Here is a 220176-nt window from a genome sequence, read left to right as displayed (position 1 = left end):
GTGGACGTTGTTCCACTCGTACGCGTTCGACTTCTCGGTGTGGGAACTGTGGGGTCCGCTGCTGTTCGGCGGCACCCTCGTCGTGGTCGACTACTACACCTCGCGTTCGCCCGAGCAGTTCCTTGAGCTGCTGCGCGACGAGCGCGTGACGGTGCTCAACCAAACCCCGTCGGCCTTCTACCAATTGGCCGAAGCCGACCGCAACGCCGCCGCGGACTCCGCGCCGCTGTCGCTGCGCTACGTGGTGTTCGGTGGTGAGGCGCTGGAGCTGCGTCGTCTCTCGGATTGGGTTGCCCGCCACGGTGACAGCGCTCCGGTGCTGGTGAACATGTACGGCATCACCGAGACCACGGTGCACGTGTCCTTCCGTGCCCTCGATGCCGCGACGATCGAAGCCGCCTCCGGCAGCATCGTCGGCCGCGCGATCGCGGGCCTGAAGGTTTACGTTCTCGACAACCGGCTGCGCCCCGTGCCGGTCGGTGTCGCGGGCGAAATGTATGTCGCAGGACCGCAGTTGGCGCGCGGTTACCTCGGTCGCCCCGACCTGACGGCCGCCCGCTTCGTCGCCAACCCGCTGGCTACTCCGGGCGATCAGGGTTCGCGCCTGTACCGCTCCGGTGACCTCGCGCGTTGGAACCGCTTCGGCGAGCTCGAGTACTTGGGTCGCGCCGACGACCAGGTCAAGGTGCGCGGTTTCCGCATCGAGCTCGGTGAGATCGAGGCCGCGGTGCTCGCGCAGCCGGGCATCGCCCAGGCCGCGGTCATCGTGCGCGAGGACCAGCCGGGAGATCAGCGCATCGTCGCCTACGTCGTCGCCGAACCCGATGTGGTTCCCGACCTGGACGTGGTGCGTTCCGGCGCCGCTGAGCGGCTGCCCGCCTACATGGTGCCCGCGGCCATGGTGCGCTTGGAATGGATCCCGCTGACCGTCAACGGCAAGCTGGACCGCCGCGCGCTGCCCGCGCCCGCCGCCAAGGCCAGGGCGTTCCGCGCCCCGGTGACGCCGGTGCAGGAGACGGTCGCCGCGGTGTTCGCCGAGGTGCTGGACCTGCCCCGGGTCGGCGTCGACGACGACTTCTTCGACCTCGGCGGCAACTCGCTCATCGCGACCAGGGTGGTGTCCAGGATCGGCGCCGCGCTCGGCACCTCGGTGCCGGTGCGCACGCTGTTCGAGGCGTCCACCGTGGAAGCCCTTGCCGCACGGGTGGAATCGCACACCGGTGGCGACGGACGTGCACCGCTTGTCGCGCGCAAGCGCGCCGCCGACGAACTGGTGCCGCTGTCCTACGCGCAGCAGCGTATGTGGTTCCTCAACAAGTACGACACCTCCTCGGCCGCCTACAACCTGCCGATCGCGATCCGGATGTCCGGGGCGCTCGACATCGAGGCGCTGCGGCTCGCGGTGGCCGACGTGGTGCGCAGGCACGAATCGCTGCGCACCCGCTACCCCGAGCACGGCGGCACGCCGGTGCAGGTGATCGTCCCCGCCGAGGAGATCGCGCTCGATCTGCACCCGGTCGCGGTGCCGCGGGCCGAGCTGCTCGCCGCGGTGACCGAGTTCGTCACCGCGGGATTCGATGTGGCCGAACAGGTTCCGCTGCGCACCAGGCTGTACGCCGCGGGACCGGACGAGCATGTGCTCGTCGTCGTCGTGCACCACATCGCCGCCGACGGCTTCTCCATGGGTCCGTTGACCCGCGACGTCATGCTGGCCTACACGGCGCGCACCCAGGACAGCGCGCCCGGCTGGTCGCCGCTCGCGGTGCAGTACGCCGACTTCGCGGTCTGGCAGCGCGAGGTCCTCGGTTCCGAGGACGACGCGGATTCGCTGCTGGCCCGCCAGGTTTCGTACTGGCAGCGCACCCTCGACGGCGTGCCGGACGAGCTGGCGCTGCCGACCGATCGGCCGCGTCCGGCGATCGCCTCGCACCGCGGCGCGACGCTGCACCACCAGCTGCCCGGTGAGCTGATCGCTTCGCTCGACGAGATCGCTCGCGCCAGCGGCGCTTCGCTGTTCATGGTCATGCACAGCGCGCTCGCCGTGCTGCTCGCGCGCCTGTCCGGCGGCGACGACATCGCGGTCGGTACCCCGATCGCCGGCCGTGGCGAGCAGGCGCTCGACGACCTCGTCGGCATGTTCGTCAACACGCTGGTGCTGCGGACCGGCATCGACAACGGCGAATCGTTCACCGAACTGCTCGCCCGCGTCCGCAAGACCGACCTGGACGCCTACGGCAACGCCGACGTGCCGTTCGAGCGCCTGGTGGAGCTGCTCGCGCCGGAGCGTTCGCAGTCGCGCAACCCGCTGTTCCAGGTGATGCTGGCCTTCCAGAACCTGGAGCGGACCGCGCTGGAACTGCCGGGCCTCTCGGTCTCCGCGCTCGATCTCGAAGAGAACGTCGCGCGCTTCGACCTCCAGTTCACGCTGTCGGAGAACGACGCGGTGGCGGGCAACGGCGTCGCGGGCATGACGCTCGCGCTGACCTACGCCACCGAGCTGTTCGACGAGTCGACCGCGCGGGAGATCGTGGACCGCTGGGTGCGCGTGCTCACCGCCGTCGCGGCCGATCCGGCCGTCACGGTCGGCGCCGTCGACGTGCTCGACGCGGCCGAGCTGGCCGATCTCGTCGCGCGCACCGGCGCACCCGCGGTGCCGCCGCGCACGCTGCCCGAGCTGCTGGCCGAGGCCGCCGCGCACAACCCGGACGCGCCTGCTGTGGTGTTCCAGGGGACAAGTCTGGCCCACCCGTCGCCCGACCACCACCCCTCATCGAGTCGCTACGCGACGCTGTCGTATGCCGAGCTGGATGAACGCTCGAACCGCTTGGCCCGCTTGCTGATCGCCGAAGGCATCGGCGCGGAAGACCTCGTCGCGGTCGGCGTGCCCCGCTCGGCGGATTCGGTGTTCGCCGCGTGGGCTGTGTCCAAGACCGGCGCCGCGTTCGTGCCGGTGGACCCGAACTACCCGGCCGAGCGCATCGCGCACATGGTCACCGATTCCGGTTCGCCCCTTGGCATCACGGTCACCGCGGTGCGCGATGGCCTGCCCGAGTCGGCGCGCTGGCTGGTGCTCGAGGACCTCGCGCTCGACGGTTTCGACGGCGCTCCGATCACCGACGCCGACCGGGTCCGCCCGGTGCGTCCGGAGCACCCGGCCTACGTCATCTACACCTCCGGTTCCACCGGTGTGCCCAAGGGCGTCGTGGTGACGCACGCGGGTCTCGCCAACTTCAGCGCCGAGCAGATCGAGCGCTACGGCCTCGACTCCGATTCGCGCGCACTGCATTTCGCCTCGCCCAGCTTCGACGCCTCGATCCTCGAGCTGTTGCTCGCGGTGGGCGCGGGCGGCGCGCTGGTCGTGGTGCCGCCCGGCGTGTACGGCGGCGAGGAGCTGTCCGAGCTGATCCGCGGCGAGCGGGTCACGCACGCGTTCATCACCCCGGCCGCGCTGGCCACCTTCGACCCGAGCGGCCTGGACACGCTGCGCGTGCTGGTCGCCGGCGGCGAGGCGTGCCCGCCTGAACTGGTCGCGAAGTGGGCCGTGCCGCTCGGCGAGAGCGGCGCGCCGCGCGCGTTCCACAACGGCTACGGCCCGACCGAGACCACCATCATGACCAACATCAGCGATCCGCTGGTGGTCGGCGAGACGGTGACCATCGGCGGACCGATCCGCGGCATGCGGTCGCTGATCCTGGACGCCCAGCTCAGGCCCGTTCCGGTGGGTGTCGCGGGTGAGCTGTATCTGTCGGGCGTCCAGCTGGCGCGCGGCTACCACGCCCGCCCCGGCCTGACGGCCGAGCGGTTCGTGGCCAACCCGTACGTCGACGGCGAGCGCATGTACCGCACCGGTGACGTGGTCCGTTGGACCCGCACCGGTGAAGTCGAATACGTCGGCCGCTCCGACTTCCAGGTGAAGGTCCGCGGTTTCCGCATCGAGCTCGGCGAGATCGACGCCGCCCTCGCGGCGCACGAGACCGTCGACTTCGCGGTCACCGTCGGCCACAAGAATGCCGCTGGCGCGGTGTCGCTGGTGTCGTATGTGGTTGCCGCGCAAGGACATTCCATCGACATCGCGGCCCTCACCGCGCACGTCGAGGACCGGCTGCCCGCCTACATGGTGCCCTCGTCGATCATGGTGATCGACCGGGTGCCGCTGACCCCGGTCGGCAAGCTGGACCGCAAGGCGCTGCCGGAGCCGGTGTTCGCGACCGAGGTGGTGTTCCGCGCCGCCCGCACGCCGGTCGAGCAGATCATCGCCGAGGTGTTCGCCGAGGTGCTCGGCGTGCAGCGGGTCGGCGTCGACGACTCGTTCTTCGCGCTCGGCGGCGACAGCATCGTCTCGATCCAGTTGGTCTCGCGGGCCAAGGCGCGCGGCGTGGTGTTCACGCCGCGGCACGTCTTCGAGCAGAAGACGGTCGCGGGCCTTGCTTCGGTCGCCGAGACCGCCGACGCTTCGGCGCCCGCCGTCGCCGCGCTCGCCGAACTGCCCGGCGGCGGTGTCGGTGACATGCCGCTCACCCCGGTGGTGCGGTTCATGGCCGAGCGCCCCGGCTCCTTCGGCCGGTTCAACCAGACCCTCGCGCTCGAGCTGCCGCTCGGCATCGACCGCGCGGGCATCGCGACGACCGTCGGCGCGGTGATCGACCGGCACGACATGCTGCGCGCGCGGCTGTCCCGCGAGGGCGACGACTGGGTGGTGCGGACCGCCGAGCCCGGCGCCGTCGACGTGGACGCGTTGATCGAGCGCGTCGAGTTCCCGGCCGCCGCCACCGACGCCGAACTGCTCGACATCGCCACCGCCGCACTGGATTCCGCGCTGGACCGGCTCGACCCGGCGGCCGGTGTCGTGGTGCGGTTCGTGTGGCTCGATCCCGCGGAAGGCGGCCGGATGGGCCGCCTGATCGTGGTCGCTCATCACTTGGTGGTCGACGGCGTCTCCTGGCGCATCCTGGTGCCGGACTTCGTCGCGGCATGGGGCCAGCTCACCGCCGGGCAGCGGCCCGAGCTGGTGGCTCCGACAACGTCGATGCGGGCTTGGGCGCACGCGCTGGAGCGCGAGGCCGAAAGTGCTTCGCGGGTCGGCGAACTCGCCTACTGGCGGGCGGTGACCGACACCCCGGATCCGCTGCTGACCGCGCGTCCGATGGATCCCGCGGTCGACGTCTCTGGCGCGATCGAGAAGGTCCAGGTCGAGGTCTCCGCCGAGACCACCAAGGCGCTGCTCACCACGGTGCCCGCGCTGTTCCACGGCGGCGTGAACGACGGCCTGCTCACCGCGCTCGCGCTGGCGACCGCGAAGTGGCGTGCCGTCCGCGCGGGCGCGCGCACCGACGACGCGCTGCTGATCCGCCTGGAAGGCCACGGCCGCGAGGAAGACGTCGTCCCCGGCGCCGACCTGTCCCGCACCGTCGGCTGGTTCACCGCCATCTTCCCGGTGCGGCTGGACCTGACCGGCGTCGACGTGGACGCCGCGCTCGCGGGCGGTCCCGCGCTGTCCAAGGCCGTGAAGGCGGTCAAGGAGCAGCTGCTCGCGGTGCCGGACAAGGGCATCGGCTACGGCCTGCTGCGCTACCTCAACCGGCGCACCGCCGCGGAGCTGCCCGCGCAGCTGCCCGGCCAGGTCAGCTTCAACTACCTGGGCCGCGTCTCCGACAGCGACGTGCCCGAGCAACTGCGTGGCTTCGGCTGGACCCCCGCGCCGGAACTCGGCGCGCTCGGCGGCGCCTACGACGCCGATATGCCCGCGATGGCGCCGCTTGACGTCAACGCGATCGTGGTCGGCGACAAGCTGACCGCGAACATCGGCTACCCGTCGACGCTGCTCGACGCCGCCGAGGTGCGCGAGTTCGCCGAGCTGTGGACCACCGCGCTGGACGCCGTTGCCCGGCACGCGAATTCGACAGGAGCGGGCGGGCACACCCCGTCCGACTTCGCCCTGGTGCGCGCGAGCCAGCGCGACATCGAGGGCTGGGAACGGCGCTTCCCGGCGCTGGCCGACGTCTGGCCGCTCTCGGCGCTGCAAGCGGGTCTGCTCTTCCACGCCCGCCTCGCGGCCAGCTCGGTGGACGTCTACACCGCGCAGGCGGTGCTCACCCTCACCGGCCGGGTCGACGCGGCCCGGCTGCGGGCGGCCGCGCAGGCGTTGGTGGACCGCTACGAGAACCTGCGCACCGCGTTCGTCAGCGACACCGACGGCAACCCCGTGCAGGTGGTGCTCGACAGCGTGCGCGTCGCGTGGGCCGAGCACGACCGGACCGAGACCGGTTCGGCCGCCGATCTGATCGAGGCCGACCGCATGCGGCGGTTCGACCTCACCGCGCCGCCGCTGATTCGCTTCACGCTGATCCAGGTGGCGCCCGACCGCTGGCAGTTCGTGGTGTCCAATCACCACATCCTGCTCGACGGCTGGTCGATGCCGCTGCTGATGCGCGACCTGATCGTGCTCTACGCGGTGCACGCCGACGCCAGCGCGCTGCCCGCGGTGCGCTCCTACCGGCACTTCCTGGAATGGACCGCGCGTCAAGACCATTCGGCCTCGCTGGCCGCGTGGACCACCGCGCTGCGCGGGGTGAGCGAGCCGACCCTGCTCGCGCGTCCCGACGCGGGTCGCGAGATCACCGCGCTCTCCGGTGAGTACCTGTTCGACCTCGACGAGGCGGCGACCGCGCGTCTGACCGCGCTGGCCAGCTCGCTCGGCGTCACGCCGAACACGGTGCTCCAGGTGGCGTGGGGCATCCTGGTCGGCCGCATGACCGGAACCGAGGACGTGCTGTTCGGCACCACGGTCTCCGGCCGCCCGGCCCAGCTGCCCGGTGTGGAATCCATGGTGGGTCTGTTCATCAACACCGTTCCGGTGCGGGTGCGCTTCGATCCCGCGGAGTCCGCGCGCGACCTGCTGACCCGCACCCAGGGCGAGCAGGCCGACCTGCTCGACCACCACTACATCGGCCTGGCCGACATCCAGTCCGCCGCGGGCGTCGGTGGCCTGTTCGACACCCTCGTGGTGTTCGAGTCCTATCCGGTGGACGCCGACGGTCTGCGCGCCCAGGCCGCCGACATCGACGGCATGGCCGTGGCCGACCTGGAGGCCGCCGACGCGACGCACTACCCGCTGACGCTGATCGCCCAGCTGGATTCGCGCCTGCGCATCCGCGCGGGTTATCTGCGCGACCTCTTCGATGAGCCGACCGTACGCCGCATCGCCGACCGCCTGGTCCGCGTGCTCGCGGCCATCACCGCCGATCCCGCTGTGCCCGTTGGCGATATCGAGCTGCTCGACACCGCCGAGCGCGAGCTCGTGGTGTCCGGCTGGAACGAGACCGCGCACGAGGTCGACGCGGCGGCGACGCTGGTGTCGAAGTTCGAAGCGCAGCTGGCGAAGACGCCCAACGCGACCGCTCTCACCTTCGAGGGGACGAGTCTTACGTACGACGAGTTCGCGGGACGGGTCTACCGCCTGGCGCGCTGGCTCATCGAACGCGGCGTCGGCCCGGAGTCCTCGGTGGCGCTCGGCATGCGGCGCTCGATCGACCTGGTCGTCGGCATGTACGCCGTCACCGTCGCGGGCGGCGCGTACGTGCCGCTGGACCCGGACCACCCGGCCGAGCGCACGGAATACATTCTGGCCACGGCCGATCCGGTGTGTGTGCTGACCTCGGGCAGCGACCTGGAGATCGACACCGCGCAGGTGCGCATCGATCTGCTCGACCTGTCCGGCGTGTCCGAGGCGCCGGTGACCGACGCCGATCGCCGCGCCCCGCTGTGTCCGTCGAACACCGCGTACGTGATCTTCACGTCCGGCTCGACCGGGCGCCCGAAGGGTGTCGCGGTCTCGCACGCGGCGATCGTCAACCGTCTGGTGTGGATGCAGTCCGAGTACGGGCTCACCGAGTCCGACGCGGTCTTGCAGAAGACGCCTGCCACCTTCGACGTGTCGGTGTGGGAGTTCTTCTGGCCCTTGCAGATCGGCGCGCGGTTGGTCGTCGCCCGCCCCGACGGCCACCGTGATCCGGCCTACCTGGCCGAGGTCATCGCGACCGAGCGGGTCACCGTCACCCACTTCGTGCCGTCCATGCTCGCGGTGTTCGTTGCCGACGCGGCCGCGGCCCGCTGCGACACGCTGCGCATGGTGTTCGCCTCCGGTGAGGCGCTGCCGCCCAAGCCCGCGCACCGCCTGCGCGAGCTGACCGGCGCGCAACTGCACAACCTGTACGGCCCGACCGAGGCCGCGGTCGACGTCACCTATCACCGGGTGACCGAGGCCGACACCGACACCGTGCCGATCGGCGCCCCGGTGTTCAACACCCAGGTGTACGTGCTGGATTCGCGGCTGCGGCCCTCCCCGGTGGGTGTCGCGGGTGAGCTCTACCTCGCGGGCACCCAGCTGGCGCGCGGCTATGTGGCGCGTCCGGACCTGACCGCGGATCGCTTCGTGGCCAACCCGTTCGCCGACGGACAGCGCATGTACCGCACCGGCGACTTGGTGGCCTGGACCGCCGATGGCGAGCTGGAGTACTTGGGCCGCACCGACTTCCAGGTGAAGCTGCGCGGTCTGCGCATCGAGCTGGGCGAGATCGAGCAGGCGCTCACCGCGCTGGACGAGATCGCGCAGTCGGTGGTCGTGGTGCGCGGCGATCAGCGCACCGGCGATCAGCTGGTGGCCTACGTCGTTGCCGCATCGAACGCGCGCGTCGACGGCGACGTGGTGCGCGAGGACCTCGGCAGGCAGCTGCCCGCCTACATGGTGCCCGCGCTGGTCGTTGTGCTCGACGAGTTCCCGCTCAACGCGTCCGGCAAGCTGGACCGCAAGGCGCTGCCGGCGCCGGTGTTCGAGGCCGCGGTGTTCCGCGCGCCGACCACGCCGGTGGAGGAGATCGTCGCGCGCACCTTCGCCGACGTGCTCGGCCTGGACCGGGTCGGCCTGGACGACGACTTCTTCGCACTCGGCGGCAACTCGCTCAGCGCCACCCAGGTGGCGGCGCGGCTGTCCGCGGCGCTGGAGACCGAACTCGGCGTGCGCGAGCTGTTCGAGGCCTCCACCGTGGCGGCGCTCGCGGCTCGCACCGAGTCGAAGGCGGGCGCGGGCGCGCGGGCGGCGCTGGTCGCGCAGCGGCGGCCCGAGCGGCTGCCGCTCTCGCTGGCCCAGCAGCGCATGTGGTTCCTCAACCGGTTCAACATGGGCGGCGGAGCCCAACACGCCGCGGCGGCCGCGGCCGACAACATTCCGGCCGCGGTGCGGCTGTCCGGTCTGCTCGACCGGCAGGCGCTCCAGGTCGCCGTCGCCGACGTGCTGGCCCGGCACGAGTCGCTGCGCACCTACTACCCCGAGATCGGTGGCGTCGGCTACCAGCAGATCGTGCCGACCGCGCAGGTGATCCCGGATCTCTCGCCGATCGACATCACCGAAGCCGAACTGCCGCAGCGCCTTTCCGAGGTCGTGCTGACCGCCTTCGACGTCACCGCCGAGGTGCCGTTCCGTGCCAGCCTGTTCGAGATCAGCCCCACCGAGCACGTGCTCGCGCTGGTGGTGCACCACATCTCGGCCGACGGGTTCTCCATGGGCCCGCTGACCAGGGACGTGATGATCGCCTACAGCGCGCGCGTGGACGGCGACGAGCCCGCCTGGCGTCCGCTCGAGGTGCAGTACGCCGACTACGCGCTGTGGCAGCGCGCGGTGCTCGGCGCCGAGGACGACCCGGACTCGCTGATCTCCGGTCAGATCGAGTTCTGGAAGAACGAATTGGCCGGGCTGGTCGAGCAATTGGATCTGCCCGCCGATCGCCCGCGGCCCGCGACCGCCTCCAACCGCGGCGACACGGTGGCCTTCACCGTGGACCCCGAGGTGCACGCGGCCCTGCGCGCGCTGGCGCAGCAGCACAATTCGACGCTGTTCATGGTTGTGCACGCCGCGCTCGCGGTGCTGCTCGCGCGCCTGTCCAGCACGTCGGACATCGCCATCGGCACCCCGATCGCGGGCCGCGGTGAGCGCGCGCTCGACGATCTGATCGGCATGTTCGTCAACACCCTCGTGCTGCGCACCGAGATCGAGCCCGGCGTCGCGTTCGAGGAACTGCTGCGCACCGTGCGGCGGGTCGACGTGGACGCCTTCGGTCACGCCGACGTGCCGTTCGAGCGCCTCGTCGAGGTGCTGGACCCGGTGCGTTCGCCGGGCAGGCACCCGCTGTTCCAGGTCGCGCTGACCTTCCAGAACACCGCGCCGACCGCGCTGGAACTGCCCGGCCTGACGGTGTCTGGCGTGGACATGGCGGTGCCGCTTGCCAAGTTCGACCTCCAGCTGACGCTCGAGGAGAAGCTCGGCGCGGATGGCGGACCGCAGGGGATGTCGGCCGAGTTCAGCTTCGCGACCGACCTTTTCGACGCGAGCACGGTCCGCGGGTTCGCCGATCGCCTGCTGCGCGTGCTCGGCGCGGTCTCGGCCGACGCGAGCGTCGTTGTCGGCGACATCGACCTGCTCGCCCCCGGCGAGCGCGAACTGGTGCTGCGCGAATGGAACACCGAGGGCGTCGAGGCGCCCGCGGCGACCCTGGTCGACCTGATCGGTGCGCAGGCGCGGCGTCGTCCGGACGCCACGGCGATTCGCTTCGGCGAGACCACGGTCTCCTTCGGCGAGTTCGAGCGCAGGGCCAACCGGATCGCGCGCGCGCTCATCGGACTCGGTGTCGGGCCGGAATCCAAGGTCGCCGTGGCTGTTTCGCGCACCGAGGAACTGCCGATCGCGCTGTACGCGGTGCTGCTGTCCGGCGCCGCCTACGTGCCGATCGATACCACCTACCCGGTGCAGCGGCTCGAGTTCACCCTCGCCGACGCCGCGCCGGTGTGCGTGCTGACCACCGCGGCGGACGCGGAAGCCGTTCCGGCGGGCGATATTCCGCTGCTGCTGGTCGAGCGGACCGCGGACGAGTCCGACGCGCCGGTCACCGATGCCGACCGCATCGCGCCGCTGCGCCAGGACAACCTCGCCTACGTCATCTACACCTCCGGTTCGACCGGTGTGCCCAAGGGCGTCGGCGTCTCGCACCGCAACGCGGTGGAGCTGTTCGCGAACACCCAGCCGCTGTTCGGCTTCGACGAGTCCGACGTGTGGACGCTGTTCCACTCGTTCGCCTTCGACTTCTCGGTGTGGGAACTGTGGTGCGCGCTGGCCTACGGCGGTTCGGTGGTCGTGGTCGACTACCTGACCTCGCGTTCGCCGGAGCTGTTCCGCGAGTTGCTTGTTCGCGACCGAGTCACCGTGCTGAACCAGACGCCGTCGGCGTTCTACCAGCTGGTGGAGGCCGACCGTGCGGCGAGCGCCGCCGACGACAACGGCGAATTCGCGCTGCGCCACGCGATCTTCGGCGGTGAGGCGCTCGATCTGCGGCAGCTGCGCCGCTGGTACGAGCGCCATCCGGCGGACGCGCCGCGCCTGGTGAACATGTACGGCATCACCGAGACCACGGTGCACGTGTCGTTCCTCGCACTGGACGACCACGACGTCGACAACCCGGCCAGCGTCATCGGCCGCGCCCTGCCCGGCCTGAGCGCCTTCGTGCTCGACAACCGGCTGGCCCCCGCGCCGGTCGGCGTCGCTGGCGAGATCTACGTGACCGGCGCGCAGCTGGCGCGCGGCTACCTCGGCAGGCCCGGCCTCGCCGCGACCCGCTTCGTGGCGAACCCCTTCGGGGAGCCCGGTTCCCGGATGTACCGCTCGGGTGACGTCGGCCGCTGGTTCGGCACCGGCGACTCGGCCAACCTGGAGTACGCGGGCCGCAGCGACCAGCAGGTGCAGCTGCGCGGCTTCCGCATCGAGCTCGGCGAGATCGAGTCGGCGCTGGTGCGGTGCGACGGCGTGCGCCAGGCGGTGGTCATGGTCCGCGCCGACGAGCACGCGGGCGACCGCCTCGTCGGTTACGTGGTGCCCGAGACCGGCACCGCGGTCGACCCGGTCGCGCTGCGCGAGGCGGTCGCGGAGTTCCTGACCGCGTACATGGTCCCGGACGCCATCGTTGTGCTCGACACCCTGCCGCTCACCCCGAACGGCAAGCTGGATCGGCGCGCGCTGCCGGAGCCGGAGTTCGTCAGCACCGCGGCCTTCCGCGCGCCGAGCACGCCGATCGAGCAGGCCGTCGCGACGGTGTTCGCCGAGCTGCTCGGCGTCGAGGAAGTCGGTCTGGACGACGACTTCTTCGCGCTCGGCGGCAACTCGCTGCTGGCCACCCGCGTCGTCGCGCGGATCAACGAGGCGGTCGACGCCGACCTGGCCGTGCGCGAGCTGTTCGAGGCGCCCACGGTGGCCGCGCTCGCCGCGCGCGCCGCGGCGAAGGCGGGCAGCGGACGCAGGCGCGAACTGGTCGCGGGCCCGCGGCCGGAGCGTATTCCGCTGTCGCTCGCGCAGCAGCGAATGTGGTTCCTCAACCGCTTCGACAACCAGACCGCGGTCAACAACATCCCGCTCGCGGTGCGGCTCACCGGCGCGTTGGACACCGACGCGCTGCGCAGGGCGGTCGCCGACGTGGTCGACCGGCACGAGGTGCTGCGCACTGTGTACCCGGAGACCGCAGACGGTCAGGGCGTGCAGGTCGTGCTGCCCGCGGGCCAGGAGAACCTGGACCTGACCCCGATCGTGGTGTCGGAGACCGAGATTCAGGAGCGCATCGGCGAGCTGGTGCTCACCGGATTCGACGTCACCGCCGCCGTGCCGGTGCGCGCCGCGCTGTTCCGTATCGCCGGTTCGATGGACGGCTCCCAGCCGGACACCCACGTGCTTGTCTTCGTGGTGCACCACGTCTCGGGTGACGGCTGGTCGGTCGGCCCGCTGGCCCGCGACGTCATGGTCGCCTACGCGGCGCGTTCGCGCGGCGAGGCGCCGGGCTGGGCGCCGCTGCCGGTGCAGTACGCCGACTACGCGCTGTGGCAGCGCGAGACGCTCGGCTCCGAGGACGATCCGGACTCGCTGATCGCGGCGCAGGTCGCGTACTGGTCGCAGAACCTCGCGGGTCTGCCCGACCAGCTGGACCTGCCGTCGGACCGCAAGCGTCCGGCCGTCGCGTCCAACCGCGGCGGGGTCTACGAGTTCGAGCTCTCCGCCGAACTCGCGCAGGCCGCCGAGGCGCTGGCGCGCGAGCACGGCGCGAGCTTGTTCATGGTGGTGCACGCGGCGTTCGCTGCGCTGCTGGGACGGCTGTCCGGCAGCGACGACATCGCCATCGGCACCGTGGTCGCCGGCCGCGGCGAGGCCGTGCTCGACGACGCCATCGGCATGTTCGTCAACACGCTCGTGCTGCGCAGCGCCGTCGACCCGGCCCAGCCGTTCGCCGAATTCCTCACGCGGACAAGGGAAACCGACCTCGCCGCGTTCGGCCACGCGGACCTGCCCTTCGAGCGGCTCGTCGAGCTGCTTAACCCGGCGCGTTCGCAGGCGCGGCACCCGCTGTTCCAGGTGATGCTCTCGTTCCAGAACACCGGCGAGACCACCTTCGAGCTGCCCGGCCTCGAGGTCTCTGGCGTGCCGCTGGACGTGGTGACCGCGAAGTTCGATCTGCACCTGAACTTCACCGGCACCGCCGCCGAGGGCATGAAGGCCGAGATCGCCTACGCCACCGACATGTTCGACGGCACAACGGTGGCCTCGTTCGCCGAGCGCCTGGTGCGGATGCTGGACGCCGTGGTCGCGGACCCGGCCGTGGTGCTCGGCGACGTCGACCTGCTCGACGCGAGCGAGCGCGCCACCGTGGTGCGGACCTGGAACGACACGGCGCACCGGGTCGACAGGGACGCGACCCTGGTGTCGATGTTCGAGGCGCAGGCGGCGCGGACGCCGGACGCGATCGCGCTGACGTTCGAGGGGACGAGTCTGTCCTACGCCGAATTCGCTTCTCGCGTGCACCGTTTGGCGCGGCACCTGATCGCCTCGGGTGTCGGACCGGACACGCTGGTCGCGCTCGGCATGCGCCGCTCGCTGGACCTGGTCGTCGGCATGTACGCGGTGAGCGTCGCGGGCGGTGCGTACGTGCCGCTGGATCCGGATCACCCGGCCGAGCGCACCCACTACGTGCTCGACCTCGCCGCTCCGGTGTGCGTGCTGACCACCTCGCGGGACGGCTTCGACTCCGGCTCGGTCACCGCGCTGGAGATCGACACGCTCGATGTGTCTGCCTACGACGACGCCCCGGTGTCGGACGCCGAGCGGCGCGCGCCGCTGCGTCCGTCGAACACCGCGTACGTGATCTTCACGTCCGGCTCGACGGGTCGTCCGAAGGGTGTCGGCGTCGCGCACGACGCGATCGTCAACCGCCTGGTGTGGATGCAGTCCGAGTACGGGCTCGACGGCACCGACGTGGTGTTGCAGAAGACCCCGGCGACGTTCGACGTGTCGGTGTGGGAGTTCTTCTGGCCCTTGCAGATCGGCGCGCGCCTGGTGGTCGCCAAGCCGGACGGCCACCGCGATCCCGGCTACCTGGTCGAGGTGATCAAGCGCGAGCGGGTCACCACGGCGCACTTCGTGCCGTCGATGATGTCGGTGTTCGTCGCCGAGGAGCGCGCGGACGAATGCACCAGCCTGCGCAACGTCTTCGCCTCCGGCGAGGCGCTCCCCGCGGTGACGGCGCAGCGTCTCCAGGAGCTGACCGGCGCACGCCTGCACAACCTGTACGGCCCGACCGAGGCCGCGGTCGACGTGACCTATCACGAGGTCACCGAGGACGATGTGGTGTCGGTGCCGATCGGCGCACCGGTGTTCAACACCCAGGTGTACGTGCTGGATTCGCGCCTGCACCCGGTGCCGGTCGGTGTCGCGGGTGAGCTGTACCTGGCCGGTGTCCAGCTGGCGCGCGGTTACGTGGCGCGGCCGGACCTGACCTCGGATCGGTTCGTGGCCAACCCCTTTGCCGCGGGCGAGCGGATGTACCGCACCGGTGACCTGGTCACCTGGACGAAGAAGGGCGAGCTGGAGTACCTGGGCCGCACCGACTTCCAGGTGAAGCTGCGCGGTCTGCGCATCGAGCTCGGCGAGATCGAGGCCGCGCTCACCGCGCTGGACGCGATCGCCCAGGCGGTCGTGGTGGTGCGCTCGGACGAGCGGCTCGGCGATCAGCTGGTCGGCTACGTCATCGCGGCGGCCGGTCAGGCGATCGATGTCGAGTCCGTGCGGACCCAGCTGGGCGGCGAGTTGCCCGCCTACATGGTGCCCTCGGCGTTCGTGGTGCTCGACGAGTTCCCGCTCAACGCCTCCGGCAAGCTGGATCGCAAGGCGCTGCCCGCGCCGGTGTTCGAGGTCAAGGCCTTCCGCGCCCCCTCGACGCCGATCGAGGAGATCGTCGCCAACACCTTCGGCGACGTGCTCGGCGTGACCCGCGTCGGCCTGGACGACGACTTCTTCGAGCTGGGCGGCAACTCGCTGGTCGCCACCCAGGTGACCGCGCGCCTCGGCGCGGCGCTGGACACCCAGCTCGCGGTGCGCGACCTGTTCGAGGCGTCGACAGTCGCCGCGCTGGCGATCCGGGTGGAGCGCATCGCGGGCTCAGGCCGGTCGCGTCCGGAACTGACCGCCGCTGAACGGCCGGAGCGGATTCCGCTCTCGCCCGCGCAGGCGCGGTACTGGTTCCTCAACCAGTTCGACACGGCCACTTCGGCGGTGGACAACATCCCGCTTGCCGTCCGGCTCTCCGGCGCGCTCGACGTGCGGGCGCTCGAGCAGGCGATCGGCGACGTGTTCGCCCGCCACGAGGTGCTGCGCACCATCTACCCGAGCTCGGCGGACGGTCCGCACCAGGTGATCCTGCCCGCGAACCCGCCGCAGCTGGATCCGGTTCAGATCGACGAGTCCGAGTTGATCGGGCGGGTCATCGCGTTCGCCATGACCACCTTCGACGTCACCACCGAGGTGCCGCTCGCGGTCGCGCTGTTCCGAATCTCCGAGCAGGAGCACGTGATCGCGTTCGTCGTGCACCACGTGTCGGCGGACGGCGCGTCGATGGGTCCGCTGGCTCGCGACCTGATGGCGGCCTACGTGGCCAGGGTCGCGGGCGACGCACCGCAGTGGACGCCGCTGCCGGTGCAGTACGCCGACTACGCGCTGTGGCAGCGCGCGGTGCTCGGCTCCGAGGACGATCCGGAGTCGGTGGCCGCACGCCAGGTCGCCTACTGGAAGCAGGCGCTGGCCGGGCTGCCCGATCAGCTGGAGCTGCCCGCGGACCGGCCGCGCCCGCCCGCGCAGTCGTTCCACGGCAAGGCGCTGCGCTTCGAGCTCTCGCCGCAGCGGCACGCCGAGCTGGCGGAATTGGCGCGCGCCAACAACGCCTCGCTGTTCATGGTCGTGCACGCGGCGCTCGCGGTGCTGCTCGCGCGGCTCTCCGGCACCGAGGACATCGCGGTCGGCACGCCGATCGCGGGTCGCGGTGAGCGCGAACTCGACGACCTGATCGGCATGTTCGTCAACACGCTGGTGTTCCGCACCGGCGTGCGACCGGGCGACCGGTTCGCCGACCTGCTCGCCGACGTGCGCGAACGCGACCTGGAGGCGTTCGCCAACGCCGACGTTCCGTTCGAGCGCCTCGTCGAGGTGCTGAACCCGGAGCGCTCCACCGCGCGCAACCCGCTGTTCCAGATCGGTCTGTCCTTCCAGAACCTGGCCGAGACCACGTTGACGCTGCCCGGGCTCCAGGTGAGCGCGGTCAACTTCAACTCGCAGCTGGCCAAGACCGACCTGCACGTGACGCTCTACGACCGGTACGCCGACGACGGCACCCCGGCCGAGATCATCACCGAATTCGGTTACGCCACCGACCTGTTCGACGAGGCCACCGTTCAGGGCTTCGCGGACCGGTTCGTGCGGGTGCTCGACGCGGTGATCGCCGACGTGACGGTCCCGGTCGGCGAGATCGACCTGCTCGCCGACGCGGAAACCGAACGGATCCTGAGCAAGTGGAACGACACCGCGCGTCCCGTCGACACCGACGCCACGCTGGTGTCGCTGCTCGACGCCGCGGTGGCCGAGGCCGCGCCGGGCACCGTCGCGCTGGTCGCCGACACGGCGTCCGGCGAGCGGACCCAGCTGACCTACGCCGAGCTGGACGCTCGGGTGAACCGGTTGGCGCGGTACCTGATCGGTCGTGGTGTCGGTCCGGAGGATCGGGTGGCGTTGGCCATTCGCCGTTCGGCGGATTTGGTGATCGCGATGTACGCGGTGGCCAAGGCCGGTGCGGCGTACGTGCCGATCGATCCGGATCAGCCGGTGGATCGTGTCGACTACATCCTCGGCACGGCCGCGCCGGTGTGCGTGCTGACCACGGCGCGGGACGCGTTCGAGACCGAGGCGGCGCAGACCGTCGCGATCGACGAGCTGGATCTGTCCGGCTACTCGGACGCGCCGATCGCGGCTGGTGAGCGCAATGGTGTTCTGGTTGCGGCGAATACGGCGTATGTGATCTTCACGTCGGGTTCGACGGGGCAGCCCAAGGGTGTCGCGGTGCCGCACGCGGCGATCGTGAACCAGTTGCTGTGGAAGTCGGACGAGTTCGGTCTCGACAGTGAGAACGTGGTGCTGCTCAAGACGGCGGCGACGTTCGACCTGTCGGTGTGGGAGTTCTGGTCGGCGGCGGTCAGTGGTGGTCGTTTGGTGATCGCCACGGCCGACGGGCATCGCGACCCGGCGTACCTGAACGAGCTGATGCGTTCGACGGGTGTGACCACGTTGCATGTGGTTCCGTCGATGCTGGACGCGCTGCTCACCGAATCCGAAGGCCGCATGCCGCATTCGCTGCGGCGCATCCTCGCCATCGGTGAGGCGCTGCCCGCGGTGACCGCGCAGAAGTTCCGGCGCGGCAACGCGGCCGGGCTGTTCAACCTGTACGGTCCGACCGAGGCGGCGGTGTCGATCACCAACCACGCCGTGACCGATGCCGACGAGCACTCGGTCTCCATCGGCGCGCCGGAGTGGAACAGCCAGGTGTACGTGCTGGATTCGCGCCTGCGTCCGGTTCCGGTCGGCGTCTCCGGCGAGTTGTACTTGGCCGGTGCGCAATTGGCGCGCGGCTACTTCGCACGCCCGGATCTGTCCGCGGAACGGTTCGTCGCGAACCCCTTCGGCGAGCCGGGCGCGCGGATGTACCGCACCGGTGACCTGGTCGCCTGGAACGCCGACGGCGAGTTGGAATACCGGGGCCGCACCGACTTCCAGGTCAAGATCCGCGGTTTCCGCATCGAGCTCGGCGAGATCGAGGCCGCGCTGCTGCGGCAGGACGCGATCGCCGCCGCGGCGGTGCTCGCGCACAACGATCCCGGTCTCGGCGATCGGCTCGTCGCCTACGTCGTGCCGTCGGCGGCCGGAATCGACCCGGAGACCGGCGAACTGGACAAGCGCAAGCTCCAGTCCGCGCTCGCGGCGGAGCTGCCGTCCTACATGGTGCCGAGCGCCTTCATGGCGCTGGACGCCTTGCCGCTCAACGCGAACGGCAAGCTGGACCGCAACGCGCTGCCGCAGCCGACCTTCGAGAAGGCGGCGTTCCGCGCGCCGGTGACTCCGGCCGAGCAGATCGTGGCCGGCGTGTTCGCCGACGTGCTCGACGTCGAGCTCATCGGCGCCGACGACGACTTCTTCGCGCTCGGCGGCAACAGCATCCTGTCGATCCAGCTGGTCTCGCGGGCGAAGGCGCTCGGCGTCGAGTTCAGCGTGCGCGACGTGTTCGATCAGCGCAGTGTCGCCGCGCTGGCGGCCATCGCCACCGCGACGCAGGCCGAGCGGGAGCAGCCCGCCGAACTGCCCGGCGGCGGTGTCGGCGAGATGCCGCTGCCGCCCGCCGTCGCCGCGGCGCTGGCCGGCGGTGCGCCGTTCCAGCGGTACGCGCAGTCCGCGCTGCTGCCGCTGCCCACCGCGCTCGACTGGTACACGCTGCTCGACGCGCTCGAGGCCCTGTTCGACCGGCACGACGCGCTGCGCACGAAGCTGCGCGCCGACGGCGACGGCTGGGTGTTCGAGGCCGTCGACCGCGTCGAGGTGGAGTCGCTGGTCAGCGAGGTCCGCGTCGAGAAGGGCGCCGACCTGGCCGACCTGCTCGCGGCCGAGCGCACCGCCGCGGTCGATCGACTCGATCCGGCCGACGGTGTGATGGCGCAGTTCGTGCTGTTCACCTTCGCCGACAACCGTCCCGACGAATTGCTGGTCGTGGCACACCGTTTCGCGATGGACGCGCGGTCGTGGCGGATTCTGCTCGGCGAGCTGACCACCGCGACCGAGCAGCTCGGCGTCGACGCGCCGCTCGAGCTGCCCGCCGTCGGCACCACGCTGCGGCGCTGGGCGCACAGCGTGGCCAACGACGAGGCCACCGCGCACGAGTCGGAACTGCCGTTCTGGCAGGAGATCTCGGCGACCACCGAGCCGCAGCTCGGCGCGCGGGCGCTCGATCCCGCGACCGACACCGCGGCCACCGTGGACCGGGTGCGGGTCACCGTGCCCGCCGAGGTCACCGAGGCGGTGCTGAGCACGGTGCCCGCCCGCTACCACGGCGCGGCGGCCGACGGCCTGTTCGCGGCCTTGGCCATGGCGTTGGTGCGCTGGCGCGGCGAACAGCACGGCACCGCCGCGCTGATCCGTCGCGCGGGCGACGGCCGCGCCGCACGGGCCGCCCGAGGCACCGAGCTGGCGCGCACGCTCGGCTGGTTCGACCTCACCCATCCGGTCCGGATCGACCTCGACGGCGCCGACCTCGACGACGCGTTCGCGGGCGGAAACGCCTTGGGCCGCATCGTGAAATCGGTCAAGGAGCAGCTGCTCGCCGTGCCCGATCATGGCCGCGGCCACGGTCTGCTCGGACTGGCCGATGCCGCGCAGGTCGGCTTCCGCTACCTGGGCGAGCTGCCCGCCGAGATCGTGACCGTCGCCGACGACCACCGGCCCGCCGACGCGGCGCTCGACGTCGAGGCGATGGTGCTCGACGGTGAACTCGTCGCGTCGTTCGCCTTCCCGACCGGCCTGCTCACGGCCGAGCGAGTCGGCGAACTCGGCGAGCTCTGGGTGTCCGCGCTGACCGCGCTGGCCACGCACGTGCGTCGACCGAGTGCGGGCGGCCACACGCCGTCCGACATGCCGCTGGTGAAGGTCGGCCAGGCCGATATCGAGCTGTGGGAGCGGACCTACCCCGGCCTCACCGAGGTCTGGCCGCTCACGCCGCTGCAGTCCGGTCTGCTCTTCCACGCGCAGATGACCACGACCACCGTGGACGTCTACAACATGCAGGCAGTCATCGAGCTCACCGGCGAGGTGGACGCCGAGCGGCTGCACGCCTCGGCGCAGGCGCTGCTCGACCGCTACCCGAACCTGCGCACCGCGTTCGTCACCGACGCGGCGGGCCAGTCCGTGCAGATCGCCATGGACCGGGTCGAGGTGCCTTGGCGCACAGTCGATCTCACCGGGCTGCCGGAGGACGAGCGGGACGCGGAACTGCGCAAGCGGCTTGCCGAGGACTTGGCGCAGCGGTTCGACATGGCCGTGCCGCCGCTGGTGCGCTACGGCCTGTACCGCACCGCCGCCGACCACTGGCACCTCGTCATCAGCACCCACCACGTGCTGTTGGACGGCTGGTCGATGCCGCTGCTGATGCAGGACCTGCTTGTGCTGTACGCGCTGCGCGGCGACGCCTCGGCGCTGCCGGAGGTCGCGTCCTACCGGACGTTCCTGGAGTGGCTGGCGGGCCGCGACCTGAACGCTTCGCTGCGGACCTGGGCTCGCGCGTTCGACGGTCTCGACGATCCGACCGAGCTCGCCCCGCAGGCGCGTTCGGCCGAGGACTACCGGACCGGCAAGCTGGTCACCCACATCGACGCCGACCGCACCCGCAGGCTCACCAAGCACTGCGCGGAACTCGGCATCACGGTGAACACCTTGGTGTCGGCGGCTTGGGGCATCCTGCTCGGCAGGCTCACCGGCCGCTCGGACGTGGCCTTCGGTGCCACGGTGTCGGGCAGGCCCGCTGAGCTGCCCGGCGTCGAATCGATGGTCGGCCTGTTCATCAACACGCTGCCCGTCCGGGTGCGCATCGATGATCGCGCCACCATCGAGGAGCAGCTGCGGCAGTTGCAGCGCGAGCAGGCGGATCTGCTGGATCACCACTACGTCGGCCTCGCCGACATCCAGCGGGCCGCCGGTGCCGGATCGCAGTTCGACACGCTGTACGTGTTCGAGTCGTACCCGATCGACCGCGAGGCGATCGCGGCGGCGAGCTCGATCGACGGCATGTCGGTGACCGGGGTGGACGTCAGCAACACGACGCACTACCCGCTGTCGCTGAAGGTGGCGGCCGAGTCGATCCTGGAGATCAGCTTCGAGTACCTGCTCAGCCGGTTCACCGCCGAGGAGGTGCAGACGCTGTCCACCCGGTTGGTGCGGGTGCTGGAGTCGCTGCTCGGCGACCCGTCCGGGCTGGTCGGTGACATCGACATCCTGGACAGCGAGGAACGGGCCCGGCTGCTCGCCGAGTCGCACGTCGCCACGGCGGCCGTGGCGCCGGAGTCGGCGAACCGGGTCGGCGCGCGGACCGTGGCCAAGGTGCTCGCCGAGGTCGTCGAGGCGGATCCGCAGGCGCCCGCGCTGCTCGCCGACGGCGACGAGATCGCCTACCACGTGCTGGATCGGCGTTCCTCGCAGCTGGCTCGGGTGCTGATCGCGCGTGGCGCCGGTCCGGGCGACGTCGTCGCGGTGGCGCTGCCGCGCGGTGTCGACGCGGTGGTCGCCGGCTGGGCCGTGCAGAAGGCGGGCGCAGCATGCCTGTTCGCCTCGGGTCTGAGCGCGGACGAGATCGCCACGGCCGGAGCCGGTTTCGGTATCGGTGCCGCGCCGGACGGCGCGGGCGCGGTGAACTGGCTTGTTCCGAGCGATCCGCAGGTCCAGACGGAACTGGCCGCGGCCGCGGGGCACCCGGTGTCTTACGCCGATCGGGTCCGCCCGCTCGGCGAGGAGCACCCGGCCTTCGTGGAGCTGGTCGGCGGCGCGCCGGTCACGCTGAGCCAGACCGATGCGCTCGACCTCGGCGAGCGAGTCCGCGACGAGAACAACATCGACTACGAGTCGACCACGTTCACCACCGCCGCCGCGGGCCGCGCCGCCCTCTGGGAGTTCGTCGCCACGGCCACCGCGGGCGCACTCTCCGTGCTCCCCACGGCCGACGACCTCGCCGACGACCTCGCCGACGGCGAAGTCACCCACTGGTTCGTCACGCCGGGCGAACCCACCGACGCCGCCGACGAGGAAATCCGAATCATCGTCGCGGAGTAGGTTGTTCGACCACGACGGCCGCCACGGACTTCCGTGGCGGCCGTCGTTTCGACCGTGCCGAGGCGGGCATTCCGAACTATTGGCGCTTCGAGCTCAACGCCTTCAAAGGGCAACTGCCGGGTGAGTCGTTGCCGGTGGCATTCGTCCACTCCCTCGGCGGTGACCGCGCCTACGAGCCGACACATCGGATCGCCGCCGGTGAGAAGGTCACCGTGCGAACACCTTTCGCGTTCACCCTCGATCCCGCCGCGCTCTTGCCGTGAATCCGATCGCACGGAAGGCGGTGCGGTCGAGCACGACAGCTCCTGGATCGAGTGGGTCCGGTTTGGGCAGCCCGTTATGAGCGCCGCGTGGCACGGGCGGGCCCGATCCCGCCCGTGCCGTCGACCGGGCTACACGCCGGGAATTCAGGCGCAGCTGTAGGCGGAGCCGCAGCGCAGGAGGCGCAGGATCGGGTCGAGGACGGCGCTACCCGACGACACGCCGCCGGGGGCTGGCTCGCCGGGCGCGATCACCGGGGTGGGGGTGAGCGGCTCGGCGAGCGCCGGACCGGCGGTGAGAACTGCGCCGAATGCCAGCGCGGCGACGCCCGCGCCGAGCAGCTTGGTGAACGACATGGTGAATCCTTTGTTCAATTCTGTGGTTACTGTTGCGGCTCGCAGTCTCGCATATTCGACCGATCGGTCGCAATAGATCTGTTGCGCGTAAAGTGCTGCGTGCCAAGGAATTCGAACCCGAAGTGGTGTTCGACGGTGTACGGTATCTCGGCAGGCGGCGCTGCTACGAGAGGACAGCGCTCGCGGGGCCACGAACCGAGCCGAAGCCCGCCGCCGGGGTTCGTCGGCGGCGGCCGTCGAGGCGGTCATGCGGGGATGGCGTGTTCCTCGGCGAAGACCTTGCAGCAGACGGGGGCGCAGAAGGCGTAGTCGATGCCGTCGTGGGTGAGGGTGAAATCAGCGGTGGCCAGTTCGACCGTCATCCCGCAGACCGGGTCGATGACGAAACCGTCCGGTGCTCGGCGAGTTTCGCCGGAGTTGCGGTACTCATCGGTCATCAGTTTGGTGATCTCGGTGGTGGTGAGGGTGCGGCCGAGGGCGGCGAGGCCGTGTTCGCGCAGGCCGACGATCTGGACGACGCAGTGCGGTTCGCGGGTGAGGCGTTCCGGGTCGGGCTCGGTCGCCGCGATCGCGTCGGTGATCATCGGCACGACGTGCTCGGCGAAATGCGGATTGTTGCTCCACGCGCCGGGGACCGTGAGGCGGACGAGGTAGCGCGGTGCGGCGGGGCCGCCGGTGGCCCACACTTCCGGCTCGCGAACGAGCACGTGGGTGAGTTCGCGTGCCTTGTTCAGTACCGCGTCCGGCGCGCTGTCCTCGGTGGTCAGCGCGTGCAGGATACGTTCGGCGAGCGCCTGTTTGCGCTCGACATCGAGAACGCCTGCGGAGACGAACAATTCGATGGTCATCATGAGCGTGTTCCCTTCTCGGCGAAGTTCGGAATGGTGAGCAGGACGATCAGCACGAAGGCCAGCAGCGCGCAGCCCGTGCGGGCGAAATGGAATGCCTCCCAACGGTCGAGCATCTCGGCGTAGTCGGCGGGCGGTCCCTCGACCGCCCAGCGCTTGATGTGCTGGTTGATGGGCACATTGCCGAAGCGGGTGGTCACGAAGGACGAGAAGGCCAGCGCCGCAGCGGCTCCGGCGGTCCATCGCTGCCTGCTGGAAGCGCGCACGGCGAGTACGGCACAGCTCAGGATCGTCAGCCCCATCAGCGACTGCATGACGAATCCGTTGACCTGCATCAGCGCGGTGTGGAAGGTGAAGCGGACGTCGAGCGGTACCTCGCGAAAGGCGTAGAGCACGTTGACCGCTCCGTAACCGAACGCGCCCGCGAGCAGTCCGCCGGACAGCAGCGCGCACGCCCTTGCGAGTCCGGGCCGCGGAAACGGGACCGGATCTCGCTGTGCGGCGCCCGGCGCGCGCGGCCGGGTAAGTGGGCTCATCGAAGCTGCCCGGCGGGCACCAGAGCCAGCAGTTCGTCCACCGACCACTGGTCGTAGACGTGCGCCCCGTGCTTGGACGCGAGCACGCGACCATCGGGTGCGATGAGGAAATCCGCGGGCAGGCCGAGCGGACCGCCGTCGGGCCGGGCCGGGGGAGCGGGACGGTCGCGGCGCAGCGCGGCGCGCAGGTCCTGCGCGACGGCGCGGACGATGGCGGGCCAGCCGCGCGGATCGAGCAGAGCGCGCGGCGACGACTCGACGCCGAACTCGCGATACAGCACCCGATCCGGGTCGGCGATCACGTCGAGCGGCAGTTCGTCGGTGTACTTGCGCAGTTCGTCCGCATGCGAGTGGAAGACGATCACCTCGCGGATGTTCGCGGCGGTGATCTCGTGATGACGCACGACGATCGACCGCAGGTGCATGTTGCACACGGGACAGCCCGCGAAGCGGCGGAATTGCAGGTGGACGAGGCAATCGGGATCCGGGACCGGCACCTCGACGCCGGTGACGGTTCGCAAGGTGCGGGGGGCGACGGAAGTCGGCAATGACATGGTCTCTCCTTCGTAGGTGTACGACGTACGCCTACGTCCAGTATGCGCGTACCTTGTACGCTGTCAACCCATGCCACGTCCTCGTTCGCTGACCACCGACGATCTCGGGACCGCCGCGCTCGCCGTCATCGATCGCGACGGGCTCGACGGACTGACCATGCGGGCGATCGCGAAGGAACTGCGCATCGCCACCATGGGCCTGTACCGCTATGTCGCCGACCGGGATCAACTGGAGGTGCTGGTGGTTGATCGGGTGCTGAGCGCCATGGAAACCGCGCCACCGGAGGGGTCGGACTGGCGAGCCAAGGTCACCGTCCTGCTCACTCGGATGCGCGCCGCGGTCGCGAACCACCCCGCCACGGTCCCGCTGATCCTGCGGCACCGGCAGTCCTCGGCTGCCTCGCTGCACTGGATGGAGGCCATGCTCACCGTGCTCACCGACGCGGGCTTCACCGGCTCGGAGCGGGTGATCGCGCAGCGCACGGTGGTCGGCTTCCTGCTCGGCTTCCTGCAGAACGAGCACTACGCCTCGATCGCGGGACCGGGCACCGCGACCATCGCAGCGCTGTCCACCGAGGACTTCCCGCTGCTGGTGCAGACCGCGAGCCAGGCCCGGACGATGTCCATCGACGACGAGTTCCACGGCGGCGTCGAGATCGTGCTGCGCGGCTTGTCGCCGCGCTGAATCGCACTGCCGCCGTTGGCATCACCCGAAGATCGCCGCGAGGTCGACGGCCTCGGCCATCGCCCGCGCACCCGCGTCGTTGAGGTGCATGCCGTCACCGCTGTCGAACTCGGGCCGAATGTAGTCCGGTCGCTCGGGATCGGCGACGGCGCGGTCCACGTCGAACACCGAGTCGAAAATGTCCGTCCCGCGCAGCCATTCGTTCACCTCGCGCCGGGTGTCCAGAGTCTCGAAGACGGTCGGGCCTTCGTAGACGCAGCCCGCGTACGGCCCGATGGTGCCGACGTGGATGGACAGCCCGGCGTCGTGCGCGCGGCGGGCCAGTTCGGTGAAGCCCTCGATGAGTTCCGTTGCGGTGGCGGGTGGCTGATCGCCGAGACCGCCGAGGATCAGATCGTTGATACCGAAGTGGACGATGACGTGGCGCGCGCCGGGGACGTCGCGGGCGTCGCGCTCGAACCGATCCATGCCGCGCTGCCCGATCTCATCGGTGAGCAACCGGTTTCCGCCGATGCCTTGGTTCACCACCCAGCCGCGTGACACGCGCTCGTTGAGCACGTCCACCGAACGGCGATTGGCGCCGATCGTGCTGCCGAAGCCCTCGAACCACGAATCGCCGAACGCCACGGCGATTTCGGTCTCGGCGGGTGCGAGGACATCGACGCCGCTCACGAAGAATCGCGCGGGAATCACTTGCGCCTCGGGCACTTCGGTGGCCGCGGTGTGGTCACCGGCGGCGACGTAGGCGATTTCGGTGGGCATGTGCGAAAAGGTCGCGAGCCCTGTCGGTTCGGGCAGGTAGAGGCTCAGCAGCAGGTCGTCGTCCGCCTCGACCGTGAGGTCGATCGGATCGCTGATCAGTTCGCCGCCCGCGGGCACGGTCACCCGCTCCGCGCCGTCGAAGCGCAGTGCGCGGTCGGTCTCCGGGACGATCTGATCGGCGTTCTTGCGCAGCGCGACCCTGGCCGCCCCGACGACGAGCGGCGTCCGCCCGTAGCGGTTGGTCAGGTGAACACGGATCTGCTCGCCGCCGCCCGCGAGGTGCAGCACTTGGCGCAGGGTCTGATCGGCGAACTCGTGCGGTTCGGTGAGCTTGATCCGCTCGTAGGGGCTGATGACGGCCGAGCGGAAGCCAGCGATCCAGTGGGTGGTTTGCGGCGACATGAGAACTCCCAGGTATTTGACAAGCGGAATATTGCGTAGACATATACCTACTCCGATGTATTCCTCATGTCAACTATCCGCGAGTCAATGAGGTGCGGTAGGTTTCCAGTCATGGGCCAGCCAGATCTCTTCGACGACCCCCGCCTGACCGCTATGGGCCTGTTCTACGAGGCATACGACGGCCTGGTCGCCAAGATGGAGCCGACCTGGAAGGCGCACGGCGTCTCGGGCTTGGACATGAACGCCTTGCTGCGGTTGAGTCGTTCCCCGGGGCGTCGCCTGCGCATGACGGACCTCGCGACGCAGACCTCGCTGTCGACCAGCGGCGTCACCCGCCTGGTCGATCGTCTGTCCGCGGGCGGATTGGTCGAGCGCGTCCTCGACCCGACCGACCGCCGCAGCGCCCACGCGGTGCTGACCGACGCCGGAGCGCGCCGCCTCGAACAGGTGCTACCGGACTACCTCGACACGATCCAGCGCTGGTTCACCGGACTCCTCACACCCGACCAACTCGACGCCCTGACCACCGCCTTACGAATCATCCGCGACGCCACCAACCCAGCCGCCACCGCCCGCACCGACTGAATGTCATCTTGATCGCGTTCGACCGACTGAAGGTCACACTCAGTGAATCCGTGGATTGCCCCCGGTGGTGGTCAGCAGGCGCTCGAGGCCGTCGAGGATCAGGTCGAGGCCGAACTCGAAATCCGCTGCGCCGTCGTGTGTGCCGTCGATGACGAGGCGGGTGAGGGCGTTCATGTGGGGGTGGGTCGATTCCGGGATGAGCGGGAGGAAATGGGTTGCCGCTGCGATGTATTCGGACGGGTCGAGGGGAAAGGTCGACTCGCGCAGGGTGAATCCGTAGATGTGTGCGTCCATGGCGTTCCAGGCTCGGTCCGCCTGCTGGTAGGTGAAGCCCGCGGCGCGTAGGCAGCCGAGGGTGGCGTCGATGTAGCGCAGCATCGCCGGTCCGACGTTCACGCGTGAGCCGATGAGTCCGGTCGCCCAGGGATGGCGGCGCAGTACCTCGTGCGCGGAGACGGCGCGGGTGCGCAGCGCTGCCTTCCAGTCGCCGCCGATCTCCGGCACCGCCATCTCGGCGACCACCAGGTCCGCGATGCCGTCGAGCAGGTCGTCCTTGTTCGCGACGTGGTTGTACAGCGACATCGCCTCGACGCCGAGGGCTTGGGCCAGCTTGCGCATCGACAGCGCGTCGAGCCCCTGCTCGTCGGCCATGTCGACGGCGGTGCGCAGCACGCGCTCGCGGGTGAGCCGGGCGCGGTCGGCGGGCTTGGGCATGAGCACTCCTTGACGGACTTACGCCGTAAGCGTAGCGTTCGAGCCAGCACACTTACGGTGTAAGTAGAGGTGGTGTCCGCAATGTCGGAGTCGTCCAGTCCCCGCGCGACGATGTCGAAGCCAGAACGACACGTGATGACCGCGGTCGTCGCGCCGCGCTACGGTTCCAGCGACGTCCTGCGCGTCGAGGAGGTGCCGAGGCCGGCGCCCGCCGCGCACGAGGTGCTGGTCCGGGTGCGGGCCGCCGCGGTCGCCTCCGGTGACGTGCACCTGCTCACCGGCAGGCCCTACCTGATCCGGCTGATGGGTTTCGGTGTGCGCAAACCGAAGGATCCGGTGATCGGGCACGACCTGGCGGGCGAGGTCGTCGCGGTCGGGTCCGCGGTCACGTCGTTCCGGTCCGGTGATCTCGTTTATGGCGCAACGGGTTTCGGTGCCTTCGCCGAGTACGCCTGCGTCGACGAGGCGACGCTCGCGCCGAAGCCCGCCGGTCTCGGTTTCGAACAGGCTGCCGCCCTGCCGGATTCGGGCATGACCGCGTTGCAGGGCCTGCGCGATGTCGGCGGGTTGCGCGCCGGGCAGTCGGTGCTGATCAACGGCGCGTCCGGCGGTGTGGGCAGTTTCGCCGTGCAGATCGCCAAGGCGATGGGCGCACGCGTGACGGCGGTGTGCAGCACGCGCCACGTCGAGTTCGTGCGCGAGCTCGGCGCCGATCGGGTAATCGACTACACCAGAGCGGATTTCGTCGAAGACGGCGAACGCTACGACGTCCTGCTCGATCTCGCGGGCAACCGCCGCCTCTCCGACTACCGCAAGGTGCTCGCGCCCGAGGGCGTCTTCGTGTCGTCGGCCGGAGCCCCGGGCGGTGACTGGTTCGGTCCGATGCTGTGGATCGGAAAGGTGGTGGTGGCAAACCTTTTCGTCCGCCAGACCTTGCGTCCGCTGCTGATGAAGCCGCGGCGCGCCGACCTCGACTACCTCAGCGAGCTCGTCGAGAACGGCAAGCTGCGCCCGGCGATCGAGCGTTCGTATCCGCTCCGTGAGGCTCCGGCCGCGATCGCACACGTCGCCGAGGGCCACGCCCAGGGTAAGACGGTGCTGATCGTCGGCCAGGCGAACGCTTCCGAACCCGCGTGAGACTCCCGCAGCGCTCCATCGAGCGCCAGCGGCAACGGCCGGGCAGGTTTTCGGGTCTCGGGCGACAAGCCGACCCGCTCGCCATCACCGTCGCGAAGGTCCCTCGGCTCGCGATGCCGGGCGTCGCCGGGGAATCGAAGCCCCGCCCGAAGCCGGCGCGGCGGATCAAGAGACAGCGTCACTGAAGCGCTCGGCCAGGACACGGACGCGCTCGACGAGCTCGGGCGGTTCGTGCACCCGGAACGGGAAGTCGAAAAGGGCGACGTAGATGGCGAGTTCATCGAGCGAATTCGAACCCGTTCGCAGCAGGCAACTTTCGGTATCGAGCGGTTCGATGACGCCCACCGTCGGCGCGATGCGGTCGGCGGCTAATTCGGCGGGAACCAGCAGGGTGATGCGGGCGGCGTAGCGGTAGGGCGAGGTCGTCACCCCGCGCGTGAGGTAGCCGGAGAGGTCCATGTCGGGCGCCTCGCGCGGTGTGAACTTCGGGCCGGTGGGGATGCGCGGGTGCATTCGGTCGACGCGGTAGGTGCGCCAGTCGCCGCGGTCGACGTCCCAGGCGATGAGGTACCAGCGGCGGCCGGTGTGGGCGAGCCGGTGTGGTTCTACGGTGCGTAAAGCGGTGGAGCCCTGGTGGTTTCGGTAATCGAAGCGCAGGCGGTGCTGGTCGCGGATGGCGGCGGCGACGGCGGTGAGCACGTCCGGGTCGACGGTCGCGCCCGCCGCGGGAACGGTGACCGTCACCGAGTGCAGCAGTTGCACGCGGTGCCGCAACCGCGAAGGAAGCACCTGTTCGAGCTTGGTGAGCGCGCGCAGCGAGCTGTCCTCGATACCGGCGACGCTCCCGCCCGCCGCGGTGCGCAGACCGATCGCGACGGCCACCGCCTCGTCGTCGTCCAACAGGAGCGGCGGCAGCTCCGCACCCGCCCCGAGCCGATAGCCCGCGACCCCCGCGCTGGCCTGCACCGGATAGCCGAGCGAGCGCAGCTTGTCGATGTCGCGGCGGACGGTACGCACGTCCACCTCGAGACGCTCGGCCAATTCGGCTCCGGTCCAGTCGCGCGGCGTTTGCAGCAGCGAGAGCAGGCGTAGCAGGCGGGCGGAAGCTTCCAACATGCCGAAAAGTCTGCCGGAAACCTAGGGCCGAAGCTGTCCTAGGTGGCGCATATCGTCGTTCTCATGACCTTCGAGATCACCGAATTCCGCATCGACATCCCGCAGCAGCAACTCGATGACCTGCACCGACGGCTCGACGCGGTGCGCTGGCCCGAACCGCTGCCCGGCGACGACTGGGACACCGGCGTGCCCACCGCGTGGCTGCGCTCGCTGGTCGAGTACTGGCGCACCGGCTACGACTGGCGCGCCGCCGAGCGCGAGCTCAACGCGCATCCGCAGTTCCGCACCGAGATCGACGGGCAGAACATCCACTTCCTGCACGTCCGCTCGCCCGAGCCGAACGCGCTCCCGCTGCTGCTCACGCACGGCTGGCCCGGCTCGGTGGTCGAATTCCTCGATCTGATCGGACCGTTGACCGACCCGAGGGCACACGACGGTGATCCGGCGGACGCGTTCCACGTCGTCGTTCCCGCGCTGCCGGGATTCGGATTCTCCGGTCCGGTGCGCGAATCCGGTTGGAGCATCGAACGTATCGCCAGGGCGTGGGCGGAATTGATGCGGCGGCTCGGCTACGACCGCTACGGCGTGCAGGGCGGCGACATCGGCGCGGCGGTCAGTCCCGAGGTCGGACGGGTCGCGCCGGACCGGGTGCTCGGAGTGCACACCAACGGCGGGGTGGGCGGGTTCCCCAGCCTGCCGCTGTCGGAGGAGGAACTCGCCGAGCTGACCGACCTGGAGCGCGACCGGATCCGCCGGATCGAGGCGTTCATGAACGAGGAATTCGGCTACATCGCGATCCAGTCCACCCGCCCGCAGGCGCTCGCGTACGGGCTCACCGATTCGCCGGTCGGCCAATTGGCTTGGATCATGGACAAATTCCGCGAGTGGACGCACCCGCGCGCCGTGGAGCCGGACAAGATCATCGACCGGGATCGCCTGCTGACCAACGCGATGCTGTACTGGCTCACCGGCACCGCGGGGTCCGCCGCGTACGTGGGCTACGCACAGGGCGCGCCTTGGGGACCGCCGAAGGCGAACTCCGGTGTGCCGACCGGTGTCATCGTGTTCGCCCACGACGTCGCCATCCGTCGCTACGACGAGCAGGAGAACACCATCACCCGCTGGACCGACGTGGACCGCGGCGGACATTTCGCCGCGCTGGAGGAACCTGAACTCCTCACCGACGACGTCCGCGCGTTCTTCCGCGACCTGCGCTGAAAGTCGGGTCGTCCGCGGCCTTGTCCGGCAGGCCGCCGCCGGACGAGGCGTTCTCCGTCTTCGCTGCGGCCATGCGCGGTAGATCGGCGAAACTTGCGTCCCGCAGCGGTGATTCAGCGCACACTCGGAAGGGTACGACCGCGGTGAGCAGGAGCGATCACCATGACCGAACCGTTGCGGATGACGCAGGAACATCGAGAGGCCTTCTGGCGGCGCTGCGGCTGGTCACCCGAGCAATCCGAGGCCCAGCGCCGCGAGATCGAGCAGCGCTGGGGCGACGAGTGGATCGACATGGCGGAGCTGCTCGGCTGGTAGCCGATTCAATCGGCGCCGAGCTCGCCCGCCAGCCGCCACGAGTCGCGCTCGGCGGCAAAGGCTTCCGCCTGTGTCGCGCGGAATCCGTCTATTACGGTGGCGTTGTCGGCGAGGAACGTGCGATAGTCCGCGAGCCGGAACTCGCCGTCCTCGGCGCGCACCTCCACCTTGCCCGCGGCGAAATCGGCTCGCATGTCGAGCAATTCCTCCGCGCTCACCGGATACCAGCTGATTCGATCGAAATAGCGCAGCAGCCAGGGCGTCTCGGTGGCGGCGTGGTTCCACACCTGGGTGGTGCGGCCGACGAATTGATAGCCGCCCGGCCCTTCCATGCCGTAGATACACAGGTAGGCCCCGCCGATACCGACCGCGTTCTCCGGCGTCCAGGTGCGGGCCGGGTTGTACTTGGTGGTCACCAGGCGGTGGCGGGGATCGATCGGCGTGGCCACCGGTGCGCCGAGGTACACATCGCCGAGACCGAGCACCAGGTACTCCGCCCCGAACACGGTGTCGTAGACGTCCTCGACCGTGGCCAGTCCGTTCATCCGCCGGATGAATTCGATGTTCCACGGGCACCACGGCGCGTCGGCGCGCACACCGTGCATGTAGCGGGTGATCGCCTCCCTGGTCGAGGGGTCGTCCCAGGAGAGCGGCAGGTGCACCGTGCGGCTCGGCACCACCAGCTCCGCGACGGCGGGCAGCTCCCGTTCGGCCTCGGCGAGCAGATCCAACAGCTTCGGCACCGGCAGGACATGCGGATCGACGCGAATCTGCAAGGACCGCACGCCGGGGGTCAGCTCCACCACCCCGTGCGGGTTCGTCGCAAGCAGGTGCTGGTGCAGCGCGTGCACCCGGGCGCGCAGGCCGAGATCCAGTGTCATCGCGCCGTATTCGACGAGGACACCGTCGTCGCCCGCGCGGCGATACGTCACCCCGGTCTCGTCGTCCGCCTCGGCGCGGCGCAGCACGCCGTCGTCGCCGTCGCCGCCGGGGGAGAGCACCGAAGGCCACGAGGCCCGTCTGCCGGGACCCAGATCGCGCAGCGACGCGGCGTGTTCGCTGCGCACCGGCACGAAACGAACGGCGTCGCCGGGGCAGAGCTGACCCAGCTTCCACCGATCGGCCGCGACCACCGTGACCGGGCAGACGAAGCCGCCGAGACTCGGTCCGTCGGGTCCGAGCAGGATCGGCGTATCACCGGTGAAGTCCAGTGCGCCAACGGAATACGGTGTGTCGTGGATGTTGGACGGGTGCAGACCCGCTTCGCCGCCATCGGTGCGTGCCCACTCCGGCTTGGGGCCGATGAGCCGCACGCCGGTGCGATCGGAGTTGAAGTGCACTTCGTAGTCGGTGCCGATGATGGTGTCGAAGTCGGCGCGCGTGAAGAACTCCGGTGCGCCGTGCGGTCCCTCCGTGACGGCGAGTTCCCAGCGTTTGGCCAGCACCGGTCGGTCGTCGGCCGGGACAGCGGTGGCAAGGGGCGTGTGAGATACGCCAAGGGGCAGTACTTCTCCCTCGCGCAGGGCAGCGCCCGAGCTTCCGCCGAATCGCCCGAGAGTGAAAGTGGCGGCGCTGCCGAGATATTCGGGCAGCGCGATGCCGCCCGAGATCAGCACGTAGCTCCGCATGCCCGGCCCGCGAATCGCACCGACCTCCAGCACACCGCCCGCGGGAACCCGCACCGTCCGCCACTGTTCGACCGGTGCGCCGTTCACTGTCACCCCCGCGGGCGCGCCCGTCACGCATACCCACGTGGCGGTGGCGAATCGCAGCGCGGGACCGCCGAGCGTGCATTCCAATCCCGCCGCACCCTCGGGATTACCGAGCACCCGGTTGCCCAGCCGAAAGGAGAGGTCGTCCATCGGCCCGGACGGCGGAACGCCGACGTGCCAGTATCCGACGCGGCCCGGCCAATCCTGCACGGTGACAAGCGTTCCCGGCCGCAACACTTCGACGCGCGCGCCCACGGCTTCTTCGATCTCGGCTTCCGGCGCACGAGCCTCGACGACGGTCATCGCGTGACCACCATGCGCACGGGGGTCGGATCGAAACCGTTGCAGGGATTGTTGATCTGCGGGCAGTTGGACACCAGCACGAGCGTGTCGACCTCGGCACGGAGGGTGACCTTCTTGCCGGGGGCGGACAACCCGTCCACGATGCCGAGCGTGCCGTCCGGCTCGACCGGGACGTTCATGAACCAGTTGATGTTCGAGACGAGATCCCGTTTGCCGAGACCCCACTTCATCGCCTCGGTGAGAAAGTTCTCCACGCAGGCGTGCTGGTGTCGGGTGTGGTGCCCGTAGCGCAGGGTGTTGGATTCCTGTGAGCACGCGCCCGCGATGGTGTCGTGATTGCCGACCTCGTCGGCGAGCACCGTCATCAGGGCGGTGCCCGCGTCGGTCAACAGCACGCTGCCGGTGGTCAGGAAGATGTTGCGCTGGGCGACGACGGTGGCCTGGGCGCTGTAGCGGTCGGCGTGGTCGGCGGCGGAGTAGAGGAGGCAGTCGACCGCCTGATTGCCGTGCAGGTCGATGATCTCCCACTGATCGCCCGCCCGGACGATGGTCGACCACGGCGCGCAGGCGGGCACGGTCTCGTCGAGCACGATGGCGCGGGACAGGGTCGAGGTCATGCCGTCGCCTCCAGGGTCATGGCCGTCCAGGCCGCTTCGGTGTTCTGCACGGCCCGCAGGTATTCCGGGTCGCTGTTGTGGGTCGCGGTCAAGTCCTCGGGAGCGGACCAGGCGACGACATCGAGATCCGTAGTGGCGCGCTCGTCGAGCGGATGCGCGGCATTGGCAACCAGCAGCACCGCGGGCAGGTGGACGAGCAGGTCCACCGACGATCCGGCGGCCGCGCTGCCGGTGGCGACCAGCGCGCCGTCGGCGGCCACCCGGACGCCGCGGAAGAACGAGACGCTCGGCGCGATATCGCGCGCCGTCAGGCCCTGCTTGGCTCCCGCGAGGCGCAACAGCCCGCGGGCCTCGGGAGAGGGCCCGCAGAGCGTGTCGTGGTGTCCGGAGTCGTCGGCCAGCACGGTGGCCAGCACCCGGCCTTGATCGGTGAGCAGCGGGTGGCCCGTCGAAAGATACGCCTGCCAGGGCACTTTCACGGTGTCGGCCACGTTCAGCCGCTCCCACGGCGCATCGGCGCGCAGCAGGAGCACGTGGGCGCAGGCGGAGCCGGCCGAGTCGCTCAGCCGGACGCGGGTGCCGCGACCCAGAACGACATTGGCGTAACCGCTCGGCGGAATGCGTTGCGACCAAGTGATCTTGGCGGACGGCACGTCGGAGGGGAGGTTCGGGGCCGCGAGAGTCGCGGCCGCGGCTTGGGCGCGAGCGTGCGAGCGCGCGGCCTCGGTGGACGCGGTGCCCGTGGGGGAGTCGGTCATGGTGTTCCCTTTTCGAGTGATCCGTGCGCGGCGGCAGGCAGAACCGCCGCGCACGGCATGGATGCGGTCAGGCCGGTTGGACGGCGGGTTCGCCGCTCGTCTCGGCGCGCGGAGCGGCGACGACGAACCGGTGCACGATCGCGCCGACAGCCGCCACGGTGAGCACGAACAGCGGTGCGGCCCAAAGCATCCACCAGCCGCCGCCGTGTGGCGTGTACACCTCGGCGCGCGGCCAGGCCAGATTGATCGCCATGGCGATGCCCCACACCACGGCGAGCGCGTTGACCGGAAGGCCGAAGCGGCCCAAGCTGAACAGCGATGCGTCGGTGGCCTCCGCCGTGCGCCCCCAACCCTTCAGCCGGCGGATGAGCAGCGGAACGGTGACCAGCAGATACGCCACGTACAGCGAGACGATGCAGACGCTGGCGAAGGTGGCGAAGATCGCCGCATTGCCGAGATTGACCACCAGCAGGCCGATGCCGAGCAGACCGATCACTACCGCGGGCAGCACAGGCGTGCCGTACCGAGGATGCACCGCGGCGAGCCTGGCGGCGAAGGGCAGTTTGCCGTCGCGGGCCATGGAGAACATCAGCCGCGAGCCGGCCGTCTGAATCGCCAAGGTGCACACCATGATCGCGATGGCGACGCAACCGAGCAGGACCTTGCCCGCCGGGCTGTCCAGCTTCGCGGTGAGCACGTAGGCGAGCCCCTCGGTGGCCAGCGCGCCGTCGGTGAGGCTCGGGGCCGCCATCAGCGCGCCGAGCAGCATGAGCCCGCCGCCGAGCGCGGACACCGACAGCGCGGTCAGGATGGTGCGCGGCGCGACTCTGCGCGGGTTCTTCGTCTCCTCGGAAAGCTCACCGGCGGAATCGAATCCGACCATCACGTAGGCGGCCATCAGACCGGAGACGAGGAACGCGGCCCAGTACGGTCCCGGCGCGGCCTGATCGGTCTGCAACACGACACCGGGTCCGCGCTCGGCGTTCACGAAGAACAGGCCGATGATCGCGGCGATGCCGACGATCTCGATGGTGACGCCGATGGAGTTGATCCTCGCCATCAGGTCGATGCCGATGACATTGATCGTCGTGGTGACGACGAGCAGGATGCTGCCGAGCAGCACCGCGTTGGTCGCGCCAGAGGCGGAGGTGAGCGCGGTGTCCTCGCCGACGATCTGGAATCCGCTCCATATCGTCGGCAGCACAACTTGCAGGGCGATGGCGGCCGCGGCGGCGGTGACGATCTGCGCGATGACCATCATCCAGCCCGCGAACCAGCCGACGAGTTCGCCGCCGAGCCGCCGCGACCACTGATAGATGCAGCCGGAGAGCGGGTAGCGGGCGGCCAGTTCGGCGAAGTTCAGCGCGACGAGGAACTGCCCGGCGAAGACGATCGGCCAAGTCCAGAAGAAGGCGGCGCCGCCGAACGAATAGCCGAAGCCGAAGAACTGGAAGATCGTGGTGAGGATCGAGACGAACGAGAAGCCCGCCGCGAACGAGGCGTAGCGGCCCAGTTTGCGGTGCAGCACCGGCCGATAGCCGAAACTGGCGAGGTCTGCGCTGTCGACGTTGGCGTCGGAGGATGGGGGCGGAGCGACTGTTGTGGCCATGGGCGGGTTCCTTCGGCGTGCGGCCAATACCTATCGCATGACAGTTTTGCGCTCGGGATCGCGATTTCGGTGTCCGCCGTGTATCGCTTGCGGCAACGCCGGTAACTTCTGCGTTGCCTGAGTTTCTGTCAAGTGACAGAAACCTCTCCGTTGCGTGACGGCCGCGGCAGCCCGACCTTCGGCGTCGGTAGCCAGTGCGAGAATGGGCACGTGGCAAACCCAGGTCCCGGCCGTCCCCGTCTGGAACAGCGACCCCGCCGCGGCCATACGCCGCGCGCCGAGATCCTGGACGCGGCAGGCGAATTGTTCACCACCAAGGGCTACGCCAATACGTCCACGAGGGCGGTGGCCGACGCGGTCGGAATCCGTCAGGCCTCGCTGTACCACCATTTCGCCGCCAAGGACGACATCCTCGACGCGCTGCTCACCGAAACCATCGCCACCCCATTGGAACTCGCCGAGCGGCTGCGCGCCGAGGCGGAACCCGCGCCGACCCGGCTCTACGCGCTGGCCTGGTACGACGTGCGCCAGCTCTGCGCGGCGCGCTGGAATCTCGGTGCCCTGTACCTGCTTCCCGAGCTGCGCACCAAGCGCTTCGCGGCGTTCCGCCTTCGTCGCGACGAATTGCGCGGGCACTACGAGACATTGGCCGAGGCGGTGATCGAAGGCGCGGGCGCGGCGGGAATTCCCGGCGCGGAGGTTCTGCCGTTCCGGCTCGTGGAGACGGTGATCAGCATCCGGTCCGACGAGGGCAGCGCGCCCGCCTACGCCGAGCAGACCATTCCGGACGCCGCGCTGCGCATGCTCGGCTGGACCGGAGACCTGGAGGAGGCGCGCGCCGACGCGGCCGTTCTGTTGGAACGGCTCGCCGAGAGCTGAGGCGGGCGGGTCAGCCCTTGCCGCGACCCGCCTTGAAACCGAAGTCCCAGTTGTACATTCGCGCGATCTCCATGACACCCGCGCCGGGCCTGCCCGCGGGCGGGCGGATGAAGGTGCCCTCGCGGCGGACCACCAGTTCGCCGTTGATGTTCTCGATGTGCGCGAGCACCGCGTCACGCGAGTCGTCCATGCAGCCGTCGAGCGTCATCTCGATCGGCGGGCAGTTCAACGGATACAGCGTCGCGGTGGCCTGGACGCCGCGGAAATCGTTGGCGCCCTCGTAGATCGAGGTGAACACCAAAATCCGGCGGAACTGCGCGGTGAAATCCAGGTTGATGTCCAGGTTCTCGCCGGTTGCGCTGCCGCCCGTGCGGTCGTCCTGGTCCAGCCGGATGAACGGCGGGCGGTCCAGCGCGCCGAACGAGCGGTCGAGTGCGCGCACCGAACCGATGCGTCCGTCGGCCAGCTCGAAGAAGCAGCTGAGGTCCAGATCCAGCCCGCCGCCGCCGCGCCGCCTGCCGAACAGGCCGCCGCCGCGGTGGGATTGACTGGTCCAGTTCAGGTTCACCCGCATGGTGCCGCCGGTCGCGCCCTGCTTGGTGAGCGAGACCGAGGGCGCTTCCTTGGTGAGCGAGATCTTGCTCATGTTCACCGGCGCGCCACCGCCTTGCGGGGGCGGCGGGGGCGCGTACTGCTGCTGCGGAGGGGGCGGCGCGTACTGCGGCTGGGGTGGCGGGGGTGCGTACTGCTGCTGCGCGAATTGCGTTGGCGGCGGCGCGTATTGCTGCGGGGGCGGCGGTGCGTACTGCTGTTGCGGCGGAGCGTACGGCTGCTGCTGCGGCGGAGCGTACTGCTGCGGCGGCGCGAACTGCTGGGTCGGCGCGGGCGGCGGGGTCTGCTGGGCGGGCTGCTGTGCCGCTGGCGCCGGATCGTCGTCGACGGAGATGCCGAAATCGGTCGCGAGCCCCGCCAATCCGGAGTCGTAGCCCTGACCCACCGCGCGGAACTTCCACGCGCCCTGGCGGCGATACAGCTCGCCGAGCACGAACGCGGTCTCGGTGGTGGCGCCGGTGCTGTCGAAGCGCGCCACCTCGGCGCCGGTCGCGGCATCCAGCACCCGCACGTAGAGGCCCTGGAACTGGCCGAAGGTGCCGCCGTCGGCGGATGCCGCGATGACGACGGTCTCGACCTGGGGTTCGACCTGCGCCAGCTGCACCGACAGCACGTCGAGGACCGTCGGGCCCTGCTGTTTGCCCTCGTGCCGGACCGCGCCCGACGGGTGCAGCGGCTGGTTGTAGAAAACGAAGTCGTTGTCGGAGCGGACCTTACCGCCGACCAGCAACAGGGCCGAAGCATCCGCGTCCGGGGTTCCGGGACCCGACTGCCACCCCAGCTCGATGCGGACCGCGGACATCGGCACCGCAACATTGGCGCCCTTCATCATCGACACAGCAGTCAACGTATACGACGCGGGTGGTGCTCGTCATCCGTGTTCGGCGCCACGGCGGGGATCGATTCGTGCGCGCACGGTTCAGCGCGTGGGCGGGGCGATGTTCCAGTGCGCGTTCAGCGCGCCCGCGATCTCCGGCAGCACCGTCACCGGAACCCGCTTGTGGCGCAACATCTCCCGGATCTGCTTGACCTGGTCGCGTTTGCGCAGGTCGTAGGCGCCGGAAACCGGCCGGACCACCGGCGGGATGGACAACAGCACCAGTTCGCCGTGCCGCTCGTCGCCGCCCGACAGATCGAGCGCCAGCGACCAGCGCGCCCGCTCGTCCAGCGTGAAGCGGCCCGCGACCACCCGGTCCCAGTCGATGCTCGACTCCGCCCACGGCGTGCGGCGATAGATCGCGTCTTCGGTGAGCACGATCGCGTCGCGACCGAAGAGCGCGACCAGGAGCGCGATGCCCGCGACCGCGCCCGCGAGCAGGCCGGTGAACACCCGGTTCAGCCCGAATCCGGTGACGATCGCCGCGCACACGAGAACGGTCACCGCGATGCCGAGCATGCCGTAGAGCATCGCTCGCCGAGTCGGGACCACACCCGCGCGCACCATCGTCATACCGTCGCACCTCCTCGCAACTACGGGCTCACCGTACCCGCCCGCCGGCGGCCGGTGCCCGCGCCTTGCCACACAGGTATCACACGGTTCACACAGCCGGTGCCTATGTGGACCGTGTGGAACTTCTGTGGCAGCAGCCCGAAGGTGGTTGGTGGTGGGGATTTAGGCGCGTAGGGCGACTGCTGCTTCGGCGGTGTGGACCAGGAATTGCAGGCTCTGTTGGAAGTAGAGCCGCACGGAGTCGGCGTCGTGCGAGAGGTAGCCGATGGAGAGGTCCTGGCCGAGGCTGAGGTCGAAGTCGCCGCCGCGGGTGGTCAGCACGAACGCGCCGTCGATGGCCGGGGCCCAGATGATCTCGCCCTCCGGGATCAGGCGTTCGATGTGGGTGCGGATCATGTGGCCGTGGTCGGAGGTCTCGCTCACCGCGGTGTACAGGTCGGCGCTCAGCAGCACCGAGTACGGTCCGTCGACACCGGCCAGGCGCAGCGCGCTCAGCGCCTGGGCGACGGCCTCCGGGACCAGGCGCGGGTCCTCGGGCACCTGGATCGGCTCGTTCGACGAGCTCGCGCGGATACCGGTGATGCTCGCACCGGCGTAGCCCTCGAAGATGGCGCGGTCCTCGGCGAACGCGATGCGGCGCGCGGCCTCCTTCACCGGATCCAGATCGGTGTCCTTGGCGCCGCGCTCCACGTTGTCGAGTTCCTCGCGGGAGAGCGTGAACGGCACCCGCAGCTCGACCAGCGGCGCGACGACGCGCTGGCGCGCCTGCACGCCCTCGTCCGGCGCGGCGATCGGGGTGGTGCGGCCGAGGCCGACGGCGGAGTAGTCGGTGCCGTGCGGGCCGGACACGTCGACCACCCGGCGACCGGCGATGTGCCGCTTGAAGGTGCGGGTCGCCTCTTCCTCGATCGCCGTCCATGCCTCGGAGGTGATCGGCGCGAGTTCGCGATGGAGGTTGTTCACGGAATGCTCCTTTTCAACGTGCCGATACCGAGTGAGCCGTCGCCCGCCACTGCGGACATACCAACGTCGTTGCGCGGCAAAGATTCCTCGCCCGTCTCCGGTGGTGGCGGAAGCTCGTCGAAGAAGTCCAGCGGCGGCGCGAAGAACAGCGTGCCGGTGACCGCGACCGAGAAATCCAGAATCCGGTCGTAGGCCGCCTCTTCGGTGCCCTCGAACATCCGCGAGAGCATGGTCTCGGTGACGCTCGGGGTGGCCGCGTACGCGATGTAGTAGGTGCCGAACTGGCCCTCGCGCACGCTGCCGAACGGCATGTTGGCGCGCACGATCTGTCGTTCGGTGCCGTCCGCGTCGACCAGGGTGTTCACCGCGACGTGCGAATCGGCGGGCTTGTCCTCGTCGGAGAGCTCGAAATCGTCCAGCTTGGTGCGGCCGATGATCTTCTCCTGCTGCTCGACCGTCAGCGCGCGCCATTCGTCGAGCGGATGCAGATACTTCTGCACGACAACGTAACTGCCACCGGCGAATTCGGGATCCTCGTCGCCGACCAGCGCGGCGCCGATCGCGGCCGAACCCTCCGGATTCTCGGTGCCGTCCACGAAGCCGAGCAGATCGCGCTGCTCGAAATAACGGAAGCCGACGGTCTCGTCGACGATGGTCGCCGCGCCCGCGAGCCGGTCGCCGATCACCATCGCCAGCTCGAAGCATGCGTCGTGCACCTCGGACCTGATGTGGAACAGCAGGTCGCCCGGCGTCGACGGCGCCCGGTGGTGTTCGCCGACGAACTCGCGCAGCGGATGCAGCTCGGCGGGGCGCGGCCCGGCGAACAGGCGGTCCCACGCGTCCGAGCCGATCGAGGTCACACAGCTCAATCCGGCGCCGGGCAATCGGAAACCGACCGAACGGCGCAAACCGGGCATATCGGCGAGCAGATCGCGCACCGTCGCCTCGCCACCCTCGTCGATGGTGGCGACGAGGAAGATCGCGGCCGGCGTGAGCGGTTCGAGGATCGGCTGCGGCTCACCCATGATCAACAGAGTAATGGTGCCGTCCGACCAGGCCTGTCGAGACCCGGGCCGGATGGCGCTCGCTCATTTCGCGACGGTCAGGAGGAACGCGACGTCGTCGACCGCTTTCACGCTGTGCCGCGCCTTCGGGACGACGAGCAGGTCGCCCGCGGAGCCCTTCCATTCGTTGGCGCCGCTGATCAAGGTGAGGGTGCCGGTGAGCACCAGCAGGGTGGCGTCGCCCGCGTTGTCGTGTTCGGCGAGGCTCTGGCCCGCGGTGAGTCCGACGACGGTCTGGCGCAGCGTATGGGCGTGACCGCCGTAGATGGTCTGCGAGCTGCGCCCGCTGGTGGCAGTTGCGGCCAATTTCAATTGCTGGCGAGCGACCGCGGTCAGGGATTTCTTGTCCATGAGACTGCCTTTCGCGTCACATCCGCCGGTGCAGGGCTGGTGTCACCGGCTCTGGGCGCTCGGGCGGACGATGGTCCGCACCGCCGCTTAACTGGAGTATGCCCGACAGGGGCCGCCCGCGTGCCGGGTTTGCCCGGCCTGCCCCGTAGGCGGCGTGTTGCGGCGGGCGACTGCGGTCAGTCGGCGGTGCGGCGCAGATACCGGCGGATGCGGAAGCGAAGGCCGGTCGTGGACGTGCGCCATTCCTCCGGCTCGTCGGCGTGCCATTCGGGACCGATGGTGGGCGCGTGCGCGTCGCCCTGGACGCTGATCTCCACTTCGGTCACCAGCAGCTCGGTCGCGAAATCCATGGCGGCGCGGTAGATTTCGCCGCCACCCGCGATCCACACCGGATCCGGCGCCGAGAGCTCGAGCGCCTCGGTCAGCGAGCCCGCGCGTTCGGCGCCCGGCGCGGACCAGTGCGGCTGCCTGGTCACCACGATGTTGCGTCGCCCGGCCAGCGGGCGGAACTTGGTCGGCAGCGAATCCCAGGTGCGCCTGCCCATGATCACCGGGTGGCCCCAGGTCGCGGTGCGGAAGTTGGCCATGTCCTCGGGGACGCGCCAGGGGATGGTGTTCTCGAAGCCGATCACGCCGTCGGGAGTCTGGGCCCAGATCAGGCCGATGGTGCGGGTGCGCATCGCCGTACTCACACCGCCACCGGCGCCTTGATGGCCGGATGATGTTGGTAGTCGACCACTTCGACGTCCTCATAGGCGTAATCGAACAGGCTCGCCGCGCGGCGCAAGCGCAGCCGCGGGAACGGATACGGCTCGCGGCGCAGCTGCTCGGTGACCTGCTCGACGTGGTTGTCGTAGATGTGGCAGTCGCCGCCGGTCCAGATGAAGTCGCCGGGTTCGAGCCCGGTCTGCTGGGCAACCATGTGGGTGAGCAGCGCGTAGCTGGCGATGTTGAACGGCACGCCGAGGAACAGGTCCGCGCTGCGCTGGTACAGCTGGCAGGACAGCTTCCCGTCGGCGACGTAGAACTGGAAGAACGCGTGGCAGGGCGCCAGCGCCATCTTGTCCAGCTCGGCGACGTTCCACGCGGAGACGATGATGCGGCGCGAATCCGGGTCGGTGCGCAAGGTGTCGAGCACCTGGCCGATCTGGTCGATGTGCGCGCCGTCGGGTGTCGGCCAGGAGCGCCACTGCACGCCGTAGACGGGACCGAGCTCGCCATGCGGATCGGCCCACTCGTCCCAGATCGTCACGCCGTGTTCGCGCAGCCAGCCGACGTTCGAGTCGCCGCGCAGGAACCACAGCAGTTCGTACACGATCGACTTGAGGTGCACCTTCTTCGTGGTGATCAGCGGGAAGCCCGCCCCGAGGTCGTAGCGCAGCTGATGGCCGAACACGCTGCGGGTGCCGGTGCCGGTGCGATCCGCCTTCGCGGTCCCGGTCGCCAACACCAGGCGGAGCAAATCCTCGTACTGCGTATCCGTCGCCACGGTTGGCAAGCTTACTTGTCCGTACTTGCGCGCCCGACCGCCTGTAGCGGGTCCGCCGACGCCGCGCGCCGTGCTCTCGACAAGGCGACCAAAGGTCACCTGTCGGCTGTCGGCCCCACCAAGGGTCACCTTTTGTCGGGTTCCGTGGGCGGGTGTGCGGACTGCCGATGGGCGACTGAAGGTCACCGTTGGGGTGTGGGGGCCGCTGAAGGTCACCTTTGGTCGGGGTCTGTGGGCGCGGGCGTGGGGTGCTGGCAAGCTTTCGGGCATGCGCAAGCTCTTCGTGATCGGCATCGGTGCGGGTGACCCGGACCAGGTGACGGTGCAGGCGATCAAGGCCATGCGGCAGGTCGACACGTTCTTCGTGATCGCCAAGGGCGTCGAGAAACAGGAGCTGCTCGACGTGCGGACCGCGATCCTTGCCGAGCACGTCGAGCGGCCGTACCGGGTCGTGGAGATCACCGATCCGCCGCGCGATCGCGATCCGGCCGATTACCGCGGCGTCGTCGCGGACTGGCACGAGCGAAGGGCCACGCTGCTCGCGGAGGCCTTCGCGGCGGAGGACGGTGTCGGCGGGATTCTGGTGTGGGGTGATCCGTCGCTCTACGACAGCACCCTGCGCATGGTGGAGCTGGTGCTGGACAGCGGGCGGACCACCTTCGACTACGAGGTGATCCCCGGCGTGACCAGTGCGCAGGCGCTGGCCGCGCGGCACCGCATGGTGCTGCACCGCATCGGCGAACCGGTGCACGTCACCACCGGACGACGCCTGCGCGAGGAGGGGCTCGGCCCCGGCTCGACGCTGGTTATGCTCGACGGTGAGTGCTCTTTCACCGAGCTGCCCGGCGACGACGTGCACATCTGGTGGGGCGCCTACCTCGGCATGCCGGACGAGGCGCTCGTCGCGGGACCGCTGCGCGCGGTGCAGGACGAGATCCTGGCGCGGCGGGCCGCGCTGCGCGAGCAGAAGGGCTGGATCATGGACATCTACCTGTTGCGTCGCGGCTGATCGATCGACCGGGGGCTGTCGGTGGTCTTCAGTACCCTGGACCCGTGCCCGAGCTACCGGAAGTGGAGGCGTTGGCGCAGTTCCTGCGGGAACACGCGGTCGGCGCGGTGGTGGGGCGTGTCGACGTGGCCGCGTTGAGCGCGGTCAAGACGTTCGACCCGCCCGTGACGGCGCTGTCCGGACGGGACGTGACGGGCGCGGGCCGCTGGGGCAAGTTCCTCGGCATGGACTGCTCGGGACTCTGGCTGATCACCCACCTGTCCCGTGGCGGGTGGCTGCGCTGGATCGACGAGCCGAGCCCGACCCCGCCGAAACCGGGCGGCAAGAGTCCCTTGGCGCTGCGGGTGCATTTCTTCACGACCGAGGGCGCGACGCCCGCGTTCGATCTGACCGAGGCGGGAACCAAGAAGCGGCTCGCGGTCTACGCCGTCGAGGATCCGAAGATGGTGCCCGGCATCGCGCGGCTCGGGCCGGACGCGCTCGAGGTCACCGAGCCGCAGTTCGACGAGATCCTGCACGGCACCTCGCAGCGGATCAAGACGGCCATCGTCGACCAGTCGCTGCTGGCCGGTATCGGCAACGCCTACTCCGACGAGATCCTGCACACCGCCAAGGTCTCGCCGTTCGCGAACACCAAGACCCTCTCCGCCGAGAAGACCGCGCAACTGTACGAGGCGATGCGCTCCGTGCTCACCGACGCGGTCCAGCGCTCGGTCGGCCAGGCCGCGGCGCGGCTCAAGGGCGAGAAGCGCTCGGGCATGCGGGTGCACGCGCGCACCGGGCAGCCGTGCCCGGTCTGCGGCGACACCGTCCGCGAGGTCTCCTACGCCGAACGGTCCTTTCAGTACTGCGCGACCTGCCAGACCGGCGGCAAGGTGCTCGCCGACCGCAGGATGTCGCGGTTGCTGAAGTGAACCGTCAGGTCAGGGTGGGAACGCGAATACCCTGCCAGGCCAGACGTTTCGCGCGATCCGGGTCGTGCTCGAGCCGGGTGGGAGCGTCGATGATCAGCGTGGCCCGGCTGTCCTCGGTGTAGGCGGGCCAGGACGGCAGCGGTTTGCCGGTGCGCGCGAAGGAAGTCCAGTTGTCCTGGAACTGTTCGGTCACCGCGAGCAGGCCGCGGCGTCCGCCCGCCGCGGTGAAGGCGCGCCCGATCGGGCTGTCGGCCACGCCGAAGACCGGGATCAGTTCGGTCGCGTGGGTGGCGCCGATTCCGGCGAGTTGCAGTGCGCGCGGGGCGAAGTCGTAGCGGTAGGCGTAGGTCGGCGCGTGGCGGCTGTGCCCCTCCATCACCGTCACCGACGGACGCCAGAACACGTAGTCACCGCCCATCCGCACGGCGACACGCGGCTGCGGATACCCGGGATAGGCGGCGGCGACGCGGGCCTCGACTCCCTCCCCGGCGCGGGCGAACAGCGCGTGCAGGCGGGTGGGATTGGTGGGCAGGTGATCGGCGAAGCGGGCGAACAGCGTGCCCTCCTCCCGATTGGTGCCGATGATCAGCGGCACCCGATGGGCGGTGCCGTCGGTGATCGCTTCGATGGGGGACTTCGGCAGGAAATCCCCGTCGACCACCGGGCAGATCGCGAAAAGCCCTGGCCGCTCCCGCAGCACCGCGCCGCTGGTCCGGTCGACGGCCCTGCGGATGTCGTTGGCGGGCGCCTCGGTGAGGGCACGGGCGACGTCGCCGGGATCGGCGCCGAGCGCTTCGACGCAGCGGCGGGCGAACACCTGCGCGTCCTCGGCGTTCAAAGCCCAATCGGCGGGTGGACTTTGGGCGATGCCGCGATGGAAGAGTCCGCGCGCGGCGGGGGTGGCGAGCAGCGCGAGCACGGCGTGCGCGCCAGCGGATTCACCGAAGATGGTGACGTTGTCGGGATCGCCGCCGAACTCGGCGATGTTGCGCTGCACCCATTCGAGCGCGGCGACCTGATCGCGCAGACCGAGGTTCGAATCGAAGGGGCGTTGCGGCGTGCCGAAGGCGCTGAAGTCGACGTAGCCGAACGCGCCGAGCCGGTAGTTCAGCGAAACGACGACCGCGTCGCCGTGCAGGGCGAGCCGCGCTCCGGAATACAGCGTCAGCGCCGAGGTGCCGATCAGGTAGCCGCCGCCGTGGATGAACACCAGCACCGGTCGCGGGCCCGAGGACGGCGCGGCGGGCGCGGTGACGTTCAGCGTCAGGGAGTCCTCGCTGGTCGGCTGGTACGCCCTCGGCCCGATGCGAGCACCCGCCCGATGCTGCATGGAGGCGTTGCCGAACTCGGTGGCGATGCGCACCCCGGACCAGGGCCGCACCGGTTGCGGAGCGCGAAATCGCAGGTCTCCCACCGGCGGTGCCGCGTACGGCACCGAGCGCCAGCGCAGCACGCGGCGGCCCCTGCGACCGCGGACGACACCGTCGGCGGTCTGCACATCGATCGTTGCCACCATTGATCGATGGTAACTGGATCAGGTTCTAGTTGGGCGAGAGCTAGGAGCGGCGGGCCTCCAGCAGGCGCAGCCAGATCTCGCTGACCGTCGGATACGCGGGGACCGCGTGCCAGAGGGTGTCGAGCGGGATCTTGCCGACGACGGCGATGGTGGCGGCGTGCAGCAGCTCGCCGACCTCGGGTCCGACGAACGTCGCGCCGAGCAGGGTGTCGGAGGCGGTGTCGATGACGATCTTGGCTCGGCCGGAATAGTTTTCGCGGGCCAGCGTCGAGCCTGCGACCGCGATGTCGATCTCCACGCTGTCGACGTCGTAGCCCGCGCGCCGGGCCGCGGCCTCGGTCAGGCCGACCGCGGCGACCTCGGGATCGGTGAACACCACCTGCGGGACCTGCTCGTGGTCGGCGGTCGCTGCGTAGCGCGCTCCGGCGAGCGGGCGGCCCTCGGCACGCGCGGCGATCACGTCGCCGCAGACCCTGGCTTGGTACTTGCCCATATGTGTCAGTGCCGCACGGTGATTCACGTCGCCCACCGCGTACAGCCACTGGCCGGGCACGTCGCGCGCGGAGAGGTGGTCGTCCACCTCGACGTAGCCGTCCGTCAGTCCGACGGACGAGAGCCCGAGTTCCGCGGTCGCGGGTCCGCGACCGGCCGCGACCACGATCTCGTCGGCCTCGATCGTTTCGGAATGGGCGCCGCGCGTCCGCACGGTGACGGGGCCGCCGTGAATCCGGCCCTCGCCGGTGTCCTTCGGTTCCGAGCGCGTGACGCGCTCCGGTTCGGTCTCGAACAGCACCCGGACGCCGGAAGCGGCCAGTGCGTCGGCGACCCGCTGCCCGGCGAACGGCTCGGTATTGGTGAGCAGCGCCTTACCCCGCACCAGCAGGGTGACCTCGCTGCCGAGCGCGGCGAGCCAGGTCGCCGCTTCGCAAGCCACCACGCCGCCGCCGATCAGCACCACGCGCTGCGGGATCTCGTGCAGATTGGTCGCGTCGCGCGAGGTCCAAGGGAGGGCGTCGCGCAGGCCGGGCACGTCGGGGACGCGGGCTCGGGATCCGCTCGCAAGCACCACCGCGTGCCTGGCGCGCAGCGTGCGGCCGTCGACCTCGACCAATCGCTCTCCGGCGAGACGCCCAGCGCCGCGGATCACCTCGATGCGGCTGCTCTCGGCCCACTCGACCTGGCCGGAGTCGTCGTGGTCGTGCACGATCCTGTCGCGGCGAGCGAGCACCGCCTCGGCGTCCAAACCGTTCGCATCGATGCCAGGTACCGCGCGGGCGGCGGCGAGCAGGTGCCCGGGGCGCAGCAGCGCCTTGCTCGGCATACAGGCCCAATAGGAACATTCGCCGCCGAGCAGTTCGCGCTCCACGATGGCGGCGGTGCGGTCGCTGTCCGCGATGGCGTAGGCGGCCGCGTTCTCTCCGGCGGGCCCACCGCCGATCACGATGACGTCGTATTCGGCGGACGGCTCGGAACTCACTGCAGATAACCCTCGACCTGGCGCGGCGAGCTCACCTGCGCCTCGTCCGGGGAGGCGCCCGCGTCGATCCTGGCCCTGCGCTGCCGCAGCAGGTCCCAGCACTGGTCGAGCATGACCTCCAGTTCGGCAAGGCGCTGCCGTTCGGTCACCGGGTCCACCTCGCCGGAGGTCGCCTTCGAGCGCAGTTCGTGCTCGTCGTCGACCAGTTGCTTGATGCGTTCCAGGATGTCCTGTTCGGTCATGAGTCACCACTTCGATACTCGGAGGTATACGGCAGGACGTGCAGCGACCGGGTTGCGGTCATGGACCATGCTACGACCGGGTCCGGTGTGCGCGGAGAGGTCCGGGACGGGCCGGATCAGAGGAGTCGGTGGGCGAGCTGGTCGTTCGTGGGCCACGGATCGTTCGCGTTCGAGCTGAGTCCGTCTGGGGATCCGGGTGGGGCGTGCCGACGGAGAGGTCGCTGATCTGCGCGTGCCGGCTGGGCTGGTGATCAGCAGCCCGCCGGGCGCGGCCGCGTTTCGGCCAGGCAGTCGGCGGCGATCGGCACGGCCGTGCGCAGGTCACGCGAGCTCGGCGCCGCGTAGCCGATGGCGATGCCGAAGGTGCTCGGCGGCGCGGAGTGGGTGCCGGGCTGGGAGCGGAGATGGTGCCGTGCCAGGCCGTCGACGACGACGCCGCGCGCCTCGGCCGCGGCGACCGCGCGTCGTTCGGCCTCCGCGTTCGGCAGCGGCACGACGACGTGCGAACCCGCGTCGTCGCCGACGACGGTCAGTCCGCGGCGGCGCAGTTCGGTGACGACCAGCTCCCGGCGCGGCGGGAGCGCGCGCCGCAGCCTGCGCAGGTGCCTGGCCAGGTCGCCGTGCGCGGCGAGTTCGACGAGGACGCGCTGGCCCGCCGGACTCGGCGAGGTACCGGTGCGATCGCGATGCGCGAGCACCGCCGCGGTGATCCAGGGTGCCGCGACCAGCCAGCCGACGCCGAGGACCGGTGACAGGATCTTGCTCGTGGTGCCGAGATGCACTACCACATCGGGCGCCATCGCGGCGAGCAGCGGGAGCGGTGCGGTGTCGTAACGCAATTCGCCGTCGTAGTCGTCTTCGATGACGAATATTCCCGCGCGCCGGGCGAATTCGACGAGCTGGACACGACGAGACGCGGGCATTCGCGCACCGAGCGGGAACTGGTGTGCCGGTGTGCAATACACCGCCTTGATATCGGTCGGAAGATCGTCGACGCGCAGACCCTCGGCGTCCACCGGCACCGGAAGCACCCGGATGCCCGCGGCCAGAAAGGCGCCCGCCGCGCGCTGATAACCGGGGTCCTCCATGGCGACGGCGTCACCGGGGCGCAGCAGTGCGGACGCGAGTTCGCCCACCGCGGAACTGGTTCCGGCCGTGGCGAGTACGACTGTGTCGCTGCCCGCGCTCAGTCCGCGGTGGCGGAGCAGGTGTTCGGAGACGGCCGCGCGGTATTCCGGTTCCCCCGACCGGTCCTTGCGCACGATCGGCGGCTGGTCGGAGGCGGCACGCCAGGCGCGGCGCCATGCCGTTCGGTCGATGGCCTCGACGCAGGGCGCGCCGGGGCCGAGGTCGTAACCGGGGCCTTCGGCGTCGGTGCCGACGGTGACCCGGTGGTGTGCGGGCGCGGCGGCCGGGGCCGTGGTGAGGTAGGTGCCCGATCCGCGCTTGCCCGCGATCCAGCCTTCGGCGTGCAGTTGGTCGTAGGCCGCGGCGATCACCGTCCGGCTCACGCCGAGTCGTTGCGCCAATGCCCGCGAGGACGGCAGGCGGTCCGAGGTCCGCAGCAGGCCCGAGGTCGCCGCGGCGCGCAGACCGTCGGCGACCTGCACCGACAGCGGTTCGGGTGCGTCGCGATCGAGCGCGAGCGGTAGTTCGTCGAGCATCCTGGCACCTCGGATTGGACTGTGGGAATCAGGCTGAATTGGCTATTTCAGAATGCCACTTGGCGGTGGACGCTGTCCTCATGACCAACTCGCTCAGCGCCCGCCCGCCCCTCTCTCCCACTCCGCGCAGCACGCTGACCCGGTCGAAGGAACGCGGCCGCAGCGACCGCGCCGAACTCGACGCCGTACTCGACGCCGGTCTGATCTGCCACCTCGGCGTCGTTCTCGGCGGCAGCCCCGTGGTGCTGCCGACCGCCTACGGCCGCGACGGCGACACCCTCTACCTGCACGGATCGACCGGCTCGGGCAGTATGCGCGCCGCGCTGACCTCCGACATCTCCGTCGCGGTCACGCACGTCGACGGCATCGTCTACGCCCGCTCCGCGATGCACTTCTCGATGAACTACCGCTCGGCGGTGGTGCACGGGAAGGCGCGCGAACTGACCGATCCCGACGAGCGCGTGCACGCCCTGCGGGTGATCGTCGAGCACGCGGCTCCCGGTGCGTGGGACCGGGTGCGTCCGCCGAACAAGAAGGAACTCGCCGCGACCATGGTGCTGGCGCTCGACCTCACCGAGGCGTCGGTCAAAGTCCGGGAGGGCGGACCGAAGGACGATCCCGAAGACGCGGACAGCCCGACCTGGGCCGGTGTGCTGCCGCTGCGTCAGGTGTGGGACGCGCCGATCGATTCGCCGGACCTGGCGGCGGGGATCGGTGTGCCGTCCGATGTGCTGGAGCGGACTGCGACGGGGGTTTCGTTGGTGCGCTGAGTGATTGAGAGCGCTCCGCGCGGTCGCGGTTCGGCGTGTGTTGTCGTATGGCCGGGGAGTGGCTGGCCTACCGCAGGTTCGGCGTGGGGCTGACGGTCGCGCCGGACCCGCTTCGACCCCCGGCGGCAACTCGGCGCCGGGCACTCACGTGAGCGGGCGGCGGTGCTATCCCGGTAGGCCGCTCACCACGGTGACCCGGTGAGCCCGAGGCGGGCAGCCTCCTCGACGGTGAGTTCGCTTAGGACCGTTGCGGATTCGATGGCGGGGTCGAGACCGATCAACGAGAGGAGGTAGTCGTCGCCGGTGCGGCACAGGTAGCCGGACAGGCGGGTGCGGGGGAGTCGGGACGCGGTGAGACCCGGATGGATGGCCCGGGCGGCGACACCGATGCAGGGGTGCGCACCGATCGTGCGCAGCGAATCGGGGAGCGTTCCGATGTTGGAGCACAAGATATCTCGTTCGCCAGCGCCCTTGGACAGTGCGTAGGCCCAGCGGTCGGGGATCACTTGCAGCAGTTCCTCGGGCATGCCGCCGGGACTGGACATCCGGTGTTCGTAGGCGGTGCGGGCCTTGGCGCGCAGCGTCGCCGGGGTGTCGGAGCGATCGACGACGATCTCGGTCATCGCGAGGTCGTTGTCCACTCGGGGTTCGTCGCGGGTGTCGACAGGGAGGCTCGCTCCGATGGTCGGTCCGGAAAAACCGGTGGCCCACAGCAGGTTCGCGATCAAATGGATGAACAAGCTGTTCGCGGTGCCGCCGTGCTTCTCCGCCACGCTGTCCCACTCGGCCGCACCGAACCGCACCACCGCACTGTGTACGCGCGGTTCGTTCCCGCCCACCCGCACCGGCGCGCTGGATACGGGCTGTTCCGGAATGCCGTGGCGCAGCGCCCGAACCGTGCCGCCCACGACGATCGACCACTGGCGAACCGCGTCCGCCCAATCGGACTCGCAAGCGTTGTCTGTGCCGACCGTGTCGGCGGCGAGCCGTGCCGAGTCGGCCCTGTCGGCGTCGCGATCGAGCGCAGTCGAATCGCCAGGGACGTGGGCGGTCTCGGCCCGACCGGTGACCGCCGACTCGACGCGAGCATCGGCTGCCGCCTCCACGACAACCCCGGGCACCGCGGAGTCCGCCGCAGTTCTTTCGGTCCGAGCCGCTTCCGCTGTCTCGGGCTGAGCGGCAACCCCCCGCAGCGCGACATCGACCGCGTACACCAACCCCCGCGCATCGGCCAGAGCATGCGAACAGGTCAGCACCACAACGGTTCCGCCGTCGGCGAGCGGAGCGGCCGCGAGGCGCCAGCCCGGTCCGAACTCCGGGTCGAGATCGCCACCGAGGCCGTCCGCCCACGGCAGTAACTCGGAGTCCCGAAGCGGCACCTCGGCGAACAGCAGGGGATGGGCCCGGGTGTTCATCCGCCAGCCACGGCGAGCACCTGGCACACGAGGACGAACCACCCTGCGCCCCAACGACCCCGAACGCAGTACATCGTGAATCCGTTGCAGCAAAGCCGGTTCGACACGATCAGGTGTCCGCCACAGCCCCTGGAGGGCGATGGGGGTGCCGAGCCCGCGGTGGGTGCGCAGGAAGATCTCGTCGACGACGCCGAGGCGGTCCATTTTCAGCCGGCGGCCCCGTGTCGTCCCGCGCCCGCCGCGAACCGCTGGGCGCCGGCGAGCGCGCCGTCGGCCAGGGCGGCGAGTCCGTGCCGGAATTCGTTGCGGATGGCCGCGTCCTCGTCCATGCCGTCCTGCTCGAGCAGCGACATCCGGTCCGAACGCAGACAGGTCTGCGGCAGGACGGCGAGCTCGGCCGCGAGTTCCTCGGCGGCGTTGCGCGCCTCGCCGGTCGGCACGACGCGGTTGACCAGGCCCATCTGAAGCGCCTCAGGCGCGCTGACGGCGCGGCCGGTCAGCACCAGGTCCATGGCGCGGCTGGTGCCGATGATCCTGGGCAGCCGCACCGTGCCGCCGTCGATGAGCGGCACGCCCCAGCGGCGACAGAAGACGCCGAAAGTGCTGTCCTGCTCGGCGACTCGCAGATCGCACCACAGCGCCAGCTCGAGCCCGCCCGCCACGGCGTAGCCGGAGATCGCGGCGATCACGGGCTTGGACAGGGTCATCCTGGTCGGGCCCATCGGGCCGTCGCCGTCCTCGTCCGCGCGGTTCGACCGTTCGGTGCCGAGCGCCTTCAGGTCGGCTCCCGCGCAGAAGGTGCCGCCCTCGCCCCAGAACACCGCGACCGCGGCGGTGGGATCGGCGTCGAACTCGCGGAAGGCGTCGGCAAGCGCGCGGGCGGTCGGGCCGTCCACCGCGTTGCGCGCCTGCGGCCGGTGCAGGATCACCGTCGTCACCGGCCCGTTCTTCTCGACTCGAACGCTCACCGACGCCCCCTCCGGATTGCCGCCCGCCACGCTGCGGGAACGGTGCTGTGTGGATGGATCACGTCTCGACCATACGACGGTCCGACCCTTGTGTGAAGAAGTGAATCCATGATTCACTTCTTTAGTGGCGTACCGCAGGACCCCTGCCGTCCAGGCCCGCCTGGACGCCCAAGAGCAGCTGATCGTGCAGGCCGCGACCAAGGTTCTCTCCGAGGCCGGATTCGCGGGCCTGTCGATGGCGGCGGTCGCGAACCGGGCCGGCGTGGCGACCGGAACCGTGTACAAGCACTTCGACGGCAAGGCGAACCTGGTGACCGCGGTCTTCCGCACTGTCGTCGCCAGGGAGGTCGCCGCCGTCACCGAGGCCGCTCGAACCGGCAGCGCGGTGGAGCGGGTGACCGCGGCCGTGGAGACCTTCGCCGGGCGCGCCATGAAGAACCCCAAGCTCGCCTACGTGCTGCTGGTCGAGCCGGTCGACACCGTGGTCGACGCCGAGCGCCTGCGTTTCCGCCGCGCCTTCGCTGAGGCCTTCGAATCCGCGGTGGCCGACGGTGTCGCGGCCGGTGAACTGCCCGCGCAGGACCCGCGCACCAGCGCCGCCGCGCTTGTCGGCGCCATCGGCGAGGTGCTCGTCGGCCCGCTCGCCGCCGCGCCGCACGCCGAATCCGTTGTCCCCCAACTCGTCACCTTCGCCATCCGCGCCCTCGGCGTGCCGGTGCGCGCCGAGAGATCAGGAGTGTCCGATGCAGACTCATGAGGTCTTCAACCAGGTCCCGAACATCGTGCCCTTCGACGCCGCGCGCAACCCGGCGCTGCTGGAGGGCCTGCACCGCGAGGGCGCGGGCTGGGCCGAGGACGAGGTGCGCGAACTCGGCAGGCTCGCGGGCGATTTCGCGGCGCAGGAGTGGGGCAGGCTGGCCAACGAGTACCCGCCGGTGCTGCACACCCACGACCGCTACGGCCACCGGGTCGACGAGGTCGAATTCCACCCGCACTGGCACGATCTCATGACGGTGGCGGTCCAGCACGGCCTGCACGGCTCACCGTGGACCGACGACCGGCCCGGCGCGCACACCGCCCGCGCCGCCAAGTTCTACACCTGGGGCGTCGCCGACGCGGGGCACATGTGCCCCATCTCGATGACCTACGCGATCGTGCCCGCGCTCCGGCACAACACCGAGCTCGCCGCCAAGTACGAACCGCTACTCGCCTCGCGCACTTACGATTTCGGTCTGCGCGAACCGTCGACCAAGGCCGGTCTGATCGCGGGCATGTCGATGACGGAGAAGCAGGGCGGCTCCGATGTGCGGGCCAACACCACCACCGCGACCCCGCAGCCGGACGGCAGCTACCGCATCGTCGGGCACAAGTGGTTCACCTCCGCGCCGATGTCGGACATGTTCCTGACGCTGGCCCAGGCGCCCGCCGGTCTGTCCTGCTTCCTGCTGCCCCGGGTGCTGCCGGACGGCACGCGCAATCCCATTCGCATCCAACGGCTCAAGGACAAGCTGGGCAACAAGTCCAACGCCTCCTCGGAGATCGAATACGAGAACGCCACCGGCTGGCTGGTCGGCGCGGAAGGCGCCGGCGTCAAGACCATCATCGAGATGGTGAACATGACCCGCCTGGACTGCGTGATCGGCTCCGCGACCAACATGCGGGCAGGCGTCGTCTACGCGGTGCACCACGCCAGGCACCGAGAAGCGTTCGGCGCCAAGCTGATCGACCAGCCCGCCATGCGCAATGTGCTCGCCGATCTGGTGATCGAGTCCGACGCCGCGACCACCGTCATGATGCGCCTCGCCGGGGCCACGGACCGGTCGAGTACCGATCCCGCCGAGTCCGCACTGCGCCGCATCGCGCTCGCGGTCACCAAGTACTGGGTGTGCAAGCGCGCTCCGTCGCATTCCGCGGAGGCGCTGGAATGCTTGGGCGGCAACGGATATGCCGAGGAGTCGGGGATGCCGCGGCTCTATCGCGAGGCGCCGCTGATGTCGATCTGGGAGGGCTCTGGCAACGTGGCCGCGCTGGACGCGTTGCGCGCCATGGGCCGTCAGCCGGAGACCGTCGAGGCCTACTTCAACGAGATCTCGCTGGCCAAGGGCGCGAACCCGCGGCTGGACGACGTGATCGCCAAGGTCGGCAAGGAACTGGCCGACCTCAGCGACATCGAATACCGTGCCCGCCGCGTCGTGGAACTGATGGCGCTGGTTCTCCAGGGCGCGCAGCTGGTCCGCCACGGCCACCCCGCGGTCGCCGACGCCTTCTGCGCCACCCGGCTCGGCGACGACTGGGGCATCGCCTTCGGCACCCTGCCGACCGGCGTGGACACCGGCGCCATCATCGAACGCGCCTTCGTCGCGTGACGGGCGCTCGGTAGTGCCCGCCGAGCGCGAGATGCCGCCGCACCGGCTGGCGCGCCGGGTGCTGGACCGCTTGGCCGAGCACCCGGAGCGGCGGTACGTGCTCGGCATCGCCGGGCCGCCCGGAGCGGGGAAGTCCACGCTCTCGGTGCTCCTACGCGACGCCTTCGATATGGAAGTGGGTGGCTCGGCGGCCCAGGTGGTGGCGCCGTCGGGTGGCTCGGTGGCTCGGGTGGTGGCGCCGTCGGGTGGCTCGGTGGCTCGGGTGGTGGCGCCGTCGGGTGGCTCGGTGGCTCGGGTGGCGCCGGTGGGCGGTTCGGCGGCCCAGGTGGCACCGGTGGGCGGTTCGGCGGCCGGGATCGCACCGGTGGCTGGCTCCGCGGCGGAGATCGCGCCGATGGACGGCTACCACCTGTCCAACGCGCGGCTCCGCGCGACGGGCGACCTGGCCCGCAAGGGCGAACCCGACACCTTCGACGTCGCGGGTTTCGTCGCGAACCTGCGCCGTCTGCGCAAGACCCCACGCGGGACGCCGGTGCCGTGGCCGACGTTCGACCGGGAGCTCGACGAGCCGACGCCCGCGGGCGTGGTCTTCGCCGACCAGCTCGTCGCCATCACCGAGGGCAACTACCTACTGCTCGGCGCCGACGGCTGGTCCGCGGTCCGCCAGGAACTCGACGAGTGCTGGTACCTCGACGCGGACCGCCACGTGCTGGCACAGCGCCTGCTGGAACGGCACCTGCGCGGCGGGAAGTCGGCCGAAGCGGCCCGGATCAAGGTGATGGACAGCGACCTGCGCAACGCAGACCTCGTGCACGCGACACGCGAGCGCGCGGACCTCGTGTTGCGCGAGCGGGACGGGCATTACTTCGTCGTAAGTTGAGCGAGCTCGATCCGATCGCCCGGTCCGGCACCGATGCCGGTGTATCCGAAGCTCCGGCTGCCGCTACCGAACGGCTCGACGCCCGACGAGACGGAATCGACTCGCGTCCGGCGTCCCCTTCGGCAAAGTCCCGCGAATCGCCCGGCGTGGATGCGGCGTCGACCATCCCACCGAGCCGATCATGGACCCATGACGGACTCGCGCCGGTTTTCGGGAGCCATCCACGTGCTGCGCAACGTCGCCGCGCTGGTGTGCGCGCTCCTGTTCTTCTACGGCGTCCCGATGGAGTGGGACCTGAGCGACGACTGGTCGGGCCAGTGGCTCGGCCTCGCTGCTTTCCTCGCCGGAGTCGGCGGGCTCATCTGGCTGGCCACCCGCCGGGTGCGTCGCTACCTGCGCGAGCCGCGCGCGACGGGCGGCCGCGTCGACGGTCTACTCCTGATGTTGTGCGTGGTCGTGATGTTCTTCGCGATCTATTACTACCGCCTCGCCGTCCAGTACCCCGGCGAGTTCGAGGGCTTGGTGACCCGCACCGACGCGCTCTACTACACCATCGTCACGCTGGGCACGGTCGGCTACGGCGATATCCACGCGATCGGTCAGACCGCGCGCATCGCGACGATGGTGCAAATCGTCTTCGACCTCGTGGTCATCGGCAGCCTGCTGGCCATCGTCAGCTCGGGTGTCACTCACCGGCTCGAGACAGCCGCGCGCCACGCCCAAGTCGCCGAGCCGGAGAAGGCCCCGCCGCGCGAGCACGGCACGGATGACACGCGAAATCCCCGGCCGCAGAACCCGACCGGGGATCATTGAGCGCCCTCAGCGGTTGGCGCGATACCAGCGGATGAGCGCGTCGGTGGACGAATCATCTTGCGGCGCGGGATCTTCGGCGGCGGTGAGCAGCGGAGCGAGGGCCAAAGCCTGCTGCTTGCCGAGTTCGACACCCCACTGGTCGAAGCTGTCGATGCCCCAGATGCTGCCCTCGACGAAGACCTGGTGTTCGTAGAGCGCGATGAGCTGGCCGACCACCGAGGGCGTCAGCTGCGGTGCGAGGATGGTGGTGCTCGGGCGGTTGCCCGGCATCACCTTGTGCGGCACCACCTCCGGGTCGGCGCCCTCCGCGGCGATCTCCTCGGCGGTCTTGCCGAACGCGAGCACCTTGGTCTGGGCGAACAGGTTGCTCATCAGGATGTCGTGCATGCTGCCCCTGCCGTCGCGGGTCGCCAGATCGTCGGTGGGACGGGCGAATCCGATGAAGTCGGCGGGGATGAGGCGGGTGCCCTGGTGCAGCAGCTGATAGAAGGCGTGCTGGCCGTTGGTGCCCGGCTCGCCCCAGAAGATCTCGCCGGTGGACGTGGTGACCGGTGTGCCGTCGGCGTGCACCGACTTCCCGTTCGATTCCATGGTGAGCTGCTGCAAATAGGCGGGGAAACGCGCCAGATCGTTCGAATAGGGCAGCACCGCACGGGATTCCGCGCCGAAGAAATTCGAGTACCAGACGCCGAGCAGGCCGAGCAGCACCGGCGCGTTCGCCTCCAATGGTGCGTTCGCGAAATGCACGTCGACGGTGTGCATTCCGGCCAGGAATTCCGCGAAACGCTCCTTGCCGATGGTGGCCATCACCGAAAGGCCGATCGCCGAATCCACCGAATAGCGGCCGCCGACCCAGTCCCAGAAGCCGAACATATTGTTGGTGTCGATGCCGAATTCGGCGACCCGCTCGGCATTGGTGGACACCGCGACGAAATGCTTGGCGACCGCGTCCTCGCCGAGCGCGGCCACCAGCCAGCGGCGCGCGGCGGTGGCGTTGGTCAGGGTCTCCAGCGTCGAAAAAGTCTTGGAAGCAACGATGAAAAGCGTGGTTGCCGGATCGAGGCCGGTGAGCTCGGCGACCAGGTCGGCGGGATCGACGTTGGAGACGAAGCGGGCGCCGATGCCCGCGTCGGCGTAGTGCCGCAGCGCTTGGTGCACCATCACCGGACCGAGGTCCGAGCCGCCGATGCCGATGTTCACCACCGTCTCGATCCGCTCGCCGGTGGCGCCGCGCCACTCGCCCGAGCGCAGCGCGTCGGTGAATTCCCCCATCCGCCGCAGCACTTCGTGCACCTCGGCGCCCGCGTCGGCGCCGTCGATGGTCATCGACTCGCCCTCGGGCAGCCGCAGGGCGACGTGGCCGACGGCGCGGTCCTCGGAGGTGTTGATGTGCGCGCCCGCGAACATGGCGTCGCGTCGCTCGGCCACCCCCGCCTCGTGCGCCAATTCGACGAGTAGCTGCAAGGTTTCCCGGGTGACCCGGTGCTTGCTGTAGTCGATGTGCAGGTCGCCCACCTGGACGGTCAGCTCACGGCCGCGCTCGGGGTCGTCCGCGAAGATCTCTCGTAGGTGTCGCTCGGACACGGCGCCGTAGTGATCGTGCAGTTTCCGCCATGCCGCCGATGCGGTGATGTCGCTGCTCACGTCCGCCGAGGGTACTCACCGTGCCGCGCCGGCGCACGGCTGAGGCGGGCATTCCGGGTCGCGTCGGCGCCGCACGGCTGGTCGCCTCCGGCGCCCCGCGTGAATTCGCCGGTTCGAGTCCAGCACGGCCCGAGCGGACCGGGCTTACGCTGGCGACATGGTGTCCGAACGCGAACTACTCCAATCCGTACCGACGCAGCTGTGGATCGGCGGGCCCGTCGACGCCGAGGGTGGCGCCACCTTCCCGGTGCACAATCCCGCGAACGGGGAGGTGTTGATCCAGGTCGCCGACGCGAGCCCAGCGGACGCGATGCGCGCGCTCGACGCCGCGGTCGCCGTGCAGGCCGAATGGGCGGCTACCCCGGCAAGGGAGCGCGGCGAGATCCTGCGCGCGGTGTTCGAGCAGATCACGGCGCGAGCCGAGGAATTCGCGCTGCTGATGACCCTGGAAATGGGCAAGGCGCTGCCGGAGAGCCGCAACGAGGTGCGCTACGGCGCCGAGTTCTTCCGATGGTTCAGCGAGGAGGCGGTGCGCGTGCACGGGCGCTACCTGCACGCGCCGTCGGGCACCGGCCGGATCATGGTGCACAAGCAACCGGTCGGTCCCTGTCTCGCCATCACGCCGTGGAACTTCCCGCTGGCCATGGGCACCCGCAAGATCGGTCCCGCGTTGGCCGCGGGCTGCACCATGATCGTCAAGCCCGCGTCGGAGACGCCGCTGACGATGCTGCTGCTCGCGAAGCTGTGCCACGAGGCCGGACTGCCCGACGGAGTGCTCTCGGTCATCACCACCAGCCGTTCCAGCGCCGTGACCGGCCCGCTGCTCAAGGATTCGCGACTGCGCAAGCTCACCTTCACCGGGTCCACCGAGGTGGGCAAGAAGCTGGTGGAACAGTCCGCGCACGGCCTGCTGCGCACCTCGATGGAACTCGGCGGCAACGCGCCCTTCGTGGTGTTCGACGACGCCGACATCGACGCGGCGGTGCAGGGCGCGATGCTGGCGAAACTGCGCAACGGCGGCGAGGCGTGCACCGCAGCCAACCGGTTCCACGTGCAGAACGGCGTGCTCGAGGAGTTCACCGCCAAATTCGCCGAGGCGATGACGAACTCGGTCACCATGGGGCCGGGCACCGATCCCGAGACGACCCTCGGGCCGCTGATCAACGAGGACCAGCTGACCACCGTCGGCGAGCTCGTCGACGACGCGGTCGCCGCGGGCGCGCGAGTTCGCCTCGGCGGCAAGGCTCCCGGCGGACCCGGCTGGTTCTACCCGGCCACCATTCTCAGCGACGTGCCGCCGCAGGCCAGGATTCTGCGCGAGGAGGTGTTCGGTCCGGTCGCGCCGATCGTCGGCTTCGAGACCGAGGACGAGGGCATCGCCGCCGCCAACGACACCGAATTCGGCTTGGTCGCCTACGTCTACACCAAAACGTTGGACCGCGCGCTGCGGGTGGCCGAGGGCTTGGAATCGGGCATGGTCGGCGTCAACCGTGGCGTCATCTCGGATCCGGCCGCGCCGTTCGGCGGCGTGAAGGCCTCCGGTTTCGGCCGCGAGGGCGGCACCGAGGGCATCGAGGAGTACCTGTCGACGAAGTACATCGCGCTGATCTAGAGATCTGGGAACGCGTGCCATGAAACGCGAGAACCGCCCCGGGGTTTCGACACCCGGGGCGGTTTTTGGATGCGGTGTCTCGCGATCACCGCAAGGTTCGCGTGCCGCTCGACGCGGCAGGAGAACGACGGCTCAGTGGCCGAGGCGGCCGCGCCCCAGGCGCAGCAGCAGCATGGCGAGAGTGTGCCCCTCCTGGCCGAGTTCGCTGAAGCGCTCGAGCACCTTCATCTCGCGGCTGTGCACCAGTCGCGGGCCACCGGAGGCCATCCGAGTCCGTCCGATCAGCCGGGAGATCTCACTGCGTCGCTTGATGGCGGCGAGGATCTCGGCATCGAGCTGGTCGATCTCCTTGCGGAGCTTGTCGATCTCCGCCTCGGACTGCGGCAGCGCCGCGTCGGACCCGGTGGTCGTGGCAGAAGTGCTCATCATTCATCTCCTCGTGTCAGAACGTGGATCGGCTACTGCGCGCGGCGCGTTACCGTCCGGTTCTTTCACCGTGAAACAGACCTGAGGGGCTTCATAGTCCCCCCAGAAGCGTGTGGTCGGCTACAAGGCTCCGCGAGACCGATATCCGGCGGGTAACCGAATCGGGTGCATCGCGGCAACGCTGACCATGGGGTCAGTCTGCCACGCGGCCGAACCGATGCAAAACGTCTGATTTTGTGAATCTGCTGAGAACGAGTCGCACAGATTTGCAGGGTCGCGCGCCGCGATGTGTTCACTGAATGTTAGCCGGTGATCGTCGCGCGGCCGGGACCGCACCCGGGGGCTTCGCCTGTGTCGGTGGCCGCCGGTAGCGTGGATGGGCAATGGATATCACGGTGGCTCCTCAGACGCAGGCCGGTCGGAACCGGCATCAGGACGTGAACCCCGCTCCGCAGCCCGAGGCCCACGCGGGCGGCCGGGCGGCGGGGCCTTCCGGCGCGCCCGGGGTTGGGGAGTCGCCGCAGTCATCGGGGGAGCTATCCGCCTCGGCGGAGCAGGCTCCGCCGCTCTCTTTGGCGGAACAAGCACAGCGGCGCGCCGACGAGCAGGCCGAGCGGCGCGCCGAGCGGGACAGGCAACGCGCCGAGGAAGCCGAGCGGCTGCTCGACGGGCTCAATCCGCAGCAGCGGGCCGCGGTCGTGCACACCGGTTCGCCGCTGCTCATCGTCGCGGGCGCGGGCTCGGGCAAGACGGCCGTGCTGACCCGCCGCATCGCCTATCTGCTCGCCGCTCGCGGCGTGACGCCGGGCCAGATCCTGGCGATCACCTTCACCAACAAGGCTGCCGCCGAGATGCGGGAGCGGGTGATCGGCCTGGTCGGGCCGCGCGCGAACAACATGTGGGTATCCACGTTCCATTCCAGTTGTGTGCGGATCCTGCGCATGCAGGCGGCGCTGCTGCCCGGCTTGAATTCCAATTTCTCGATCTACGACGCCGATGATTCCCGGCGGTTGCTGACGATGATCAGCCGCGACTTCGACATCGATACGAAGAAATACTCCGCGCGGCTCTTGGCGACCGCCATCTCGAATCTGAAGAACGAGTTGATCGGGCCGGAGCAGGCGACCGCGGACGCCGAATCCGACGACACCGAACTGCCCGGTCTGGTGGCCCGTGTCTACACCGAATACCAGCGGCGACTGCGCGCGGCCAACGCGCTGGACTTCGACGACCTGATCGGCGAGACGGTCGCGCTGTTGCAGAACCACCCGCAGGTCGCGGAGTACTACCGCCGCCGCTTCCGGCACGTGCTCGTCGACGAGTACCAGGACACCAACCACGCGCAGTACGTGCTGGTGCGGGAACTGGTCGGCCATCACACCGGCGAGGCGGAGCCCGACGAGGACGCCGCGCCGCCGAGCGAACTGTGCGTCGTCGGCGACGCCGACCAATCCATCTACGCCTTCCGCGGCGCGACCATTCGCAACATCGAGGAGTTCGAGCGCGATTTCCCGGACGCGGAGACCATTCTGCTGGAGCAGAACTACCGCTCCACCCAGCACATTCTGTCGGCGGCGAACGCGGTCATCTCGCGCAACGAGAACCGGCGCGACAAGCGACTGTGGACCGACTCCGGCGAGGGCGACCTGATCGTCGGCTACGTGGCCGACAACGAGCACGACGAGGCCTCGTTCGTCGCACGGGAAATCGACCGGCTCGTCGACCAGGGCGACGCCAACTACAGCGATGTCGCGGTGTTCTACCGCACCAACAACAACTCCCGTGCGCTGGAAGAGATCTTCATCCGGATGGGTCTGCCGTACAAGGTGGTCGGCGGCGTCCGGTTCTACGAGCGCAAGGAAGTTCGCGACATCGTCGCCTACCTGCGCGTGCTGGAGAACCCCGACGACGCGGTGAGCTTGCGCCGCATCCTGAACACCCCGCGCCGTGGCATCGGCGACCGCGCCGAGGCGTGCGTCGCGGTGCACGCCGAACAGCGCGACATCGGTTTCGCCGCGGCACTGCGCGATGCCGCCGACGGCAAGGTCGCGCTGCTGAACACCCGTGCGCAGCGGGCGATCGCCGGGTTCCTCGATCTGCTCGAGGAGATCAGGGCGGCCGGTGTCCAGGCCGACGCGGACTTCCCGGACGTGGGCAATGTGGTGGAGGCGGTGCTCGATCGCACCGGGTACCGCGCCGAGCTGGAAGCGTCCGACGATCCGCAGGACGGCGCACGGCTGGACAACCTGAACGAGTTGGTCAGCGTGGCGCGCGAGTTCAGCTCCGAGGCGTACAACAACGCGGTCGCGGCTCGCGAGGAGGGCCTCGTGCCCGAACTCGGCGAGGGCGAACCGGATCCGGGCTCGCTCGCGGCGTTCTTGGAGCGCGTCTCGCTGGTCGCCGATACCGACCAGATCCCGGACGAAGGGTCAGGCGTCGTCACGATGATGACGCTGCACACGGCCAAGGGCCTGGAGTTCCCGGTGGTCTTCGTGACCGGCTGGGAGGACGGGCAGTTCCCGCACATGCGCGCGCTCGGCGATCCCACCGAACTCGCCGAGGAACGCCGTCTCGCGTACGTCGGCATCACCCGAGCCCGGCAACGGCTCTACCTGACCCGCGCGGTGGTCCGCTCCGGCTGGGGTCAGCCGGTGTCCAACCCGGAGTCGCGCTTCCTCCAGGAGATCCCGGGCCACCTCATGGACTGGCGGCGACTGGAACCGTCTCCCGCCTCCCGCGGGATCCGCAGGCGCGGTGACGACGACGGACTGGAACGCGATTGGACCCGCGGCGACGGCTGGTCCGAGCGACCTGGCGTGCGACCCGACCGCGGCCCGCGCCGCCCGGCGCCCGGCGGAGCGACCCGCAACAACACCAATCTGGTGCTTGCGGTCGGAGACCGGGTCAGCGACGACAAGTACGGCTTGGGCCGAGTGATCGCCGCGGAAGGCTTCGGCCCGCTGGCGACGGTGACGATCGACTTCGGCACGGCGGGCAAGATCCGGTTGATTCCGCAGTACAGCCGGACGTTGGTGAAGCTCTGAGCGTGCCGGTGCCGGTCTGCCACGCTGGGCCGCGGAGGTAGGCGGGTAGCGCTGTGGGCGCTGTTCGTCGATGGCTGTGCCGGGGCTGAGGGGTGGTCGTGGTGCTGTTCGTCGATGGCTGTGCCGGGCCCAGGGGGAGGTCGGTGGGCGCCGCGGGACCGAGTCTGTCGGTAGCTGTGCCGGGTCGAGCCGGGGTGAGGTGGGCCGTGGTTGCTGTGTCGGTGAAGTCTGGTGGTGTTGGCTCGCGGAGCTGATCCGGTGGCGAGGCAGGCGGCTGGGGCACAGTCTCTCGATAGCGGCGCGCGTGCGGCGAACCAAAGGCCGCGGTGAGTGTCGGCCAGAGTCTCATGGCGACTACGGGCATGGCCGAAGTGACAGTCGGAGGTACCTTTTGCCCCTGCCGACCTCGCGGCGAACCCGGTAGCGTCCGGCGGATGGAGACCGTCGCGCAACATCTGGTGTGGTTCCTGCCCATGCTGTGGCTCGGCATGGTGCTGGCCATCTCGTTCCTCGAAGCGCCGCTGAAGTTCCGTGCGCCGGGGGTGACCCTGCCGCTTGGGCTGGGTATCGGGCGGATCGTGTTCCGCGCGTTGAACATCGCGGAAGCCGTGCTCGCGGTGCTGCTGGCGCTGAGTGCAGTGGTGCTCGGACCGGGCGCGGGGACGTGGGTGTGGTTGGGAATCGCGGTCGGGGTTCTGGCCGTGCAGATTCTGGTGGTTCGGCCGCCTTTGACTCGCAGGTCCGATCGGGTGCTCGCGGGGGAGGAGTTGCCGCGATCGCATGCGCATTACTGGTACATCGGGCTGGAGGTCGTGAAGGTGGTCGCGTTGGTGGGCTTGGCGGTGGTCGCGGCGCCGTAGGGTTCGGAACGGCTGTGGTTGCGTTTCGGATTGGTCGTGTGGGGTGTCTTGTCGCGTTGTCTAGGGAGCTTCCACCATTTGGCTACCGTCGATAGAGAAATGGATCCGACGGTAGTCGAATGGTGGTTAGTTGATCTTGGTTAGCCGCCATTTGACTACCGTTGATTTTGGGTATGGGGGTGGTCAGTGCGGCAGCAGGGATTTCAGTGCGTCATCCAAGCGGGGGTAGCGGAATTGAAAGCCGGCCGGTTTCAATACAGCTGATGTGGCGTGCCTGCCCGTCAAGCCCAATGCCGCATCCGATCGCAACAGCACAGCGCCGAGCTTCAGCACCAACTCCGGTGTCGGGGGCGCGGGAGGGCGATGCAGATGGCGTCGAAGCGATGCCATCAGCTCTCGGTTTCGCACCGGAAAATCGGTGGCCGCCACCAGGATTCCGTCCGGCAGGGTGACCGAGGGGTCCAGTCCGAGCGCGGCGCGGACGATGGCCAACCAGTCCTCGATGTGAATCCAGCTGAACCACTGGTCGCCCGATCCGACTCGGCCTCCGAGGCCCGCCTTGGTCAACTGGCAGAGCCGCCGCAGCGCGGGCGCGTCCGGGTCGAGCACGATGGACGTGCGGAGGATGGTGTGGTGCGTGGTGTTCGCACCGGCGAACGCGCGCTCCCACGGTTCCGCCACCCCGGTCATCTGCGGCAGGCCGATCGGCAGCGGAGTCGTTTCGTCGCAACGGGTTTCGCCCGCGTCCGACCAGATAGCGGTGGTGCTGGCCTGTACCCAGTAATCGACCGGCGCGGGCAACGCGGCGGCTGCCACCACCAATGCGCTGGTGGGATCGACTCGGCTGCTGCGCAATTCGGCGATATTGCGTTCGGTGGGTCGGCAGTCCACCAGCTTGCCCGCCAGGTTGACGATCGCGGTCGGCCCCGGATTGCGCAGTGCCGCAACCCATTCCCCGACCGACTTGCCGTCCCACTCGACCTGGTCGAACGGCAGCGCGGGATCGCGGCGGCGGGTCAGAATGGTGACCCGTTGGCCGCGGCAGGCGAGGTCGGCCGCGAGCTGCCTGCCGAGCGCGCCGGTGCCGCCCGCGATCACAACCGTCAGAGCGTCGGGTTCGGGGGCGAGACCGGCCCGCCGGGCCAGCCGGGCGAAGCAGACGCGGAGGTCGGCCTCCAGCAGACGGGCGACAACGGTCCGCGCCGCGGCGGCGGATGGTCCGGAGAAGGACAGTTCCTGGGTGAGGTTCGTACCACCGTCGACAGGAGTCAGCCGCCAGGTCAACCGCATCCGCCCCGCCGGTTCCGGCTGCTCGATGGTCAGTTCGCGTCCGGGACGCAGCGCGGTGATCGAGAACGGCGGCGCTGTGCGACCGTGCAGCGCTCCGACGAAACGTCCGCGCGGCACGTAGTCACCGGCCACCCCGACATCGACGGGACCGTGCAGTCGCACCGAGGCAACGGCCGGGTGCCATTCGGGCCAGCGTGCGGGATCACCGACCACCTGCCACACGAGTTCCGGTGGTAGCGCCAGGAATTGGGTGTACGTCGTTGTACGAGCCATGATCCGACGCTAGAACGCGGACAACGGCACGGGAAGCGTGCCGTTGCTCACTCGTCAGTCGCGCCGGGGGCCGAGGCCGATGCCGCGGGTCGCCAGCCAGGGCAGCGGGTCGACCTTGTCGACGCCGTTGAGCCAGACTTCGAAGTGCACGTGCGGGCCGGTGGAGAAACCGCGGTTGCCCATGGTGGCGATCTGGTCGCCCGCCATCACGCGCTCACCCTGCGAGACCGTCGCGGTGTCGATGTGGCCGTAGATGGTGACGGTGCCGTCGTCGTGCAGCAGCCGCACCCACATGCCGAAGCCCGCGGCCGGTCCCGCCTCGATGACGGTGCCGTCGGCGACCGCGTAGATGGGGGTGCCGATCGGGCCCGCGACATCGATGCCGAGGTGCTGGACGCCCCAGCGGGCGCCGAAACCGGAAGTGAAGTTGCCCGCGGCGAAGCGCGCGAACAGCGGGCGCAGCTTCGCGGCCTCCGCGGCGGCGAGATCCTCCGCGTACTTGCGGCCCTTCTCCAGGATGTCGTTGAACTGACCGAGATTCGCCGGGGTCGAGACGTTCAGCACCTGCGGCGAGTCGGGGGAGGAGTTCGGGTCGGCCATGCTGACCGACTGGGCGGCGATCTCGTGGATCTGTCCCGCGGCCTCGTAGTCGATGGTGTGCGACGGCTGCTCGGGCGAGGCCATCGCGGCCTGTCCCGCGGCGACGACGGCGCCCGCCGCTACCGCGACGACCGCGGCGCGACCCTTGAGCGCGGTGGGCGGCGCGGGCATCCGGTGCGCGCCACCGCGTCTGCTCGGATCTCTGGCCGGGATGACGGTCGGCGTAGCGGAGCCTGCGGTCGGCTCCTCCTCTGCGCCCCAAGCGTTTTCGGAAGACCAGCTGTTCTCGGAAGACCAGGACTGCTCGGCCGACCAGTCGTCCTCGGAAGCTTCGGTCCAGGCGTCACCGCCCTCGGTCCATCCGTTGTTCGCTTCGGCGCCCCAGGAGTTGTCGCCCTGCTGTGCCCAATTCTCGCCCTGCTGCGTCCAGCCGGCTCCGGGCTGTGCGGTCCACGCGCTGTCGGCGGTCCATCCGTTGTCGGCCTGCGGCATCCAGGCCTCGTCCGCGTCCGGCGACCAGGAGTCGTTGGCGGCCCACGCGCCGCCGTCGGACCACGAATCCTGCTCGGCCCATTCGGTATTCGCGGACCACGCGGACGTGTTCACGTCGTGGTGCGCACCTTCGGCGGCGTAACCGGACGCACCCGCGGCGCCGGCGTAACCGGTCGCGCCCGCGGCGCCGGCGTAACCGGTCGCGCCCGCGGCGCCGGCGTAACCGGTCGCGCCCGCGGCGCTGGCATAGCGGCTGTTGGACGACGGAAAGCCGCGTCGGTCGTGATCGCCGTGGGCGAAGGGTTCGTCGTCGTCGCGATAACGATGTCCCGAGCGAGAGCGATTGCCGGGAGCGAGGGTGGAGCGATGATTCATCGGCGGTGCCACATCGTGGAGCGGGAGATGGTCACGGTGCCGAGAAACCGGCAGGAGGTCGACGTCGAAGGCTGGTCCGCGGAGCGGCTCACCACCCGCGAAGCACTGTGCTGCATCAAGGCTTGCCGTCCTCCTGGATCCTTGGAACAACGGGGTCGTGACCTAGTTGTGACTTCGACCGCAATAACGGTAACGAAACGATTGCGGGGTCCGCAAGCGTTGCGGACGATCTGTCCAAACATGTGAGATTGATCACCGTAACAGCACGGAATAACTCACTATTTCCGGGGCACTCGAGTGAGGTTGAACGACGACGATTTGTAGTAGATCGCCGTCCGTTCCCGGTGGGAGCGGCTCTACCTGGCAAACCCCCAACAAACTACTCGCCAGTAGCCTTGGCCAGCGGTTTTCCCGGCCGAGCGCGACGCCCGTGACCTGCGCCACTTAGGATGAACGTGGCCGATTGGCCCTCCATGTGACTGGTTAGAGTCCGACCCGACCCGCTTCCGACGTCGGGCCGCCAACAAAGACGTTGTCATCACAACGCAGACGAGACGGTGAGTACATGGATCTCTTCGAATATCAGGCGAAGGAGCTCTTCGTTAAGCACGGAGTGCCTTCGTCCGAGGGCCGCGTCACGGACACGGCCGAGGACGCCCGCGCCATCGCGGAGGAAATCGGCAAGCCGGTGATGATCAAGGCCCAGGTCAAGGCCGGTGGCCGCGGTAAGGCGGGTGGCGTCAAGTACGCCGCCACCCCGGAGGACGCGTTCACGCACGCGCAGAACATCATCGGCCTGGACATCAAGGGCCACGTCACCAAGAAGATCCTGGTCGCCGAGGCCAAGGACATCGCGGAGGAGTACTACATCTCCTTCCTGCTCGACCGCTCCAACCGGACCTACCTGGCCATGTGCTCGGTCGAAGGCGGCATGGAGATCGAAGAGGTCGCCGCGACCAAGCCCGAGCGCCTCGCCAAGGTCCCCGTCGACGCCGTCAAGGGTGTCGACCTCGCGTTCGCGCGTTCGATCGCCGAGCAGGGCCACCTGCCCGCCGACGTGCTGGACGCCGCGGCGGTGACCATTCAGAAGCTTTGGGAGGTGTTCATCAAGGAGGACGCCACCCTGGTCGAGGTCAACCCGCTGGTGCGCACCCCGCAGGACGAGATCCTCGCCTTGGACGGCAAGGTCACCCTGGACGAGAACGCCGAGTTCCGTCAGCCCGGCCACGAGGCGTTCGCGGACAAGGACGCGACCGACCCGCTGGAGCTGAAGGCCAAGGAGAACGACCTCAACTACGTCAAGCTCGACGGTGAGGTCGGCATCATCGGCAACGGCGCGGGTCTTGTCATGTCGACCCTCGACGTCGTCGCCTACGCGGGCGAGAACCACGGCGGCGTCAAGCCCGCCAACTTCCTCGACATCGGTGGCGGCGCCTCGGCCGAGGTGATGGCGGCCGGGCTCGACGTCATCCTGGGCGACGCGCAGGTGAAGAGCGTGTTCGTGAACGTCTTCGGCGGCATCACCGCCTGTGACGCGGTCGCGAACGGCATCGTGAAAGCGCTGGAGATCCTCGGTTCCGAGGCGAACAAGCCGCTGGTCGTGCGTCTGGACGGCAACAAGGTCGAGGAGGGCCGCAAGATCCTCGTCGACGCCGCGCACCCGCTGATCACGCTGGCGCAGACAATGGACGAAGGCGCCGACAAGGCCGCCGAACTGGCAGCGGCCAAGTAAGGAAACCGGAAATGTCTATCTTCCTGAACAAGGACTCGAAGGTCATCGTCCAGGGCATCACCGGCGGCGAGGGCACCAAGCACACCGCACTGATGCTCAAGGCGGGCACCCAGGTCGTCGGCGGTGTGAACGCGCGCAAGGCGGGTACCACCGTCGCGCACACCGACAAGGACGGCAACGCGGTCGAGCTGCCGGTGTTCGGCACCGTCGCGGAGGCCATGAAGGCGACCGGCGCGGACGTCTCCATCGCGTTCGTCCCGCCGAAGTTCTCCAAGGACGCCATCATCGAGGCCATCGACGCGGAGATCCCGCTGCTCGTGGTCATCACCGAGGGCATCCCGGTGCAGGACACCGCCTACGCGTGGGCCTACAACGTGGAGAAGGGCAACAAGACCCGGATCATCGGCCCGAACTGCCCCGGCATCATCACCCCCGGTGAGTCGCTGGTCGGCATCACCCCGGCCAACATCACCGGCAAGGGCCCGGTCGGCCTGGTCTCCAAGTCCGGCACCCTGACCTACCAGATGATGTACGAGCTGCGCGATTTCGGCTTCTCGACCGCCATCGGCATCGGCGGCGACCCGGTCATCGGCACCACCCACATCGACGCTATCGAGGCGTTCGAGAAGGACCCGGAGACCAAGCTGATCGTCATGATCGGTGAGATCGGCGGCGACGCCGAGGAGCGGGCCGCGGCCTACATCAAGGCCAACGTCACCAAGCCGGTGGTCGGCTACGTCGCGGGCTTCACCGCCCCCGAGGGCAAGACCATGGGCCACGCGGGCGCGATCGTCTCCGGCTCGGCGGGCACCGCCCAGGCGAAGAAGGACGCGCTCGAGGCCGCGGGCGTGAAGGTCGGCAAGACCCCGTCCGAGACCGCCGCCCTGGCGCGCGAGATCCTCGAGAAGGCCAGCATCAGCGCCTGATTCGGATCGAAATCGTTACGAGGGCCGCCTTTCCCGAGGAAGGCGGCCCTCGTCGTCGGTTCGTTCGGTCGTCCGCCCAGTTGTTCTAAGGGTGACCCGAACGGGCGAGTGCAGTAGCGTCAAGAGAGATCCAGCCGAACAACGACTCGACGTAGGAGACGACGACATGTCATACCCGACCGGGGGCTCCGGGTACAACACACCCGCGACGCCCTCCGCACCATCCAGCCTCGGCCAGACCACTGGTGGTGCCAGCACAGGTGCGAGCGCTTCCGGTTCCGATGCCAAGGGGCTGCCGTTCTTCCTGGTGGTCGGTGTCGCCGCGCTCGGCGTGATCAACTTCCTGCTCGGATTCCTGCCGTTCTCGGTCGAGGAGATCGAGCGTTCCGGCGCCACCATCACCGGCGACAGCTACAGCGGTTTCACGCTGTTCGGCGCGCCGGGCGCCCTCGGACTGCTGCTGCTCGGCGGTCTGCTCGCCGGATTCTCGTTGCTGCCCAAGCAGAATTGGAAGGGCGCTGCCGCCGCCGCCTCGGCCGCGGGCTTCCTCGCCCTGCTGTTCCAGACCATCTCGCTACCGGACCAGCTCTCCGCCGAGTTCGGCGCGTGGGTGCTGATCTTCCTCGCGCTGGTGCAGACCGGCGTCGCGGTCGCCGCGGTGCTTTTCGAGGCGGGCATCATCAAGGCGCCCGCGCCCAAGCCCGCGTCCGCGCAGGGCGCGCAGGGTGGTTTCGGCGGCCAGGCCCAGGGCGGCTACGGCCAGCAGCAGTTCGGTCAGTACGGCCAGCAGAGCCAGCCGAGCCAGCCTGTCTACGGTCAGCAGCCGGGCCAGACCTACGGCCAGGCGGGTTACGGCACCGGTCCGCAGTACCAGTCGCAGCAGCAGCCGTACGGCCAGAGCCAGCCGAGCCAGCCGACCTACGGTCAGCAGCAGCCCGGCCAGTCCTACGGCCAGCAGTCCTACGGTCAGCAGCCGGGTTACGGTGCGCCGCAGCAGGGTTCGCCGTACGGCGCCGCGCCCGCACAGCAGCAGCAGCCGCGTCCGGACGAGAGCGCGACGCAGCACTTCGGCGGCGGCGCGCAGCCCGGCCAGCAGCAGTACGGTGCGCCCGGCTACGGCCAGGCCCAGCCGAGTCAGCCGTTCGGCGGCGAGAAGCAGTCCGACCCGGCGAGCGACGCAACCCAGGCGTTCCGTCCGTCGGACGACAACAACAAGTAAGAGACGCAGGTACCGCGAGCACCTACCCGGACCGGGTGGGTGCTCGCGGCGCGCCTGACCCGCTCACCTCGGGAAAGGTGTCACGCTGAAGTGCCATGAACTCGTCACGGAACTCTCTCGTCCGCAGGGCCGGTGGGGAATCCGACACATCGGAATCGCCGATGCGTAGCGATCATCCGTCCGAAGCCGACGAATCCGGGTTCCTGTCCCTCACCCCGGAACGCGCCAGGGTCCTGCTGCTCGTCGCGGCCCGCCCGGCGACCTTCGCGCTCAGCGCGATCGTGGTGCTCGTGCTGGTCACGTTGCTCGCCGCGGACAGCGGACTGGCCGGCGCCTCGGGCGCCATCGCGGCGAGCTGGCTTGCGGTGCACCAGGTTCCGTTGGTGATCGGAAAGACCACGCTCGGCCTGCTTCCGCTGCTGCCGACCGCGCTGCTGCTCGGCGCGGCGGGGCGGGAGTGCTATCACGCGGTGGCGCCGAACAGTTCGCGCACCGACCTCGGTTGGGTGGTGGGTGCCGCGCTCGGCGGACCGCTGATGCTCACCGCGGTCTGCCTGGCCGTCGCGGAGGACGCCTCCGCGGTCGTCGCGCTACAGCCGCCGAACAGCCTCGCCGCCTTCGGCTGGGTCCTCTTCCTGCACCTCGTCGCGGCAGCCGCCGCTATTGCGCTGCGAATGCGACGCCGGATCTTCGACCTCGTCCGCGCCCCCGAATGGGTGATCGCGGGCATCTACGGCGCGGGCCGCACGGTGCTTCGCCTGCTCGGCTGCGCCGCGGCGGTCACCCTGGTCTCGTTCCTCGCGCACTGGGGCGCCATCGGCGAAACCTACCGCTCCGCCGGAAACGCATGGGGCTTCATCGGTCTGACGCTGCTTTCGCTGGCCTACGTGCCGAATGTCGTGCTCGGCACGCTCGGCGTCCTGATGGGCGCGAGCGCGAATTTCGGTCAGGCCTCGATCGGCCTGTTCGCCGTGGTCGGCGGACCGGTTCCGGCGGTGCCGGTGATGGCGGCGGTGCCGACCGGACCGGCGGCGGCCTGGTGGGCGGTGTTGCTGGTGATCCCCGCGGCGGTCGGCGCGCTCGGCGGTGTGGACGCCGCACGCACCTCCGGCGACCGCCCCACCGCGCCGTGGGCGACCCTGACTTCCGCCGGTATGGCGACGTTGTCGCTCGTGCTGCTCGGCGGGCTGGCGGGCGGCGAACTCGGCTCCTTCGGGCGGGTCGGACTGGAGCTGCCGATCTTCGCCCTGGTGAGCTTCGTGTGGCTGGCCGCGGCGGGCTACGTCGGCCTCGTCGGCGCCAGGTACTTCATCGCTCCGGTCGGCGCGGTGCTGCCCGGCTACGACGACGACCACGACGCGGACTACTACGACACCGACGCGGACTACTACTACGACGACTCGGACGACTACGAATCCGACCGCAGGCACGGCTACGCGGACGACGATTACGCCGACGACTACCACGACGGCTACCAGGACGACGAGTACTACGACGACTACGACTCGGACGACGAGGACGATCGGTACCACCACGACGACTCGCACGACGAGGACGATCGGTACCACCACGACGACTCGCACGACGAGGACGACCCGCACTACACCGACTCCCACTACATCGACGACCCGGACGAAGCACTCGATGGCGAACTCGTCGACGAGCCGCCCACTCTCACCACCGCCCCCCGCCAAGCCGCACCGGACATCGTCGACGCCGAGATCATCGAGCCCGACGCGGACCCACACCCCGACAGCAGGCGCTAGCGGCAGACCCCGCCAACGACCACAGCACGGCCGCGCCAACGGCCGCGCCGATTTCGAGTCAGCCCTACCACCAGACCCACCGGCCCCGGCGCATCGCGCTCGCCCGACCATCCCGACCGAATGTGACCTTCACCGGCCGTCACCAGCTGGCGGTCACCTTCGGTCGAGATGGTCGCGGCGGACTGAATGTGCCCCTCACCGGCCGACACCAGCTGGAGGTCACCTTCGGTCGAGATGGTCGCAGCCGACTGGATGTCACCTTCACCGGCCGATATCGGCTAGAGGTCGCCTTGGGTCGGGATGGTCGCGGTGGACTGGATGTCACGTTCGGTGGGTGAGGGCGGCTGGAGGTCACCTTCGGTTGGGGTGGTCGCGACCGGTGGGAAGTCGCGAACAGGCCACCGACTAGGCTTTACTCCGGCGGCGCCCCGATCCGGCCGCCGTTCCGACCGACACGCAGGAGTAGAGCGCTGACGTCTCCGCATGCCCAGTGGGTGCCCGCCGCGGCGCCCGCCACCGTAGTCGTGCTCGCCTCGGGCACCGGGTCGCTGCTGCGCGCGCTCCTCGACGCGGCGAGCGCCGCCGACTATCCGGCGAAGATCGTCGCGGTCGGCGTCGATCGTGTCTGCGCCGCCACCGAACACGCCGAGGCCGCGGGCGTTCCGCATTTCCGGGTGGCGCTGAAGGACTTTCCCGACCGCATGGCATGGGACGCCGCGCTGACCGAGGCGGTGGCCGCCCACGAACCGGACCTGGTCGTCTCGGCCGGGTTCATGAAGATCCTCGGTCCCGCGTTCATGAACCGCTTCGGCGGGCGGATCATCAACACCCACCCCGCGCTGCTGCCGTCGTTTCCCGGTGCGCACGGTGTGCGCGACGCGCTCGCGTACGGGGTGCGGGTCACCGGCTCGACGGTGCACCTGGTCGACTCGGGCGTCGACACCGGACCGATCCTCGCGCAGGAGGCGGTGCTGGTGCTGCCCGACGACGACGAGGAAACCCTGCACGAGCGGATCAAGGTTGTCGAGCGACGGTTGCTGGCGGAGGTTGTCGCCGCCGTCGCGACGCGAGGCATTGTCTCCGACGGACGAAAGGCAGTAATTCCAGATGAGCGGGTGCGCCAGTGAGTGAGCGTAAGGCGATCAGCAGGGCGCTGGTGAGCGTCTACGACAAGACGGGGCTCATCGAGCTCGCGACCGGTCTGCACGCCGCGGGCATCGAGCTGGTCTCCACCGGTTCGACGGCGGGCAAGATCGCCGACGCGGGCATCCCGGTGACCAAGGTCGAGGAACTGACCGGGTTCCCGGAGACGCTGGACGGCCGGGTCAAGACCCTGCACCCGCGGGTACACGCGGGCATCCTCGCCGACACGCGCAAGCAGGAGCACGTCGACCAGCTGGCCGAACTCGGCGTCGAGGCGTTCCAGCTCGTGGTGGTGAACCTCTACCCGTTCACCCAGACGGTGGCCAGTGGCGCGAGCCAGGACGAATGCGTCGAGCAGATCGACATCGGCGGCCCGTCCATGGTGCGCGCGGCCGCGAAGAACCACCCGTCGGTCGCCGTGGTCGTCGACAGCGGCGACTACGACGACGTGCTCGCCGCGGTGAAGTCCGGCGGCTTCACCCTCGCGCAGCGGACGGCGTTGGCCGCAAAGGCCTTCCAGCACACCGCGAGCTACGACGTCGCGGTGGCGAGCTGGATGACCAGCGTGCTGGCCCCCGGTGTGGCCGAGGAGCCCGCGAGCACGCCGTTCCCCGGCTGGATCGGCGGCAGCTGGGAGCGCGCCGCGGTGCTGCGCTACGGCGAGAACCCGCACCAGGCGGCGGCGCTGTACACCAACAACGACGGTACGGTCGGGCTGGCGCAGGCGGAGCAGTTGCACGGCAAGGAGATGTCGTACAACAACTACACCGATGCCGACGCCGCCTGGCGTGCCGCCTACGACCACGAGGCGCCCGCCGTGGCGATCATCAAGCACGCCAACCCGTGCGGCATCGCGATCGGCGCCGACATCGCCGAGGCGCACCGCAAGGCGCACGCTTGCGACCCGGTGAGCGCCTTCGGTGGTGTGATCGCGGCCAACCGCGAGGTCACCGTCGAGATGGCCGAGCAGGTCGCCGACATCTTCACCGAGGTCATCGTGGCCCCGTCCTACGCGGACGGCGCCGTCGAGGTGTTGCAGCGCAAGAAGAACGTGCGCATCCTGGTCGCCGAGCCGCCGCAGCGGGCGGGCGCCGAGCTGCGTCCGATCAGTGGCGGCGCGCTGTTGCAGCAGCGCGACATCCTCGACGCCGAGGGCGACGACTCGGCCAACTGGACCCTCGCCACCGGCGAGCCCGCGGACGAGCAGACCCTCGCCGATCTCGAATTTGCTTGGCGCGCCTGCCGCGCGGTGAAGTCCAACGCCATCCTGCTCGCCCACGACGGCGCGTCGGTCGGCGTCGGCATGGGACAGGTCAACCGGGTGGACGCGGTGCAGCTCGCGGTGCAGCGCGCGGGCGACCGGGCCAAGGGTTCGGTGGCCGCCTCCGACGCGTTCTTCCCGTTCCCGGACGGACCGCAGCAGCTGATCCAGGCCGGTATCCGCGCCATCGTGCAGCCGGGTGGTTCGGTCCGTGACCAGGAGACCATCGACCTGGCCCGCGAGGCAGGAGTGACGCTCTACCTCACCGGGTCTCGCCACTTCGCGCACTGATCCGAGCGAACGCGGAGAGCGATTCCGAAAGGGATCCGCTCTCCGCGTTTTTCGTGCACGGACTTGGGTATGTAGCAATCGATGTTTCGGGGCCGCAAGGCTTTTCGGTAACCAGACTGGTCGTCTGGATCTCATTATCCGGTATGGAATCCCCGGGACAGTATTTCCATGGTGCAGAATGTACGCATGCGTATCGTGGTCGCCGGGACATCGGGGTTCCTCGGCAAGTATCTGGTCTCCAAGCTGAACGACGAGGGCCACGATGTGGTCCGCCTGGTGCGCCGGGAAGCCGTGCGACCGGACGAAATCAGCTGGGACCCTTACGGTTCCCACTTCGACAGCGGCATCGTGGCTGGTGCCGGCGCGGTGATCAACCTGTGCGGCGCGACCGTCGCGGGCAAGCGTTGGTCGCCCGCGTACAAGGAGGAGATGCGCGACAGCCGCATCGTGCCGTCCAGGGTGCTGTCCCGCGCTGTCGCCGAGACCGGCGTCCCCGTCCTGCTCAACGCGTCGGCCGCCGGCTGGTACGGCGACAGCGGCGACCAGGACGTCGACGAATTCGCCCCGCACGGAACGGATTTCCTGGGCACCATGTGCCGGGACTGGGAAGCGGCGACCGAGGCCGCGTCCGCCGCCGGTGTCCGGGTGGTGCTGCTGCGCACCGCGAACGTGCTCTCCGCCGACTCGATGCTGGTCGAGGGGCTCCGCCCGCTGTTCCGGCTCGGGCTCGGCGGCAAGTTCGGCACCGGCCGCCAGTACCTGCCGTACATCACGCTGCACGACTGGCTTGCCGCGGTGGACTGGCTGTTGACCTTCTCGGTCTCCGGCCCGGTGAACCTGTCCGCACCGGAGACCGTCACCAACGCCGAGTTCACCTCCGCCTTCGCCGCGGCGATGAACCGGCGCGCCAGGCTGACGCTGCCAGGCGCGGTGCTGAAGCTGATCGGCGGCGAAGGCGGCGCCGAGCTGCTCAAGGGGCACAAGATGGTGCCGAAGGCTCTGGTGGGCAACGGTTTCGAGTTCACGCACGGCACGCTGGATCAGGCCATGAAGTACACCTTCGCCATGCACTGAGCTTGCGCCGGGCGGCGGTGGTTTCGGCCAGGCGCTTTCCGTTCGGCCGTGTCGCCCGAGCACCGTCGGGCGGGTCGGCCGTTCGCGTCCGGCGGCGCCGAGCCGATTGGGCCGAGGGTGATGGTTCGGCCGAGCGCGCTCCGTTCGGCCGAATCGCAGAGCAGTGGCGGGCGAGTCGTCCCTCGCTGTCAGGCGGCGCTGAGCACCGTCCGGTCGCCCAGCGGCGCCTTCAGCGGAATCTCCATGGTGCCGAACACCGCGATCATCACGCACATCCGGCCGACCGCGTCGGCGCGGGTGCCGCCGCGCAATTCCACCGTGACCGTCTTGTCGGTCTCGGTGGTCACCGCGTCCACGCCGTAGCACTCCGGCGCGCCGGTCTGGAAATTGACGGCGATCTTGTCGTCGGCGACGCGCGCCCACGAGGAGAACGGGATGGGGTGCGCGCCGACGATCGTCGGATCGGCCGTGAACGGCTGGCCTTGCGGCTGCGCGACCTCGCTCGGCGTCGGCGGCGCGGACGTGGTGGCACCGGGCGTGGTGTTCTGTTGTGCGCCTTCGTCGTTCGAGCTACCGCACCCCGCGACGGCGAGGCCGAGCAGCAGGGTTGCGAGGGCGAGACTCGTGCGGCGGCGATTCATGGCGACCACCCTAGTTGGCGCGGTCGGCCGAAGTTCGCAGGCAGTCCGCGAAAGTGCGCGACGAAAAACGAACGAATCCCGCGTCTTCCGGCTCACGGACGCGTCCTTCGTGCAAAGTTCCGGCCGCGTGGGTTGCGATCGACGCTCCGGTGAACATTCCTGGAACCCCGCGCGTACTGCCTTCGCCGCCGGGCGCTCGACTGTAGATTCGGTCCCGATGCGCGCCACCAGCATACGGCCCGCATCGATGTCGAATGCTCCACACAGTTGATCTTCGAAAGGAAAAACGTGGGCGACACGCTGCGCGTAGGCGAAGAACTTGCACTCGGCCAATCCCTGAGCTGCGGTGCTTACACCCTCACTCTGCAATCGGACGGCAACCTCGTCCTGTCGGAGCCGGATGGGAACGTCGTCTGGGCGACTCAGACTCACGATCAGGGTGTGGAGCGGGCGACGCTACAGCAGGACGGCAACTTCGTGCTCTACAAGGGCGAGGGCGCCGCCTGGTCGACCGAGACCAACGGCAAGGACGCCGACCGCCTCGTCGTGCAGGCCGACCGCAATGTGGTGCTGTACGGCGCCGACGGCAGCGCGCTGTGGGCGTCGGACACCCACACCGACACCCCGCTGCCCGCGCCGGAGCAGCCCGCCGCGGCACCGGCCGAGGAGCAGGCCGAGGAGCAAGTCGCGGAGCAGGCGCCACCACCGCCCGCGCCCGAACCCCGCACCTACACCGTGGAACCGGGCGACACCCTGTGGGCGGTCGCCGAGCGCTTCTACGGTGACGGCAACCGCTACCAGGAAATCGCCGACGCCAGCGGCATTCCGAATCCCGACGCGATCGAACCCGGTCAGGTGCTGACGATTCCGTAGTCGGCACATCGTCTGCGCCGCGAAAAGCAACGTGGGACCCCGGGACTTGCGCTCGGGGTCCCACGTCTTTCGCCTGAGTGGTCTGAGTGCGCTTGCGCGCTCGTGGCTTTCGCCGGTGGTCAGTATCGCATGGCGTAGGAGACCTTGCGCCACAGCGACTTCTTGCGCTGGGCTTCCTTGAACCGGTCGTCCTCTTCCAGCACCTCGGTCGCGGCGGACACCCGGCGCTTCGCCTCGGCGATCGCCTCGTCGACCGGCATCACGGTCTCCAGGTCGAACAGCTCGATGATCCGCGAAACCCGTTCGTGCACAGTGCCGCCCACCACTTCGTAGGGCAGCCCGATGTCCTTCACCACTTGCAGCAGCGTGTCGTCGGAGAGCTTGCGGAACGGTTCGGACACCGGCCGGTGGCCGTCGGTCTTCATCGGAAACTCCACCGGCAGGTGCACATAGGCGTCGTAGAGCCGGGCGGCCCGCTCCTTGACGACGTCGCCGATGATGTCGGTGTACTCCCGCAGCGGCGCCTTGCGCCCGATGCCCGCGGCGGCCTTCACGGTGCGCAGCAGCAGACCGGCGCCGGGGTTGATGCCGACCGCCATGCGCGCGGTGCCGTACACCCATTCGTGCACCACGGAACCATCGGAAATGAAAGAGCCGCCGCCGGATTCGTTGTGCACCCGCTCCTCGAAGCGGCGCAGCCCGAGTTGCAGCAGCTCGATGGAGTTGAGCTCCATCACCGTCTTGCCGGGGGCGAGATCGATCAGCAGCTCACGGGAGGTGAGCGCGTGCGTGCGCGGAATGCCGGTGGCGATCGAGAGCGTCTCGGTCGTCGTGCTCTTGCCGACGCCGTAGGTGCCGGAGATGGCCAACTTCAGGCTGTCGCGGCGCTGTCCGCCGACTAGATACACGGGATCCTTCTCCGATCGCTCAGTGGTCGTCACGCAGCACTTCCCAGCCGCGCGCCGCCGCGACCCGCTCCAGCGCGGGGTCGACCGGGACGACGGCAGGGTGGCCGACGGTCTCCAGCACCGGCACGTCGCTGAGGTGGTCGCCGAAGCCGAAATCGCCCGCCAGGTCGTGCTCGGGATACCTGGCCGCGAACGCCTCCACCTCGGCGCGCTTGGCCGCGCCGATGAGGGACTTGCGCACCGCGCCGGTGTACACGCCGTCGCGTTCTTCCAGTTCGGTGCACAGCACGCCCGCGCAGCCGAGTTCGATCTCGATCGGTCGCAGGCAGGCGCGGAAGGAGCCGGAGACCAGCACCGTCTCCACGCCCTGCGCGCGCAACTCGCCGAGCCGCCGCACGAGGGGCTCGCGGTAGAGCCCCTCGGTGCGGACGCGGTCGTGCCAGGTGCGAGCGTTGTCCTCGACCTCGCGGACCGGGATGTCGGCCCAGAGCAGGTAGTAGCTCCGGTTCAACGTCTCCCGGTCCGCTCCGGTCTCGGCCAGGCGTTGCATCCGCTTCTGGTGCATGGCCAGCACCTCTGCGCGCCCGGTGCCTTCGAAGAAGTACTTGGCGAAATGCTGCAGTGTGCTGATCCGCAGCAGCGTGTGGTCCACATCGGTGAACGCGAAGCGCGGCCTGGTCGCCAGCACGGTCAGGCCACCGGTGCCGGCTGGGTGTCGGCGTCCTCGGTCGGCACGCCGGGGGTGGCGAGCGCGTCCTCGTCCAGATCGCGGCTGCGCAGCGTCAGGAACGCGATCGCGCCGGAGACGGCCGCGAGCACGGCCGCCAGCACCATGGCGTTCTCCAAGCCGCTGACGAACGCTGCTTCCGCTGCCGCGCGAACCGATTCGGCGACCGACTCGGGCACCTCGGCCGCGACGACGGCGGGACCGCCCGCGGCGACCGCGTCGCCCGCCTCGGCGGCCTGGTCACCGAAGACCGTGCGCGCCGCCTCGGATTCGGTGAACGAGCTGCCCACCCGGTTCTGGAAGAACGCGCCGACCGCGGCGATGCCGATGGCCAGACCGGCCTGCTGGAAGGTCTCGTTCACGCCGGAGGCCATGCCCGCCTTGTCCGGGCTGGTGACCGCGATGGAGAACGCGGCGCGCGGCGGGTTGAACACACCCATGCCCAGACCGATCAGCACCATGCCGGGGATCAGCGCGGTCCACGACGAACCCGGCTCCACCATCAGCACCGCGATCAGGCCCGCGGCGATGAGCAGCTGCGAGGCGCCGACCAGGATCGACGGCGGCAGCTTGGCGACCATGCTGCCCGCGATGGCGGCGGCGACGAACAGCAGCAGCGTCAGCGGGAGGAAGCGCACGCCGCTGGCGAAGGCGGAGTAGCCGAGCAGGTTCTGCACGTAGGAGATGAGCAGGAACAGCGCGGGCATCACCGAGAGCGCGCACAGCGCGGTCACCACGGACAGGCCGTTGAAGGTGCGGTTGCGGAACAGCGACAGGTCGAACATCGCGTGGCTCGGTCGGGAGATCTGCAACCAGGTGAACACGGCGAGCAGCACGACCGCCAGCGCGAAGCAGCCGATGATCCGGCCGCTGGTCCAGCCGTCCTGCTCGCCCCGCATGAAGCCGAGCACCAGGAAGAACAGACCGGCGGAGAAGGTCACCATGCCCAGCCAGTCCACGGGCGGCGGTGTGTCGCTGCGGGATTCACGCATCTTCAGGTAGCCGACGGCGAGTGCGGCGATGGTGACCGGCACGTTGATCAGGAAGATCCAGCGCCAGCCCGCGGTTTCGGTGAGCGCGCCGCCGATCAGCGGGCCGAACGCGATCGCCAGACCCGCGACGCCGCCGAACACACCGAACGCCATGCCGCGGTCCTTGCCGCGGAACTCGTGCCCGAGCAGCGCAGGGCCGACCGCGAACAGGATCGCGCCGCCGAGGCCCTGCACCAGGCGGGCGACGATCAGCACGAAGTCGTTCGGCGCGAGGCCGCAGGCGAGCGAGGAGAGCACGAAGATCACCAGGCCCGCGTCGAAGACCTTCTTGCGGCCGATGCGGTCGGCGAGCGAGCCCGCGGCGAGCAGCACCGCGGCGAGGCCGAGGGCGTAGGCGTCGAGAATCCACTGCAGAGCCGAGAACGTGGAATCGAAGGCTTCGCGGATATCGGGTAGCGCCACGTTGACGACCGTGAGGTCGAGCATCAGCATGAAGGTGGCGAGCGCGACCACGACAAGGGTCCAGATCGCGCTGTCCGATCGCTGTGGTTCCTTGGTTAATGCGCCTGCGGATGCCATGGGAATTCCCCTCCGGGTGGTGTGCGGCGACGGCTGTTGGTTATGCGGCATGCAACGCTGCGGAGACCGCGTCGGGCACCGGCATCAGCTGCGGCAGCTGATACATGCCGGCCACCCGGGTGACGATTTCTTCGATGGACCCCCCGATCACCAGATAGGGGACGGTCCCTTCGTGCAGGGTGTCGAGCAGTAGTCGGTCGATCGTGGTGCGGTATCGGTCATCGCCTTCGGTGGCCGATTCCCGGTCCATCCGAAGATGGACGAACCCGTCGTAGGTGACATTGGCCCGCCGGGTCACGATTCCGCCGTGCGCCAGCAGGTACCGCTTCTCGAAGATGCGATAGGGCAGATCGCGCGGGTTCCACATCCAGTGCCTGAGCCTGCGGGTTCGCCGCAGCGCCTCGGCCGCCACCCATTCCTGGAGCACCGAACCGTCGGAAACGAAACCCGAGGTCAGCCGGGCTTCGGAATCCACGCGCTGTTCGAAGCCGCGTACCGCGGCGTCGACCGTCGGAGCGAGCCTCCGGTCGGCGCCCGGAGCGGCGAGGTGGGTGGATATGGCCGCGTAGTCCAGGCCGGTGGCCAGCGCGAGAGCGGTGCAAACGGTGGTCTTACCCGTTCGCGGTGCGCCGGTCACGGCCAGTCGTAGCGCGGGTGCATCCTTCATCGGGCGTCCTTGTATAGCGGGTGCCCGCATTTTCGCGTATCCCCTTGTCGCCAAGTGGAATACGCGAACGCGAAATGCGGTCTCACCGGGTTCATCGAAAATCTAGTAATCAAGTGATAACTTGTCAACATGAGGGCCAGACTGAGCGCGGCCGAGCGTCGCGAGATGATTCTCGAGGCCGCTGGGCGAGCGTTCTCGCGCGGCGGCTACGCGGGCACGAGCACCGACGTCGTCGCGTTGGAGGCCGGAGTCTCGCAGCCGTACGTGGTGCGGATGTTCGGCACCAAGGCCGACCTCTTCCAGGAGGTCTTCGACCGGGCGGTGCGGTCCCTGCTCGCCGCGTTCGCCGCCGAACTGGATGATCCGGAGGTCGCCGCGTCGCCCGAGGTGTGGAAACGCCTCGGCGGGGTCTACAACAGCCTGGTCGAGGACCGGGACGTGCTTGTGGTCTTGTTGCAGGGCTTCAGCGCGGCCGCCGGTCATCCGCAGATCGCCGCCGCCGCACGGCGTTTCGTCTCCGCGCTGTACACCCTGCTCGTCGAACGCACCGGCTGCGACCCCGAGCGCGCACGGGAATTCATCGCCAACGGCATGCTGCTCAACGCGCTGCTGGCGATGAACGCCACCGAACACGCCGACGACCCCGCACTGGCCGCGCTCGCGGAATGCGCGCTCGGCCAGGACTGCGGGTTCGACGCTCCGGAATCGGAGTAACGCGACGCCGGACTGAATTCCGTTGTCCGACATCCTCAGTCGGGCAACTGGTGGGCGAGCAGGCAGAACCCGGTGACGCCCTGGAACTCCTTGATCAGTAGATCGGCGCTGCGCCAGCGCTGGCCGCCGCGGTCGATGGTCGAGGTGCGCCGGATCTCCACCGTGCCGTCGAACGGCTCGGCCGAGGGACGACGCGGGCCCTCGGTGACGAACTCGAGCTTGCGCATCCACAGGGTGTTGCTGTTGCGCCGGTCCAGTCCGTCCATCTGGTACAGCAGGATCTGGGAGAGCTGCGCCGCGCCGACGATGGCATCGATCGGCGAAACCGAATCCCAGTACGCCGATTCCGCGCCGACGTAGCCGCCCTCGACCCCGGGGTTGACCCGCTGCCTGCTGTTGATGCGGGTGGCGGTCTCGTCGACGGTCAGGTCGGCGGCGGTCAGGGTGTGGTCCTTGACGCCGTTGAGGTAGTAGTGCGGCGCCGGACCGTAGATGTCGCTGAGCTGGGCGATGTGGTCGGTGCCAGGCACGTCCAGCGCGCCCGAACCGACCGGGTGCACCATGGTCAGCGTGCCGGTCAGGTTGCCGACGCGGAACTTGAACGCGGTCTCGATCTCGTCGGCGTCTTCCACGGCGGTGGTGGTGGTGATCTCGGCCTCGACCGGGATGTTGTCGAGGTCCTCGTGCGGGGCGGCGCCGGCCCGCACGGCCGCCTGGCGCACCCACATGCGGGACGATTCGGCAGGGCCGAGGTCTCGGGAGTGGGTGATGGCGGCGTCGCACAGCGAGGCGGCGAGCATGATCGTGTCGACGCTGCTGACGTGCGGCACCAGCTCGCGGTGCTTCTTGGTCGACCAAGCGGCCGGGTAGCTCAGCCGCGCCACACCGGAGTGCTTGGCGCCGAGCTGGGTGGAGCGACGGATCTGCAGGTTGGCCAGCTCGGGGCTGACTTTTTTGTAACCCTCACCGAAGTATCGATCGGACCGGGGTCCGAGGGGCTCGTCGTAGCTGGAAAAAGAAACGGTCATGGCAGAGCAACTTTCGAAGAGCGATCGAGAAATTCGGTTTCAGGCAACCTGGGGCAGGTCGAAAACCTGTCCCGCATACGAAAGACCGGCGCCGAAAGAAACTTGCAGAGCAAGTTGTCCCGGCTTCGCCCGGCCCGAAGACACCAGGTCATCGATCGCCAGCGGAAGGGCGGCGGCGGAAGTGTTTCCGGTCCGTCGGACGTCGTCTGCGATCACTACCGATTCGTCCAGCCAGCCGAGTTTGCGAGCAACCCCGTCGATGATTCGCAAATTCGCCTGATGCGGGATGAATACCTCTACGTCGGCGAGGGTGATACCGCCGGCCTGTGCTATTTCGGAAACGATCCTGGGCACCTCGCCGGTCGCCCAGCGAAATACTTCGGTGCCCTCCATGTGCAAAGTCGGAGGGGCCGTCGTGGTCGGCGCGCTGCGCAATTCCTCCCAGGTGGGTTCCTGGCGGATCAGGTTGGCTCGCGTGCCGTCGCTCCCCCATACGGTGCGCCTGATGTGGCCGGATTCCGTGCGGCCGACGAGCGCGGCGCCCGCGCCGTCGCCGAAGATCGGTCCCACCGAACGGTCATCGCGGTCGATGACGTTGTTGAACTTCTCCGACCCGATGACGAGAATGTTGTCGGCTTGGCCGACGTTGATGAGCGCGGCCGCTTGTCCGATGCCGTGCGCGTAGCCGGAGCAGCCCGCGGAAATATCGAAAGCCGCCGGTCCGCCGCAGCCGAGTTCGGCGGCGACGATGGCGGCGGCGGCCGGAGTGTTGTTGAGATGTGTCGAGGTCGCGAGCATGACGACATCGATCTGTCGAGCGGACATCTTGGCGGCATCGAGCGCTTTCTGTGCGGCCGATGCGGCCATCGAAATTACTGTTTCGTGATTTCCGGCGAATCTACGTTCGGTAATTCCGGTCCGCGTGGATATCCACTCTTCATCGACACCCAATTCGGGGGCCAGATCGGAATTGGAAACGATTCGATCGGGCCGGTATGATCCGATCATCAAAACTCCGGCTTGTAAAGCCGTCATACTTCCCACCCCCGAGAGGTGAATCAACAATTCTGTATGAATCAATGTATCACCCGGCCTGAATTTCGGAGTGAGATCACATTGCTATAACACCTGTATAACAGCATGTTGTGACGAAGGTCACGTTTTTTCATAGACTGTTGACATCGCTCGATTACCGGTCGGTCACAAGGCGGCCCGCAATCGATCGCCGATTATTAACTACCGATCGGTAATCGGGTGATGCGCACCTGGGGAAATCGGCGCTGTTGTTTGCATCGGACGAGTTCGGGCCGGTCGCGCCGATTCGCTCGATCGATAGCTGTGGATTGTCCACCGTCCGGGCTCGGGACCGGCGACCGGCGGATACGACGACGGCGGGGGTTCGGGTGCGTCACGCACCCGAACCCCCGCCGTCGAGATCGAGAAGTTCGCGCTACCGGCTGGTGAACGGCAGCAGGGCCATCTCGCGGGCGTTCTTCACCGCGACGGCGACCTGACGCTGCTGCTGCGGGGTGAGCCCGGTGACGCGCCTGCTGCGAATCTTGCCGCGGTCGGAGATGAACGTGCGCAGCAAGTTCACGTCCTTGTAGTCCACCGTCTCGATCCCCGCGGCGATCAGCGGGTTCTTCTTGGGGCGGCGGGCCTGTTCCGCGCGGACCTTCTTCGACGGTGCTCGCTTGACTGCCATATCAGGGATTCCTTCTACGGGATCGGTGGTTCTTACCAGCTCGATTTGTGCACACCGGGCAGCTCTCCCCGGTGGGCCATCTCGCGCACACGCACACGGGAGAGACCGAACTTCCGGAGGTGACCCCGCGGACGTCCGTCCGCGGCGTCCCGGTTGCGCAATCGTACCGGACTGGCATCCCGCGGCAGGCGCTGCAGGGCGGCCTGCGCGGCGTCCCGGTCGGCGTCCGAGGTGGCCGGCTTGCGGATGATTTCCTTCAGCTCGGCGCGGCGAGCCGCGTAGCGGGCGACGACGGCCTTGCGCTGCTCGTTGCGCGCGATCTTCGACTTCTTCGCCACGTCAGCGCTCCTCGCGGAAGTCGACGTGCTTGCGCACCACTGGGTCGTACTTCTTCAGCACCATGCGGTCCGGGTCGTTGCGCCGATTCTTGCGGGTGACGTAGGTGTAGCCGGTGCCCGCGGTGGACTTCAGCTTGACGATCGGGCGGATGTCGGTGGACTTCGATGCCATGGGAGCTCCTAGATCTTCTCGCCGCGAGCGCGGAGGCGAGCGACGACCGCCTCGATTCCGTCACGATCGATGGTCTTGATGCCCTTGGTCGAGACGTTCAGCGTGATGCGGCGGTCCTCGCCGGGCAGGTAGTAGGTCTTGCGCTGGATGTTGGGGTTCCAGCGGCGGCTGGTCCGCTTGTGCGAGTGCGACACGGACTTGCCGAATCCCGGCTTGCGGCCGGTGACCTGGCAGTGGGCCGACATGTGGACTCCTAAAGTAGATGACAATCATTTTCGACAACGGCTGTTCGGCACTGTACCGTTGCTCCACAGCAAACGAAAATCGTTATCGAAAGGGGTTCCGGTGGTTGTGCCTGATCCCGCCCTGCTCCCGCCCGAGCCCGATCGACGGACGCCGGTCGTGCTTGTCGCCGGTCTGCCGGGACGCGCGGCGGCGGGCGTCGAGTGTGTCGCCGACGCGCTGCTTGGTGGCGACGGCGTCGTCGTCGTGCGCCATGAGCTGAGCGAACTGCGCGAGGGCGTCGTGCGCCGCACGGTGCGCACCGCGACGGACACCAGGATCACCGTGCTCGAGCTGGCGCACGGCTGCGTCTCCTGCACGTTGCGCGCCGACCTGCTACCGCTGCTGTGCACGTTGGCCGCGCGAGAATCGGTGCGGCGCATCGTCCTCGCGCTCGATCCGGCCTTCGAGGCCGAGGCGGTGTGCCAGGCCATCGCTGATGTCGTGGTGACCGGCGTCGTCGGCCGGGTGGACGGCCCCGCCGCGCGCGACGTGCGCGTCGAGGCGGTGCTCACCTGCCTGGACAGCCAGGAGTGGCTGAGCGACGCCACCGGCGACGAAACCCTCGCCGAGCGCGGGCTCGCCGCCGCGGACGACGACCGCACCGTCGCGCAGGTCGCCGTCGGCCAGGTCGATTTCGCCGACGCGGTGCTGGCCATCGGCCCCGCGCTCGACGCCGTGGAGCAAGCCAGGCTCGGCGCGGTGCTGACCCGTCTGGTGCCGGAGGCACCCGTCGCCTGGATCGACGACCTCGACGCCGTCGCCGCCGCCGACATCGAAGCCCTGCTGGCGCGGATTCCGGCGGGATCGCGGCGCGGCCGGATCTTCGACGCGCACGCGCCGCTGTTGCGCGGGCAGCCGCCGCTGGTCGCCGAATACGGCGTCGGCCTGATCGAATTCGCCGCGAGCAGGCCATTCCACCCCGGCAGGCTCCACGACGCGCTGGACGTGCTCCTGGACGGCGTGGTCACCGCGCGCGGCAGGCTCTGGCTTGCCACTCAGCCCGACGAGGTGGTGTGGCTGGAGTCCGCGGGCGGCGGGCTGCGCGTCGGCGGCGCGGGACGCTGGCTCGCCGCGATGAGCGAAGACGAACTGGCACAGGCGGATCCGAGTCGGCGGGCGCTCGCCGCGCTGCGCTGGGACGACCGCTTCGGCGATCGGGACGTCTCGCTGGTGATCCTCGCGCACGACGCCGATCCGGCCGAGATCCGCCGTGCCCTGCACTGGGCGCTGGTCGAGGACGACGAACTGCGACTCGTCGAGCGCGCGCCCGAACGGGTCGCGCTGTGGGACGACCCGTTCGGCGAATGGCACGCCGACCCGTGCGACGACGCGGGCGAACTGGTCGACGAGGTCGCGGAGCCGAAAAGTTCGAGAGGAGAAGGAAAGTGAAGACAGGTATCCACCCGGACTACCACCCGGTGGTGTTCGAGGACTCGAGCACCGGCAAGCGGTTCCTGACCAGGTCCACCGCCACCAGCGCGCGGACCGTCGAGTGGGAGGACGGCAATACTTACCCGCTGCTGGTGGTCGACGTGACCGCCGACTCGCACCCGTTCTGGACCGGTGCGCACCGCGTGCTGGACACCCAGGGCCGGGTCGAGAGGTTCGAGCGCAAGTACGGCAGGCGCGTGCGCGCCGGAGCGGAGGCCTGAGATGGCGGTGCCCAAGCGGAGGATGTCGCGGTCCAACACCCGCAGCCGTCGCGCCCAGTGGAAGGCGACCCCGCCCGCGCTGGTGCCGGTGACCGTCGGGGGAGTGGTGCACCAGGTGCCACGCCGCCTGGTGCAGGCCGTGCGCCGAGGACTGATCGACCTGGATCGCCTCTGACGGCCGAAGGCGAGGAACGCGTCGGGCCCGGCGGTGTGCTCCGCCGGGCCCGATGCGTTGTCCTGCCGCGTGGAACTCAGCCCTGCTTGTCGGCCAGGTCGGCGAGCGCGGCGGCCAGGCGGAAGTACTTGTTGTTGCCCAGGTCGGCGATGGTCTTGATCTTCAGAGCTTCCAGCGCCTTGTCGTGCTCCGCGGTCAGGCCCGCGAGCGCCGACGGCGGCGCGGCCAGGATCTCCGCGAGCGACTTGTTCTCGTACGCCTTGTCGAGCGTCTTGTCGAGGACCACATTGACGGCCATGCGAACTCCTTCGGGACGATCGTGATCTGCCGCGATCGGACGAACGCCCGAACGCGTCGTACCTCGCGACAATAACCCGCCCCATGGCCGCCCGTATGCCGAACGCGCCGGGCGATTCGGTGCCCGCGGGATGGGGCGGCGGACCGGACGGTTCGTTGCGATCGTGGTGCTGCGGCAATCGACTGGCTACCGATGTGGTCTGCATCACATGCGGCTATTCCTGAATTATGGCGTGCGACAAGGTAACTGAGCGATGAAATGCATACCCAAAGTTTGTTTTTAGGGGTCTTAAAAGTCTCCGCGCAGTGATGATTTCGTGCTCACACGCCGGTACCCTCATCCGAGAGGGCGGGTTCTTCCGGTTCTCGGAAGAACCCGCTCATCGCCAAGCTTCGGCATTCTCCCGTAAACCGCTCTCGCGAACGATGTTTCGCGCGCCTACGGCTTACCGTTTCGCGATTCGGACTCCGCCTGCGAATGTCCCGGCAATCCGGGCAAATCCGGCAGCAGGGATTCCAGTCGCGCGAGCTGAGCGCCGATCAACTCCGCGGGCCCCTCGATCAAGGAGAGCGGCCACGGCCAGCGGTGCCCCTCCAGCTCCCGTACCTGCTCGATCAGGTCGGCGGTGGTGGCCTCCAGTTCGCTGATCTCCGTGCGCAGTTCGCCGATCTGGGCGCGCAGTGCCGCGGTGTCGCCCTCCAGCGCGTCGATGCGTCGCAGTGCCGCGGCCAACCCGTCCACCAGCGTGAGGTGCCGTCCGTCGGCGTCCGTGCCCAGCTGCGGCCAACCCGCGAGACCGGGGCCGCGCAACTGGGTCTGTATGTCGCGCAGCACCGCGTCCTGCTCCGGCGTCATGTCCGGTTCCTCCTGTCCGAAATCCCACTGGCCGAAATCCGCGGTCTCGGCCACGTTCACGTCGCAAAGCACGCCGTTGACCCGGATCTGGCGCAGCGTCGGATGAATGTTGCGGCGGGTCTCCACATTCCCGCCCGACCACGCGTCGGTCTGCCACGCCCAGGCCGCGCTGCCCGCGTCCAACGCCCGGCTCACCGACCAATACCCGCCGTAGATACCGACATTCGCGGCGCCGAGCACGGTGGCCGCGCCGTCCAGGTACGCGTTGATCGGCACCTGGTCCTGCGGGGTGGCGTCGAAATCCGCCGAGAAGTAGATGGGCCGGTCGGGACGGCCGCCGCAGCGCAGTACCTGCGCGAGGCCGGCGCGCGCGTCAACGATGCCCGCGTTGTAGCCGTCCAGCATGCGGGCGGCGGTGGTCTCCCAGTTGGAGACGATCGAAATGCCATGCGCCCGAAGGTCGTCGGCCTCCGCCGGAGTGAGCAGCTTGCCGGGCAGACTCGGACCGCCCGGCGTCAGATACCGCACAACGAAATCGAAACCCGCCGCGCGAATCGCGGCGCCGCCCGGACGTCCACCGGCGTAGTCCAGGCCGAACCGCATGTCTCCCACTGTAAGACGTAGACGGTGCGGTTCGCCGGGGTTCAGCGTGAGAACTCGGGCCGCCGCACCGGCGCGGGCGGCGTCGAGGGTGTGCGCCGGTCGGGTGCGACGAGCACCGCGGTGATCGGCACGGCCAGCGAGAGCATGCCGATGACGAACATCGGCACCAGGAAGGAGAACAGGTCTTCACCGGTCGGGAGCGCCGAGCGCGGATCGATCCGCAGCTCCAGCCCGGCCATCCGCAGGTAGTGCATGCCGACGACGGCGCACCCGAACAGCGCCGAGGCGCCGATGACGGCGGGCGTCGGCCAGGAGCGCAGCACGAACCACAGTGTGCCGAGCGAGATCACGACGCCGAGCAGGCCGGAGACGATCACCTGCCACAGTCCGAACTCGATGTCGCCGCGCACCTGCACGGCACTCATCCCCAGGGCGAGCATCAGGCTCAGTCCGAGGCCCATCAGCACGCCCGCGGCGAGCAGGCGGGGCAGTTGCAGCGTCCGGCCGAGCGCTATCAGTCCACCGAAGACCGAAAGCACCGCGAGCACCGCCGCTCCCGTGAGCCGGGCGACGTCGTAGCGGATCAGCGTGTCGCTCGCGGGCGTGACGCCGAGCATCGAGACGAAAATCGCCAGCCAGGTACCGATTCCGCCGATGGAGACCGCGGCCGAAGCCAGCCAGACCAGCCGGAATTTGGACGTCACCGACTTGGTCGACTGGCGGATGCAGATCAGGCCGATCAGCGCGCCCGCCATCGCCACCAGGATCGACAGGCCGAGGACCCAATAACCCATGGAGAAGTAGGACAAGACAGCGAACCTCACACCTGTCCGACGGGCTGCTCGTGCTGCTGCGCCGCGAGCCGCTGGATCGCGTATTCGGTTACCGCGGCCAGGGATTGGCGCACTTCCATCGCGTTGCGCGCGTCGATGTCGACGATCGGAACCCCGGACCGCACCGATAGCGCCTCACGCAGCTCGGCCACCGGGAACCGCGGTGCGTCCGGAAAACGGTTGACCGCCACCAGGAACGGCAGTCCGCGCGCCTCGAAGAAGTCGACGGCGGCGAAGCTGTCCTCGATGCGGCGGGTGTCCACCAGCACCACCGCGCCGATCGCGCCGCGGATCAGGTCGTCCCACATGAACCAGAACCGGCGCTGGCCCGGCGTGCCGAACAGGTACAGCGTCAGGTTGCCGGGCAGCACGATGCGGCCGAAATCCATGGCGACCGTTGTGGTCTCCTTGCCCGGCGTCGCGGCCAGGTCGTCGATGCCGTCGGAGAAGCCGGTCACCATGGCTTCGGTGCGCAGCGGGACGATCTCCGATACCGCGCCGACGAAGGTGGTCTTGCCCGCGCCGAAGCCGCCTGCGACAACGATTTTCGTCGAAGCGGTTCGATTGTCCATGGGTGCCGAGCCGTACGGCTGGGTGTTATAGGGCGCGGAGTCCACGCAAAGTCCTCTCCATCAGGGACCGGCGCTCGTCGTAGCTCGCCTGGTCACTCAGGGTCGAATGCACGCGCAGCGTCCCGGCGACGACGAGATCGCCGATCACGACCCGGACCAGGCCGAGCGGCCGCTGTAGCTGAGCCGAGATCTCGGCGACCGACAAGCGCGCGGTGCCGAGCCGCACGATATCGGTACGGATATCGCCGACCGGCCATTCGAAATGGGCAGTGTAGGAGATGGTCTCGATGACCGCCTCCAGGGGAAGGTCGACCGCGGGTTCCGTACGCCCCGAGGTCAGGGCGTAGGGACGAACGCGGGTGGGTGGTATGCCCGGCCCCCCGCCGGATGGGGTAGACATCGCACTCTCTACACGGCCGTCCGGGCGGTGGCCTGAACCACCGAACCGACCCGATCGACGAGCAGCGCCATCTCATAGCCGATCCGGCCGATGTCGTGCGTCTTGTTGGCGAGCACCGCGAGGTGCGAGCCGTTGCCGACCGTCATCACCAGCAGGTAGCCGCGTTGCATGTCGACGATCGACTGCATCACCTTGCCGCCGTTGAACAGCTGGGCCGCGCCGCTGGACAGGCTCGCCAGACCCGCGGTGACCGCCGCGAGCTGCTCGGCGCGATCGGCGGGCAGGTGCGGGCTGGTCGCCTGCAGCAGGCCGTCGGCCGACACCAGTACCGCGTGGGTGACACCCGGCACGTCCCGAGTGAAACGGGTGACCAGCCAGTTCAGGTTCTCGTCCGTGGTGTTGCCTGGTTTGTCGGTCATGCAAGCCCTCCGTCGTTGTACTGGGCGTCGGCCCGCCCGCTGCGGACCCCGCTGAGATGCCTGGTCAAGCTGTTGCGGATCTCATCAGGATTCCGCGTGTTGGATTCGTTGGTCGGCGCCAAACCGCCGGGGACCAGCTGCGCGCCCGGCTGCCGAATGGGCAGGCCGCCGGAGGTGCGGCCGGAGGTGGTCGGGTTGCTCGCCTCCGCGGCGGCCGCCCAGCCGACATCGGCGGGGGACGACCAGGAGTCGCCGTCGTTCTCGGATCCGGCGGAGGCGGGTTCGACCAGCCACTCCGACACCATGCGCTGGTAGATCGGCGTCGGGGATTCCGGGTTCACCGGACGCAACCCGGTGACCGTTGCCTGGGTGGCGTTCGCGACGGCCTCGGGCTCGGGCACCTCGTAGGTGGCCGTCTCGGCCCAGACGTCGACCTGAGCGGGCTCGGCGGGCTGGGACACCGGCGAGGGCAGCGCGCGAGGCTCCACCGCGCGCGGCGCGCCGTTCTCGTTGCGCGTCCGAATCGGCATCGGGCCGCCACGGCCGGGATCGGTGGTCTCGACATCGATCACGCCGGTGGAGCGATCGGCCGGGGTGGCCACCCGGATCGCCGGGCGCCGCTGCGGCAGCCCGGTGCTGCTCATCTCGAACGAGGAAGTGTGCTCGGGCAGCGCCAGACTCGGCACCGGGACCAGCATGCGCGGCGGCGCGACCGTGGGTTCGGGCGCGTTCTCCTGCGGCTGCGGCGCGGTGAGCTGCGGCGCCTTGTCGCTGATCGGCACCGGCGACACCAGGGTGCCGGGCAGGTGCACGCTCGCGGTGATGCCTGGCTGCTGCGCCATCGCCGAGGTGCGGCGCAGGTTGACCGTGATGTTGTGCCGCTTGGCGAGTCGGCCGACCACGAAAAGACCCATGCGACGCGCGGTTTCGACGGTGACCTCACCACCGGAGGCGAGGTGCTCGTTGACCGTCTGCAAGTCCTCTGCGGACATGCCGAGACCGCGGTCGATGATCTCGATCAGGTAGCCGCCGTCCACCGCGCGGGCCACCGAGACCGCCACCGGAGTGGTCGGCGGCGAGTAGCGCAGCGCGTTGTCGATGAGCTCGGCGAGCAGGTGCTCGACGTCGACGGCGGGCTCACCGGGCACGATGCCGTCGGGCGCGCTGCCGATCTCGACGCGCTGGTAGTCCTCGACCTGGGAGACCGCGCTCCACAGCATGTCCGAGAGCGGAACGGGAGGCAGGTGACCGCGGCGAAGCGCGGTGCCCGCGAGCACCAGCAGGTTGTCGCCGTTACGGCGCATGCGGGTGGCGAGGTGGTCGAGGCGGAACAGGCTCTGCAGGCGCTCGGAGTCGTCCTCGTCGTGCTCGAGTTCCTCGATCAGCGTCAGCTGCTGCTCGACGAGCGACTGGCTACGGCGCGAAAGGGTCTCGAACATGCTGCCGATCTGCAGGCGCAGACGGGCCTGCTCGGCGGCGAGGTGGAGCGCGGCGTTGTGGATGTCGTCGACGGCGCGGGCCAGCTGGCCGATCTCCTCGGTGGTGTGCACGTCGACTCGGGTGGGCTCCGGCGTCGCGTTGCCGGAACGCACGACCTCGAGCTCGTTGGGCAGGTCGACGTGCGCGACCTGGAGCGCGCCGTGGCGCAGGCGGCGAATCGGCACGACGAGCGAGCGGGCGACCGCGAGCGCGAGGGCGAGACCGGCGAGCAGCGTCGCGACCACGATCGCGATATCGCGCAACACGATGCCGCGGACTTCGGCGGTCCGGTCGGCCAGTCGCGCGTCGATGGTGTCGACCAGGTTCAGCGTGGTCTGGTCGTAGGCGGTGGCACTGGTGCGCAGCGAGTCGATGACCGGCTGGCTGCCCGCTGGGTCGCCGAGATTCTGGCTGAACGCGCCGAGACGGACGTTGACCGCGTCGATCAGCACGCTGGCGTTGAGCGCCGAAGACGGCTGCAGCTGGGCGAACTGGCTCAGCAACACCAGCTCACCACCCGCGGTGATCAAGACCGTCGGGCGCACCGCCGGGTTGCGGTCCGCGCCAGGCGAACCGATCAGCAGGTACTGCTGGGTGTGCAACCTGCGCGCGTTGGTGGTCACACCGAGCTGCAGGAAGTAGCGCTGGATGGTGATCTCCTCCAGCGAGGTCGAGCGCGCGATCGCGTTACCGATGCGGGCGGCGACCTCGTCGGCCTGCTGGCCGATCGCCACCGGCGAGCTGTTGCGCAGGCCGTTGCGCATCGCGCGGCCCGCGGTCAGCGCCGCGTCGAGTTCGTTGGTGACGTCCGTCGGCGCGCCCGTGGAGCGCAGGGCCGTCTGAAGATCGGCGGCCGCCTGATCGAACCGGCCCGCGATGCGGTCCAGGTCGGCGTCGCTCGTCTGGTTCTCCCAGGTCGTCGCCGTGGTGACGGCGAGTTGTTCGGTGGCCGAGGCGAAACCGAGCATCGGCCGGATGATCCTGGCCTGGTCGGTCGCCGCGTCGAGGTCGCCGATCGTGTTCAACTCGTCGTTGATTCGCAAAACCGCGAACGTCGAGGCGAGCACCACCGGCAGCAGTAGCACGATCCCGACCTTGCGGGTGACGGACCAGTTCGACAGCCTGAATTGCCGGGAACGCGGTGCTGCATCCATCCGCTTCCGTCGCCTCCACTCCGCGCGGGTTCCCCGGATGGCTAGTGGCTGTTTCACATAAGTATGGGACCAACCCGCTGAGAACCAACTCGAGGTCTTGTTTTTACCGCTGGGAACATACCGTGCTGAGTGTGTAACGGCAATCTGGGGGACTCCGCGCGGAAATTCTCTAATATGGCTACGCAGAACAAGTTTCGGTCCCATAGCGAGACTCGCGGCGACCGAAATCCGCGCACGCCGGTGAAAGCCCCTGGTCATCGGTGGTGCCCCGCCGCGCCATCCGACCGACCCAGTTCGCGGCGTGTCGGCATGCCCTCTCAGTCGACTCTCAGTCGGTGCGGTCAAACTGGTGGCATGCGCATTCTGGTAGTCGACGACGATCGCGCCGTCCGTGAATCGCTGCGCCGGTCGCTGACCTTCAACGGCTACTCGGTCGATCTCGCGGTGGATGGCGTGGACGCCTTGGAGAAAGCAACCGTCCAACGTCCTGACGCACTCGTGCTGGACGTGATGATGCCGAGATTGGACGGGCTCGAAGTTTGCCGACGGCTGCGCAGCACCGGAGACGATCTTCCGATTCTGGTTTTGACGGCCCGCGATTCGGTTTCCGAAAGGGTTGCCGGACTGGATGCCGGAGCCGACGATTATCTGCCGAAACCATTCGCGCTCGAGGAATTGCTGGCCCGGCTGCGCGCTCTGCTACGCCGCCGCGCGCCCGAACAGGGCGATACCTCCGAGGCGATGCTGTTCGCTGATCTGTCGCTGGACCCGGTGACCCGCGAGGTCTCCCGCGGCTCCCGCTCGATCAGCCTCACCCGCACCGAGTTCTCGCTGCTGGAAATGCTCATGGCCAACCCGCGCCGGGTGCTCACCCGCAGCCGCATCCTCGAAGAGGTGTGGGGCTACGACTTCCCGACCTCCGGCAACGCGCTCGAGGTCTACATCGGCTACCTGCGCCGCAAGACCGAGGCCGAGGGCGAGCCGCGGCTCATCCACACCGTGCGCGGCGTCGGCTACGTCCTGCGCGAAACACCACCCTAGGCCGCGCGACAATGGCACGAAGCGTTCCACGCCGTCCCGTCATCGCCACCCTTGGCCAGCCCGACTCGACCGAGATGCGGCCGCCGATGCCGCTGACCCGCTCGGTCTCGCTGCGCTGGCGGGTCACCCTGCTCGCCGCGTCGGTGGTGGCCATCGCGGTCGCCTTCACCTCCATCGCCGCCTACGCGATGGTGGCGCGCGCCCTCTACGCCGACGTCGATTCGCAGTTGCGGGCGCGCGCCTCGACGATGATCGACAACAACTTCGAGAGCTTGGGGTTTCAGTCGATCATCCTGGCGGGGTTGTTCTCCAACGACGTCGGTGTCGCGCTGATCTTCGCCGACCACAAGCCCTATATGCCGCCGCAGCAGACGATTCCGCCGGTGGGAGAGCAGGAGTTCGCCGTCGCCGACGGCAAGCTGAACTCCTCGCTGCGCACGGTGAGCAATCAGCGCGTGCTCGCGGTGCGCACGAACTCCGGTGCGACGCTGGTCATCTCACAGCGGCTGGAGCCGACCCGCGAGGTACTCGACCGGCTTGCCTGGCTGCTGTTCGTGGTCGGCGGCTGCGGCGTCGTGCTCGCCGCCGCGGCGGGTACCGCGGTGGGCCGCACGGGCCTCAGACCCATCGCCAGACTGACGGCCGCGACCGAGCGCGTCGCGCGCACCGACGACCTCACGCCCATCCCGGTCACCGGCGACGACGAATTGGCGCGGCTCACCGACAGTTTCAACACGATGCTGCGCGCGCTCGCCGAATCACGCGACCGCCAGCGGCGTCTGGTCGCCGACGCCGGGCACGAGCTGCGCACGCCGCTGACCTCGTTGCGCACCAACATGGAGCTGCTCATCGCGTCGAGCAGGCCGGGCGCGCCCGCCATCCCCGAGGAGGACATGGCCGAGTTGCGCCAGGACGTGATGGCCCAGATCGAGGAGCTGTCCACCCTCGTCGGCGACCTGGTCGACCTGGCACGCGAGGACGCGCCGGAGACCGTCTACGACCGGATCGATCTCGGCGAGGTGACCGAGCGGGCGCTGGAGCGCGCCAGGCGCCGCCGCGGCGCCATCGAGTTCGTCGCCGAGCTGCGGCCGTGGTTCGTCTACGGCCACGAGGCGGGGCTGGAGCGGGCCGTGCTCAACGTGCTGGACAACGCGGCCAAGTGGAGTCCGGCGGGCGCCCAGGTGCTTGTCACCATGCGCGAGGCAGGACGCGGTCTGCTGGAACTCGCGGTGGACGACGCGGGCCCCGGCATCCCCTCGGACGAACGGGAGCTGGTGTTCGAGCGGTTCTACCGGACCACCGCCTCCCGTTCGATGCCCGGCTCGGGACTCGGGCTCGCCATCGTCAAGCAGGTGGTGACCAAGCACGGCGGCACGATAACGATCGACACATCGGACCGCGGCGGCGCGCTGATCCGTATCGTGTTACCTGGTGAGGGTGACGGCCCCGCGTCAGCCCAGCAGATCTCGGAGAACTGAAAGCACGGTCTCAGTCGGCTCTAAGCCGTCGTCGGCACGCTGGTCGGCAGACGTGAGGAGAAGCGAGAAGCCATGACGGAGGATTTCCAGAACCGCAACGTGGAGCCGGGGAAGGCGGACGCCTCCGGTCCCCGGCCGACCGAGCAGTTCCCCGCGACGGGTCATACCGAGCACTCGGCATGGGCCGCGCCCGGCGCTGCACACCATCAGGCGCAGCAGCCCCCGATGCAGCACTATCCGACCCAGCCGTTCCCCGGCCCGGAATCGGGATTCGGCGCTCCCGGCTCGCCGCCGCCTCCGCACCCGGGCGCGGCCTTCGGCGCGCCACCGCCGAAGCGTCCGTTCCGCGCCGGTCTTGTGGCGGGCGCCGTGGCACTGGCGCTGGTCAGCGGTGGCATCGGCGGTGCGGTCGGCACACTGGCCACCCGATCCGACGACGGCAGGGCCCAGGTGACCAACGCGCTGGACGCGCCGAAGCCCAATGTCAGCAACGCGTCCAACGCGCCAGCGGGTTCGACCCAGGCGGTGGCGCAGAAGGTGCTGCCGAGCGTCGTGATGATCAAGGTGGCGAGCAACCGCGCGCAGGGCGAGGGCTCCGGCGTCGTGCTCTCCTCCGACGGCCTGATCCTGACCAACAATCACGTGGCCTCGGGCGGTGGCGCGGGCGCGAAGATGGAGGTCATGTTCTCCGACGGGAGCAGCGCGCCCGCCACGTTGGTCGGCGCCGACCCGGTCTCGGACCTGGCGGTGATCAAGGTGCAGGGCAAGAGCGGTCTGACGCCGATCGAACTGGGCACCTCGTCGAATCTCCAGGTCGGCCAGCCCGTGATCGCCATCGGCTCGCCACTCGGCCTGGCGGGCACCGTCACCACCGGCATCGTGTCCGCGCTGAACCGGCCGGTGTCGACCAGCGGCGAAGGCGGCCAGAACCCCAACGCCCCGCAGCCGGTGATCGACGCGATCCAGACCGACGCCGCCATCAACCCGGGCAACTCGGGCGGTGCGCTGGTGGACGCGAGCGGCAAGCTGATCGGCATCAACACCGCCATCGCCAGCCTCGGCGTCGGTGAGCTCGGCGGCCAGCAGAGCGGTTCGATCGGTCTAGGCTTCGCCATCCCGGTGGACCAGGCCCGCAGGGTCGCCGACGAACTGATCAAGAAGGGTCATGCCACCTACGCCCAGATCGGCATCAAGCTGCGCCCGCAGGACAGCGTCGCGCTGGTGCTGGAGGCGACCCCGGACGGCCCTGCCGCCAAGGCGGGCATCCCGGCCGGCGCAATCATCACCAAGCTCGACGATCGGCCCATCGATTCCGGCGAAGCGCTCATCGCCGCCGTCCGTTCGCACCAACCGGGAGACAAGGTGAAGGTCACCTATACCGACGAACAAGGCAACAGTCCCAAGACCGTCGAGGTCACCCTCACCGCCGCACCCGCGGACGGTGGCAGGTGAGGCGGCTCGGTGACGCGGAATTGTCCAGCGCCGCCGCCGGGTTGCTCGGCACAGGCGCTACGGTGAGCACCATGGAAATCGATGCTCCTGTGGCGGGGCGTGCACTGGTGGTGGTCGTCGACGATCGAACGGCGCATGGAGGTGTTGACTCGCTCGGGCCGCTGGTCACCGAGCTGCTCACCGAGGCGGGTTTCCTCGTGGACGCGTCCGTGTCGGTGCAGGCCGACGAGGTGGAGATCCGCAATGCGCTGAACACGGCCGTGATCGGCGGCGTCGACCTGGTCATCTCGGTCGGCGGCACCGGAATGTCGCCGCGCGACGTGACGCCGGAGGCGACCTCGCAGGTGCTGGACCGGGAACTGCCCGGTATCAGCGAGGCGCTGCGTTCCTCCGGCCGGGTCGCGGGCTCCCTGGACGCGGGCCTCTCGCGCGGTCTCGCCGGCATCTCGGGCAGCACCCTGGTCGTGAACCTGCCCGGCACCCGTTCCGCCATCCGCGACGGTATGGCAACCCTCTCGCCGCTCGCCAGCAAAGTGATCGGCGAACTGTCCGGATTGGCCGAATAATTCCGGCCGCCGACTCTTCCGACGTCCCTCGCCCCGCCGCACGCCGGGCGAGGGACGCCGCGCGTCTGGCGCGGATCTTCGGCGACACCCTGCCGGACACCACCCGCGACGAACGCGGTGACGACCCGGACGACCGCCGCTCCGGCGACGACTGGTTGCGCTCCCAGGTGCCCCCGCACCACGGTTGAGCTAATTCCTACTATTCAAGTACGTACTTTGGGGTGATATGGCTCCGTTATCTCCTCACCGTTTTCTTTAACGGACTGTGATCTGCGCCATCTATTACGGCCCTGTCTCGTAAACGGTCGATGGCCTCATTGCGACTCGAACGGGCCGGTTCCGCGAATGCGCGACATTCCCGCCTGCATTTATGCACGTCAAGCGATATTGGCATGTCCGCACCTGTGATCTACATCACTATCATCTTTACAATTCTTTGCGTTGCCAGGCAGTTACCGACCGTTTAATCTTCGCCACGAGCCACCCAAACGAAGGTCCCCACGGGTCCGGATACGGCACGTACGTTCGTCGATCCGGCGGAACCAGGCTCGGTTCCGTTGCCAGTGAGGGCGTTGCGCCGAAATAACAGCCGGTTACATATCGGCAACAAAGGGGCGACAAACTGAGCTGGGCCTGAGAGACCACTGTCCAGCCTCGATGGTCGAGGTTGACTGTTTGAACCTGATGAGGGGAAGTATGAGCGAGAACCGCACCAACGGTCTGCGTCGCGGTGCCCGCGTCGCGGGCGTCGGCGCCGCCGCGGCCGTTGCCATGGGCATGCTGTCGACCGGTGCTGCCAATGCCGACACCTTCGTGCCGTTGCCGGACGGTCAGAAGGTCGGTCATGGCGTGACGATCACCCGCACGGGTGAGCGCGCCCTGATTTCGCCGTCCCTTGCCGCCAACGGCGCCGGTCGCGTCGTCTGGGTCTCGGGCAACGCCACCGCCGATGTGACCGTCACCCCCGAGGGTGAGGTCGGCCCGAACAACGGCCCCGCGGGCGGCCCGGGTAGCAACAACTCCTCGACGCACGGCGCTTCCCAGCTGAGCACCGGCTACATCGTCGGTTGCCAGGTCAGCATCGCGGACGACGCCATCTCCGCGGGTGTGTCCGGTGGCGTGAACCTCGACGGCTTCAGCATGGGCGGCTCCATCGGCCTCAACCTCGGCCCTGGCGAAGTGAAGTTCGTGCAGATCGACTACAAGGACATCCTGAAGCCGGGTGTGTACTCGGTCGAGTACCAGGACGCCGAGATCGAGATCCAGGGCTGCGCGGGCTACGCCCAGGCGCGCGCCTACACCGTGGTCGAGATCATCGGTGACCACTACTCGAAGACCACCCTCTACGGAGCGCCGTTCAGCATCGGCTGACGTCTGTCGAGTCCCCAGCGGCGGGCGCGGGCAGGAAGCGGTCGCACGAAGTGACCGCGACGTGCCAGGGGCCGCCGTCGATCGAACACGAAAAATCTTCTCGCTCAAGCGATTCAACCCTCGAGGGGTACAACGAAATGTTCAACCGTAAGAACGTGGCGCGGATGGCCGGTGTCGGTGCCGCCGCCACCATTGCCATGGGCCTGTTCTCCACCGGCGCCGCCAACGCCGACACCTTCGTTCCGCTGCCGGGCGGCGAGATCGTCAAGCACCTGTCCGACGGCACCGTGGTGACCGTTCGTCTGGTCGGCGAGTCCGCCCTCATCAGCCCGTCCATGGGTTCCACCCCGGTGCACCGCAACGCGTGGGTCTCCGGTTCGGCTCAGGTCGAGCTGTCCGGCACCGGCGCGGAAGCCGGCGGCAAGATCTTCCCGGGCTACACCGTCGGCTGCCAGGTGAACATCGCGGGCGGCGGCGCCGAGGGCGGCGTCGAGGCCGGTAGCGACTGGCAGGGTGAGAGCCCGAGCATCGGCGCGAGCAGCGGCGGCAACCTGTCGCTCGGCCCGGGCCAGGCGACCTCGTTCTACATCCTCGACATCGAGGAGGCCGACGACTTCGGCAACGAGGCGCACAAGAAGCGCAACAAGTTCAAGGGCAGCAACGGCTCGGTCACCTGGGCCGACTCCACCATCGGCCTGTCGGGCTGCGGTGGCTACGCCCAGGCCCGCGCCTTCGTCAGCGTGGAGGTCGAGACCGACAACGTCGTCACCTGGGTGACGCTGTGGGGTCAGCCCTTCAGCCTCGGCTGACGCACACCGTCCGGGCACCGGCCACGCGCCGCTACCCGGCGGAATTCGTCCGGCTGCGCTCTATCGAGCCGCAGGACCGGAGACTCGAACGAACGGGCCCGTCGCTTCGGTGACGGGCCCGTTCTCGTGCCCGCTGCCTCGGCTCGGCGCATGACCAGACGTGGAACGCCGTGTGACGTACCGGTGAACGCCGGGTGTTTGCGCGCGTTAGGCTGGAACTGTCGTTCGGAGGGGACAAACCGGACGACCGACGGAAGCGGGCTTCCCGGGGTCCGCTCCAGGGCCCGCTTCCTGTTCGGTGCGGTATGCGTGTCCCTCATGCGGCCCTCGTTGTGCGGATCGAGGAGCCGCCCAGAATTCCGTTTCGCAATAGCTCTTCGATATCACCGGCGAAACTCTCCTTTGTCTGCGCGGCGGGCATTGCCGCCACGGAGTACGGCGCCATCGCGAAAGTCGTGCATTCCATCAGCGGGGACGACGAAATCGATCTGAACATATGTTGCCTGTCGGCAATCATGTAGGAACCGAGACCGACTTCATCGGTTCCGCTGAAAACGGCGAGCGCGGATTGGTGATTCCATTGGTGAACACGGTGATGCTCGCGACGAACGCGGTGCTGATTGCTGTCATAACAGCCAGGTAGGTGACGTTTCCGTGGTAAACGAAATCCTTCGACACCTCGAGCATTGCCGATCCCTCCTCTTCGGCGAAGCTGCGGGTCGCGCTCGGAGAAATCCGTGCGCCGGGCCTCGGGAGATGCCGATCGACCGAATCGGTTAATTCCCGGCGAACATATTCTGGTCACGAGTTGCGGCGAGCCGGGCGGTCAATGGAAGACCACCGTCAGCGCGGTGTGCAGCGAAGCGGCGGCGACCACCGCGGCATGTTCGGCATCCATCGCGACCAACACCACCCGGTCCGCCGCGCCCCGTCGTTCGCCGGGCTCGGAAACCAAGACCACGGCGGCATCGCCTGCCAGCGTCCTGGCCGGTCGCGCGCCGAGCCCCTGCTGCTCGTCGCCACCGATCACGTCGACACGGTCGCCCGGCCGCAGGATGTCCGCCACCGCCGTGTCCGCCAGCCGGATCGGGACTATGCGCGCGTCACGTGCGCCCGCCGCCACCTCTGCCAAGCGTGGACCGATCACCCGCAGATCGGTGAACACCTCACCGGCCCGCATCGCGCCTGTCGAGGTGGCGCCGAGCAGCGTCGCGGGATCGCGCACCGCGCCGACTGGGAGGGCGCCGGATTCGCGCGGCACTGTTTTCAGATCTCCCGATTCGAGCACCTTGCCGGGCGGTAGATCACGCCCGGCGACGACGACGTCCGTCCGCGTCGCGCTCGGATTACCACGGGCGAAGAGAACGACGGCCAGGAGCGTCAGTGCCGCCGCGAAGACGCGGCGGGCGAGCAGTCCATCGAGCCAGGGCGGCCGGTTCCACAGGGCGAAGCGCAGCGGGCTGCCGCGACCGAGATCGGCGAGTGCGCGAGTCATGGCCGGATCCTATGGCCAGGATCACACCGCGCCGGTCACCGAAAGGGCGACCTGTTGATCGGCGAGAGGCTGTGGATAACCGGGAAATCAGCTGGCGACGGCCGTGCTGGTGGTCGCGCTCGAGCTGCTCGACGAGCTCGACTCCGAACCCGACGAACTGGAGCCGCTGTCGGACTTCGCGGGCTCGCTCGCGGTGGACGCGCCGCCGCGGCTGTCGGTGCGGTAGAAACCACTGCCCTTGAACACGATGCCGACCGAGTTGAACAGCTTGCGCAGCTTCCCGGAGCAGTTTTCGCAGACCGTCAGTGCGTCGTCGGTGAAGGACTGCACGATGTCGAAGCGGTTGTCACACTGGGTGCACGCGTATGAATAAGTTGGCACAGGATCCTCCGCAGGGTTCGTCGACTAGCACTCTACAGGCGACAGTGCCAACGCCGCCAATCGGTCGTTCATTCCGCGACCCGATCGCCGCCGAGTTGCCGCAATCCGCCGTACGGCGTGAGGACCCAGCCCATCCGCAGGTCGTGCGGTTCTTCCGGCAGTCGGTCCACGAACTCGTCGTCGCGCACCACCGCGACCAACCGGGCGTCCGGCCGCGCGGCGCCGAGCGTGCGGTCGTAATGCCCCGCCCCGCGCCCGAGCCGGACACCGCGCCGGTCCACCGCGAGCGCGGGAATCAGGATCAGCTCCGCAAGCGCGACGGCCTCGACGCCGAGCGCGGGTCCGCTCGGCTCGCGCAGCCCGTACCTGGCCCGGCGCAGGTCGGCGGGACCCGTGTACTCGGCCCAGTTCAACGCTTCCGCATCGCCGGTGAGCGGCAGAAGGACGCGCGCCCCGGTCTCCCGAAGCGCTTCCAGTTGGGCCATCGACCCCGGCTCGTCGCGCACCGGCACGTACGCGCACACCCATTCCGAGACCAGCGGTGTCTCGAACTTGCCGATCGCTTCGGCAAGCGCCAGCGCCTCGCGCTCGCGCTCGGCCACGGGCACCGCAGCCCGCCGGGCGAGAATTTCGCCACGCCATGCATGTTTGTCACGCTCGCCGGGCATCTCCATGGGGATCACCATAAGCTCACCGGGTGCCAGGTCGCCGCGACGGCGGTCGGGCGGTGTGATGGATGGATAGGGTATGCGTATGACAGCACAGGCAGGACAGTCCGCGGATGGTGCGCCGACGTCGTGTTTCCGCACGGCAGTCGTGCCAGCGGCCGGGCTCGGGACCCGCTTCCTGCCCGCGACCAAGACGGTGCCCAAAGAGTTGCTGCCGGTGGTGGACACTCCTGGTATCGAACTGGTCGCGAGCGAGGCCGCCGACTCCGGCGCTAACCGTCTCGTGATCGTGACCTCGCCGGGCAAGGACGGCGTCGTCGCCCACTTCGTCGAGGACCTGGTGCTGGAGAGCACCCTCGCCGAGCGCGGCAAGTTCCAGTTGCTGGAGAAGGTGCGCAAGGCGCCCGCCCTGCTGGACGTCACCTCGGTGGTGCAGGAGGAGCCCCTCGGCCTCGGTCACGCGGTGGCGCAGGCCGAGCAGGCGCTCGACGACGACGAGGACGCGATCGCGGTCCTGCTTCCTGACGACCTGGTGCTGCCGTGCGGTGTGCTCGACGTGATGAGCCGCGTCCGCCGCAAGCGCGGCGGCAGCGTGCTGTGCGCCATCGATGTGCCGAAGGACCAGGTCAGCGCCTACGGCGTCTTCGACGTCGCGCCGGTGCCCGACGCGACAAACCCGAACGTGTTGCGGGTCAACGGAATGGTGGAGAAGCCCGCGCTTGCCGACGCGCCGTCGACCTTCGCGGCCGCGGGCCGATACCTGTTGGACCGGGCCATCTTCGACGCACTGCGGCGTATCGAGCCGGGCGCCGGTGGTGAGCTGCAACTCACCGACGCCATCGCGCTGCTGATCGACGAGGGACACCCGGTTCACGTCGTCGTGCACCGTGGGTCGCGCCACGATTTGGGCAACCCGGGCGGTTATCTTCGTGCTGCGGTCGATTTCGCTTTGGAACGAGAGGAATACGGCCCTGCCCTGCGGGAGTGGCTGCAGCACCGGCTCGGTCCGGACTGGGATCCGCAGCTGACGACGGACGACTGAGCGAAAGCTCGGCTTTCGTCGGCAGTGGACCGTCGGGTACGAATGATGGTTCACCGAACGCGGTTGCGTCCGAAGCGCGTGCGGCGGAATCGGTTCGATGTGCGGAGTAGATCAGGAAGGGCTGGATGCGCTCGGTTGAGGATCAGCAGATCAAGGTGACCGCGGCGGCGGTCGCGCCCCGGCCGGTCCGGGTCGCGATCTCCGAGGCCCAGGGCCTGCTGTGCGCCGAGGACGTGGTCACCGAGCGTCCGTTGCCCGGTTTCGACCAGGCGGCCATCGACGGTTACGCGGTGCGCAGCGTCGACGTGGCCGCCGCCGGATCCGACATCCGCAACGAGGACGGCGAACTGGTCGATCTGACGTTGCCGGTGGTCGGCGAGGTGGTCGCTGGTTCCCGGCAGCCGATCCGGTTGCAGCCGCGCCAGACGGTGCGGGTCGACACCGGCGCTCCGCTGCCGACGCTCGCCGACGCCGTGCTGCCGCTGGACTTCACCGACGGCGGCAGGGCCAGGATCAAGGTCTACGAGCCGGTCCGCTCCGGTGATTACGTGCGGCGCATCGGCGACGACGTGCAGCCGGGCGATGTCGCGGTGCGCGCGGGCACCATCATCGGTCCCGCGCAGGTGGGTCTGCTCGCCGCGGTGGGCCAGGACAAGGTGCTCGTGCATCCGCGGCCGCGGCTGTCGGTGATCTCGGTCGGCGGCGAGCTGATCGATATCGATCGCACGCCGGGCCCCGGCCAGGTCTACGACGTCAACTCCTATGCGCTGGCCGCGGCCGCCAGGGACGCGGGCGCGGACGTGAATCGCGTCGGCATCGTCAGCGCGGACCCGCGGCGGCTGCGCGACGTCGTCGAGGGGCAGCTGGTGCGTTCGGAGGTCGTCGTCATCGCGGGCGCGGTGGGCGGCTGGGCCTCCGAGCAGGTGCGCGAGGCGTTGGAGGGGCTCGGCGAACTCGAAATCGCCCGTGTCGCCATGCATCCCGGTTCGGTGCAGGGTTTCGGCAGGCTGGGGCGCGACGAGGTGCCGACCTTCCTGCTGCCGTCGAATCCCGTTGGCGCGCTTGTGGTTTTCGAGGTGATGGTGCGTCCGTTGATCCGGATCGCGCTCGGCCGCAGGCATCCCATGCGCCGCATCATCCGGGCCAGAACCATCACACCCATCAGTTCGATGGTCGGGCGCAAAGGTTTTCTGCGCGCTCAGCTCATGCGCGACGAATCCACCGGCGACTACCTGGTGCAGCCGCTCGGCGGCGGCGCCGGTTCCTCACATCTGCTGGCCACCATGGCCGAGGCGAACAGCCTGATCATCGTCGACCCGGAGGACACCGAGGTCAGGACCGGTGACGAGGTGCAAGTCGCGTTCCTCTCGCAGCGCGGCTGAAGCGTGGAGTCGATGAACGTCTTCCGGGTCACCCAGCATCCGGGGTGGCCCGCGCGTCTCGGTCCGGTGCGCGTCGCCGCGGGACAGGTCACGCTGCGGCCGGTGCGGTTGCGCGACGCGGCGGCGTGGAGCCGAATCAGGTTGCGCGACCGCGAGCATCTGGAGCCGTGGGAGCCGACCGGCCGGGGCGCTTGGGAGGCGCGCAACCACGCGTCGAACTGGCCCTCGCTGTGGTCGAGCCTGAAGGCCGAGGCAAGACGCGGCGCGATGATCCCGCTCGTGATCGAGGTCGACGGCGCTTTCAGCGGCCAGTTGACCGTCGGCAACATCGTGCGCGGGGCGCTGCGTTCGGCGTGGATCGGCTACTGGGTGGCCAAGGATCTCAGCGGACATGGCGTGGCGACCGCCGCGCTCGCGCTCGGACTCGACCACTGCTTCGGGCCGGTCGGCCTGCACCGAGTCGAGGCGACCGTGCGCCCGGAAAACCTTGCCAGCCAGGCGGTTCTGCGCAATGTGGGCTTCCGTGAGGAAGGCCTGCTTCGCCGCTATCTCGACGTGGACGGCGCCTGGCGCGACCATCTGCTCGTCGGCCTGACGGTGGAGGAAGTCACCGGAACCGTGCTGGATCGGCTGGTGCGAGAGGGGCGAGTCATCCTGCCCTGAGGACCGCGATTCGTTGCGAGACGTTTGCCATCGGGCAGTCCAAGGGAAATCCAGTCGATCGATATGAGACGGGCGGGACGATACCGGCGTGACACGTCAACTCCCGCGAGGCACGCGGGCGGATGGGCAATCTTGTGACAGATGTGGCGGATGTGCACGGCGCGCCTGCCGTAATCGCGAGGCGGGCCGAATTAACCTACGGACGTCGGGGCTGCGTCTTGCGGCACCGGCAGGGAGCCTGAGCGGCGTCTTCGGACCGAGGGCCGCGTCCGAGCGCGTGAGCGGTAGCGAACGCACGGCGCGGTACGTCATCCGGGCGCGGGCCGAACGGACGAACAGGTGGGGACGGAGGTGATGACCTGATGCCGAACTCGATTCTGTGGATCGGGCTCGTCGTGCTCTGGGTCTTCGTCCTGTTCCCGATCTTGGCCGACCGGCACCCCAGGATCCGGCAGACCACCGACGCGGCACTGGCGACCCGTGTATTGCACCGCGGCGGCTCCAAGCGGCGCATGAAGAAGGGGCCGGCGGCCGGGCACGACAGCGACCCGGACTATCGGCCGACCCGAGTGCAGAGAAAGCGTTTCCACAGCGATGATGCGGAGGACCGGATGAGCGCACCGGCCGACGAGCAAGTCACCGAAGTCGACGAGGACAACGAAGCGCGGGACGACATCCCGGCGCTCGAGGCGGGCCCCGCGGCGTCCGCCGTCCATTCCGGCAACGCCGATGACGAACCCGCCGAGGCGGATTCGGGCGACACGGACGACGATGCCGTGACGAGCGAGGCCGACCGTGCGGCGGATCCCGAGTCGGATCTCGACTCGGATCTCGATTCGGACGAGAACGACACCGAGACGGCCCGAACGCCTGCGGACGCGGACGCCGCGGCCGATGATGACGACGTGGCCGATGACGACGAAGAGGCCGCGGCGTACTACGAACCGACCACGGCGCGTATCCCGCCCGCCCGCTCCGGCGCACCCGCGCGCGTCCCGGACCCCGACTACCAAACCGACTCGGACGAACCGGAATTCGTCCCGACCCGGCGCGGCCGTGGCGGCTTCGACCCGGAAGCCGACGCGATGGCCCGCGCCGCCCGCTACACCTTCCGGCAGCGCGCCGTCCTCGGCCTGCTGCTGACCGGCATCCTCTGCGGTGCGCTGGCGATCGTCGTCAGCCCGCTGCTGTGGTGGGCCTGCGGACTGTCCGCTCTCGTTCTCGGCACCTACCTGGCGTACCTGCGCAGGCAGGTCCGCATGGAAGAGGAGATCCGCCGCCGCCGCGCCGCCCGCCTCCGCGGCCGCGACGCCGACGAGGACCAGCACCGCGCCGACGACACCGAGACCCGCCGCGGCATGGACCGCGAGACCGCCCGCGCCCTGCGCCGCCGCTCCGTCCTTCTCGACGCCGTCGACGAAGACCCGATGTTCGAACACCTCGACACCTTCGACCCCGCCACCGCCCGCGCCCTCCGCGGCCGCACCAGCGGCGACATGCGCCGGGCAGTAGGCGAATAACCGCAGCTCAGGCAGGCGATTCGGTATCTCGCCGCATCGCCTGCTACAGTGGCACAGCGCGGTTCCCCCGGGAACCGCACGGGGCTATAGCGCAGTTGGTAGCGCGTCTCGTTCGCATCGAGAAGGTCAGGGGTTCGATTCCCCTTAGCTCCACCAACGAAGGCGAGTGCTCGCGCAGAGCGCTCGCCTTTTTGGTTGGTTCCGCGTGTTTTGTGGGGGCGGAGCCCCCACACCCCCACCCGGCGGGGCTTCGCCCCCCGGACCCCCCTCCCAGGTAAACCTGTCCGGGAAGGTTTGCGTTCGCTTGTTGGGCGGAGACTGCCTACGGCTGCCGCCTGTGCAGCGCCTGCTGGTCGGCGATCGCCGTCTGGCCCTCTTCGTCGGCGGGCGTCGTTTGGACACCTTCCTCCAGCTGCATGCGCTGCTGCAGGGTTGCCCTTGCTTGCCGGACTGAATGACAGGCCTCCGTCTACCGCCGCGGGTATGGCTCCCGCCACCGAGTGCGCTCCCCGGCCCCACGGCCCGCCCGGCAGGTGTCCGTCCCCCTGGACGGCCTCACCGGTGCGTCTGCTCCAAAGCTCGCCGAAACACGACGCGCTAGGGCGGCCGCCCCTTGGCCCAGGATCGCTAGTTTCGCCTACCCGATACCTCGCTTTGCCTCCTGGACCTATCCCAGGTGCTCGGTGGGGGTTCATCGCCGATTCCGCGCGCGCCACGCACTCGTCGCCATTCGTGGCCGGCTTTGTCTGGGTTCAAGCCGAGTGCGCGTATGCCTTCAGCGTTTCCCTGGTCTCGGTTGCTACTCGGGAGTCCGGAAAGTGCTTGGCAAGTAGCGCTTCCAGTTGCTTCAAACGCTTTCTGACCCAAGAGAAGTGGGCGGAGATCGGTGTCTCCAAGACCGGGGATACGGCGGAGATACTTCCGTCCAGATCGCCCAGCCGCGCACTTGCCGACGCGAGATAGATCTGACTCAGCATCTCGTCGCCCGGCGAGCGTTGCACCTGCCAAGCTGCGATGGCATCGTTCGACGCCTGCACCGACTTCCTCAGAATCTTCGCCTCATCGGACCACATCAACGAAAATCCGTGGTAATAGATCTGTTTCGCTGGGCTGAAGCTGAAGAGTCCCGGCACTTCATCCGGGCCGCACGCATCACGCGCCCGGTCGGCTTGACCTAGCAGTTCCAGAGCGCTACCCGAATCACCCAGATTGGCAACCGAGGCCGCCAGTCCACATAGCAAGCGGGGTTCGGCGGTCCCGGTCGAGCGGCCGACGTAACGCAGCCCATCGGTTGCGGCGTCCCGAGCCAGCTCGAAGTCCTTTGTGAATCGGAACGCGAGCGCCTGGGTCCCCCGTGCCCAAGCTCTCAGCTGATCATGGTCAGCACGGTCTCCGAGTTCGAACGCGGCCTCAGCGTGCACGCGCGCCGTGTCGGCCTGACCGAGATCCAACGTCAGATAGGCCAATACACCGCATACCCGACCAAGACCCACGTAGAGATCGCGAATTTCCTCGGGACGGTACGCACCTGCTCGGATCCGACGTGTCAGTTCAGACCGTAGATCCAGCGCATACGACAGAGTCTCCTCGTACGGCTCGAACCGTGCCCCTTTGGCGACGTGCACGATCTGATCGTTGATCTCGTCTAGCGCAACGCCATCCGAGGCGACCAACAGAGCCTGCGAGTCCCGGCGCGCCTGGTCGAGCATCCGCATCGTGTCTGCCGCACGCGCGTACTCGCGTTGGTCTGCGTCCCATGCCGCGACCAATACCCCGCTACCGTTCAAAGCTAGGTCGGTCCGTTCGGCCCAGCCTCTATCTCGGGGCCAGCGTCGTCCAGCCTCGATATTGCACAACCAGGAGTAGTCGCAGTACAGAAGCACGGCGAGTTCGCGCAGGCTGAGCCGCTGCCGCAGCCGCAACTGCTTCAGTGTTCGTCCAGTGCGCTGAGGATTCATCCCTGGCAATCGTGCCACCGTCGAGCCCACTCGGCCTACGCCCCCTGTTTTCAGTGTCGCTCGTGTGATCTGGAAAACAGCGTAGTTGTTCCGAATCTTCCCCGGGCCCAGAAAGCTTGTGGTCAGCCCCGCCGTCGGGTTGATGCGGTGCCCCTCATCGGTCCCCGGCGGCGGGTGCTCTTCAAGCGTTCAGCGAACAGGGAGGGTGTTCTCAATGGGACTGTCCGATGACGTGGGTTTGCACGACCCAGCCCCACCACCGACTGCACCGAACACCGTAGCCACGTCCTCGGCCGGAACCGACAACCCGCGATCCCGCGTGGCCTACTACCGCGCAGTCTGCAATCTGCCCGCCGTTCTCGACCCCGATACCGGCCGAATCAGTTTCACCGCGGGCATGGTGTGGGCCATCGCGATGCCCTCGGACCTTGGACAGTCGGTCAAGATCCACTTGGAGGGTAAGAAGCAGGGCGGCGGGCCGATCGTGACCCATCCCCGATCCCACACCTGGGTCTTCCTCGTGCGCTCCGACATCCCCGCAACGATGGTCGCGGCCGAGGCAGCGCTGTTCCGCCACCGCCGAATCATGGTGCTGGGAAACGGCGATCAGGTGGCGTTGCCGTCGCCGACCGATCAGGGCTCGGAGTATCGCGGATGGATCACCGCCGCGCACTCGGTATTCCGACCTTCCGGCCGCGCGGTGCTGTATGCGGTGCACGCCTGCATAGCCCCGACACACCAGCCTCGATGAGCAGCGCCGCCGCGTCGCCGCTGCCCGGTGAACCGGATGTGCACTTATCGGTATTCCTGCACGGAGTACGCATGGACTTCGCCGCCTGCCTGACCGCTGCGTTGGTGTTCGTCGCCGAGCACCGAGACCGGCACTACCTCGACGCGGTCACCGTCGACACCAACGCGGCCGGGCACCCCCGCCTTCCCAATGAGCGGCTCTACCTCGAGCCCTGATCGACTCAACTACGTCGTTGGAGTTCTATTATGCCCCAACCACTTTCGCCCTCGCGTTTGCGCTGGCACCGCGACGACTTCAGCCGCGCCCAAGTCGCCGCACTCGCTGCATTGCACCAGGCAGGTCGAGCCTGCTCGGCACGGGATCTGGCAGGCGATTGCCGTATCGGCCCGATCACCCTGACCCTCCAATGGCTGATCACCAGGGGTTATGTCCGCTCCGAAGTCGCCCACACTCCGGGCGTTGAGCGGCCCCAACCGCTCAACGAGCTGACCGACGAGGGCCGTGAGATCCGCCAGCGCCTCACCACCCACACACCCGCGGCCCGTCCGCTGCAAGGCCCCGAACCGAGGAAGTGACAGCGCTTGCCCATCAACGCCATCGGCCTGCTCAACCGCAGCGTCAGCGACTCCTGGTTACGAGACGAGCGAGTGATCATCGACCTCAGCCACGCGCGGGGGTATCGGCTGGCGCACACGGTGACCATCGACGCCGACACCTACATGCCAACCACGTTGATCGTGTGGACCGCACACCAGCACACCGCGACCGTCGTCGTCGCTCCCAGTGTCGAGCACTTCCCCAGTGCCAGCATCCAAAACGCGGTCGCTCTGGCCTGTGTCCTGGTGACACCCGCACGCACCATTCCCCCGCTGGAAGCCCACACACCATGAAACTCGCCTACGACAGTGCCAAGGGCCGGGGTGGTCGGCTCGTGTTGCGCCGCGTCGCAGGGTTGCCGCCCCTACCCTGTGTACGGCGCTTCGTGGAGCCTGGAGTTTGCGGCGCTGGCATGTTCGGACGGAGAGGGGTGGTCATGGCCGAGGTGTCCGGCGAGTTCGACGAGGAGGAGTTCCAGCAGTTCGTCAAGGATCAGCGGGACCCGCGTTGGGTGGCGTGGCTGGACAGCGTCGATGACCAGTTGGATCGCTTCCTGAGTCAGACACTCCCCCTCTCTTCCGGCGCCCCTTCTGGCGATCTGCATTCGGCGGCGGCCTTGTATTTCGCCGAAGAGGCTGCTAGAGCAATTCCCGGACCGCGAGGCGGTACGCGCGCCGGAGAATCGCGCGGTGGCCGAACGCTTCGAAGTGTTCCTAGGTGAGGTGTTCCGCCGCAGCTTCGACGGGGCCTGGACCAACCTCCCTTATCACGACGAGACGGGTATGGGCTTCTGCCCGGTTGTTCGGTTCCCGTTCACCAACCTCGACATACACGTGCGGGCTTTCCTCGAAGCTGCGGCAGAGGAGCGCACGGGGGCCGAGTGGCTATCGGTGTGGGCGCGCGCGGACAAAATACGAGCCGCATATAGCAGGCCCTGGCGCCCTCGGGCTGACTCCGGAAGTCACCCACGTGCTCAACCTCAGCGGCCCCCCAACCAATGCCCGACCGCGACCGCACTAACCATCACACCTGCCGACCGCGCTCGACGCGAGCGCAACGAACGCGAAGCCCGCGAACGCGACGAACGCGCACGCCACGAACGCATACACGGCCGCAACCCCGGCGCACCTGACCTCTAGGCCAAGCGACTGAGCGACGACCAACCGCGCCGGATTCGGCCACCACCTCACTGGTTCCCTGGGTCCCAGGGCTGGGCCGTTCCGGCGCGTCGCGACAGGCATGGCAACCAATGGTCTGATTCGCGGAATGTGTTGTGCCGCAGGCTTGAAGGCTCTGTTGGGAGCGAGTGAGAGAAGTTGGGAACCCCCGGGAATCAGTAGGAAAAAGAAGGAAGAGATAACCGGTAACCCAACAGATCAGAACTTGCCGAATTTCTCTCTACAGAGTCAAGAGCGGCGCGCTACGCGCGCCGCCCAGGGTCGCCCCTCCCTCCGCTCCGCTTCGGTCGGCGCACCCTAGCCCAGCACCAGGAGGAGGGCCATGCGCCTATCCAACGGGATGCAGTTAGGCCGTCTAGTGCCTTGTCCGGGAAGGTTGATGCGGTAATCGCCGGGGTGGCGGGTTGAACCGGAGGCCTTGACCGGCGATGCTGCCGGTGGAGGTGATGCCGGTGGCTCGCAAGCCGGATGTGTTCGGCAGAGCGGTGACTCCGGAGGAGGGTCGCAAGCTGGCCCAGATCGCCCGGCGTAGCAAGGTGCCGGTGCGGAGCGGCGGGCGGTGGTGGTGATGGCCTCGGCCCAGCATCAACCGGTCGGGGCGATCGCGAAGTTGATGCAGGTCTCGGAAGCTTATGTGCGGCAAGTGATTCACGACTTCAACGCGCATGGATTCGAGGCGCTGGACCCAAAATGGAGCGGGGGCAGGCCGACGAAGACCACGTGGTCGGCGAGGCTGTGCATCCGCACCGTGGACTCGGCCCATCTCATCCGAAGGTCATTGACCAGCTTGTCGTCGCCGTCAAGCCGGTGCAGCGCCTCGGTGAGCTCCTGGCCGTGGGTGTCCATTGTCTCGTCGAGCTTGCGCTTCATCGCTTCCCAGGTCTCGTGCAGTTGCTTGGCCTTGTCCGCGTCCATGACCTCATCCTGCCCGGTCGCGCCCACCTGCTCACCCTCGAATCAGCGGCTTTCGCCATCCAGCTCTATTCGTGGCCCACATTCAACTCCGCAAGCACCCGCTCATAACTCTCTATATAAAACATGGAGGAATTTTCTTTAGGGTTTCCAAACAATGGCAGGAGATCAGCTAAGGCATCACGCTCGGCCGCGCTGACCAAAATTTGATCTTTCACCAGAGTGGCGCAAAGGTTATCGATCAACAACGTCCACTCGCCGACCTCACTGAAAGTCCGGTACTGAGCTAGCGCTTCGGGCCGAAGGCGGTCCGAGAACCGTTCTAGAAGTTCCCGGGAATCGTTGTTCAGCTTGGCTAATTTAGCCTTCTGCTCCGGAGTGAACTGTCGCCTTTTGCGTCGAGTGCTGGGCCTATCATCAGAATCCATCAGTGTCACCTAAGTTCTATTTGATCGGGTTGCCATTTGCGTCGTTCTTATACACGCCCGGACCACTGACCGGATAGCCCGTGATGATGTTGCCCGACGTGTCGACGACGACCTCTATGACAACACCATCCCGCGTACCAGTGACCAACCAAGTTCCGTGCTTCTGAAGAACAGGAACCTGATCGGGATTCTTAGCAACATCTTGAATGCTATTGATAATGTGGTCGTCCGTCCAAGTCTTATTGTCCGGGAATTCGGTCTTACCTGGTATGCCTGTCCCAGGCGCATGCCCTCCGCTGTTAACGTCGTCGCTCCCGTCTCCGTCGAGGATATGAATCTTCCTGAGCTCGGTGATAGAGATACTGCTCGGAACAGGCCCCGTAACCTTACTCCATTGGGAGCCAAGGCCGTTGGTCGGGTTCGCTGCGCTGGTCTTCCTCTTGAGCTCTTTGATACGTTGAAGATTGGTACGTGCAGGTCCGAGGTCTCGGGTCTTCTTGACGCCCGACGCAATACCCTTCGTATTGGTCCATTCGATGACGATCCCGCCGATACCTTCAGCCAGCTTCTTGGCCCTGTCACCGGTCAATGCTGCAGCAGCGTCCGGTCTGCCTAGCAAAGTCAGCCCGACGGCTCCCACTTCACATACGATCGTTACGCCGGCATCCTTCGCGGCATCTTCTAGCGCCTTGGTGATCCTATCCCGAAGGTCTATCAATGCGGCACGGTGGTCACCGCACGAACTGGCGAGTTCACCGCACGCATGTTGCAAATCAACGGCAGCGTTGTGGAGTTGCTTCAAGTCCTCCAGAACTGCGGTGATATCGTCGGACTTCTGGCCGTCGAACGTGCCGGGTAACTTTTGCAGCTTGGCGATATTGGTAACGATCACCTCGTCGGTGGCCATCGTTTCCCATATTCTGCGTGCCAGGTCGAGCCGATCGGTATTGCCATCTGGGACCGAAACCCCGAGCTGTTCAATCAACCCGATTGCAAGTTTGTCGACCAATCCTTGCCCAGGACCACCCGCTGAAGGGGGTGAAGTCTTCGCGACACCTTTGAGTAACGGGAGCGCTTTCGGAGGGTCATCGTTATTTGGGTTGTTGTCGGCCAGGGCGTGAACATAACCCAGGTTGGTGACAATGTCACTGTAATTCGCCAACGCGGTAACTAAATCAGCAGCGAGGTTGGTTAATTCACTGGCCCGGTCATCGTATGATCGAGACCAGTCTTTGGCCGCAGCGAAGCTGCCACCCATCGTCTCGCATTCGATCAGGCCTCCCATCGCAAGGGTGAAAAAAGCATCAAACGCGCCTGCGGCATTAATGCAATCAGTGCCAGCGTCGTAAAACGTTTTCGGAGTAACTACAACTTCTTTATCGCTCGGTGCCACGAATTTTTACCGTAACCCCAACGTCCGCAAGTTCTTTTCCACCGCATCGATATAGCTTGTACGCGCATCCGCGGAGGCATCACGCATTGCCGCAATCCCCTCAGCGACCTTACCGGCAGCGGTCATCCACTGGGTAAACGCTTCGCTCTGCGCGGTAGCGGCTTCCCCCGACCATGTCTGATGCAGCGCGGCCATGCGCTGCTGCAGACCCTGTAACGATTCGGTAAGGAATCCCGAGAATCCCTGCATCCGGGCCGTAATCTGTTCCAGCTCATCAAGATTAACCCTATAGCCGTCCATCGGCTTGCCCCCTCGATAATTCACGAATCACGCGTAGCGTCACCATGTTCCGGCGATCAGGGAAGATCCAACGAACTGGTCCGCAGCGCGTTATTCGAATCAGTTTCGACATAGGCAGCGCTGGTCACACCCAACGTTTTCGCCATCGTCGCCAGTGACGCAAGCACTTTCAGTGCCCCCTGCTTAGTCTCATCCCACCCCTCGCGATACGACTGCGCCCGCCCGCCCTGCCATGACTCCAATAGCCGATCCACGTCCGCATCCACCGAATGCAAACCGCTCACCAACGTCTCTGACACTGCTTGAACGAACTTCCCCGCGTCGGAAACCTCGGTCGGGACTACCCAGAGCTCTGGACCGCCGTCACCGGCCGTCGTGGACATGGACGAACCCCCTATCGTGGATAGCGACTCAACGGACAATATATGACCGCCGTTGACCTCGACCAATCATGCTAGCGCCTTGCGATCCTCCAGGATGGCGAAAGGTGTTCTGACCTACGGTAATTCGACTCTTAAGTGTTGAGTTCTCAAGGTTCTGAAGCACCTACGGAACCGGAGTCTCAGCTGCGGGCCGGATCTCCGCGCCCGTGTGAACTCGCCTATCCTCGCCGCTGCGAGGTTCGGCACGGACCCTCCGTTGGCGCTGACCCGGTCCGGCGAGGTGTCGCGGTGCCTGTCTGCAACTCCACCGCCGGGCCGGTCGCTGGGCAAGCGGATGGCCAGCCAGCCGACGGATCGGTGCAGTTGGAGCTCTTGACGGTCATCGACGAGGGCGCGCCGGCAATTGCTCGCGCGCTAGTGCCTCGTCAAGCAACCTTCGGTAGGTAATCCGGCTGCCGGATCTTCGACCCGACGGCGAAGTCTCGGACGGGTCCGGCGTGCTGGTTGCGCCAGCGGATGTAGTCGCCGATCGCGTCGTCTTGTTCGCCGTGGCTGCGGTGGTCGGTGCCGTTGAGCGCGAAGTACCGCAGCGCGGCGAACTCGCACTCGATGCGGTTCAACCACGACGAATACGTTGGCAGGAACACCAACTCGATCGCGTTGTCCGCGCACCAATCGCGGACCTCACGGCGCTTGTGAACCGAGTAGTTGTCGCAGATCAGATACAGTTTCTCGCCCGGCGAACGCGCGCGAAGGGTTTTGAGGAAGGCCAGGAACTCCGTCCAGCGTTTCCGGTCCCGGATGCGGTAGTACAACTGACCGGTGGCCAAATCGAGAGCGCCGAACATGTGCCGCACGCCCTGGGTGCGATGGTAGGTGGCGCGCAACCGTTTCGGCTTGCGGCGAGTGAACCAGCCGCGGCCGGGACGCGGTTGCAGGTTCAAGGGCCCGAACTCGTCCACGCAGAGCACGCGCCCGTCGGCGGGCGGGTTGTCATAGAGATCGAGCACGCGGGCCATCTTCTCGGTGAATTCCGGGTCGTTGCTGGCCTTCCAGGTCTTGGTGGCCTGCCACGACACCCCGCAGGCTTTGAGGATCTGCCGCAGCGTCTCTTTGCTGATGTCAGCGATCCCGTTGGCCCGCAGCACATCCCGCAGTTTGGACAGACTCCACGTCGCAAACGGCCACCCCAGGTCACGGGGGCAGCACCGGGCGATCTGACAGATCCGATCACGCGTCGCTTGATCGGTCTTCGTCGGCCTGCCCTCGCTCCATTTTGGGTCCAGCGCCTCGAATCCATGCGCGTTGAAGTCGTGAATCACTTGCCGCACATAAGCTTCCGAGACCTGCATCAACTTCGCGATCGCCCCGACCGGTTGATGCTGGGCCGAGGCCATCACCACCACCGCCCGCCGCATCCGCACCGGCACCTTGCTACGCCGGGCGATCTGGGCCAGCTTGCGACCCTCCTCCGGAGTCACCGCTCTGCCGAACACATCCGGCTTGCGAGCCACCGGCATCACCTCCACCGGCAGCATCGCCGGTCAAGGCCTCCGGTTCAACCCGCCACCCCGGCGATTACCGCATCAACCTTCCCGGACAAGGCACTAGCTACTCGCTGTAGTCCAGCGGAATCTGATTCGATTGGCCGACAGTGAAATACCGCGCTGTCCTCGGCGACACCAACTGCGGCCGGTACCTCCTCGAAGGCATCTTAAAGAGGAAGGGCCGCAGTGGCGGGACGATCGTGTTCCGCACCGGCCGACAGCTGTGACCGGATGCGGCTGTGACTGCTGGCAGGACCTACGCGACGACGGTGGCGAGGCCGAGGTGGTGTTCGATGTCGGTGGGGGAGCCGGTGTAGTGGAGGGTGCGCAGGCCTAGGTGGGCGGCGGCTTGGCAGTTGTCGGGGCGGTCGTCGATGAAGAGAACGCGGCTGGGGTCGGGGATTCCGATGGCGGCGAGGGCGTTTCGGTAGGTGTCCGGGTGGGGTTTGTTCTTGCCGAGGCGGGCGGAGTAGAGGGCGTTGGTCATCAGGGGGCGCCAGTTGGAGGCGTCGAGGGCATCGCTTACCGGGTGGGGTGCGTTGGAGAGCAGCACCATGGGGAGGTTCGCGCGTCGGGCCTGGTGGAGGAGGGTGACGACGCGGTCGTCGGTGGAGGTCCACATTGCGGTGTCGACGGTGCGTAGTCGGGTGAGCAGTTCCGGGTCCGGGCGGTGGCCGAGTACGGCGGTCCAGAAGTCGGCGTCGTCGGATTCGCCGGAGTCGTAGGGTTCGCGGGCGCTCCAGAAAGCATTTTGGAAGTGGCCGAGCTGGTCTGCGGGCCAGCCGGCGAGTTCGGCGAGGCCGGTCCACATGGGGACGGTGGGTTGCAGGCCGATGACGCCGTTGTAGTCGAAGATGACCGCGTCGAGTTCCGCGGGCTGGTGAGATAGTGCGGTTACCACCGGTTCTCCAGGGCTCGATGAGACAGGACAGCCACGCCCGCGGCGAGCAGGGCGGGCAGCATGAGGGCGATGGGTAGGGACGTCACAGTTGCGAGGGCGCCGATCAGCGCCGGGCCCGCGAGCAGACCGAGGTAGCCGGCGACGGCCACGGTGGCGACCGCGCGCGGACCACCCGTTCCCGCTGCGCTGAAAAGGGAAGGAATCGTGACGGACAGGCCGAGACCGAAAGCGGCCCAGCCTGCCAAGGCGAAGGGCACGTCGCTCACCGCCAGACCCGCGACGAGTCCGATCGAGGCCAGAAACGCGCCCGTGCGAACAACTTTCGGTGCGCCGAAGCGTGCGATGAGGCGATCGCCGACGAGACGTCCGGCCGCCATGGCCGCGCTGTATCCGGCATATGCCGCGGCGCTGATGGCGGGGGACGCGTGCAGCCCGCTGAGGTGCACTGCCGACCAATCGGCGGCAGCTCCTTCGCCGAGCAGACACGCGGCGGCCAGCAATCCCAACAGCCAGAGCCGGGACCGGGAGAGTTCCGACAAGCGCTCCGGCGCAGCGGTTTCCAGTGGAAGATTCGCGGCCGGAGATCCGATGCAGCGGGTGGCCGGCGCCGCCGCGACCGTCGCCACGATCGCCACGCCCGCGGTGACGCCGAAGACGTACGTGTGCGAATCGTGCGCGGTGACGGCGGCGAGCACGGCCCCACCGAGCGCGCCGAGACTATAGGCCGCATGGAGGCCCGACATGATCGGGCGACCGTATGCCTGCTGGCAGCGAACCGCCGCGCCGTTCGCCGCGACGTCCAGCACGCCGTGCGCGGCACCGAAGAGCAGCGCCGCGGCGGCGAGCGTGATCGGAGTTCGGCAGATGCCGAGCAACGCGAGGCTTACGGCGAGACCCAGTGCGCCGCAGGTCAACAGCTGGGGAAGCCGGGCGGGTTCGGCGAGCCGACCACCTACCTGGAGGCCGGCGACCATGCCGACCGCGGCAGCCAGCAGCACCGCGGCAAGCCCGGCGGTGTCCAGCCCGGCGGACTCCTGAATCGCCGGAATCCTCGTCCCCCAGACGGCCATCACCACGCCGAGTCCGGCGAAGTATCCCGTCAACAAACCACGACTCCGCACTACGGCGTCGGGTATATCTCGCGCACGTTCCAAAGCCGGCGCGATGGTGCGTGTCATGAAGGCTCCATCGATGCGCCGCCCACTCCGCCGTCGCGAACGACAGCGAAATCGGCTGCGGGTGAGTGGGTTTGACGATTTCCGCCTCTTGTCGACAAGAGAGGCGCGCGAACTGTGATTCGGAGGAACGTTCCGCGGGTCAAAGTTTGAACGTCGCGCGGCGTTGCGCGAACAAGCCGAAACCTACCAAGGGGTACGGGAAGCTACCACCCGGAGCGGGCCTCGGTGATCGGCTCCACACCGTGCCGCGCGGAAGTATCAGTGACCATGCGATTCGCGTGTGCTCGTTCCGGCGACGTTCTGACAGCGATTCCGCGGCAACCCCGGCGCGTGCCCGGGATGCCGACGCCGCGCTCGTCGTCGCGGTTGTCTGCGTCAAGGATCCGTCAATGGATCTCGTCGCCGGCGCGTGTTGGTTTGGACCGGAGACCGGCTTCGATGCGCAGAGCGTCGAGATTGCCTGCTGTTCAACGGATGTCAGGGTCCCGCAAAATCGGCGGCTGGGTTCTTTTCGCCGTCGTCCGAGCGGTGCCATCCTCTGAATCCGTTTCATCGGTGGAAGGGGCATGTGTGGCAACGAAAGTCGGGATCACGCCGGACCAGTTGCGTCGCGCGGCTGGGGCCATGGGGGATCTGCGTGATCGGGTGAACGGCATTCTCACCACCCTGGAAACGTCTTTGGATTCCCGAGGGGCGGCGTGGGGCGGGGACGGCTACGGCAGTACTTTCGCCGATGGTCCGGAGGGGTATCTGGCGGCGCGCAAGAATCTCACCGAGGGGATCGGTAACACGGCCAAGACGTTGGATTCGTATTCCGACGGGCAGTACAAGGCGGCGAAGCTGCTCGCACGCACGGACATCCGCTCGGCCGACGATATTCGGTAGCGCGTGTCCATCACCATCCCCGGCGAGCTGCAATGGCTCGGCTGGATCGCCGGCTCGGACTGGCCGGACGGCGACGAAGACAAGATGTGGGAGATCGCCGACGACTGGCGCAAGGCCGCCGCCGACATCCGCGACCTCCTTCCGGATCTGGAAGCGGCCAGGAAAGCGACCATCGCGGCCTACCCGTGGGGCGACGGCGTCGAAGCGATCACCACTGCCTTGGACAAACTCGACCACGGCCCGGAGTCGCTGGAGCACTTGGCCGAAGTTCTGGACCTGGTGGCGGAAGCCGCGGACGCGCTCGCCACCGAGATCCAGTACACGAAGATACTCATCATCAGCTCTCTGGCGATGCTCGCGTTCGAAATCGCTGCGGCGTGGCTCTTTCCGCCGACGGCGCCTGCGGTCCAGGCGGCGGCAATCGCGGCGACGCGCGTGGCGGTGCGGGTTCTCGGACAGCGGGCCGTCAGCGCGATCGCGCAATTCACGGCGAAGACGGGCATTGCGGCGGTCACCAAATTCCTGGCGAAGCATGTCGCCTTCAGCACGGTCCTCGGCGCGGGACAGGACGCGGCGATTCAGGCGTATCAGGTCGGGGCGGGCACTCGCGACAAGATGGACTGGAAGCGCGTCGGCACCACCGCCTATTCCGCTGGCGTCGCGGGTGCGTTCGGTGGGCCTGCCGGTGGGTGGCTGGCCAAAGGTGCCGCGAAAGTTCCCTTGCCCGGCGGACGTTGGGGCGACGCGTTCAAGGGCGCGGTCGTCGGTGCGGGCGCGGGCGTGGTCGGTGCCGCGGCCGCGCAGGGGGTCGGCAATCTGTTCAACGGGGGGAGCTTGAATCCGCTCGACTGGGGTGATCCGCTCTGGCTCACCAGTGGGGCGGCCTTCGGTGTGGCTACCGGCGGTAGCAAGGGATTTCGCCATTCGGGGGCCGGTCGTGGTCCCGGCGTAGGTCGGTTCCGCGCTGCGGATCCGGCGCGGTTCGGTACTGCGGGCGACGGGAGCGCGGGTTTTCAGACACCTCGGAACGCGGGGGATACCGGTTCGGCGGGAACCTCCGGTGACCGTGCTTCGTCCGTGCGCGCGAGTCAGCCGAATGCTGTTGTGCCCGAAAGTAATCCTTCTAGAGGCGATTCAGGCAGCGAGATTCACGGCGCCGGGGCGAGGGATACGGGTGCTGGTAGTCGCGGTGCGGATCCGTCACAGGTCGGTGGACGCGGGGTGGTTTCGGGAATACGTGGTGGGGATTCGTCGCCGGGTGAGCACGGTGCTGATTCCGGTGTGGGCGCTCGTGGTGGGGATTCGTCGCTGGTGGGCGTGGGTGAGCGTGGTGGTGCTGATTCCGGTGTGGGCGTTCGCGGTGCGGATCCGGCGCATGTCGGCTCGGGCGAGAGCGGAGTCCGTGGCGAGGGTTCGTCTACCAGCGGTACTGGTGAGCGTGGCGGTGTCTCGCCCGAGGTCGGTGCTGGCGAGCGTGGTGCTGTCTTGTCCGAGGTCGGTGCTGGCGAGCGTGGTGCTGTCTTGTCCGAGAGTGGAACGGGCGAGCGTGGTGGTGCGCCGTCCGAGAGCGGTGCCGGCGAACGTGGTGGTGACTCATCGAACGCAGAGCGCGGTGGTGAGCCCGCACACGGCCGAACTCCTGGCGAGGCTTCGGCTCCGGAAACCACAGCTGCGGACAGCGGAAGCGATCTTCGCTCCGGCGGAATGGAGGGGGCCGCGAGTCAGGAGGGCGGTCGTCCGCGATCCGGTGCCGACGACTCGAGAATTGGTCTGACGACCGCGAACTCCGAGGACGGGGTAACCAACGGCGGCCGGGACTCCGTGGCCGGCAGCCCGCCGCAGGAATCCGGTACGTCTGTCTCCGAGGCCGGACGAGACCGAGGCGTTGCGGGCGTTGCGCCGAATCACGGTGCACGCGGGGCGGAAGGGTCCGCGTCGGTGTCGACCGCGCGTCCGTCGCCCGAGTCGACGGGTCCGCAGCGCACTACCGCATCCGTTCCAAGCGCCGGAGACGGCAGTCATCCGCGCCCCGCATCCGGCGTGGACGGACGCGCCGCGTCCGAGATGCGGAACGAGACTCGACCACAGTCCGCCGGTGCCGCGAAGGCTCCCGATTCGTCCGCGCCGCGCGCCGGAAGCGGCGAAACTCGCTCACCCGCACCGGAATCCCGCGCGAGCACACCAGCAGCCCGTACCTCGAGCCTCACCAACGGCTCACCGGTGGAGGCATCGGCGACGGGCAGGGATGCCGTTGCCGAGTCCTCCACATCGGAACCAGGCAGGTCCCGTCCGGAAAACGCAGCACCCGATACCTCGCAACCGAAGGCAGGCAGCGAGTCGAGGGACGTGGGCGAACCGACCGCTGAGCCGGTGCGGCCAGTCGAGGAACGGAACCCGTCCGCGGACGGATTCGACTCGGTCCGAGACAGATTGCGCCTGCTTGACGTCGATCCGGAAGGTATGAGTCCTGAGCGGATGCGACAGGCGGGCGAGGACGCGTCGGTCCAGAAGGTCGACGAGTTCGCGGAGAAGACCGCGGCGCTCGAGGCAGCGGGCCTGCGGCCCGACGAGTTCGTCGCCGAGCGCCGGAACCTGCAACGCCAGATCGACGAGTTCATCGCTCTACGAGCTGAATTGCGAGCGGACTTCGAGCGCTTGGCGCCCACCGCGGAACCGAACATCGTCGGCGATCCGAGATCGGAGGCGGAGCAGGGGCCAAAACCGCAGCCTGGCAATCCGATTGCTGAGAGCAGCCAGTCATCCGATCCTGAACCCACACCGCAACCTGCCCCGACGCCCTCACCCCAGCACACAACCGAGACCCCACCGACGACCGATGGCGGAAAGTCGTCGGGCGAACAGACCCGTCAGGGCGACGACTCGTTGCAGGGGGAGCAGGGGCCCATCCCAGCACCAGGCTCCGACGGGCCGCCCGACACGACGTCGAAGATTCCATACACCCCAAGGTATTTCGGCGTACCTCCGGTACCGAAGTACGACGCGGCGGCTCCTCCCGCCGACTCCGTCTGGGAGCCCGAGCAGGAGCCACGACCCAAGCCGGATCCCGACCCCAAGCCGGACCCGGACCCCAAGCCCGAGCCCAAGCCGGACCCCGACCCTGAACCAGAGCCCGAGCCTGAACCTGAGCCGGAACCCGAGCCCGAGCCCGAACCTGAGCCTGAGCCCGAACCAGAGCCGGAACCTGAGCCCGAACCTGAGCCGGAACCTGAGCCGGAACCTGAGCCGGAACCTGAGCCGGAACCTGAGCCCGAACCGGAGCCGGAGCCTGAGCCCGAGCCGGAGCCGGAACCTGAGCCGGAACCGGAGCCGGAACCGGAGCCGGAACCGGAGCCGGAACCTGAGCCGGAACCGGAGCCGGAACCTGAGCCGGAACCTGAGCCCGAGCCGGAGCCGGAACCTGAGCCCGAACCGGAACCGGAACCGGAGCCCGAGCCAGAGCCCGAGCCAGAGCCAGAGCCTGAGCCGGAACCTGAGCCCGAGCCGGAGCCTGAGCCGGAACCGGAGCCCGAGCCGGAACCGGAGCCCGAGCCCGAGCCGGAACCGGAGCCCGAGCCCGAGCCGGAGCCCGAGCCCGAACCTGAGCCAGAGCCTGAGCCTGAGCCAGAGCCAGAGCCAGAGCCGGAACCTGAACCGGAGCCCGAGCCCGAGCCCGAACCTGAGCCAGAGCCAGAGCCGGAACCGGAGCCCACACAGAAGTCCGGCAACTGGGTCGACCCCGCCTCGCCGGACTACCTAGACCTCTACTGACGCAGCGGACTTCCCTGCGAGCCTGGGTGCTGCATCAACGACTCTCCGGCGTCAACCAGAAAGCCGTTGATACAACCAGCTTCGCGATAGCAGCCGACACGGACGTCGGCTCATCTGCTGAGCAAGCACGGGCGCGGCCACCATCGACTCGGACGCGAATAGCGGCTTCCGCGAGAGAGGTTGTCGCGACCCCGCTGGAGACCAACTGCCCTCGTAACAAGGGTGCTTCGAGCAACTGATCCGTGCGAAGGCGTCGTGGAAACGGCGTCGATCGCGTCCTTACCGGCGCGGGTCGGGCAGCGAAGTCGCGCGGCGAAGACCGACACGCCCTACTCCCGATGAAACCTCTCACGCACCACATCCATTCGCGCACGGAGCTCCTCGGGGCTGATGACCCCGCGCTCCATCAACGTATGCGCGGTGACCACCGCCGATCGCGCTCGCACGGGGAAGTCGTGGTAGATCGTCTCGCCGAGTGCGTCTTCCGCGTGCCGGCGTTCGAGGTTGTCGAAAGCTCCCCTCCAGGAGAGGCATTCGCAGGTCGCCTGCATGCTCGACTCCCACGGGTCGGGTTTGCGGTCGAGTTCGGGGAGGGTGGATTCGCGGGTGGTGGCGGGGGTGAGGGTGTCGAGGAGGACGTCGTACGGCTCGTTCACCGGCGTCCCTCCCCACGCATGGCGTCCTCGGCTTGGTCGGGTGGTTTCTGGGCGGTCCAGTCGACTTGGGGGAGTGCGACGCCGATCATGGTGTCGCGGGTGACGATCGCCGCGAGTTGTTCCTCGGTCCAGCCCTCGGTGCCCTCGGGGCGCATCGGCATGACCATGAAGCGGGACTTCTGGTTCGAATCGTGGACTCGGATCTCCACCTCGGGCGGGAAGTGCAGGCCGAATTCGGCGAGCACCTCGCGCGGCCAACGGACAAGGCGGCGACGGTAATTGGGGGTGCGGTACCAGTCGGGGGACATGCCGAGGACGGGCCGCGGGTAGCACGAGCACAGGGTGCACACGATGACGTTGTGCACCTCGGGGGTGTTCTCCAGTACGTAGAAGTAGGTGTAGTCGCTCGGCGTGCCGGAACCGGTCGGGTCGCGCCAGTCGATGCCGACCTCTTTGCAGGTCTCGGTGCCGTCGGCGAGCAGGCGCGCCTTGAAGTCCGGATCCAGCCACGCCTTCGCGACGAGTTTCGATCCGCCGTGCGGGCCGACGGCCTCGGCCCATTCGGAGAACCGCCGGTGATCTTCCTGGGAGAACAGGCCCTTCTCGATGGCGAGTTCGCGGATCGCCGTTTCCAGCACCTCGAACTCGCTGATCTCCTCGCTGGCCTGGATCGGCGTGTGCGCCCCGTGGTCGTGGGTGTGACTCACTGCGAATCGTCCTCCTCTGCGGGCTCGAGCCAGCGCTCGGAGACTTCGGTCTCCAGGGTGTCGGCGTCGAAGCCGGTGTAATTCGGCCACAGATCCTTCTGGCGGAACCGCACGACGTAGAACGGCTCGACGCGGCCGTCGTCGCGTCCCCACGCCTCGTCTTCCGGGATGATCCACTCCGGCCGGTACTCGACGACGACGCCGGTGCGGCCGCGGGTGTAGCTCTGGGTGCGGGTGTGGAACATCGACGTCGCGTCGCGCACCGTCACGCGCTCACCGATGCGGTACTTGCGGGTCATGCTCGCTCCTTCAGCCGCGCGCGCACCTCGTCCAATTTCGCCGACAGCTCGTCCGGGGTGATCAGACCCTTGGTGATCAGGACCTTCGCCGCGACCGTCGCCCAGCGCGCGTAGTAGGGCAGCCCGAAGTAGAGGGTCGCGCCGAGGTCGTTCTCGGCGCGTCGGCGTTCCTCGGAGTTCCACACCCCGCGCCAGCCGAGGCATTCGCAGGTGACGTAGGTGTTCATCTCCCACGGCTCTTCGACTTTTTCCTTGTACTCCACCGGGATGTCCGGTTGCCCGCCGACGTCGTGCAGGACGTGGCGCAAGGCCTCGAACAGCTCGTTCGAGATGTCGTACGGCGAATCCAGTGGCTTGCGGAACACCGGCGCGATGTCGGCGACCCGGTGCTGAAGCTGGTCGAATCGATTCGGTGAACTCATGATGGCTCCGTCGTCGCGGCTCCGAAATCCCCGGCGAACTGCGGCGCGCGCCGCCTCGGGGAAGGTACTGGGGTGTGACTCCCATCACATAAACGGTGTCAGGTTGCCAACGATACACGGCACGTTTGCCGGACTGAAGCTGCCGCGCTACGGCTGCGCCGAGGCTGGAGCGGGATTCGGGCCGCTCAGCGCCACAAAGTGTCCGCGACCGACCCGCCGGGCTCGATGCCGGGTGGAATCGCGAAGAACGCGCTGCCGGTGTGCTGGATGAGTGGATTCAGGCGGTCGCCGTTCGCGAGAGCGCGCTGGGCCTTGACGAACTGCTCGGGTGGATTGTTCATGAAGGCGGCGAAGAGCAGACCCGCGTCGAGCTGGTTGTGCCCGCCGTGGGTGTGCTCCGGCGTGCCGGGGGCGTGGGTGTGCGGTTCCTCGGCGACGCCGCCCGCAGTGGCGATGAGGGTGCCGTAGTCGTAGTTGTAACTACGGCGCAGCATGGGGATGTTGTGCACGAGGCGGACGTGCGCTCCGGCTGGAATGGCGAGTTCCCCGCTGGCCGTGCGTGATTCGAGGTCGATCGGATCGAACTCGTGCGCGCCGTGCAGTGGTGCGCCGTCGCGACGGCGGCGGCCGATGATGCGGTCCTGCTCCGCGAGGGGAAGTTGGTCCCAGTCTGCCGTTTTCATCCGGATCTTGCGGAAGACCAGGTAGGTGCCGCCGCGCAACCAGTCCGGTTCGTCAGGGGAGTCGATCCACACGGCGCGGTCGAAATCGACGGACCCGGCTCGCGGATTGGCGGTTCCGTCCTTGTGGCCGAACATGTTTCGCGGCGTGCCGCCGTCCGCCGGTCTGGTGAGGAAGCCGTGCTGGGTCCAGCGCATGCGGCCGAGGCCGGGCATGCGTGCACGGAGGGCGCGGAACGCGTGGCTGACGACCTGGGCGTCGTCGGCGCAGATCTGAACCAGCACGTCGCCGCCGCTCCAGGCGGGATTCAGTGCGTCGCCGGGGAATTCGGGGAGCGGGTGCAGGTGACGCGGACGTCGGGACGCGAGGCCGAAGCGCTCGTCGAAGAGGGTGGGTCCGAGCCCGAAGGTGATAGTGAGCCGCGCCGGATCGAGATCGGTGGCGAAATCGGTGTGCGCGCTGAAACCCGGTGCGGTGTCCGGACTTTCCGGCACGGGGTCGCCCTTGGTCAATGCCGCGGCCGTCGCGGTCCATCCGGTCAGGAGTTCGCGGAGCACGGCTCGATCCGGCCGCGCGACGTCGACGGACAGGAACAGCGCGTGTGACTGGGCGGACGTGTCGATACCGGCTTGCCTTGGGCCGTGGAAGGGTTCGGTGCGGGAGGGGACCGTGGGGTCGGGCGCCGTCGCGCGACCGGCGACCGCGCCGACGGCGGCCGCTCCCGCCGTGACGAGGCTCGCGCCGAACAAGGCGCGACGCGAGACCCGCCCGGCAGGCGAACTGGAATTACTACCGCCTGTAGTACTTTCGCTCATGCGGCACAGCGTAGCGGGGCGCGGCCAATCCTTCAATAAGGCTGAAGGTTAGCGACTTGTTCACCCGCGCCACGCTCTGGGGTCGCGATACGCGAAACTGAAGTCGTGACCACCGAGAACGCCCGACCCGGACCGCCCGCGATCAGCGCATCCATCATCGTGCTGACGCTCGCGCGCAAGGTGGAGACCGAGCTCGGCGCCGCCCTCGCCCCGCTGGATCTCACCGTCGCCCGGCTCGGGCTGCTCGGCCATATCTCCGGCGTTCCCGGCGCGTCCTTCAGCGATCTGGCGCGGATGTCGGGCATCAGCGTCCAGAGTGTGCACACCGCGGTGAAAGCGCTGGTCGCCGCGGGGCTGGTGCGCGACCGCACGGCGCGCGCCGGGTCGGCGTCGACGATCGAGTTGACGCCCAAGGGTTCTCGGCTGTTGCGCAAGGCCGAGGGGGTGGTCGCCGAGGTGGACGATCGATTGTTCGGCGCGGAAGCCGACCCCATTCGGCGGCAGATCGGCGCGGCCATCCTCGCGGCCTTCGCCGACGGAATTCCCCCGTCGCGACAGTGACTCCACGCACATCCTTCAGCTTGCCTGAAGCTCTCCGCTAGGCTTCAGCCAACCTGAAGGATGAAGGAGTCGATCGATGAAGCATGTCTTGCTGTCGGTCCACGTGGTGGCGGCCATCGTGTTCGTCGGCGGCTCGGCGGTGGCGTCGAGCCTGTTCCCCCGGTACGCCCCGGTCGCGGCGGGCGCGCCGACGCGCGACCGGGCCGAACGCAGTGTCGCCGTCGCGAAGGCGATGCACCGGGTGACCGGCGTCTACGCGGCGCTCGGGGTGATCGTGCCCGTGGTCGGCATCGCGCTGGCCATGGTGCAGGGCCGGATGGGCGAAATCTGGATCACGCTGGCCATGGTGCTGACGGCCGTCGCGGGCGGGCTGCTCGCGGTCCAGATCCATCCGATGCAGCGCGACGCGCTCGCGGCCCCGGACGACGGTCGGCGGCTGCGCGTGCTGGGGATGCTCGCCGGGATCTACAACCTGCTGTGGGTGGTGGTCGTCGTGCTGATGATCGTCCGGCCGGGCTCCTGAGCCAGCGGGGTAGCTAGCCGAGCCAGTCGATCGCGACCCTCCTGACCTGCGGCGCTCGCCCGTCCGGCAGCCTTCGCGCCGCGCGTTGGCACTATGGCTGAGGAAGTGATCGCTACGAGGAGGTACTTGGACATGGCTCGGATTCCCACGGCGCTGCTGGCGGCCGGTGGACTCGGCGGTGGTTTCGCGCTCGCGCAGGCGACGAAGAAGCGCGAGCTCGGCGGCGTCGTTTTCGCGGCGGCGACGGCGGCCGCACTGCCCCGGTGGCGGCGGACGGTCGGCACCGGTGGGGCGGCGGCGCTGACGGGACTGTCGGTGGGTGCGCTCGGCGCCTCGCACCCGTTGGCAAAGAAGATCGGGGCGTGGCCGTCGGTGGTTGTGGTGTCTGGTGTGGTCGCCGCCGCCGCTTGGGCGACGGTGGATCGTCGGGCCTGATTCGGGTCATGGCTGTGCGGCCGGGGACCCGTTGGGGTTCTCGACAAGGTGTGGGTGCGGCACGGACCGAAACCCGCGGGGCCGCTTCGCTCACGCCACCGCGGCACGCCGGCTGACCCGGGTCGGCGCGGCTCTTCGCGGGGCGGGCCCGATCCGACGTCGAGCCCGCCCCTGACGTAATAGGTTGTGTACTAACGAAATCGACGCTAGGCGGCGGGGATCTCGGCAGGGGGCGCGACGGGCGGGGCCATCGAACCTTCCACCGCGCCGACGATCGCGCCGAGGCCCGCGCCCGCGGCGATGAACGGGAGCGACACCATGCCGACGGACAGGGTCGCGGCGAGGACGGGCATGAAGGCCAGCCCGGCCGGGGCGAAGGGGATGCCGACGACGAGACCGATGGCCGCGCCCATCACCGCGGCGACGACCGCGATCGGGCTGGAGACGGCGGCGCCGACGACCGCGCCCTGAGCGGCGGTGCCGATGACGTCGGCCGAGATCTGGTCGGACCGCGAGCGTTCCATGCCCGTGGCCTGGAGTGCGCCGGACAGGCCGTTCTGCGCGCCCATCGTCGCGCCGTTGATCTGGTCGGCCTGTTCCGGGGTGATCCAGTCGGGCCGTCCGAGTTCGACGTTGCCGATGCGGATCACGTTCGTCGGCGCCGGAGCAGGCGCGGCCTCGACGACCGGTGTGGCCGCCTCGGATTCGACGTCGACGGCCGCCTCGGGCGCGGGCTCGACCGGGTCGGCGGCGGGCGCGGGAGCGATCGCCGGGACGATCGGCAGCGGGATCGCCGCACCGAAGATGTTCGCGCCGAACGGGAATTGTTCGGCGACGGCGCCTGCCGGAGCGGCCGCGCCGGGCGGCGGCGCGTCGGCGATCGCGGGCGCGGCCGTGACAACCGCCGCCGAGATCGCGCCGACGATCAGCGTCGTCGTGCGCAGCGAGAAGGAACGGAACGGGATAACTGCCTTGTATGTGGCCATGCGGCGTCCTCATTCGAAGAAGCGGAGTTTCCTACGAATCTGATTCGGAGCCGCATCGCATTCGGATGAAAGGAATTTCACACGCCGCATCCCGCGCGGTCTGTTTCGCGTCGGACGCTGGTCAGCTCTTCGTCTCGGCCATCTCCTCGGCCACATCCGCTTCCGCGACCTGCGCTTTCGCGACGTCCGCTTCTGAGACGTCCGGCTCCGCGACCTCCGGCGCATCGTCCATCCGCCGACGTGCGCGCAGATATGCCCACTGCAACACACCGAGCCCGGCCAAACCCGCGATCGCCGTGCCGATCCCGATCTGCCAGCCCGGCGGCCGCCAATCGACGACAAGTTCGGCGTTCCGCGTGCCGGGCGGGATGTCGACGGCGAGGAAGCTGCGGGCGATGTCGAACGTGGGCAGTTCGCGGCCGTTGAGCGTGACGCGATGGCCCGGCCAGGTGAGGCGGGAGAACACGACTCGGCCTCCGGTCGCGGAACTGACCTTCGCGCGGGTGGTGATGTCGTCGTAGGAGCCGGTCGATGTCGCGGTGACGCCGGAGGTGTGCGCGATGGCGCCGTCGCGGGTGGAGGCGGGACCGCCCTGGCGCTCCAGCACCCAGATGAAGCGCTCGTGCCCGCGGTAGTCCACCCACTGCCAGCCGGGCGGTGCGGGGTGGTCGCGCGCGTCGGGGTACTGCGCGCGGTGCAGGACGACCCGATCGACCTTCATCAGATCGACGACGGGAACGCCGGTCGACGGTTCGGCGGCGAAGGCGCGGCGGAACGCGTCCGGGCAGGTACTGCCGTCCCATGCCATGCAGAGCAGTCCGGCGATTCCGGTGTGGCCGATGGGCGTGTAGGCGTTGACGTAGTCGAGTTCGAGCGCCTTGGCGTAGTTGCCGATGGCCAGCGATCCGTACGCGCCCGCGAGACCGCGGTCCTCGGGGGCGATGATCGCGCGGTCGGCGAGCTGCAAGGTGAGCCCGTCGAAATCCGGGAAGGCCGCACGCATCTCGGAGCGTTTTTCCGGGAAGTTGTACGACAGCGGGGTCAGCGGCGCGATCGCCACCTGCGTGAACGCGATCGGGAACATGGCGACCATGGTCAGCGCGCACGCCGCGACGATGCCGCGGTGGCGCGCGAGCCACACGACCGCGTAGCCGAGGGCCGCGACTACGACGGCGGCGATCAGATGCCGCAGCGCCAACAGCGGTGCCGCCGAGAACGATCGGACGAACAACAACCCGATCAGCACCCCTGCGGCGACCATCCGCCGTCGCGAGGCCGCGAAAGTTCCGTACCGGCTGAGCAATACGCAGACCAGCACCAGCAGCGCGATCGCCACCATCGGCAGCACCCGCGCGGGCCAGCGCAGCGGGCCGATCGCGCCGGGGCCCGCGGTCCACATCAGCACCGCCACCGCGAAGAACGCGATGCCGCTGAACTCCCGCGCGGAGCGGCGCGCCGCCCGCCAGTCGACGAAGGCGAGCGCGGGGATGAGGAACCAGGCGATGTAGACCATCGGCAGCGGCTGCACGTGACCCCACCACGCGGTGAACGCCGGTGTGGTGCTCGGCAGGCTGGCGTTGAGCGACTCCGACCACGGCACCGTCAGGAACGGATCGTTGTGGATCTGCGCGCTACCGCGCCAAGTGACCTGCGAGGAGAGGATTCCGGAGAAGTTCGCGATCGCCGCCGTCAGCGCCGCGCAGCCGGAAGCGAGCATCAGCCGCACGGCGGGCGCCCAGCGCTGCTGGTGCACGATCTCGCCCGCCGCGACGGCGACGATCACCAGCGCCGATTCCACCGCGGGAAACGCGTATTGGACGGTGAGCGTGAGATACAGGAAGACGAACACCGGAATCGGTCCGCTGCGCCCGCGCGCGTAGTTCACGCCCGAGGCCCAGGCGTGCACCATCCACGCGGTCGCGACGTGCGGGGTGAACCAGCTCGCCTCGTCGAAGAACAGGAACCAGCCGCTCAGCGGGAACGCCACGCCCGCGACCGCAGCCCACGGCGCGCGTGCGCCGTACGCCAGGCAGATACGGAAGACGCCGAGGCCGGCGATGATCGAGAAGACCAGCTTCACCAGCGTCGCGTAGAGGGCGAGGTCGTCCATCGAGGGGGCGATCAGGAAGACCAGCAGGTGGGCCGGATTGAGCAGCCCGGCTTCCTCGAGCGTGTAGTTGCCCGCCATCCACTCGTGCGGGATGAGGATCGGCAACCGGCCTTCCCGCAGCTGATTTCCGAGTGCCACCCACATGGGGGCGTACTGGGCCTCGGTATCGTCTGTGTAGTAGTGGCGCGGATCGGCAAGCAACACCGCCAGATAACCCGCGATCACTCCCAGTGAGGTAATCGCCCCCCACTTCAGGCCTACTCGGCGCGGTTCGATCGCCGCGATTGTGCTCACAAGGGGCGCAGCGTATTAGCACCGCAGGAACGAAGCAAGAACCGATTGGTGACATTTGTCCGATTAGTCCGTGCTGATGTCCGGTTGGATTTTGCTTCTCAGCACGTGATAAGAGGGTTGTCATGTCATGTTCACCGTCTGTCTGCCTGGCGGACACCAGAGGCCGCGGCGCGCGGGTCCGGCGCCGGTCGATGCATCGATGAGGCCGCCGGAAGGGGCGTCGCAGGCGGTCGGCTCCGGCGAGGTCGAAGACCGGCGTGGGGGTTCGGCGATCACCGCGGGTGCGGTCGGACGGCGTCCGGCTCCCGGACGGACTATCGAGCCAGGCGAAGGGCGGCGCCGCCCCGAGCGGAAGCACGCCTATCGGCACGACCTCGACGGTCTGCGCGGCGTCGCGATCGCGTTGGTGGTGGTGTTCCACATCTGGCTCGGCCGGGTCTCCGGCGGCGTGGACGTGTTCCTCGTCCTCTCCGGCTTCTTCTTCACCGGATCGCTGCTGCGCCGCGCCGAGTCGACGGGAACGGTCGCGTTCGGGGCCACAGCGCGGCGGTTGGGCAGGCGGCTGCTGCCGGGTTTGGTGCTGGTGCTGGCCGTCGTCGCGATCGGGACGGTGTTGATCCGCCCGTACACGCAGTGGACCGAGTCGGCCGCGCAGACGCTGGCTTCGCTGCTGTACTACCAGAACTGGTATCTGGCGCTGTCCTGGTCGGACTACCTGGCCGCCGACCCGTCGGTGAGTCCGCTCCAGCACCTGTGGTCGATGTCGGTGCAGGGGCAGTTCTATCTAGTCGCGCTGGCCGGAATCGCGCTGCTGGTGGCCGTCGTTCGCAAGTTCGGTCTGGCCTCCGCGCTGCGGCCGACGGTGGCGGTCGTGTTCGGTGGACTCGCCGTGGCCTCGTTCGTCTACGCCGCCCGCGGCGCGGAACTGCACCAGGGCTGGAACTACTACGACAGCCTGGCGCGCGGCTGGGAACTGCTCGCCGGTGCGCTGCTCGCCGTGCTCGCGCCGAAACTGGCTGTACCGCGAGCGCTTCGGGTGGTGCTCGCGGTGGCCGGTGCGCTCGTCGTGCTTGGCTGCGGCTGGCTGACCAACGGCGCCAACGAGTTTCCCGGACCCGCCGCCCTGATTCCGGTGGGTGCGGCCGTCGCGCTGATCCTGTCGGGCGCCGGTCTGCCGACGGCCGCTCAGCCGCTGCCGAACCGGTTGCTCGCCGCAGCGCCGATGGTCCGGCTCGGTGAACTCGCCTACGCGCTGTACCTCTGGCACTGGCCGATCCTGATCTTCGTGCTCGCCGAGCGCGGCACGCCGACGGCGGGCATCGAAGGCGGACTCGCGGTGCTCGCGGCCTCCTGCACGCTGGCGTACCTGACCCACCGCTTCGTCGAGGAGCCGCTGCGGACCGGCGCGGTCACCCGCCGCGCCGACTATCGCCGCCGTGCGGGCCGGACGGTCGCGGTGGTCGGCGCGACGCTGCTCGCGGTGGCGGTCGGCGCGCAGGTGGTGACCAGGATGCTGCCGCCGCAGCCGGTCGCGCACCTGGATCCGACGCGCTATCCCGGCGCGGAGGCGTTGGCGGCGGGCGCGGCGGTCCCGCGCGCCAAGATGCGCCCGACGGTCTTCGAGGCGCCCGCCGACGCCGCCTACCCGTCGCGGGACAAGTGCATCGCGGACTGGGACACCCGCGACGTGATCACCTGCACCTACGGCGACGCGGACGCGGAACGCACCATCGCCGTTGTCGGCAGCTCACACGCCGAGCACTGGGTTCCCGCGCTCGACGTGCTCGCCCGCGAACACGGATTCCGGATCACGGTCTATCTCAAGATGGGTTGTCCGCTGACGGTGGCGGCCGAGCCGATGTACAAGGGCGAGCCGATTCCCGATTGCCGCGACTGGTCGGCGGAGGTGATCGACCGGCTCGGCGTCGACCGGCCGCAATGGGTGTTCACCACCGGAACCCGCCCGCGCGACCGCACCGGCGACGAGACACCGACGGATTACCTCGAGGTCTGGTCCCGGCTCGCCGAGCACGGACTCAACGTGCTCGCCGTCCGCGACACGCCTTGGCTGCGCCGCGACGGCATCCGCTACCGCGCCATCGACTGCCTGGCGCAGAGCGGCGACGGCGTCAGCTGCGGCATGCGCAGGACCGACGCGCTCGACGAGGTGAATCCCGCCGCCGAGCCCGCCGCGTCCTTTCCCAACGTCTTTCCTATCGACCTGACCGACGCTCTCTGCACGCCGGAGGTCTGCCCGGTGATCGAGGGGAACATCCTCGTCTACCACGACGAGCACCACCTGACCGCCAGCTATTCGCGGTCGCTCGCGCCCGAACTCGGTCGCCGGCTGGCGCCGATCCTCGGCTGGTGGTGAGCCGGGGCCGGACGACCCGGCCCCGACCGTCACAGCGCCAGTAGCGCGCGCCTACCCAGTCGCGGATCGGCCAACGGCCGCACCGCGATTCGCATCAGCGCCAACGGATTGTCGTCGCCCGCGATGCGGTTCGCCTTGAGCGCGCCGCAGGCGGCGCACTGGTGCACGAGCAGCCACTCGCCGTCGTCGCGGGCCGAGAGGCTGACCGCGGACATCCGCCCGCCGCACGTCGACGCGCGGTCGCCGGGGATCCGGCCGTCGACGTGGCGGCTGGCCAGGCAGTGCGGGCAGTGGTTGCGGTGCGCGGTGCCCGGCGCCACGACCGACACCGCCATCCGGCAGCCGACGCAGCGGAACGCGTCGCCGGATTCGCCGCCCGGCCCGTGCAGCACATCCTTGCGGCGTTGCGCGCGAGTCGCTTTCGTCCTTCTTCGCGGCATCTCGCACCCGCCTACAGATCGCCGAAGACTTCGAGCGGGAAGGGCGGTTCCGCGAGCGGACGCACGGCCAGCCGCATCAGGACGAGCTGATTGTCGTCGCGGCACACCGGGTACAGCGACAGCTCCTGGCAGCGGGTGCAGCGGTGCACCACCGACCAGGAACCGTTGCGCTGCACCGCGATCGACAGCGGGGCCATCCTGCCGTGGCAGTCGGAAGCGCCGCCATCGACGTGATCGACGGTGTGCTGCGAGGTGAGACAGCTCGGGCAGTGGTTGCGCCTGCTGTCGTCCGGCGCGAGCGTGGCGACGACGAGGCCGCAGCGCACGCAGGTGAAGGTGCCGGTCCGTAGCGCGGGGCTCGGACCGCGGTGGGTCGAGGTATTGGGGTGGGACACCCGGATTCTCCTTACTCCTTGGCTGTGTACAGAGCAGCGGGAGCAGGCCGAGTGCGCCTCGAAAGGTCAGTGACGGTCGGTGTTACCGGCGTGGTCGATTCTCCGAGCCACGCATCGAGGCGCTCTCGGCGCGAGCCGGGTCATAGATCGACCTCCTTCCAGGCGACCGGGTTGGTCGCGATCCACCGCGCGGTTGTGCGCGGGGGGAACTGTAGTACGGCGTTCGGGGCGCGGCCAGTGATTTTCCCGCGGGACCGCGCTCGGTCGCGGCGACCTCCACTTCGGCGCTTGGAGATCGCGGCACACTGCGGGGCATGGCCGGATGCCGAGGCGTGACGGCGCGGAGGAGCCGGGTGACCGTCGGTGTCATCGCGCGTGACGGGAAGCGCCGTCCGCGGGAGCGAGGGCACCGAGGAGCCTCGGCGACCTGTCTCAGCGGGGCGTGTTTCCGAGCGCGGCTACCGCTGCGGAGATCTGGCCTGCCACATCGAGAATCAACCGGAACACGTCCTCCGGCACCGGTTTCCCGTTGCACCACAACACATTGCATTCCGTGGATGCGTACGGTCCGACGCCGAGCAGAACGGCCGCGACCGTCATCGGGTCGACCAGCTTGCCGAGATCCTCCGGGCTCCGCACCAGCGGCTGATTCGGATCCTGGACCGCGTAGGGATCCTCGTAAGGCAGCGCGGGTAGATCGGTGACCGCGGCGACCGCCCTCCGGAACAGCTCCTTGTTGTCCGGATTGCTGGTGCCGGTGAGCATTCCGGTGAGGTTGCCCGGCTCGATGCGGGTGGGCACGCCGAGGCGGACGATCACCAGGTCGCGGCTGGGCACCACGGTGAGGAACTGGCCGAGCGCTCCGGAGAACGCGTAGGTGTCGCGCGGCGAACCGACGAACACCGGATGCGAATACAACTGCGCGACAGGGACATTCACACCGCGATAGGTGTCGCCCGCGTTGAGCCACCACAGGAACCCGTAGCCGCCGTTGGCTTCGGTCGGCGTGGTGGCCTGCCGGATGTACTCGGGATCGATGAGTGTCCGTTCTTCCCAACGGCCTTCCTGCAACAGCAGCCTGCCGATCCGGCCCAGGTCCGCCGGACGCATCGCCAGGCCGCCGTTGACCGCGGTGTTTCCGCTGCGGTCGCGCAGCCAGATCCAGTTGCCGCGGTCGATGCCGATCGGTTCCATCACTTCGCGCTGGACGAAGTCCTGGAAGTCGACGCCGGTGGTGATCTCGATGATCTCCGGCAACAGCGCGAGGACATTCTGGGCGTACTGGAACGTGCTGCCTGGCTCGTATTCGACCGGCGCGGCGAGGGTTTGCCGAACCGAATCGGTTTGCAGCCCCGCGAGATCGGCGGGCCAGCTGAAGTGGATGCCGGTGGTCTGGTTGAGCACCTGGCGCACGGTGATGCCCGCGTGGGCGGCGTCGGCCTGCGGGAAGAACTTGCCGAGCGGGTCGTCGAGGCCGAAGTGGCCCATGGTCACCGCGCGTCCGACGGCCACCGACGCCACACCCTTGCTGCCGCTGGCCAGCGGCATCGGCACATTGCCCGTCGGCGTGTGATCGCCGACCAGGCAGCCGTGCCGGTAGATCTGCACCGCGTGCGACCCGGTGCGCGCGCCCAACTCCACCGCGTCGGCCACCGCCGCCGGATCCATCCCGACCTCGGCGGCGTCCCTTCGTTCCGGCGCCTGCCCCGCGGCGGGTTCGGCGCAACCGGTCTCTGGCGCGGCCACGGCGGCGGGGGACAGCAGTGCCGCCGTCACGAGCACGGCGGCGCCGAGCCAGGTCACCCAGGCGTTGCGGCGGAAGAGCATGGTGAATTTCCTTCTGCGGAGCGGTGTTTCGAGGTCAGCCGAGTGCGTCGGCACGGGCATTGCGGTGGACGCTGAAGTAGGTCGGATCCGCGGGCAGTCGCCAATCCGGTCCGGTGAACCAGCTCGCCGCGTCGGTGTCGCCGAGGGCCAGGTAGCGCAACCAGGCGATGGCGGTGCCCGCCGAGCGGTAGTGCTCGATGCCGTCCACGGGCGAGAAATGGGTGACGCCACGGGCATTGGCGATCCACGAGGGCGCGGCCATGATGTTGTACTGCCACCAGCGCACCCACGCGAAGTCCGGAACGACGAAATCGTTGTAGCCGGTGAGGAACAGCGTCGGCACGCCGATCGCCGCGCCGAGCGCGAGCGGCCCCGGTTCGATGGCGAGCACCCCGATGACACGCAGCTCGGGATCGATCAGCGTCGCGGCGGCGGGAAAGATCGTGCCTGCTTGCAGCGCTGCTTGGCCGCCCGCCGAGTGCCCGCCGAACACGGTGCGGCCCAGGTCGATCTTGCCGAACAGCGGCGAGTTCGGATCACGGTTCGCCAGCACGGCCACGGCGAGACCGAGTGCGGGCACGTAGGCCAGTGAGTTGAAGAAGTCGTAGGGCACCACCACCGCGAAGCCCTGTTCGGCGAAACGTTTGGCGAGCGCGTCGTACATTCCGGGGTTGGCGTTGATGCCGGGTGTGAAGACCAGCAGCGGCGCGCTCGGCAACTCGGCGATGTCGGCGGGGTAGTAGGTGTTCACGCCCACCGGCGACTCCAGGCCGTACGGAAAGGCTTGGGTACAGGTGGGATCCGCGGTGTTGCCGAACAGGTGCACGCCGATGTGGGCGACCATGCCGTAGATCGATTCCTGGCAGGGATTGGTCCGCACCTCGGTGGCCACGGCGTGCGGGCCGGGCTGGTTGAAGATCTCCTGCGCGGTGCGCGGGTCCTCGGCGTGCGCGGCGGCCTGGGCGGTCACCAGCGTCGCGAGCGCGATCAGCAGCGCGGCAACCGCGCGGCGCGGGCCGTTCGTCCTCGTCATCGAGGTCCCCCTGGTACTCGGGTCGATCGACCGCGCGGATCTGTGGAACCGGACGGTCTCAGATCGCGACTGTAGCGCAGGAGTGTTCCACGACACAATCGCTGTCGGGGACGGGATGGATCACGAAGAGTGGCCGGGCTCGGGCTCTCTCGGGTGTCCCGGTGCGCGGCGCTGGCGCTGTCCGCCGCGGTGGGTTTCGCTGATGGCCTCGCCGACCATGGCGCGCACCGCGTCGCGCAGGCCGTACAGCGGGTGATGGGCGGCGGGCCCGGCGCCGGGATCCTCGCGTAACTCGGTCAGCAGCGACCAGCACAGCGCGAGCATCACCAGCACGAAGGGCAGGGCGACCAGGATCGTCGCGGTCTGGAGCGCACCGAGCCCGCCGGCGACGAGCAGAACGGCGGCGACCGCGGCCATCAGGGTGCCCCAGACCACCACCAGCCAAGACGGCGGGTGCAGCGAACCTCGGCTGGTCAGCGAACCCATCACCAGTGACGCGGAATCCGCGCTCGTCACGAAATAGGTCATCACCAGAATCATCGAGACCCACGAGGTGACGACTTCGGCGGGCAGTGCTTCCAGCATGCCGAACAGCGCGGCCTCGGCGTCGGCGGCGTCGGCGGTCAGATCGACCACGCCGGCGGTGGTGGCCCGGATCGCGGTGCCGCCCATGACGCAGAACCAGACCACCGTCACCCCGCTGGGCACCAGCAGCACCCCGATCAGGAATTCGCGGATGGTGCGCCCGCGCGAGATCCTGGCGATGAAGGTGCCGACGAACGGCGCCCAGGACAGCCACCACGCCCAGTAGAAGATCGTCCAGCGGCCCATCCAGGCCGGGTCGGCGTAGGCGCCGGTGCGGGTCGCCATCGGTAGCAGGTTCGACAGGTAGTTGCCGATGCTCGCCGGGATCGTGTCCAGGATGTAGACGGTCGGTCCGAGCGTGAAGACGAACAGCACGAGCAGCGCGGCCAGCGCGATGTTCAGCGTCGAAAGCCATTTCACGCCGCGGTGCAGTCCGGAGAACGCCGAGAGGACGAAGGCGGCGCCGAGCGCGCCGATGACGATCAGCTGCACCGTCACCGAATCAGGTGTGCCGATCGTGAGATTCAGTCCTTTGGCCACCTGGAGTGCGCCGAGCCCGAGACTGGTCGCCGTGCCGAACACGGTGGCGAACACCGCGAGCAGGTCGATCACCTGCCCCTGCCACCCCGCGGCGCGGCGCGCGCCGAGCAGCGGAACGAAGGCGGCCGAGAGCCGGTTGCCGCGCCCTTTGCGAAAACTGGCGTACGCCAAGGCCAATCCGACGATGCCGTAGATCGCCCACGGCGTCAGCGTCCAGTGGAACAGCGAGAATTGCAGCGCGGCGCTCGCCGCCGCGGTGGTCTGCGGCTCGATGCCGGTGGCGGGCGGCGGCGACACGAAATGCTGGAGCGGTTCGCCGACGCCGTAGAACATCAAGCCGATGCCCATACCCGCGCTGAACATCATGGCGATCCACGCGAGGTTGCTGAACTCCGGTTCCGCGTCGTCGGCGCCGAGCCGGACGCGCCCGAAACGGCTGGCCGCGATCACCACGCAGAGCACGAGGAACAGGTCGGCGGACACCACGAACAGCCAGTCGAAGTTGCCGAGCACCCAGTGGAGCGCCGTGGCCGAAACCGATCCGAAGCTGCTCTTTCCCAGCGCCGCCCAGCCGACGACGCACGCGACGGCCGCGACGCCGATCCCGATGAGGCGCAGGTCCGGCGCGGTGGGATGTTGCGGTGTCTCGCTGTCCATCGCTTCCAACTATCGCCGGTAACGGTGGGATAGCCGGGGTGGCGCGCCGTACCCGAGTACGCTCTGGGGAGCACTTGGCTCCACGTGACGGATTTTCGTTTCCAGACGAGGGACGGGCCATGAACATCGCACTGTGGATTGTCGCCGGGTTGCTCGCGGTGGTGTACCTGGCCGCGGGGCTCGCGAAGCTCGCGCAGCCGTACGAGAAGCTCACCGCGAATCCGAGCATGGGCTGGGCGCGTGAGTTCTCGCCCGGTGCCGTCCGTCTGATCGGCGCCGCCGAACTGCTCGGCGCCGCGGGCCTGATCCTGCCCCGCGCCACCGGTATCGCCGTGATCCTCACGCCGCTGGCCGCGCTCGGCCTCGCCGCACTCCAGGTCGGCGCGATGCTGGTGCACTATCGCCGTGGCGAGACGAAGAACCTGCCGATGAACATGGTGTTACTGCTCCTCGCGCTGTTCGTCGCGATCGGTCGATTCGCCGACTGGGGCTGAACCGAAGAGCGCCTCGGCCGGTGCGAACACCGAGTCGCGCGAGGTACCCGGCCGCTCCCGCGGCGGTTAGAGTCGGTGTCGGGGCGTCTGTGGCCGTGGGGATCCGGCCGATTGCTGGGAGCGGGACAGTCAGGAGTACACGTAACCGAAGTACGTGAGGGGGAGGACGTATGTGGTTTCTTGTCGATACGGCGGAGCCGGACAAGGTGATTCGGTATCTGCCGAAGGAGGGGACGGTGCGGGCGCGTTCGCTGCACCGGGCGATACGACCGGCGGCGCTGGCCGGGGCTGCGGGCGCGGTCGTCGAGCGGGCGGTCGAGGGTGCGCGGCGGTGCGAACGAACGATGCTCGTGCGCGGCGAAACGCATCGGCTGCTGGCGATTCCGGTGCCGGGACCGGACGGCGCGGTAATGGCCGTGCTGCTGTGGGCAGGTCCGTCGCGTACCGATCCACCAGCGCCGCCGGTCGTAGACGCGTTCGTGTGGGACAGCCGCCAGTGGATGTTGCGCAACCACGGCGGCGGGGGATCGGTGCTGCCGCAAGGACATCCGCTGCTGCACGGCGCCTGGTTCCTGTCGCGAATCATCGAGTGCGAGGACCGCGATCGGCTGATGACCGCGGCGCTCGAACCGCACCCCGGCGTCGCCTGGCGGGGTCCCATGCAGGTGCGCACACCCGACGACCGCACCGCGCGGGTTTTCGGCTTCCTGCGCTATCACGACGCGGGCACGCTGCGCGGGTTGTTGCTGGCGGTGACGTCGGACCGCGCGCCGGGCCTGGTGCCAGCGACGTACCGCGACGACGCGGCCGTCACGCTGCTCGGCGGCACCACCGCGCTGATCGACGCCGAGACCATGCAGATCATCGAGTGGCTGACCCCGCCGCTCGGCGACATCGCCTGGCGGCATCACCCGGCCTCGCACGGCCTCGATCCGGACGACGGCCGCGAATTCAATTTGGCCACTACCCATCTCGTGCATCCAGACGACGTCGACGGCTACCTCGGCGCGCTGCGCGAACTCGCCGAGCAGCGCAGCGACCGAACCAGAGTGGCGGTGCGGCTGCTGACGTTGCGCCAGGACTGGCGGTCCGTCGAGCTGTACGGCGCCAGGTTGCCCAGCGGACAGCCTCGGTTTCTGATCTGCCTGATCCGGCCGCTCGAGTCGGATCCGGTGCCCCAGTAGGGAAACGGGAGGCGGTCGGGTCGATCGCCGACGGTCGGTCGGTGCTCGACCCTGCGCGGGTGCCGCAGGGGTGGCTCGGGCGTTGCTATCGGTTCGCTGTTCGGCGGCCCGAGCGCCATTCCCCAGGGCGATCGGAGGCGGCGTCGGTGCGGACAACGGCGTCGCATCCGGCGCCGTCGCGCGTCGTCTTACAGGACATCTGTCCAGTTCAGCGCACCCGACCGGCCGGACAGGCGGTAGGACATGTGATCGGTACCACCCGGATCATGTTGATAGCATGGCGTTTCTAGCCGACCGGATGCGGGCGGACCCCTGGATGCACCTCGAAAGAGTCTTTCCATGCAGTTTGAAATCGTCGAGCGGGATGAGACGTGGGTTGCCGGATTGCCGGTGCGCAGCCCGAAGCGTGCGCTCGGGAAACTGCGTGACCACGATCTGGAGGCGGCATGGGCGGCCGTGCTGCACCAGGAGCTCGGGGGGCCGCTCGCCAGCGCCTACACCGACTACACCGGCGAACTCGGCACGTACAACTCCCAGATCGTCGGATACCAGTGCGGCTCCTTCGCCGAGGTGACTCGTGGCCATCTGGTCGCCCGCCTGCCGCGCGGCAGCTACGCGAAGTTCTCTTCGGTCGGTAATTTTCCGCAGGTGATGACCGACCTCTGGACGCAGATCGCCTACGCCGAGGAACACAACCAGATCAAACGGACCTATACCGGCGATTTCGAGTGCTACCCGCACGCGTACAAGATCGATCTGTACCTGGCGGTCGATCCTCGATGAGCGAACGAAGTGAGCGAATCATGTGCCAGCGTGCGTGGCTCATGCCGGAGCTGAGCGCCAGCGAGGCGCAGGCATGAGTTATGCGATCGTCGTCCGCAACGAGGCGCTCTACGGCGGACTGGTGGTGCCGAGGGTGCGCCCGAGCTTCAAGGTCAGCAACAGCGACTTGATCGAGTTCCTGAAGGACCGGTTGCGCGATCGCGGCGCCGCCGCTCAGCCCATGTACACCGTGTATGTGCCCGATCCGGCCGGAAACTACAACGCGATGGTCTGTTACGAATACGCGGAACCGGGCGATGTTCCTGTCGGCGATCTGCTCGTGCGGGTACCGAAGGGCGTCTACGCTCGGTTCGAACCGAATGGGGACTATCACGACCCGGTAGAGGACGTGTGGGCGCAAGTCGACGACGCGACGGCGTCCGCGGAAATCACGCGGGCCTATCGGGAGGAGATCGAGGTCTGGCGCGGGCCGGACGCGGTCGAGTTGTTCATCTCCATCCTCGTGTGATAGCTGCGAGTTAACTAAATGTGAACCGACTGGTCTCTCCTTTTCAACTTAGGAATACCTTGCAGCCTTTGACCTGCATGTATTTCGGGGTACACGATCAGTTTTCGGGAGATTAACCAGACGCCTGGTGAATTCATGCCGGATGACGGATACTGCCCTAGGCAAACTCTCCCGGAGCGCTCGGGCGGCGGGTGAGTTGGTCGGCCCGGCTCGAAACCGCGCGCGGGCGCGGTAGCAACGGAGTAGGAACACCATGACTGTCGAAACAGTCGCAGTCGGCGCCTTCGGCGCGCGCGATGCCGAGGTGTTGCGGTTTCGCGACATGCATTCCGGTTATGTCTTCCATGTGGCTCCTCCGGACGCGCATCCGGATCTGTGGCGACGCTATCTGCGCGGTGCGCTGCGCGTTTACCGGCACTACGAAGTCGATCCGGCATTGGAATACGAGAAAGTTTCCGACGGGCGCTCGACGTCGTTGTTCTTCGCGGCCGTCGACCCGGCGGGCCGGGTGGTAGCCGGGCTGCGGGCGCAGGGGCCCTACCTTGTCGAGGACGAGGTGCACGGGCTCGGCGCGTGGGCAGGACGCCCCGGCGAGGCCGACCTTCGCGCGATGATCGCCGAGCGGATTCGCGAGGGCATCGTTGAGGTCAAGGCGGTTTGGGTGGCGCGCAACGGCATTGCGCACCGTGCCCAGCTCGGCGCCGCGATCTCGCGCTGTGTCGTGCACGCGGCCTGGTTGCTCGGTGCGCGATTCGGTTTCGTCACCGCCGCGGCGCACACCGCTCGCCTCTACGAATCCAGCGGCGGACGGATCGCCGAGGGAGTGCCGCCGGTGCCGTATCCGGACGATCGGTATCGCACCGTCCCGCTCTGGTGGGACACCCGCGCGTACCGCGCCAACGCCAGCAAGCTGCAAGGCTCGCTGCTCGCCCTCGAGCGCGCGGCGCTCGGCGCCTGGTTCGCGCAGGCGCGCCGCCTGTCCACCGCGGTCGACGCTCGGACGGGGGGACTGGCGCAGGCATGAACGGTGACCCTGGTCCCGCTGCGGACTATCGGCCGCTGATCCTCGACGAGACGGTGCCGGACGAAGCGTCCGTCCTCACGCAACTGCGTAAGTCACCGATGATCCGCATTCTCGACCTGCGTGACGTGCTGCACGCCGAACTACGCAAGGTGCTGAATCCGCCCGACGACCAGGGCGTTCCGGAAACGGACCGTTGGGTCTACTACCCGTGGCGGCGCACGCTGGTCGGACTGCCCGGCGAACGGACCTTCCGCGCGATCCGGCTCGACCGCAACCGCAACAAGGTGACCCGCGCCGAACAGCAGCGGCTCGCGGGCTTGGCGATCGGGGTGGTCGGGCAGAGCGTCGGACACGCCATCGCGCACACCCTCGCCATGGAGGGCTCCTGCGGGCTACTACGCCTGGCGGATTTCGACCACATCGAGTTGTCGAACCTGAATCGGGTGCCGGGCAACATCTTCGACATCGGCGTGAACAAGTCGATCGTGACCGCGCGGCGGATCGCCGAGCTCGATCCGTACCTGCCGGTGGAGGTGTACACCGCGGGGATCGACGAGCACTCGGTGGACGAGTTCCTGCGCGGGCTGTCGATCGTCGTCGAGGAATGCGACTCGCTCGACGTCAAGTTCGCGGTCCGCGAGGGCGCGCGCCGCCACCGGCTGCCGCTGCTGATGGACACCAGCGACCGCGGCCTGTTCGACGTGGAGCGCTACGACCTGGAACCGGAGCGACCGCCCTTCCACGGCCTGCTCGGCTCGACCACCGCGGCCGATCTGCGCGGGCTCTCCACCAAGGAGAAGGCGCCGCACGTGATGCGGATCCTCGATCCGAAGGAACTCTCGGCGCGGATGGCCGCGAGCCTGGTAGAGATCGACGAGACCGTCACCACCTGGCCGCAGCTCGGCGGCGACGTGCAGCTCGGCGCCGCCATCGTCGCCACGGCGGTGCGCCGGATCGGCCTCGGCTACAAGCTGTCCTCCGGCCGGACCAGGATCGACCTGGAGCGCGGACTCGACGGACTCGCCGAGCCGGAACCCGAAGACCTGGTCTGGGAGAACGAACCCGACCCCGCCGCCGCGCCGCAGGGACCCGCGTGGGTGAACGTGCTGCACTGCGCGCAGCGTGCGCCATCGGGCGGCAACACCCAGCCGTGGCGGCTGTGGATCGAGGGCGACGCGCTGCGCATCGACCTCGCCGCGAATCGGTCCTCGTCGCTCGACATCGGCTACCGCGGCAGCGCGGTGGCGATCGGCGCCGCGCTGCACAACGCGCGAGCGGCCGCCGCAGCACACGGCGTCCTCGGCGGTCATCGCTTCGTCGAGGACGACGGCTTCACCGCGCTGCTGGAGTTCGGGTCGGGCTCGGATCCGCTGTTGGCTCGCGACTACCCGGCTGCCCTTGCCCGCGACACCAATCGCAAGCTCGGCACCGGCGCGCCGCTCGGCGACGGTGTGCTTGCCGGTCTCGCCGCGGCCGCAGGCGCGGAGGGCGGCGCGGTACACGCGATCACCGGCCGCGCCGAGCTGGCCGAGGCGGCCGCGCTGATCGGCGAGTCCGACCGGATCCGCCACCTCACCCCGCGCCTGCACCAGGAGATGTACAGCGAGCTGCGCTGGCCGGGCGAGGACCTGCGCACCGGCATCGACGTGCGCGGCATGGAGCTGGCGCCGGACGAGCAGGCCAAGATGCGGATCGGCGGACGCGCCGATGTGATGGCGAGATTGCACGAGTGGTCCGGCGGTGTCGCGCTCGGCGAGTACAGCCGGGATCGGGTGCTGTCCAGCTCGGCTCTCGTCGCGGTGACTCTGCCGTGCCGACCGGGGCCGGAAGGCGCGAGTCTGGCCGATTACGCCACCGCAGGGGCGGCGTTGCAGCGCGTCTGGCTGGAGGCAGAACGTCGCGGTTTGGCCGTGCAACCGGTGTCCCCGGTGTTCCTCTACGCACGGCACCCCGACGAGCTGATCGCGATTTCCCCGGATTTCGCGGATACACTAACGTCACTTCAGGGCCGTTTCCTGGACCTGCTGGGAGTGCCTGGACATGAGATCATGGCATTGGTGCTTCGCCTGAGCTACGCGGCAGCAGCCACGGTCCGCAGCGGGCGGCTTCCAGTGCCGGGTGCGGGCGACCGCAGCTAGCACGATCGGAGACAAGGTGCCTCGGCGAACGCTCGACTCACTGGTGACGCAAGTCGCCGCCGAGTTGATGGGCGTCGACGCCACGACCATGGTGGCGGCGAGCGAACGCGTGCTCGCAAAACTGGTCGAGCATTTCGACGTCGACTTCAGCTACCTGCGCCACACCGACCGGGAACGGCGCGCCACAGTGCTCGTCGCGGAATGGCCGCACCGCGGCGAGATCCCCGACCCCGATCCGCTGAAGGTGGTGCAGTTCGAGAACGCCGACTCGGTGTTCCGTGAACTCGAGTTCGCCACTGAGCCGATCGTGGTGCGCCCCGACCACCGCTCCGCCGACTACCAGGAGACGATCCGGCGCTCCTCCGGGATTCCCCAGGTGGCCATGGCGTGTGTGCCGCTCATCTCGCGCGGCGAGTCCACCGGCGTGCTCGGTTTCATCAAACAGGGCGACCGGGACTGGAGCACCAGGGAACTCAACGTGCTCAAGGCGATCGCCGCCCTGTTCGCCCAGGTGCAAGCGCGGGTGGTGGCCGAGGAGCGGCTGCGCTACATCGCGCTGCACGACGATCTGACGGGTCTGGCGAACCGGCGCGCGCTGCTCGAGCACATGGAGGACCGACTACGGCCCGGCAATCCGGGACCGGTGGCGGCGTTCTTCCTCGATCTCGACCGGTTGAAAGCACTCAACGACTTCCTCGGCCACACCGCGGGCGACAACTTCATCCGCACGCTCTCCTCGCGCCTCAGGGAGAACCTGGACCCGAACGACATGATCGCCCGCCTCGGCGGCGACGAGTTCGTCATCGTGCCCGCCAAGCCGATGGACGCGGTCACCGCCGAGCTGGAGGCCACCAGGATCCAGCAGCTCATCGGCCGTCGGGTGACCGTCGGCGGCGAATCGGTGAGCCGGGGCGCGAGCGTCGGCGTCGCGGTGGGCGTCCCCGGCGAGACCACGGTCGCCGACGTGCTGCGCCGCGCCGACCACGCCCTGCTGTCGGCCAAATCGGGCGGCGGGAACGGCGTCGCGGTGTTCACCGACGCCATGCGCGCCCAGTTCGAACTCCAGGACGACGTGGAGCTGAACCTGCGCGGCGCGGTCTCCGACGGCTCGCTGCTGCTGCACTACCAGCCCGAGGTGGACCTGCGCACCGGTCGCATCGTCGCGCTGGAGGCGCTGGTGCGCTGGATGCATCCGACAAGGGGACTGCTGCCGCCCGGTGCGTTCGTCACCGTCGCCGAGGCGACGAATCTGGCGGGCGAGCTCGGCCGGTGGGTCATCCGCTCGGCCTGCGCGCAATTCGCCGAATGGCGCCGTCGCGGTCTGGCCGCCAACGTGGTGATGCGTATCAACGTCTCGCCGGTGCAGCTCGTCAGCCTGGACTTCGTGGAGCGAATCGAGGACATTCTGCGGCTGTTCGGAATCGACGGCAGTTCGGTCTGCCTGGAGATCACCGAGCACGTCGTCGTCCAGGATCTGGCCCGCACCCAGGTGACATTGCGCGGGCTCAAGCGGATGGGCGTGCAGATCGCCATCGACGATTTCGGCACCGGCTACAGCTCGCTGTCGCATCTGAAGGCGCTGCCGGTGGACGCGGTCAAGATCGACCGCGGTTTCGTGCAGCGGCTCGGCGCGAGCACCGACGACCTCGCCATCGTGAAGTCCATCATCGGCCTGGCCGGTTCGTTCGGGCTCGGCGTCGTCGGCGAGGGCGTGGAGACCGCGGTGGCCGCCCGCACGCTGGTCGGGCTCGGTTGCTATCGGGCGCAAGGCTTTTTGATCGCCAGGCCGATGCCCTCCGATCAGGTCGAGTCGCACCTCGCGCTCGGCCGGATTCCGTTGGACCTGGACCTGCCGCGGGCCGCGCGCGGCGTAGCGAAACACTGACCGCCGATTCCCCCGGTTCTTTCACTGCTGTTCACCGCCCGTTGAGTGCTACGGTGCCGCGGGTATCCCGTTGCGCTGCGACGATCGGCGGGTGCGCATCGTGCAGCTGGCGAACTTCTACGGTCCGCGGTCCGGTGGGCTGCGCACCGCACTGCATCATCTGGGTGCTGGCTACGTGGCGGCCGGGCACGAGGTGGTGCTGATCGTGCCGGGACCGCGCCGCAGCGAGGAGCTGCTGCCCGGCGGTGCGCTGCGGATCACCTTGCCCGCCTTGGCCATTCCATGGACGGGCGGCTACCGCGCCGCCGACCCGCGCCGGGTCGCCGACGTGCTCACCGGGCTGCGGCCCGACGTACTCGAGGTGTCGGACCGGCTCACGCTGCGTGGTTTCGGCCGCTGGGCGAGTCGCCGCGACGTGGCGAGCGTGATGATCTCGCACGAACGACTCGACCGGCTGCTCGGTCAGATCCTGCCCGGCTCGCTGGCCCGTCGGTGCGCCGACATCGCCAACCGGCACACCGCCGCCGAGTACGACATCGTGGTCTGCACAACGGAATTCGCGCGAGCGGAGTTCCTGCGGATCGGCGCGCCGAATGTCGAGCTGGTTCCGCTCGGCGTGGATCTGGACCTGTTCAGCCCGCGTCGCCGGGATCGCCGCCTGCGCGCCGACCTCGCGGCGGCCGGGCATCCACTGCTGGTGCACTGCGGGCGGCTCTCGGTCGAGAAGCGCGTCGACCGCAGCATCGAGGCGGTGGCGGAGCTGCGCAAGGCGGGCACCGAGGCGCGGCTCGTCGTCGCGGGCGACGGACCCCGCCGCGACGCGCTGGAACGGCGCGCGCGTGCGTTGCCGCCGCTGCCGAGTGGGCAGCCCGCAGTGCACTTCACCGGCTTCATCACCGATCGGGCGATGGTCGCGAAATTGCTTGCCACCGCTGATGTCTCGCTCGCGCCCGGGCCGCACGAGACCTTCGGCCTTGCCGCGCTGGAAGCGCTGGCGGCGGGCACGCCCGTGGTCGCGAGCCGCTCCTCGGCGCTCGCCGACATCGTCACCGCCGACTGCGGCGCGGTCGCCGACGACCACCCCACCGCCTTCGCCGAGGCCGTCACCGACGTGCTCGCGATGCCCGCCGTCGGCCGCCGCCGCGCCGCCCGCACCCGCGCCGAACAATTCACCTGGCCCCGTGCTGTTGCGGGCATGCTCGCCGTCCTCGGCCGCTAGCCCACCGCCCCCAACGGAACGCCGACCAAAGGTCACCATTCATCGGCCCACCGTGCTGAAGGCCACCCCCGGTCGGTTCACTGGTGCACGCAGGTCGGGTGAATGAAGGTCACATCCAGTCGCCCTGGCGGGGTGGCGGTGACCTTCAATCGGTTACGGCGCCGACCATCCTGGCCGCGGCGCTAGCCCGACCGGCGTGGACCAGGGCGGTCCCACACGGGTTTCGTACGCCTCACACAGGCGGTGCCTACGTGAGGCGTACGAACGCTGTGTGGCAGCCGAAGCCCTCGCTGCGGATCCGTGTGCCTCGTAGGGCGCGCGACCGCGGCGAAGCGTGGGAGTGCTTTGCGAGTATCAGCGCGTCCCACACAAGTTCGATACGCCTCACAGAGGCGGTGCCTATGTGAGGCGTGCGAAAGCTCTGTGGCAGCAGCAGTCCCGCGTAGGGCGTGCGGGCGGTGGGGATGTGGGAAGGGGCTGCGAGTTAGGGGCGGGCGGCGAGGACGGCGTCGTAGAGTTCGCGGCGGGAGACGTTGTTGGCGGTGGCGATGTGGGCGCAGGCGTCCTTGAGGCGCAGGCCCTGTGCCGTCAGGGCTTCGACCTCGGCGACTAGGTCGGCGGGGTCGGTGGCCTTCGGCTGGGCGCCCTCCAGGACGACGGTGATCTCGCCGCGGGCGCTGTCCACGGCCCATTCCGCGAGTTCGGCCAGCGTGCCGCGGACGATCTGTTCGTAGGTCTTGGTGAGTTCGCGGCAGACGGCGGCGCGGCGGTCGGGGCCGAGCACCTCGACGGCGTCGGCGAGGCACTCGGCCAATCGGTGCGGTGCCTCGAAGAAGACGCAGGCCCTCGGCTCCGCGCGCAAGGTGCGCAGCCATTCCTTGCGCTGCCCCGACTTTCGCGGCGGGAAGCCGTCGAAACAGAACCGCTCCACCGGCAGCGCGGAGAGGGCGAGCGCGGTGGTGACGGCCGACGGACCCGGCAGGCAGGTGACCGGAAGATCCCGTTCCACGCAGGCCGCGACCATCCGATAGCCGGGGTCGCTCACCGAGGGCATGCCCGCGTCGGTGACGAGCAGGACGGTGCGCCCCGCCTCGATCTCGCTCAGCAGCGCCGGGATGCGTGCGGTCTCGACGTGGTCGTAGAAGCTCACCACCCGCCCGGTGATCTCGACCCCGAGCGCCTTGGCGAGTGCGCGGGTGCGTCGGGTGTCCTCGGCGGCGACCACATCGGCGGACCCGAGCGCGTCGCGCAGGCGCTGGGACGCGTCCCCGATATCGCCCATCGGCGTCGCCCCGAGCACCAACCGCCCGCCCACCGTCGCCTGCTCTCCCACCGCACTCCCGTCTCGGTCCACACCGGCATCCACCGGACACCAGCAGCCTAACGGGCACGGTCGGATGCGGGCCGCCGTCAGCCTGCGCGGGGGTCGAGGTTCCCATGGGGGCCCCTGGGCCCGGCCGCACAGCGCTTCGATCGTGGAGCCCGCCGCCCCCTCACGCCCGGCCGCCACGGGAGCGGGTGCGCGATGTCGCCTGCCGTCCCTGGCCGCGGCGTTGGTGCCGGCCCGATTTCCCGGGTCTGCGATCCTCGTTCGAGTTCCGGCGCGAGAAGCGTGATTCGGAACGGAGTCCGGATCACCCATGCCGGACGCGAGAGCGGGCATCACCCCTTCGCTCCGCTATGGGTTCGGGTTCAGAGGTCGCTTTTCGTTTTGGCGATGACGTCATCAGCGCGCGCTGTTGCCGAATCGGCATCGATTTTTGCCTTGTCGGCGTCGATCATCAACTGATGGTGGGCCTTGCTGGCGCTCAGATCAGCCTGTTGACCGGCCACTGATTGATGGATGCTGTCCACGGCGTTCATCCCCGCGAGCTGGGTGGTCCATCGACTGAGTTGTTCAGGGGAGGCGTTTCGCACGTTGTCGATCATCTGCAAGGTGGAGTCGACCGAGCTCGCGGTCGGCTTTATATCCGCGGCTTCTGCGGCTTCTCGATATGTTTCGCGTGCGCTGTCCAGCCTGTTCTCGATGCTAGTCAGTTCCGGGTCGTCGGCGATCCTGTCTTTCGCGGCTTCCAGTGGATCGATGAAATCCACTTCTCCGTGGCCGAGATTTTCGACCCCCGGGGCTTGATCCCCAGAAGTCTGCTCGGTGCTGTTTCCTGCGATGAGGTCGATGGCTTCTTCGGCAAGCCATGAAAGAAGGCCCATTATGACACCCTTCCTGAATTGCGTTGGGCAGCGTCCCGCAAGAAACTCTGCAACCGGGGCTCCCACGTGCCGCCATAGGCGCCGTACATGCCCTTCCACAGTCGCGGGCCCAGCGAAGCCCCAAAGTTCGGCGCGAGGTGAATTTCCCGTCGGTCGGTGGTCTTGATCTCGATCGCCACCGGACGAGATATCGAACGAGTCTGCTCGACGGTCCAAATGGTGCCGAAGGGGACAAAGGTGCTGTTCGGATTGGCGAGGAAAGCCTTTATTGTGTCGCGCTCCGTGGTCGTCGCATATTGATAAGCGAAGCGGGCGACGCTTCCGACGGTTTGGAATCGTCCGCTGTACTTCCATGTTTCCAGCATCGGAGCGAGCATCTCTTTACTGAACAGCTTGTCGGGAACTGTGCCCGGCGGCTGTTTGGAATCGGTGAAGAATGCGAGCCAATCCGGATACAGAAGCACGTAACCGTACGGTACCCGGTTCGACCACATCGGCTTGAATTGCTTGTAGAGATGCACCTGTGCGCAGTTCGCCTCGGTCTTCAGGATGGGTCGCGGAGGCTGCGCCGTGCCAAGTATGTAGTTGGCGAATTCTTGGACAAATGGCCTGGTCATTCTTTCTCCTACTGGTTGAACTGGCTCGTTTATCGCCAACGAGCTGTGTGCGGCGACCAAGCCTTGTAACTGTAGGGCGACCAGCGGTTCCGCTCGGGTATCTCAGGGTGAACGATAAGCGCCCTTGGTATAGAAGATTTCACCCCCTAGGTGTCGTGAATTGATCAATTTTCGAACTGTCGCCGGAGAGGTGCGCCTGCAGAGGGGGGCCGCCCACGGTGGGCCGGTAGTGGCATGCGGAGGAATGGTCGCCCGCAGGTCGTCGCCGGCTCGGGATGGCTCAGGAACCGCTGATGGGCCCGCAGGGGAGGGCCTTCGGCTTGGCTGAAGCGGTGGCGGACGGAGGTGTGATTCGGGCGGTGTCCGGGTCACCGATGCGGGACCTGGGGGCCCGCACCTAATACGATCGGGGCGTGACCCAGGTGACCTCCCGCGCGACCGTACCCGGGGCCGTGCCCACCTGGTCGAGCCCCGCGCCGCTTCGGCCGTCGCCCGATTTCGGGCCCGTCGACACCGTGCGCGGCTGGCTGGTCACCGCCTTTCTGACCGCGATCGCGGCGGTGACTCGGTTCACCATGCTGAACTATCCGACCGACGCGGGCACCCCCGTCTTCGACGAGAAGCATTACGCGCCGCAGGCGTGGCAGATGCTGACCGGCGGCGGCGTCGAGGACAACCCTGGCTACGGGTTGGTGGTGCATCCGCCGGTCGGCAAGCAGATGATCGCCATCGGCGAGTTCCTGTTCGGCTACAACGGCTGGGGCTGGCGGTTCACCGCCGCGCTCGCCGGAACCCTGCTCGTGCTGCTCGTCATTCGGATAACGCGCAGGCTCGCCCGATCGACGCTGATCGGCGCCATCGCGGGCATCCTGATGATCGCCGACGGGCTGCTGTTCGTCTCCTCCCGCATCGGCATGCTCGACATCTTCATGGCGCTGTTCGTCACCGCGGCCTTCGGCTGCCTGGTGATGGACCGAGACGACGTGCGCGCCAGAATGGCGCGGGTCGACCTCGAAGGACGTATCGGCGCGACGCAGTGGGGCCCGCGACTGGGTGTGCGCTGGTGGCGGTTCGGCGCGGGCGTACTGCTCGGCCTCGCGTGCGGCACGAAGTGGTCCGGCATCTATTTCATCGCCGCGTTCGGCATCCTGAGCGTCTGTTTCGACGTGGCGGCGCGCCGCGCGTACGGCGTCCGCAAGCCCTGGCTAGGGACGGCGCTGCGCGACGTGGGCCCCGCGCTCTACGCGCTGGTGCTGATTCCGCTCGGCGTCTATCTGGCCACCTACTGGGCCTGGTTCGTGAGCGAGACCGGCGTGTACCGGTACGCGGTCGGCAATCAGGTCGGATCGGGCGGACCCTGGTCGTTCCTGCCCGACGCGTTGCGCTCGCTGTGGTTCTACAGCGGCGAATCCCTGCATTTCCACGAGGGACTGACGAATTCCGCGGGCAACCACCACCCGTGGGAGTCCAAGCCGTGGACGTGGCCGATGGGTCTGCGGCCGATGCTGTACTACTACGCCGACACCAATGTCACCGGCTGCGGGCAAGCGCAGTGCGTGAAGGCCGTGATGCTGATCGGCACGCCGGCGATCTGGTGGATCGCCCTTCCGGTGGTCGGCTGGCTGCTGTGGCGCAGTGTGGTCCGGCGCGACTGGCGCTACGCCGCGGTGCTGACCGGCTACGGAGCGGCGCTGCTGCCCTGGTTTCTGACCCTGGACCGGCAGATGTACTACTTCTACGCGGTGCCGCTCGCGCCCTTCCTGATGATGGGCGTCGCGCTGGCGCTCGGCGACGTGATGGGACCGGCACGCTCGTCGCCGCTACCGCGCAGCCCGCTTGGCACCTTCCTTCCCGAGGTGCCCAACGAGCGGCACAGTCTCGGACTGCTCGCGGTCTGCCTGTATCTGGGTTTGGTGGTCGCGAACTTCATCTGGCTGTGGCCGATCCTGACCGCGCTGCCGATCAGCCCTGCCAGCTGGCACGACCATCTCTGGTTGCCCAGCTGGCGTTGATTCGCACCTCCGGTCCCGGGCCCACATAGGACAGCGCCTATTCGGGCATACCTCCGCCTTCGCTCCTGCCACGTGCGGGCACGAGGCAGCGTCTATTCGGGCGTACCTCGGCCTTCGCTCCTGCCACGTGCGGCGTGGGACAGCGTCTGTTCGGGCGTACCTCGGCCTGCGGCGCGGCAGCGTCGGTCAGTACTCCAGCGCGGATTTCACGTAGCGCAAGGCGGTTTCGTCGTCCAAGCCCAACCGCCGGATGGCCGACACGTACGCGGTCGCGGCGCGTCCGGCCGCGTCGCGGGTCGGGTCGCCGGAGGACGCGATGAACGAACCCTGCCTGCCCCTGGTCTCCAGCACGCCGTCGGCCTCGAGCTCGCGGTAGGCGCGCGCGACGGTGTTGGGCGCCAGGTTCAGCTGGGCGGCCAACGCCCGCACGGTGGGTATCTTCGTGCCCGCGGTCAGCTCGCCGGAGCGCACCTGCGCGATGACCGCGAGCCGCAGCTGTTCGTACGGAGGGACGGGCGAATCGTGGCTGATCGTGACGGTGAACATGGGCGGCTCACACGTCGTCCCTGGCCAGCGGACAGGACAGACACCGTGGGCCGCCGCGCCCGGAACCCAGCTCCGAGCCGGGGATCGGCAGCACCTCGATGCCCGCGTCCAGCAGCCGGGCGTTGGTCATCTCGTTGCGCTCGTAGGCGATCACGACGCCGGGGGCGACGGCGAGGGTGTTGTTGCCGTCGTCCCACTGTTCGCGTTCGGCGGTGACGCCGTCGAGTCCGGTGTCGATCACCCGCAGCTTGCCGATGCCCATCGCCTCGGCCGCTGCGGGCAGGAACGGATCGGGTCCGCGCATCGTCACCCCGCCGCCGCCCTCGTGGCTCACGTAGTCGTCCTCGCGGTGAATCGTGAACGCGCGCAACTCGTCTCGGACGGCCGGGTACATCACCACGGCGTCGGTGTCGACCATGGTGCACACCGTGTCCAGGTGCATGGTCGCCCTGGTCTGGGCGATCGGGATGACCAGCACGGTGTGCGCGAGTCCGTCGTCGAACAGGCTGCGCGCCAACGCTTCCGCGCCGGCGGGCGTGGTCCGCTCGCCGACGCCGACGGCGACAACGCCCGGCCCGAGCAGCAGCACGTCGCCGCCTTCGATCGGCGCGGTGTGCGATTCGTAGGCCCGCCGCACCCCGAGGAAGCGCGGGTGGAAGGCGTAGATGAGATCGGTCAGCGAGGTCTCGCGGATTCGGGCGGGCAGGGCGAGCGAGGTGATCGCAACCCGCGGACCGACCCAGAACGAGGAGTCCCTGGTGAACAACAGGTTGGGCAGCGGGTCGATGACGAAATCGTGCCCGTGGTGCATGCGCCGCACCAATGAGGCCGCGTCGGGGCCGAACGGCAGTTCGTCGAAGGTCATGCCCGCCATCAGGATTTCGGCGAGCTCCTCGGCGGGCACCCCGCGCAGGTAGGCGGCCAGCTCGTCGGCGAGCACGTGGCCGAGCCTGCGCGCGTCGACGGCGGCCGAGATGCCCTGGATTCGCGCCGCGCCACTGGCCGAGATCGTCTCGGCGAGCAGATCCGCGAGCAGCAGCACCTCGACGCCGCGGTCGCGTAACAGGTCGGCGAAGGTGTCGTGCTCCTGTTGCGCCCGCTCCACCCAGGGGATGCCGTCGAACAGCAGCTGGTCGTTGTTGCGCGGGGTGAGTCTGCGCAGTTCGGCGCCTGGCCGGTGTAGCAACACCGTGCGCAGGGCGCCCACCTCGGAAGTAACCCCGTAGCGCGGTTCGAAGGCGCGGTCGAGCCCGCCCCCGCGCCTGTCTTTTTCATCATCGACGGGCACAGCGTCTGCTCCCATCCTCCGACCGTAGTTCGCGATCGGCGTAACAGGATGGAAATCGGCCTCCCAATGCCGCGGGGAGTCCGAATTCGTCCCCAGTACATCCTAACCTGAAGTATTGTTTAGGTGAATGGAGGAGCGTGATGTCGACAGCCGATTGGCGAGCAAAGGAACTGACCCCCGGGCAGCTGTCCGAGCGTAGCGGAGTGGCCGTGTCCGCGCTGCATTTCTACGAACGCGAAGGGCTCATCTCGAGCCGTCGTACCAGCGGGAATCAGCGCAGATACCACCGCGAGACGCTGCGCAGGGTCGCGTTCATCCGCATCTCGCAACGGGTCGGCATACCGCTCAGCGAGATCCGCGAGGCGCTGGACAAACTGCCCGAGAGCCGCACCCCGACCCGGCGCGACTGGGAGACCCTGTCCACCGCGTGGCGGGAGGATCTCGACGACCGCATCAGTCAGCTGATCCGCCTGCGCGACAATCTCACCGGCTGCATCGGCTGCGGCTGCCTCTCGCTCGGCAGCTGCAAACTCGTCAACGAACGCGACCGGCTCGGCGAGGAAGGTCCCGGCGCCAGGGTGCTCGACACGCACCTCAACTGCCCGACGAAGCCAGCAGCCTGTTGAACTGGGCGCTGGCCCGGCGAATCACGAACTCGTAGGGGAACGCGAACTTGCGCGCCCACCAGTAGCCGAAGCGGATGTCGAACGAGCTGTAGATCAGGAACCGATCGCGTTCGACACCGCGCAGGATCGCCTCGGCCACCCGCTCGGGCGACACGGCGTGCTTGGTGAACGCCTTGGTCAGCCTGCGCACCCTTGGATCGTCCCTGTCCACCCCGACCAGCTCGACGGTGTGCACGAGCGGGGTGTTCACCGCGCCCGGCGCCACCAGGTGCACCGAGATGCCGTGCGGTTCCAGGTCGAAGCGCAGCACCTCGGAGACGCCGCGGATGCCGAACTTGCCCGCGCTGTAGGCGGCGTGCCATGGCAGCGCGAGCAGGCCCGCCGCCGAGGACACGTTCACCAGCGCGCCGCCGCGGCCCGCGCGCACCATGGCGGGCACGAAGCTCTCGATGACGTGGATCGGCCCCATCAGGTTGATGTCCACCATGCGCCGCCAGTGCCGGTGCTCGAGGTTCTCCACGGTGCCCCACGCGGAGGTGCCCGCCACGTTCATCACCACGTCCATGCTGCCGTGGTTGTCGTGCACGTCCGCGGCGAAGGCGGCGACGGCCTCGTAGTCGGTGATGTCGAACGGACGCGAGTCGAGCACGGTCCCGCCCGCGCGCCGGATCTCCTCGACCGTGGCGGCCAGTCCCTCGGCATTGATGTCGGTGAGCACCAGCTCGGCACCCTGCTCGGCGGCCGCGATCGCGGTCGCCTTGCCGATGCCGCTCGCCGCGCCCGTCACCAAGACCTTCGCGCCGCGTACCGTCTTGCGGCGTCCTCGCCCCACTCTGCGCACTTCCGATCCCATCTCGCTAGCCGACTCGGCCCATGCAGGCTACTGCGTCCGCCGCGGCGACGCCGATTCCTGGGATGGGGTGTGTCACACTGCGGCGGACGCGAGCGGGGTCCATGATCGGAGTATGACCACTCTGGAAAGCAAGGCCAAAGAACTGCTCGCGCTGCACCGTCCGGGCGACCCGGTCGTCCTGCCGACCGTGTGGGACGCGTGGTCGGCGAATCTCGCTGTCGCCGCGGGCTTTTCGGCTCTCACGCTGGGTAGTCACCCGGTCGCCGACTCGGTCGGGCGCAGCGACAACGAGGGCATGACCTTCACCGAACTGCTCACCAGGGTCCGCCAGATCACGGGCGCGGTCGACGTGCCGATCTCGGTCGACATCGAGGCCGGATACGGCCTCGAGCCCGCCCAGCTGATCGAGGGACTGCTCGACGCGGGCGCGGTCGGCCTGAACATCGAGGACACCGTGCACAGCGAGAACGGACGCCTGCGCGGCGACCAGGAGCACGCCGACTTCGTGCACGGGCTGCGCGAATTCGCCGACGCCGCAGGGGTGCACGTCGTTGTCAACGCGCGCACCGATCTGTTCCTCAAGCAGGTCGGCGACGAGTCCGATCGCATGGACCGCGCCATCGCCCGGCTGACGCTGGCCGCCGCAGCGGGCGCCGACGTGCTGTACCCGGTCGGCAGGCACTCCGACGCCGACATGCGTCGCCTGACCTCGGAACTGCCGCGGCCGGTCAACGCGATCGGCCTGCCGGACAAGTCGGATCGCGCGGAACTCGCCGCGCAGGGCGTCGCCAGGATCAGCTTCGGCCCCTACCTCCAGTTCGCGCTGGCGGCCGAGGCCAACCGGCTGCTCGAACGCTGGAAGTGATTCGGAAACCGTTGCGCGGCACGGCGATTCCCTTGCGGAACGCCGTGCCGCTCCGGTTTCGTCAGTCCTTCTTCTCCAGGTAGCGCGGGTACACCGGCTCCGGAGCGGGCAGCGCGACACCCGGGGTGAGCGGGGTCGCGATATCGGCGAAGGTGCGGCCCTGCTGGGCGAGCAGATCGAGGATCTTGGCCGACGACCCCGGCAGCACCGGCTGCACCAGGATCGCGACGATGCGCACGACCTCGAGCGTCACGTACAGCACCGTCGCCATGCGGGCGAGGTGCTCCTCGGTGCCCGACTTGCGCAGCGCCCACGGCGCCTGGGCCGAGAAGTACTTGTTGGTCTCGCCGAGGGTCAGCCAGATCGCCTCGAGCGCGAGATGCATCTGCTGGGCGTCGAATTCGGCGCGGCAGCGTTCCAGCAGGCCGTTCGCGCGGTCGAGCAGTTCGCGGTCCTCGGCGGTGAACTCGCCCGGCGTCGGCACGGCGGCGTCGCAGTTCTTGTTCACCATCGTCAGGCTGCGCTGCACCAGGTTGCCGAACTCGTTGGCCAGGTCGCTGTTGATCCGGCCGACGATGGCCTCGTGGCTGTAGCTGCCGTCCTGACCGTAGGAGATCTCGCGCAGCAGGAAGAAGCGCACCGCGTCGACACCGTATTCGTCGACGAGCTCGAGCGGGTCGACGACGTTGCCGACCGACTTCGACATCTTCTCGCCCTTGTTGTACAGGAAGCCGTGCACGAACACGCGTTTCGGCAGCTCCACCCCGGCCGACATCAGGAACGCGGGCCAGTACACCGTGTGGAAGCGGGTGATGTCCTTGCCGATGATGTGCACGTCGGCGGGCCAGAACTTCTGGAAGGCAGCGGATTCGGTGTCCGGGAAGCCGACGCCGGTGATGTAGTTGGTGAGCGCGTCCACCCAGACGTACATCACGTGGTCGGGGTGGTCCGGCACCGGCACGCCCCAGTCGAACGTGGTCCGCGAGATGGACAGATCCTTCAGGCCCGCCTTCACGTAGCTGACGATCTCGTTGCGACGCGTTGCGGGCGCGATGAATTCGGGGTGCTCCTCGTAGAGCGCGAGCAGCCGGTCCTGGTACTTCGACAGCCGGAAGAAGTAGTTGGACTCCTCGGTCCACTCCACCGGCGTCTTGGTCTCGGTGGAGACGCGGCTGCCGTCGTCGAGCAGCGTCGTCTCCTCCTCGGTGTAGAAGGCCTCGTCGCGCACCGAGTACCAGCCGGAGTAGTTGTCCAGGTAGATGTCGCCGTTGGCGAGCATCCGCTCCCAGATCGCGACGCTCGCTGCCTGGTGGTCGGCGTCGGTGGTGCGGATGAACCGGTCGTAGGAGACGTCGAGCGTCTTGTCGAGCTGCTCGAAGACGTCGGAGTTGCGCGCCGCGAGCTCTTCCACCGGAATGCCCTCGGCGGCCGCGGCCTGCTGCATCTTCTGGCCGTGCTCGTCGGTTCCGGTCATGAAGAACACGTCGTAGCCGTCGAGGCGCTTGAATCGGGCGATGGCGTCCGCCGAGATGTACTCGTAGGCATGCCCGATGTGCGGCGCACCGTTCGGGTAGGCGATGGCCGTTGTGATGTAGAAGGCGGGGCGTTCAGCTGCGCTCATGGTGTGTCTACTGTAATGCGCGTGCTTTCCGTCGCCCACGTGAATATCCCCGCAGGACCCGGCCGTCGCCCGGTGGCGACTCGGGGCGGAAGCGAATGCCGATGAACGGCAAGCGTCCCGCGCCCGATCTGCCCGAACCGCTCGCGCCGTTGGTGGACGCGCACACCCACCTCGACGGCTGTGGCGCCACCGACGCCGAGTCCACCGCCGCCATAGTGGATCGCGCCGAGTCGGTCGGCGTCGGCAAGGTCGTCACGGTCGCCGACGATCTCGCCGCCGCGCAGTGGGCGGTGCGGGCCGCGCACTGGGACGAGCGCGTGTACGCCGCGGTCGCGCTGCACCCCACCAGGGCCAACGCGCTGGACGACGCCGCGAAGGCCGAGTTGGAGCGGCTGGCGGTGGACCCGAAGGTGGTCGCCATCGGCGAGACGGGGTTGGACTACTACTGGCCTGGCAAGCTCGACGGTTGCGCCGACATCGAGACTCAGGTCGAGGGATTCCGCTGGCACATCGAGCTGGCCAAGCGGGTGCGCAAGCCGCTGATGATCCACAATCGCGAGGCCGATCACGACCTGCTGACCGTCCTGCTGGACGAGGGCGCGCCGTCGACGGTGATCTTCCACTGCTTCTCCTCGGACGCCAACATGGCGCTGTCCTGCGTCGCCGAGGGATACGTGCTGAGTTTCTCCGGGACGGTCAGCTTCAAGAACGCCCACGAGCTGCGCGAGGCGGCCAAGGTGGTGCCGGACGAGCAGATCCTGGTGGAGACCGACGCGCCGTACCTGACGCCGCATCCGTTCCGCGGCGCGCCGAACGAGTCGTACTGCCTGCCCTACACGGTGCGCGCGCTCGCCGAACTGCGCGAGCAGGATCCGCGCGAACTGGCCGAGATCACCACCGCGAACGCCCGCCGCGTCTACGGAATCTGAAACGCCTGTGCGCGTACCCGCGTAAGGGGACTGGAAGCCCGTTGTGTGGCCCAGGTCACTTTGTGTCTCGAGGCTGTTATCTACCTGCGGCGTCGATATCTACCCGTGATCTGAGCTTCGCCAGCTCGCCGAGATGCGGTTGTCGGGGCAGGGTCGCTTCGTTATCGTACTGTGACCATGTCCCCACTCACGCGGATCAATCAGTCCCGATCGCCGCTGCTGTACGCGGCCGTCGCGGCACTGCTGCTGACGCTGATCGTCGGCGCCTCGCTGGCGATCGTGAACCGCAAGACGGTGACGGTCGTCGTGGACGGCGAGCGGTCCATCCTGAGCACCATGTCCCGCAACGTCGACGGCGTGCTGCGGGCCGCCGGGTTCGACCTGACCGATCGTGATCTGGTCCGCCCTGGCCGCGGCGCCGCCGTGACCGACGGCGCGACGATCGTGCTGAACCGCGCGCGCCAAGTCGCGCTGACCGTCGACGGCAAGGCCGAGACGGTGTGGACCACCGGCATCACCGCGGGCGAGGCGCTCGCCCAGCTCAATCTGCCCTCCGACACCTACGTCTGGCCCGCCCGCGACGAGCGGCTGCCGCTGGACGGCGCGGCGCTGCGGGTCGTCAGCCCGCGCTCGGTGTCGCTGCTCGACGGCATCGGCAACCCGGTCGACGTGCGGCTAGCCGCGCCGACCGTCGGCGAATTCCTGGCCGTCGCGGGCATTCCGCTGATCGAGCAGGACACCGTCGAGCCAGCGCCGAACACTCCGCTGACCGACGGTCTGCGAATCGTGGTGACCCGCAAGCGCATCGAGCACCACACCGAGACGCTGCCGCTCGATCCGCCGGAGAACGTCATCGAAGACCCGACGATGAACATGAGCCGCACCGTCGTGGAGAACCCGGGCGTGCCTGGCGTGCACGACGTCACCTTCGCGGTGACCAGGGTCAACGGCGAGGAAGTCGAGCGTAAGCCGGTCGAGTCGGTGGTCTCGGTGCCCGCCCAGCCCAAGACGGTGCGCAAGGGGACAAAGCCGGGGACCGAGGTGCCGCCGGTGCGCGACGGCCAGATCTGGGACGCGCTCGCGCGCTGCGAATCCAACGGCAACTGGGCCATCAACACCGGCAACGGCTACTACGGCGGCATCCAGTTCGACCAGAGCACCTGGGAGCGGCAGGGCGGCCTGCGTTACGCGCCGCGCGCCGACCTGGCCACCCGCGAGGAGCAGATCGCCATCGCCGAGGTGACCAGGGCCCGGCAGGGCTGGGGCGCCTGGCCCGCGTGCACCGGCAGGCTCGGGCTCAGCTGACCGCGGTGCCAGCGCTGACCCGCTGAGCGGGCCTTCGCACGCCTTGCACACGCTTCGCCGAGGTTGCAGGCGGTGTGAAGCGTGTGGCAGGTCTGCGTAGTGCTCCCGGGTGGGTCCGGTGGGCGCGGCGGGTTGGTAGGTTCTTCGGGTGTCCGATGCCGAAGTTTCCGCTAGGGGGAGTGCTGCGCTGCTGGGGCCCGCGGAGGTGCGGGTTCTCGCCGAGCGGTTCGGGGTGCGGCCGACCAAGCAACTCGGGCAGAACTTCGTCCACGACGCGAACACCGTGCGGCGGATCGTCGCGGCGGCGCGGGTCGGTCGCGCCGACACCGTGCTCGAGGTGGGGCCGGGTCTCGGCTCGCTGACGCTCGCGCTGCTGGACGTGGTGGACTCGGTGATCGCGGTCGAGATCGATCCGGTGCTCGCCGAACACCTTCCGGTGACGGTCGCCGACCGGGCGCCGGATCTGGCCGACCGGTTGCGCGTGGTGCGTGCCGACGCGCTTCGGGTCGCCGCCGCCGATCTGCCCGCCGCACCGACCGCGTTGGTCGCCAACCTCCCGTACAACGTCGCGGTGCCGGTGCTGCTCCATCTGCTCGCCGAATTGCCCAGCATCACAACCTCTTTGGTGATGGTGCAGGCCGAGGTCGCCGACCGTCTCGCCGCCGAACCCGGCAGCCGCGTCTACGGCGTGCCGAGCGTGAAGGCCGGATTCTTCGGCAAGGTGAGCCGCGCGGGCGCGGTCGGCACCCAGGTGTTCTGGCCGGTGCCGCGCGTGGAATCGGGCCTGGTGCGCGTGCAACGCTTCGCCGAGCCCCCGTGGTCCATGGACGACGAACACCGCCGCCGCGTGTTCGAGGTTATCGACGCCGCCTTCGCCCAGCGCCGAAAGACGTTGCGCGCCGCGCTGTCCGGTTGGGCGGGGTCACCCGCCGAGGCCGAGCGTCGACTGGTCGCCGCGGGCATCGATCCGACGGCGCGGGGGGAGACCCTGGACACCGCGGCTTTCGTCCGGCTCGCCGCGCAGGGGTCGTAGCCACGCGTCAGTAGTCCGCAACGCTGTGGTCGCATCGCGGCCGCGAGTTCGCATTGCTCGGTTCGCCCAGACTCCGGTCGCGGCATCGCGCCCTCGCATGGGCGGCATTGGCCGTGTCGCCGACCGCGGCCGAGCGTCGGGGTGCGGTCAGCGGTGGTGGCCGCCGGAATGGGCGGGTGGGGGAACCGGCGCGAATTCGCGGGTGAACTCGGCCTTGTGCACCGAACCGCCGTGGGCGAACTCGAAATACAACCGGTAGGGGCCCGGCGTCGGCGGCTCCACGTGGAAGGCGACCTCCGGTCCCGGGCTCGTCCGGCCGACTTCGCCCTGCGGATGTGCGTGCAGGTAGGCGAGCGACGGCGAGTGCAGGCCGACCAGGTGCGCGTAGGCGCCGAGGTACGGCTCGAGATCGGTGACGGGGCGGCCGTCGCGGGTCACGGTGAACCGCAGGTCGCCGGAGTCGTCCCGCATACGGACCTGATAACCGTCCACCGACGCGGTCTCGGCGGCGGGCGGCAGCGGTCGCGCCGGCTCGTCTCCGGCGACCGTGACGGTGCCGCTCAGGACCAAGTCGTCGGATCCGTCGCCCGGCGCGAAGTCGGCGAACACCCGATAGGTGCCGGGCGCGGCCCAAGTCCAGTCGACGGACCAGGTGCCGTCGGCCGCCATCGCCGGGTGCGCGTGCCGGTACTCGGCGGCGTCCGTGCGGGCGACGATCAGATGCAGCGGCTTCTCGTGCCGGATGGCGAACCGGGTGACCGGCGCTCCGTCGGGGCCGATGATACGAAAACGCAGGGGACCGGCGCGGTTCGGCGATTCGGGCGCGCTCAGGTCGGCCAGGGTGTAGCCGGAGTCGGAGCCCGACAACCCGGTCGACCGGTGCGACTCGTCGTGGCCGGTCACGCTGAACTCGGGGCCGCGCCCGCCCGGATCACCCACCAGGGCGCCGATGCCGAGCGCGGCTCCGAGCAGCACGACGAGTCCGCCACCGAACGCGGCGAACCGCAGCCGATCACGCATCAGACGGCGACCTCGTACCCCGCCTCGTCCACGGCGGCGACCACGTCGGCCTCGGCGAGCGGCGCGGCGCTGTCCACCCGAACGGCCCCGGTCGCCAGGTCGACGTCGACGCTGGTGACCCCGTCGATCTTGCCGATCTCCGTCTTGACCGAGCTGACGCAGTGCCCGCAGGTCATTCCCTTGACGGTGTAAGTGGTGGTGGCCATCTCCAACTCCTTCGCTCGCTGCGATCATACGGTGCCGGGGTATCTCCGGCGAACCGAACATACCCCCCATGGGTATATCGGCGCAAGTGATCTCAGCCGCTCGGCCATGCCCGCATGGCCAATTCGGCCACCCGCTCCAGTTCGTCCCGCTTCGCGCCGTCCTGCGCGGCCTGTGACATGCCCTGTAAGACGGTTCCCACGTAGCGCGCCAGCGCGGTCGCGTCGGTGTCGGCCGTGAGCTCGCCCGCATCGATGTCGGCCTGGATGCGCGCGGCGAACGCGGCGATGTTGCGATTGCGCAGTCCGCGAAGGAACTCGGCGACCTCGGCATTGGTGGTGTTGGTTGCCGCGCTGATCACCAGGCATCCCGCGGGCCTGCCCGGCGCGGTGTACTCGGCGGCCGCCTCGCGCAGGATCCGGCGCGTCATCGTCGCCGCGTTCGGCTCCTCGGCGATGGCGCGCGCTATGAAGTGGCCGTAGGTGTCGCCGTAGTTGGCCACGGCCTCGATGAAGAGCTTCGCCTTGTCGCCGAAGGCCGCGTACAAGCTCGGTGGTCCGATGCCGAGTTCCTTCGTCAGGTCGCCGATCGACGTGGCCTCGTAGCCGCGTTCCCAGAACAGGCGCAACGCCTTGTCCAGCGCCGCCTCCCGGTCGAAGGAGCGCGGCCTGCCCCGGGTCGATGTGCTCATGACTTCGATTTTATAGCGATCACTAGATAATCTGTTACGGTCGTTCTGTAGCGATCGCTAGAGAAAGGTTCTGAACCATGGGCGCACTGACGGGCAAGACGGCACTGGTGACCGGCGGCAGCCGCGGCATCGGCCGCGCCGTCGCCGAACGGCTGGCACGCGACGGCGCGCGAGTCGCCGTGCACTACAACGGAAACGAGCAAGCCGCCAAGGACACCGTCGCCGCGATCGAGACGCGGGGCGGGGACGCCTTCGCGATCCGCGCCGAACTCGGCGTTCCGGGTGACGCCGCCGCGCTGTGGGCCGCCTTCGACGCGCACGCCGACGGGCTGGACATCCTGGTGAACAACGCGGGCACCGACGGCGTCCGCGAGCCGATCGGCGGCACCGACGAGGCGTCCTTCGACCGCGTCTTCGCGATCAACGCCAAGGCTCCGTTCTTCGTCACCAAACTCGGCCTGGAACGGCTGCGCGACGGCGGCCGCATCGTCAACATCTCGACGGGTCTCACGCACGGCCTGCGCATGCCGGAGCTGATCGCGTACACGATGACGAAGGGGGCGATCGACTCGTTCACCGCTGTGCTGGCAAAAGAGGTCGGCGCCCGAGGCATCACGGTCAACGCCGTCGCCCCCGGCGTGATCGACACCGACATGAACGCGGGATGGCTGCGCAATCCGGAGACCGAGGCGGCGGTCGCGGCCCTCTCACCGCTGCGGCGGCTCGCGCAGCCCGCCGAAGTCGCCGACATCGTCGGCTTCCTCGCCTCCGACGACGCGCGCTGGGTGACCGGACAGTGGATCGACGCGACCGGTGGAGCGCTGTTGTGACCGAACGGATCACGGTGGGTGAATGGCGGATATCGACCCCGGCGGTTGTCGGACCCACCCACTACGCTTGAACACCGTGTTGTCAGTTGTGCCCAGTCCCGTCACCGTGCGCGCGCCGTCGAAGGTGAATCTGCACCTCGGCGTCGGCGACCTGCGCGCGGACGGGTACCACGACCTGACCACGGTGTTCCAGGCGCTCTCGCTGAGCGACGATATCGAGCTGGCGCCCTCGGCCGCGCTGACCGTCCGGGTGACCGGCGAGGGCGCGGCCGAGGTGCCCACCGATCGCCACAATCTGGTGTGGAAGGCCGCCGTGCGCCTCGCGCATCTCGCCGGCCGGGCGCCCCTGGTGGAAATCACCATCAGCAAAGGGATTCCGGTCGCGGGCGGCATGGCGGGCGGCAGCGCGGACGCGGCCGCCGCGCTTGTCGGCCTGAACGAGCTCTGGGACATCGGCCTGTCCCGCGACGAATTGGCCTCGGTCGCCGCCGAACTCGGCAGCGACGTCCCTTTCGCGCTGCACGGCGGCACCGCGCTCGGCACCGGTCGCGGCGAACGGCTGCTTCCCGTGCTGTCCCGCAATACTTTCCACTGGGTGCTCGCGCTCGCCAAGGGTGGGCTTTCGACGCCCTCGGTCTTCGCCGAGCTGGACCGGCTCCGCGAGCACGGCGACCCGCCTCGGCTCGGCGAGCCGCAGCAGCTGATGCAGGCGCTGGCCTCCGGCGACGCGCATCAGCTCGCCCCGCTGCTCGGCAACGACCTACAGGCCGCCGCGGTCTCACTGAAACCGGAGCTGCGGCGCACCCTGCGCGCGGGAGTCGGGGCGGGCGCGCTCGCCGGTCTGGTGTCCGGCTCCGGGCCCACCTGCGCGTTCCTGTGCGAGAGCGAAGACGCGGCCGTCGCGGTGGCCGCCGAGTTGGCGGGCGCGGGCGTCGCCCGCAGCGTGCGCACCGCTAGCGGACCGGTGCCCGGCGCGCGCATCCTCGACACGGACACCTCGGCCAAGCGCTGATCGACGCGCGCGCGGGCCCGTCGCGCCGGGTGAGTAGGCTCGTACGGTCGGTAAGTCACCCGGAGAGGCGGGCTAGCAGCGTCCATGTCCAACCTGATCAACCTCGAGCAGGTCTCCAAGAGCTTCGGGATCAAGCCCCTCCTGGACAACGTCTCGCTCGGCGTGCACGCGGGCGAACGCATCGGTGTCGTCGGCCTGAACGGCGGCGGCAAGACCACGTTGCTCGAGGTGCTGACCGGCATCGAGGAGCCCGACAGCGGCCGGGTCAGCAGGCTCGGCGGCTTGCGTCTCGCCGTGGTGACCCAGCGCGGCACGCTGTCCGAGGGCGCGACCGTCGGCGAGGTGGTGCTCGCCGGTCTGGCCGACGACCAGATGACCGATGGCGTGGCCGAACACGAATGGGCGGCCAACCCGCGGATCCGCTCCGTCCTTGACGGCATCGGCATCCAGGGCCTCGGCATGGACACTCCGGTGACGAACCTGTCCGGCGGTGAGCGCCGCCGCGTCGCGCTGGCCGCGGCGCTGGTGCGCGAGCTCGACCTGCTGGTACTCGACGAGCCGACCAACCACCTCGACGTCGAGGGCGTGCAGTGGCTGGCAGAGCACCTGCTGAGCCGCCGCTCCGCCCTGGTCGTCGTCACCCACGACCGCTGGTTCCTCGACACCGTCGCCACCAACACCTGGGAGGTCGTCGGCGGCAAGGTCGAGAGCTACGAGGGCGGTTACGGCGACTGGATTTTCGCGCGCGCGGAACGGGCGCGGCAGGCCGACGCCAGCGAGGCGCGGCGGCGCAATCTGGCCCGCAAGGAACTGGCCTGGCTGCGGCGCGGTCCGCAGGCGCGCACCTCCAAGCCGCGCTACCGGGTGGAGGCCGCCGAGGCGCTGATCGCCGACGTGCCGCCGCCGCGCGACAGCGTGTCGCTGGCCGCGTTCGCCAGGAAGCGGCTGGGACGGGTAGTCATCGAGCTGGAGGACACCACCCTCACCACGCCGGACGGCCGCGAACTCGTGCGCGATCTGACCTGGCGCCTCGCGCCGGGGGAGCGGGTCGGCTTGGTCGGCGTCAACGGGTCAGGCAAGACCACCCTGCTTCGCGCGCTGGCCGGTGATGTCGAGCCTGCCGCGGGCAAGCGCGTCCAAGGCCAGACGGTGCAGATCGGCTGGCTGCGCCAGGAACTCGACGACCTGCCGACCGAGCTGCGCGTGCTCGAGGCGGTGCAGCAGGTCGCGCAGCGAATCATGCTGGGCGACAAGGAGGTATCCGCCGGTCAGCTGGCCGAGCGGCTCGGTTTCACGCCGGCCCGCCAGCGCACCCCGGTCGGCGATCTCTCCGGCGGCGAGCGGCGCAGGCTGCAACTCACTCGCATCCTGATGTCCGAGCCCAACGTCCTGCTGCTCGACGAGCCGACCAACGACCTGGACATCGACACCCTGCAACAGCTCGAGGACCTCCTCGACAACTGGGCGGGCACCCTGGTGGTCATCAGCCACGACCGCTACCTGGTCGAGCGCATCTGCGACTCCACCTGGGCGTTGTTCGGCGACGGAAAACTCACCAACCTGCCGGGTGGCATCGAGGAGTACCTGAAGAAGCGCGCCGCGCTGAGCGCACCCGCGCCCGCCCGCGCGTCCGCCGACAAGCCCGCCGCCGCGGCCACCGATTCCGCGGCCTACCGTGCGGCGCGCAAGGAACTCACCAAGCTCGAGCGCGCCATCGACAAGCTCACCGAACGCGAGGAGCGCCTGCACGCCGCCCTCGCCGACGCCGCCACCGAACCGGACAAGCTCGTCACCCTCGGCGCCGAACTCAAACAGGTCATCGCCGAGAAGGAAACCGCCGAGGAACGCTGGCTCGAACTCGCCGAAGGCGTCTGACCGCCGCTGTCCCACACACTCTCCGCACGCCTCACATAGCCGATGCCTATGTGTCGCGTGTGCGAGCTGTGTGGTAGCCGAGCGTCCGCTCAGCTGGATTCGGCGCGGCCTTCGGTGACCACCGGCAGGCAGGTTTGTACGAAGTCGGCGCCGAAGGTGGTGAGGACGATGCTGCGGTAGTGCACCTTGGTGCCGAATCCGGAGCGCTTCAACAACTCTCGCACCGGCGACTGCGCTTCGAGCAACTGGTAGCGGTTCGGGTTGTCGACCGGTTCCTTGGCGAACTCGATCAGTCCGAGCCTGCGCAGGTTGGTCAGGTATTGCGGCACCCGGTTCGGGAAACGCAGCCCCGCATGGTCGCCGATCAGCGTTAGCCCGGACAGGTAGCGCTCCGCGCCGAGTGCCCTCGGCCGCCCGACCCGGATGTCGAGCGACGGCTGCGGGCCGTCCACGTGCAGGAAGCGCAGGATGCGCGCCTCGTCGGGCGTCAGTTCGGCGAGCATTCCGGCGAAGGCCGGGTGGATCTCGGACGCTTCGGCGTGCGTGCTCGCCGAGAGGCGCAGCAGCGCGGCGCCCTGTTCGCGCAGCGTGGGCACGGCCGGGTCGGTGCGTTCGGGTGCCGCGGGAGGCAGACCGAGCGCGCGGCGCACCGCGTCGCGGACCTCGGCTTCGGCCTCGGCGAGCACCTCGCGCGGCGGTACACCGGCGATGCTGCCCTTGACCACGGTTCCGGTGACGCCGAGCGCGGTGTCCACGGTCCACGCCGTGACCTCGGACGCGGCCGTGAACGCGACCTTGGCGACCCCGCCTGCCGCGCGCACGGTCTGCCGTGGCGTCGGCACGCGCCGCTTGGCGGGCTTTTCGGTAGCGGGTTCGATCTCCGATAGCGGCCACCGGGCGAGTTCCGTCGACGGCGCGACGGACTCGGAATGCTCGGTGGCCTGGATATCGTCGCCTGCCGCGTCGGCGTCCGATCCCGCGTTGTTCTCGCCCGAGCCCGTCATACCCATGTCGTCGCCACTCCCGTTCCGAAGATCAGAATGTGAGCGTATCCGGCCAAGAGGCCCAGCGCGCCGCCATGGACGAAAAGCAACCATTCATCCTGTTTGATGGCCGAGCGCAGCATTTCCACGAAGTCGGGAGGCTCCAGAGCGGACATCTGTTTGGCGATGTAATCGTTGATCTGTTTGCCCTGCTGGAGGTTGAAGTCCGGATCGGCGAACGCGATCGGCGCGATGGACATCGCCTCGGTGGTCAGCGTGGCCTGCAACGAGTCGTACTCGCGGCTGCCGAGCATGAATTTCACCGCGGGACGCGCGGGTCCGAGCGCCCGGTCGGCGGCGGGGCGCAGGGTGTCCTCCAGCATCTGCATGGTGCGATCCGAGCGCGGACCGTTGAGCAGTTCGTCGCCGATGTTGGCGACCGTCATCACCTGGCTCGACACCAGTTCGGCATAGCCGTCGGTGATCTCGGACTGGCGTTTGATCAACAGACCCTGCCGCCACGGGCACCACCACTTCGGGTAGGCAGGGGCGAAGATCATGTTGATGCCGATCCAGTTGACCACCCACCCGATGATCACACCGCCGATCGGCAGCACCACCCAGGTCGACCACCCGGTGACGTGCAGGACGAGCACAAGCAGCACACCCATCGGCGCGCCGAAGTAGAAGCCGAAGTTCTGCATGAACCGAAGCTCTTTGGCACCGAGCACCTGGAACAGCGTGTTGAGCAGATGCGGCCTGGCCTGGAAGTAACGGATCACCATCTGTTTGACATCGATCAGCTGGTCGATGTTCGCGCCGAGCTCCTCGGTCAGCTCGCGCAGGATCTCGGGCAGCTGCTGACGCACCCGCGCGTGCACCATGTCGCGCACCTGGCTGGGCAGGTTGTACCAGAGCTGCGGGTGCTCGCGGCGCAGGATTTCCTCGACGATGTCGGTGATCTGCGCGTCGGCGATGCTTGCCAAATGTTCGGCGAGCTTGTCGGGTTCGAGTTCGCGATAGAAATCGGCGACGCTACCGAGCTTGGCGAGCCCTTTGTCGACGGCGATGCTGGCCATTTTGTCGGCGCGGGAGGGCACGATGCCCTGCCAGCCCATCCTGCCGTCGTAACTCAGCAGCGGGAGGACCTGGATTCGCTTGGGCAGAAAAGGATAGAGCGCCCGGAGGCCGGGTACTCGGACGCCGTGAAAGACGATGGGCTGGAACAGCATGAGCACGCCGGTCCAGTTCGTGATGTAGCCGATCACTCCTGTGAAAAGCGGAATGGTCAAAAGTTCGAGGAGGATCGTGGGGTGAACTCCGAAAACACTCTCTAACAACGACACCCTCCTGCCGAAAACCGGTGATCGCCGCCTCACCGGGACCTCAAAGTAGCACCCTGTCGGCAGCTGGACCCTATTGTGAGTTGCGGTACTGCGTCCACAACCTCGTGGGCCAGGCCACGCGGCAGTGTCTGAGACATCAGTCACAGTAATCGTTCCCAATGCCGCAATGTCTGGGTGGGAACGGGAGAATGATCTCCACCACATCCATTTCGTGAACGAAACATGCAGGGGTGCTGGCGATCGGGGTTCGACGGATGTGGTCGGCCGGGACGCGAACAGTTGGGGTTCGCTACGCCTGGAAGGCAGTCGGGCAATAATCTGTGGGCGGATTCGTTCACTTGGCGACACTTCGGAGTAGGACGTGGCAGACGAAAGGACCGGACAGGACGTGACCCGGGCCGGTTCCCGCGCGGTAGAGCGCAGCTCGGATGTCGAACAGCGGCAGATCAGCAACGAGGCGAGGCTGATCCGCGGCGTGTTCCGAGCCGCAGGGTTGGCGGCCGGTACCGCCGTGCGCGGCGGCCAGTGGGCGGTGAACACCTCCTACGAGGTCACCAAGGAGATCGCCCAGGCCGCGCTGGACGGCGAGTCCTCGGCCGAGATCGCTGAGCGGACCGGCAACGCGCTGCGTTCGATCGCGCGCAGCGCGCTCGGCGTGACCGAGGGCTCGGTGCGCGAAATCGTCAGCTACGTACCAACTCCCACGAACGGGCCGCAGCAGGCCATCGCGGTGGGTTCGTACCTGCGCTCGGCGACCACCGAGGAATTGCGCCGTCGCGGCGACGCGCTGCTCGCGCGTTCGGCCGACGTCTACTTCACCGAGGACGTGCACCCGGCCTACGACCGCATTCTCGACGAACTGGCTCCCGACGAGGCGCGCATCCTGCGCTTCATGTCGCTGAACGGGCCGCAGCCCGCGGTGGACGTGCGTACCAACCGTCCGCTCGGCATCGGGTCCGAGCTCGTCCAGGGCGACCTGACCTCGGTGCCGGAGCAGGCAGGTGTGCGCTATCCGGACCGGGCGCGGTCGTACCTGATCAACCTCAACCGGCTCGGCCTGACGCTGACCTCCGACGATCCGGTGGTGCTCAGCCGCTACATGGTGCTCGAGGTGCAGCCGGTGGTCGAGGCCGCGCTGAAGAAGGCCGGTCGCGCGCCGAAAATCGTGCGCAAGAGCCTGCGGCTGACCGAATTCGGCGAGGATTTCTGCCGCACCTGCTTTACGATCAGTAGTTGATCTTCCCGGGCGGCGGGCCCGTCCGTTGATAGCAATCTGATACAGATCTCCCAAACCGTGAAGCTCGGCGGCTTCGGATGGGATTGTTGAGGTATGGATCAGGGAAGCGGCGAGCAGGGGCGCGGCGACTCGACCGTCGACGCGGCCGAAGAGCCTGCGGAGCGCACGGAGGACACCGCCGAGCGCGCCGAGCCGCGCAACGGCGCTCCAACGGAGGAGGGCGACCTCCTCGATCCGCGGCGCGTCATCCGGCCGCCCGCCGAGCGGCCGGGCATGGACGACGTCGCGGCCATCAGCCGCCTGAAGTTCCGCTATCTGCGCGCGCTGGACACCAAGTCCTGGGAAGAATTCGCCGACACCATGATTCCCGAGGCCACCGCGACCTACAGCGAGTATCTCCAGTTCGAATCGCGCGACGCCTTCCTCGCCTTCATGCGCAACACGCTCGGCCCGCACGTCATCACCGAGCACCGCTGCGACCATCCCGAGGTCGACGTGGACGGCGACACGGCAACGGGCACTTGGTATCTCGCTGACACCGTGCTGATTCCCGCGCACAACATGCTGCTGCGCGGCGCGGCCTTCTACACCGATCGCTACGTGCGCTGCGACGACGGCATGTGGCGGATCGCGCACACGGGATACGAGCGCACCTACGAGGTGGTTGTCTCGCTGAGCGACCTGCCGAGCCTGCGCCTGACCTCCAGCCGCTGGGGTCTGATCGCCAGGGAGGACGGGATCGCGCCGGTGGAGCGCGACCCGGAGTCCACCACGCCGCTGCGGCGGGAGCCCGAAGGCGAATGACGGCGAGTTCTGTGCGGGTGGTGGCCGAGCCGGAGTTCGAACGCATGGTCGCCCCGTTGCGCGCGGAACTGCACGTGCACTGCTACCGCATGCTCGGTTCGGTGCACGACGCCGACGACGCGGTGCAGGAGTCGCTGGTCCGAGCCTGGCGCAACCTCGACAAGCTGACCGACCCCGCCGGACTGCGGCCCTGGCTCTACCGGATCGCGACCAACCGCTGCCTGACCCTGCTCGAGACGCGCCGCCGCCGCGAACTGCCGGTGGACCTGAGCCCCGGCGCGCCGCTGACCGATATCGCCTGGCTGGAGCCCTATCCCGATGCCGATGTGCGCGGCAGGGCGCCCGAGGCCAGGTACGAGGCGCGCGAGGCAGTGGAGCTCGCGTTCGTCGCCGCGCTGCAATATCTGCCCGGGCTCCAGCGGGCCGCGCTGGTGTTGCGCGACGTGCTCGGTTTCTCGGCTCGCGAGACCGCCGAACTGCTGGAGATCAGCGTGGCCTCGGCCAACAGCGCGTTGCAGCGCGCACGGGCCGGGGTCGAGGCGCGGCTGCCCGCGCAGTCCCAGCAGCGCGCGCTGCACACCATGACCGACCACGAGATCCGCGACCTGGCGGGGCAGTACGTCGCCGCGTGGGAGTCGGGCGACGTGACGGCGATCGTCGCGCTGCTCAGCGCGGACGCGAAGTACTCGATGCCGCCGCTGCCCGAGTGGTATGCCGGGGAGGCCGCCATCCGCGAGTTCCTGCTCGGTGGTCCGCTGCGGTACCGCTGGCGTTTCCTGCTCGCCTCGGCCAACGGTCAGCTCGCGTTCGGCACCTATCTCTGGGACGACGAGCGCGCGGTGTTCGCGGCGATGGCGCTCGACGTGGTCGCGGTGCGCGATGGCCGGATCGCGGAGGTGGTCTCGTTTCTCGAGCCCGCGCTCTTTCCGTCGTTCGGCCTGCCCGTCGACCTGCCCGCCTGAATTTTCCCGCGCACCGATGAGTTCCGCGCACGGCCCGGGTTGTACGAGCGACGGGATGGACCCGCACGCCGCCGCACCCGGCGGCCGTATCGAAGGGAATGCCGACCATGAACGACGAAGCGCGGATCCGCGAGCTGATCGAACGATGGGCCGCCGCAGTGCGCGCGGGCGATCTCGCCGGAGTGCTCGCCGACCACGCCGACGACATCGTCATGTACGACGTGCCACCGCCGAACGATGGCGTCCGCGGCATCGACGCGTACCGGGAGACCTGGCCGCCGTTCTTCCGCTGGCTCGCCGAGGGCGCGGTGTTCGAGATCGTGTCGTTGGACGTCACCGCGGGCAGCGACGTGGCGTTCGCGTACGCGCTGCTGCGCTGCGGCAAGCCCGAGGAGTTCCGCGTCGACCCGGACAACCGGTTGCGGCTGACCATCGGACTGCGCAAGTCCGACGACCGCTGGCGGGTCACTCACGAACACCATTCGTTCCCGCTGCCGATCTCCGCTCCGGACGCCTCGGAAACCCCTGCGCCGCAAGGGCTCTCCGCGCCGACGGACGCCGAAGCCGGGTCGGCGGGTTCGATCTGACGCCGGGCTTCGCGCCGTCAGTTGTCGGCGGCGGCGACCAGCGGTTCCAGCGTCAGCTTCGGGTGTTCCTTCTCGATGTACTGCAACCGCCACTTGTCGCTGAACAGCGCGAGCAGCGCGCCGTCGCTGCGGGTGAACACCTCGACGCCGCGCTGGCGGCCGAGTTCCTCCGCCGACGCGGCGTCGGTGCGCCTGGCCAGCGAGTAGCCGAGGTGCTCCATGTTCGTCTCGACGTTGAACTCCGCGAGCATGCGCGCGGTGACCACCTCGAACTGCATCGGGCCGACGGCAGCGAGCACCGGGGCGGCGTCACCGCGGATGTCGTTGCGCAGCACCTGCACCACGCCCTCGGAATCGAGCTGGTCGATGGCCTTGCGGAACTGCTTGTACTTGCCCGCGGTCCGCGCGCGCAGCACCGCGAAGTGCTCCGGCGCGAAGGACGGGATCGGCGGGAACTCCACCTTCTTGTCCACGTACAGGGTGTGGCCCGGCGCCAGCGCGGTCGCGTTCACCAGGCCGACCACGTCGCCCGGGTAGGCGGTGTCGACGGTGGCGCGCTCGCGGCCGAACACGGTCAGCGCGTACTTGGTGGCGAACGGTCGTCCGGTCTGCGCGTGCGTCACGACCATGCCGCGCTCGAACTCGCCCGACACGATCCGCATGAACGCCAGCCGGTCCCGGTGCGCGGTGTCCATGCCAGCCTGCACCTTGAACACCACGGCGCTGAACGGGTCGGTGGTGTTGCGCGGCGTACCGTCCACGGCCTTGCGCGCGCCTGGCGCGGGGGCCAGCGCCACCAGCGTCTCCAGCAGCTGGCGCACGCCGAAGTTCAGCATCGCCGAGGCGTAGATGACCGGCGAGGTCTGTCCGGCGAGGAACAACTCCTGGTCGTGGTCCTGTCCGGTCGCCGAGAGCAGTTCGCTCTCCTCGGCCGCCGTCGTCCACGCCTCGCCCTCGCGGACCTCGGCCGACTCCGGGGTGATCGACTCCTCGGGCGCGATCGTCGCGCCGCCCGCGGTGCGGGTGAAGTGGATGTATTCGAGCGCCTCGCCGTCGGCGCCGCGGCGCAGCAGGCCGCGGAAATCGCCTGCGATGCCGACCGGAAGGAACAGCGGCGTCGGGGTCAGTCCGATGCGCTCCTCGATCTCGTCGAGCAGCTCGAGCGGCGCGCGGCCTGGCCGGTCCCACTTGTTGATCACGGTGATCACCGGGATACCGCGGTGGCGGCAGACCTGGAACAGCTTCAGCGTCTGCGGCTCGAGGCCCTTGGCTGCGTCGATGAGCATCACGGCCGCGTCAACCGCCGTGAGCACCCGGTAGGTGTCCTCGGAGAAATCGGAGTGGCCGGGGGTGTCGACGAGGTTGATGACGCTGTCGACCTCGGAGCCAGCGGCGCGGTAGTTGAACTGCAACGCGGTGGAGCTGACCGAGATGCCGCGCGCCTTCTCCATCTCCATCCAGTCGGAGACCGTCGACTTACGACCCGCCTTGCCGTGGATCGCGCCCGCCTCGGAGATCATCCTGGCGTGCAGCGCCAGCGCCTCGGTGAGCGTCGACTTGCCCGCGTCCGGGTGGGAGATCACTGCGAAAGTGCGGCGCCGGGCGACCTCGGCGGGCAGTCCGCGCGGGGTGGGCGCGACGACGTCCTCAGGGGCGGTCAACGTGAGCAACCTTTCGCAGGTTCGGCGATAGACAACCGGTCCAGATTACGCGACCCTGGTGACGCGCCGCCGAACCGCTTCTGACCACCCGATTCATCTGCCGCGCGTGCGCTGGGGTATGGTGTTCGGGTTGTCTCGGCGAGGGTGTCCGCAGACGTTTTTGCGACACCGTGATCGGCGCGGCGCGGCTTCCGGCCGTCCTCGTTCGGTCTTCGCCCCGACGAGTAGACCAGAACCCCAGCCCAGGGCGCCACCCTCCCTGGCGGGCACCTTTGACAGCCCGGAAGAGCCGTAGGAGTAGATCCAGTCATGTCCGACGTCAACCTTCTCGAAGCCGCCGTACGCACCGAGTTCGGCAAGGGAGCCGCGCGTCGCACCCGTCGTGCGGGCAACGTCCCCGCCGTGCTGTACGGCCACCAGGCCGACCCGCAGCACCTCGCACTCAACGCCCAGGCCTTCGCCGCCATCCTGCGCGAGCACGGCACCAACGCGGTGCTGAACCTCGTCATCGACGGCAAGAAGCAGCTGGCGCTGACCAAATCCGTTGTGGTGCACCCGATTCGCCGCTACATCGAGCACGCCGACCTGCTCATCGTCAAGCGGGGCGAGCGGGTCACCGCCGATGTCACCATCACCGTCACCGGTGATCCGGCCGCGGGCACCCTGGTCACCCAGGAAGCCACCACCCTCTCCATCGAGGCCGAGGCGCTGAACCTGCCCGAGACCATCGAGGTCTCCGTCGAGGGCGTCGAGCCCGGCACCCAGATCACCGCGGGCGAGCTTCAGCTGCCCTCCGGCGTCACCCTGGCCGTCGACGCCGAGACCCTGGTCGTCAACGTGATCGCCGCGCCGGCCGCCGAGCCGGAGGCAGGCGAGGCCGAAGCCGCCGAGGCCGAGAGCGCCGAGTAAGGACGCCCGGAACCGGTTCGTAGATGACCGAATCCACGACCGGGCCCGCGCTCGTCGTCGGACTTGGCAACCCAGGTCCGGAGTACGAGCGCACCCGGCACAATGTCGGTTTCCTGGTCGCCGACGTGCTCGCCGAGCGCGTCGGCGGCCGTTTCGCCGTGCACAAGAAGTCCGGAGCCGACCTGCTGCAAGCCCGCCTCGACGGGCGCCAGGTCCTGATCGCCAAGCCGCGGTCCTACATGAATCTCTCCGGCAGGCCGGTGGCCGCGCTCGCCAGATTCTTCTCCGTGCCGCCCACCGAGGTGATCGTCGTGCACGACGAACTGGATCTGCCCTTCGGCGCGGTCAAGCTCAAGCGCGGCGGCGGGGAGGGCGGCCACAACGGCCTCCGATCCATCTCCAGTGCGCTGACTACCAAGGATTACGTGCGCACCCGGATCGGCATCGGGCGTCCGCCGGGCAGGCAGGACCCGGCCGATTTCGTGCTCAAGCCGTTCTCGACGCCCGAGCGCAAGGAAGTGCCGGTGATCGTCGAGCAGGCCGCCGACGCGGTGGAGCTACTGCTGCGCGTTGGGCTGGAGACCGCGCAGAACCAATTGCACTGAGGCGCGGAGTATCTCGACTCGTTCAGTGCAGGTGGGCCGCGGTGGCGGAGCGGCGCAGTTTGCCCGACGAGGTCTTCGGCAGGGCGCCGGGGCCGAGCACGGCCACCGTGCGCGGGCGGACGCCGACCTCGGAGAAGACCGCGTGCACGATGTCGTGCTCGATGCGCTTGACCTCGACCGGGTTCTGATGGTCGTTGGATTCCACTACCACGGCGAAGCTTTCGCGCTTCTGTCCCGCGTCCAGCCGGACCGCGACCGCGTTGCCAGGTCGAACGCCAGGCACCCGCATGGCGGCGCGCTCGATGTCGGTCGGGAAGATATTGCGACCGCCCATGATGATGACGTCCTTCTTGCGGCCGCAGACCACCACCAGTCCGTCTTCGGTGAAGTAGCCGATGTCGCCGGTGTCGAGCCAGCCGTCCGCGTCCTGGGCCGGGCGGAAGCCGTCGACCGTCACGTAGCCGGAAGTGACCGCGGGACCACGTAATTCGATGACGCCGACCGAGCGGGTCGGCAGCGGTTCGCGCTCGGCGTCCACCACCCGGCCCTCCAGGTGATCGACCAGGTAGCCCAGGGTCGGCAGGCGCCGCACGTTGGCGTGATTGATGTGCTGGTCCGGCACCGGCACCGCCTTGCCGAGCGCTTCGAGCAGATCGGCGTCGATGACGTCGACCACCTGGCCGAGACCCGGGTCCGGGACCGAAACGGCCAGCGTCGTCTCGGCCATGCCGTAGACCGGGGTGAGCGCCATCGGGTTGAGCCCGAAGCGTTTTCCGGCCTCGGCCAGCGCGTCCATGGTGTCGGGGTCCACCGGTTCCGCGCCGTTCCACATGTACCGGACGCTGCTCAGGTCGAGCGCGCCGTCGTCGGCCTGCCGCAGCCTGCGCGCCAGCAGGGAGTACGCGAAATTCGGTGCGGCCGTGACGGTTCCGCGATACTTGTCGATCAGCTCGGCCCACAGCAGCGGCCGCTGCAAGAAGTCGAGCGGCGTCACGCACACCACCTCGGCCCCGAATTGCATGGGAACGCTGAGGAATCCGACCATGCCCATGTCGTGGAACAGCGGCAGCCAGCTGATCATCACGTCGCTGTCGAGCTGGAACTTCACCCGATCGAACATCGCGTAGGCGTTGACGTAGAAGTTGCCGTGCGTGATCCGCACCGCCTTTGGCGAACCGGTGGAGCCGGAGGTCAACTGCTGGAGGGCCACATCGGATTCGGTGGTCGGCACCGGGTCGATCTCTGGCCCCTCCGCCAACTGGTCGATGCGCACGACGGTGATGCCGCGCTCGCGCAGCAGCGGTTCCGCCGCCTCGAACGGCGCGCCGAGCACCACCGCGCGCGCCTCGATCATGCCGAGCACGGTCTCGGTGTCGCGGGCCCACACCATGAGGTCGGTGCGCGGCGTCGGCTGGTGCAACATGGTGATGGACGCGCCACGCATCCAGATCGCCTGGCACGCCGGTGCGATGTCGACCGGCATGCCCGCGAGCACGCCGACCGCGTCGCCGTGGTCGATGCCCGCCTCCGCGAGTCCGCCCGCCATCCGGCGCGCGATTTTGTGGATCTCACTCCAGGTCTGCCGCAGCGGGGCGCCCGGCTCCCCGGTCACCAGGCCGCGGCCGGACGACCGCCCCGTCTCGTACATCTCGTCGGTGAACCTGCTCATTTGTCGGTCTCCTCGTCACAGCTCGACCGAGCATCCGGCCTCCTCCCACTATCCCGCCGAATCGCCGCGACGTTAACCCCTCGCCGGGGTCGCCTACCGACTAGCGCACGATCGAACCGGTCCTGTTCGCCCATCCACTTACCGGCTGTGGCCGCACTCGCGGAGTCCTGCGCGCCCGATGCTCGCGGCCGCGGCCCACTGTCAGTGGCTCCGGCAAGCGCGCGGGCGGCGGCATCGCGGTGCTCGCAGGATTCAGGCCCTGCGACGGCGGCGCTCGACACCTTCGATGACGACGGTTCAAGGCTGTACCTGACTTCGTCCATATGAGGCTGCCGCGAGCCGCCCGAGCCGTTTGGGAGACGCTGATGACCGCCACGCTCCACAACTACGAGTACCAGAGCGACTTCGCGCGCCGGGCGGTGACGGTCGCGACGGCCGAGGAACTGTTCGCGGAGTGACACGCCCCGAGCATTCGGAGTGGGTGTCGGCGGCTAGCGGCGGGGTGGGAACGGGATGCGCGCGAGGTCCTCGGCGATGAAAAGGTCGCCGGTGAAGTACTTCTCGGCTTCGGCGCGGTGGGCGTCGAGGGTGCGGTAGCGCTGGGAGAAGTGGGTGAGGACGAGGGTGTGGGCGCCTGCTTCGGCCGCGACGCGGGCGGCTTGGCCCGCGGTGAGGTGGCCGTATTCCTCGGCGAGGTGGGCGTCGGAGTCGAGGAAGGTCGCCTCGATCACGAGAACGTCCACGCCGGAAGCCAATTCGTAGACGCCGTCGCACAGCCGGGTGTCCATGACGAAGGCGAAGCTCTGGCCGGGCCGGGGTTCGCTGACTTCGGCCAAAGTGACTGCGACGCCAGATATGTCGACGGCACCCTCGCGTTGCAGCCTGCCGATATCGGGGCCGCGCACCCCGCGGGCGCGCAAGAGTTCCGGCAGCATCCGATGCCCGGAAGGCTCGGTCAGCCGGTAGCCGAACGCCTCGACCGGATGCGACAGCGGTACCGCTTCGATCCCGAACGGCGCTTCGGGCGCGGGCAACGCACCAGGCCCAGCAATCGGCCGCGCCCGTAACTCGACGGTGCGGTAGAAGGCCGTCGCGTTGCACAACCGCTCGAAATACACCTCGCCGGACGCCGGATAGTACACGTCCACCGGGTGCGCGACCCGATCCAGATTGATCCGCTGCACGATGCCGGGCAGCCCGAGGCAGTGATCCCCGTGGAAGTGCGTGATCGCGATCCGCGTGATGTCGCCCGCCGCCAGCCCGGCGAACGCCATCTGCCGCTGGGTCCCCTCGCCGGGATCGAACAGCACACCCTCCGCACCCCAACGCAGCAGATAACCGTTGTGGTTGCGGTGCTTGGTCGGCACCTGGCTCGCGGTGCCGAGGACGACGAGCTCGCGCTGCGACATCAGAGGGCGGCGACGGCGGCCACGAACCGGTCCAGTTCGTCGAAGGAGACGAAGCAGTGCGGCGACGCGCGCACCACGGCGTCCAGCCCACGCGCGGTCATGTCCAACAGGGTGGAGCTCGCGAAACTGACCGTCACCGTGATGTTCTGGGCCGCGAGCCGATCGCGCACCTCGGCGGCCGCGACCCCGTCGACCGTGAACGAGACGATGCCGCTGTGCCGAACACCGTTGTCGCGCACGGTGACTCCGTCGATCTCGGGCAGTGCCTTGCGCAGGTACTCCGCCCGCGCGCCGATCGCCGCGTAGACATCCTCCGGCCCGAGGTCGAGCAGATACCGAACGGCCGCGCCGAGCCCGAGCCGGGCGGCCACGTCGCACTCCCAGAACTCGAAGCGGCTGGCGTCCGGCGCGAGCCGGTACTCCTCGGGGCCGGTCCACTCGGCGCTGTGCAGATCGAGCCGCTGCGGCTCCATCGTGGCGGCCAATTCCGGTCGCACATAGAGGAATCCGGTGCCGCGCGGCCCGCGCAGCCACTTGCGCCCGGTGACCGAGAGCGCGTCGACGCCGAGCTCGGCCACGTCGATCGGGATCTGCCCTGCCGACTGGCAGGCGTCGAGCAACACCAGCGCGCCCACCGAGTGCGCGATCCGGGTCGCCTCGGCCGCCGGATTCACCAGCCCGCCGTTGGTCGGCGCGTGCAGCACCGACACCAGTTTGACCCGCTCGTCGACCAGCTCGGCCATCGCGTCCAGATCCAGCTGCCCGCTGCCGTCGCTGGGAATCTGCTCGACGGTCGCGCCGACCGCGCGGGCCCGCTGGATCGCCGCGATGGCGTTGCTCGCGTAGTCCGAACCGGAGATGAGCACGCGATCGCCCGGTCCGAGCGGGACGGAGTAGAAGAAGTCGGCCCAGGAGCGCGTCGCGCTGTCGCTGAGGGCGATGGCGCTCGGGTCGGCGTTGATCAGCGCGCCGATCGCGGTCTTGACCGCGGCGAGGTCGTCGAGGCGTTCGTTCGCGGCGCGGTAGCCGCCGATCTCGGCTTCCCTGCGCAGGTGGTCGACGACGGTGTCCAGGACGATCCGGGGCGGGAGCGAGGAACCCGCGCTGTCGAGGAAGACCAGCCCGGCATCGGGCCGGCAGCCCGGCGTGTCTTCGCGTACCCGTGTCTCGTCCAACATGCCGACGACATTATCGGTACCGGAACTCCCCGCGCAGGCGCTCGGCAGCGCCCCAGGTAGGACCGTCTGTTCGGCTGCTGGACGGTTTCTTGTCGGTATCCCTGGCTACCCTGGTCTGAACGGAACCACGGTGAGAGCGCGTTCGGATCTGTGTTCGAGCGCGGACGACAGCGACACGAACAACGATCATGGCGTTCGGACGGATGTCCGGCCCCGCGCAGGAACTCAGGTGGAGGTTGGCATGGCGATCACGCTCGAACACCCGGAATCGGCCAGGCAAACCCTCGAGCCCGGCGATCTGTCCTCGCGCGCTGCCGCCGAGGCCTACGTCGGCGGTGTCTGCTTCAAGCTGGGCCCACCGACGCTGATCGGCGCCGAGCTCGAGTGGCTCACCGTGCAGGGTGAGTGTTCGGCGTCCGGGCCCGCCGCGGCCCCCCGCCCGCAGCTGTCGGCTCTCGCAGCCGCGCTCGGACCGCACGCACCGCGGTCCATCGCCCCCGATTCGCCTGCGCTACCGCTGCCAGGGGGTAGCCGGGTCACCCTCGAACCCGGCGGTCAGATCGAACTCTCCAGCGCACCGTATGCCACCGCCGCCGAGCTGTGCGAGCGTCTGATCGGCGACGCCCGCCTGCTGCGCGAGCTGCTCGAAACCCGGTGCATCCGAACACTTTCCCTCTCCGCCGATGCCGACCGCCGCCCGAAGCGGGTGTTGCAGTTGCCCCGCTACCGCGCCATGGAGCAGTCCTTCGGCGGAATCGGCCCCTTCGGCAAGCTGATGATGTGCAATACCGCGGCCACCCAGGTCAGCGTCGACGCGGGCGCCGACCGCGCCGAGGTCACCGCCAGGTGGACCGCGCTGTACGCCATGGGCCCGGCCCTGGTGGCCGCCTTCGCCTGTTCCCCCGCACTCCGCGGCGCGCCCGAAGGCGCGTGGGCCTCCCAGCGGATGCGCGCCTGGCTGCGCCTGGACAACGCAAGGACCCGCCCGCCGGTGCAGGAATGGTCCGATCCGGTGGCCGCGTACGCCCGCTGGGCGCTGGACGTGCCGCTGCTGTGCGTCCGCAGACCCGACGCGTCGTCGGACGGCAACGGTGTCGGCTGGACGGCCCCGCCGGGCGCGACCTTCGCCGACTGGCTGTCCGGCGCGCTGGACGACGAGATCGGCCGCCGTCCCGACACCGCCGACCTCGACTACCACCTGACGACCCTGTTCCCGCAGGTCCGCGCTTCGGGTCACCTGGAGGTCCGCTACCTGGACGCGCAGCCTGGCGACACCTGGACGGTCCCGGTGCACGCGTTCGACGCGCTGCTGTCCGCGCCCGCCGTCGTCGCCGAGGCGACCGCGCTCGCCGCGCCCGTCGCGGGCAGGTGGTTGCAGGCGGCCCGCTACGGCCTGGTCGACACGGAGATCAGGAAGGTCGCCGTCGAGCTGCTTGCCCTCGCCGCCGCGCACGCTCGCACGCCGTCGGCGGCGCGCGAACTCGACGACGCCTCGCGACGATGTCGCGGCGGCCGCACCCCGGCCGACACCCGGGTGGAGGCCGCGTCGTGAAGCCTGCGGCAGCGCGGAACAAGCACGCGCACAGCACCATTCGACGAGGCCGCGGCACGTCCCGCCGCACAGCGCTGACGACCACTACCGCCCGGAGAGCGTTACCGTGACCACTTTCGCCCCCACCGATCATTCCGGCACCGAGCGGCTCCGCGAGCGAATCGCCGAGGTGCTCACCACCGCACGCACCAGGACGCACGGCCTGACGGACGTCGTCGACGAGGCCGAACTCGTCGCCCAGCATTCCCAGCTGATGAGCCCGCTGGTCTGGGACCTCGCGCACATCGGCAACCAGGAGGAGCTGTGGCTGGTGCGCGACGTGGGCGGACGCGATCCCGTCCGCGCCGACATCGACTCCCTCTACGACGCCTTCAAACACGCGCGGGCCAACCGCCCCGGGCTGCCGCTGCTGAATCCCACCGAGGCGCGTGGCTACGTCGGCACCGTCCGCGACAAGGTGCTCGACGTGCTCGACAGCAGCGCGCTGCGCGGAAACCCCTTGGTGGACGGCGGTTTCGCGTTCGGCATGATCGCCCAGCACGAACAGCAGCACGACGAGACCATGCTGGCCACGCACCAGTTGCGAACCGGCGCCGCGGTACTCGCCGCGCCGAGCGCGCCCGCCGCCGCGGTCCCGGTCTCCGGCGAGGTGATCATCCCGGCGGGCGAGTTCACCATGGGCACCTCCACCGATCCGTGGGCGCTGGACAACGAACGCCCCGCGCACCGGGTGCACGTGCCGGCCTTCGCGATCGACGCCGCGCCGATCACCAACGAGCAGTACCTCGCCTTCGTCGAGGACTGCGGCTACGAACGCCCCGAACTGTGGTCCGAGCGCGGCTGGGCGCACCGCACCGAGGCCGGTCTGGTGGCGCCCCAGTTCTGGGACCGCGATCCGGCCGGACGCTGGTGGCGGCGGGTCTTCGGTGTGATGACCCCGCTGCGTCCGCGTCAGCCGGTGTTGCACGTCTGCTGGTTCGAGGCCGAGGCCTACGCGAACTGGGCGGGCAAGCGACTGCCCACCGAAGCCGAGTGGGAGAAGGCCGCGCGGTACGACCCGGACACCGGCGCCGAACGCCGCTACCCCTGGGGCGATGCCGAACCCGACTCCGCCACGGCCAATCTCGGACAGCGCCATCTCGAACCGGCCGAGGTGGGCGCGTACCCGGCGGGCGCGTCGCCCTCGGGTGTGCACCAGCTGATCGGCGACGTCTGGGAGTGGACGTCCTCGGGCTTCGAGGCCTACCCCGGCTTCCGCGCGTTCCCGTACAAGGAGTACTCCGAGGTGTTCTTCGGCGGCGACTATCGCGTGCTGCGCGGCGGTTCGTTCGGCACCGATCCGGTGGCCTGTCGCGGCACCTTCCGCAACTGGGACCACCCGATCCGCCGGCAGATCTTCTCCGGTTTCCGCCTCGCTCGCGACCTCGGGCGGGACGAAATCTGATGTGTCGGCACCTGGGCTATGTCGGCCCGCCGACGTCCGTCGGCGAATTGCTCACTCGCGGTACACATTCCCTACGCACGCAGGCGTGGGCGCCCAAGGAGATGCGCGGCGGCGGCACTATCAACGCCGATGGTTTCGGTGTCGCGTGGTGGCGCAACGGTGCCTGCGGCGCGCCGCAGGCCAGCCGCTATCGCAACCCCGACCCGATCTGGACCGATCCGGCGGTGGAAGAGGTTCTGCCCCAGCTCGTTTCGGGAGCGGTGCTCGGCTCGATCCGCTCGGCCACCGTCGGTATGCCCGTCGAACGGGCCGCGTGCGCGCCCTTCGTCGACGGGCGCTGGGCGTTCAGTCACAACGGCGCGATACCGGAGTGGCGTCGGGTGCTCACCGCGGTCACCTCGGACCTCGACGTGGCCGCGACCCGCGCGGGCGCGACCCGGCTTTTCGAGACCGCCCGGCTGCTCGAGGCCGAAGCGGCGACCGATTCCGCGGCCCTGTGGGTGCTGCTGCGAGACCTGTTGCGCTCCACCGACTCCGGCGACTACGCGAAGACACCGGCGACCGCGTTGCGGTTGCTGGTCGACGCCGTGCTCCGGCACATGCCGACGGCCCGGCTCAACCTGCTGATCGGCGACGGCGAACAGGTGTGGGCCACCACGGTGCACCACGCGCTGTCCGCGTTCGTCACCGACGACGTCGCCATCCTCTCCTCCGAACCGTACGACGACGATCCGCGCTGGCAGCCGATTCCCGACCGGAAGCTGGTGTCCGCCAGGCCCGGGGTGCTCTCGATCGAAGAGCTGACCCCGCCCGATACCGAAAGGTCCACGCCATGACCGCACCGACGCTGGAAGTCCATCTCTCCGACGAGGATCTCACGACGGCACTGCGGGCCGACGCCAGGCGCGGGCTCACCGCCGATCCGAAGTGGTTGCCGCCCAAGTGGTTCTACGACGCTCGCGGCAGCGAACTGTTCGAACGCATCACCGAACTACCCGAGTACTACCCGACGCGCACCGAACGCGCCCTGCTGGAACGGGTGGTCGGCGAGATCGCGCGGATCGCGCAAGCCGAAGTCCTCGTCGAACTCGGCGCGGGCTCGGCGCACAAGACCCGCCTGCTGCTCTCCGCGTCGACCGCCGAGGGGCCGCTGAAGACCTATGTGCCGCAGGATGTCTCGTCGGCGGCGCTGAGCGCGGCGGCCGAACAGGTCGCCGCGGAGTTCCCCGCGCTCGGTGTGCACGGCGTGGTCAGCGATTTCACCGACACCCTGCGCAATCTGCCGCGCGGCGGCCGCCGGATGATCGCCTTCCTCGGCGGCACCATCGGCAATCTGGTGCCCGACGAGCGCGCCGAATTCCTCGCGGGCATCCGGGAGGTGCTCGAGCCGGGCGAGCGGCTGTTGCTCGGCGCCGGGCTGGTCATCGATCCGGACGTGCTCGTTCCCGCCTACGACGACGCGGCCGGGGTCACCGCCGAGTTCAACCGAAACGTCCTGCACGTGCTCAACCACCGCCTGCGGGCGGACTTCGATCCCGAGAAGTTCGAGCACGTCGCGCTGTGGGACGCCGAGCGCGAGTGGATCGAGATGCGGCTCGCGGCGACCGAGGACATGACGGTCACCGTCGCCGACCTCGACCTCACGGTGCACTTCGCGCGCGGCGAGCAGTTGCGCACGGAGATCTCGGCGAAGTTCCGCGTCGACGGGCTGGATACCGAACTCGCCGCCGCCGGCTTCCGCACCGAGCGGGTCTGGACCGACGACGACGATCGATTCGCCCTGGTGCTCGCGGCACGGATCTAGACGCCGCACGTCGTCGCCGGGCTGCGCTGGCCGTGTCTCCGCCCGGCGGACTCCAGCTATGCGTTCGGGGGTCATGCGCCGTCCGCCTCTGCTGGATTCCGCGTTTGCCGGGCGACGCGCGATGGGCCTGGGCAGCGCGGGAGCCCGTCTTCGCCCGGTGACGCGCGTCGGTCTCGGTCCGCCAGCGCCGGAAGTCGTCTACGCGTTGGCCGGTCCGACGATCGAGGTCAGCCGATCGATGAACGGGCGCATCGTCTCCCACGCCTTGCGGACCTCCTTGGCCGCGCGCGGCGTCTCCAGCCATTCGGGTGCGCCGAACTGGCGGCTCGCGGTCAGGGATTTTTGCCGCAGCAGGTCGATGCGCGGGTGGTCGGCCTCGTAGCCCTTGGGCTTGGTCTTCAGCTTGTCGCCGCCGATGGTGAACCCCGCCTTGGTCAGTTTCGCGAGGATCTTCTCCAGCTCCGGGCCGCGCACGTCGTCATCGATCGCGGCGCGCAGTTGCGCGACCTGGGCGGGTGTCCCGGAATAGAAGCCGCCGCCGACGAACAGTCCGGCGGCGCTGATCTGCACGTACCAGCCGACGCCCGGCGCGGTGCCGACCACCGCGCCCTGCGCCGTCTTGTACGGGGACTTGTCCTTGGCGAAGCGCACATCCCGATAGGGGCGGAAGATCTTCGCGGTCCCGAAGTCGGCTTCCAACTCCGCGGTCAGCGCGACCATCGGCGCTTTCACCGCGTCCTCGTACACCGACTTGTGCGCGTTCCAGAACGCCTTGGAGTTGTCGGCCTCCAAGTCCTCGTAGAAATCGAGCCCGGCCAACGGAAATCCACCGAAACCACTCATGACCGAGAACTTACGGCTGGCCACCGACTCAATTCTGGTTGGGGACGACGTCGGTGTTGAACACCACGAAACTCAGGATGAGCCCGATGACCAGCGCCGCGCCCGCGGCGATGGCGGCCCACTTGCCCAGCGGCTCGCCCTTGTTGTGGCCGAGGATGCCGAACACGATGCCCGCGGGGCCGAACAGGATCGGGCACAGGAACAGCGCGAGCGCCGCGCACACGAATCCGATGATCGACATCGTCTGGGTGCCGGGCTTCCTCGGCTGCTCGGCGCCGAAGGGTTGCCCCTGCTGCGGATACGACGGATAGCCGCCCTGCCCTTGCGGATACGCGCCGCCGTACTGCTGTCCGTACGGCTGCGCCGCGGGGTAGTCGGCCTGGTCGGAGGTCGAGTACGAGGACGGGCCGCCGGGCGGGTACCCGGGTTGTCCGCCGGGGTACTGCCCGCCGGGATACGGCTGCTCGCTGCCGGGATAGCCGGATTCCCCACCCGCCGCATAGCCGGGCTGTCCCGGTGCGCCGGGCTGCTCGCCCGAGGGATAGCTGGCAGGACCCGCGCCGGGGTAGCCGGGTTGGCCGCCGAACGGATACTCGGGCTGGCCCGCCCCCGGCTGATTCCATCCCTCCGGTCCCGTCGACTGTGGTGCCGAGCCGGTCACCGGCGGTTCGGTCGCGCTACCGGACGCCGAGGACTCCCCACCGCCCGAGGTCGCCGAGGATTCGCTCGCCGCGTCGGTCTCGCGCGGGGCCTGCGTCGGCTCGCCGGGGATCGGCTGGGCGGAGGCGGGAGTCGCCCATTCGGTGCCCGTCGGCTCGGGTTCCCACGGCTTCTTCGACAGCGACGCCCCCGATTCCTGCCCCGACTGCGGCGCGCTGCCGGTCAGCGGTTCCTCGGACGACTCGTCGGGATTCTTCGGTGTGGTCATCAGCGGCCTCCTGGTCGTAGTCAACCCCCGGGTACCACGTGGTTCGAGCTTTAACGTTCCAGATCGGAATCGTCGACGATCTCCATCGCCGCCTCTTCGGCGGGCAGGGTGGAATCGTCCACGTCCTCGGCGCGCTGACCGCGCCGGGTCCAGCGCTCGTCGAGATCCTCACCGATGCCGAGCCTGCCGTCGTCCTCGCTCTCCCGATCGCGGATGGTGAGGTTCTCCGGCGGATTCTCGATGTAGCGCTCGTACTCGCGGATCTCGTCTTCTTGCTCGTCGTCTCCCATGTCCATGTCCAGCGGGTCACGGTTCATGGGTCCCAGTATCGTCCTGTCGACACCGGGGCGGAGGTAACTCGACGCCGCGAATTCGCGGATCCGCCGAGTCCGTGACTACGACGAGTAGCTCGCTACTCCGATGACGAAGACGACCAGCAGGATCGCAAGCACCAACACCACGGCGTTGGCGATGGCCGCCCATTTGCCGAGCGATTCGTTCTTGGAGTGCCCGACGAAACCGAGGATGATGCCCGCGGGTCCGGTGAGCAGGATGGGGAAGAAGCAGAATCCGGCACCGAGCACGCTGAGCCCGAGGCAGACGAAGCTGATGATCGATAGCGTTTGCGTCTGGGTCGGCGTGTACGGCCCCGCCGGGTACGGCGAGTAGCCGGCTCCCGGCGCGGCGGGATAACCAGGAGCGGCCGGATAACCCGGTGCGGCAGGGTAACCGGGCGCCGCCGGGTAAGCGGGCGGGGAGGCGGGCGGCACGGGGTAGGCGGGCGGCGCGTTGTACGGACTCGGCTGCTGCGGGTAGCCCCCGGGCGGCGTGCCCGCCGGAGCGCCGTCGATCGGCGGATACCCGTAGATACCACCCGCCGGATATTGCGGAGCCGAGGGCGGCTGATAGGCGGGCGCTTCCGGCGGCTGATAGACCGGCGCCTCCGGCAGGCTCGGCGAACCAGGCTGGTACACCTGTGTTTCCGGCGCGGTGCCGGAACCGTACGCCTGCCCAGGCTGGTAGACCTGCGTCTCCGGCGCCGTGCTCGGCGGCTGGTACACCTGGGTCTCCGCCGACCGGCGATCGTCCTGCGCGCCAGACTTGCCGATGTCGATGCCGGGTCGCGGTTCTTGCGGCGTGGTCATGACGATGCCCCCCTCTACGTGTTCGATTGCCCCACATGGGTATCACGTTCGCCCTGCCAACTCCAGCGCGGGCTCGGCAGGCGCACCGGCCGCCGAAACGACAGCGGCCCGGGCGCTGAGCCCGGGCCGCTGTCGTTATCGAAGTATCACGCGTTGCCGTTGAACAGCCCGGTGACCGAACCGTTCTCGAAGACCTCGCGGATGGTGCGCGCCAGCAGCGGCGCGATGGACAGCACCGTCAGCTGCGGGAACTTCTTGTCCTCGGTGATCGGCAGCGTGTTGGTGACCACGACCTCGCGCGCGCCGCAGGCGGCGAGGCGCTCGGCGGCCGGGTTGGACAGCACGCCGTGCGTCGCCGCGATGACGACGTCGCCCGCGCCCGCCTCGCGCAGCACGCGCACGGCCTCGGCGATGGTGCCACCGGTGTCGATCATGTCGTCGATCAGGATGCAGGTGCGGCCGTCGACGTCACCGACCGGGCGGTGCGACTTCACCTGGTTCGGGACCAGCGGGTCGCGGGTCTTGTGGATGAACGCCACCGGCGCGCCGTCCAGCGCGTCGGCCCACTTCTCGGCGACCTTCACGCGGCCCGCGTCGGGCGAGACGACGGTGATGTTCTCCAGGCTGTAGTTGGCACGCACGTGCTCGGAAAGCTGGAACAGCGCGTGCATGTGGTCGACGGGGCCGTCGAAGAAGCCCTGGATCTGGTCGGTGTGCAGGTCGACGGTGATGATGCGGTCGGCGCCCGCGGTCTTCAGCATGTCGGCGACCAGGCGGGCCGAGATCGGCTCGCGGCCGCGGTGCTTCTTGTCCTGCCGTGCGTACGGGTAGAACGGCAGCACCGCGGTGATCCGCTTGGCCGAACCGCGCTTGAGCGCGTCGATCATGATGAGCTGTTCCATCAGCCACTGGTTCACCGGCGCCGGGAAGCTCTGTAGCACGAAGGCGTCCGAACCGCGGACGGATTCCTCGAAGCGAACGAAGGTCTCGCCGTTGGCGAAGTCGCGCGCGATCTGGGGCGTGACGTGGACGTCGAGTTCCTTGGCGACCTGCTCGGCCAGCTCAGGATGGGAGCGTCCCGCGAAGAGCATCAGGTTCTTCTGGTTATCGATCCATGACGCGGTCACTGCTGTTTGCCATCCTTTTGCTCGATTGCCTGACCCGACATCTCGTCGGCCGCGATGGCTGCCGCCGCCGCGATCGCCGCCGCGGTCCCCGGCCGGTACCGCTGCACCCAGTTCTCAATATTGCGCTGTGCTCCACCCGACACCGCGAGCGCCCCCGGTGGAACGTTTCTGCGCAGTACAGTACCCGCCGCCGTATAAGCGCCGTCACCCACGGTCACCGGCGCGACGAACATGGTGTCGCTGCCGGTGCGGACATGCGAGCCGACCACGGTGTGGTGCTTGCGCACGCCGTCGTAGTTGACGAAGACGCTGGAAGCGCCGATGTTGCTGTGTTCGCCGATCGTCGCGTCACCCACGTAGGTGAGGTGCGGCACCTTGGAGTGCGCGCCGATGGTGGCGTTCTTGGTCTCGACGAAGGCGCCGAGCTTGCCGGAATCGCCGACCACGGTGCCCGGTCGCAGATAGCTGAACGGTCCGATGGCAGCGCCAGGTCCGACGGTGGACTGCTCGCCATGTGTGCGCACCACCTTCGCGCCGTCGCCGACCAGCACGTCGGTCAGCGTGCTGTCCGGCCCGATCTCGGCGTCCTCGCCGATGACCGTCGCGCCGAGCAGCTGCACGCCGGGCCGCAGCACCGCGTCCCTGCCGATCCGCACGCTCGCGTCCACCCAGGTGGTGGCCGGATCCATGATGGTGACACCGGCCCGCATGTGGCGTTCCAGGATGTAGCGGTTCAGGGTTCGGGCGGCCTGCGAGAGCTGCACCCGATCGTTGACGCCGGTGACCTTGGCCGCGTCGACCAGGCGGGCGCCGTGCACCGGATGCCCGGCCTCGCGCGCCAGGCGCAGCACGTCGGTGAGATACAGCTCGTGCTGGGCGTTCGCGGTGGACAGCCTGCCGATCATGGTGCGCAGCACCGCGGCGTCGAACGCGTACACGCCGGAGTTGACCTCGTTGATCGCGGCCTGCTCCGGGGTGGCGTCGGCGTGCTCGACGATCTCGACGACCTGACCGTCCCGATCCCGGATGATCCGGCCGTAGCCGTTCGGGTCGTCCGGGACGAAGGTCAGCACGGTGACCGCGGAGCGCTCGGTGTAGCTGCGATGCTCGTCGAGCAGCGCGGCCAGCGTGTGTCCGTCGAGCAGCGGTACGTCGGCGGAGGTGACGAGCAGATCGCCGGTGAAGTCCTCGGGCAGCGAGCGCAGCGCGCACTGGACCGCGTGGCCGGTGCCGAGCTGCTCCTCCTGGAGGGCGGGGGTGATGTCGCGGCCGAGTTCGGCGGCCACTTCGGCGACCGCGGCGCCGACTTGCTCTCTGTCGTGGCCCACCACCGTGATGAGGTGCGCGGGGTCGATCTCGTTCGCCGCATGCAGCGCGTGCGCGAGCATGCTCCGGCCGGCCAGCGAATGCAGAACTTTGGGGGTCTTCGACCGCATTCGCGTCCCGGCTCCGGCGGCGAGAACGACGACGGCGGTCTGCTGTGGCATGGATCTCCCTCGGCTGCCTGTCATCGTGCTGGCTATGAGTGCTTGGTCAGCGATGTGCGGGGCCAACGATAGTCACCGTGCCGGTGTGCTCCGCCGCCAGGACTCGAACCTGAACTATCTGAACCAAAATCAGAGGTGCTGCCATTACACCACGGCGGATTGCCACACCGGCGGATCAAGGAAACCGCCGCTGTGCCTCGGCACGCGTTGAATCCTCGCACGAAGACCCGTCTCACGTCGAACCGATCCCACCTACGCGCGCGTTAGCACGGTCGTCGGCGGATCGGCGGCCCCGGGGGACTCCGCTGTCTGGAACAGTTGTCGTTTGACGGTAAGGTTCTGCACGAGGGCCAGGTACCTGCCGTACGCCCCGACACAACGACTGATTTCGCAAGAACATGGACAACTCGCCCGGAACGCCCGGCACCGAGCACAGCCCGCTCGGTGGGCAGGCGCGGAACCGGCGAGGCGCTCAGGACCGGCGACATGACACGGAGAGGCGGAACGGCATAGAGCGCATGGCCGGAGCGAATGCGGAGGTACGCGCGTCTCGTCCGCGGATGACGGGAACCCAACGGCGCCAGCAGTTGATCGAGATCGGCAGGGCGCTGTTCGCGGAACGCGGCTACGACGCGACCTCGATCGAGGAGATCGCGCAGCGAGCCCAGGTCTCCAAACCCGTGGTGTACGAACACTTCGGCGGCAAAGAGGGCCTCTACGCGGTCGTCGTCGACCGCGAGATGTCGATGCTGCTGGACATGATCACGTCCTCGCTCACGCAGAACCGTTCGCGGGTGCGGCTCGAGCAGGTCGCGCTCGCGCTGCTGACCTACATCGAGGAGCGCACCGACGGGTTCCGGATCCTGGTGCGCGACCAGGTCGCGACCACCGACGACGGTCGCTACTCCAGCCTGCTCAACGAGGCGGTCAACCAGGTCGCGCACATCCTGGCCGGTGACTTCGAGCGGCGCGATTTCGACACCAGCCTGGCGACTCTCTACGCGCAGGGTCTGGTGGGTATGGTCTCCACGGCCGCGACGTGGTGGCTGGACGTGCGCGAACCACCCAAAGAGGTTGTGGCAGCGCATCTGGTGAATCTCTGCTGGAACGGTCTGAGCCACTTGGAGGCCGATCCGCAGTTGGTTTCCGAATGGCGCGCGGGCACGTCGGATTGACCGGTTGTTAACCAGCGAATTGCGATGGAGGCTCGGCCGAATGCTCGAATTGACTGTCGTGCGCCCACCTGGTGGTACGGTTCACCCATCCTCTGGGTGCTGTTCGGGCGGTATGTCGGTCTTACTTCGGGATGTCGGTCTACTTCAGGATGGCTGGTTTTAGGGATGACAGGCGGATCTGATGGCTAGGCAAGCGCGCGCGGAGATCACCCGCGATTCCGTCCTTGCGGGCGCTGCCGATGTCTTTCTGCGCTTGGGATATGCGAACGCGAGCCTGAGCGAGATCATCGCGCAGTCCAACGTGACCAAGGGCGCCTTGTACTTTCACTTCGGTTCGAAGGAAGAACTGGCGCGCGCCGTCGTCGATCAGGGCAACGAGCGACTGATCAGCTCGTGCCAGGGCTTCTTCGATCCTCGGGTGCCCGCGCTGGAGGCGTGCATCGGCATCACCTACGTGGTGGCTGACCTGTCGATGAACGACCCGATGGTCGGCGCCATGCTCAAGCTCACCCACCAGATCGGCGACTACCGCGGCGCCCAAGGCGACAACATCGCCAAGACCTGGGGCGATACGTATCGCCTTCTGGCCGAACGTGCCATCGCCCAAGGCGATCTGGAGTCCGACCTCGATCCCGAGGTCGTCGGCCTGCTGCTGCAGGAGGTCACCGCCGGCGTGCACATCGTCGCGGTCGGCACCGAGTCGATGGACCAGATGGCCACCCGGATGGAACGTGCCTGGTACTTCCTGCTTCCGTCCATCGTGCCGACGGAAAAGCTTTCGTACTTCCGCGAATTCGCCGCGCGACGGTTGCGCCGCTACGTTCCGTAGCCGCGCAAGCGCAGGCGCGCAACGGTTTCGGCGCGCCGGGTATCCAAAGATCGTGTGTACCAACAGGTGTGGTGTGGAGCATCCCGGCGTTCGATAGTCGGTTCATCGCAGGCCGACGTCGGCGGGCGCAGTCCTCACGGAAGTCGGTAACGCGGTTTCCGCTTCGTCGCCCACGCATCATCACCCTCGCGGCCAATCGGCGCACACCTGCGGTCATCGGCTCACCCTGAGCCGAACCGCGTCATCCGCGCACTCCCGGCCACCCCCGGAGCGAGCCTGACGAGCGACCGTTCGCGGCCGTCTCGCTGCCCAGCGGTCGAAGCGCATGCGACGAAGTCGCGAGTCTCGACCGCTGGGCAGCGAGACATAAAGGCCGCGAACACGCGCGCGCCAGCGCGCCACAAACAGAGCCCCGCGGACACGCGCGAGCCGGCGCGCAAATAAACTCAGCTGGCCGCTCGAAACGCCCGCTTGAGCTCAGGAGTTATCGATGTCCACCCACCGTCCACCACTGGCAGGACTGGTCGCGGCGGCCGGGGCGGATACCGCGCTGCGTACGGTCGCCGACCTGATCGGGAAGTCGTCGGTCGAGATGGTGGCGCCGTCGGCGGTGCGGCCGTTCGTCGCGGCGACGGTGGCGGCCAAACGCCCGCTGGTCGTGGTGACCGCGACCGGCCGCGAAGCCGACGATCTGACCGTCGAGCTGCAGGAAATGCTCGGCGAGACGGTCGCGCAGTTCCCCTCCTGGGAGACGCTGCCGCACGAGCGGCTGTCGCCGGGCGCCGACACCGTCGGGCGCAGGCTGGAGGTGCTGCGCAGGCTCGCGCATCCCGAAGATCCGGTGTTCCCGGAGCCGCTGCGCGTCGTAGTGACCACCGTGCGTTCGCTGATGCAGCCGATGGCGGCCGGTCTCGGTGACATCGAGCCGATCGTGCTGCGGGTCGGCGCGGAGTTCGATTTCGACGAATTGCTCGTTCGCCTGGTGGAATTCGCCTATACCCGGGTGGACATGGTGGGCAAGCGCGGCGAGTTCGCGGTGCGCGGCGGCATCCTCGATCTGTTCCCGCCGACCGCCGACCATCCGGTGCGCGTCGAGTTCTGGGGCGACGAGGTGACCGAGCTGCGGCCGTTCGCGGTCGCCGACCAGCGGTCGATCGGCGATCTCGAGGTGGACGTCGTCGTCGCGCCGCCCTGTCGCGAGCTGCTGCTCACCCCCGAGGTGCGGGCGCGAGCCGCGGAGGTCGCCGAGGCGAACGCGGCCGACGCGGCGCTGGTTGAGATGCTGGAGAAGCTGGCCGAGGGCATCCCGGTGGACGGCATGGAGGCGTTGCTTCCGGTGTTGCAGCCCGGTGAGCTGCGGCTGCTGACCGAGCAGCTGGCCGAGGGCACGCACGTGCTGCTGTGCGATCCGGAGAAGATCCGCACCCGCGCCGCCGACCTGGTGCGCACCGGCGAGGAGTTCCTGGAGGCGTCCTGGACGGCGGCCTCGTTCGGTGGCGCCGCGCCGCTGGGCGGGAACGGCCTCGATCTGGCCGCCTCCTCGTACCGCGCGCTGCCGGTGATCCACGAGAGCGCCGACCGGCACGGCCTGCCGTGGTGGAGTCTGAGCCCGCTGGAGTCGGGTGATCCGGCCGAGGTCGTGCTTCCGGTGCTGGCCGGACCCGCTGCGCGCGGCTCCGACGAACTGGTGGCGACGATCTTCGCGTCACTCCGCGCGCACGTGGCGACCGGCGGTCGCGCCGTTGTCGTCGTTGCCGGCCACGGCACCGCGCAGCGCGTGCTGGAGCGGCTGGCCGACGCGGAGGTGCCCGCCGCGGCGCTGGACGCGGGCGCCGAACCCAACCCCGGCGTGGTCGGCGTGCTGTGCGGCTCGCTGCACGACGGTCTGGTGTTCGACGGCGCCGGGCTGGTCGTGGTGGCCGAGTCGGATCTGACCGGTAACCGCGTCACCGCGCCCGCCGAAGGCAAACGGCTGCCCGCCAAGCGGCGCAACCAGGTGGACCCGCTCGCCCTCAACGCGGGCGACATGGTGGTGCACGATCAGCACGGCATCGGCCGGTTCGTGGAGATGATCGAGCGCACCGTCGGCGGCGCGCGCCGGGAGTACTTGGTCATCGAGTACGCGCCGAGCAAGCGCGGGCAGCCGGGCGACCGGTTGTTCGTGCCGATGGAGTCGCTGGATCAGCTGTCGCGCTACGTCGGCGGCGAGATGCCGAGCCTGTCCAAGCTGGGCGGCTCCGACTGGGCGAACACGAAACGCAAGGCGCGCAAGGCCGTTCGCGAGATCGCCGGCGAGCTGGTGCAGCTCTACGCCGCGCGGCAGGCGGCGCCGGGTCACGCGTTCGGCCCGGATACGCCGTGGCAGCAGGAGATGGAGGACGCGTTCGCGTTCACCGAGACTGTCGACCAGATGACCGCGATCGCCGAGGTCAAGGCGGACATGGAGAAGGCGGTCCCGATGGATCGCGTGGTCTGCGGTGACGTCGGCTACGGCAAGACCGAGATCGCGGTGCGCGCGGCGTTCAAGGCGGTGCAGGACGGCAAGCAGGTGGTCGTGCTTGTGCCGACGACGCTGCTCGCCCAGCAGCACCTCCAGACCTTCACCGAGCGCGTCGCCGGATTCCCGGTCACCGTGAAGGGCCTGTCCCGGTTCACCGACCCGGCCGAATCGCGGGCGGTGCTCGAGGGCATGGCCGACGGCGCGGTCGACATCGTGGTCGGCACCCACCGCCTGCTCCAGACGGGCGTGCGGTGGAAGGATCTCGGCCTGGTGATCGTCGACGAGGAGCAGCGCTTCGGCGTCGAGCACAAGGAGCACATCAAGGCGCTGCGCACGCACGTCGACGTGTTGACCATGTCGGCGACCCCGATCCCGCGCACCCTGGAGATGAGCCTGGCGGGCATCCGCGAGATGTCGACCATCCTGACTCCGCCCGAGGAACGGCACCCGGTGCTCACCTACGTGGGCGGCTACAACGACAAGCAGGTCACCGCCGCCATCCGCCGCGAGCTGCTGCGCGACGGCCAGGTCTTCTACGTGCACAACCGGGTGTCCTCGATCGACAAGGCGGCCAAGCGGATTCGCGATCTGGTGCCGGAGGCGCGGGTGGTCGTCGCGCACGGTCAGATGAACGAGGACATGCTCGAGCAGACCGTGCAGGGCTTCTGGCAGCGCGAGTTCGACGTGCTGGTCTGCACCACCATCATCGAGACCGGCCTCGACATCTCCAACGCCAACACCTTGATCGTGGAACGCGCCGACGCCCTTGGCCTTTCGCAGCTGCACCAGTTGCGCGGTCGCGTCGGGCGCAGCCGCGAGCGCGGCTACGCCTACTTCCTGTATCCGCCGGAGAAGCCGCTCACCGAGACCGCCTACGACCGGCTGGCCACCATCGCGCAGAACTCCGATCTCGGCGCCGGCATGGCGGTGGCCATGAAGGACCTGGAGATCCGCGGCGCGGGCAATGTGCTCGGCGCCGAACAGTCCGGTCACGTCGCGGGCGTCGGTTTCGACCTGTACGTGCGTCTGGTCGGCGAGGCGGTGGAGGCGTATCGGGCCGCCGCGGACGGGAAGCCGATCACCACCGAAGAGGTCAAGGAGGTGCGCATCGACCTCCCCGTCGACGCGCACATCCCGCCCGACTACATCGCCAGCGATCGGCTGCGTCTGGAGGCGTACCGCAAACTGGCTGCCGCCCAAGACGATCCGGCGCTCGCCGCGGTGGTGGAGGAGCTGGTCGACCGCTACGGTCCGCTGCCGGTCGAGGTGGGTCGTCTGGTGTCGGTGGCGAAGCTGCGTTTGGTCGCGCGGGAGTACGGCGTCACGGAGATCGCCGTCACCGGAACGACTTTGAAGGTCTCACCGCTGCTGAACCTGCCCGACTCCAAGCAGTTGCGGTTGAAGCGGCTGTATCCGAGCGCGGGCTACAAGGCTGCGAGCGGTGTCGTCCAGTTGCCACTGCCACGGGTCGAGGACAGTGTCGGCGCGGAGCGGGTTCGCGACGTGCGGTTGTTGCAGTTCGTCGCCGATCTGCTGCTCGCGCTGGACGGAAAGGCCCAGGGGGCAGTGGATCTCACGGTGGACACCGAGGCGACGGCGGCTCGATGAGTGAGGGCACCGAATCGCGGGGCGACGGTCCTGGAGCCGACGTCGCACTGGTGGCGGCCGGATTGACGGGCGCCGTCGAGGTCATGGACCGGCTGTGGAGTTTCGGCGGCTGGGAGGTCACCCAGACCCACGACTCGCTGCGCCCCTACCTGCTGGAAGAGACCTACGAACTGCTCGACGCCATCCAGCACGACGACGCCGACACCATCAAGGAGGAGCTCGGCGACCTGCTGCTCCAGGTGCTCTTCCACTCCCGAATCGCCGAAGCCGCAGGCGAATTCACCGTCGATGACGTCGCAGCCGCATTGGTCGCCAAGCTCGTCAACCGGAGCCCGCACCTGATCGATTCCGGCATCGCGCCCGACGCCACCGTCGAGGAGAAGATCGCCGCCCAGGAACGCGCCTGGGAGGAACGCAAGTCCGCCGAGAAATCCCGCCGCTCCTGCCTCGACGGCATCGCCATGGCCCAACCCGCCCTCGCCCTCGCCGAGAAGATCATCTCCCGCAGCACTCGCGCGGGCCTCCCCGACGACCTCGTCCCCGCCGACCTGCGCGTCGTCCACCTCGGCGGCCCCGACAGCGCAGAAGAACGCCTCCGCAAAGCCACCCTCGCCTTCGCCGCCACCATCCGCGCCGCGGAAGACGCCGCCGAATCCACCCGCGGCACCCGCACCCCCCTCACCCCCGCCGACTGGCGCCACTTCTGGCCGCGCTGAGGAAGCGCCGAAGGGAATCGCCGCGGGTGAATTCGCGGTGGGACGGGGGCTCGGCGCGTAGCGTTGGGCGGGTCGTTGGCGGCTGGTTGGGGTGCGCCGGTGCCCCTCGAGCGGGAGGTGTCGGATGCTGAGTGTGTTCTCGTCGCCCGGGCACTATGTGCAGGGGCGTGACGCCACGGCGGCGTTGGGGGAGGAGTTGCGCCGGTTGGGGATCGACGGGCCGGTGTTGATCGTGGCGGGGAGCAGTGCGCGGCGGTTGCTTTCCGCGACGTGGGAGCGGTCGTTGGGGGAGGCGAAGATCGAGTACTCGGTGCATCCCTCCGGAGGGGAGTGCAGCATGGCGGAGATCGGACGGATCACCGACGCCGTGCGGGCGAGCGGCAGTGCGGCGGTGCTCGGCGCCGGGGGCGGGAAGGTGATCGATTCGGCGCGGGCGGTGGCCGACGATCTGGGCCTGCCGATGATCAGCTGCCCGACCACCGCGTCGAGCGACGCGCCGTGCAGCGCGCTGTCGGTGATCTACACGGACGCGGGCGAATTCGAGGCGTATCAGCTGGTGCGCCGCAATCCCGCACTGGTGCTGGTGGATACCTCGGCCATCGCGCAGGCGCCAGCGCGGCTGCTCGTCGCAGGCATGGGCGACGCGCTCGCCACCTGGTTCGAGGCGCGCACCTGTCTCGCCGGACACGTGCGCAACATGCGCGGCGGCGCGTCCACCCGCAGCGCCGGTGCGCTCGCCGAATTGTGTTACCGCACTTTGCTCTCCGACGGACCGCAGGCGTTGGCCGCGGTGCACACCCGGACCGTCACCCCGGCCCTGGAACGCATCGTCGAGGCCAATACCTTGCTCTCCGGCCTCGGCTTCGAATCCTCCGGCCTCGCGGCCGCGCACGCGGTGCACAACGGTCTCACCGCCGCACCCCAGACCCACCCGTTCCTGCACGGCGAGAAGGTCGCCTTCGGCGTGCTCACCCAGCTGGTGCTGGAAGGCGCGCCCGCCGACGAGATCGACACCGTCCTCGACTTCTGCGACCACATCGGCCTGCCGACCTCCCTCGCCGACCTCGGCCTCGCCGACGCGGACCGGGAAACCTTGTCCGCCATAGCGACTCGCGCCACCGCCCCGGGCGAGACGATCCACAACGAGCCGTTCGCGGTGGACGCCGCGATGGTGCTCGACGCTCTGTGCGCCGCAGACGCTCTCGGCGGCCGCTGACCTGCTCCGCCGGTGGCCGACCGAGCGGCGGTGGGCAGCAGCTGATTTGGCGGTGGCCACTCGTCGGCGTGGGGCGATGGGGGACGAGGCCCTACTTCCGCGGCAATCCCCGCGCCGTCGTGAACGCCCCAACCGTGACGACCTTGTCGCAGACGCGAAACCTCGCCACGGGCCCGGCGTGCAGGTCGACGAGCGGAGTGGTCAGCGCCACGGTCTCGTCCGGCGGGACGACCCGGATGGCATTCATCTCGGTGCAGGTCCCACCCGGTTCACCGCGAAAAACGAACTCCGCCGCGGTCGATTCGCCGGGATCCAGCGTCTGCACCGCGCGGGGCGCCGACGCACTCGGTGGCACCGGCTCGGTTCTGGCGCCGAAGAGTGTGTCATTGTTCACAAAATCGACGCCAGGATGGCCGAACACCGTGCAGGTGCGCCCCGACGCGTTGGTCAGCACCAGGTAGGCGCGGACGGCCCCGCCACCGTCCCGCGGACCCGCCACCGAGCGCAGCGAGAGCTCGGCGCTCCGGCACCGCAGCGGGTCGTCCGGCACCCCAGATGTGGACTGCGCGCCCGCCGCCTTCGCGGTCGTCGTCGACGCCCAGATCGCGTCGTCGGTGCCGTATTCGCGCGGACTCGCGCACCCCGCGCAACCGATCAGCGCCCCCGCGATCCCAGCGCCGATCACGACTGCCCGCATGCCCATCAGAACCCCCTCCGAACACCGGTGCGCACCGGCCGTCTCGAGTCGCCCGCAGCGTATCCGACGCGCGGTGCGTACACCGAAACCTCACCTTCCCGCAAGCTTGTCGTCACAACTTGGCGGGAAAGCCGTTGGTAGGGGTTCGCTATCCTGGCTGGAACCCGAAGCCGATGGCGGGCCATCCGCCGGGAGGGACGTTCGGTCCGGTGCGCATAAGCAGAGTCGCGGAGCACCCGCGACCGGATCACGTGTTGTTTCACTTCAGTGACACCCATCTCATCGCCGGTGACGGCGAGCTGTACGGGGATGTGGATGCCGAGCAGCGTTTACGCAGGCTGCTCGGTCAGGCCGCGGCCAGCCGCATCCGCCCGACGGCACTGGTGTTCACCGGCGATCTCGCCGACCGCGGCGAGCCCGGCGCGTACGCGAAGCTGCGCGCGCTGGTCGAGCCCTTCGCACGCCACATCGGCGCGCCGGTGGTCTGGGTGATGGGCAACCACGACGATCGCGGTGTGCTGCGGCATACGCTGCTCGACGAGGCGCCGTCGACGAAGCCGTTCGACCGCGTGCACATGATCGACGGCTTGCGCATCATCGCGCTGGACACCTCGGTGCCAGGCCACCACCACGGCGAGATCTCCGACGAGCAGCTGGACTGGCTGCGCGACGTGCTCGCCGAGCCCGCGCCGTTCGGCACCATCCTGGCCATGCACCACCCGCCGGTGCCGTGCGTGGTCGACCTGGCCGTCACGGTGGAGCTGCGCGACCAGCGCAGGCTCGCCGACGTGCTGGACGGCACCGATGTGCGGGCCATCCTCGCGGGCCACGTGCACTTCTCCACCTACGCGACGTTCGCGGGCATCCCGGTCTCGGTCGCCTCGTCAACCTGCTACACGCAGGATCTGGCCGCCGCGACCGGCGGACTGCGCGGCCGCGACGGCGCCCAAGCCTTCAACTTCGTGCACGTCTACCCGGACACGGTCGTGCATTCGGTGGTCCCGATCGACGTGGGCGCGACCGTCGGCGAGCCCGCCACTCCCGAGGAGGCGGCGGCGAAACTCGCCGAGGCGGGCATCGTCATTCCGCCCGCCGGCCGCATTCCGCACGTCATGCGGCGCCAGGAGCCGACTCCGGAAGTGGACGACGAGGCGGTGCACTGAGCCGTTCCCACGGCGCCGGATCCGGGAACCAGTCCGCGAGGAATTCCGAAACCCGTTCGACCCGTTCGGATTCCGGCACTTCGGGGAAGCTGCCGTCGTTGAGGCAGAAGAAGTCGACGTCCCGCACGGCGGCCAAGTGGTCGAGCAGCGCGAGCCCGTCGTGGCGCGTGGTGTCGACGTAGCGCACGCGCGCCGCCTCCTGCGGCACCGCGCGACCGGTCAGCAGCGCGTAGTAGTGGTACAGCGAGTTGGTGACGGAAATGTCGGTGGCCGAACGGAATCGGCTCGCCATGGTGCGGGCGAAGTCGGCGCCGAACTCCGCCTCCATCTCCAGCAGCACGCTGCGCCGCAACGGCGCGGGGGTGTGCTCGAGGTGCCGGGTGATGACGTGCCCGAAGCGGTCGGCGAGCAGCGCGCGGTTCACCCGCGCCGCGTTCTCGAATCCGCTGCGGCGCTCGTTGTTCCGGCCCGGCCCGATGCGGGTGTCCGCCTCGATGAACCGGCTGATGCCGCCGGGCGTGAAGAACATCTCGGGACGCACCGGCCTGGCGAAGAACATGTCGTCGTTGGAGTACAGGAAGTGCTCGCTGAGCCCCTCGATGTGCTGCAACTGGCATTCCACCGCGTGCGAGTTGAAGGTCGGCAGCGCCGCCGGATCGCTGAAATGGTCGATCGCGGGGACGACGGTGACCTTCGGGTGCTCGCTCAGCCAGTCGGGGACCGCCGAATCGGTGGCGACGAAGATGCGGCGGATCCACGGCGCGTTCTTGTGCACCGAGCGCATGGCGTACTTCAGCTCGTCGATCTGGCGGATCCTGGCGTCCGCGTCGTCGCCCTCACCGACGACGACCTGCGCCATCAGGCCCGCGCGGCGGGCGCGGAATTCCGGGTCCGAGCCGTCCACCCAGGAGAAGACGATGTCGATGTCGAAGGCGACGTCGGTGGCCTGCGGCGCGAACATGTCGGCCAGGGTCGGCCACGTCCGGTCGAACAGCCGGACCTGGGTGAATTCCACGTCGGCCAGGTCGAAGACGTTACGGGTCAACGCGTTCGGCCGCGGGCATTCGACGGTGTCGCCGTGGTACTCCCACAGCTCGAGCTCGACGTGGTGCGCCGGATCGGCGTCGCGGCCGAGCCGGTAGATCTGGTGACCGGCCTCCGCGACGGCGAAGCCAGCGGCGCGCGCGGCGTCCGTCACGCGGCGCACCATTCCGCGGTGCGCGGCGTCGGCGGCCAGGATCAGCCGGTGCCCGCTGTCCCTGATCAGCAGAAACGGCACCTCCGCCGCGGCGAGCTGGCCGCGTAGGTACCCGAGATCCGCGATCGCCGCCGCCGAGACCGCCAGATTGGCCGCCGCGATCGCGACGGTGTCGTATCCGACCCGAGCCGTGCCCGGATCCCAACCCCCTGGTGGATTCACTGCCCTGTCCATGTTCGCCTCCCTTTGGGCCGTTTCCGACGATGCGCCCGTACCTTCACCCGCACCGCACCGGGAGCCGAGCGGTCCCGGCGACGCCGACGCGTCGCAGGACGTGCCCGGTGCGGTGCGGATTCAGAAATGCGGAGCGCTGCCGTAGTGCAGGAACGCGGTGATTCGCGGACGTCCTGACGATCGGTACACCATCGTTCTCACCTCACTCACGGCCGGACGCGGGAAAGCGTCGTATGGATGGAGGAGTGTTGACCGGACTCGCGGGGCGATGAGACCGAGCGCGGCCGGGAGCAACACGCAGGGCCGGACAGTCATCGGCCGGCTGATAGGAGAACCCCCGCTGAACAGGAGGTTGCTACTGAATGATGCATCCGTGGCGGCGGTCCGTCAATCGAAAACCAGCACGGATACCGGACCGGGCATCGGCGCCGCCCCTTCCGCGGAAAATTAGGGTAGCCTCACCAAAGTAGAAAGTGGCTTCCGGCGCGAGCCGGGAACGGGAAGGAGCGGGCGCGGTGCGCGTAGTCATTCTGTTCGGGTCGGAGATGGGCACTTCCGAAACCGCGGCCGAGTGCGTCGCGGACGAGCTGGCGAGCACGCACGATGTCTCGGTCTACGACATGACCGACTTCGATGTCGACGATCTCGACGCCGCCAACTTCTACATCGTCGTCTGCTCGACCTACGGCGACGGCGATCTGCCGACCGGCGCGGAACCGTTCTTCGACACCCTCGACGCGCGCACGCCCGATCTGACCGGTCTGCGCTTCGCGGTGTTCGGCCTCGGCGATTCCGTCTACGGCGACACGTTCAACCGCGGCGGCGAGCTCGCTGCCGAGAAGCTGATCGCGCGCGGCGCCGTCCAGGTCGGCGAGCACGCGCGCCACGACGCGTCCACCGAAGTGCGCGTGCGCGACATGGCGCGCGAGTGGGCGCGGTCGCTGCCCGTTCCCGAATTCGCTTCGGCCTGAGACGAACCTGCGACTCGCCGAGCCGACCGGGGCGATCGCGCGCTGTACGCCAAGGTGAATCGTGCCGGCGCCAGTGGGCGAACGGACAAAAAGCCCTGCGCCAGCGGACAATAGGCCCAGCGCCAGCGCGCAAGTGTCCCAGCACCTTAGACTGCTAGCAGCGCGGCACAGCCCGTCGCGCGCGACGATCCATGAGGTGACGAAGATGGCAGCCGGAGCGAGCCCTGCGCAACGACAAGACCACTCGACCGATCATCCCGAACTGGACGTGCTGCCGGAATGGCCGCAGGAAACGATCGCCGTGCTGGTGACCACCGACCCGGCGCCGCATGCGATTCCGGTGTCCTGGCCGGTGCGCGCCGGTGATCGGCGCATTCTGATCAGCCTGAAGTTCGACCGAGGTTCGCTGGCCCGGTTGCGGGAACGGCCCGAGGTCGCGTTGCTGATCCTCGGCGGCGGCAATGTCGCGCTGTGCGCGCGTGGCACGGCCAAGGTGATCGCCGAACAGATGCCCGACGCCGAGGATTACGTCGCGGTGCAGATCGATGTCGCGGTGATCGACGATCACCGCCAGTCCGCGTTCGCGGTGGACAAGGGCATCCAGCGCACCGTGCTCGACGCGAGCGAATTGCACGCGTTGCAGGGCCGCTTCGCCACGCTGCGCGGCTGGTCCGACGACCAGAACTGAACCGGTACAACGAGAAAGGCGGCGCCCGCGCGCCGTACGGGAAGGGATCATGAGCGTCACACTCGCCAAGGGCGGAAACGTTTCGCTGTCCAAGCAGGCGCCGAACCTGACCAAGGTCGCGGTGGGACTCGGCTGGGACGTGCGCACCACGACCGGTGCGGATTACGACCTCGACGCGAGCGCACTGGCCACCGGCCCGAACCTGAAGGTGCTCTCCGATCAGCACTTCGTGTTCTACAACAACCTGCGTTCGCCCGAGGGAACCATCGAGCACACCGGCGACAACCTCACCGGTGAGGGCGAGGGTGACGACGAGGTGATCAACGTCGATCTCGCGGCGACGCCGCCGACGATCACCAACATCTTCTTCCCGGTGTCCATCCACGACGCCGACGCGCGCGGGCAGTCGTTCGGTCAGATCCGCAACGCCTTCATCCGCGTCGTCGACGCCACCACCGGCGCCGAACTGGCCCGCTACGACCTCACCGAGGACGCGTCGACCGAGACCGCCATGGTGTTCGGCGAGCTGTACCGGCACAGCGGCGAGTGGAAGTTCCGCGCCATCGGCCAGGGCTACGCGTCCGGTCTCGCGGGCATCGCCCGCGATTACGGCGTCAATATCTGAGCCGGTCGGCCCCGGCGAGTTCAGCTGGGGCTCGACAGCCTCTCCGGCAGGCGCCGCGGGTACGCGTGCGCCATGCCGTCGAGCAGAGCGAAGTAGCGCCGCACCATGAGGACGGCGGTGGTGGCCAACCCCGCGGTCAGCCCCCACCAGACGCCCGCGGCGCCGAGGTGCAACGGGAAGGCCAGCAGCAGGGCGGTGGGTAGGCCGACCATCCAGTAGCCGACCAGCGAAAGCCGGAAGCCCGCGTTGGTCTCCTTCAAACCGCGCAGCAAGCCGGTGCCGATGTTCTGCGCGGCGTCGAAGAACTGCAACACGATGCCGATCAGCAGCAGCGTGCGGGCGATCTCGATCGTCGCGGTGTCGCCGGGCTCCAGGAACGGCCGCAGCACCGCGCTCGGCGCGAGCACGTACACCGCGCCGGTGATCGCGGCGACGATGCCCGCGTAGCGCAGCGCCAGCCAGGCCAGCGCCTTGGCGTGCTGGTATTCGTCGCGCGCCACCGCGTGGCTGACCAGGATGGACGCGCCGTGCGAGAGCCCGATCGCCACCTGGAACACGATGTAGATGACCTGGTAGACGACGTTGTGCGCGGCGAGGGCGGCCGGTCCGATGCTGCCCATCACGAGCGCGAGCACCGAGAACATGCCCGCCTCCGACCCGTAGGTGAGCGCGATCGGGGTGCCGAGCTTCAGCTCCGAGACGACCGTCGAACGGTGCACCGGCCACGGCCGGATCGACAGGGTGGGGCCGAGTCGCGGATCGTGGTGCACCATCGCCCAGAACACACCGAAGGTGATCAGGAAGACCAGCGAGGTCGCCACGCCGATGCCGGTCAGGCCGAGCGCGGGCAGCCCCGCCCAGCCGTGGATGAAGGCGAGGGCGAGGCCCAGATTCAGCGCGACCGAACCCAATGTCACCAGCAGCAGGGCCTGCGGACGCTGCATGCCGACCGTGTACTGCCGAAGCACCTGGAACCACAGGCAGGGCAACAGTCCGGGAGCCAGCGCGACCATGAGCGGGCGCGCGTCGGCGAGCACCCCGGCGTCCTGGCCGAGCCACTGCAACGACCAGCCGAGTCCGATGAGCACGACGCCGCCGAGCAGACCGGCCATCGTCGCGATGAGGAAACTCGACCGGACCACCTCGCGCACCTCGCGGTCGGCGGAATCGCCGCGCTTGTCCGCCGCGCTCACCGCCGACGCGATCTGGTTGCCGGTGCCGGTGATCAATCCGACGCACATCGTCCGGATCTGGTTGAACAGCACGATCGCCAGGCCGCCCGCGGCCACCTGGCGCACCCCGAGGGTGCCCATCAGCGCGATATTGGTCGTGGAGACCGCGATCTGAGCCAGCTGGGTCAGTGCGATCGGCGTCGCCAGCGCGGCGAGCCGACGACCGTCTGCGCGGAACTCTCCCAGGTTCACCGCGCCTCCACCAACTGCTTTCGGCGGGCGGGGGAGTAGCGATCGAGCAGCGCGAGCACCTCGCGCTCGGAGTCGGCGTCGAGCAGATCGCGGTCGCTCATCCAGTCGTCGTCGAAGACGGTGTCCAGGTACTTCTCGCCGCCGTCGCAGACGATGGTGACCACCGTCGAGCCTGCGGGGAATTCCTCGAGCCTGGTCAGCCCCGCGTACACCGAGCCGCCCGCCGAACCGCCGAGCATCAGGCCGAGCTTTTTGGCGACGGCGCGGGCGGTGGCGAAGGCCGCCACATCGGACACCTTCACGCCCTCGTCGAGCAGCGAATAGTCGACCGCGGTGCCGATGGTGGCGCCGGGCGGCGTGCCCGTGCCGGATTGCCAATATGGCCCGCCAGGCCCGCCGAAGGCGATGGAGCCCACCGGTTCCACCCCGATCACGTACGGCGGGCAGCCGAGCTGCCGCAGCCGGGTCGCGGTGCCGAACAGCGAACCGCCGGTGCCGACCGCCGAGAGCAGGATGTCGACGCGCTCCACGTCCTCGAGCAACTCCTCGGCGACGGCGTAGTAGCCGACCGCGTTGGCGTCGTTGTTGTGCTGTTCGGTGAAGTAGGCGTCGTCCTGCGCGGCGGCCATCGCCTCGGCGAGGTCCTCCCGCGCCGAAGTGGCCAGGTTGTCGTCGCCCTCGTCGGCGACGTACACCAACTCCGCACCCATCGCTCGCATCGCGCGCAACTTGTCCTTACATGCGTGGTGATCGACCACGGCGGTGAAGCGGTACCCGCGTTCGGCAGCAACCACCGCCAAGCCGAGCCCGGTGTTACCGGACGTGGATTCGATGATATGCCCGCCACTCGGCAGCAAACCGCACCGTTCGGCGTCGAGCACCATCTCGCGCGCCATCCTGATCTTGGCCGCGCCCGTCGGATTGAACTGTTCGAGCTTGAGCAGCAGCCGGGTTCCGGTCGCGGTGGTGGCCAGCTCGAAGAGCGGGGTGCGACCGATCAGGTCCGTCACGCGCGTGACGACAGGCATGAAAGTCTCCTATCCAGTGGCGACCCGGTCTTCGGAGTCGCCTGCCCGTGCTGCGGGGTTACGGTGCGCGCGGGCGATGGTGAGTTGTGGTTCTCTGGTTGATTACCCGGCGTCGAGCGTCCAGCGCAGCCGATCTTCCCGAACGTCGGAGAGCACGACCTTCGGCGGGATCGGCAGTTCGTGGAAGGCCGACTCGTTCGAATCCATCTGATAACCGGCGGTATTCGGATAGACGAGCAGATCACCCTCCTCGGCGCGCCTCCGCAGCGGGATGCGCCGCCAGCTGAGCATGTCGGATTCCAGGCAGCTCGCCGCGCCGACACTGGTCGGCGTCGGTTCGCCGGGGCGTTGCGGCCACAGCACCGGATCGGGCAGGTACTCGCTGTCGAACCACTGCTCGGACAGGCTGAGGCTGGTGCCGTCGACGGTGAGCAGCTGGTACGGCTGCCCGTCGGCGTGCCGGATCTTGCTGCCCTGCACACGGAAAACGGTGCTGCCCGCGCGATCCAGCAGCGCCCGGCCAGGTTCCACGGCCAAGCGGATGTCGTTGTCGCGCAGTCGGTCGGCCAGGTCGCCGTAGGCGAGGATCGCCGAGAGCATGGCGGGCCCCGGCGCGGGGAAGTGGTAGGGGTAGTACGAGCCGAACGACTTCCCGGCGTGGAACCACGCGCGGTCGACGCCGTCGGTGAACTCGCGCCACGCGCCTTCCGGCACGTAGTCGACGCCGAATCCGCCGCCGATCGAGATCGTGTCCGCGGCGTGTCCGAGTTCGCGCGCCGCCGCGCAGCGGTCGATCAGATCGGCGGCCTGCTCGGCGCGGGCGATCGCGTCGTAGCCGGACAGGTGGAAGCTGAAGCCCTCCAACTGAACCGGCTCCAGTCCGCGCGGCCCGGACGCGGCGATCACCGACTGCGCCCGGTCCAGTTCGTCCTCGGTCATCCCGAATCGGCTGGCCGAGCCCGCGGGCAGTACACGGAGCAGCACCCTGGCCGGAGTCGCCGCGGAGGCGATCGCCGCGAGGCGGTCGAGCTCGCCGAGGCTGTCCACCGCGATCAGCGCACCGTGGCGGACGGCGAGCCACAGCAGGTCGTCGGACTTCGCCGGGCCGGTGACCATCAGTTCGCCGCCGCGCACACCCGCCGCCAGTGCGGCCGTCAGCTCGCCGACGCTCGAGACGTCGACGCCAGCGCCGTTCTCCGCGCAGGCCCGCGCCACACAGGCCGCCTTGTTCGCCTTCTTGCCGTAGTAGACGAGTCCGTCGACGCCCGCCCGCGCGAACGCGTCGCGGAAGCCTCGGATGTTCTCCCCGACTCGCGCGGGGTACATCAGGTGGAACGGTCCACCGACCGCGAACGCGATGTCGTCGAGCAGGTGCGGGTCGGCGAGTACCCGACGCTCCCACTCGTCGATGTGCGCGGGCATGGGCGGAGCCACGATGCCGGGTGCGCGGTCGGCCGGGTCGCCGGCGATCTCCTCGACGAGGAGCTCGAGGAAGGCGTCGTCGGAATCGGTGTCGTCCCAGTCGGGTTCGGGGTAGTCGCCGAAATCGTTGGGGGTGTGCGCGAGAGTGTCGTCGGTGGTCGACTCCGGTTCGTCGTACTCCGTTTCGGCTTCCGTAGTGAATGGCATGTCCGCTCGCAGCGAGGCGGCTTCGTCGAGAGCGCTCGCCTCGGTGTCCGCTGGGTATGGCGCGTCCGTGTGAAGCAGCGTGGCGCTGGTCTTCCACGGCGACGGCTGGGCACCGAGTGGCGCTGTGTCTGGGTCCAGTGCCGCCGCCTCGGCCTCGGACGGCGACATGACATCGCCGACCCCATGCGCACCGGTGCCGAGCGGACTCGCCTTGGCGTTCTTGGAGATCGGGGCGTCCGGGTGGCCCGGCGTTGTAGTGGCCTCGAGCGGTGCCGAGTCGACGCCGAGCGGCGCTGTGTCGGTGCCGAGCGCCGCTGCCTCCGCATCGAGCGGCGGCGAGCCGGCATCGCGTGGCGACGAGATTTCGGCGGGTGGCGCGCCGGAGTGACGGTGGGCCGCCTCGGCCTCGAATGGCGGTGCGGTCGGCTCGACCGTCTGCGTGTCGGTGTCGAGCGGCGATGCTTCGGCCGCGGGTGGTGCGGGTTCGACCTCGCGCGGCGATGCGTCGGCCTCGGGTGACGTCATCTGTTCGAGCGTCTCCGTGCCGGTGTGCGGCGCGGTCGTGTCGCTCGGTGCGGTGGGCACGGGGAGTTCGCGCGAGCGGCTCGCGCGCGCACCGCCTTTCGCCTTGCCGGGTGCGGCGACGTCGAACAGCACCATGGCGTCGTGGTCGACCAGCTCCGGCTCGACGGCGGCCTCTAATCCCACAGGGGCACCTCCGTGCCGCGGCCTTCGGCGATGGCGCGTTCGGCGAGCGCGTGCGCGACGGCGACGTCGGTGAGGACGAGGCCGCTGTTGTAGACGAAGATCTTCTCCTCGTCCGAGCGACGCGCAACGGCCCTGCGGTTGAGGATCTGCGGCAGTTCGGCGTCGACCGCGCGCAGCGTGCCGTCCGGGCCGACCATGTCGGTGCCGGTGAGCTGCATCTGTTCGGCGCTGGTCGCCACCACCCGGTCCGCCTTGACCAGCGCCGAGGGCGCGAGGCCGTAACCGACCAGCACGGCGGTCGAGCCGGGCGCGAGATCCTCTGCCTCCAACGCGACTTCGGTTCCCGGACCCGCTGTCGCCAACACCACGTCGGCGTGCGCCGCGGCGGCGCGCGGATCGGGGACGGTCTCCAGCAGCGCCTGCGGGTTGTACTCGGCGAGCTGGCTGTGCACCGCGGCAAGCCCGTCCGGATGCGTTCCGTACACCATCAGCTTGCGCAGCTGCGGATTCGCGGCGAGCAGATGCGGCAGCGCGTTGCGCCCCTGGGTTCCGGTGCCGATCAGCAGCACGCTCTCCGCCCCGCGGCGCATGGTCTCGCGCACCAGCAGCGCGGAGACGGCCGGTGTGCGCAGCGCGCCGACCCGTGCGCAATCCATCATGGCGATGGGCGCGCCGGTGGAGTCGTCGTAGAGCGTGATGGTCGTGTAATAGCGCTTGGTGCTGCGGTCGTGCCCGGGATCGAACTTGTACGAGGTCTTCATGGCGACCACGCGCCGTCTGCCGTCGCGGCCGAGCATGGCATAGGCCACCGACCAGCCGTCCGGATTGGCGACGCTCAATTTGCGCGGGTTGTCCGAATCTCCCGCCGCGAAAGCCAGATACGCGTCTTCGACCGCACGCACCACGTCGCCCGGCGTGATGGGGACGTCGGCGAGGTCGCTACGGCTCAGCACGCGCAGCGGCGTGCTCCGATCACGAGTGTTCAACGGTTCCTCGTTCATCTGGTGTTGTGTCCCGCTCTGCATCCGCTCGGCCAGTTCCCATTCGGAACGGGGCGACAGTTCGTTGCCCGTAACCATTCTCATCGGCCTCGGCGGCTCGGCGCCGACGTTCGGGCAGGCGGATGTTGACCCGCTTGAGCCAGCGGTCGGTGCCGTCGTAACGCGCGGTGAACGGTACCCGACCGTGCACGGCCACGTCATTGTCCACCAGCAACAACTCGCCGGGCGCCAACGCCGCGGTGTGGCACACCCGTTCGAGTTCCGCGGTGAGCCGGGCGTAAGCGCTGCGGAACTCGGGGTCGGCGTCGTCGAGCGGGGTGTAGGCCGGGTCGTAACGCAAGGTCGGATGCGTTGTGCCCGAGCTCGATTCGGCCGCGTCCCACACCGTCGGGATGGGCGGCGGGGTGAACCGTTCGTGGCCGCTGCCGTAGGAGACGTCGGGCAGGATCGGCAGCGTCGGGGTGCTGAGCAGCCGGTACTCGTCCTCGGTCAGCTCGACCTGCCGCACCGAGGACACCGTGGTGCCCACCATGTCGGGATTGCGGAGGCAGGCGAGCACCAGCAGGTTCGCGCGGTCGGGGTGAAAGGCGTCTTCGGTGTGCGGGCTGAGCAGCGTCTTGCTGCTGGCGCCCGACTGCTCGTCCTCGTGACCCGGCGTTGGCACGATGTTGTTGACCAAGCGGCCGTCCTGCTGTCCGGACCAGCCGAACGGCTCACCCGCACAGCGCGCGAGCAGCAGCATGGCGATGTCGAGCTGAAAGGAGTTGCCGCGCTGCGGATCACCGCTCCACCGGGCGGCTTCGCGCCAGCTCGGCGGTGTCGGACCGAATTCGTCGTCGGTCAGCGGCAGCCCGCGCACGATGGTCGCGCCCGAGGGGCTCGCGGGCGGGCGCATGGTGATCCGGACCGATTCGGGCAGCTCGCGGGCGCCCGCTTCGATCAGCGCGACGAGCGCCGGATCCGTCAGTCTTCGCGTCAGGCGTGCCGCGCCGCCGGAGCCGAGATCGACTGTGCTACAAATCTCACGCGCGAGGTCACGCACCGCGCGCCCGGCGTCCGGGGGCAGCTCGCGTCGTTCGATGCCTTGCGGGTGAAGCGTCATACGTTCGGAGAGAACGCTTTTCACCGGGGATTCCCTTCTTCGCATCGGGTCGAAAAGCGGGTGGGGACGATTCGATCTGCGAAGCTAGTGCCTCTCGCGCGCTTAAGCAAGGCTAACCTAAGCGAGTCGGGAAAGATAGCGAAAACGCATCGAAAAGCCTAGATCTCGCCCGGGCGTGCGCCGGACATTCGTCGGCAACTGTCGTCCCGCCGTCGCGTCCGTGTGCTGATTGGCGGATACGCACTGGTAGGCGGCGTATTTAGGCTAGCCTGTCCTAGCCTTGTAGTGTCGGGTCTCAGGCCCGCAGTGAACGATGAGGGAAGGCGACACCGATGGGTTTCAACCGACGGCAACTTCTGCGCTCCAGTGCCGGAGTCGGCGCTCTGCTTTTCGTCGCGGCGTGTACCGACAGCGCCGATCCGAGCGGCCCCGCGCGGCGCGGCGGCACCCTGCGCGTCGGTGCGCTCGGCACCGCGGCGCGCATCGAACGCGACCCGCACGCGAACCTCAGCAACGACAGCGATTTCCTGATCACGTCGCTGGTCTACGACGCGCTGACCGTGCCGGGCGACAAGCCGAATACCGTTGCACGCCTTGCGAGTTCGTGGGAACCGGACGCGGCGCAGCGGCGCTGGGCGTTCACGATCGCCGAGGGCGCCACCTTCCACGACGGCGCGCCGGTTACCGCCGACGACGTGGTGTGGTCGCTGCGCCGACTGCGCTCGGTGGGCGGCGCGTCGAAGATGCCCGTGGCGGCCGAGGACATCACCGCCGACGGCCCGAACCGGGTTGTGCTCACCGTGCCGGAGTCGAATACCCAACTGCCCCTGCTGGTTCGGTTGATGACCTTCACTGTGAGAAAAGACACTACGGACTTCACCAAGGCCAACGGCACCGGTCCGTTCCGGCTCGAGTCCTTCCAGGGCGGCAACGCCCGGCTGGTGCGCAACGAGAACTGGCACGGCGCGGGCGCGGAACCGCGACTGCCGTTGCTCGACGCCATCGAGGTGACGATGTTCGAAAGCGTGACGGCACTGGGCAATGCGGTGCTCGGCGGACAGATCGATCTGGCGTCCAATGTCGGCGCGATCGCGGGCCGCACCGCCGAAGGCCGCGGCGATCTCCGAGTGATGCGGCGCGCGAACGACACCATGCTCGGCGTCGCCATGCGGACCGCCGACGGTCCGTTCGCCGATCCGCGGGTGCGCGCCGCGGTACGCCTCGGCGTCGACCGGAAGGCTTTGGTGGATCAGGTGCATTCGGGTTACGGAACGATCGCCAACGACATCCTCGGCACCGCCGACCCGACCTACGACACCAGCATTCCGCAGCGGACGCGCGATATCGAGCGAGCGAAAACCCTGCTGCGCGAAGCCAATTTCGACACCGGACGCAGCTACCCGCTGGTGACGAAACCGGAGGTGCCCGGCGAAGTGGAGTCGGCGAAGGTGATCGCCACCCAGCTCGCCGACATCGGCCTCCGGTTGGACGTGGTCGAGCAGGAGTCCAACGCCTTCTACGACCGCACCTGGTTGCAGGCCCCGCTCTACACCGTCTCCTGGGGCACCAACGATTCGACGATGTTCTACGCGAGCAAACTCATGTCGAGTGGCTCCAACCGCAACGAAACCGCCTTCAAGGACGCGGAATTCGACACAGCCACTGCGGCGGCGCTGGCAGCCTCCGATCCCGCCGAGCTCGAAAAGGCGAGTCGCCGTGTGCAAGCCATCCAGCACGAGCGCGGCGGCTATCTGGTGTGGGGCATGGCCGACGGCATCGATATCGCCACCAGCGCCGTGCGCGACCTGCCGACGCTCGGCGGCTTCGGACGGGTGCAGCTCGAACGGGTCTGGTTGGCGTGACGACCTTCGCCCGACTTCTGCTCCGGCGCGTCGCCCTGCTGCTGGCACTGCTCGCCGCGGTGTTCGTGGCCGTGGATCTGTTGCCGGGCAATACAGCCCGCGCGGTCCTCGGCAGGGAGGCGACGCCGGAGCAGGTCGCGGCGAAGGAGCGCGAGCTCGGACTCGACCGACCGCTCGTCGTGCGGTTCCTGGAATGGATCTCCGGCGTCGCGACCGGCGATTTCGGCCGCACCGCGCGCGGCAGGTCGATCAACGAGTTGCTCGCGGACAAGTTTCCGCCGACTCTGCTGCTCGGCGGCATCGCGCTCACCGTGACAGTGGTCGCGTCGCTGCTCCTCGGCGCCTGGTGGGCGACGCGTTCGCGCGGCGTCGCGGCGCGGCTGCTGCAGCCGGGCAGCACGGTGGCCGCGGCCGTTCCCGAGTTCGTGCTGGCGACCTTGCTGATCATGGTGTTCTCAATGGCCACGGGATGGCTACCCGCGGTTACCATCACCGGCCGCTCCGGCTTCCCGGTGAGCGTGGACATGCTCGTGCTGCCGGTACTCGCGCTCGCCATCCCGCAGATCGGCTGGAACACCAGGGTGGTGCGCGCCGCGCTGGCCGACGCCGCCCGCGCACCGCACGTGGAAAGCGCGGTGCTGGACGGACTTTCGACGCCGCACGTGCTGACCCGCTACCTGGTGCCGTTCGCCGCGCCGACCATCGTCGCCAGCTTCGCCACGACCGTCGGCATGCTGCTCGGCGGCGCGCTGGTGGTCGAGACCATCTTCAACTATCCGGGGCTCGGCGCGGTGCTTGCCGGGTCGGTGGCCGACCGGGACACGTCGGTGGTCGCGGCGGTGGTCGCGCTGTCGGGCGTGGTCATCATGCTGATGCTCGCCGTCGCGGACGGTATTCGGGCGTGGTCGCTGCGGGGGCGGCGATGAGAAAGGGGACGCGATGACCCGGCTTCGACTGCTGACGGTGCTGCCCGCGCTGCTGATGATCCTCCTCGCCGTGCTCGGCCCGAGTCTCGCGCCGCGATCCGCCGAGCAAGCGGTGGGGATACCGTTCGCCGACCCGAGCGCCGACGCCTGGCTCGGCACCGATCGGCTCGGTCGCGACGTGCTGAGCCATCTGCTGTACGGCGGCTGGGGTCTGCTGCTGCTCGCCGCCGTGATCGCGGTACTCGTGACCGCGGTGTCGAGTGTGCTCGGCGCGGTCGCCGCGCTGCGGCCGCGGGTCGGTGGGCTGATCGAGACAGCAACGGATTTCGCCATGCTCGTCCCCGCGGTACTCGGTATCCTGCTCGTGCTCACGAGCTGGCCGGACGCCGGTGTCTACGGGCTGATCGTGGTCGCGCTGCTGTTCGGGGCACCGTACTGCGCAAGGGTTTTCACTGCCGCTGCGGCAGGCGTCGCGGCCAGCGGCTACGTCGAAGCCGCACGTGCGAGCGGAGAAACCGTCGCCCACTTGGTTTTCCGTGAAGTACTGCCGAACCTTCGTGAAGTGCTCGCCGCCCAGCTGGGCTTGCGCTTCGTCGCCGCCGTCTACCTGGTCAGCACCGCCTCCTTTCTGCACCTGCCGACGACCCTCGGCGCGAGCAACTGGGCGGTGATGGTCCGTGACAATGCCTCCGGCATGCTGCTCAACCCGTGGTCGGTGCTGGCGCCGAGCCTGGCGATCGCCATCGTGGCTGTCAGCGTGAACCTCGCGGTCACCGAATTCGGCCGTGGTACGCGGATCTCGGCGATCGTGGACACGGCATCTGTGCGTCAGGGTGACAGCCCAGGACCGGCGGAGAGCGCGGTGTTCGCCGAGGGCGCCGACGTCGGCATCGGTGCGTCGTCGGCGAGGCTGTCGGTGGACTCCGGACGGCACAACGGTTCCGGTGCGAACGCGCTACCCGAGACGGCGACCACGGCGGCGCGCCGCGAGCACCTCGGTTCTACAGCGGAGTCCGCGGCCTCGGTGCCGGTGGCCGAGTCGGCCGCTGTCGCAGCCGATGGACTCGGCTCCGGTTCTGCGCACTCGGCGCCCGCTCGGTCCGGGCGGGAGTCATCCGGCGGCCACCCGCGGCCCGCTGATGGGTCGACAGCGACTCCGCACACCGACGGTGCCGGTGCGGCAGCAGGCTCAAAGTGCGAGGTGCCCACGCCCGAGCGATCTGCCCTTCCGAACGACGTTGACGTGTACTCGAAGACTGCACGAGCCCACCAGGATCCGAGTGGTGGCTGTGCGGTCCCCGCTGCCTGGGCAGAGACACCGGAGGCATCCGATGGGGTCGATGCCACTGGAGCAGCCGAGGGTGGCAACTCGATCGCTAGCGAGCCGGACTCGATCGTGATCGTCGACGGACTCTTCGTGCGAGGGCAGGCGGGGCAGGAGTTGGTCGGGCCCGTTTCCTTCCGGATGCGGCCGGGCACGGTGACCGCACTCACCGGGCCGTCGGGATCGGGCAAGACGACCCTGATGCGGGCGCTGCTCGGCCACTTGCCATCCGGAGCGGTGCTGGCGGCGGGCACGGTCACGGTGGCCGAACAATCCGTGTTCGCACTGGATCCGGTGCAGCTGCGGCGTTTTCGGCGTACCCGCATCACCTACGTCGGACAGGACCCCGGCTCCGCGTTGAATCCGCTCATGCGCGTGCGGACCCTGCTCGCCGAAGTCGCGCAGGATCGCTCCGAGTCGGCCCTCCTGGAAGCTCTGGCGGCGGTCGGTCTCTCCGCCGAGCACCTGCGCCGCCGCCCCGGCGAACTCTCGGGCGGTCAGCAACGCCGAGTCGCATTGGCCCGAGCCCTGGTCCGCCGCACCGACATCGTGGTGCTCGATGAACCGTTGGCCGGACTGCACGGTGCCCTGCGCGCCGAAATAGCCAGCCTGCTGGTCGATCTCGCGCAACGCGGCACCACGATCCTGCTCTCCGGCCACGACACCGCCGCCATCCACGCCATCGCCGATCAGGTGATCGAGGTAGGCACCCACCCGCCGCCGCACCAAACCGCGCCACATCTCCACGCGGACGGCCCTCTTCCGGCGTGGTCCACCACCGCGCCGAACGGGCAAGCCGCCCACGCCGCCGCCCACACCCACGCGGACGCCGCCGCCCACGCCCACGCGGACACCCACGCCCACGCGGACGCCGCCGGCAACGAGACCGTCGCCGCCGGTTCGTCGGCACACCCGGACACCGGCTCTGCTTCCGCCTCTGCCGCAACCGGACCGCACCCGCCGCGCACTACCGACGGTAACGGAACCGGATCGGATGCCCGCCCGCACAAGGCACCCACCGAGC

Annotated in this window: 190 protein-coding genes, 2 tRNA genes and 1 pseudogene (1 of these 193 cut by a window edge); 93 read left to right on the top strand and 100 right to left on the bottom strand. The window is 68.9% G+C overall.

Going from position 1 to position 220176, the window contains the following annotated elements; translation table 11 throughout:
- A partial coding sequence (locus CRP45_RS34575) for a non-ribosomal peptide synthase/polyketide synthase (protein WP_245910082.1) occupies window positions 1-22264 on the top strand: 22264 nt, incomplete at its 5' end.
- A 134-nt stretch (window positions 22265-22398) separates the two neighbouring features.
- Window positions 22399-22527, top strand: a complete 129-nt coding sequence (locus tag CRP45_RS34940) for a hypothetical protein (protein WP_281256188.1) — start codon at window positions 22399-22401, stop codon at window positions 22525-22527.
- A gap of 144 nt (window positions 22528-22671) precedes the next feature.
- Here CRP45_RS34940 and CRP45_RS12165 read toward each other — a convergent pair whose 3' ends face one another.
- The 4 genes from CRP45_RS12165 to CRP45_RS12150 all read right to left on the bottom strand — a co-directional run bounded on the left by CRP45_RS12165 (window position 22672) and on the right by CRP45_RS12150 (window position 24819).
- Window positions 22672-22881: a hypothetical protein gene (locus CRP45_RS12165; RefSeq protein ID WP_097245133.1), complete on the bottom strand. Its 210-nt coding sequence runs from the start codon at window positions 22879-22881 to the stop codon at window positions 22672-22674.
- 245 nt (window positions 22882-23126) lie between these two features.
- Window positions 23127-23732, bottom strand: coding sequence for a YHS domain-containing protein (locus CRP45_RS12160; RefSeq protein WP_097245132.1), 606 nt, complete (start codon window positions 23730-23732; stop codon window positions 23127-23129).
- Window positions 23729-24265: an anthrone oxygenase family protein gene (locus CRP45_RS12155; RefSeq protein ID WP_097245131.1), complete on the bottom strand. Its 537-nt coding sequence runs from the start codon at window positions 24263-24265 to the stop codon at window positions 23729-23731. The genes CRP45_RS12160 and CRP45_RS12155 overlap by 4 nt, the downstream gene beginning before the upstream one ends.
- Window positions 24262-24819: a peroxiredoxin-like family protein gene (locus CRP45_RS12150; RefSeq protein ID WP_097245130.1), complete on the bottom strand. Its 558-nt coding sequence runs from the start codon at window positions 24817-24819 to the stop codon at window positions 24262-24264. Before CRP45_RS12150 ends, CRP45_RS12155 begins: the two co-directional genes overlap by 4 nt.
- A gap of 70 nt (window positions 24820-24889) precedes the next feature.
- On the opposite strand from CRP45_RS12150, the gene CRP45_RS12145 reads away from it, so the two are divergent.
- Complete coding sequence (locus tag CRP45_RS12145; RefSeq protein WP_097245129.1) at window positions 24890-25504, top strand: TetR/AcrR family transcriptional regulator; 615 nt, start codon at window positions 24890-24892, stop codon at window positions 25502-25504.
- 21 nt (window positions 25505-25525) lie between these two features.
- Here CRP45_RS12145 and CRP45_RS12140 read toward each other — a convergent pair whose 3' ends face one another.
- Window positions 25526-26668 (bottom strand): GDSL-type esterase/lipase family protein, encoded by a 1143-nt coding sequence (locus CRP45_RS12140; RefSeq protein ID WP_097245128.1) that lies wholly within the window; start codon window positions 26666-26668, stop codon window positions 25526-25528.
- A gap of 111 nt (window positions 26669-26779) precedes the next feature.
- On the opposite strand from CRP45_RS12140, the gene CRP45_RS12135 reads away from it, so the two are divergent.
- Window positions 26780-27253 carry a MarR family winged helix-turn-helix transcriptional regulator gene (locus CRP45_RS12135; protein ID WP_097245127.1) on the top strand — a complete coding sequence of 158 codons (474 nt, stop codon included), beginning with the start codon at window positions 26780-26782 and terminating at the stop codon, window positions 27251-27253.
- Window positions 27254-27292: 39 nt separating this feature from the next.
- Here the strand turns inward: CRP45_RS12135 and CRP45_RS12130 are convergent, their stop codons facing one another.
- The gene (locus tag CRP45_RS12130; RefSeq protein WP_097245475.1) at window positions 27293-27967 is read right to left on the bottom strand and encodes a TetR/AcrR family transcriptional regulator C-terminal domain-containing protein; all 675 of its coding nucleotides are present in this window, start codon (window positions 27965-27967) and stop codon (window positions 27293-27295) included.
- Between the two features lie 135 nt (window positions 27968-28102).
- Here CRP45_RS12130 and CRP45_RS12125 point away from each other — a divergent pair, with 135 nt between their 5' ends.
- Window positions 28103-29104 carry an NAD(P)-dependent alcohol dehydrogenase gene (locus tag CRP45_RS12125; RefSeq protein ID WP_097245126.1) on the top strand — a complete coding sequence of 334 codons (1002 nt, stop codon included), beginning with the start codon at window positions 28103-28105 and terminating at the stop codon, window positions 29102-29104.
- Window positions 29105-29269: 165 nt separating this feature from the next.
- On the opposite strand, the gene CRP45_RS12120 is transcribed toward CRP45_RS12125, so the two are convergent.
- Window positions 29270-30220: a helix-turn-helix transcriptional regulator gene (locus tag CRP45_RS12120; protein WP_097245125.1), complete on the bottom strand. Its 951-nt coding sequence runs from the start codon at window positions 30218-30220 to the stop codon at window positions 29270-29272.
- 63 nt (window positions 30221-30283) lie between these two features.
- Here CRP45_RS12120 and CRP45_RS12115 point away from each other — a divergent pair, with 63 nt between their 5' ends.
- On the top strand, window positions 30284-31438 hold the full coding sequence (locus CRP45_RS12115; RefSeq protein WP_097245474.1) for an epoxide hydrolase family protein: 1155 nt from the start codon (window positions 30284-30286) through the stop codon (window positions 31436-31438).
- Window positions 31439-31600: 162 nt separating this feature from the next.
- Window positions 31601-31753, top strand: coding sequence for a hypothetical protein (locus CRP45_RS33810; RefSeq protein WP_169810847.1), 153 nt, complete (start codon window positions 31601-31603; stop codon window positions 31751-31753).
- A gap of 5 nt (window positions 31754-31758) precedes the next feature.
- Here CRP45_RS33810 and CRP45_RS12110 read toward each other — a convergent pair whose 3' ends face one another.
- The 4 genes from CRP45_RS12110 to CRP45_RS12095 all read right to left on the bottom strand — a co-directional run bounded on the left by CRP45_RS12110 (window position 31759) and on the right by CRP45_RS12095 (window position 36752).
- Complete coding sequence (locus CRP45_RS12110) at window positions 31759-33720, bottom strand: 5-oxoprolinase/urea amidolyase family protein (RefSeq protein WP_097245473.1); 1962 nt, start codon at window positions 33718-33720, stop codon at window positions 31759-31761.
- A 44-nt stretch (window positions 33721-33764) separates the two neighbouring features.
- Window positions 33765-34385 (bottom strand): urea amidolyase associated protein UAAP2, encoded by a 621-nt coding sequence (locus CRP45_RS12105; RefSeq protein ID WP_097245124.1) that lies wholly within the window; start codon window positions 34383-34385, stop codon window positions 33765-33767.
- Window positions 34382-35143, bottom strand: coding sequence for a DUF1989 domain-containing protein (locus tag CRP45_RS12100; protein ID WP_097245123.1), 762 nt, complete (start codon window positions 35141-35143; stop codon window positions 34382-34384). The genes CRP45_RS12105 and CRP45_RS12100 overlap by 4 nt, the downstream gene beginning before the upstream one ends.
- A gap of 67 nt (window positions 35144-35210) precedes the next feature.
- The gene (locus CRP45_RS12095) at window positions 35211-36752 is read right to left on the bottom strand and encodes an amino acid permease (RefSeq protein ID WP_097245122.1); all 1542 of its coding nucleotides are present in this window, start codon (window positions 36750-36752) and stop codon (window positions 35211-35213) included.
- Between the two features lie 210 nt (window positions 36753-36962).
- On the opposite strand from CRP45_RS12095, the gene CRP45_RS12090 reads away from it, so the two are divergent.
- Entirely contained in the window at window positions 36963-37631 is a 669-nt protein-coding gene (locus tag CRP45_RS12090; RefSeq protein WP_097245121.1) for a TetR/AcrR family transcriptional regulator, read from the top strand.
- A gap of 10 nt (window positions 37632-37641) precedes the next feature.
- On the opposite strand, the gene CRP45_RS12085 is transcribed toward CRP45_RS12090, so the two are convergent.
- The 7 genes from CRP45_RS12085 to CRP45_RS12055 all read right to left on the bottom strand — a co-directional run bounded on the left by CRP45_RS12085 (window position 37642) and on the right by CRP45_RS12055 (window position 43560).
- A complete protein-coding gene (locus CRP45_RS12085) occupies window positions 37642-39075 on the bottom strand; it encodes a TerD family protein (RefSeq protein WP_245910133.1) in 1434 nt (477 codons plus the stop codon).
- An 87-nt stretch (window positions 39076-39162) separates the two neighbouring features.
- Entirely contained in the window at window positions 39163-39693 is a 531-nt protein-coding gene (locus CRP45_RS12080) for a hypothetical protein (RefSeq protein ID WP_097245119.1), read from the bottom strand.
- A 162-nt stretch (window positions 39694-39855) separates the two neighbouring features.
- Window positions 39856-40656, bottom strand: a complete 801-nt coding sequence (locus CRP45_RS12075; protein ID WP_097245118.1) for a family 1 encapsulin nanocompartment shell protein — start codon at window positions 40654-40656, stop codon at window positions 39856-39858.
- Entirely contained in the window at window positions 40653-41681 is a 1029-nt protein-coding gene (locus CRP45_RS12070) for a Dyp-type peroxidase (RefSeq protein WP_067784234.1), read from the bottom strand. The genes CRP45_RS12075 and CRP45_RS12070 overlap by 4 nt, the downstream gene beginning before the upstream one ends.
- Before the next feature lie 63 nt (window positions 41682-41744).
- Complete coding sequence (locus CRP45_RS12065) at window positions 41745-42071, bottom strand: cupin domain-containing protein (protein ID WP_067784180.1); 327 nt, start codon at window positions 42069-42071, stop codon at window positions 41745-41747.
- 176 nt (window positions 42072-42247) lie between these two features.
- Window positions 42248-42751: a dihydrofolate reductase gene (locus CRP45_RS12060; protein ID WP_067784182.1), complete on the bottom strand. Its 504-nt coding sequence runs from the start codon at window positions 42749-42751 to the stop codon at window positions 42248-42250.
- A gap of 8 nt (window positions 42752-42759) precedes the next feature.
- Window positions 42760-43560: a thymidylate synthase gene (locus CRP45_RS12055; RefSeq protein ID WP_067784184.1), complete on the bottom strand. Its 801-nt coding sequence runs from the start codon at window positions 43558-43560 to the stop codon at window positions 42760-42762.
- Between the two features lie 268 nt (window positions 43561-43828).
- Here CRP45_RS12055 and cobF point away from each other — a divergent pair, with 268 nt between their 5' ends.
- Complete coding sequence (gene cobF, locus CRP45_RS12050) at window positions 43829-44569, top strand: precorrin-6A synthase (deacetylating) (protein WP_067784186.1); 741 nt, start codon at window positions 43829-43831, stop codon at window positions 44567-44569.
- Window positions 44570-44613: 44 nt separating this feature from the next.
- Entirely contained in the window at window positions 44614-45483 is an 870-nt protein-coding gene (locus tag CRP45_RS12045; RefSeq protein ID WP_097245117.1) for an Fpg/Nei family DNA glycosylase, read from the top strand.
- Between the two features lie 4 nt (window positions 45484-45487).
- Here the strand turns inward: CRP45_RS12045 and CRP45_RS12040 are convergent, their stop codons facing one another.
- The 4 genes from CRP45_RS12040 to pdxR form a co-directional block, all read right to left on the bottom strand.
- A complete protein-coding gene (locus tag CRP45_RS12040) occupies window positions 45488-46999 on the bottom strand; it encodes a carboxylesterase/lipase family protein (protein ID WP_097245116.1) in 1512 nt (503 codons plus the stop codon).
- Window positions 47000-47039: 40 nt separating this feature from the next.
- On the bottom strand, window positions 47040-48476 hold the full coding sequence (locus CRP45_RS12035) for a dihydrolipoyl dehydrogenase family protein (RefSeq protein ID WP_097245115.1): 1437 nt from the start codon (window positions 48474-48476) through the stop codon (window positions 47040-47042).
- Window positions 48473-48718 carry a DUF2630 family protein gene (locus CRP45_RS12030; protein ID WP_067784194.1) on the bottom strand — a complete coding sequence of 82 codons (246 nt, stop codon included), beginning with the start codon at window positions 48716-48718 and terminating at the stop codon, window positions 48473-48475. The genes CRP45_RS12035 and CRP45_RS12030 overlap by 4 nt, the downstream gene beginning before the upstream one ends.
- Before the next feature lie 251 nt (window positions 48719-48969).
- The gene (gene pdxR, locus CRP45_RS12025) at window positions 48970-50382 is read right to left on the bottom strand and encodes a MocR-like pyridoxine biosynthesis transcription factor PdxR (RefSeq protein WP_097245114.1); all 1413 of its coding nucleotides are present in this window, start codon (window positions 50380-50382) and stop codon (window positions 48970-48972) included.
- 80 nt (window positions 50383-50462) lie between these two features.
- Between pdxR and CRP45_RS12020 the strand changes: the two genes are divergently transcribed.
- Entirely contained in the window at window positions 50463-51152 is a 690-nt protein-coding gene (locus CRP45_RS12020) for a pyridoxamine 5'-phosphate oxidase family protein (RefSeq protein WP_097245472.1), read from the top strand.
- A 182-nt stretch (window positions 51153-51334) separates the two neighbouring features.
- Here CRP45_RS12020 and CRP45_RS12015 read toward each other — a convergent pair whose 3' ends face one another.
- Window positions 51335-52771 (bottom strand): hypothetical protein, encoded by a 1437-nt coding sequence (locus CRP45_RS12015; RefSeq protein WP_097245113.1) that lies wholly within the window; start codon window positions 52769-52771, stop codon window positions 51335-51337.
- 2 nt (window positions 52772-52773) lie between these two features.
- On the bottom strand, window positions 52774-53535 hold the full coding sequence (locus CRP45_RS12010) for a crotonase/enoyl-CoA hydratase family protein (protein ID WP_097245471.1): 762 nt from the start codon (window positions 53533-53535) through the stop codon (window positions 52774-52776).
- A gap of 124 nt (window positions 53536-53659) precedes the next feature.
- Between CRP45_RS12010 and CRP45_RS12005 the strand changes: the two genes are divergently transcribed.
- The 4 genes from CRP45_RS12005 to CRP45_RS11990 all read left to right on the top strand — a co-directional run bounded on the left by CRP45_RS12005 (window position 53660) and on the right by CRP45_RS11990 (window position 57594).
- Window positions 53660-54292, top strand: a complete 633-nt coding sequence (locus CRP45_RS12005) for a TetR/AcrR family transcriptional regulator (RefSeq protein ID WP_097245112.1) — start codon at window positions 53660-53662, stop codon at window positions 54290-54292.
- Window positions 54279-55901: an acyl-CoA dehydrogenase family protein gene (locus CRP45_RS12000; RefSeq protein ID WP_097245111.1), complete on the top strand. Its 1623-nt coding sequence runs from the start codon at window positions 54279-54281 to the stop codon at window positions 55899-55901. Before CRP45_RS12005 ends, CRP45_RS12000 begins: the two co-directional genes overlap by 14 nt.
- Window positions 55902-55914: 13 nt before the next feature.
- Complete coding sequence (locus tag CRP45_RS11995) at window positions 55915-56781, top strand: nucleoside/nucleotide kinase family protein (RefSeq protein WP_281256187.1); 867 nt, start codon at window positions 55915-55917, stop codon at window positions 56779-56781.
- Between the two features lie 189 nt (window positions 56782-56970).
- Window positions 56971-57594, top strand: coding sequence for a potassium channel family protein (locus CRP45_RS11990; protein WP_097245110.1), 624 nt, complete (start codon window positions 56971-56973; stop codon window positions 57592-57594).
- A 6-nt stretch (window positions 57595-57600) separates the two neighbouring features.
- Here the strand turns inward: CRP45_RS11990 and pgi are convergent, their stop codons facing one another.
- The gene (pgi, locus tag CRP45_RS11985) at window positions 57601-59238 is read right to left on the bottom strand and encodes a glucose-6-phosphate isomerase (protein WP_097245109.1); all 1638 of its coding nucleotides are present in this window, start codon (window positions 59236-59238) and stop codon (window positions 57601-57603) included.
- A 157-nt stretch (window positions 59239-59395) separates the two neighbouring features.
- On the opposite strand from pgi, the gene CRP45_RS11980 reads away from it, so the two are divergent.
- Window positions 59396-60850 carry an NAD-dependent succinate-semialdehyde dehydrogenase gene (locus tag CRP45_RS11980; RefSeq protein WP_097245108.1) on the top strand — a complete coding sequence of 485 codons (1455 nt, stop codon included), beginning with the start codon at window positions 59396-59398 and terminating at the stop codon, window positions 60848-60850.
- A gap of 132 nt (window positions 60851-60982) precedes the next feature.
- Here the strand turns inward: CRP45_RS11980 and CRP45_RS11975 are convergent, their stop codons facing one another.
- A complete protein-coding gene (locus CRP45_RS11975) occupies window positions 60983-61276 on the bottom strand; it encodes a chorismate mutase (protein ID WP_084482917.1) in 294 nt (97 codons plus the stop codon).
- 659 nt (window positions 61277-61935) lie between these two features.
- Here CRP45_RS11975 and pcrA point away from each other — a divergent pair.
- Together pcrA and CRP45_RS11965 are read left to right on the top strand one after the other, a co-directional pair.
- On the top strand, window positions 61936-64320 hold the full coding sequence (gene pcrA, locus CRP45_RS11970) for a DNA helicase PcrA (protein WP_097245469.1): 2385 nt from the start codon (window positions 61936-61938) through the stop codon (window positions 64318-64320).
- A 434-nt stretch (window positions 64321-64754) separates the two neighbouring features.
- On the top strand, window positions 64755-65180 hold the full coding sequence (locus CRP45_RS11965) for a hypothetical protein (RefSeq protein WP_097245107.1): 426 nt from the start codon (window positions 64755-64757) through the stop codon (window positions 65178-65180).
- A 183-nt stretch (window positions 65181-65363) separates the two neighbouring features.
- On the opposite strand, the gene CRP45_RS11960 is transcribed toward CRP45_RS11965, so the two are convergent.
- Entirely contained in the window at window positions 65364-66743 is a 1380-nt protein-coding gene (locus tag CRP45_RS11960) for a DUF1731 domain-containing protein (protein WP_097245106.1), read from the bottom strand.
- Between the two features lie 54 nt (window positions 66744-66797).
- The gene (locus tag CRP45_RS11955; RefSeq protein ID WP_425436930.1) at window positions 66798-68210 is read right to left on the bottom strand and encodes a M23 family metallopeptidase; all 1413 of its coding nucleotides are present in this window, start codon (window positions 68208-68210) and stop codon (window positions 66798-66800) included.
- Window positions 68211-68775: 565 nt separating this feature from the next.
- Between CRP45_RS11955 and sucC the strand changes: the two genes are divergently transcribed.
- The 7 genes from sucC (at window position 68776) to CRP45_RS11915 (ending at window position 77622) form a co-directional block, all read left to right on the top strand.
- Window positions 68776-69942 (top strand): ADP-forming succinate--CoA ligase subunit beta, encoded by a 1167-nt coding sequence (gene sucC / locus CRP45_RS11950; protein WP_097245105.1) that lies wholly within the window; start codon window positions 68776-68778, stop codon window positions 69940-69942.
- Window positions 69943-69953: 11 nt separating this feature from the next.
- Window positions 69954-70868, top strand: a complete 915-nt coding sequence (gene sucD / locus CRP45_RS11945) for a succinate--CoA ligase subunit alpha (RefSeq protein WP_097245104.1) — start codon at window positions 69954-69956, stop codon at window positions 70866-70868.
- Between the two features lie 166 nt (window positions 70869-71034).
- A complete protein-coding gene (locus CRP45_RS11940) occupies window positions 71035-72087 on the top strand; it encodes a DUF5336 domain-containing protein (protein WP_067784256.1) in 1053 nt (350 codons plus the stop codon).
- 161 nt (window positions 72088-72248) lie between these two features.
- On the top strand, window positions 72249-73853 hold the full coding sequence (locus tag CRP45_RS33805) for a cell division protein PerM (protein WP_245910080.1): 1605 nt from the start codon (window positions 72249-72251) through the stop codon (window positions 73851-73853).
- A 494-nt stretch (window positions 73854-74347) separates the two neighbouring features.
- Entirely contained in the window at window positions 74348-74980 is a 633-nt protein-coding gene (gene purN / locus CRP45_RS11925; RefSeq protein ID WP_097245102.1) for a phosphoribosylglycinamide formyltransferase, read from the top strand.
- Window positions 74977-76548, top strand: a complete 1572-nt coding sequence (gene purH / locus CRP45_RS11920; protein ID WP_067784265.1) for a bifunctional phosphoribosylaminoimidazolecarboxamide formyltransferase/IMP cyclohydrolase — start codon at window positions 74977-74979, stop codon at window positions 76546-76548. Before purN ends, purH begins: the two co-directional genes overlap by 4 nt.
- A gap of 186 nt (window positions 76549-76734) precedes the next feature.
- A complete protein-coding gene (locus CRP45_RS11915) occupies window positions 76735-77622 on the top strand; it encodes a TIGR01777 family oxidoreductase (RefSeq protein WP_084482919.1) in 888 nt (295 codons plus the stop codon).
- 188 nt (window positions 77623-77810) lie between these two features.
- On the opposite strand, the gene CRP45_RS11910 is transcribed toward CRP45_RS11915, so the two are convergent.
- Window positions 77811-78263 (bottom strand): hypothetical protein, encoded by a 453-nt coding sequence (locus CRP45_RS11910; protein WP_097245467.1) that lies wholly within the window; start codon window positions 78261-78263, stop codon window positions 77811-77813.
- A 288-nt stretch (window positions 78264-78551) separates the two neighbouring features.
- Here CRP45_RS11910 and CRP45_RS11905 point away from each other — a divergent pair, with 288 nt between their 5' ends.
- Window positions 78552-79136: a LysM peptidoglycan-binding domain-containing protein gene (locus tag CRP45_RS11905; RefSeq protein WP_097245466.1), complete on the top strand. Its 585-nt coding sequence runs from the start codon at window positions 78552-78554 to the stop codon at window positions 79134-79136.
- A gap of 119 nt (window positions 79137-79255) precedes the next feature.
- On the opposite strand, the gene CRP45_RS11900 is transcribed toward CRP45_RS11905, so the two are convergent.
- Genes CRP45_RS11900 through CRP45_RS11885 form a run of 4 tightly spaced genes read right to left on the bottom strand, consistent with a single transcriptional unit; the run spans window position 79256 to window position 83009 of the window.
- A complete protein-coding gene (locus CRP45_RS11900) occupies window positions 79256-80077 on the bottom strand; it encodes an AAA family ATPase (RefSeq protein WP_245910079.1) in 822 nt (273 codons plus the stop codon).
- Complete coding sequence (locus CRP45_RS11895; protein ID WP_179830851.1) at window positions 80064-80732, bottom strand: HAD family hydrolase; 669 nt, start codon at window positions 80730-80732, stop codon at window positions 80064-80066. Before CRP45_RS11895 ends, CRP45_RS11900 begins: the two co-directional genes overlap by 14 nt.
- Window positions 80733-80734: 2 nt before the next feature.
- Complete coding sequence (locus tag CRP45_RS11890; protein ID WP_097245100.1) at window positions 80735-82342, bottom strand: MFS transporter; 1608 nt, start codon at window positions 82340-82342, stop codon at window positions 80735-80737.
- 40 nt (window positions 82343-82382) lie between these two features.
- Window positions 82383-83009, bottom strand: coding sequence for an AAA family ATPase (locus CRP45_RS11885; protein ID WP_097245099.1), 627 nt, complete (start codon window positions 83007-83009; stop codon window positions 82383-82385).
- A gap of 129 nt (window positions 83010-83138) precedes the next feature.
- Between CRP45_RS11885 and CRP45_RS11880 the strand changes: the two genes are divergently transcribed.
- Window positions 83139-83723: a TetR/AcrR family transcriptional regulator gene (locus CRP45_RS11880; protein WP_067784278.1), complete on the top strand. Its 585-nt coding sequence runs from the start codon at window positions 83139-83141 to the stop codon at window positions 83721-83723.
- Window positions 83724-83758: 35 nt separating this feature from the next.
- On the opposite strand, the gene CRP45_RS11875 is transcribed toward CRP45_RS11880, so the two are convergent.
- From CRP45_RS11875 to rpmB, 6 genes are all read right to left on the bottom strand, one after another.
- A complete protein-coding gene (locus CRP45_RS11875; protein WP_097245098.1) occupies window positions 83759-84751 on the bottom strand; it encodes an AvrD family protein in 993 nt (330 codons plus the stop codon).
- 39 nt (window positions 84752-84790) lie between these two features.
- A complete protein-coding gene (locus CRP45_RS11870) occupies window positions 84791-85786 on the bottom strand; it encodes a beta-ketoacyl-ACP synthase 3 (protein ID WP_245910078.1) in 996 nt (331 codons plus the stop codon).
- Between the two features lie 415 nt (window positions 85787-86201).
- Window positions 86202-86456 carry a 30S ribosomal protein S18 gene (rpsR, locus tag CRP45_RS11865; RefSeq protein WP_011211513.1) on the bottom strand — a complete coding sequence of 85 codons (255 nt, stop codon included), beginning with the start codon at window positions 86454-86456 and terminating at the stop codon, window positions 86202-86204.
- A 32-nt stretch (window positions 86457-86488) separates the two neighbouring features.
- The gene (rpsN, locus tag CRP45_RS11860; RefSeq protein ID WP_097245097.1) at window positions 86489-86794 is read right to left on the bottom strand and encodes a 30S ribosomal protein S14; all 306 of its coding nucleotides are present in this window, start codon (window positions 86792-86794) and stop codon (window positions 86489-86491) included.
- A 1-nt stretch (window position 86795) separates the two neighbouring features.
- A complete protein-coding gene (rpmG, locus tag CRP45_RS11855; RefSeq protein WP_067784286.1) occupies window positions 86796-86966 on the bottom strand; it encodes a 50S ribosomal protein L33 in 171 nt (56 codons plus the stop codon).
- An 8-nt stretch (window positions 86967-86974) separates the two neighbouring features.
- A complete protein-coding gene (rpmB, locus tag CRP45_RS11850; protein ID WP_067784288.1) occupies window positions 86975-87211 on the bottom strand; it encodes a 50S ribosomal protein L28 in 237 nt (78 codons plus the stop codon).
- 100 nt (window positions 87212-87311) lie between these two features.
- On the opposite strand from rpmB, the gene mrf reads away from it, so the two are divergent.
- Genes mrf through rpmF form a run of 3 tightly spaced genes read left to right on the top strand, consistent with a single transcriptional unit; the run spans window position 87312 to window position 89078 of the window.
- The gene (gene mrf / locus CRP45_RS11845; RefSeq protein ID WP_245910077.1) at window positions 87312-88640 is read left to right on the top strand and encodes a ribosome hibernation factor-recruiting GTPase MRF; all 1329 of its coding nucleotides are present in this window, start codon (window positions 87312-87314) and stop codon (window positions 88638-88640) included.
- Window positions 88637-88903 carry a type B 50S ribosomal protein L31 gene (locus CRP45_RS11840; RefSeq protein ID WP_097245095.1) on the top strand — a complete coding sequence of 89 codons (267 nt, stop codon included), beginning with the start codon at window positions 88637-88639 and terminating at the stop codon, window positions 88901-88903. Before mrf ends, CRP45_RS11840 begins: the two co-directional genes overlap by 4 nt.
- A 1-nt stretch (window position 88904) precedes the next feature.
- A complete protein-coding gene (gene rpmF / locus CRP45_RS11835) occupies window positions 88905-89078 on the top strand; it encodes a 50S ribosomal protein L32 (RefSeq protein ID WP_067784292.1) in 174 nt (57 codons plus the stop codon).
- A 76-nt stretch (window positions 89079-89154) separates the two neighbouring features.
- On the opposite strand, the gene CRP45_RS11830 is transcribed toward rpmF, so the two are convergent.
- The 7 genes from CRP45_RS11830 to CRP45_RS11800 all read right to left on the bottom strand — a co-directional run bounded on the left by CRP45_RS11830 (window position 89155) and on the right by CRP45_RS11800 (window position 95691).
- A complete protein-coding gene (locus CRP45_RS11830; RefSeq protein ID WP_067784294.1) occupies window positions 89155-89376 on the bottom strand; it encodes a hypothetical protein in 222 nt (73 codons plus the stop codon).
- A gap of 438 nt (window positions 89377-89814) precedes the next feature.
- Complete coding sequence (locus CRP45_RS11825) at window positions 89815-90834, bottom strand: DUF1906 domain-containing protein (protein WP_097245094.1); 1020 nt, start codon at window positions 90832-90834, stop codon at window positions 89815-89817.
- A 41-nt stretch (window positions 90835-90875) separates the two neighbouring features.
- Window positions 90876-91643: an MHYT domain-containing protein gene (locus CRP45_RS11820; RefSeq protein WP_097245465.1), complete on the bottom strand. Its 768-nt coding sequence runs from the start codon at window positions 91641-91643 to the stop codon at window positions 90876-90878.
- Window positions 91644-91654: 11 nt separating this feature from the next.
- Window positions 91655-92239 (bottom strand): GTP-binding protein, encoded by a 585-nt coding sequence (locus CRP45_RS11815; RefSeq protein WP_067784299.1) that lies wholly within the window; start codon window positions 92237-92239, stop codon window positions 91655-91657.
- A 25-nt stretch (window positions 92240-92264) separates the two neighbouring features.
- Window positions 92265-92639, bottom strand: a complete 375-nt coding sequence (locus CRP45_RS11810; RefSeq protein WP_097245093.1) for a DUF742 domain-containing protein — start codon at window positions 92637-92639, stop codon at window positions 92265-92267.
- A gap of 8 nt (window positions 92640-92647) precedes the next feature.
- A complete protein-coding gene (locus CRP45_RS11805; RefSeq protein WP_067784303.1) occupies window positions 92648-93058 on the bottom strand; it encodes a roadblock/LC7 domain-containing protein in 411 nt (136 codons plus the stop codon).
- Complete coding sequence (locus CRP45_RS11800; protein ID WP_067784305.1) at window positions 93055-95691, bottom strand: sensor histidine kinase; 2637 nt, start codon at window positions 95689-95691, stop codon at window positions 93055-93057. Before CRP45_RS11800 ends, CRP45_RS11805 begins: the two co-directional genes overlap by 4 nt.
- Before the next feature lie 354 nt (window positions 95692-96045).
- On the opposite strand from CRP45_RS11800, the gene CRP45_RS11795 reads away from it, so the two are divergent.
- From CRP45_RS11795 to CRP45_RS11770, 6 genes are all read left to right on the top strand, one after another.
- Window positions 96046-96732, top strand: a complete 687-nt coding sequence (locus CRP45_RS11795) for a response regulator transcription factor (RefSeq protein WP_067784307.1) — start codon at window positions 96046-96048, stop codon at window positions 96730-96732.
- An 11-nt stretch (window positions 96733-96743) separates the two neighbouring features.
- Entirely contained in the window at window positions 96744-98210 is a 1467-nt protein-coding gene (locus CRP45_RS11790) for a HAMP domain-containing sensor histidine kinase (RefSeq protein WP_067784309.1), read from the top strand.
- A 72-nt stretch (window positions 98211-98282) separates the two neighbouring features.
- The gene (locus CRP45_RS11785) at window positions 98283-99662 is read left to right on the top strand and encodes a S1C family serine protease (RefSeq protein ID WP_179830850.1); all 1380 of its coding nucleotides are present in this window, start codon (window positions 98283-98285) and stop codon (window positions 99660-99662) included.
- Window positions 99663-99733: 71 nt separating this feature from the next.
- Window positions 99734-100228: a MogA/MoaB family molybdenum cofactor biosynthesis protein gene (locus tag CRP45_RS11780; protein ID WP_067784792.1), complete on the top strand. Its 495-nt coding sequence runs from the start codon at window positions 99734-99736 to the stop codon at window positions 100226-100228.
- A gap of 696 nt (window positions 100229-100924) precedes the next feature.
- A complete protein-coding gene (locus CRP45_RS11775) occupies window positions 100925-101599 on the top strand; it encodes an MspA family porin (RefSeq protein ID WP_097245092.1) in 675 nt (224 codons plus the stop codon).
- Window positions 101600-101736: 137 nt separating this feature from the next.
- Window positions 101737-102408: an MspA family porin gene (locus tag CRP45_RS11770; RefSeq protein WP_097245091.1), complete on the top strand. Its 672-nt coding sequence runs from the start codon at window positions 101737-101739 to the stop codon at window positions 102406-102408.
- 513 nt (window positions 102409-102921) lie between these two features.
- Here the strand turns inward: CRP45_RS11770 and CRP45_RS33800 are convergent.
- From CRP45_RS33800 to CRP45_RS11750, 4 genes are all read right to left on the bottom strand, one after another.
- Entirely contained in the window at window positions 102922-103095 is a 174-nt protein-coding gene (locus tag CRP45_RS33800; RefSeq protein ID WP_179830849.1) for a hypothetical protein, read from the bottom strand.
- Window positions 103096-103234: 139 nt separating this feature from the next.
- Entirely contained in the window at window positions 103235-103903 is a 669-nt protein-coding gene (locus tag CRP45_RS11760; RefSeq protein WP_097245089.1) for an SAF domain-containing protein, read from the bottom strand.
- An 87-nt stretch (window positions 103904-103990) separates the two neighbouring features.
- Window positions 103991-104284: an FmdB family zinc ribbon protein gene (locus tag CRP45_RS11755; protein WP_084482902.1), complete on the bottom strand. Its 294-nt coding sequence runs from the start codon at window positions 104282-104284 to the stop codon at window positions 103991-103993.
- Between the two features lie 68 nt (window positions 104285-104352).
- On the bottom strand, window positions 104353-104958 hold the full coding sequence (locus CRP45_RS11750; protein ID WP_245910076.1) for a 5-formyltetrahydrofolate cyclo-ligase: 606 nt from the start codon (window positions 104956-104958) through the stop codon (window positions 104353-104355).
- Window positions 104959-105037: 79 nt separating this feature from the next.
- On the opposite strand from CRP45_RS11750, the gene CRP45_RS11745 reads away from it, so the two are divergent.
- The 5 genes from CRP45_RS11745 (at window position 105038) to CRP45_RS11725 (ending at window position 109715) form a co-directional block, all read left to right on the top strand.
- On the top strand, window positions 105038-105994 hold the full coding sequence (locus tag CRP45_RS11745; protein WP_067784322.1) for a UTP--glucose-1-phosphate uridylyltransferase: 957 nt from the start codon (window positions 105038-105040) through the stop codon (window positions 105992-105994).
- 125 nt (window positions 105995-106119) lie between these two features.
- On the top strand, window positions 106120-107376 hold the full coding sequence (gene glp / locus CRP45_RS11740) for a molybdotransferase-like divisome protein Glp (RefSeq protein WP_067784325.1): 1257 nt from the start codon (window positions 106120-106122) through the stop codon (window positions 107374-107376).
- 12 nt (window positions 107377-107388) lie between these two features.
- On the top strand, window positions 107389-108039 hold the full coding sequence (locus tag CRP45_RS11735) for a GNAT family N-acetyltransferase (RefSeq protein WP_067784795.1): 651 nt from the start codon (window positions 107389-107391) through the stop codon (window positions 108037-108039).
- Window positions 108040-108401: 362 nt separating this feature from the next.
- Window positions 108402-109559, top strand: coding sequence for a divisome protein SepX/GlpR (gene sepX, locus CRP45_RS11730; protein ID WP_067784328.1), 1158 nt, complete (start codon window positions 108402-108404; stop codon window positions 109557-109559).
- An 80-nt stretch (window positions 109560-109639) separates the two neighbouring features.
- Window positions 109640-109715, top strand: a tRNA-Ala gene (locus CRP45_RS11725).
- 596 nt (window positions 109716-110311) lie between these two features.
- On the opposite strand, the gene CRP45_RS11720 is transcribed toward CRP45_RS11725, so the two are convergent.
- Window positions 110312-111517 (bottom strand): helix-turn-helix domain-containing protein, encoded by a 1206-nt coding sequence (locus tag CRP45_RS11720; protein ID WP_143861415.1) that lies wholly within the window; start codon window positions 111515-111517, stop codon window positions 110312-110314.
- Between the two features lie 214 nt (window positions 111518-111731).
- Between CRP45_RS11720 and CRP45_RS11715 the strand changes: the two genes are divergently transcribed.
- From CRP45_RS11715 to CRP45_RS34565, 6 genes are all read left to right on the top strand, one after another.
- Window positions 111732-112268: a DNA-directed RNA polymerase subunit beta gene (locus tag CRP45_RS11715; RefSeq protein WP_143861414.1), complete on the top strand. Its 537-nt coding sequence runs from the start codon at window positions 111732-111734 to the stop codon at window positions 112266-112268.
- Window positions 112265-112483 (top strand): hypothetical protein, encoded by a 219-nt coding sequence (locus tag CRP45_RS33310; protein ID WP_143861413.1) that lies wholly within the window; start codon window positions 112265-112267, stop codon window positions 112481-112483. Before CRP45_RS11715 ends, CRP45_RS33310 begins: the two co-directional genes overlap by 4 nt.
- A gap of 30 nt (window positions 112484-112513) precedes the next feature.
- Window positions 112514-112843 (top strand): hypothetical protein, encoded by a 330-nt coding sequence (locus tag CRP45_RS33305; RefSeq protein ID WP_143861412.1) that lies wholly within the window; start codon window positions 112514-112516, stop codon window positions 112841-112843.
- A 6-nt stretch (window positions 112844-112849) separates the two neighbouring features.
- The gene (locus tag CRP45_RS11710) at window positions 112850-113158 is read left to right on the top strand and encodes a hypothetical protein (protein ID WP_097245085.1); all 309 of its coding nucleotides are present in this window, start codon (window positions 112850-112852) and stop codon (window positions 113156-113158) included.
- Between the two features lie 143 nt (window positions 113159-113301).
- A complete protein-coding gene (locus tag CRP45_RS33300; protein WP_143861411.1) occupies window positions 113302-113586 on the top strand; it encodes a hypothetical protein in 285 nt (94 codons plus the stop codon).
- 1025 nt (window positions 113587-114611) lie between these two features.
- Window positions 114612-115100: a helix-turn-helix domain-containing protein gene (locus CRP45_RS34565; RefSeq protein WP_245910131.1), complete on the top strand. Its 489-nt coding sequence runs from the start codon at window positions 114612-114614 to the stop codon at window positions 115098-115100.
- On the opposite strand, the gene CRP45_RS33295 is transcribed toward CRP45_RS34565, so the two are convergent.
- The 7 genes from CRP45_RS33295 to CRP45_RS11670 form a co-directional block, all read right to left on the bottom strand.
- The gene (locus CRP45_RS33295; protein WP_143861410.1) at window positions 115024-115383 is read right to left on the bottom strand and encodes a MafI family immunity protein; all 360 of its coding nucleotides are present in this window, start codon (window positions 115381-115383) and stop codon (window positions 115024-115026) included. The two genes, CRP45_RS34565 and CRP45_RS33295, sit on opposite strands and share 77 nt — an antisense overlap.
- A gap of 16 nt (window positions 115384-115399) precedes the next feature.
- Window positions 115400-116776, bottom strand: coding sequence for an EndoU domain-containing protein (locus CRP45_RS11695; RefSeq protein WP_143861409.1), 1377 nt, complete (start codon window positions 116774-116776; stop codon window positions 115400-115402).
- A 6-nt stretch (window positions 116777-116782) separates the two neighbouring features.
- Entirely contained in the window at window positions 116783-117076 is a 294-nt protein-coding gene (locus CRP45_RS11690; RefSeq protein WP_097245082.1) for a WXG100 family type VII secretion target, read from the bottom strand.
- Window positions 117077-117132: 56 nt separating this feature from the next.
- A complete protein-coding gene (locus CRP45_RS11685) occupies window positions 117133-117459 on the bottom strand; it encodes a WXG100 family type VII secretion target (protein ID WP_097245081.1) in 327 nt (108 codons plus the stop codon).
- A 425-nt stretch (window positions 117460-117884) separates the two neighbouring features.
- Window positions 117885-118997 (bottom strand): IS630 family transposase, encoded by a 1113-nt coding sequence (locus CRP45_RS11680; RefSeq protein WP_245910075.1) that lies wholly within the window; start codon window positions 118995-118997, stop codon window positions 117885-117887.
- Between the two features lie 265 nt (window positions 118998-119262).
- Window positions 119263-119907 carry an HAD family hydrolase gene (locus tag CRP45_RS11675; protein WP_245910074.1) on the bottom strand — a complete coding sequence of 215 codons (645 nt, stop codon included), beginning with the start codon at window positions 119905-119907 and terminating at the stop codon, window positions 119263-119265.
- The gene (locus tag CRP45_RS11670; protein WP_097245080.1) at window positions 119901-121085 is read right to left on the bottom strand and encodes an MFS transporter; all 1185 of its coding nucleotides are present in this window, start codon (window positions 121083-121085) and stop codon (window positions 119901-119903) included. The genes CRP45_RS11675 and CRP45_RS11670 overlap by 7 nt, the downstream gene beginning before the upstream one ends.
- Window positions 121086-121474: 389 nt before the next feature.
- Between CRP45_RS11670 and CRP45_RS33790 the strand changes: the two genes are divergently transcribed.
- The 3 genes from CRP45_RS33790 to CRP45_RS34240 are packed head-to-tail and all read left to right on the top strand — an operon-like array spanning window position 121475 to window position 125738.
- Window positions 121475-121627: a hypothetical protein gene (locus tag CRP45_RS33790; protein WP_179830848.1), complete on the top strand. Its 153-nt coding sequence runs from the start codon at window positions 121475-121477 to the stop codon at window positions 121625-121627.
- 28 nt (window positions 121628-121655) lie between these two features.
- A complete protein-coding gene (locus CRP45_RS11665) occupies window positions 121656-121970 on the top strand; it encodes a WXG100 family type VII secretion target (protein WP_097245079.1) in 315 nt (104 codons plus the stop codon).
- Between the two features lie 3 nt (window positions 121971-121973).
- On the top strand, window positions 121974-125738 hold the full coding sequence (locus tag CRP45_RS34240) for a WXG100-like domain-containing protein (RefSeq protein ID WP_218841132.1): 3765 nt from the start codon (window positions 121974-121976) through the stop codon (window positions 125736-125738).
- A 329-nt stretch (window positions 125739-126067) separates the two neighbouring features.
- Here the strand turns inward: CRP45_RS34240 and CRP45_RS11655 are convergent, their stop codons facing one another.
- From CRP45_RS11655 to CRP45_RS11635, 5 genes are all read right to left on the bottom strand, one after another.
- On the bottom strand, window positions 126068-126394 hold the full coding sequence (locus tag CRP45_RS11655) for an SH3-like domain-containing protein (RefSeq protein ID WP_097245078.1): 327 nt from the start codon (window positions 126392-126394) through the stop codon (window positions 126068-126070).
- On the bottom strand, window positions 126391-127101 hold the full coding sequence (gene scnC / locus CRP45_RS11650; protein ID WP_097245077.1) for a thiocyanate hydrolase subunit gamma: 711 nt from the start codon (window positions 127099-127101) through the stop codon (window positions 126391-126393). Before scnC ends, CRP45_RS11655 begins: the two co-directional genes overlap by 4 nt.
- Entirely contained in the window at window positions 127098-127400 is a 303-nt protein-coding gene (locus CRP45_RS35105; RefSeq protein WP_067784346.1) for an SH3-like domain-containing protein, read from the bottom strand. Before CRP45_RS35105 ends, scnC begins: the two co-directional genes overlap by 4 nt.
- A complete protein-coding gene (locus tag CRP45_RS35100) occupies window positions 127397-127822 on the bottom strand; it encodes an SH3-like domain-containing protein (RefSeq protein WP_067784349.1) in 426 nt (141 codons plus the stop codon). Before CRP45_RS35100 ends, CRP45_RS35105 begins: the two co-directional genes overlap by 4 nt.
- A 185-nt stretch (window positions 127823-128007) precedes the next feature.
- Window positions 128008-129318: a Dyp-type peroxidase gene (locus tag CRP45_RS11635; RefSeq protein WP_097245076.1), complete on the bottom strand. Its 1311-nt coding sequence runs from the start codon at window positions 129316-129318 to the stop codon at window positions 128008-128010.
- A 105-nt stretch (window positions 129319-129423) separates the two neighbouring features.
- On the opposite strand from CRP45_RS11635, the gene CRP45_RS11630 reads away from it, so the two are divergent.
- From CRP45_RS11630 to CRP45_RS11620, 3 genes are all read left to right on the top strand, one after another.
- Complete coding sequence (locus CRP45_RS11630) at window positions 129424-129879, top strand: MarR family winged helix-turn-helix transcriptional regulator (protein ID WP_067784355.1); 456 nt, start codon at window positions 129424-129426, stop codon at window positions 129877-129879.
- Between the two features lie 76 nt (window positions 129880-129955).
- Complete coding sequence (locus CRP45_RS11625) at window positions 129956-130402, top strand: hypothetical protein (protein WP_097245075.1); 447 nt, start codon at window positions 129956-129958, stop codon at window positions 130400-130402.
- 132 nt (window positions 130403-130534) lie between these two features.
- A complete protein-coding gene (locus CRP45_RS11620; protein WP_067784361.1) occupies window positions 130535-130837 on the top strand; it encodes a hypothetical protein in 303 nt (100 codons plus the stop codon).
- Between the two features lie 206 nt (window positions 130838-131043).
- Here CRP45_RS11620 and CRP45_RS11615 read toward each other — a convergent pair whose 3' ends face one another.
- Window positions 131044-131823, bottom strand: a complete 780-nt coding sequence (locus CRP45_RS11615; RefSeq protein ID WP_097245074.1) for a hypothetical protein — start codon at window positions 131821-131823, stop codon at window positions 131044-131046.
- A gap of 121 nt (window positions 131824-131944) precedes the next feature.
- Window positions 131945-134227, bottom strand: a complete 2283-nt coding sequence (locus CRP45_RS11610) for a hypothetical protein (protein ID WP_245910073.1) — start codon at window positions 134225-134227, stop codon at window positions 131945-131947.
- A gap of 199 nt (window positions 134228-134426) precedes the next feature.
- Between CRP45_RS11610 and CRP45_RS11605 the strand changes: the two genes are divergently transcribed.
- Window positions 134427-136601, top strand: a complete 2175-nt coding sequence (locus tag CRP45_RS11605; protein ID WP_097245073.1) for an acyltransferase family protein — start codon at window positions 134427-134429, stop codon at window positions 136599-136601.
- A 29-nt stretch (window positions 136602-136630) separates the two neighbouring features.
- Here CRP45_RS11605 and CRP45_RS11600 read toward each other — a convergent pair whose 3' ends face one another.
- The 5 genes from CRP45_RS11600 to CRP45_RS11585 form a co-directional block, all read right to left on the bottom strand.
- Window positions 136631-137041 carry an RNHCP domain-containing protein gene (locus tag CRP45_RS11600; protein ID WP_097245072.1) on the bottom strand — a complete coding sequence of 137 codons (411 nt, stop codon included), beginning with the start codon at window positions 137039-137041 and terminating at the stop codon, window positions 136631-136633.
- A gap of 11 nt (window positions 137042-137052) precedes the next feature.
- The gene (locus CRP45_RS11595) at window positions 137053-137436 is read right to left on the bottom strand and encodes an RNHCP domain-containing protein (RefSeq protein ID WP_097245071.1); all 384 of its coding nucleotides are present in this window, start codon (window positions 137434-137436) and stop codon (window positions 137053-137055) included.
- Between the two features lie 432 nt (window positions 137437-137868).
- Window positions 137869-139263, bottom strand: coding sequence for a serine hydrolase domain-containing protein (locus CRP45_RS11590; protein ID WP_179830847.1), 1395 nt, complete (start codon window positions 139261-139263; stop codon window positions 137869-137871).
- A 34-nt stretch (window positions 139264-139297) separates the two neighbouring features.
- Complete coding sequence (locus CRP45_RS33785; protein ID WP_179830846.1) at window positions 139298-140296, bottom strand: poly(ethylene terephthalate) hydrolase family protein; 999 nt, start codon at window positions 140294-140296, stop codon at window positions 139298-139300.
- A 120-nt stretch (window positions 140297-140416) separates the two neighbouring features.
- Window positions 140417-142078 carry a BCCT family transporter gene (locus CRP45_RS11585; protein WP_097245069.1) on the bottom strand — a complete coding sequence of 554 codons (1662 nt, stop codon included), beginning with the start codon at window positions 142076-142078 and terminating at the stop codon, window positions 140417-140419.
- Window positions 142079-142197: 119 nt separating this feature from the next.
- Between CRP45_RS11585 and CRP45_RS11580 the strand changes: the two genes are divergently transcribed.
- The 8 genes from CRP45_RS11580 (at window position 142198) to CRP45_RS11545 (ending at window position 151313) form a co-directional block, all read left to right on the top strand.
- Window positions 142198-142572, top strand: a complete 375-nt coding sequence (locus tag CRP45_RS11580; protein ID WP_097245068.1) for a DoxX family protein — start codon at window positions 142198-142200, stop codon at window positions 142570-142572.
- A 170-nt stretch (window positions 142573-142742) separates the two neighbouring features.
- Window positions 142743-143756 carry a GAF domain-containing protein gene (locus CRP45_RS11575; RefSeq protein ID WP_097245067.1) on the top strand — a complete coding sequence of 338 codons (1014 nt, stop codon included), beginning with the start codon at window positions 142743-142745 and terminating at the stop codon, window positions 143754-143756.
- A gap of 339 nt (window positions 143757-144095) precedes the next feature.
- Window positions 144096-144539, top strand: a complete 444-nt coding sequence (locus tag CRP45_RS11570; RefSeq protein ID WP_067784386.1) for a GyrI-like domain-containing protein — start codon at window positions 144096-144098, stop codon at window positions 144537-144539.
- Window positions 144540-144612: 73 nt separating this feature from the next.
- Window positions 144613-145047 carry a GyrI-like domain-containing protein gene (locus CRP45_RS11565; protein ID WP_097245066.1) on the top strand — a complete coding sequence of 145 codons (435 nt, stop codon included), beginning with the start codon at window positions 144613-144615 and terminating at the stop codon, window positions 145045-145047.
- A gap of 253 nt (window positions 145048-145300) precedes the next feature.
- Window positions 145301-146071 (top strand): hypothetical protein, encoded by a 771-nt coding sequence (locus CRP45_RS11560; protein WP_067784392.1) that lies wholly within the window; start codon window positions 145301-145303, stop codon window positions 146069-146071.
- Entirely contained in the window at window positions 146068-148209 is a 2142-nt protein-coding gene (locus CRP45_RS11555; protein WP_097245065.1) for an Rv1355c family protein, read from the top strand. The genes CRP45_RS11560 and CRP45_RS11555 overlap by 4 nt, the downstream gene beginning before the upstream one ends.
- Before the next feature lie 43 nt (window positions 148210-148252).
- Window positions 148253-150094, top strand: coding sequence for a putative bifunctional diguanylate cyclase/phosphodiesterase (locus tag CRP45_RS11550; protein ID WP_281256186.1), 1842 nt, complete (start codon window positions 148253-148255; stop codon window positions 150092-150094).
- Window positions 150095-150185: 91 nt separating this feature from the next.
- Window positions 150186-151313 (top strand): glycosyltransferase, encoded by a 1128-nt coding sequence (locus CRP45_RS11545; protein ID WP_097245064.1) that lies wholly within the window; start codon window positions 150186-150188, stop codon window positions 151311-151313.
- A gap of 484 nt (window positions 151314-151797) precedes the next feature.
- Here CRP45_RS11545 and rsmI read toward each other — a convergent pair whose 3' ends face one another.
- The 3 genes from rsmI to CRP45_RS11530 form a co-directional block, all read right to left on the bottom strand.
- A complete protein-coding gene (gene rsmI, locus CRP45_RS11540; protein WP_372509816.1) occupies window positions 151798-152628 on the bottom strand; it encodes a 16S rRNA (cytidine(1402)-2'-O)-methyltransferase in 831 nt (276 codons plus the stop codon).
- Between the two features lie 377 nt (window positions 152629-153005).
- A complete protein-coding gene (locus tag CRP45_RS11535) occupies window positions 153006-153521 on the bottom strand; it encodes a hypothetical protein (protein ID WP_143861407.1) in 516 nt (171 codons plus the stop codon).
- Window positions 153521-154138 carry a hypothetical protein gene (locus CRP45_RS11530; protein WP_097245062.1) on the bottom strand — a complete coding sequence of 206 codons (618 nt, stop codon included), beginning with the start codon at window positions 154136-154138 and terminating at the stop codon, window positions 153521-153523. The genes CRP45_RS11535 and CRP45_RS11530 overlap by 1 nt, the downstream gene beginning before the upstream one ends.
- A gap of 413 nt (window positions 154139-154551) precedes the next feature.
- Between CRP45_RS11530 and CRP45_RS11525 the strand changes: the two genes are divergently transcribed.
- Window positions 154552-156150: a dolichyl-phosphate-mannose--protein mannosyltransferase gene (locus tag CRP45_RS11525; protein ID WP_097245061.1), complete on the top strand. Its 1599-nt coding sequence runs from the start codon at window positions 154552-154554 to the stop codon at window positions 156148-156150.
- 186 nt (window positions 156151-156336) lie between these two features.
- On the opposite strand, the gene CRP45_RS11520 is transcribed toward CRP45_RS11525, so the two are convergent.
- Window positions 156337-156696: a GntR family transcriptional regulator gene (locus CRP45_RS11520; RefSeq protein ID WP_067784410.1), complete on the bottom strand. Its 360-nt coding sequence runs from the start codon at window positions 156694-156696 to the stop codon at window positions 156337-156339.
- A 7-nt stretch (window positions 156697-156703) separates the two neighbouring features.
- Window positions 156704-157999 (bottom strand): arginine deiminase, encoded by a 1296-nt coding sequence (gene arcA, locus CRP45_RS11515; protein ID WP_245910072.1) that lies wholly within the window; start codon window positions 157997-157999, stop codon window positions 156704-156706.
- Window positions 158000-158124: 125 nt separating this feature from the next.
- On the opposite strand from arcA, the gene soxR reads away from it, so the two are divergent.
- Window positions 158125-158610, top strand: coding sequence for a redox-sensitive transcriptional activator SoxR (gene soxR, locus CRP45_RS11510; RefSeq protein ID WP_067784413.1), 486 nt, complete (start codon window positions 158125-158127; stop codon window positions 158608-158610).
- Here the strand turns inward: soxR and CRP45_RS11505 are convergent.
- The gene (locus CRP45_RS11505) at window positions 158579-159451 is read right to left on the bottom strand and encodes an SDR family oxidoreductase (protein WP_245910071.1); all 873 of its coding nucleotides are present in this window, start codon (window positions 159449-159451) and stop codon (window positions 158579-158581) included. The two genes, soxR and CRP45_RS11505, sit on opposite strands and share 32 nt — an antisense overlap.
- Window positions 159452-159575: 124 nt before the next feature.
- On the opposite strand from CRP45_RS11505, the gene CRP45_RS11500 reads away from it, so the two are divergent.
- Complete coding sequence (locus tag CRP45_RS11500; RefSeq protein ID WP_097245059.1) at window positions 159576-160328, top strand: isocitrate lyase/PEP mutase family protein; 753 nt, start codon at window positions 159576-159578, stop codon at window positions 160326-160328.
- A gap of 61 nt (window positions 160329-160389) precedes the next feature.
- Here CRP45_RS11500 and metG read toward each other — a convergent pair whose 3' ends face one another.
- A complete protein-coding gene (metG, locus tag CRP45_RS11495; protein WP_281256184.1) occupies window positions 160390-161988 on the bottom strand; it encodes a methionine--tRNA ligase in 1599 nt (532 codons plus the stop codon).
- A 62-nt stretch (window positions 161989-162050) separates the two neighbouring features.
- Between metG and CRP45_RS11490 the strand changes: the two genes are divergently transcribed.
- From CRP45_RS11490 to rsmA, 3 genes are all read left to right on the top strand, one after another.
- The gene (locus CRP45_RS11490) at window positions 162051-162878 is read left to right on the top strand and encodes a TatD family hydrolase (RefSeq protein WP_097245459.1); all 828 of its coding nucleotides are present in this window, start codon (window positions 162051-162053) and stop codon (window positions 162876-162878) included.
- 177 nt (window positions 162879-163055) lie between these two features.
- Window positions 163056-164183, top strand: coding sequence for a resuscitation-promoting factor (locus tag CRP45_RS11485; RefSeq protein WP_097245057.1), 1128 nt, complete (start codon window positions 163056-163058; stop codon window positions 164181-164183).
- Between the two features lie 148 nt (window positions 164184-164331).
- The gene (gene rsmA / locus CRP45_RS11480) at window positions 164332-165216 is read left to right on the top strand and encodes a 16S rRNA (adenine(1518)-N(6)/adenine(1519)-N(6))-dimethyltransferase RsmA (protein WP_097245056.1); all 885 of its coding nucleotides are present in this window, start codon (window positions 164332-164334) and stop codon (window positions 165214-165216) included.
- 147 nt (window positions 165217-165363) lie between these two features.
- Here the strand turns inward: rsmA and CRP45_RS11475 are convergent, their stop codons facing one another.
- From CRP45_RS11475 to CRP45_RS11465, 3 genes are all read right to left on the bottom strand, one after another.
- Window positions 165364-166236 carry a hypothetical protein gene (locus CRP45_RS11475; protein WP_097245055.1) on the bottom strand — a complete coding sequence of 291 codons (873 nt, stop codon included), beginning with the start codon at window positions 166234-166236 and terminating at the stop codon, window positions 165364-165366.
- Entirely contained in the window at window positions 166236-166442 is a 207-nt protein-coding gene (locus tag CRP45_RS11470) for a heavy-metal-associated domain-containing protein (protein ID WP_067784434.1), read from the bottom strand. Before CRP45_RS11470 ends, CRP45_RS11475 begins: the two co-directional genes overlap by 1 nt.
- Before the next feature lie 92 nt (window positions 166443-166534).
- Window positions 166535-167131 carry a TetR/AcrR family transcriptional regulator gene (locus CRP45_RS11465; RefSeq protein WP_097245054.1) on the bottom strand — a complete coding sequence of 199 codons (597 nt, stop codon included), beginning with the start codon at window positions 167129-167131 and terminating at the stop codon, window positions 166535-166537.
- A gap of 77 nt (window positions 167132-167208) precedes the next feature.
- On the opposite strand from CRP45_RS11465, the gene CRP45_RS11460 reads away from it, so the two are divergent.
- The 3 genes from CRP45_RS11460 to CRP45_RS11450 all read left to right on the top strand — a co-directional run bounded on the left by CRP45_RS11460 (window position 167209) and on the right by CRP45_RS11450 (window position 170848).
- Window positions 167209-167961 (top strand): SDR family oxidoreductase, encoded by a 753-nt coding sequence (locus tag CRP45_RS11460; RefSeq protein WP_097245053.1) that lies wholly within the window; start codon window positions 167209-167211, stop codon window positions 167959-167961.
- Between the two features lie 76 nt (window positions 167962-168037).
- Window positions 168038-168973: a 4-(cytidine 5'-diphospho)-2-C-methyl-D-erythritol kinase gene (locus tag CRP45_RS11455; RefSeq protein WP_067784818.1), complete on the top strand. Its 936-nt coding sequence runs from the start codon at window positions 168038-168040 to the stop codon at window positions 168971-168973.
- Window positions 168974-169057: 84 nt separating this feature from the next.
- Window positions 169058-170848 (top strand): ABC-F family ATP-binding cassette domain-containing protein, encoded by a 1791-nt coding sequence (locus tag CRP45_RS11450; RefSeq protein WP_097245052.1) that lies wholly within the window; start codon window positions 169058-169060, stop codon window positions 170846-170848.
- 89 nt (window positions 170849-170937) lie between these two features.
- Here CRP45_RS11450 and CRP45_RS11445 read toward each other — a convergent pair whose 3' ends face one another.
- Window positions 170938-171858, bottom strand: a complete 921-nt coding sequence (locus CRP45_RS11445; protein ID WP_097245051.1) for an Abi-alpha family protein — start codon at window positions 171856-171858, stop codon at window positions 170938-170940.
- A complete protein-coding gene (locus CRP45_RS11440) occupies window positions 171849-173123 on the bottom strand; it encodes a DUF445 domain-containing protein (RefSeq protein WP_245910070.1) in 1275 nt (424 codons plus the stop codon). Before CRP45_RS11440 ends, CRP45_RS11445 begins: the two co-directional genes overlap by 10 nt.
- A gap of 415 nt (window positions 173124-173538) precedes the next feature.
- On the opposite strand from CRP45_RS11440, the gene CRP45_RS34555 reads away from it, so the two are divergent.
- The 4 genes and pseudogenes from CRP45_RS34555 to CRP45_RS11420 all read left to right on the top strand — a co-directional run.
- Window positions 173539-174414: an Abi-alpha family protein gene (locus CRP45_RS34555; RefSeq protein WP_097245050.1), complete on the top strand. Its 876-nt coding sequence runs from the start codon at window positions 173539-173541 to the stop codon at window positions 174412-174414.
- Window positions 174415-174687: 273 nt separating this feature from the next.
- Entirely contained in the window at window positions 174688-175218 is a 531-nt protein-coding gene (locus tag CRP45_RS11430; protein WP_097245457.1) for a nuclear transport factor 2 family protein, read from the top strand.
- Window positions 175215-176180, top strand: a complete 966-nt coding sequence (locus tag CRP45_RS11425; RefSeq protein WP_097245049.1) for a sigma-70 family RNA polymerase sigma factor — start codon at window positions 175215-175217, stop codon at window positions 176178-176180. The genes CRP45_RS11430 and CRP45_RS11425 overlap by 4 nt, the downstream gene beginning before the upstream one ends.
- A 107-nt stretch (window positions 176181-176287) precedes the next feature.
- Window positions 176288-176671 (top strand): annotated as a pseudogene (locus CRP45_RS11420) (YybH family protein); the annotation flags it as partial.
- A 113-nt stretch (window positions 176672-176784) separates the two neighbouring features.
- Here CRP45_RS11420 and CRP45_RS11415 read toward each other — a convergent pair.
- Window positions 176785-178428 carry a peptide chain release factor 3 gene (locus CRP45_RS11415; RefSeq protein WP_097245455.1) on the bottom strand — a complete coding sequence of 548 codons (1644 nt, stop codon included), beginning with the start codon at window positions 178426-178428 and terminating at the stop codon, window positions 176785-176787.
- A 309-nt stretch (window positions 178429-178737) separates the two neighbouring features.
- Between CRP45_RS11415 and CRP45_RS11410 the strand changes: the two genes are divergently transcribed.
- Together CRP45_RS11410 and pth are read left to right on the top strand one after the other, a co-directional pair.
- Window positions 178738-179337 (top strand): 50S ribosomal protein L25/general stress protein Ctc, encoded by a 600-nt coding sequence (locus CRP45_RS11410; RefSeq protein ID WP_097245048.1) that lies wholly within the window; start codon window positions 178738-178740, stop codon window positions 179335-179337.
- Between the two features lie 23 nt (window positions 179338-179360).
- Window positions 179361-179942: an aminoacyl-tRNA hydrolase gene (pth, locus tag CRP45_RS11405; protein WP_067784459.1), complete on the top strand. Its 582-nt coding sequence runs from the start codon at window positions 179361-179363 to the stop codon at window positions 179940-179942.
- A gap of 22 nt (window positions 179943-179964) precedes the next feature.
- On the opposite strand, the gene CRP45_RS11400 is transcribed toward pth, so the two are convergent.
- From CRP45_RS11400 to CRP45_RS11390, 3 genes are all read right to left on the bottom strand, one after another.
- Window positions 179965-181611, bottom strand: coding sequence for a fatty acyl-AMP ligase (locus tag CRP45_RS11400; RefSeq protein WP_097245047.1), 1647 nt, complete (start codon window positions 181609-181611; stop codon window positions 179965-179967).
- A gap of 491 nt (window positions 181612-182102) precedes the next feature.
- Window positions 182103-183020 carry a ribonuclease Z gene (locus tag CRP45_RS11395; protein WP_097245046.1) on the bottom strand — a complete coding sequence of 306 codons (918 nt, stop codon included), beginning with the start codon at window positions 183018-183020 and terminating at the stop codon, window positions 182103-182105.
- Window positions 183020-184198: an aminotransferase class V-fold PLP-dependent enzyme gene (locus tag CRP45_RS11390; protein ID WP_097245045.1), complete on the bottom strand. Its 1179-nt coding sequence runs from the start codon at window positions 184196-184198 to the stop codon at window positions 183020-183022. Before CRP45_RS11390 ends, CRP45_RS11395 begins: the two co-directional genes overlap by 1 nt.
- Window positions 184199-184439: 241 nt before the next feature.
- Here CRP45_RS11390 and egtA point away from each other — a divergent pair, with 241 nt between their 5' ends.
- The 4 genes from egtA (at window position 184440) to egtD (ending at window position 188998) form a co-directional block, all read left to right on the top strand.
- Window positions 184440-185750: an ergothioneine biosynthesis glutamate--cysteine ligase EgtA gene (egtA, locus tag CRP45_RS11385; RefSeq protein WP_097245454.1), complete on the top strand. Its 1311-nt coding sequence runs from the start codon at window positions 184440-184442 to the stop codon at window positions 185748-185750.
- 106 nt (window positions 185751-185856) lie between these two features.
- On the top strand, window positions 185857-187194 hold the full coding sequence (egtB, locus tag CRP45_RS11380) for an ergothioneine biosynthesis protein EgtB (RefSeq protein WP_097245044.1): 1338 nt from the start codon (window positions 185857-185859) through the stop codon (window positions 187192-187194).
- Window positions 187194-188030: an ergothioneine biosynthesis protein EgtC gene (gene egtC, locus CRP45_RS11375; RefSeq protein ID WP_097245043.1), complete on the top strand. Its 837-nt coding sequence runs from the start codon at window positions 187194-187196 to the stop codon at window positions 188028-188030. Before egtB ends, egtC begins: the two co-directional genes overlap by 1 nt.
- Window positions 188027-188998, top strand: a complete 972-nt coding sequence (gene egtD, locus CRP45_RS11370) for an L-histidine N(alpha)-methyltransferase (protein ID WP_097245042.1) — start codon at window positions 188027-188029, stop codon at window positions 188996-188998. Before egtC ends, egtD begins: the two co-directional genes overlap by 4 nt.
- Before the next feature lie 198 nt (window positions 188999-189196).
- Here egtD and CRP45_RS11365 read toward each other — a convergent pair whose 3' ends face one another.
- The 7 genes from CRP45_RS11365 to CRP45_RS11335 form a co-directional block, all read right to left on the bottom strand.
- Window positions 189197-189841 carry a DUF2461 domain-containing protein gene (locus CRP45_RS11365; protein ID WP_097245041.1) on the bottom strand — a complete coding sequence of 215 codons (645 nt, stop codon included), beginning with the start codon at window positions 189839-189841 and terminating at the stop codon, window positions 189197-189199.
- A gap of 28 nt (window positions 189842-189869) precedes the next feature.
- A complete protein-coding gene (locus CRP45_RS11360; RefSeq protein ID WP_097245040.1) occupies window positions 189870-190769 on the bottom strand; it encodes a DUF4190 domain-containing protein in 900 nt (299 codons plus the stop codon).
- A 50-nt stretch (window positions 190770-190819) separates the two neighbouring features.
- Complete coding sequence (locus CRP45_RS11355) at window positions 190820-191086, bottom strand: hypothetical protein (protein ID WP_067784487.1); 267 nt, start codon at window positions 191084-191086, stop codon at window positions 190820-190822.
- Window positions 191087-191164: 78 nt separating this feature from the next.
- Window positions 191165-191914, bottom strand: coding sequence for a hypothetical protein (locus tag CRP45_RS11350; protein WP_097245039.1), 750 nt, complete (start codon window positions 191912-191914; stop codon window positions 191165-191167).
- A 146-nt stretch (window positions 191915-192060) separates the two neighbouring features.
- Window positions 192061-193041: a ribose-phosphate diphosphokinase gene (locus tag CRP45_RS11345; RefSeq protein WP_067784493.1), complete on the bottom strand. Its 981-nt coding sequence runs from the start codon at window positions 193039-193041 to the stop codon at window positions 192061-192063.
- Window positions 193038-194528, bottom strand: coding sequence for a bifunctional UDP-N-acetylglucosamine diphosphorylase/glucosamine-1-phosphate N-acetyltransferase GlmU (glmU, locus tag CRP45_RS11340; protein WP_067784496.1), 1491 nt, complete (start codon window positions 194526-194528; stop codon window positions 193038-193040). Before glmU ends, CRP45_RS11345 begins: the two co-directional genes overlap by 4 nt.
- A gap of 88 nt (window positions 194529-194616) precedes the next feature.
- Window positions 194617-194687 (bottom strand) — tRNA-Gln (locus CRP45_RS11335).
- Between the two features lie 401 nt (window positions 194688-195088).
- On the opposite strand from CRP45_RS11335, the gene CRP45_RS11330 reads away from it, so the two are divergent.
- From CRP45_RS11330 to CRP45_RS11310, 5 genes are all read left to right on the top strand, one after another.
- The gene (locus CRP45_RS11330; RefSeq protein ID WP_067784498.1) at window positions 195089-195703 is read left to right on the top strand and encodes a TetR/AcrR family transcriptional regulator; all 615 of its coding nucleotides are present in this window, start codon (window positions 195089-195091) and stop codon (window positions 195701-195703) included.
- A 181-nt stretch (window positions 195704-195884) separates the two neighbouring features.
- Window positions 195885-196532, top strand: coding sequence for a TetR/AcrR family transcriptional regulator (locus CRP45_RS11325; protein ID WP_068051861.1), 648 nt, complete (start codon window positions 195885-195887; stop codon window positions 196530-196532).
- Between the two features lie 490 nt (window positions 196533-197022).
- Window positions 197023-200640, top strand: coding sequence for a transcription-repair coupling factor (gene mfd, locus CRP45_RS11320; protein ID WP_097245037.1), 3618 nt, complete (start codon window positions 197023-197025; stop codon window positions 200638-200640).
- A complete protein-coding gene (locus CRP45_RS11315; RefSeq protein ID WP_097245036.1) occupies window positions 200637-201356 on the top strand; it encodes a nucleoside triphosphate pyrophosphohydrolase in 720 nt (239 codons plus the stop codon). Before mfd ends, CRP45_RS11315 begins: the two co-directional genes overlap by 4 nt.
- A gap of 124 nt (window positions 201357-201480) precedes the next feature.
- Window positions 201481-202572 (top strand): glycerol dehydrogenase, encoded by a 1092-nt coding sequence (locus CRP45_RS11310; RefSeq protein ID WP_097245035.1) that lies wholly within the window; start codon window positions 201481-201483, stop codon window positions 202570-202572.
- A 91-nt stretch (window positions 202573-202663) separates the two neighbouring features.
- Here the strand turns inward: CRP45_RS11310 and CRP45_RS11305 are convergent, their stop codons facing one another.
- Window positions 202664-203275, bottom strand: a complete 612-nt coding sequence (locus CRP45_RS11305) for a DUF4232 domain-containing protein (protein ID WP_097245034.1) — start codon at window positions 203273-203275, stop codon at window positions 202664-202666.
- A 167-nt stretch (window positions 203276-203442) separates the two neighbouring features.
- Here CRP45_RS11305 and CRP45_RS11300 point away from each other — a divergent pair, with 167 nt between their 5' ends.
- Window positions 203443-204432, top strand: coding sequence for a phosphodiesterase (locus CRP45_RS11300; protein WP_084482910.1), 990 nt, complete (start codon window positions 203443-203445; stop codon window positions 204430-204432).
- Here the strand turns inward: CRP45_RS11300 and CRP45_RS11295 are convergent.
- Window positions 204380-205864: a stealth family protein gene (locus CRP45_RS11295; RefSeq protein WP_084482911.1), complete on the bottom strand. Its 1485-nt coding sequence runs from the start codon at window positions 205862-205864 to the stop codon at window positions 204380-204382. The genes CRP45_RS11300 and CRP45_RS11295 overlap by 53 nt on opposite strands.
- Before the next feature lie 515 nt (window positions 205865-206379).
- Here CRP45_RS11295 and CRP45_RS11290 point away from each other — a divergent pair.
- The 3 genes from CRP45_RS11290 (at window position 206380) to CRP45_RS11280 (ending at window position 208148) form a co-directional block, all read left to right on the top strand.
- Window positions 206380-206835 (top strand): flavodoxin domain-containing protein, encoded by a 456-nt coding sequence (locus CRP45_RS11290; RefSeq protein WP_097245033.1) that lies wholly within the window; start codon window positions 206380-206382, stop codon window positions 206833-206835.
- A 205-nt stretch (window positions 206836-207040) separates the two neighbouring features.
- Entirely contained in the window at window positions 207041-207523 is a 483-nt protein-coding gene (locus CRP45_RS11285; RefSeq protein ID WP_067784836.1) for a pyridoxamine 5'-phosphate oxidase family protein, read from the top strand.
- 49 nt (window positions 207524-207572) lie between these two features.
- Entirely contained in the window at window positions 207573-208148 is a 576-nt protein-coding gene (locus CRP45_RS11280; protein WP_067784521.1) for a TerD family protein, read from the top strand.
- 20 nt (window positions 208149-208168) lie between these two features.
- On the opposite strand, the gene CRP45_RS11275 is transcribed toward CRP45_RS11280, so the two are convergent.
- From CRP45_RS11275 to CRP45_RS11255, 5 genes are all read right to left on the bottom strand, one after another.
- Window positions 208169-209572: an MATE family efflux transporter gene (locus CRP45_RS11275; protein WP_097245032.1), complete on the bottom strand. Its 1404-nt coding sequence runs from the start codon at window positions 209570-209572 to the stop codon at window positions 208169-208171.
- The gene (locus CRP45_RS11270; RefSeq protein WP_097245031.1) at window positions 209569-210600 is read right to left on the bottom strand and encodes a PLP-dependent cysteine synthase family protein; all 1032 of its coding nucleotides are present in this window, start codon (window positions 210598-210600) and stop codon (window positions 209569-209571) included. Before CRP45_RS11270 ends, CRP45_RS11275 begins: the two co-directional genes overlap by 4 nt.
- Window positions 210601-210702: 102 nt before the next feature.
- Entirely contained in the window at window positions 210703-212937 is a 2235-nt protein-coding gene (locus CRP45_RS35095) for a type III PLP-dependent enzyme domain-containing protein (protein ID WP_342747013.1), read from the bottom strand.
- A complete protein-coding gene (locus CRP45_RS11260) occupies window positions 212928-213938 on the bottom strand; it encodes an ornithine cyclodeaminase family protein (protein WP_179830845.1) in 1011 nt (336 codons plus the stop codon). Before CRP45_RS11260 ends, CRP45_RS35095 begins: the two co-directional genes overlap by 10 nt.
- Window positions 213910-215040: a TauD/TfdA family dioxygenase gene (locus tag CRP45_RS11255; RefSeq protein ID WP_097245029.1), complete on the bottom strand. Its 1131-nt coding sequence runs from the start codon at window positions 215038-215040 to the stop codon at window positions 213910-213912. Before CRP45_RS11255 ends, CRP45_RS11260 begins: the two co-directional genes overlap by 29 nt.
- Window positions 215041-215372: 332 nt before the next feature.
- Between CRP45_RS11255 and CRP45_RS11250 the strand changes: the two genes are divergently transcribed.
- The 3 genes in view from CRP45_RS11250 to CRP45_RS34550 are tightly spaced (at most 13 nt apart) and all read left to right on the top strand, a layout consistent with a single transcriptional unit that may run on beyond the window.
- The gene (locus CRP45_RS11250; RefSeq protein WP_097245028.1) at window positions 215373-216902 is read left to right on the top strand and encodes an ABC transporter substrate-binding protein; all 1530 of its coding nucleotides are present in this window, start codon (window positions 215373-215375) and stop codon (window positions 216900-216902) included.
- The gene (locus CRP45_RS11245; RefSeq protein WP_097245027.1) at window positions 216899-217828 is read left to right on the top strand and encodes an ABC transporter permease; all 930 of its coding nucleotides are present in this window, start codon (window positions 216899-216901) and stop codon (window positions 217826-217828) included. Before CRP45_RS11250 ends, CRP45_RS11245 begins: the two co-directional genes overlap by 4 nt.
- Window positions 217829-217841: 13 nt before the next feature.
- Window positions 217842-220176 carry the 5' portion of an ATP-binding cassette domain-containing protein gene (locus CRP45_RS34550; protein ID WP_245910069.1) on the top strand. It continues 791 nt past the right edge of the window, so the window shows 2335 of its 3126 coding nt (coding positions 1-2335); it begins with the start codon at window positions 217842-217844; its stop codon lies off the right edge, out of view.

It is taken from the genome of Nocardia amikacinitolerans (assembly GCF_900215415.1).
GTDB lineage: Bacteria > Actinomycetota > Actinomycetes > Mycobacteriales > Mycobacteriaceae > Nocardia > Nocardia amikacinitolerans.
This window is presented reverse-complemented; position numbering and strand designations above follow the sequence as displayed.

Bases quoted from the DNA above. Each gene is read 5' to 3' on its own strand.
- CRP45_RS12165 (WP_097245133.1), bottom strand. From the start codon at position 22,881: ATGTCGTTCACCAAGCTGCTCGGCGCGGGCGTCGCCGCGCTGGCATTC.
- CRP45_RS12160 (WP_097245132.1), bottom strand. From the start codon at position 23,732: ATGATGACCATCGAATTGTTCGTCTCCGCAGGCGTTCTCGATGTCGAG.
- CRP45_RS12155 (WP_097245131.1), bottom strand. From the start codon at position 24,265: ATGAGCCCACTTACCCGGCCGCGCGCGCCGGGCGCCGCACAGCGAGAT.
- CRP45_RS12150 (WP_097245130.1), bottom strand. From the start codon at position 24,819: ATGTCATTGCCGACTTCCGTCGCCCCCCGCACCTTGCGAACCGTCACC.
- CRP45_RS12145 (WP_097245129.1), top strand. From the start codon at position 24,890: ATGCCACGTCCTCGTTCGCTGACCACCGACGATCTCGGGACCGCCGCG.
- CRP45_RS12140 (WP_097245128.1), bottom strand. From the start codon at position 26,668: ATGTCGCCGCAAACCACCCACTGGATCGCTGGCTTCCGCTCGGCCGTC.
- CRP45_RS12135 (WP_097245127.1), top strand. From the start codon at position 26,780: ATGGGCCAGCCAGATCTCTTCGACGACCCCCGCCTGACCGCTATGGGC.
- CRP45_RS12130 (WP_097245475.1), bottom strand. From the start codon at position 27,967: ATGCCCAAGCCCGCCGACCGCGCCCGGCTCACCCGCGAGCGCGTGCTG.
- CRP45_RS12125 (WP_097245126.1), top strand. From the start codon at position 28,103: ATGACCGCGGTCGTCGCGCCGCGCTACGGTTCCAGCGACGTCCTGCGC.
- CRP45_RS12120 (WP_097245125.1), bottom strand. From the start codon at position 30,220: ATGTTGGAAGCTTCCGCCCGCCTGCTACGCCTGCTCTCGCTGCTGCAA.
- CRP45_RS12115 (WP_097245474.1), top strand. From the start codon at position 30,284: ATGACCTTCGAGATCACCGAATTCCGCATCGACATCCCGCAGCAGCAA.
- CRP45_RS33810 (WP_169810847.1), top strand. From the start codon at position 31,601: ATGACCGAACCGTTGCGGATGACGCAGGAACATCGAGAGGCCTTCTGG.
- CRP45_RS12105 (WP_097245124.1), bottom strand. From the start codon at position 34,385: ATGACCTCGACCCTGTCCCGCGCCATCGTGCTCGACGAGACCGTGCCC.
- CRP45_RS12100 (WP_097245123.1), bottom strand. From the start codon at position 35,143: ATGACCGACTCCCCCACGGGCACCGCGTCCACCGAGGCCGCGCGCTCG.
- CRP45_RS12095 (WP_097245122.1), bottom strand. From the start codon at position 36,752: ATGGCCACAACAGTCGCTCCGCCCCCATCCTCCGACGCCAACGTCGAC.
- CRP45_RS12085 (WP_245910133.1), bottom strand. From the start codon at position 39,075: ATGATGAAGGGCGCCAATGTTGCGGTGCCGATGTCCGCGGTCCGCATC.
- CRP45_RS12080 (WP_097245119.1), bottom strand. From the start codon at position 39,693: ATGACGATGGTGCGCGCGGGTGTGGTCCCGACTCGGCGAGCGATGCTC.
- CRP45_RS12070 (WP_067784234.1), bottom strand. From the start codon at position 41,681: ATGGGTGAGCCGCAGCCGATCCTCGAACCGCTCACGCCGGCCGCGATC.
- CRP45_RS12065 (WP_067784180.1), bottom strand. From the start codon at position 42,071: ATGGACAAGAAATCCCTGACCGCGGTCGCTCGCCAGCAATTGAAATTG.
- CRP45_RS12060 (WP_067784182.1), bottom strand. From the start codon at position 42,751: ATGCGCACCCGCACCATCGGCCTGATCTGGGCCCAGACTCCCGACGGC.
- cobF (WP_067784186.1), top strand. From the start codon at position 43,829: ATGCGCAAGCTCTTCGTGATCGGCATCGGTGCGGGTGACCCGGACCAG.
- CRP45_RS12040 (WP_097245116.1), bottom strand. From the start codon at position 46,999: ATGGTGGCAACGATCGATGTGCAGACCGCCGACGGTGTCGTCCGCGGT.
- CRP45_RS12030 (WP_067784194.1), bottom strand. From the start codon at position 48,718: ATGACCGAACAGGACATCCTGGAACGCATCAAGCAACTGGTCGACGAC.
- pdxR (WP_097245114.1), bottom strand. From the start codon at position 50,382: ATGCTCGACGAACTACCGCTCGCGCTCGATCGCGACGCACCCGAACCG.
- CRP45_RS12020 (WP_097245472.1), top strand. From the start codon at position 50,463: ATGACCAACTCGCTCAGCGCCCGCCCGCCCCTCTCTCCCACTCCGCGC.
- CRP45_RS12015 (WP_097245113.1), bottom strand. From the start codon at position 52,771: ATGGACCGCCTCGGCGTCGTCGACGAGATCTTCCTGCGCACCCACCGC.
- CRP45_RS12000 (WP_097245111.1), top strand. From the start codon at position 54,279: ATGCAGACTCATGAGGTCTTCAACCAGGTCCCGAACATCGTGCCCTTC.
- CRP45_RS11990 (WP_097245110.1), top strand. From the start codon at position 56,971: ATGACGGACTCGCGCCGGTTTTCGGGAGCCATCCACGTGCTGCGCAAC.
- CRP45_RS11980 (WP_097245108.1), top strand. From the start codon at position 59,396: ATGGTGTCCGAACGCGAACTACTCCAATCCGTACCGACGCAGCTGTGG.
- CRP45_RS11975 (WP_084482917.1), bottom strand. From the start codon at position 61,276: ATGAGCACTTCTGCCACGACCACCGGGTCCGACGCGGCGCTGCCGCAG.
- CRP45_RS11965 (WP_097245107.1), top strand. From the start codon at position 64,755: ATGGAGACCGTCGCGCAACATCTGGTGTGGTTCCTGCCCATGCTGTGG.
- CRP45_RS11960 (WP_097245106.1), bottom strand. From the start codon at position 66,743: ATGGCTCGTACAACGACGTACACCCAATTCCTGGCGCTACCACCGGAA.
- CRP45_RS11955 (WP_425436930.1), bottom strand. From the start codon at position 68,210: ATGAATCATCGCTCCACCCTCGCTCCCGGCAATCGCTCTCGCTCGGGA.
- sucC (WP_097245105.1), top strand. From the start codon at position 68,776: ATGGATCTCTTCGAATATCAGGCGAAGGAGCTCTTCGTTAAGCACGGA.
- sucD (WP_097245104.1), top strand. From the start codon at position 69,954: ATGTCTATCTTCCTGAACAAGGACTCGAAGGTCATCGTCCAGGGCATC.
- CRP45_RS11940 (WP_067784256.1), top strand. From the start codon at position 71,035: ATGTCATACCCGACCGGGGGCTCCGGGTACAACACACCCGCGACGCCC.
- CRP45_RS33805 (WP_245910080.1), top strand. From the start codon at position 72,249: ATGCGTAGCGATCATCCGTCCGAAGCCGACGAATCCGGGTTCCTGTCC.
- CRP45_RS11915 (WP_084482919.1), top strand. From the start codon at position 76,735: ATGCGTATCGTGGTCGCCGGGACATCGGGGTTCCTCGGCAAGTATCTG.
- CRP45_RS11910 (WP_097245467.1), bottom strand. From the start codon at position 78,263: ATGAATCGCCGCCGCACGAGTCTCGCCCTCGCAACCCTGCTGCTCGGC.
- CRP45_RS11890 (WP_097245100.1), bottom strand. From the start codon at position 82,342: ATGGCATCCGCAGGCGCATTAACCAAGGAACCACAGCGATCGGACAGC.
- CRP45_RS11885 (WP_097245099.1), bottom strand. From the start codon at position 83,009: ATGAAGGATGCACCCGCGCTACGACTGGCCGTGACCGGCGCACCGCGA.
- CRP45_RS11880 (WP_067784278.1), top strand. From the start codon at position 83,139: ATGAGGGCCAGACTGAGCGCGGCCGAGCGTCGCGAGATGATTCTCGAG.
- CRP45_RS11875 (WP_097245098.1), bottom strand. From the start codon at position 84,751: ATGACCGTTTCTTTTTCCAGCTACGACGAGCCCCTCGGACCCCGGTCC.
- CRP45_RS11870 (WP_245910078.1), bottom strand. From the start codon at position 85,786: ATGACGGCTTTACAAGCCGGAGTTTTGATGATCGGATCATACCGGCCC.
- rpsR (WP_011211513.1), bottom strand. From the start codon at position 86,456: ATGGCAGTCAAGCGAGCACCGTCGAAGAAGGTCCGCGCGGAACAGGCC.
- rpmG (WP_067784286.1), bottom strand. From the start codon at position 86,966: ATGGCATCGAAGTCCACCGACATCCGCCCGATCGTCAAGCTGAAGTCC.
- rpmB (WP_067784288.1), bottom strand. From the start codon at position 87,211: ATGTCGGCCCACTGCCAGGTCACCGGCCGCAAGCCGGGATTCGGCAAG.
- rpmF (WP_067784292.1), top strand. From the start codon at position 88,905: ATGGCGGTGCCCAAGCGGAGGATGTCGCGGTCCAACACCCGCAGCCGT.
- CRP45_RS11830 (WP_067784294.1), bottom strand. From the start codon at position 89,376: ATGGCCGTCAATGTGGTCCTCGACAAGACGCTCGACAAGGCGTACGAG.
- CRP45_RS11825 (WP_097245094.1), bottom strand. From the start codon at position 90,834: ATGCGGTTCGGCCTGGACTACGCCGGTGGACGTCCGGGCGGCGCCGCG.
- CRP45_RS11815 (WP_067784299.1), bottom strand. From the start codon at position 92,239: ATGGACAATCGAACCGCTTCGACGAAAATCGTTGTCGCAGGCGGCTTC.
- CRP45_RS11810 (WP_097245093.1), bottom strand. From the start codon at position 92,639: ATGTCTACCCCATCCGGCGGGGGGCCGGGCATACCACCCACCCGCGTT.
- CRP45_RS11805 (WP_067784303.1), bottom strand. From the start codon at position 93,058: ATGACCGACAAACCAGGCAACACCACGGACGAGAACCTGAACTGGCTG.
- CRP45_RS11800 (WP_067784305.1), bottom strand. From the start codon at position 95,691: ATGGATGCAGCACCGCGTTCCCGGCAATTCAGGCTGTCGAACTGGTCC.
- CRP45_RS11795 (WP_067784307.1), top strand. From the start codon at position 96,046: ATGCGCATTCTGGTAGTCGACGACGATCGCGCCGTCCGTGAATCGCTG.
- CRP45_RS11790 (WP_067784309.1), top strand. From the start codon at position 96,744: ATGGCACGAAGCGTTCCACGCCGTCCCGTCATCGCCACCCTTGGCCAG.
- CRP45_RS11785 (WP_179830850.1), top strand. From the start codon at position 98,283: ATGACGGAGGATTTCCAGAACCGCAACGTGGAGCCGGGGAAGGCGGAC.
- CRP45_RS11780 (WP_067784792.1), top strand. From the start codon at position 99,734: ATGGAAATCGATGCTCCTGTGGCGGGGCGTGCACTGGTGGTGGTCGTC.
- CRP45_RS11775 (WP_097245092.1), top strand. From the start codon at position 100,925: ATGAGCGAGAACCGCACCAACGGTCTGCGTCGCGGTGCCCGCGTCGCG.
- CRP45_RS11770 (WP_097245091.1), top strand. From the start codon at position 101,737: ATGTTCAACCGTAAGAACGTGGCGCGGATGGCCGGTGTCGGTGCCGCC.
- CRP45_RS33800 (WP_179830849.1), bottom strand. From the start codon at position 103,095: ATGCTCGAGGTGTCGAAGGATTTCGTTTACCACGGAAACGTCACCTAC.
- CRP45_RS11760 (WP_097245089.1), bottom strand. From the start codon at position 103,903: ATGACTCGCGCACTCGCCGATCTCGGTCGCGGCAGCCCGCTGCGCTTC.
- CRP45_RS11750 (WP_245910076.1), bottom strand. From the start codon at position 104,958: ATGGAGATGCCCGGCGAGCGTGACAAACATGCATGGCGTGGCGAAATT.
- CRP45_RS11745 (WP_067784322.1), top strand. From the start codon at position 105,038: ATGACAGCACAGGCAGGACAGTCCGCGGATGGTGCGCCGACGTCGTGT.
- glp (WP_067784325.1), top strand. From the start codon at position 106,120: ATGCGCTCGGTTGAGGATCAGCAGATCAAGGTGACCGCGGCGGCGGTC.
- CRP45_RS11735 (WP_067784795.1), top strand. From the start codon at position 107,389: ATGAACGTCTTCCGGGTCACCCAGCATCCGGGGTGGCCCGCGCGTCTC.
- sepX (WP_067784328.1), top strand. From the start codon at position 108,402: ATGCCGAACTCGATTCTGTGGATCGGGCTCGTCGTGCTCTGGGTCTTC.
- CRP45_RS11720 (WP_143861415.1), bottom strand. From the start codon at position 111,517: ATGAATCCTCAGCGCACTGGACGAACACTGAAGCAGTTGCGGCTGCGG.
- CRP45_RS11715 (WP_143861414.1), top strand. From the start codon at position 111,732: ATGGGACTGTCCGATGACGTGGGTTTGCACGACCCAGCCCCACCACCG.
- CRP45_RS33310 (WP_143861413.1), top strand. From the start codon at position 112,265: ATGAGCAGCGCCGCCGCGTCGCCGCTGCCCGGTGAACCGGATGTGCAC.
- CRP45_RS33305 (WP_143861412.1), top strand. From the start codon at position 112,514: ATGCCCCAACCACTTTCGCCCTCGCGTTTGCGCTGGCACCGCGACGAC.
- CRP45_RS33300 (WP_143861411.1), top strand. From the start codon at position 113,302: ATGGCCGAGGTGTCCGGCGAGTTCGACGAGGAGGAGTTCCAGCAGTTC.
- CRP45_RS34565 (WP_245910131.1), top strand. From the start codon at position 114,612: ATGGCCTCGGCCCAGCATCAACCGGTCGGGGCGATCGCGAAGTTGATG.
- CRP45_RS33295 (WP_143861410.1), bottom strand. From the start codon at position 115,383: ATGGATTCTGATGATAGGCCCAGCACTCGACGCAAAAGGCGACAGTTC.
- CRP45_RS11690 (WP_097245082.1), bottom strand. From the start codon at position 117,076: ATGGACGGCTATAGGGTTAATCTTGATGAGCTGGAACAGATTACGGCC.
- CRP45_RS11685 (WP_097245081.1), bottom strand. From the start codon at position 117,459: ATGTCCACGACGGCCGGTGACGGCGGTCCAGAGCTCTGGGTAGTCCCG.
- CRP45_RS11680 (WP_245910075.1), bottom strand. From the start codon at position 118,997: ATGCTGCCGGTGGAGGTGATGCCGGTGGCTCGCAAGCCGGATGTGTTC.
- CRP45_RS11670 (WP_097245080.1), bottom strand. From the start codon at position 121,085: ATGACACGCACCATCGCGCCGGCTTTGGAACGTGCGCGAGATATACCC.
- CRP45_RS33790 (WP_179830848.1), top strand. From the start codon at position 121,475: ATGGATCTCGTCGCCGGCGCGTGTTGGTTTGGACCGGAGACCGGCTTC.
- CRP45_RS35105 (WP_067784346.1), bottom strand. From the start codon at position 127,400: ATGACCCGCAAGTACCGCATCGGTGAGCGCGTGACGGTGCGCGACGCG.
- CRP45_RS35100 (WP_067784349.1), bottom strand. From the start codon at position 127,822: ATGAGTTCACCGAATCGATTCGACCAGCTTCAGCACCGGGTCGCCGAC.
- CRP45_RS11635 (WP_097245076.1), bottom strand. From the start codon at position 129,318: ATGAGCGAAAGTACTACAGGCGGTAGTAATTCCAGTTCGCCTGCCGGG.
- CRP45_RS11625 (WP_097245075.1), top strand. From the start codon at position 129,956: ATGAAGCATGTCTTGCTGTCGGTCCACGTGGTGGCGGCCATCGTGTTC.
- CRP45_RS11620 (WP_067784361.1), top strand. From the start codon at position 130,535: ATGGCTCGGATTCCCACGGCGCTGCTGGCGGCCGGTGGACTCGGCGGT.
- CRP45_RS11615 (WP_097245074.1), bottom strand. From the start codon at position 131,823: ATGGCCACATACAAGGCAGTTATCCCGTTCCGTTCCTTCTCGCTGCGC.
- CRP45_RS11605 (WP_097245073.1), top strand. From the start codon at position 134,427: ATGAGGCCGCCGGAAGGGGCGTCGCAGGCGGTCGGCTCCGGCGAGGTC.
- CRP45_RS11600 (WP_097245072.1), bottom strand. From the start codon at position 137,041: ATGCCGCGAAGAAGGACGAAAGCGACTCGCGCGCAACGCCGCAAGGAT.
- CRP45_RS11590 (WP_179830847.1), bottom strand. From the start codon at position 139,263: ATGCTCTTCCGCCGCAACGCCTGGGTGACCTGGCTCGGCGCCGCCGTG.
- CRP45_RS33785 (WP_179830846.1), bottom strand. From the start codon at position 140,296: ATGACGAGGACGAACGGCCCGCGCCGCGCGGTTGCCGCGCTGCTGATC.
- CRP45_RS11585 (WP_097245069.1), bottom strand. From the start codon at position 142,078: ATGGACAGCGAGACACCGCAACATCCCACCGCGCCGGACCTGCGCCTC.
- CRP45_RS11580 (WP_097245068.1), top strand. From the start codon at position 142,198: ATGAACATCGCACTGTGGATTGTCGCCGGGTTGCTCGCGGTGGTGTAC.
- CRP45_RS11575 (WP_097245067.1), top strand. From the start codon at position 142,743: ATGTGGTTTCTTGTCGATACGGCGGAGCCGGACAAGGTGATTCGGTAT.
- CRP45_RS11570 (WP_067784386.1), top strand. From the start codon at position 144,096: ATGCAGTTTGAAATCGTCGAGCGGGATGAGACGTGGGTTGCCGGATTG.
- CRP45_RS11565 (WP_097245066.1), top strand. From the start codon at position 144,613: ATGAGTTATGCGATCGTCGTCCGCAACGAGGCGCTCTACGGCGGACTG.
- CRP45_RS11560 (WP_067784392.1), top strand. From the start codon at position 145,301: ATGACTGTCGAAACAGTCGCAGTCGGCGCCTTCGGCGCGCGCGATGCC.
- CRP45_RS11555 (WP_097245065.1), top strand. From the start codon at position 146,068: ATGAACGGTGACCCTGGTCCCGCTGCGGACTATCGGCCGCTGATCCTC.
- CRP45_RS11535 (WP_143861407.1), bottom strand. From the start codon at position 153,521: ATGGGCCTTCTTTCATGGCTTGCCGAAGAAGCCATCGACCTCATCGCA.
- CRP45_RS11530 (WP_097245062.1), bottom strand. From the start codon at position 154,138: ATGACCAGGCCATTTGTCCAAGAATTCGCCAACTACATACTTGGCACG.
- CRP45_RS11520 (WP_067784410.1), bottom strand. From the start codon at position 156,696: ATGTTCACCGTCACGATCAGCCACGATTCGCCCGTCCCTCCGTACGAA.
- arcA (WP_245910072.1), bottom strand. From the start codon at position 157,999: ATGGGAGCAGACGCTGTGCCCGTCGATGATGAAAAAGACAGGCGCGGG.
- soxR (WP_067784413.1), top strand. From the start codon at position 158,125: ATGTCGACAGCCGATTGGCGAGCAAAGGAACTGACCCCCGGGCAGCTG.
- CRP45_RS11500 (WP_097245059.1), top strand. From the start codon at position 159,576: ATGACCACTCTGGAAAGCAAGGCCAAAGAACTGCTCGCGCTGCACCGT.
- CRP45_RS11490 (WP_097245459.1), top strand. From the start codon at position 162,051: ATGAACGGCAAGCGTCCCGCGCCCGATCTGCCCGAACCGCTCGCGCCG.
- CRP45_RS11485 (WP_097245057.1), top strand. From the start codon at position 163,056: ATGTCCCCACTCACGCGGATCAATCAGTCCCGATCGCCGCTGCTGTAC.
- CRP45_RS11475 (WP_097245055.1), bottom strand. From the start codon at position 166,236: ATGCGTGATCGGCTGCGGTTCGCCGCGTTCGGTGGCGGACTCGTCGTG.
- CRP45_RS11470 (WP_067784434.1), bottom strand. From the start codon at position 166,442: ATGGCCACCACCACTTACACCGTCAAGGGAATGACCTGCGGGCACTGC.
- CRP45_RS11465 (WP_097245054.1), bottom strand. From the start codon at position 167,131: ATGAGCACATCGACCCGGGGCAGGCCGCGCTCCTTCGACCGGGAGGCG.
- CRP45_RS11460 (WP_097245053.1), top strand. From the start codon at position 167,209: ATGGGCGCACTGACGGGCAAGACGGCACTGGTGACCGGCGGCAGCCGC.
- CRP45_RS11450 (WP_097245052.1), top strand. From the start codon at position 169,058: ATGTCCAACCTGATCAACCTCGAGCAGGTCTCCAAGAGCTTCGGGATC.
- CRP45_RS11445 (WP_097245051.1), bottom strand. From the start codon at position 171,858: ATGGGTATGACGGGCTCGGGCGAGAACAACGCGGGATCGGACGCCGAC.
- CRP45_RS11430 (WP_097245457.1), top strand. From the start codon at position 174,688: ATGGACGACGTCGCGGCCATCAGCCGCCTGAAGTTCCGCTATCTGCGC.
- CRP45_RS11425 (WP_097245049.1), top strand. From the start codon at position 175,215: ATGACGGCGAGTTCTGTGCGGGTGGTGGCCGAGCCGGAGTTCGAACGC.
- CRP45_RS11410 (WP_097245048.1), top strand. From the start codon at position 178,738: ATGTCCGACGTCAACCTTCTCGAAGCCGCCGTACGCACCGAGTTCGGC.
- pth (WP_067784459.1), top strand. From the start codon at position 179,361: ATGACCGAATCCACGACCGGGCCCGCGCTCGTCGTCGGACTTGGCAAC.
- CRP45_RS11400 (WP_097245047.1), bottom strand. From the start codon at position 181,611: ATGAGCAGGTTCACCGACGAGATGTACGAGACGGGGCGGTCGTCCGGC.
- CRP45_RS11395 (WP_097245046.1), bottom strand. From the start codon at position 183,020: ATGTCGCAGCGCGAGCTCGTCGTCCTCGGCACCGCGAGCCAGGTGCCG.
- CRP45_RS11390 (WP_097245045.1), bottom strand. From the start codon at position 184,198: ATGTTGGACGAGACACGGGTACGCGAAGACACGCCGGGCTGCCGGCCC.
- egtA (WP_097245454.1), top strand. From the start codon at position 184,440: ATGGCGATCACGCTCGAACACCCGGAATCGGCCAGGCAAACCCTCGAG.
- egtC (WP_097245043.1), top strand. From the start codon at position 187,194: ATGTGTCGGCACCTGGGCTATGTCGGCCCGCCGACGTCCGTCGGCGAA.
- egtD (WP_097245042.1), top strand. From the start codon at position 188,027: ATGACCGCACCGACGCTGGAAGTCCATCTCTCCGACGAGGATCTCACG.
- CRP45_RS11365 (WP_097245041.1), bottom strand. From the start codon at position 189,841: ATGAGTGGTTTCGGTGGATTTCCGTTGGCCGGGCTCGATTTCTACGAG.
- CRP45_RS11360 (WP_097245040.1), bottom strand. From the start codon at position 190,769: ATGACCACACCGAAGAATCCCGACGAGTCGTCCGAGGAACCGCTGACC.
- CRP45_RS11355 (WP_067784487.1), bottom strand. From the start codon at position 191,086: ATGAACCGTGACCCGCTGGACATGGACATGGGAGACGACGAGCAAGAA.
- CRP45_RS11350 (WP_097245039.1), bottom strand. From the start codon at position 191,914: ATGACCACGCCGCAAGAACCGCGACCCGGCATCGACATCGGCAAGTCT.
- glmU (WP_067784496.1), bottom strand. From the start codon at position 194,528: ATGCCACAGCAGACCGCCGTCGTCGTTCTCGCCGCCGGAGCCGGGACG.
- CRP45_RS11330 (WP_067784498.1), top strand. From the start codon at position 195,089: ATGACGGGAACCCAACGGCGCCAGCAGTTGATCGAGATCGGCAGGGCG.
- CRP45_RS11325 (WP_068051861.1), top strand. From the start codon at position 195,885: ATGGCTAGGCAAGCGCGCGCGGAGATCACCCGCGATTCCGTCCTTGCG.
- mfd (WP_097245037.1), top strand. From the start codon at position 197,023: ATGTCCACCCACCGTCCACCACTGGCAGGACTGGTCGCGGCGGCCGGG.
- CRP45_RS11315 (WP_097245036.1), top strand. From the start codon at position 200,637: ATGAGTGAGGGCACCGAATCGCGGGGCGACGGTCCTGGAGCCGACGTC.
- CRP45_RS11310 (WP_097245035.1), top strand. From the start codon at position 201,481: ATGCTGAGTGTGTTCTCGTCGCCCGGGCACTATGTGCAGGGGCGTGAC.
- CRP45_RS11305 (WP_097245034.1), bottom strand. From the start codon at position 203,275: ATGGGCATGCGGGCAGTCGTGATCGGCGCTGGGATCGCGGGGGCGCTG.
- CRP45_RS11300 (WP_084482910.1), top strand. From the start codon at position 203,443: ATGGCGGGCCATCCGCCGGGAGGGACGTTCGGTCCGGTGCGCATAAGC.
- CRP45_RS11295 (WP_084482911.1), bottom strand. From the start codon at position 205,864: ATGGACAGGGCAGTGAATCCACCAGGGGGTTGGGATCCGGGCACGGCT.
- CRP45_RS11285 (WP_067784836.1), top strand. From the start codon at position 207,041: ATGGCAGCCGGAGCGAGCCCTGCGCAACGACAAGACCACTCGACCGAT.
- CRP45_RS11280 (WP_067784521.1), top strand. From the start codon at position 207,573: ATGAGCGTCACACTCGCCAAGGGCGGAAACGTTTCGCTGTCCAAGCAG.
- CRP45_RS11270 (WP_097245031.1), bottom strand. From the start codon at position 210,600: ATGCCTGTCGTCACGCGCGTGACGGACCTGATCGGTCGCACCCCGCTC.
- CRP45_RS11260 (WP_179830845.1), bottom strand. From the start codon at position 213,938: ATGAACGAGGAACCGTTGAACACTCGTGATCGGAGCACGCCGCTGCGC.
- CRP45_RS11255 (WP_097245029.1), bottom strand. From the start codon at position 215,040: ATGACGCTTCACCCGCAAGGCATCGAACGACGCGAGCTGCCCCCGGAC.
- CRP45_RS11250 (WP_097245028.1), top strand. From the start codon at position 215,373: ATGGGTTTCAACCGACGGCAACTTCTGCGCTCCAGTGCCGGAGTCGGC.